212 protein-coding genes, 2 tRNA genes, 1 pseudogene and 2 riboswitches (1 of these 217 running past the window's edge) are annotated in these 230,686 nt (G+C 38.0%); of the genes and pseudogenes, 171 read left to right on the top strand and 44 right to left on the bottom strand.

From position 1 onward, the window contains the following. Nucleotides 1-147: 147 nt before the first annotated feature. The 3 genes from J3U54_RS02070 to J3U54_RS02060 all read left to right on the top strand — a co-directional run bounded on the left by J3U54_RS02070 (nt 148) and on the right by J3U54_RS02060 (nt 2,202). Nucleotides 148-489: a hypothetical protein gene (locus J3U54_RS02070; RefSeq protein ID WP_103753163.1), complete on the top strand. Its 342-nt coding sequence runs from the start codon at nt 148-150 to the stop codon at nt 487-489. A gap of 396 nt (nt 490-885) precedes the next feature. Next, on the top strand, nt 886-1,554 hold the full coding sequence (locus tag J3U54_RS02065) for a peptidoglycan-binding protein (protein WP_267384896.1): 669 nt from the start codon (nt 886-888) through the stop codon (nt 1,552-1,554). A 12-nt stretch (nt 1,555-1,566) separates the two neighbouring features. Further along, nucleotides 1,567-2,202 carry a hypothetical protein gene (locus tag J3U54_RS02060; RefSeq protein WP_267384895.1) on the top strand — a complete coding sequence of 212 codons (636 nt, stop codon included), beginning with the start codon at nt 1,567-1,569 and terminating at the stop codon, nt 2,200-2,202. A gap of 417 nt (nt 2,203-2,619) precedes the next feature. Here J3U54_RS02060 and J3U54_RS02055 read toward each other — a convergent pair whose 3' ends face one another. The 3 genes from J3U54_RS02055 to J3U54_RS02045 form a co-directional block, all read right to left on the bottom strand. Continuing rightward, entirely contained in the window at nt 2,620-4,095 is a 1,476-nt protein-coding gene (locus J3U54_RS02055) for an SLAP domain-containing protein (protein WP_267384894.1), read from the bottom strand. A 294-nt stretch (nt 4,096-4,389) separates the two neighbouring features. Beyond that, nucleotides 4,390-5,247: a DUF4097 family beta strand repeat-containing protein gene (locus tag J3U54_RS02050; RefSeq protein ID WP_267384892.1), complete on the bottom strand. Its 858-nt coding sequence runs from the start codon at nt 5,245-5,247 to the stop codon at nt 4,390-4,392. A 78-nt stretch (nt 5,248-5,325) separates the two neighbouring features. Further along, a complete protein-coding gene (locus J3U54_RS02045; protein WP_267384890.1) occupies nt 5,326-6,204 on the bottom strand; it encodes a DUF4097 family beta strand repeat-containing protein in 879 nt (292 codons plus the stop codon). Nucleotides 6,205-6,528: 324 nt separating this feature from the next. Between J3U54_RS02045 and J3U54_RS02040 the strand changes: the two genes are divergently transcribed. From J3U54_RS02040 to J3U54_RS01990, 11 genes are all read left to right on the top strand, one after another. Next, nucleotides 6,529-7,389, top strand: coding sequence for an Rgg/GadR/MutR family transcriptional regulator (locus tag J3U54_RS02040; protein WP_267384888.1), 861 nt, complete (start codon nt 6,529-6,531; stop codon nt 7,387-7,389). A gap of 366 nt (nt 7,390-7,755) precedes the next feature. Then, complete coding sequence (locus J3U54_RS02035; protein ID WP_267384886.1) at nt 7,756-7,908, top strand: teichoic acid D-Ala incorporation-associated protein DltX; 153 nt, start codon at nt 7,756-7,758, stop codon at nt 7,906-7,908. A gap of 12 nt (nt 7,909-7,920) precedes the next feature. Further along, the gene (gene dltA, locus J3U54_RS02030; RefSeq protein WP_267384884.1) at nt 7,921-9,435 is read left to right on the top strand and encodes a D-alanine--poly(phosphoribitol) ligase subunit DltA; all 1,515 of its coding nucleotides are present in this window, start codon (nt 7,921-7,923) and stop codon (nt 9,433-9,435) included. Further along, nucleotides 9,435-10,673, top strand: a complete 1,239-nt coding sequence (dltB, locus tag J3U54_RS02025; protein ID WP_267384882.1) for a D-alanyl-lipoteichoic acid biosynthesis protein DltB — start codon at nt 9,435-9,437, stop codon at nt 10,671-10,673. Before dltA ends, dltB begins: the two co-directional genes overlap by 1 nt. Nucleotides 10,674-10,710: 37 nt before the next feature. Further along, nucleotides 10,711-10,950, top strand: coding sequence for a D-alanine--poly(phosphoribitol) ligase subunit DltC (gene dltC / locus J3U54_RS02020; protein ID WP_103752597.1), 240 nt, complete (start codon nt 10,711-10,713; stop codon nt 10,948-10,950). Then, the gene (dltD, locus tag J3U54_RS02015; RefSeq protein ID WP_267384880.1) at nt 10,943-12,235 is read left to right on the top strand and encodes a D-alanyl-lipoteichoic acid biosynthesis protein DltD; all 1,293 of its coding nucleotides are present in this window, start codon (nt 10,943-10,945) and stop codon (nt 12,233-12,235) included. The genes dltC and dltD overlap by 8 nt, the downstream gene beginning before the upstream one ends. Continuing rightward, nucleotides 12,235-13,200, top strand: a complete 966-nt coding sequence (locus J3U54_RS02010; protein ID WP_267384878.1) for a serine hydrolase domain-containing protein — start codon at nt 12,235-12,237, stop codon at nt 13,198-13,200. The genes dltD and J3U54_RS02010 overlap by 1 nt, the downstream gene beginning before the upstream one ends. Before the next feature lie 129 nt (nt 13,201-13,329). Then, nucleotides 13,330-14,202, top strand: coding sequence for a DUF4097 family beta strand repeat-containing protein (locus tag J3U54_RS02005; RefSeq protein WP_267384876.1), 873 nt, complete (start codon nt 13,330-13,332; stop codon nt 14,200-14,202). Between the two features lie 51 nt (nt 14,203-14,253). Then, nucleotides 14,254-15,135, top strand: coding sequence for a DUF4097 family beta strand repeat-containing protein (locus J3U54_RS02000; protein ID WP_267384874.1), 882 nt, complete (start codon nt 14,254-14,256; stop codon nt 15,133-15,135). 263 nt (nt 15,136-15,398) lie between these two features. After that, entirely contained in the window at nt 15,399-16,250 is an 852-nt protein-coding gene (locus J3U54_RS01995; protein WP_267384872.1) for an Rgg/GadR/MutR family transcriptional regulator, read from the top strand. Between the two features lie 482 nt (nt 16,251-16,732). Then, entirely contained in the window at nt 16,733-17,395 is a 663-nt protein-coding gene (locus tag J3U54_RS01990; RefSeq protein WP_103753037.1) for a type 1 glutamine amidotransferase, read from the top strand. 642 nt (nt 17,396-18,037) lie between these two features. Here J3U54_RS01990 and J3U54_RS01985 read toward each other — a convergent pair. From J3U54_RS01985 to J3U54_RS01965, 5 genes are all read right to left on the bottom strand, one after another. Beyond that, on the bottom strand, nt 18,038-18,715 hold the full coding sequence (locus J3U54_RS01985; RefSeq protein WP_103753036.1) for an ABC transporter ATP-binding protein: 678 nt from the start codon (nt 18,713-18,715) through the stop codon (nt 18,038-18,040). After that, complete coding sequence (locus J3U54_RS01980) at nt 18,712-19,866, bottom strand: ABC transporter permease (protein ID WP_323848299.1); 1,155 nt, start codon at nt 19,864-19,866, stop codon at nt 18,712-18,714. The genes J3U54_RS01985 and J3U54_RS01980 overlap by 4 nt, the downstream gene beginning before the upstream one ends. Nucleotides 19,867-20,451: 585 nt before the next feature. Further along, nucleotides 20,452-20,781 carry a hypothetical protein gene (locus J3U54_RS01975; protein WP_267384866.1) on the bottom strand — a complete coding sequence of 110 codons (330 nt, stop codon included), beginning with the start codon at nt 20,779-20,781 and terminating at the stop codon, nt 20,452-20,454. Nucleotides 20,782-21,255: 474 nt separating this feature from the next. Then, nucleotides 21,256-21,519, bottom strand: coding sequence for an SLAP domain-containing protein (locus J3U54_RS01970; protein ID WP_103753033.1), 264 nt, complete (start codon nt 21,517-21,519; stop codon nt 21,256-21,258). Nucleotides 21,520-21,783: 264 nt separating this feature from the next. Beyond that, nucleotides 21,784-22,326, bottom strand: coding sequence for an SLAP domain-containing protein (locus J3U54_RS01965; RefSeq protein ID WP_267384863.1), 543 nt, complete (start codon nt 22,324-22,326; stop codon nt 21,784-21,786). Nucleotides 22,327-22,539: 213 nt separating this feature from the next. On the opposite strand from J3U54_RS01965, the gene J3U54_RS01960 reads away from it, so the two are divergent. Both J3U54_RS01960 and J3U54_RS01955 read left to right on the top strand, forming a co-directional pair. After that, a complete protein-coding gene (locus tag J3U54_RS01960; RefSeq protein WP_267384861.1) occupies nt 22,540-23,916 on the top strand; it encodes an MFS transporter in 1,377 nt (458 codons plus the stop codon). A gap of 79 nt (nt 23,917-23,995) precedes the next feature. Beyond that, the gene (locus J3U54_RS01955) at nt 23,996-24,283 is read left to right on the top strand and encodes a MazG-like family protein (protein WP_220268613.1); all 288 of its coding nucleotides are present in this window, start codon (nt 23,996-23,998) and stop codon (nt 24,281-24,283) included. 212 nt (nt 24,284-24,495) lie between these two features. On the opposite strand, the gene J3U54_RS01950 is transcribed toward J3U54_RS01955, so the two are convergent. From J3U54_RS01950 to J3U54_RS01940, 3 genes are all read right to left on the bottom strand, one after another. After that, a complete protein-coding gene (locus J3U54_RS01950; RefSeq protein ID WP_267384852.1) occupies nt 24,496-25,386 on the bottom strand; it encodes a DUF4097 family beta strand repeat-containing protein in 891 nt (296 codons plus the stop codon). 291 nt (nt 25,387-25,677) lie between these two features. Further along, nucleotides 25,678-26,154 (bottom strand): nucleoside 2-deoxyribosyltransferase, encoded by a 477-nt coding sequence (locus J3U54_RS01945; RefSeq protein WP_103753028.1) that lies wholly within the window; start codon nt 26,152-26,154, stop codon nt 25,678-25,680. A 21-nt stretch (nt 26,155-26,175) separates the two neighbouring features. After that, nucleotides 26,176-26,976, bottom strand: coding sequence for a tyrosine-protein phosphatase (locus J3U54_RS01940; RefSeq protein WP_267384848.1), 801 nt, complete (start codon nt 26,974-26,976; stop codon nt 26,176-26,178). Between the two features lie 150 nt (nt 26,977-27,126). Here J3U54_RS01940 and J3U54_RS01935 point away from each other — a divergent pair, with 150 nt between their 5' ends. The 11 genes from J3U54_RS01935 to J3U54_RS01885 all read left to right on the top strand — a co-directional run bounded on the left by J3U54_RS01935 (nt 27,127) and on the right by J3U54_RS01885 (nt 36,362). Then, nucleotides 27,127-27,594, top strand: coding sequence for a universal stress protein (locus J3U54_RS01935; RefSeq protein ID WP_220220259.1), 468 nt, complete (start codon nt 27,127-27,129; stop codon nt 27,592-27,594). A 503-nt stretch (nt 27,595-28,097) separates the two neighbouring features. After that, nucleotides 28,098-29,027 (top strand): phosphate/phosphite/phosphonate ABC transporter substrate-binding protein, encoded by a 930-nt coding sequence (locus tag J3U54_RS01930; RefSeq protein ID WP_267385050.1) that lies wholly within the window; start codon nt 28,098-28,100, stop codon nt 29,025-29,027. A gap of 315 nt (nt 29,028-29,342) precedes the next feature. Beyond that, nucleotides 29,343-30,272, top strand: coding sequence for a phosphate/phosphite/phosphonate ABC transporter substrate-binding protein (locus J3U54_RS01925; RefSeq protein WP_103753024.1), 930 nt, complete (start codon nt 29,343-29,345; stop codon nt 30,270-30,272). Between the two features lie 18 nt (nt 30,273-30,290). Then, on the top strand, nt 30,291-31,064 hold the full coding sequence (gene phnC, locus J3U54_RS01920; protein ID WP_267384840.1) for a phosphonate ABC transporter ATP-binding protein: 774 nt from the start codon (nt 30,291-30,293) through the stop codon (nt 31,062-31,064). Next, complete coding sequence (gene phnE, locus J3U54_RS01915) at nt 31,057-31,860, top strand: phosphonate ABC transporter, permease protein PhnE (protein WP_103753022.1); 804 nt, start codon at nt 31,057-31,059, stop codon at nt 31,858-31,860. The genes phnC and phnE (J3U54_RS01915) overlap by 8 nt, the downstream gene beginning before the upstream one ends. Continuing rightward, nucleotides 31,860-32,672: a phosphonate ABC transporter, permease protein PhnE gene (gene phnE, locus J3U54_RS01910; protein ID WP_103753021.1), complete on the top strand. Its 813-nt coding sequence runs from the start codon at nt 31,860-31,862 to the stop codon at nt 32,670-32,672. The genes phnE (J3U54_RS01915) and phnE (J3U54_RS01910) overlap by 1 nt, the downstream gene beginning before the upstream one ends. 343 nt (nt 32,673-33,015) lie before the next feature. Further along, nucleotides 33,016-33,699 carry a hypothetical protein gene (locus J3U54_RS01905; protein WP_267384836.1) on the top strand — a complete coding sequence of 228 codons (684 nt, stop codon included), beginning with the start codon at nt 33,016-33,018 and terminating at the stop codon, nt 33,697-33,699. Then, nucleotides 33,696-34,400, top strand: coding sequence for a hypothetical protein (locus tag J3U54_RS01900; RefSeq protein ID WP_267384834.1), 705 nt, complete (start codon nt 33,696-33,698; stop codon nt 34,398-34,400). The genes J3U54_RS01905 and J3U54_RS01900 overlap by 4 nt, the downstream gene beginning before the upstream one ends. Nucleotides 34,401-34,411: 11 nt before the next feature. Continuing rightward, nucleotides 34,412-35,047 carry an ATP-binding cassette domain-containing protein gene (locus tag J3U54_RS01895; RefSeq protein ID WP_103753018.1) on the top strand — a complete coding sequence of 212 codons (636 nt, stop codon included), beginning with the start codon at nt 34,412-34,414 and terminating at the stop codon, nt 35,045-35,047. After that, entirely contained in the window at nt 35,037-35,567 is a 531-nt protein-coding gene (locus J3U54_RS01890; protein ID WP_267384828.1) for a hypothetical protein, read from the top strand. Before J3U54_RS01895 ends, J3U54_RS01890 begins: the two co-directional genes overlap by 11 nt. Before the next feature lie 9 nt (nt 35,568-35,576). Further along, nucleotides 35,577-36,362 (top strand): hypothetical protein, encoded by a 786-nt coding sequence (locus tag J3U54_RS01885; protein WP_267384826.1) that lies wholly within the window; start codon nt 35,577-35,579, stop codon nt 36,360-36,362. A 28-nt stretch (nt 36,363-36,390) separates the two neighbouring features. On the opposite strand, the gene J3U54_RS01880 is transcribed toward J3U54_RS01885, so the two are convergent. Further along, a complete protein-coding gene (locus J3U54_RS01880) occupies nt 36,391-37,215 on the bottom strand; it encodes a helix-turn-helix domain-containing protein (protein WP_267384824.1) in 825 nt (274 codons plus the stop codon). 153 nt (nt 37,216-37,368) lie between these two features. Then, nucleotides 37,369-37,935, bottom strand: a complete 567-nt coding sequence (locus tag J3U54_RS01875; RefSeq protein WP_267384821.1) for a DNA-3-methyladenine glycosylase I — start codon at nt 37,933-37,935, stop codon at nt 37,369-37,371. Between the two features lie 219 nt (nt 37,936-38,154). On the opposite strand from J3U54_RS01875, the gene J3U54_RS01870 reads away from it, so the two are divergent. The 12 genes from J3U54_RS01870 to J3U54_RS01815 all read left to right on the top strand — a co-directional run bounded on the left by J3U54_RS01870 (nt 38,155) and on the right by J3U54_RS01815 (nt 54,002). Then, nucleotides 38,155-38,640 carry a hypothetical protein gene (locus J3U54_RS01870; RefSeq protein WP_220220252.1) on the top strand — a complete coding sequence of 162 codons (486 nt, stop codon included), beginning with the start codon at nt 38,155-38,157 and terminating at the stop codon, nt 38,638-38,640. Nucleotides 38,641-38,693: 53 nt separating this feature from the next. Beyond that, the gene (locus tag J3U54_RS01865) at nt 38,694-40,091 is read left to right on the top strand and encodes a metallophosphoesterase (RefSeq protein ID WP_267385049.1); all 1,398 of its coding nucleotides are present in this window, start codon (nt 38,694-38,696) and stop codon (nt 40,089-40,091) included. A gap of 109 nt (nt 40,092-40,200) precedes the next feature. Further along, the gene (asnB, locus tag J3U54_RS01860) at nt 40,201-42,150 is read left to right on the top strand and encodes an asparagine synthase (glutamine-hydrolyzing) (RefSeq protein WP_220220251.1); all 1,950 of its coding nucleotides are present in this window, start codon (nt 40,201-40,203) and stop codon (nt 42,148-42,150) included. A 19-nt stretch (nt 42,151-42,169) separates the two neighbouring features. Next, nucleotides 42,170-43,432, top strand: coding sequence for a carboxylate--amine ligase (locus J3U54_RS01855; protein WP_103753010.1), 1,263 nt, complete (start codon nt 42,170-42,172; stop codon nt 43,430-43,432). A gap of 327 nt (nt 43,433-43,759) precedes the next feature. Then, nucleotides 43,760-44,695: an SLAP domain-containing protein gene (locus tag J3U54_RS01850; protein WP_267384817.1), complete on the top strand. Its 936-nt coding sequence runs from the start codon at nt 43,760-43,762 to the stop codon at nt 44,693-44,695. Between the two features lie 19 nt (nt 44,696-44,714). Continuing rightward, on the top strand, nt 44,715-45,542 hold the full coding sequence (locus tag J3U54_RS01845) for a hypothetical protein (RefSeq protein ID WP_267384814.1): 828 nt from the start codon (nt 44,715-44,717) through the stop codon (nt 45,540-45,542). A 468-nt stretch (nt 45,543-46,010) separates the two neighbouring features. Continuing rightward, nucleotides 46,011-46,883 carry an ABC transporter ATP-binding protein gene (locus tag J3U54_RS01840; RefSeq protein ID WP_267385047.1) on the top strand — a complete coding sequence of 291 codons (873 nt, stop codon included), beginning with the start codon at nt 46,011-46,013 and terminating at the stop codon, nt 46,881-46,883. 5 nt (nt 46,884-46,888) lie between these two features. After that, nucleotides 46,889-47,647, top strand: a complete 759-nt coding sequence (locus J3U54_RS01835; RefSeq protein ID WP_267384812.1) for an ABC transporter permease — start codon at nt 46,889-46,891, stop codon at nt 47,645-47,647. 15 nt (nt 47,648-47,662) lie between these two features. Further along, nucleotides 47,663-48,427 carry an ABC transporter permease gene (locus J3U54_RS01830; protein WP_103753006.1) on the top strand — a complete coding sequence of 255 codons (765 nt, stop codon included), beginning with the start codon at nt 47,663-47,665 and terminating at the stop codon, nt 48,425-48,427. Nucleotides 48,428-48,661: 234 nt separating this feature from the next. Next, nucleotides 48,662-49,882, top strand: a complete 1,221-nt coding sequence (locus tag J3U54_RS01825) for an MDR family MFS transporter (RefSeq protein WP_103753005.1) — start codon at nt 48,662-48,664, stop codon at nt 49,880-49,882. 95 nt (nt 49,883-49,977) lie between these two features. Continuing rightward, on the top strand, nt 49,978-51,927 hold the full coding sequence (locus J3U54_RS01820) for a M13 family metallopeptidase (RefSeq protein ID WP_267384806.1): 1,950 nt from the start codon (nt 49,978-49,980) through the stop codon (nt 51,925-51,927). Between the two features lie 143 nt (nt 51,928-52,070). Continuing rightward, entirely contained in the window at nt 52,071-54,002 is a 1,932-nt protein-coding gene (locus J3U54_RS01815) for a P-loop NTPase fold protein (protein WP_267384804.1), read from the top strand. 118 nt (nt 54,003-54,120) lie between these two features. On the opposite strand, the gene J3U54_RS01810 is transcribed toward J3U54_RS01815, so the two are convergent. From J3U54_RS01810 to J3U54_RS01800, 3 genes are all read right to left on the bottom strand, one after another. Then, nucleotides 54,121-56,157 carry a KUP/HAK/KT family potassium transporter gene (locus J3U54_RS01810; RefSeq protein WP_267384802.1) on the bottom strand — a complete coding sequence of 679 codons (2,037 nt, stop codon included), beginning with the start codon at nt 56,155-56,157 and terminating at the stop codon, nt 54,121-54,123. A 113-nt stretch (nt 56,158-56,270) separates the two neighbouring features. Continuing rightward, nucleotides 56,271-56,705, bottom strand: coding sequence for a hypothetical protein (locus J3U54_RS01805; RefSeq protein ID WP_103753002.1), 435 nt, complete (start codon nt 56,703-56,705; stop codon nt 56,271-56,273). 292 nt (nt 56,706-56,997) lie between these two features. Then, a complete protein-coding gene (locus J3U54_RS01800) occupies nt 56,998-57,882 on the bottom strand; it encodes a hypothetical protein (RefSeq protein WP_220232381.1) in 885 nt (294 codons plus the stop codon). 213 nt (nt 57,883-58,095) lie between these two features. On the opposite strand from J3U54_RS01800, the gene J3U54_RS01795 reads away from it, so the two are divergent. The 8 genes from J3U54_RS01795 (at nt 58,096) to J3U54_RS01760 (ending at nt 67,112) form a co-directional block, all read left to right on the top strand. Then, the gene (locus J3U54_RS01795) at nt 58,096-58,320 is read left to right on the top strand and encodes a DUF1659 domain-containing protein (RefSeq protein WP_267384797.1); all 225 of its coding nucleotides are present in this window, start codon (nt 58,096-58,098) and stop codon (nt 58,318-58,320) included. Between the two features lie 51 nt (nt 58,321-58,371). Next, nucleotides 58,372-58,656 (top strand): DUF2922 domain-containing protein, encoded by a 285-nt coding sequence (locus J3U54_RS01790; RefSeq protein WP_267384795.1) that lies wholly within the window; start codon nt 58,372-58,374, stop codon nt 58,654-58,656. A gap of 468 nt (nt 58,657-59,124) precedes the next feature. Continuing rightward, nucleotides 59,125-60,927 (top strand): SLAP domain-containing protein, encoded by a 1,803-nt coding sequence (locus J3U54_RS01785; RefSeq protein WP_267384793.1) that lies wholly within the window; start codon nt 59,125-59,127, stop codon nt 60,925-60,927. Between the two features lie 129 nt (nt 60,928-61,056). Next, the gene (locus J3U54_RS01780; RefSeq protein ID WP_267384791.1) at nt 61,057-61,893 is read left to right on the top strand and encodes a hypothetical protein; all 837 of its coding nucleotides are present in this window, start codon (nt 61,057-61,059) and stop codon (nt 61,891-61,893) included. Between the two features lie 232 nt (nt 61,894-62,125). After that, complete coding sequence (locus J3U54_RS01775; protein WP_103752996.1) at nt 62,126-62,617, top strand: RNA polymerase subunit sigma; 492 nt, start codon at nt 62,126-62,128, stop codon at nt 62,615-62,617. Between the two features lie 121 nt (nt 62,618-62,738). Continuing rightward, a complete protein-coding gene (locus J3U54_RS01770; protein ID WP_267384789.1) occupies nt 62,739-63,965 on the top strand; it encodes an SLAP domain-containing protein in 1,227 nt (408 codons plus the stop codon). 40 nt (nt 63,966-64,005) lie between these two features. Then, on the top strand, nt 64,006-65,133 hold the full coding sequence (locus J3U54_RS01765) for an SLAP domain-containing protein (protein WP_267384787.1): 1,128 nt from the start codon (nt 64,006-64,008) through the stop codon (nt 65,131-65,133). A gap of 149 nt (nt 65,134-65,282) precedes the next feature. Next, nucleotides 65,283-67,112 carry a cation:proton antiporter family protein gene (locus J3U54_RS01760; RefSeq protein ID WP_267384785.1) on the top strand — a complete coding sequence of 610 codons (1,830 nt, stop codon included), beginning with the start codon at nt 65,283-65,285 and terminating at the stop codon, nt 67,110-67,112. Between the two features lie 80 nt (nt 67,113-67,192). Here the strand turns inward: J3U54_RS01760 and J3U54_RS01755 are convergent, their stop codons facing one another. From J3U54_RS01755 to J3U54_RS01740, 4 genes are all read right to left on the bottom strand, one after another. Next, complete coding sequence (locus J3U54_RS01755) at nt 67,193-68,161, bottom strand: Gfo/Idh/MocA family protein (RefSeq protein ID WP_267384783.1); 969 nt, start codon at nt 68,159-68,161, stop codon at nt 67,193-67,195. Nucleotides 68,162-68,189: 28 nt separating this feature from the next. Further along, nucleotides 68,190-68,981 carry a hypothetical protein gene (locus J3U54_RS01750; RefSeq protein ID WP_103752991.1) on the bottom strand — a complete coding sequence of 264 codons (792 nt, stop codon included), beginning with the start codon at nt 68,979-68,981 and terminating at the stop codon, nt 68,190-68,192. Nucleotides 68,982-69,052: 71 nt separating this feature from the next. After that, on the bottom strand, nt 69,053-69,835 hold the full coding sequence (locus tag J3U54_RS01745) for a DUF6612 family protein (RefSeq protein WP_267384780.1): 783 nt from the start codon (nt 69,833-69,835) through the stop codon (nt 69,053-69,055). Between the two features lie 127 nt (nt 69,836-69,962). Further along, a complete protein-coding gene (locus tag J3U54_RS01740) occupies nt 69,963-70,766 on the bottom strand; it encodes a hypothetical protein (protein ID WP_267384778.1) in 804 nt (267 codons plus the stop codon). Nucleotides 70,767-70,923: 157 nt separating this feature from the next. On the opposite strand from J3U54_RS01740, the gene J3U54_RS01735 reads away from it, so the two are divergent. The 3 genes from J3U54_RS01735 (at nt 70,924) to J3U54_RS01725 (ending at nt 72,436) form a co-directional block, all read left to right on the top strand. Next, nucleotides 70,924-71,616: a 2,3-diphosphoglycerate-dependent phosphoglycerate mutase gene (locus J3U54_RS01735; protein ID WP_103752988.1), complete on the top strand. Its 693-nt coding sequence runs from the start codon at nt 70,924-70,926 to the stop codon at nt 71,614-71,616. A 343-nt stretch (nt 71,617-71,959) separates the two neighbouring features. Continuing rightward, nucleotides 71,960-72,154, top strand: a complete 195-nt coding sequence (locus J3U54_RS01730) for a hypothetical protein (protein WP_103752987.1) — start codon at nt 71,960-71,962, stop codon at nt 72,152-72,154. A gap of 51 nt (nt 72,155-72,205) precedes the next feature. Then, on the top strand, nt 72,206-72,436 hold the full coding sequence (locus J3U54_RS01725; protein WP_103752986.1) for a hypothetical protein: 231 nt from the start codon (nt 72,206-72,208) through the stop codon (nt 72,434-72,436). Between the two features lie 264 nt (nt 72,437-72,700). Here J3U54_RS01725 and lepA read toward each other — a convergent pair whose 3' ends face one another. Together lepA and J3U54_RS01715 are read right to left on the bottom strand one after the other, a co-directional pair. Continuing rightward, the gene (gene lepA, locus J3U54_RS01720; RefSeq protein WP_220234851.1) at nt 72,701-74,515 is read right to left on the bottom strand and encodes a translation elongation factor 4; all 1,815 of its coding nucleotides are present in this window, start codon (nt 74,513-74,515) and stop codon (nt 72,701-72,703) included. A 5-nt stretch (nt 74,516-74,520) separates the two neighbouring features. Beyond that, a complete protein-coding gene (locus J3U54_RS01715; RefSeq protein WP_267384773.1) occupies nt 74,521-75,177 on the bottom strand; it encodes a TetR/AcrR family transcriptional regulator in 657 nt (218 codons plus the stop codon). Between the two features lie 353 nt (nt 75,178-75,530). On the opposite strand from J3U54_RS01715, the gene J3U54_RS01710 reads away from it, so the two are divergent. The 12 genes from J3U54_RS01710 (at nt 75,531) to J3U54_RS01655 (ending at nt 89,803) form a co-directional block, all read left to right on the top strand. Then, nucleotides 75,531-75,968, top strand: coding sequence for a MerR family transcriptional regulator (locus J3U54_RS01710; protein ID WP_258567343.1), 438 nt, complete (start codon nt 75,531-75,533; stop codon nt 75,966-75,968). Further along, the gene (locus tag J3U54_RS01705; protein WP_267384767.1) at nt 75,961-76,374 is read left to right on the top strand and encodes a cupin domain-containing protein; all 414 of its coding nucleotides are present in this window, start codon (nt 75,961-75,963) and stop codon (nt 76,372-76,374) included. The genes J3U54_RS01710 and J3U54_RS01705 overlap by 8 nt, the downstream gene beginning before the upstream one ends. Before the next feature lie 3 nt (nt 76,375-76,377). Then, nucleotides 76,378-76,695, top strand: coding sequence for a carboxymuconolactone decarboxylase family protein (locus tag J3U54_RS01700; RefSeq protein ID WP_267384765.1), 318 nt, complete (start codon nt 76,378-76,380; stop codon nt 76,693-76,695). A gap of 233 nt (nt 76,696-76,928) precedes the next feature. Then, nucleotides 76,929-79,562 (top strand): MucBP domain-containing protein, encoded by a 2,634-nt coding sequence (locus J3U54_RS01695; protein ID WP_267384763.1) that lies wholly within the window; start codon nt 76,929-76,931, stop codon nt 79,560-79,562. A 158-nt stretch (nt 79,563-79,720) separates the two neighbouring features. Continuing rightward, nucleotides 79,721-81,526 carry an FAD-binding protein gene (locus tag J3U54_RS01690; protein WP_267384761.1) on the top strand — a complete coding sequence of 602 codons (1,806 nt, stop codon included), beginning with the start codon at nt 79,721-79,723 and terminating at the stop codon, nt 81,524-81,526. Nucleotides 81,527-81,670: 144 nt separating this feature from the next. After that, the gene (locus tag J3U54_RS01685) at nt 81,671-82,579 is read left to right on the top strand and encodes a LysR family transcriptional regulator (protein ID WP_103752979.1); all 909 of its coding nucleotides are present in this window, start codon (nt 81,671-81,673) and stop codon (nt 82,577-82,579) included. A gap of 207 nt (nt 82,580-82,786) precedes the next feature. Next, a complete protein-coding gene (locus J3U54_RS01680; protein ID WP_103752978.1) occupies nt 82,787-84,271 on the top strand; it encodes an FAD-dependent oxidoreductase in 1,485 nt (494 codons plus the stop codon). 30 nt (nt 84,272-84,301) lie between these two features. Then, entirely contained in the window at nt 84,302-85,528 is a 1,227-nt protein-coding gene (locus J3U54_RS01675) for an MFS transporter (RefSeq protein ID WP_220232356.1), read from the top strand. A gap of 30 nt (nt 85,529-85,558) precedes the next feature. After that, on the top strand, nt 85,559-87,424 hold the full coding sequence (locus tag J3U54_RS01670; protein WP_267384755.1) for an FAD-dependent oxidoreductase: 1,866 nt from the start codon (nt 85,559-85,561) through the stop codon (nt 87,422-87,424). A 67-nt stretch (nt 87,425-87,491) separates the two neighbouring features. Next, nucleotides 87,492-88,937, top strand: a complete 1,446-nt coding sequence (locus tag J3U54_RS01665; protein WP_267384753.1) for an FAD-dependent oxidoreductase — start codon at nt 87,492-87,494, stop codon at nt 88,935-88,937. A gap of 454 nt (nt 88,938-89,391) precedes the next feature. Beyond that, a complete protein-coding gene (locus J3U54_RS09125) occupies nt 89,392-89,535 on the top strand; it encodes a type II toxin-antitoxin system RelE/ParE family toxin (protein ID WP_267384751.1) in 144 nt (47 codons plus the stop codon). Then, nucleotides 89,525-89,803: a helix-turn-helix domain-containing protein gene (locus tag J3U54_RS01655; protein WP_164715410.1), complete on the top strand. Its 279-nt coding sequence runs from the start codon at nt 89,525-89,527 to the stop codon at nt 89,801-89,803. Before J3U54_RS09125 ends, J3U54_RS01655 begins: the two co-directional genes overlap by 11 nt. A 309-nt stretch (nt 89,804-90,112) precedes the next feature. Here J3U54_RS01655 and J3U54_RS01650 read toward each other — a convergent pair whose 3' ends face one another. Further along, nucleotides 90,113-91,459 carry a threonine/serine ThrE exporter family protein gene (locus tag J3U54_RS01650; RefSeq protein ID WP_103752973.1) on the bottom strand — a complete coding sequence of 449 codons (1,347 nt, stop codon included), beginning with the start codon at nt 91,457-91,459 and terminating at the stop codon, nt 90,113-90,115. 173 nt (nt 91,460-91,632) lie between these two features. Between J3U54_RS01650 and J3U54_RS01645 the strand changes: the two genes are divergently transcribed. The 17 genes from J3U54_RS01645 (at nt 91,633) to J3U54_RS01565 (ending at nt 110,195) form a co-directional block, all read left to right on the top strand. Next, nucleotides 91,633-92,085 carry a MarR family winged helix-turn-helix transcriptional regulator gene (locus J3U54_RS01645; protein WP_103752972.1) on the top strand — a complete coding sequence of 151 codons (453 nt, stop codon included), beginning with the start codon at nt 91,633-91,635 and terminating at the stop codon, nt 92,083-92,085. Between the two features lie 48 nt (nt 92,086-92,133). Continuing rightward, on the top strand, nt 92,134-93,537 hold the full coding sequence (locus tag J3U54_RS01640) for an MDR family MFS transporter (protein WP_267384738.1): 1,404 nt from the start codon (nt 92,134-92,136) through the stop codon (nt 93,535-93,537). Nucleotides 93,538-93,725: 188 nt separating this feature from the next. After that, entirely contained in the window at nt 93,726-94,481 is a 756-nt protein-coding gene (locus tag J3U54_RS01635) for a DeoR/GlpR family DNA-binding transcription regulator (RefSeq protein ID WP_103752970.1), read from the top strand. Then, entirely contained in the window at nt 94,482-95,396 is a 915-nt protein-coding gene (pfkB, locus tag J3U54_RS01630; protein ID WP_103752969.1) for a 1-phosphofructokinase, read from the top strand. It begins immediately after the preceding gene. 15 nt (nt 95,397-95,411) lie between these two features. Next, the gene (locus tag J3U54_RS01625; RefSeq protein WP_267384735.1) at nt 95,412-97,373 is read left to right on the top strand and encodes a PTS fructose transporter subunit IIABC; all 1,962 of its coding nucleotides are present in this window, start codon (nt 95,412-95,414) and stop codon (nt 97,371-97,373) included. A 232-nt stretch (nt 97,374-97,605) separates the two neighbouring features. Then, nucleotides 97,606-99,342, top strand: a complete 1,737-nt coding sequence (locus tag J3U54_RS01620) for a LytS/YhcK type 5TM receptor domain-containing protein (RefSeq protein WP_267384733.1) — start codon at nt 97,606-97,608, stop codon at nt 99,340-99,342. Nucleotides 99,343-99,360: 18 nt separating this feature from the next. Further along, on the top strand, nt 99,361-100,095 hold the full coding sequence (locus J3U54_RS01615) for a LytTR family transcriptional regulator DNA-binding domain-containing protein (protein ID WP_103752966.1): 735 nt from the start codon (nt 99,361-99,363) through the stop codon (nt 100,093-100,095). A 156-nt stretch (nt 100,096-100,251) separates the two neighbouring features. Continuing rightward, nucleotides 100,252-100,695 carry a CidA/LrgA family protein gene (locus tag J3U54_RS01610; RefSeq protein WP_103752965.1) on the top strand — a complete coding sequence of 148 codons (444 nt, stop codon included), beginning with the start codon at nt 100,252-100,254 and terminating at the stop codon, nt 100,693-100,695. After that, nucleotides 100,695-101,420 (top strand): LrgB family protein, encoded by a 726-nt coding sequence (locus J3U54_RS01605; protein ID WP_103752964.1) that lies wholly within the window; start codon nt 100,695-100,697, stop codon nt 101,418-101,420. Before J3U54_RS01610 ends, J3U54_RS01605 begins: the two co-directional genes overlap by 1 nt. 288 nt (nt 101,421-101,708) lie before the next feature. After that, nucleotides 101,709-102,596 carry a metal ABC transporter solute-binding protein, Zn/Mn family gene (locus J3U54_RS01600; RefSeq protein WP_103752963.1) on the top strand — a complete coding sequence of 296 codons (888 nt, stop codon included), beginning with the start codon at nt 101,709-101,711 and terminating at the stop codon, nt 102,594-102,596. A gap of 19 nt (nt 102,597-102,615) precedes the next feature. Then, the gene (locus tag J3U54_RS01595) at nt 102,616-103,749 is read left to right on the top strand and encodes an SLAP domain-containing protein (protein WP_267384723.1); all 1,134 of its coding nucleotides are present in this window, start codon (nt 102,616-102,618) and stop codon (nt 103,747-103,749) included. A gap of 53 nt (nt 103,750-103,802) precedes the next feature. Beyond that, nucleotides 103,803-104,423, top strand: a complete 621-nt coding sequence (locus J3U54_RS01590; RefSeq protein ID WP_267385046.1) for a metal ABC transporter ATP-binding protein — start codon at nt 103,803-103,805, stop codon at nt 104,421-104,423. Next, nucleotides 104,423-105,220 carry a metal ABC transporter permease gene (locus J3U54_RS01585; protein WP_103752961.1) on the top strand — a complete coding sequence of 266 codons (798 nt, stop codon included), beginning with the start codon at nt 104,423-104,425 and terminating at the stop codon, nt 105,218-105,220. Before J3U54_RS01590 ends, J3U54_RS01585 begins: the two co-directional genes overlap by 1 nt. Before the next feature lie 165 nt (nt 105,221-105,385). Further along, nucleotides 105,386-106,621 carry a lactate oxidase gene (locus J3U54_RS01580; protein ID WP_103752960.1) on the top strand — a complete coding sequence of 412 codons (1,236 nt, stop codon included), beginning with the start codon at nt 105,386-105,388 and terminating at the stop codon, nt 106,619-106,621. A 177-nt stretch (nt 106,622-106,798) separates the two neighbouring features. Further along, entirely contained in the window at nt 106,799-108,295 is a 1,497-nt protein-coding gene (locus J3U54_RS01575) for an ABC transporter substrate-binding protein/permease (RefSeq protein WP_267384718.1), read from the top strand. Further along, nucleotides 108,288-109,037 carry an amino acid ABC transporter ATP-binding protein gene (locus J3U54_RS01570; RefSeq protein ID WP_220220204.1) on the top strand — a complete coding sequence of 250 codons (750 nt, stop codon included), beginning with the start codon at nt 108,288-108,290 and terminating at the stop codon, nt 109,035-109,037. The genes J3U54_RS01575 and J3U54_RS01570 overlap by 8 nt, the downstream gene beginning before the upstream one ends. A 15-nt stretch (nt 109,038-109,052) precedes the next feature. Further along, nucleotides 109,053-110,195, top strand: a complete 1,143-nt coding sequence (locus tag J3U54_RS01565) for an ArgE/DapE family deacylase (RefSeq protein WP_267384716.1) — start codon at nt 109,053-109,055, stop codon at nt 110,193-110,195. A 105-nt stretch (nt 110,196-110,300) separates the two neighbouring features. On the opposite strand, the gene pepF is transcribed toward J3U54_RS01565, so the two are convergent. Continuing rightward, nucleotides 110,301-112,106, bottom strand: coding sequence for an oligoendopeptidase F (gene pepF / locus J3U54_RS01560; protein WP_267384714.1), 1,806 nt, complete (start codon nt 112,104-112,106; stop codon nt 110,301-110,303). Nucleotides 112,107-112,259: 153 nt separating this feature from the next. On the opposite strand from pepF, the gene J3U54_RS01555 reads away from it, so the two are divergent. The 5 genes from J3U54_RS01555 to J3U54_RS01535 all read left to right on the top strand — a co-directional run bounded on the left by J3U54_RS01555 (nt 112,260) and on the right by J3U54_RS01535 (nt 116,760). After that, complete coding sequence (locus J3U54_RS01555) at nt 112,260-113,444, top strand: LCP family protein (protein ID WP_267384712.1); 1,185 nt, start codon at nt 112,260-112,262, stop codon at nt 113,442-113,444. A 28-nt stretch (nt 113,445-113,472) separates the two neighbouring features. Next, nucleotides 113,473-113,832, top strand: coding sequence for a hypothetical protein (locus J3U54_RS01550; protein WP_103752954.1), 360 nt, complete (start codon nt 113,473-113,475; stop codon nt 113,830-113,832). Between the two features lie 118 nt (nt 113,833-113,950). After that, nucleotides 113,951-115,498 carry an ABC-F family ATP-binding cassette domain-containing protein gene (locus tag J3U54_RS01545; RefSeq protein WP_103752953.1) on the top strand — a complete coding sequence of 516 codons (1,548 nt, stop codon included), beginning with the start codon at nt 113,951-113,953 and terminating at the stop codon, nt 115,496-115,498. A gap of 7 nt (nt 115,499-115,505) precedes the next feature. Continuing rightward, nucleotides 115,506-116,282 (top strand): threonine/serine exporter family protein, encoded by a 777-nt coding sequence (locus J3U54_RS01540; protein WP_103752952.1) that lies wholly within the window; start codon nt 115,506-115,508, stop codon nt 116,280-116,282. Nucleotide 116,283: 1 nt separating this feature from the next. Continuing rightward, nucleotides 116,284-116,760, top strand: coding sequence for a threonine/serine exporter family protein (locus J3U54_RS01535; RefSeq protein WP_103752951.1), 477 nt, complete (start codon nt 116,284-116,286; stop codon nt 116,758-116,760). A gap of 209 nt (nt 116,761-116,969) precedes the next feature. Here J3U54_RS01535 and J3U54_RS01530 read toward each other — a convergent pair whose 3' ends face one another. Beyond that, nucleotides 116,970-117,674: a C39 family peptidase gene (locus J3U54_RS01530; protein WP_103752950.1), complete on the bottom strand. Its 705-nt coding sequence runs from the start codon at nt 117,672-117,674 to the stop codon at nt 116,970-116,972. A 160-nt stretch (nt 117,675-117,834) separates the two neighbouring features. Further along, nucleotides 117,835-119,412, bottom strand: coding sequence for a multicopper oxidase family protein (locus tag J3U54_RS01525; RefSeq protein ID WP_103752949.1), 1,578 nt, complete (start codon nt 119,410-119,412; stop codon nt 117,835-117,837). Between the two features lie 358 nt (nt 119,413-119,770). Here J3U54_RS01525 and J3U54_RS01520 point away from each other — a divergent pair, with 358 nt between their 5' ends. Further along, nucleotides 119,771-120,346, top strand: coding sequence for a hypothetical protein (locus J3U54_RS01520; RefSeq protein WP_267384701.1), 576 nt, complete (start codon nt 119,771-119,773; stop codon nt 120,344-120,346). Nucleotides 120,347-120,436: 90 nt separating this feature from the next. Further along, entirely contained in the window at nt 120,437-121,057 is a 621-nt protein-coding gene (locus J3U54_RS01515) for an LVIS_2131 family protein (protein ID WP_220234832.1), read from the top strand. Between the two features lie 348 nt (nt 121,058-121,405). Here the strand turns inward: J3U54_RS01515 and J3U54_RS01510 are convergent, their stop codons facing one another. From J3U54_RS01510 to J3U54_RS01500, 3 genes are all read right to left on the bottom strand, one after another. Beyond that, nucleotides 121,406-122,380: a DUF3644 domain-containing protein gene (locus J3U54_RS01510; protein ID WP_220220196.1), complete on the bottom strand. Its 975-nt coding sequence runs from the start codon at nt 122,378-122,380 to the stop codon at nt 121,406-121,408. Between the two features lie 206 nt (nt 122,381-122,586). After that, entirely contained in the window at nt 122,587-124,104 is a 1,518-nt protein-coding gene (locus J3U54_RS01505; protein ID WP_267384692.1) for an O-antigen ligase family protein, read from the bottom strand. 106 nt (nt 124,105-124,210) lie between these two features. After that, nucleotides 124,211-124,525, bottom strand: a complete 315-nt coding sequence (locus tag J3U54_RS01500; protein ID WP_103752944.1) for a DUF2187 domain-containing protein — start codon at nt 124,523-124,525, stop codon at nt 124,211-124,213. A gap of 96 nt (nt 124,526-124,621) precedes the next feature. Here J3U54_RS01500 and J3U54_RS01495 point away from each other — a divergent pair, with 96 nt between their 5' ends. The 4 genes from J3U54_RS01495 (at nt 124,622) to J3U54_RS01480 (ending at nt 127,893) form a co-directional block, all read left to right on the top strand. Beyond that, nucleotides 124,622-125,170 carry a guanylate kinase gene (locus J3U54_RS01495; protein ID WP_267384690.1) on the top strand — a complete coding sequence of 183 codons (549 nt, stop codon included), beginning with the start codon at nt 124,622-124,624 and terminating at the stop codon, nt 125,168-125,170. Between the two features lie 179 nt (nt 125,171-125,349). Next, complete coding sequence (locus tag J3U54_RS01490) at nt 125,350-125,835, top strand: C40 family peptidase (RefSeq protein ID WP_103752942.1); 486 nt, start codon at nt 125,350-125,352, stop codon at nt 125,833-125,835. 226 nt (nt 125,836-126,061) lie between these two features. Continuing rightward, entirely contained in the window at nt 126,062-126,811 is a 750-nt protein-coding gene (locus tag J3U54_RS01485) for a C40 family peptidase (RefSeq protein WP_103752941.1), read from the top strand. Between the two features lie 167 nt (nt 126,812-126,978). Continuing rightward, on the top strand, nt 126,979-127,893 hold the full coding sequence (locus J3U54_RS01480; RefSeq protein ID WP_103752940.1) for a C40 family peptidase: 915 nt from the start codon (nt 126,979-126,981) through the stop codon (nt 127,891-127,893). A gap of 120 nt (nt 127,894-128,013) precedes the next feature. On the opposite strand, the gene hflX is transcribed toward J3U54_RS01480, so the two are convergent. Next, nucleotides 128,014-129,279, bottom strand: coding sequence for a GTPase HflX (hflX, locus tag J3U54_RS01475; protein ID WP_103752939.1), 1,266 nt, complete (start codon nt 129,277-129,279; stop codon nt 128,014-128,016). Between the two features lie 373 nt (nt 129,280-129,652). Here hflX and J3U54_RS01470 point away from each other — a divergent pair, with 373 nt between their 5' ends. The 4 genes from J3U54_RS01470 to J3U54_RS01455 all read left to right on the top strand — a co-directional run bounded on the left by J3U54_RS01470 (nt 129,653) and on the right by J3U54_RS01455 (nt 134,009). Continuing rightward, nucleotides 129,653-130,108, top strand: a complete 456-nt coding sequence (locus J3U54_RS01470; RefSeq protein ID WP_267384684.1) for a PTS sugar transporter subunit IIA — start codon at nt 129,653-129,655, stop codon at nt 130,106-130,108. A gap of 21 nt (nt 130,109-130,129) precedes the next feature. Continuing rightward, on the top strand, nt 130,130-131,527 hold the full coding sequence (locus tag J3U54_RS01465) for a PTS galactitol transporter subunit IIC (protein WP_267384682.1): 1,398 nt from the start codon (nt 130,130-130,132) through the stop codon (nt 131,525-131,527). Nucleotides 131,528-131,561: 34 nt separating this feature from the next. Next, nucleotides 131,562-131,852, top strand: coding sequence for a PTS sugar transporter subunit IIB (locus J3U54_RS01460; protein WP_103752936.1), 291 nt, complete (start codon nt 131,562-131,564; stop codon nt 131,850-131,852). A 102-nt stretch (nt 131,853-131,954) separates the two neighbouring features. Further along, nucleotides 131,955-134,009 (top strand): PTS sugar transporter subunit IIA, encoded by a 2,055-nt coding sequence (locus J3U54_RS01455; protein ID WP_267384679.1) that lies wholly within the window; start codon nt 131,955-131,957, stop codon nt 134,007-134,009. A gap of 56 nt (nt 134,010-134,065) precedes the next feature. Here the strand turns inward: J3U54_RS01455 and J3U54_RS01450 are convergent, their stop codons facing one another. The 3 genes from J3U54_RS01450 to J3U54_RS01440 are packed head-to-tail and all read right to left on the bottom strand — an operon-like array spanning nt 134,066 to nt 138,099. Then, nucleotides 134,066-135,628 (bottom strand): hydantoinase/oxoprolinase N-terminal domain-containing protein, encoded by a 1,563-nt coding sequence (locus J3U54_RS01450; protein WP_103752934.1) that lies wholly within the window; start codon nt 135,626-135,628, stop codon nt 134,066-134,068. Beyond that, nucleotides 135,629-136,744 carry a DUF917 domain-containing protein gene (locus tag J3U54_RS01445; RefSeq protein ID WP_103752933.1) on the bottom strand — a complete coding sequence of 372 codons (1,116 nt, stop codon included), beginning with the start codon at nt 136,742-136,744 and terminating at the stop codon, nt 135,629-135,631. It lies immediately after the preceding gene. 2 nt (nt 136,745-136,746) lie between these two features. Then, entirely contained in the window at nt 136,747-138,099 is a 1,353-nt protein-coding gene (locus J3U54_RS01440; protein ID WP_267384678.1) for a purine-cytosine permease family protein, read from the bottom strand. 403 nt (nt 138,100-138,502) lie between these two features. Here J3U54_RS01440 and J3U54_RS01435 point away from each other — a divergent pair, with 403 nt between their 5' ends. The 11 genes from J3U54_RS01435 (at nt 138,503) to J3U54_RS01385 (ending at nt 149,550) form a co-directional block, all read left to right on the top strand. Further along, nucleotides 138,503-139,942: an MFS transporter gene (locus J3U54_RS01435; RefSeq protein ID WP_267384677.1), complete on the top strand. Its 1,440-nt coding sequence runs from the start codon at nt 138,503-138,505 to the stop codon at nt 139,940-139,942. Between the two features lie 248 nt (nt 139,943-140,190). Beyond that, nucleotides 140,191-140,478 (top strand): type II toxin-antitoxin system HicB family antitoxin, encoded by a 288-nt coding sequence (locus J3U54_RS01430; RefSeq protein ID WP_220234819.1) that lies wholly within the window; start codon nt 140,191-140,193, stop codon nt 140,476-140,478. Between the two features lie 332 nt (nt 140,479-140,810). Continuing rightward, a complete protein-coding gene (locus J3U54_RS01425; protein WP_103752929.1) occupies nt 140,811-141,377 on the top strand; it encodes an aldose epimerase in 567 nt (188 codons plus the stop codon). A 105-nt stretch (nt 141,378-141,482) separates the two neighbouring features. Beyond that, nucleotides 141,483-142,589: an LCP family protein gene (locus J3U54_RS01420; RefSeq protein ID WP_103752928.1), complete on the top strand. Its 1,107-nt coding sequence runs from the start codon at nt 141,483-141,485 to the stop codon at nt 142,587-142,589. Beyond that, nucleotides 142,589-143,206, top strand: a complete 618-nt coding sequence (locus J3U54_RS01415; RefSeq protein ID WP_103752927.1) for a glycerol-3-phosphate acyltransferase — start codon at nt 142,589-142,591, stop codon at nt 143,204-143,206. The genes J3U54_RS01420 and J3U54_RS01415 overlap by 1 nt, the downstream gene beginning before the upstream one ends. A gap of 40 nt (nt 143,207-143,246) precedes the next feature. Continuing rightward, the gene (locus J3U54_RS01410; protein ID WP_103752926.1) at nt 143,247-146,222 is read left to right on the top strand and encodes an LTA synthase family protein; all 2,976 of its coding nucleotides are present in this window, start codon (nt 143,247-143,249) and stop codon (nt 146,220-146,222) included. 270 nt (nt 146,223-146,492) lie between these two features. Next, nucleotides 146,493-147,758: a tyrosine--tRNA ligase gene (tyrS, locus tag J3U54_RS01405; protein WP_267384666.1), complete on the top strand. Its 1,266-nt coding sequence runs from the start codon at nt 146,493-146,495 to the stop codon at nt 147,756-147,758. Nucleotides 147,759-147,885: 127 nt separating this feature from the next. Next, on the top strand, nt 147,886-148,275 hold the full coding sequence (locus J3U54_RS01400; protein WP_267384664.1) for an NUDIX domain-containing protein: 390 nt from the start codon (nt 147,886-147,888) through the stop codon (nt 148,273-148,275). Between the two features lie 126 nt (nt 148,276-148,401). Continuing rightward, on the top strand, nt 148,402-148,740 hold the full coding sequence (locus J3U54_RS01395) for a heavy metal-binding domain-containing protein (protein ID WP_103752923.1): 339 nt from the start codon (nt 148,402-148,404) through the stop codon (nt 148,738-148,740). A 59-nt stretch (nt 148,741-148,799) separates the two neighbouring features. Further along, nucleotides 148,800-148,872 (top strand) — tRNA-Thr (locus J3U54_RS01390). Between the two features lie 24 nt (nt 148,873-148,896). Beyond that, nucleotides 148,897-149,550, top strand: coding sequence for an HD domain-containing protein (locus tag J3U54_RS01385; RefSeq protein WP_220220181.1), 654 nt, complete (start codon nt 148,897-148,899; stop codon nt 149,548-149,550). A 5-nt stretch (nt 149,551-149,555) separates the two neighbouring features. Here the strand turns inward: J3U54_RS01385 and J3U54_RS01380 are convergent, their stop codons facing one another. After that, nucleotides 149,556-150,065, bottom strand: a complete 510-nt coding sequence (locus tag J3U54_RS01380; RefSeq protein WP_323848292.1) for a methylated-DNA--[protein]-cysteine S-methyltransferase — start codon at nt 150,063-150,065, stop codon at nt 149,556-149,558. A 327-nt stretch (nt 150,066-150,392) separates the two neighbouring features. Between J3U54_RS01380 and J3U54_RS01375 the strand changes: the two genes are divergently transcribed. The 6 genes from J3U54_RS01375 to J3U54_RS01350 all read left to right on the top strand — a co-directional run bounded on the left by J3U54_RS01375 (nt 150,393) and on the right by J3U54_RS01350 (nt 157,336). Continuing rightward, complete coding sequence (locus tag J3U54_RS01375; protein WP_103752250.1) at nt 150,393-151,484, top strand: BMP family lipoprotein; 1,092 nt, start codon at nt 150,393-150,395, stop codon at nt 151,482-151,484. Nucleotides 151,485-151,608: 124 nt separating this feature from the next. Beyond that, a complete protein-coding gene (locus J3U54_RS01370; protein WP_103752251.1) occupies nt 151,609-152,679 on the top strand; it encodes a BMP family lipoprotein in 1,071 nt (356 codons plus the stop codon). Nucleotides 152,680-152,758: 79 nt separating this feature from the next. After that, nucleotides 152,759-154,294, top strand: a complete 1,536-nt coding sequence (locus tag J3U54_RS01365; protein ID WP_103752252.1) for an ABC transporter ATP-binding protein — start codon at nt 152,759-152,761, stop codon at nt 154,292-154,294. Further along, nucleotides 154,287-155,432 (top strand): ABC transporter permease, encoded by a 1,146-nt coding sequence (locus J3U54_RS01360; protein ID WP_267384659.1) that lies wholly within the window; start codon nt 154,287-154,289, stop codon nt 155,430-155,432. The genes J3U54_RS01365 and J3U54_RS01360 overlap by 8 nt, the downstream gene beginning before the upstream one ends. After that, a complete protein-coding gene (locus J3U54_RS01355) occupies nt 155,432-156,388 on the top strand; it encodes an ABC transporter permease (protein WP_103752254.1) in 957 nt (318 codons plus the stop codon). Before J3U54_RS01360 ends, J3U54_RS01355 begins: the two co-directional genes overlap by 1 nt. A gap of 9 nt (nt 156,389-156,397) precedes the next feature. Then, nucleotides 156,398-157,336: a nucleoside hydrolase gene (locus J3U54_RS01350; protein WP_267384657.1), complete on the top strand. Its 939-nt coding sequence runs from the start codon at nt 156,398-156,400 to the stop codon at nt 157,334-157,336. A gap of 73 nt (nt 157,337-157,409) precedes the next feature. Here the strand turns inward: J3U54_RS01350 and J3U54_RS01345 are convergent, their stop codons facing one another. Together J3U54_RS01345 and J3U54_RS01340 are read right to left on the bottom strand one after the other, a co-directional pair. Next, the gene (locus tag J3U54_RS01345) at nt 157,410-158,726 is read right to left on the bottom strand and encodes a C1 family peptidase (RefSeq protein ID WP_220220177.1); all 1,317 of its coding nucleotides are present in this window, start codon (nt 158,724-158,726) and stop codon (nt 157,410-157,412) included. A 144-nt stretch (nt 158,727-158,870) separates the two neighbouring features. After that, nucleotides 158,871-159,299, bottom strand: a complete 429-nt coding sequence (locus tag J3U54_RS01340) for an Hsp20/alpha crystallin family protein (protein ID WP_103752257.1) — start codon at nt 159,297-159,299, stop codon at nt 158,871-158,873. Nucleotides 159,300-159,511: 212 nt separating this feature from the next. Between J3U54_RS01340 and greA the strand changes: the two genes are divergently transcribed. The 3 genes from greA to J3U54_RS01325 all read left to right on the top strand — a co-directional run bounded on the left by greA (nt 159,512) and on the right by J3U54_RS01325 (nt 162,260). After that, nucleotides 159,512-159,973, top strand: a complete 462-nt coding sequence (greA, locus tag J3U54_RS01335; protein ID WP_103752258.1) for a transcription elongation factor GreA — start codon at nt 159,512-159,514, stop codon at nt 159,971-159,973. Nucleotides 159,974-160,053: 80 nt separating this feature from the next. Next, complete coding sequence (locus tag J3U54_RS01330) at nt 160,054-161,367, top strand: nucleotidyltransferase (RefSeq protein WP_220234811.1); 1,314 nt, start codon at nt 160,054-160,056, stop codon at nt 161,365-161,367. A gap of 230 nt (nt 161,368-161,597) precedes the next feature. Beyond that, nucleotides 161,598-162,260, top strand: a complete 663-nt coding sequence (locus J3U54_RS01325; RefSeq protein WP_103752260.1) for a CPBP family intramembrane glutamic endopeptidase — start codon at nt 161,598-161,600, stop codon at nt 162,258-162,260. A gap of 52 nt (nt 162,261-162,312) precedes the next feature. Here J3U54_RS01325 and J3U54_RS01320 read toward each other — a convergent pair. Together J3U54_RS01320 and J3U54_RS01315 are read right to left on the bottom strand one after the other, a co-directional pair. Next, a tRNA-Gly gene (locus tag J3U54_RS01320) sits at nt 162,313-162,383 on the bottom strand. A 98-nt stretch (nt 162,384-162,481) separates the two neighbouring features. Then, the gene (locus J3U54_RS01315) at nt 162,482-163,087 is read right to left on the bottom strand and encodes an SOS response-associated peptidase family protein (RefSeq protein ID WP_220220175.1); all 606 of its coding nucleotides are present in this window, start codon (nt 163,085-163,087) and stop codon (nt 162,482-162,484) included. Nucleotides 163,088-163,183: 96 nt separating this feature from the next. On the opposite strand from J3U54_RS01315, the gene trpS reads away from it, so the two are divergent. The 23 genes from trpS to J3U54_RS01200 all read left to right on the top strand — a co-directional run bounded on the left by trpS (nt 163,184) and on the right by J3U54_RS01200 (nt 191,567). Then, complete coding sequence (trpS, locus tag J3U54_RS01310) at nt 163,184-164,203, top strand: tryptophan--tRNA ligase (protein ID WP_103752262.1); 1,020 nt, start codon at nt 163,184-163,186, stop codon at nt 164,201-164,203. 4 nt (nt 164,204-164,207) lie between these two features. Further along, nucleotides 164,208-164,687 carry a deoxycytidylate deaminase gene (locus J3U54_RS01305; RefSeq protein ID WP_103752263.1) on the top strand — a complete coding sequence of 160 codons (480 nt, stop codon included), beginning with the start codon at nt 164,208-164,210 and terminating at the stop codon, nt 164,685-164,687. A gap of 40 nt (nt 164,688-164,727) precedes the next feature. Then, nucleotides 164,728-165,273 carry a TPM domain-containing protein gene (locus J3U54_RS01300; protein WP_267384645.1) on the top strand — a complete coding sequence of 182 codons (546 nt, stop codon included), beginning with the start codon at nt 164,728-164,730 and terminating at the stop codon, nt 165,271-165,273. Between the two features lie 63 nt (nt 165,274-165,336). After that, nucleotides 165,337-165,501, top strand: a riboswitch (M-box (ykoK) riboswitch). Between the two features lie 87 nt (nt 165,502-165,588). Next, the gene (gene mgtA, locus J3U54_RS01295; RefSeq protein WP_416381966.1) at nt 165,589-168,282 is read left to right on the top strand and encodes a magnesium-translocating P-type ATPase; all 2,694 of its coding nucleotides are present in this window, start codon (nt 165,589-165,591) and stop codon (nt 168,280-168,282) included. Nucleotides 168,283-168,601: 319 nt separating this feature from the next. Further along, entirely contained in the window at nt 168,602-170,578 is a 1,977-nt protein-coding gene (gene metG, locus J3U54_RS01290; RefSeq protein WP_267384644.1) for a methionine--tRNA ligase, read from the top strand. After that, nucleotides 170,578-171,345, top strand: coding sequence for a TatD family hydrolase (locus tag J3U54_RS01285; RefSeq protein WP_267384643.1), 768 nt, complete (start codon nt 170,578-170,580; stop codon nt 171,343-171,345). The genes metG and J3U54_RS01285 overlap by 1 nt, the downstream gene beginning before the upstream one ends. Then, nucleotides 171,332-171,904: a ribonuclease M5 gene (gene rnmV / locus J3U54_RS01280; protein ID WP_267384642.1), complete on the top strand. Its 573-nt coding sequence runs from the start codon at nt 171,332-171,334 to the stop codon at nt 171,902-171,904. Before J3U54_RS01285 ends, rnmV begins: the two co-directional genes overlap by 14 nt. Beyond that, on the top strand, nt 171,897-172,784 hold the full coding sequence (gene rsmA / locus J3U54_RS01275) for a 16S rRNA (adenine(1518)-N(6)/adenine(1519)-N(6))-dimethyltransferase RsmA (protein WP_267384641.1): 888 nt from the start codon (nt 171,897-171,899) through the stop codon (nt 172,782-172,784). Before rnmV ends, rsmA begins: the two co-directional genes overlap by 8 nt. 85 nt (nt 172,785-172,869) lie before the next feature. After that, nucleotides 172,870-173,115, top strand: a complete 246-nt coding sequence (locus J3U54_RS01270) for a Veg family protein (protein WP_103752268.1) — start codon at nt 172,870-172,872, stop codon at nt 173,113-173,115. A gap of 119 nt (nt 173,116-173,234) precedes the next feature. Continuing rightward, a complete protein-coding gene (gene purR, locus J3U54_RS01265; RefSeq protein ID WP_103752269.1) occupies nt 173,235-174,065 on the top strand; it encodes a pur operon repressor in 831 nt (276 codons plus the stop codon). 58 nt (nt 174,066-174,123) lie between these two features. After that, nucleotides 174,124-175,509 (top strand): bifunctional UDP-N-acetylglucosamine diphosphorylase/glucosamine-1-phosphate N-acetyltransferase GlmU, encoded by a 1,386-nt coding sequence (gene glmU / locus J3U54_RS01260; RefSeq protein ID WP_103752270.1) that lies wholly within the window; start codon nt 174,124-174,126, stop codon nt 175,507-175,509. Between the two features lie 96 nt (nt 175,510-175,605). Beyond that, nucleotides 175,606-176,949 carry an MFS transporter gene (locus J3U54_RS01255; protein ID WP_267384640.1) on the top strand — a complete coding sequence of 448 codons (1,344 nt, stop codon included), beginning with the start codon at nt 175,606-175,608 and terminating at the stop codon, nt 176,947-176,949. Nucleotides 176,950-177,131: 182 nt separating this feature from the next. Further along, nucleotides 177,132-178,682 carry an SLAP domain-containing protein gene (locus J3U54_RS01250; RefSeq protein ID WP_103752272.1) on the top strand — a complete coding sequence of 517 codons (1,551 nt, stop codon included), beginning with the start codon at nt 177,132-177,134 and terminating at the stop codon, nt 178,680-178,682. A gap of 88 nt (nt 178,683-178,770) precedes the next feature. Beyond that, complete coding sequence (locus J3U54_RS01245) at nt 178,771-179,163, top strand: nuclear transport factor 2 family protein (RefSeq protein WP_103752273.1); 393 nt, start codon at nt 178,771-178,773, stop codon at nt 179,161-179,163. A gap of 287 nt (nt 179,164-179,450) precedes the next feature. Continuing rightward, the gene (locus J3U54_RS01240) at nt 179,451-180,815 is read left to right on the top strand and encodes a PTS sugar transporter subunit IIC (RefSeq protein ID WP_103752274.1); all 1,365 of its coding nucleotides are present in this window, start codon (nt 179,451-179,453) and stop codon (nt 180,813-180,815) included. A gap of 10 nt (nt 180,816-180,825) precedes the next feature. Next, complete coding sequence (locus tag J3U54_RS01235; RefSeq protein ID WP_267384639.1) at nt 180,826-181,923, top strand: DUF871 domain-containing protein; 1,098 nt, start codon at nt 180,826-180,828, stop codon at nt 181,921-181,923. Nucleotides 181,924-182,065: 142 nt separating this feature from the next. Further along, nucleotides 182,066-183,115 (top strand): DUF871 domain-containing protein, encoded by a 1,050-nt coding sequence (locus J3U54_RS01230; RefSeq protein WP_267384638.1) that lies wholly within the window; start codon nt 182,066-182,068, stop codon nt 183,113-183,115. 243 nt (nt 183,116-183,358) lie between these two features. After that, nucleotides 183,359-183,841, top strand: a complete 483-nt coding sequence (locus tag J3U54_RS01225; protein WP_267384637.1) for an isochorismatase family cysteine hydrolase — start codon at nt 183,359-183,361, stop codon at nt 183,839-183,841. A 204-nt stretch (nt 183,842-184,045) separates the two neighbouring features. Further along, the gene (locus tag J3U54_RS01220) at nt 184,046-186,016 is read left to right on the top strand and encodes a glucose PTS transporter subunit IIA (RefSeq protein WP_267384636.1); all 1,971 of its coding nucleotides are present in this window, start codon (nt 184,046-184,048) and stop codon (nt 186,014-186,016) included. A 15-nt stretch (nt 186,017-186,031) separates the two neighbouring features. Next, nucleotides 186,032-186,931 (top strand): N-acetylmuramic acid 6-phosphate etherase, encoded by a 900-nt coding sequence (murQ, locus tag J3U54_RS01215; RefSeq protein WP_267384635.1) that lies wholly within the window; start codon nt 186,032-186,034, stop codon nt 186,929-186,931. Nucleotides 186,932-187,235: 304 nt separating this feature from the next. After that, the gene (locus J3U54_RS01210; protein WP_103752280.1) at nt 187,236-188,213 is read left to right on the top strand and encodes a ribose-phosphate diphosphokinase; all 978 of its coding nucleotides are present in this window, start codon (nt 187,236-187,238) and stop codon (nt 188,211-188,213) included. A gap of 176 nt (nt 188,214-188,389) precedes the next feature. Next, nucleotides 188,390-189,991 carry an ATP-binding cassette domain-containing protein gene (locus tag J3U54_RS01205; RefSeq protein ID WP_267384634.1) on the top strand — a complete coding sequence of 534 codons (1,602 nt, stop codon included), beginning with the start codon at nt 188,390-188,392 and terminating at the stop codon, nt 189,989-189,991. Continuing rightward, on the top strand, nt 189,981-191,567 hold the full coding sequence (locus tag J3U54_RS01200) for an ATP-binding cassette domain-containing protein (RefSeq protein WP_267384633.1): 1,587 nt from the start codon (nt 189,981-189,983) through the stop codon (nt 191,565-191,567). Before J3U54_RS01205 ends, J3U54_RS01200 begins: the two co-directional genes overlap by 11 nt. Nucleotides 191,568-191,661: 94 nt before the next feature. On the opposite strand, the gene J3U54_RS01195 is transcribed toward J3U54_RS01200, so the two are convergent. Continuing rightward, complete coding sequence (locus J3U54_RS01195) at nt 191,662-193,029, bottom strand: HD domain-containing protein (protein ID WP_103752283.1); 1,368 nt, start codon at nt 193,027-193,029, stop codon at nt 191,662-191,664. Nucleotides 193,030-193,199: 170 nt separating this feature from the next. Between J3U54_RS01195 and J3U54_RS01190 the strand changes: the two genes are divergently transcribed. The 5 genes and pseudogenes from J3U54_RS01190 (at nt 193,200) to J3U54_RS01175 (ending at nt 196,758) form a co-directional block, all read left to right on the top strand. Continuing rightward, nucleotides 193,200-194,048, top strand: coding sequence for a helix-turn-helix domain-containing protein (locus tag J3U54_RS01190; RefSeq protein ID WP_103752284.1), 849 nt, complete (start codon nt 193,200-193,202; stop codon nt 194,046-194,048). 473 nt (nt 194,049-194,521) lie between these two features. Then, nucleotides 194,522-194,629, top strand: coding sequence for an arginine deiminase family protein (locus J3U54_RS09120; RefSeq protein ID WP_374106539.1), 108 nt, complete (start codon nt 194,522-194,524; stop codon nt 194,627-194,629). 247 nt (nt 194,630-194,876) lie between these two features. Beyond that, nucleotides 194,877-195,008: pseudogene (locus J3U54_RS01185) on the top strand (arginine deiminase family protein); the annotation flags it as partial. Continuing rightward, nucleotides 195,000-195,353, top strand: a complete 354-nt coding sequence (locus J3U54_RS01180; protein WP_267385043.1) for a helix-turn-helix domain-containing protein — start codon at nt 195,000-195,002, stop codon at nt 195,351-195,353. The pseudogene J3U54_RS01185 and the gene J3U54_RS01180, both read left to right, overlap by 9 nt. 217 nt (nt 195,354-195,570) lie before the next feature. Beyond that, nucleotides 195,571-196,758, top strand: a complete 1,188-nt coding sequence (locus J3U54_RS01175) for an MFS transporter (protein ID WP_267384632.1) — start codon at nt 195,571-195,573, stop codon at nt 196,756-196,758. Nucleotides 196,759-196,780: 22 nt separating this feature from the next. Here J3U54_RS01175 and J3U54_RS01170 read toward each other — a convergent pair whose 3' ends face one another. Then, entirely contained in the window at nt 196,781-197,506 is a 726-nt protein-coding gene (locus J3U54_RS01170) for a biotin--[acetyl-CoA-carboxylase] ligase (RefSeq protein ID WP_267384630.1), read from the bottom strand. A 364-nt stretch (nt 197,507-197,870) separates the two neighbouring features. Between J3U54_RS01170 and J3U54_RS01165 the strand changes: the two genes are divergently transcribed. From J3U54_RS01165 to scrK, 24 genes are all read left to right on the top strand, one after another. Beyond that, nucleotides 197,871-198,341 carry a MarR family winged helix-turn-helix transcriptional regulator gene (locus J3U54_RS01165; RefSeq protein ID WP_174683348.1) on the top strand — a complete coding sequence of 157 codons (471 nt, stop codon included), beginning with the start codon at nt 197,871-197,873 and terminating at the stop codon, nt 198,339-198,341. 4 nt (nt 198,342-198,345) lie between these two features. Next, nucleotides 198,346-199,317, top strand: a complete 972-nt coding sequence (locus tag J3U54_RS01160; RefSeq protein ID WP_416381965.1) for a beta-ketoacyl-ACP synthase III — start codon at nt 198,346-198,348, stop codon at nt 199,315-199,317. Between the two features lie 30 nt (nt 199,318-199,347). Next, a complete protein-coding gene (locus J3U54_RS01155) occupies nt 199,348-199,596 on the top strand; it encodes an acyl carrier protein (protein ID WP_103752288.1) in 249 nt (82 codons plus the stop codon). Between the two features lie 3 nt (nt 199,597-199,599). Further along, on the top strand, nt 199,600-200,553 hold the full coding sequence (gene fabK, locus J3U54_RS01150; protein WP_220234795.1) for an enoyl-[acyl-carrier-protein] reductase FabK: 954 nt from the start codon (nt 199,600-199,602) through the stop codon (nt 200,551-200,553). Nucleotides 200,554-200,556: 3 nt separating this feature from the next. Further along, nucleotides 200,557-201,486 carry an ACP S-malonyltransferase gene (locus tag J3U54_RS01145; protein ID WP_267384621.1) on the top strand — a complete coding sequence of 310 codons (930 nt, stop codon included), beginning with the start codon at nt 200,557-200,559 and terminating at the stop codon, nt 201,484-201,486. After that, nucleotides 201,486-202,220 (top strand): 3-oxoacyl-[acyl-carrier-protein] reductase, encoded by a 735-nt coding sequence (gene fabG, locus J3U54_RS01140; protein WP_220220132.1) that lies wholly within the window; start codon nt 201,486-201,488, stop codon nt 202,218-202,220. The genes J3U54_RS01145 and fabG overlap by 1 nt, the downstream gene beginning before the upstream one ends. A 10-nt stretch (nt 202,221-202,230) precedes the next feature. Continuing rightward, a complete protein-coding gene (fabF, locus tag J3U54_RS01135) occupies nt 202,231-203,463 on the top strand; it encodes a beta-ketoacyl-ACP synthase II (RefSeq protein WP_267384616.1) in 1,233 nt (410 codons plus the stop codon). After that, nucleotides 203,464-203,949, top strand: a complete 486-nt coding sequence (gene accB, locus J3U54_RS01130; RefSeq protein WP_267384614.1) for an acetyl-CoA carboxylase biotin carboxyl carrier protein — start codon at nt 203,464-203,466, stop codon at nt 203,947-203,949. Between the two features lie 13 nt (nt 203,950-203,962). Next, a complete protein-coding gene (gene fabZ / locus J3U54_RS01125; protein ID WP_103752294.1) occupies nt 203,963-204,409 on the top strand; it encodes a 3-hydroxyacyl-ACP dehydratase FabZ in 447 nt (148 codons plus the stop codon). A 12-nt stretch (nt 204,410-204,421) separates the two neighbouring features. Then, nucleotides 204,422-205,825 (top strand): acetyl-CoA carboxylase biotin carboxylase subunit, encoded by a 1,404-nt coding sequence (locus J3U54_RS01120; RefSeq protein ID WP_103752295.1) that lies wholly within the window; start codon nt 204,422-204,424, stop codon nt 205,823-205,825. Then, nucleotides 205,815-206,660 carry an acetyl-CoA carboxylase carboxyltransferase subunit beta gene (locus J3U54_RS01115; protein WP_323848290.1) on the top strand — a complete coding sequence of 282 codons (846 nt, stop codon included), beginning with the start codon at nt 205,815-205,817 and terminating at the stop codon, nt 206,658-206,660. The genes J3U54_RS01120 and J3U54_RS01115 overlap by 11 nt, the downstream gene beginning before the upstream one ends. Further along, nucleotides 206,660-207,430, top strand: a complete 771-nt coding sequence (gene accA, locus J3U54_RS01110) for a carboxyltransferase subunit alpha (RefSeq protein WP_103752297.1) — start codon at nt 206,660-206,662, stop codon at nt 207,428-207,430. The genes J3U54_RS01115 and accA overlap by 1 nt, the downstream gene beginning before the upstream one ends. A gap of 255 nt (nt 207,431-207,685) precedes the next feature. Beyond that, complete coding sequence (locus J3U54_RS01105) at nt 207,686-208,090, top strand: DUF1934 domain-containing protein (RefSeq protein WP_103752298.1); 405 nt, start codon at nt 207,686-207,688, stop codon at nt 208,088-208,090. A gap of 46 nt (nt 208,091-208,136) precedes the next feature. Beyond that, a complete protein-coding gene (gene rpoE / locus J3U54_RS01100) occupies nt 208,137-208,685 on the top strand; it encodes a DNA-directed RNA polymerase subunit delta (RefSeq protein WP_103752299.1) in 549 nt (182 codons plus the stop codon). A gap of 117 nt (nt 208,686-208,802) precedes the next feature. Continuing rightward, nucleotides 208,803-210,422: a CTP synthase gene (locus J3U54_RS01095; protein WP_103752300.1), complete on the top strand. Its 1,620-nt coding sequence runs from the start codon at nt 208,803-208,805 to the stop codon at nt 210,420-210,422. A gap of 129 nt (nt 210,423-210,551) precedes the next feature. Beyond that, nucleotides 210,552-211,826, top strand: coding sequence for a UDP-N-acetylglucosamine 1-carboxyvinyltransferase (locus J3U54_RS01090; RefSeq protein WP_103752301.1), 1,275 nt, complete (start codon nt 210,552-210,554; stop codon nt 211,824-211,826). Between the two features lie 326 nt (nt 211,827-212,152). Then, nucleotides 212,153-212,737, top strand: a complete 585-nt coding sequence (locus tag J3U54_RS01085) for a hypothetical protein (RefSeq protein ID WP_103752302.1) — start codon at nt 212,153-212,155, stop codon at nt 212,735-212,737. A gap of 328 nt (nt 212,738-213,065) precedes the next feature. Beyond that, nucleotides 213,066-215,813 carry a sigma 54-interacting transcriptional regulator gene (locus tag J3U54_RS01080; protein WP_103752303.1) on the top strand — a complete coding sequence of 916 codons (2,748 nt, stop codon included), beginning with the start codon at nt 213,066-213,068 and terminating at the stop codon, nt 215,811-215,813. Nucleotides 215,814-215,921: 108 nt separating this feature from the next. Next, nucleotides 215,922-216,698 carry a PTS mannose/fructose/sorbose/N-acetylgalactosamine transporter subunit IIC gene (locus J3U54_RS01075; RefSeq protein WP_103752304.1) on the top strand — a complete coding sequence of 259 codons (777 nt, stop codon included), beginning with the start codon at nt 215,922-215,924 and terminating at the stop codon, nt 216,696-216,698. Beyond that, the gene (locus tag J3U54_RS01070; RefSeq protein WP_220235464.1) at nt 216,691-217,485 is read left to right on the top strand and encodes a PTS system mannose/fructose/sorbose family transporter subunit IID; all 795 of its coding nucleotides are present in this window, start codon (nt 216,691-216,693) and stop codon (nt 217,483-217,485) included. Before J3U54_RS01075 ends, J3U54_RS01070 begins: the two co-directional genes overlap by 8 nt. Nucleotides 217,486-217,512: 27 nt before the next feature. Then, nucleotides 217,513-217,989, top strand: coding sequence for a PTS system mannose/fructose/N-acetylgalactosamine-transporter subunit IIB (locus tag J3U54_RS01065; RefSeq protein WP_103752306.1), 477 nt, complete (start codon nt 217,513-217,515; stop codon nt 217,987-217,989). Between the two features lie 20 nt (nt 217,990-218,009). Then, entirely contained in the window at nt 218,010-218,426 is a 417-nt protein-coding gene (locus J3U54_RS01060) for a PTS sugar transporter subunit IIA (protein WP_103752307.1), read from the top strand. 75 nt (nt 218,427-218,501) lie between these two features. Then, nucleotides 218,502-219,866 (top strand): glycoside hydrolase family 32 protein, encoded by a 1,365-nt coding sequence (locus J3U54_RS01055; protein WP_267384601.1) that lies wholly within the window; start codon nt 218,502-218,504, stop codon nt 219,864-219,866. A 14-nt stretch (nt 219,867-219,880) separates the two neighbouring features. Next, complete coding sequence (scrK, locus tag J3U54_RS01050; RefSeq protein ID WP_103752309.1) at nt 219,881-220,753, top strand: fructokinase ScrK; 873 nt, start codon at nt 219,881-219,883, stop codon at nt 220,751-220,753. A 508-nt stretch (nt 220,754-221,261) separates the two neighbouring features. Here the strand turns inward: scrK and J3U54_RS01045 are convergent. Then, nucleotides 221,262-222,677 (bottom strand): C69 family dipeptidase, encoded by a 1,416-nt coding sequence (locus tag J3U54_RS01045; RefSeq protein WP_103752310.1) that lies wholly within the window; start codon nt 222,675-222,677, stop codon nt 221,262-221,264. Nucleotides 222,678-222,885: 208 nt separating this feature from the next. Here J3U54_RS01045 and J3U54_RS01040 point away from each other — a divergent pair, with 208 nt between their 5' ends. Both J3U54_RS01040 and J3U54_RS01035 read left to right on the top strand, forming a co-directional pair. After that, nucleotides 222,886-223,101 (top strand): helix-turn-helix transcriptional regulator, encoded by a 216-nt coding sequence (locus J3U54_RS01040; RefSeq protein WP_103752311.1) that lies wholly within the window; start codon nt 222,886-222,888, stop codon nt 223,099-223,101. After that, on the top strand, nt 223,085-223,558 hold the full coding sequence (locus J3U54_RS01035; RefSeq protein ID WP_267384594.1) for a hypothetical protein: 474 nt from the start codon (nt 223,085-223,087) through the stop codon (nt 223,556-223,558). Before J3U54_RS01040 ends, J3U54_RS01035 begins: the two co-directional genes overlap by 17 nt. Before the next feature lie 84 nt (nt 223,559-223,642). Here J3U54_RS01035 and J3U54_RS01030 read toward each other — a convergent pair whose 3' ends face one another. After that, the gene (locus J3U54_RS01030; protein ID WP_267384592.1) at nt 223,643-224,641 is read right to left on the bottom strand and encodes a hypothetical protein; all 999 of its coding nucleotides are present in this window, start codon (nt 224,639-224,641) and stop codon (nt 223,643-223,645) included. 190 nt (nt 224,642-224,831) lie between these two features. Here J3U54_RS01030 and J3U54_RS01025 point away from each other — a divergent pair, with 190 nt between their 5' ends. Beyond that, nucleotides 224,832-225,749 carry an aminoglycoside phosphotransferase family protein gene (locus J3U54_RS01025; protein ID WP_267384590.1) on the top strand — a complete coding sequence of 306 codons (918 nt, stop codon included), beginning with the start codon at nt 224,832-224,834 and terminating at the stop codon, nt 225,747-225,749. A gap of 86 nt (nt 225,750-225,835) precedes the next feature. Here J3U54_RS01025 and J3U54_RS01020 read toward each other — a convergent pair whose 3' ends face one another. Further along, nucleotides 225,836-227,155 (bottom strand): nucleobase:cation symporter-2 family protein, encoded by a 1,320-nt coding sequence (locus J3U54_RS01020; protein WP_267384588.1) that lies wholly within the window; start codon nt 227,153-227,155, stop codon nt 225,836-225,838. Further along, nucleotides 227,155-227,733 carry a xanthine phosphoribosyltransferase gene (locus J3U54_RS01015; protein ID WP_267384586.1) on the bottom strand — a complete coding sequence of 193 codons (579 nt, stop codon included), beginning with the start codon at nt 227,731-227,733 and terminating at the stop codon, nt 227,155-227,157. The genes J3U54_RS01020 and J3U54_RS01015 overlap by 1 nt, the downstream gene beginning before the upstream one ends. Nucleotides 227,734-227,811: 78 nt before the next feature. Beyond that, a riboswitch (purine riboswitch) is annotated at nt 227,812-227,909 on the bottom strand. A gap of 180 nt (nt 227,910-228,089) precedes the next feature. Here J3U54_RS01015 and guaA point away from each other — a divergent pair. Next, complete coding sequence (guaA, locus tag J3U54_RS01010) at nt 228,090-229,646, top strand: glutamine-hydrolyzing GMP synthase (RefSeq protein WP_267384584.1); 1,557 nt, start codon at nt 228,090-228,092, stop codon at nt 229,644-229,646. A 142-nt stretch (nt 229,647-229,788) separates the two neighbouring features. Further along, a protein-coding gene (locus tag J3U54_RS01005; RefSeq protein ID WP_267384582.1) for a hypothetical protein crosses the window boundary here: on the top strand, nt 229,789-230,686 show its 5' portion. It continues 368 nt past the right edge of the window; only the first 898 of its 1,266 coding nucleotides appear in the window; its start codon is at nt 229,789-229,791; its stop codon lies beyond the right edge, outside the window.

Genomic DNA, 230,686 nt, shown 5'->3' with positions numbered 1-230,686 from the left:
ACAAAAAGAAATTTAGAGGGTTTTACTATTGTTAAAAATATTATAGATAAAGCATAGAAAGCAAGTACAGGAAGATTTGGATAAAGATTTAACTGATGTAGAATATAGTTATAATCAATATTATTATGGCATTATGAGGAAATAATCGTGGATTTCTTTAAGCGGATTGAAAAATTTATTGTAGCTGCTATTGTATTTTATTTTATCCTAAATATGGGTATCAACTTATATCATTTTTCTTTAGAAACAATAGCCTATAACGCTTTTAAAAGTGAAAGCAGTCTTAGGTATTATTCATATGATCAGAAAACATATGATGTATTGAAACAAAGTAAAGACAGGCATTTTAAGATAACTAGTGAGAATCAAAGTACTGGTAATATACTTGAATATGACGGAATAATTAATCATAAGCATTGTGTTGTAAATTATGATATAAAGCCAATTTTTAAAATTAGAGTACGCGACGTTAGCCTTTTGGGAAATTAATTTATAAGAAATGGGTTGTAAGTTAACCACAAAATATTTGAGGGACATGTATTTCACGACATTACTGTTTGTTAAATTATATTTTTGTAGTAAGTCTCAAGAGTTAAAAAGCTTTTGAGACTTTTTGATACCTATATGTATATTTCTAAGTCTGTTATCAATAATGAAGAAATTAGGATTTTATTTTTTCTAAATTTGCTATGCAGAAAATATGGCCGCCTATCCGCGTAATGCACATTAAGTAAAGCTAGATTAGTAGATATTTAAATAAACATAAAAAATAAAATTTATGTTATAATTGCTTTAAAGATAATATGTAATTTATAATTACCTTTTTATAAACGAGGCGTAAAAATGTAATTTAAAAAAATTTTGGAAGTAGGTTCTTCTGCAATTATGTTAGCAACAGTGCCAGCATCCATGATGCTGACCACTAGCACTGTATCAGCGAAGTCGACAGCACTGTCTTCGATTTCTAAGAATGATATGGCTCCGGTTGCTAATAAAGCTGATCAATCACTAAGACAAATTGCTAAAAACAATAATCTTGAGTTATCAGTAGTTGAGCAACTTAATAATAATCTTGAGTTATCAGTAGTTGAGCAACTTAATAATAATCTTGATCCTGATACACCGATCCTTAGTGGAACACCAATTTACTTACCACAAAATGTTGAAAATGCTGATGATTATAGTGAAGGCACGGTTAACGGCAATACCATTTTAAATTTTGACAATGATCTTTTAAGAGCTTATGGTTATAATTCTACTGGTAACCCGTATGCTAATATTCCAGCAAGTATAAAACGTAAGTATTATGATAATTTAAGCAGTGCAAATAGATCGGCAAAAGTATGGATTGCTTATATTGCTTATAATGAATCCACCTATAGGTATACGGCAACTAATGGTCTGTACTATGGGCATTTTCAATTAACTAAGTCTTACCTTAATGGAGATTACAGTAAAGTAAATCAAGAAAAAACTGCAGATAGATATGTCAAAAATCGGTATGGTTCATGGGTAAAAGCTAAACCATTTTGGCAAGCACATCATTGGTACTAGTGAGGAAAGCATATGAAAAAAATAGTTAAAGTTTTAATTGTTTTAACGATAGTATCGGCGGGACAACTGTTGGCTACCACAAGTAATACTACAGTCCAAGCCGCACAAATTGAAAAACCTAAGCTTGTAACTAATAAAGCTTGGACTAAGAAGTTAGCTAAAGCTGGGTATGTTTTTGTATTACCTAATGCTGCTAAAGGTGTGTTATATAAGAATACAGCAGCCAAGGGTGGTAAATCATATAGCCGAAAGATATTAAAGAAGCTTGTTAAAAACCATACACTATTTAAGGTCAGAAAGCTGACAACCATTAAAAACAGCATTTCCGTTGATTTGATTTCTAAGGATGGTAAATATAAAGGTTATACGAACTACGTGAATGGTATTTATAACAAAAATCTATTTAATAAGGACTTACAACCACTAATTAATGCTGAACTAAAAGTAATGGATGCTAAAGATAATAATGAACCTACTTCGGCTTTATTAGAGCAAGCGCAAACGGTAGCTAGCGAATTAACTGGTAAGAATAAGCAAATAGCTGATACTTCAATTAAACAATTAAAGCGTTATTTAAAGCATAAAGATATATCAGAAACACCGATACTTCTAATTGGTAAGTATCCAGGTGACCTATTAGCAAATTAAAAGAAGAGTGAGTAGATATTTGATATGAACCCCGAAGTTAAGACAACTTCGAGGTTTTTATTATGGCTAAATTATTGATAGAAGAATAATTATTGGCATTGATAAAACTGTAATTTAACTTGATTAACTAGTGCTTTAAGGTTGAAAAAATTTTGGCAAGTAAGTTACACAAAAAAGCAGTGACTATTAATAAATACTAGTCACTGCTTGCGATTTGTTACATGTCGCTAATTAGTAAAAACATGTATATTAAAGCTACAAAAGACTACATGCTAACGAGGTTATAAATGTCGATTAAACAAACCTTCAAGCGTACTAGTCTTAATTATGTTTTAATCCAATAATAAATAAAAAGCTTCATTCCGATTAAATATCGAAATGAAGCTTTAAACTGTATTAGCTTTGATTATTGCTATTCTATTTTATATAAAGATAGGGATTAGTGTTTATCAAAATATTATCTATTTGGTCTTGTTCAGGAGTACTATTAATTACTGCTTTTTGAGCTGTAGATAATAATGAAGTGGCTTTTTTAACTTCTGCTATAGTTGCAGTATTTGAGTCATTTATGCTCTTAGCAAATTTTAAGGCATAGCTATAATATACGTCACAAAATCTGATAACATTATTCTTCTTATAGGCAACTATCGTATTTTCTTGACTAATTAAGTTTTGAAGCTCTTTTTTATCAGCTTCCTTGGCCACGTTAGCATCTGCTTTTGCCTGCTCAGGAGAATTATCTGGTTTCAGATAAGGTCCAGAACAGTAATTTACATCAGATGCTTTAACGTAGATAAGTCCTTGATAACTCTCATTCACAAAGTTACCCGGTATACTATTTTTGATACCATTTTTAGTCCAGGAATATTGTAGTAAGTAAAATAGTTCAGCCTTATTTTCTTCAGGAATCCAAATGTATGTTAAATCCTCAACCGGATATTTATCATTTTTATTAAAAGTAGAATGGGTACCTTCAATATGTAGGGCCTTTCCGTGTGCGTCATATGTACTTGTAGATTTATTAAAACTTACATATGTGGCATACGTATATATTTCTAATCTTTGACGAGGCCTAGTTTTGACAAGGTTAGAACTAATAAAGGCATCGGTAGTACCGCTGATACGATATTCTGTAAGACTAGATGGATCAGCGGTTACACCTGTAATCCTGTCAACGTTGTAAGTCTTACCATTCTGTATTTCTGTTTTGTCTTTGCCAGTACCAATCGTAAATGGCTGCTTAATATTTGAGTTTTCAATTGTAACAGAAGTTTCAGTAGTGTATAGGGGCTTATTGTCAATTTTATCTACATTCGAAGCATTGATATAGCCTCCAGCACCAATATTGTAGTAATATTTATTACCGATTTTTTCATATGGTAGCCAAGATTGATTGTAACCATCGTCATTTAAAAGATAAAAATGTTTACTATTTCGATCAACAGGCTCAATAGAAGTGGCATATTTTAAAGGAGTGCCTTTTTTGATATGGGTATTAGATTTACTCCCACGGTATGTAGATAAGCGCTTGCCGTTTTTGTCGTAGACAAATGAATTATAATTTAACTGCAAATTGCCTTTTTGGACTTGATCATCAATCATCCCTACATTGCTGGCTTTAATATAAGCATTGTTAGTAATGGAATAATAATTCTTACCATTAATAGTTGAAATCTTTCCATTTGAATTTACAACCGTACCTGTTTTTAAGGTCTTTTTACCATTGAAATTAGTACGTTTACCATTAGAGCTGTAAATGTAGGAATTATGATTTAAAGTAATAGTTGCTGATTTAGCAGATACAGTTGATAGATTTGAATTTTGAATTATCGGTAAGCCCAGCGCTAAAATACTTGCGACTGAACCGAACACTATTTTTTTATTTAGATTCATAAAATCACCTCAATATAAATTATTTTTCTAGAATATGGTAAGTGAAATTAGACTAAGCCGCTTAACATACTTAGAATTATTTTTAAAAACATTTGATTAATAGCCAATCATTTAGTTACCACGCTAGAATAAAAATATCAGCCTAAATTTTTTAATTGAAGTGAATTAACGGTTACTAATATGATTAGGCTACGACTATATTACATCTATAAATGTAAAAAAACACATTAATTTTGTGGAATCTTGGATTTGCTAAAGTTTCGACTTTAATAAGCTCCCAGTTGCTGTTTAAGATTACTTAATATTAATATCACCGCTTTTACTAGTGACTTTAAGAAGTGGTCGATGTGATAAAGTTTTAGAAAAATTATGATGATGAGACTTATTATGAACTTTAACTATGCCTGAATGTTTGGTAGCAAGCTTATAACTAAGTTTTGGCGCATTGGACATTTGGAAGTTGCCCTCAGCTAATTTAAAAGAGCTGTTACCAAGCAATTTTGAACTTTTGACTTTGGCATAGCCCATTTCGCCCATTGTTACATTGGCTTTAAACTTACTTTTGCTGATAGAAAAATCACCTTCGTCTAAGGCGAATGAAGCCTTGTTAAAGTTCGAACTAGTAACTTTAAGGTCACCGCTTTTTAGCTTAAGACGAATATTTTTTGCTTTAAGATGGTTAATTTTAACGTCACCAACGTGGAATGACATGTTAACTTGAGGAACATTTAGTTGGTTCAAGCTGAAATCGCCGGAATCACAGAAACCAGTTAGTTTTTTAATTGTTGTTGTATTAGGAACAGTAACATTTATATAGTAGTTTCCATCCCGATATGATTTTTCGGGTTGATCTGAGATTACTAATTGCTTGTTTTTAACTTCAGCCTTGATTTTATTGATATCTGCTCCTTGGCTCCCACTTACAGTAACTTGAAAATTATTTCCTGAAGAAATTTTTATGTCAGGTCGATAAGCTGCGAACTTAATACTGTTGAACTGATCAACTTTTATTACTCGACTCGTATCACCTGATTGAGTGGCTGAGGGATTAGCTGCTGTAACATTTTGCTGGTTGGATATTGCTTTGCCACCGCAAAAAACAGCTAGACCTAGAATTATTATAATTGAACATAATTTAATTTTTTTATTCATCGTATTTTACCTTCTAGCTATTAAACAATAAAGTGTAAAAAATAAACGCTTTTGTTTGAAATACATGCTTGTTATTTTCTAATCTTTGATACTGATATAACCTTTCCTATCCTTAACAGTAAGCATTGGCTTATTATTGATGGTTCGCTCAAAATGAGTTGAGTGCGACTTACCAAAGAATTTAATTTTATTTTTTTTGCTGCATGATAGGTTATAACCAATCTTTGGTGAATCATACATGATGAAGTCTCCTTCATGTAGACTAAACGAACTGTTGCCGAGTATCTTGGAATCATCCTCAACTTCAACATCACATACACCAGAATACTTTGCATTCATTTGGAATTTACAACTACTAATTACCGTATCACCGGTATCTGTAGTTAAGTTTGCCTTGTTTATAGTTGAATTGCTTGCTGTAAAATCTCCGTAAACTTGACGTAGTTTAAGCTCATTAGTTTTAATCTTGTCTAATGTAACATCACCATAGATTGCGGCTAGTTGAATGTCAGTAAGGTTCAATTTGTGAAGACTAACATTACTACCATAGCTATAACCAGTAATGCTTTGCAAAGCATCGCTATTAGGTACCGTTACACTGACTTTGTATCTGCCTTTACGGATTGAGTGTGAGCTAGAAATAGTGAGACTTTTGTTGTTAACGGTAGCTTTTATTTTTTTGGCATCTGGTCCGGTAGCCTTGACCTGAAAATTTTTTCCAGTTGAAACTTTTAGGTTGATAAATCTTTTATCTAGACGAGCTTTATTAATATTAACGTTAATTTTTTCAAAGGCAGGAACATTAAAGACTTTAATAGTCCTGCCCTTCTTTTTTACGTAGGTAATTTTAGTTTGATCTGCTTTAGCATTTTGCCTATTATTACTTACTTTTATACCAATAAATAGTAAAGCAATTATGACGAATAGCGAAATACACAATTTGCTGATTTTTTTCATCTTTATCTCCTTACTTTCAGCATGCCTCTTATTATGAATAATATATAAAATCTTAATTACAAAAATGAAAATTTCTGTATACAGAACAAATTTCCGATTATTTTTTACTGCAAAAGCACAATTTCATCTTGCCAAAATATTTGGTTTGGCTATATATAATATAAGAGAGTAGATAAATTGATTATGAACTTATTGAAACAGTCGTTACGTGTAGATTAGTAAAGCATTTTGCGGAATTGTTAAGGCAATATCTTTTTGTTGCAGATAAAATCACCGTTAAGTAAATAAGTATTATTTAATTTATGCTTTAAATTAGGAGATTTTATGAATATTAAGTTTGGCGAAAAATTTAAACAAATAAGAAAACAAAAAGGGATGAGTTTAGATATAGCTTCTCGTGACATTACTTCTAAGTCTTCTTTATATTATTGGGAAAAAGGACAGGCTAATATGTCTTTTGAAAAAGTGATTGCAATGCTTGAACGCATGCGTATTAAGCCATCTGAATTTGTTACCGATAGTTTAAACGATAACATTGACTATCAAAAGATTGTTTCGGCTTATTTAACTGATAACGACAAAAAACTTCAGAGCTTAGCTTCAATATATTTAAAAGCAAGTCAAAAGAAGCCTTATAATCGAACTTTGCTATTGAGAGCTGCAGTTGCCTGTAGCTTTTTAAAGTCTGATACGGGACAAAATTTATTTATGCCGCGAGATACTAAGCGTTTAGAAGAGCTATTATCAGAAATTAAAGACTGGCGCTATGAAGACTTATTTAATTTTGGTAATACACTTTTTCTTTTACCTGGAAAACGAATCATTGGTTTGGCACAGATGCTTATACAAAAATATCAAAAAAATACAGATGATATTGTTCATAATATTAGTTGGAGGCATGAAACTGTAACAACGTTAAACAATGCAGCACTAGTATTACTATTTAAAAATTCGGTATATGCAAAGAAATTAATTACTGAACTTAATAATATAAAAATAGATGATGATTTGGCTTATGAAAAAATTCGTCTAGAATTTGGTAACGAATGTATTTTGTATACACAAACCAAAGATGACCAAAATATTAATAAAATATTTTTTCCCACATTAAGCTATTTAGGGTTAAATAAATTACGTTCATCTTTGGAAAAATCATTTCTACAGTTAAAAGCCATATACAATTGATGTACTATATCTAGAAGAATATCTTATTTATTCCATTAGCCATTCTTAGTTCCAAATAAAGGATTGTAAGCTTATCTGGTACAGATAGGTTAGTATTAATATAACAAAAATAAAAGTCTGATTTTGTTCACTATACAGAATAAAGTCAGGCTTTTTTTCTATAAATGATATTCTACTAAAAGTGATAGATTTTTTGATTTTAGCTTAGGAGTTGCAATCTGGAAAGCTTAGATTACTGTTATTAAATTTCATCTCTAATGTTCCTATCTTTTAAAAAATTGTTGCATATTATATTTTATATAATATAATTAATCATGTATGCTATATATCATATAATAAAGAAAAGTTGAAAGAGATATGAAGAATATGGTTAAAAAAGATCAAACTACTTCACGTGCTAAACGTGTTGGCAAGTTTATTCTCACGACAATTATTTATTGCGCTATTTTAATAGCATTAATCTATTTGTATCAATATAGCGGCCTAACCTCGGTTCACTTTATTTACAATGAATTTTAAGGTGGTACAACAATGATTAAAAATATTATCAAGAAAATTGATCAGATTGCGCTGGCTGAGCCAGACCGGATTGCCTATGACTTTCTGGGCCAAACTAACACTTACGGCGACTTGAAAAAGCGTTCCGATGCTTGGGCTGGCTACATTATGGGCCTTAATCTCAGTCCGGGCAGCCCGATTATGATCTGGGGCGGGCAGACTTTTGACATGATTGCCAGCTTTCTTGGCTGTGTTAAAGCCGGTCACGCCTATATCCCGATTGCCAGCTATTCGAATGCCGAAAGAATTGTGCTGATCCAAGAAGTAGCTGCAGCCGAAGCAATCATTGCGATTGAAGAGCTGCCAGCAATTGCTTTACCTGACTTGCAGGTTATCCGCCCCGAAGAGGTGGGTAATGAGACCAGCGCGGTTGATCCGGCCAATTTTGTTCAGGGCGATGATAATTTCTACATTATCTTTACTTCGGGCACCAGCGGCAAGCCCAAGGGCGTGCAGATCAGTCACAACAACCTCTTGAGTTTTGTCAACTGGGAGATGAGCGACTTTGCTTTGCCAGCACACCCTAGTTTTCTGGCCCAAGCGCCGTATTCGTTTGACCTGTCGGTCATGAGCTTGTACCCGGCTTTAGTGGGAGCAGGCAAGCTGGTTGTTCTGCCGCATGACGTGACGGAAAACTTTGCGCAGCTTTTCCAAACGCTGCCGCAATTGCAGTTTAACGTTTGGGTGTCGACGCCGTCATTTGCCCAGATGTGCTTTTTGGACAAGACCTTTACGGGCGAGCATCATCCGGACCTGACGCACTTTCTCTTTTGCGGCGAGGAATTGCCGCATAATGAGGCGGAGCTGCTCCAAAAGAAGTTCCCGCAGGCCAAGATTTTCAACACCTATGGCCCCACCGAAACCACGGTGGCGGTGACGCAGGTGGAAATTACGCCGGAAGTCTTAGCTAACTATGACCGCCTGCCAATCGGGCGGGTAAAAGAAGATACCCAAATCACGATTGACAAAACTAAGGGCGATCAGCCAGGGCAAGGCGAGATTATCATTACCGGGCCGAGCACTTCTAAGGGCTACCTTAATAACCCGGAAAAAACGGCGAAGGCTTTCTTCCAAGCGCCGTCCGAGCAGTACCCGAGCCATCGCTCCGGCGATGAGGGGTTCTTTGCTGGCGACTTGCTCTTTTACCGGGGCCGGATTGATTTCCAAATCAAATTCAACGGCTACCGGATCGAATTAGAAGAAATCAACTATTATTTAGGTAAAAATAAGTTTGTTGCCCACGGCGTGGCTGCGCCTAAATATGGCAGCGACCACACGGTCAAGCAAATTGTGGCGGAAATTGAACTAAAAGACGGCGTCAAAAAGCGCTATAGCGAAGACGAAATTACGCAGCTGATTCGGGCTGATCTGGCCCAGAACCTGATGCCGTACATGATTCCGCAGCGGTTTGTCTACCGGGACCAATTACCGATTTCGCAAAACGGCAAGGTTGACATCAGGGCCGTTATTAAGGAGGTTAACGAGTAGTGCATTTTAATTTGATTAATCTGCAGCCTTATGGGAATCCACACTACTTTGTTTTCCTAATGATTGGCTTAATACCAATCATTTTGGGTCTGTATTATGGCCACCGCTTTAAGTTATATGAAATAGCTTTTTCGCTGGTCTTTCTCTTCCTAATTTTTGACGGGGATAAGTGGCAGCAGGGCGTCAGCCTGCTAATATACTTATTGCTTGAGCTGCTGCTGACTTATTGTTACCTGTATTATCGTAAAAACCGGGCCAACAAAACGTGGGTCTTTTACCTAGCGGTTTTCCTAGCGATTGTGCCCCTGATTTTGGTAAAAGTCCAAACGGCCTTTCCCCAGGCTAAAATACCGGGAGTCTTGGCCTTTCTGGGGATTTCGTACATCACTTTCAAAACCGTGCAGGTCATCATGGAAGTCCGCGACGGGGCGATTAAGGAAATTGACTTGGTTACTTACTTACGCTTCCTGCTGTTTTTCCCGACGATTTCTTCGGGGCCCATCGACCGTTACCGGCGCTTTGCCAAAGAATGCGACGCCGCCCCTAAACGGACAGCTTATCTGACGGATTTAGGCTTAGCCACGCGTTACCTGTTCCAAGGCTTTTTGTATAAATTTATCTTGGGCTGGTTCTTTGGCACTTACTGGCTGCCTAAAATTGAGCGGGCAGCCTTAATTGCCGGTACCGCTAACGGCGGCCTGAAATTATCGTGGTGGCTGCTGGCTTACATGTACTGTTACAGCATGTACCTGTTCTTTGATTTTGCGGGCTATTCATTGTTTGCCGTGGCAATTTCCTACTTCATGGGTATTCACACGCCAATGAACTTTAACAAGCCGTTTATTTCGCAGAATATCAAGGAATTCTGGAACCGGTGGCACATGACGCTGTCGTTTTGGTTTAGGGATTACATCTACATGCGGTTTACCTTCTTCGCAATGAAGAAAAAGCTGTTTAAAAACCCGGTGCGCCTATCGCAGGCGGCCTACCTGCTCTTGTTTTTAGTGATGGGCTTTTGGCACGGGCTAAGCTGGTATTACATTGTTTACGGCTTGTTCCATGCCTGCGCCATCATTATTAATGACTGCTGGCTCAGGTTTAAAAAGAAGCATAAGGATAAGCTGCCGGCTAACAAGTACACCAAGTGGCTGGCAATTTTCGTCACCTTTAACGTCGTTTGTTTCAGTTTCCTGATTTTTTCAGGTTTTCTCAGCCAGCTCTGGTTTGGCTGGAAGTAGCTTAAACAGGCAATAGAATTATTTAAGAGGTTTAATCATGGATATTAAAGAAGAAGTTTTAGCAATTTTACAAGATTTAACCGGAGAAGACTTAGCCGGCAAGATGGATGAAGATATTTTTGCCAACGGGCTAATGGACTCCATGGCCAGCGTGCAGATGTTACTGAACCTGCAGGAAAAATTTGCGATCGATGTGCCGGTTTCCGAATTTGACCGGAACGAATGGAATACACCCAGCAAGATTGTGGCAAAGGTGGAAAGTTTAAAAAATGAGTAACAAACGCCGGCTGTGGCAAATCTTTGGCCCAGTTCTTTGCACTTTTATCTTATTGCTGGTGATTTTTTTGTTGCCTTGGGAGCGGACCTTTTCGCAGGACGCTATTTATCAGGCGGCCAATTCGCAGACGACCACGGTTTTTAAGGGTTCCTTGATGAAGCAGGATGCCTTTAAGGACGACTATGTGCCCTTTTACGGCTCTAGTGAACTGTCCCGGCTTGATCCGCTGCACCCCAGCGTGTTGGCTCAAAAATATCACCGCAATTACCGGCCGTTTTTACTAGGCGGGCCGGGCAGCCAGTCGCTAGCCCAATTTTTGGGCATGCAGGGAACGGCCAAGCAGCTAAAAAACAAAAAAGCCGTCGTGATTGTGTCACCGCAATGGTTTACGAAAATGGGGCAAAACCCGGAGGCGTTTGCGCTGTATTATTCACCGCTGCAGGCCTGCAACTTCTTGTTAGACCTCAAGAAAAGCAGCCGCGCCAGCCGCTACGCTGCCCAGCGCTTCTTGGCAATGCCGGAAGTCAAGGGCATGGTCAAAGCCGGCATGAAAAAAGCAGCCAGCGGCCAGCCCTTGTCAAGCGTGCAGCGTTTCTACCTCGAAAATCAGCGGCGCATGCTTAATAATGAGGACAAGTTTTTCAGTACCTTCCAATTGCGCGACCGCCTGCCCAAAATAAATGGTCAGGCCAAGCTGCTGCCAGCAACTGACTCGGCCAAGGCACTGGACCGAGTTGCCAGCCAGCAAGCGGCAATTCATACTAATTCCAATGAGTTTGGGATTAACAACCGCTTCTTTAAGATGCGGCTGAATAAGCGCAATCTGGCTAAATTAAAGGACAGTCAGAAAAACTTTGATTATACCAAGTCGGTCGAATACAGCGATTTTGAGCTGATGTTGCACCAGTTTGCCAAACAGCACACTAATGTCTTGTTCATCATTCCGCCAATTAACCAAAAGTGGGCGGACTATACCGGCTTATCGCAGACGATGTACCAGCAGGCAGTCGCTAAAATTAAGTACCAGCTGCGCAGCCAAGGCTTTGACCAGGTTACCGACTTGTCAAAGCGGGGCGGCGAGCAGTACTTCATGGAAGATACGATTCACTTGGGCTGGCGCGGCTGGGTGGCAGTCGACCAGGCGGTTAAGCCGTTCATGGCGCAGCCCGATAACCGCTACAACTACAACATCCATAACTACTTCTATACCAAGAAGTGGCAAAAAGCCCGCTATGAAGTCGCAGCTAAGCAAAAGCCGCAAAACAATCGTTTAAAAGTAAAATAGTGCGCCAGCGAATTGATGCCTTAGGGATCAAGGGTTCAGTTTTAGTTATTAGCAAAGGCAAAGTTTTGCTTGATTATGCTAGCAATAATACTACTGACACTAGTTATTTAATTAATTCCGTCCAAAAGTCAATGACCGCCGCCATGGTCATGAAGCTAGTGCAGGAGGGCAAGCTGAGCTTGCATGAGCGCTTAGCGCGGTTCTATCCGGCAATACCGGGTGCGAAAAAGATTACGATTGAAAATTTATTGGCAATGACGGCTGGGCTGCAGTTAAAACCAGGAGCGCGGTTAGGCCGGCGGCACTTTGTCTCTGACCAGGATAATCTAGCCTGCGATGTGAAAAAGACGGTGTTTAAGCCGAAGATGTTGGGCAAATGGTATTACAGCTCGCTTAATTATGTATACTTGTGCGGCATAATGACGCAGGTAACCGGTCAAAGCTATGAGCAGCTTTTCCGGGCAACCTACGTTGAGCCGCTGCAGTTAAAACAGACGGAGTTTTTATGGTCCAAGCCGGGCAAGATTATTGCCAGCCGCTTGGTACCGGGCAAGATTTACCGCGGCGGCCGCTATGATGTGGTCAAGCACAAAAAAGCGCTGCAAGCCGCGCATGATGAATTGGGTGCCGGGTCAGTCGTGATGTCAAATCATGATTTAGCCAAGGTAATGAATTATATCCTAGCCGGCAGCCTGCTCAGTAAAAAGAGCCGGCGAGAACTCTACCGGGCGCGTCCGCCATATTATTATAATGGTGGTTTTTATAACGACGCCAGTTTAGGGCTAAAGACGGCTAATGGGGCAGGAGAAGGCTACTACACCTTCATGCGCAGCACGAAGACGGCGAAGACCATGATTATTATTCAGGCCAATAAGACGCGGAAGGGCGAATTTGCGGTTTTGAAAGATCGTATTGATAAATTAATAGTTGAATTATTTTCTAAAAAGGAACTATCTAGCTTTTAAGTGTGAATAACTGATTTATTAAGTTGAAAAAATAACAGGAAATTTGTTCAATATACAACTTCTGATTTTTCAATTATGATTTTATTTATTATTCATAATAAGAGGAATGTTGAAAGTAGGGAGATAAAGATGAAAAAAATAAGTAAATTGTATATTTCGCTTTTCGTCATAGTTGCTTTACTATTTATTGGTATAAAAGTAAGTAATAAGCAAAATGTTAAAGCTGATCAGACTAAAATTACCTACGTAAAAAAGAAAGGTAAAACTGCGAAAGTTTTTGACGTTCCTGCCTTTGAAAAAATTAACGTTAATATTAATAAAGCTCGTCTAGATAAAAGATTTATCAACCTTAAAGTTACAACAGGAAAGAGTTTTCAGGTTAAGGCTACCGGACCAGATGCAAAGAAAATAAAAGCTACTGTTAACAATAAAAGTCTCACTATTTCTAGCTCACACTCAATCCGTAAAGGCAGATACAATGTCAGTGTAACGGTACCTAATAGCGATACTTTGCAAAGCATTACAGGTTACAGCTATGGCAGTGACATTAAACTTCATAAATTAAACCTTAATAATATCAAGCTAGCAGCTATTTATGGTGACGTTAGACTGTATAAAATTAAAACTAACGAGCTTAAACTACGTCAAGTGTCGGGTAATTTTTCTGCTACTGATTCAACTATTAATAACTCAACTTTAACTTCAGATACTGGTAATACGGTAATTGATACTTGCAAATTTCAAATGAATGCAAAGTATTCGGATGTATATGATGTTGATATTGAAGGATCGAAGGTGCTGGGGAATAGTTCATTCGCTCTTCACGAGGGTGACCTTACTATGTATGATTCACCAAAGATTGGTTATAACCTATCATGCAGCAAGAAAAATAAAATTAAATTCTTTGGCAAGTCGCACTCAACTCATTTTGAGCGAACCATCAATAATAAGCCAATGCTTACTGTTAAGGCTAGGAAAGGCGACATCCATATCTTCGATTAGATAGCAGGCTTTCAAAAAAATAGTTAATGTGAATAGATAGGAGAAATAATTATGAAGAAAAGATCTCAAATAATATCTTTAATAGGAATTATTTTAATATTAATTAGTGGCATTCCAGTTACAAGAGCCTTGAATTTTCAAAATACTAATGCTAAAGCAGTGTCACAAAAGGCACCTGCTAGCCAAAAAGTTAGTAAAACCTTTAAAACGGCAGCATTCAACCAAGTTAAACTTGATACTGATCGCTCAAGTCTAAAATTTATTGTAGGCGAAGATTTTCATGTCACAGTTAGTGGGAAGCTTAAATCTCGTATTACAGATACTAAAGTTACAGTTGATAATAATCAACTAACTATCTATGATAAGCCAGTTAAGCATCATAATTATGGTGGCTACTTAGTTACAGTAACTGTACCTGATAGAAATACCATCGAAAAGATTTCAGGAACATGTAACTTGAGCGACCTTAGTTTTAATGACTTAGCCATCCCATCTATTGATCTCAAGGCACAATACGGTGATGTTGTTATGAACCACGTAGATTCTAAGAATGTTCATTTAAACCAAAAATATGGTGATTTAAAAATAAATAATTCTTTAGTAGAAAATGGTACGGTTAGCTTGGATGTTGGTGATGTTATTATAACTAATAGTCAATTCATGATTAATGCGGCATTAGGTAAAAAAGGAAATTGTAAATATGGTGATGTCAAGATTAGCAACTCAGTAATGATTGGTGACAGCTCATTTAGTCTGATTAATGGCGATTTTAGTATGACCAATGCGCATAAGATGAGTTATAAGTTGTCAACAAAATTAAAGAGGAAAATCAAAGTAAATAATCGGTCATATCCGAAGCATTACTCCAAGATTTTGAAGAATAAGCCCCTACTTAAAGTTACTAATAAAAATGGTTATATTAAAATTGATTGAATTCAAAAAGCTATGAACATAATACAAAAACAACATTGCAACAGTATTTATAGACTAGTCTAAGGCTGGTAGTAAAGTAGCCTGCCAAATGGAGTAAGCTCCAATAAATATTGGATCACACAATATAAAAAATGAAATGATCAATACTTTAAAATAATTAAATAATAGGGCTAAATTTAAGAATCATATTAAACTCTTAGTACTTCTCAATTTGTAGCTTTACAATATTTAAGTCTTATTCAATTTTTCATTGAAAGGATCATATGAATAATAAATTTGGCGAAAAATTTAAAGAAATAAGAAAACAAAAGGGGCTAAGTTTAGACACAGCTTCTCGTGATATTACTTCTAAGTCTTCTTTATATTATTGGGAAAAAGGGCAGGCTAATATGTCTTTTGAAAAAGTGATTGCAATGCTTGACCGTATGCGTATTAAGCCGTCTGAGTTTGTCACGGACAGTTTAAGCGACAACCTTGATTTTAAAGAAATATCTTTCGCATATTATCATGATAATGATCAACGACTTAGAGAATTGGCGACTGTATATTTAAAAAGCAGTCAACAAAATCCTTATGATCGAACACAACTATTAAGAGCAGCAATTGCTTGTAATTTATTAAAAGCTGATACAGAAATTAATTTGTTCACGCCTAGAGATTTAAGTAGGTTAGAGGAATTACTTTCAGAAATTAAAAACTGGTATTACGAAGATTTGTTTAACTTTGGCAATACACTTTTCCTTTTACCAGGGAAACGTGTTTTCGGATTAGTGTATACACTTTTAGTCAAATATCAGAAAAATGATAATGATTATCAGTGGCAACACGCTGCTGTAGCGACTCTAATTAATGCCGCTTTTTCTTTACTTTATACCGATTTCTATTATGCGAGAAAACTACATTTCGAATTGAAAGCTTTAAAGCTAAGTGATAATTTTGCCTACGAAAAAATCCGATTAAAATTTCTTGATGAAGTATTTTTATTTATAAGAACAAAAGATGACTCAAGAATTAAAGAATCTTTTTTTCCAATATTAGACTATTTAAATTTCCCACAACTTAAATTATCAATACAAAATACTTTTTCTCAATTGAAGCAACTATATAATAGCTAGTTTGCTAATAATAGCTATATAACAACTTAAATTGATTAAAAGACGAAAATAGTCCTGAAAGATAGACAACAATCAGGACTATTTTTTATAGCTAAATTATCCAAAGGACAAAAGTTAAACTCTTATTATCAATGGCAACAAGGTTATCCAATCGCATATTTAATAAAACCCAGTTAGATTAATGATTCTAATCTATGCTACTTACCAACGACGCATATTCTTTCTTTAACCGATCTTTTCGGACTCACGCTACGTGATCTGTACTTTAATTTTGCCTCAGGCTGTCAGGTTTTAGTAATTGCAATTGCGGTTTTAGCGATTCTTAATCTGTTATGGCCTAAAAAAGCTAAACAAGTATGACAATATTCTCCAAAATAATCGTTTAACTAAAAATTTACAGGGTATGTTAAGCAATTGATGCAAAAAGTTGTAAATAGCGGTAAAGTATAAAGTAATCTTTTAAAAATTATGGGGAGGTTATAATGATTGTTAATGTATTGCAGCACACACCAAATGAAGGCCCGGGATCGATTCAGAAGTGGGCTCATTTGCATCACCATGAATTTTATATTTATCATCCCTACCAGTTTGGAATTTTGCCCACGGTAGAAGAAACAGATTTTCTGGTAATTTTAGGCGGACCAATGAGCCCTAATGATGACTTGCCGTGGATTAAGCAAGAGCGGCAATTAATTAAAAAGTTGTTGGCCAAAAACGTTCCCATTTTGGGTATCTGTTATGGAGCACAGCAAATTGTCAAAACTTTAGGTTATCAAGTTAAAAAGGCCCCAGTTAAAGAAGTAGGCTGGGGGCCAGTTACGGTGCAAACTAATATTATTAAAGGTTTGCCACATGAACTGAAGGTTTTACACTGGCATGAAGAAATGTTTGAGATTCCGCAGGAAGCCAAGATTTTGTTTTCTAATGATAATTTACAAAATCAGGGTTTTGTTCTTGGTAATCAGGCAGTAGGTCTACAATTTCACTTGGAGCCCGAAGAAGATAACTTGAAAGAAATTGTAGTCAATGATGCCCAATATATTTCAGGCTCGGCGTTTAAGCAAACAGCTCAACAAATTATTTCTACGCCAATCCCATATGTAAATGAAACAGCAATGTTCAGTATTTTGGATTATTTAGCTTAAAGCTGGTGGTTTACAGTATACTAAGATCGCAATTCTATGCTTCAGGTAATTATTTTTAAGACGGTTAGCCAAATTATAAGAAGTCTTCTATTAGATCGTCATCTAGGAACTTTCTTTACGGATATTGGCTAATGGTTTAGCCAAGCTTGGAAAATCGAGGATGAAAGATTAGACCATTCAAAGCCGGCTGCTTGTACCAGGCCTGTTTTAGCATGTACTTTAAATTAAAGTCAGCTGAATTGATTATATGCGAGCAGTCTAGAATAGTTTTACCATAGGTTAAAGATTTTATTTTTATCCTGTTTTAGTAATTTGGATATAAAAAAATGCAACCCCTAAAATTGAATTAATTTTTTGGGTTGCATTTTTATTAGCATAAAGAAAAATTATATCATAATTATATTTTATAGAATAGAAAATCAATCAAAGTTAAACATTATGTATACTACAAAATGAATAAATAAAACTTTTATGTTCTATAAAGCTAAATATACTGCAATTACTAAAAGTATAAGCCCTACTAATAATAAGCTTAACCTAATTCCTTTAGCAAAGTTCTTCTTTAGACTAAAAATCATTAATATCAATCCTAATATAAAAGATATAACCATTATCCAAAATCCCATAGTAATCACACTTTCTTTAATTTACCTTCGTGATTTTTCCATTACCAAGCTTAAATACATTGTCATGTAGTGCGGCAATTTCTTTATCATGTGTTACTGTCAAAATCGCTTTACCTTCATCTTTTATCTTTTTAAACAGCCTTATAATAGTTTTAGCGTTTTTTTCATCCAGTGACCCAGTAGGCTCATCTGCTAATACAATTTCTGGATCATTGATTAGAGCTCTTACTGCAACAACTCGTTGCTTTTGTCCACCTGACAATGTATTTGGGTTTCTTGGAAGTAGAGAGTCAATGTTTAAATAATGAGTTAATTTATGCATCCTATTAATAATTTTTGCTTTATTTTTTGATTTTAAAGGCAAATAAACCGTGGGTAATAAAATGTTCTGTTCTACTGAAAGTCTTTGAATTAAAATTGGTTCTTGTAATACAAATCCAATCTTTGTATTGCGTAATTGTGATAATTTTTTATCGTTGCAAAGTGATAAATCTTGGCCTGCAACAATAATTTGACCACTGTATGAATTATCTAGTGAACCGATCAAATTCAAGAAAGTTGTCTTGCCTTCGCCAGAGGCACCAATCAACGCAGTCATAGAGCCTTTTTCAAGTGAAAAATTTATATTTTTTAAAATAGGCTTATTTTTTCCAAAGCTCTTACTTAAATGATTAATATTTACTACTTTACTCATGCATCAGTCTCCATCCTTAAAGTTAAAGGTGTCTTATTAAATTTATAAATAGTCAACATGGAAGAAATGGTACCTATGACCAATAATATTAAAAAGCTAAGAATTAAACTGGTTGATTCGATCTTAGGAAGAGGAGATGATAAAATTATTTGTGCTGCTGAACCAGCTCTATTTGATGCTGATAAGTATGAATTTCTAACTGCATAGATAGTAACTGGTATAAATGAAAATATAGTAAGTAATAACTGATATAGAAAAGTTGCAATATACAGTTGATATTTTCTTAACCCCAGTGAAACTCTAATTGCAATTTCTTGTCTAGATTCTGATAGACTTTTCCAAATATTCCATACAAATAGAACTAAGAAAATAATCAGCATGATTATAGATGCAAATATCATCAATAAAACTCTTGGTTTATATTCCGCATAGAAGGCTTTAATATTTTCTTTTACTGAAATAAATTTAACTGTAGCATGATTATCTTTTTTAATAATTTTAGATAATTTTGCCATACTGCTTTTAGAAGTATTATAAATCAACAAATCTTGAAATGCCGAAAATAATTGAGTTGCATTAATATGTTTCTTGTCTTTTTTAGTTAATGGCCTAAATACAGTTTTATTGAGTATATGTCCACCGTCCATCATATAAACTGATGTTAGTTTTTGATTTTCTTTTAAAATACCAATAACTTTATACTTTTCAGTTTTTTCATTTGCAGGATTAAACAGCCTAAAGGTTGTTCCAAGTTTTGCTTTTTTATTCAATCCTGGACCTACAAGAACTGGAATTTCCTTAGTATGATTACTATATTCCGAGCTCAAAAAAATTCTACCTTTTTTTATTTTGAGTGGATAAAATTTAAAAAAATTTTTGCTAATTGTATCTATAGATACTGGTATAGAGCCATCAGATAATTCCGTATTAAATGACCATCTAGATGAGTAATAGTAATTATGATCAATATAATTGAATAATTTTTGGGCTTTTACGTTTGCTCGTTTAATATGTTTTTCGTCAAAATTATAATGAAATTGACTGTTGGTCATTTGATTATTTCCCATGAACACATCTCTTTTAATCAATTGCTGTAAATCTTTTTCCCCTTGTAAGACAAGTAAATTAGATCGAATAAGAGAATAAGACATGAAAGTAAAGGATACCATGGTAACCAAGGTTAAGAGTATCAAGACTACACGCTTTAAAAATATATTTCTAATAAATTCACTATACACTTATTTGAATTCTCCATTTACCAATTAATGTTTAATAAAAGTAATAATAATTAGTATGCCTAATCTAAGCATACTAGTTACTATAAAAATCAAGTAACATTTGTATAAAAATGAATAGCTGAATAGCATTGCGATACAAATACAAATTACAGCAACAGAATTATCGATTACTAATAGTGTTGGAATTTGATAATTCATTCGACGTGTTGTTGATCCTGCTATAATTCTCAACCTTATCTCTTTTTTTGTACGTTCATTTAAATGATACACATAAAGAAGAGTAATAGAGTTGGCAAAAATAGGAACAAACAAAACAAATATGTTGTTATCAAAAAACATCTGCAAAGTACCAGGGATTACTTTAGGAACAAGATTGTTTGAGATATACAATATAATCACAATGTTATTTAGTAATTCTATCAAAAAGCTAAAAATAAAATCAGTTAACCTTAAAATGTTTTTAGTCACTAATAAAACCAATACCTTACTTATATAATATTACGTAAATGAATAGTGAAAAGTTGTTTTAGGTGCACCCCAATTAAGAGAATCCCAACAATTGACCTTTGCTTCATGCTTTTCAGATTTAGAATGTTTTTTACTAGGCTTGTAAACATACCCGGCAGAATTATAATCTAAGGTTTTTCTTCCCCTAGTATATTTGGCAAATCCTTGATGAGTATGAGTAGCATAGTGTGGTTTGAAGTAAACACCACCACTATAATATATTTGTGCTGCCTCAGTAGACCATACACCTCTGTGTATTGTTCCAAAAGATTTTGTTTCTGCCATTACGATAGTAGTAAAAAATAGACTAAGGAAAACCACAGTGATGCTTCCGATAAAATTAATAATATTCTTACGGCTAATTCCATTCATTTCTATAATAAAAAAATAATAATTATTGTTTAGCGCTCATACTATTATGTATGCGCTTAATTAATTTATCATATATACGCATATAAGTAAATATATATTCTGAATAATTTTATAGATTAATGTATTTTTATAGTCATAAAATATGTTTTAATAGTTATAATTTATATACAAATAAATAATTTTGACTTTAAATTAATTTTTACACGATTTAATTAAAAGCTTTCAAGAAAATGGAGTACAACTAAAAAGTTAGACAATCTTGTCATTACGCAAAGACCATTACACAATTCCAATATTTAATTGAAAATGTATATTTTAATTTGATAGATTTTTTGATATGACCTAATCAATAAACATAATTGTACAGTATTAACTATATAGGATTTGAAATTTAGTCCTTACTGCTGTATCAGCTTGAGGACGTTAGTAGGACATAGTAATTAAAGCTTGGTCTAAGAGTGCGCCATACATGTGCCGAAAATATGTAGTAAGTCTTAAAGTTTTCTGGCCTTGGTAATATGTGCGTTTGCCCTGTGCATTATACACATAAGAATTATGATTAAGCTTAAAAGTCGTAGCTTTGGCTGCCTGTACAGTTTGGCTAGGGGTTAGTACCGCAGGCACAATTGGACTAAGGGCAAGAAAACTTGCAATTGAACCAAAAATAATTTTTTTATTTAAATTCATATAATCACCTCGGAAATAGAAATAAGATTTTCACATTAATTATAGAACCTTATTATTTGCTTAGTATAGATGTTCAAAGCAAACATAGCATAGACTAATCATCTGCTTTTTGAGATATAAAGGTTATATCTTGCTATAATATCGAAATGAGAACTTAACATTTTAATTAAAAATGATTATCAATTCGCTTAGCTTACGTTAGATAGCTTTAAATATTGCCGTTTAGAAGCCTCGCAGTGTGGGGCTTTTGTAAAAAATAGATCTTCATTTAGAACCTTTTCTTCCGTTAGCGTTTACTGCGGCTGAACTGGAACCAGTTGTTTGGCCTAAAGCACTAGCTTTAATGTACTGTTTAGCAGGGCCGCCGATGCGGTAATATAATTGACCATTTTTGAACTTGAATGGATTGCCGTAAGTGAGCACTTCTGTGCCTTTTTTAATTGGACTAGTTTTTACCTTTTTTGAGCTAGTGGCATAGACAAATGTATTCTTGCAAACTTGGCGGATGACACCATCAATGTTACTTGCCTTAAGATATTGATTCTTGTTTTTTACTTTATAATATGGAGTGCGTTTTTGGGGACTGAGTTTTACTGATATTTCACTGACCTTAACTTTGCTATAGGGATAATATTTTTGCGCCGTTTTTTGGCCGTTTTTTGTATAAATTTGTGCTGTATGCATAATTGTTTTAGTAACGAAATGATTGCTAGCAGCATGATCTATATTAATCTGCCCATTGAAAATAGTGGTTGCGCCAATCACGAAAGCAGCAATTAATAAGTGACTAATTATTTTTTTATTCATTATGCAACTCACCCCTCTCATCCCTTTGTCTTAATTATAGCTCGTTAATTTCTCAAAAAATCACTTATCTTGCGATTAAAATCTAATAAGAAAGCCAGCTTATTGAGCAATTTGAATCAGATGGTGCGTTCTTGATTGATAAATTAACTGGACGCTTTATGCTATGATACTAAAAAATGGTCCATATTATTGCAAAAGCTGAAGGAGAATTCAATGAATCAGAATCACAGACTTATTAGATCAATTTTTGCGATTGGCATTCTTAGCTTCTTAGGAATTGTCATTGAAACAGCACTAAACATTGCATTTCCCCAGCTAATGATGGAATTTCATCTGGGACCAGCAACAATTCAGTGGTTAACGACAGGGTATATGCTTGTTTCAACGGTGATTGTTCCTTTTGGTTCATATTTACGAAAAAGATTCCGTGCTGTTGGTCTTTTTCGTGCTGCAGTATTCAGCTTTCTTCTAGGAACAATTTGTGCTGCAGTAGCTAATAACTTCACGCTGCTTTTGTACGGCCGACTATTGCAAGGTGTAGCTAATGGGATTAGTTTGCCCCTAATGTTTTCAATTATTTTGGAACAAGCCTCCAAGAAAAAAGTCGGTACTTTCATGGGTATCGGAACATTGGTAATTGCTTTTGCGCCAGCCGTTGGTCCAGTTTACGGTGGGATTGTAGTCAACTATTTGCCGTGGCAAGCACTGTTTGCCTTTATTATTCCGGTAATTATTGCTACTTGGTTGCTGGGTGAAACTAGCATCAGCCAGACTGTTAAGTCGCAAAAGATTCCCTTTGATTATCAGGGGGCGGTAACTTTAGCAATCTTTTTGGTTTCTACCTTATTTTTAATTTTAGGTTTTACCAGTCATAATAAAATTTTACTTCAGCCGATCTTGGCACTTTTGGCACTTAGCAGCGGCAGTCTGTTTGTTTATCTTGAAAGAAAAAAGCCTCATGCGCTTTTAGACATGACGCTATTTAAGAGAAAACATTTTGACTTATTTTTAACGGCCTTTTTCTTATTGCAATTGTTGTCGTTAAGCATGTCATTTTTAATTCCTAATGTTTTACAGATGACCTTTAAACAGTCAACTGCAACTGCGGGGTTATTGATTTTGCCAGCTGCAATTGTCGATGCCCTTGTTTCAGCAATTGCCGGTGTTATTTACGACAAGGCCAATCCGCGTTTACCAATCATAATTGGCGTAGGCATTATCACCGCTACTTTTTTAGTTGCACAAGTGGTTAAGCCAAGCGTGATAAGCTTAGTAGCTATTTATATTATTTTTATGCTGGGACTAGGGCTGAGCTACAGTAATATAATGACACTTAGCTTGGAACAATTGAGTTCTGCTTCAACTAATGATGGCAATGTTCTTTATATGACGGCACAGTCATATTCTGGTGCGATTGGAACAGCATTGGCAGCATCATTGCTTGGATGGGCGCAAGCTAAGGTATCCAGCCAAGAACTTGGCACTCTAAATGGGTTAAAACTAAATTTAGTCGTCTTATTGGTTATTGGTTTAATAATCTTGTGCTGCATATTAGCGGAAGCATTTTTAAAGCGGGTAGCTAAAGACTAGGATACTAGTTACTGACTTAAATTAAGAAATTGGTGTCCATAAATATTAACTTTATATTGGTATTTAAGAGGGATAAAAAATGATAATAGATACAAAAAAGCTTCAAAAAGAAGTTCTTGAAAATAAGAAAAATCATGGTTTCAATACAACCGATATTGAGTTTGAGCTCTTGAGATTGTATGGTGAAACTAATGAACTCTTTGAAGCTTGGCGTAAGCAAGATAAAGAAAATATTGATGAAGAGTTAGCCGATGTGGGCATTTTTTTATTAGGCATCTCAGAAATGCTGGGTAGTGATTTAGGAGAAGACATAACTAACAAAATGAAGGTAAATAGGAAAAGAATATATAAAAACAGAGATAAATAAATCATGGACTATTTGAGATTTTATCTTCTGGCTAAACTTCTAATTTGAGGGCAAAATAGCGCCATTAGAATGGCAGCGAAGTTAATACCTTTTTCAGGGCCAAGTTTTATTAAGTATTATGGAACCGTAACATTTGTACGAATGGTTTTTATGAGTGCCTATCTAGTTTTTTGCTTGCTTTCTAATCTTTAAAAAAATAAGTCGGTCAGAAGTTAGAAAATCTTGATATCCCCGTATTTACTACGTATCTTTAATGTTGGTGCACCAGTTTCAACATGATAAAACAGAGATAGTTTATGGTCGCCAAAGAATGATATGTCAGCTGTAGGACCGGTTTTTAAATCATAGCTTATTTTCGATAAATTGTTTACTTTAAAGTTACCGTAAGTTGAAACTAACTTACTATTACCTAATATTTTGGACTTTTTAATTTTGAAATTGCCGGTCTCTGTTTTTCCGTTTGCTTTAAACTGACTATTTGTAATATTTATATCAGAGTCAGTAGAAGTTAAACTTCCATTTTTAAGAATTGATTTAGAAAGATTGAGATCACCTTCTTTTAATCTAAGAACAGCATTCTCTGTTTTGATGTTATTCAAGTTTATATCGCCATAGGCTGATTTCATCTTAATATTATCGATATTGAGACCATCTAACTTAACACTTCCCATGTAGCTAAAACCAGTTACTTTTTTAATATTACTTGTATTTGGAACTAAGATAATAACTTGATACATACCGTCATCGTGCTTGTAAGTCCGCTCGCCATTATCGCTAACTGTTAATTTTCCGTTTTTGACATTAGCTTTTATTTTTTGTGGTTCAGTACCAACAATTGTTACTTGGTATTTTTTTCCTTGTGATATTTGAATCTCTGGCTCAGATGTGTGGAAGTCAACTTCATTAAATTCTTTGACATTAGATGTTTTTGTTTGTTCATCTTTATCGTTATCTTTTCCGTGTTTAGAAGAACGTGTGGTTTTTTGAATACTAGTTTGATTACCAGTAGTATAGTTGTGTGAATTATATTGCCACCATCCTATGGCAATCAATAAGACAACAATTACGGCAGATACTATATAAAGCTTATGTCTTTTATTCATTGATTTTCTCCTGCTATTTTTAAATCTATATTTAATACTTTCGATGCTATATTATATATAATATAGCATTAGAAATAATTATCAAGATAAAAATAATTATTATTTAATACCACAACTTTTTAAATCAACTGAAATATTTAGCTATAAAAAGTGCTTCTAATAATTAGATAATATGACTTATTATTAGAAGCATTTTTAAAGCAGGTAGCTAAAGACTAATATTTGAAATTACAAAAAATTGGACAAAAAAAGCTCTGCAACTATTAGCAGAACTTTTTTAAATTATTAAATTTAGTAAACAGCACCATCGTAGAAGTTGAATCGTGCCTTATCGAAGTCAAAGTCTTTTAATTCACTCATCTTAACAGCGTTATCGCAAACGCCCCAGCTCATTAAGTTGATTGGCTTACCGTAATCCTCGTCAGGGATGACTAAAACAACGTACTTGCCTTGTGACATGGCATAGCCTAATTCCATTCCTAAGCCAACATCTTCTTCATCTGGTAAGTAAACACCAATCATGATGTCGCTAGCTTTGATTCCAGTTAAATCGCCCCGGTAAGTAGCAGTTGCCCATTCGCGATCGTGTAAGTATTCTGGATGTTTGCCGACATCAATTCCCTTGTATTGATTATCCAAAGGAACATAACTGTTTTCAAGGTCGATGGTTGGATTAGCTTCTAATGCTTTCATTGCATCATTGTAAGCCTTGTTTTGCTTATCGTTGAACCAGCCAGCACCAAAGTAAACGGTTTTCGCTTTTCCCATCATTTTCTCCTTTGTCTTTAATTAACTAAGATAAATTTTACGTAATTTACTGATCTCGTCATCAGTCAATTTCATCATATCACTTAAGTAGTTTTCTACGCCACCATAATTTTTATTTAATGTATCAATAACGTGATCGATGTATTGGGGATAAACAGTTTGTAAATCGTGTAAAATGCTCAAGCTAGTTTCATTAGCGCCTTCTGCCTTGGCTTTTTGTAAAAAGTCTTGCACAAAGTCTTTCGTAGCTTCATTAGTAAACATGTAGTCTTGCTTAATTGTTTCCAGTGGGACACCTAAAGCAGATAAAGCAAGTAGTGCAGCGAATCCAGTTCGGTCTTTGCCGGCAGTACAGTGGAAAATTACGTTTCTGCCTTCCTCGTCATTTGCCAATAAAATATCAAAGAAATTGCGGTAAGCTTTTTGCGCCGACTCGCTCTTAATCATGTCATCATATGCAAGAAACATGTGGTTGTAGCCTGCTTTAGGATCTTCTTCTTTTTCGCTTAAAATCTCGTTGATACCCTTGGATGAATCGGTTAAATCTTCACTAAAGACAGGATCGAAGTCATAAGTAGCACCGGTCGGAACACGATCAGGTTCTTTTTCTACTTCTTCTTTACTCCTGAAGTCGACGATATACTTGACACCGTAATCTTGTAAAAACTTCAAGTCTTGTTCGCTAAGTGTTGCTAGATTGGCAGTTCTAAGCAGTTTGTGCTTTTTGATAGTCTTGCCATCCTTAGTTTGGTAGCCGCCTAATTCACGAAAATTGCGGCCGTTCTTAATATCAAGTAGCTGATTTGCTAAATTTATGGTCATTGAATTATCCACCCTTATCTTGTGACATTTAAATACCATTTTAGCAATAAACGCTGGCGCAAACAATTAGAAAAAAAGTAGCTGTTTGCAAAATTATGTTAAAATGGATTGAGAAGAAAATTGTATTTTCTAAAGGGTGAGGACATAAGTATGAAACAAGACAAGATTTTAGTTCCAGTTGATGGTTCAGAGTCAGCTGAAAGATCCTTTGATAAAGCGGTTAAAATTGCCATAACAGAAAATGCTCATGTTGATGTGTTAAATGTAATTGATACGAGGCAATTCTTGGGTGAAATGCAGGACACACTGATTACAGGTGACACTGTTTATCAAATGACCCAAGATGCAGAAAAATATTTAAAGAGTCTCAAAGATTGGGCTCATGATAATTTAAACTTTGACGATATCGACTATCACATTCGCTATGGTAGTCCAAAAGCGATTATCTCTTATGATTTTGTTAAGGATCACCACGATAATCTAATTATTATGGGAGCAACAGGCTTAAATGCCGTTGAACGTATGCTAATGGGATCGGTAACTGAGTATGTAAACCAACATGCTTTAGCTGATGTTTTAATCGTTAGAACTGATATTGATAATAAACCAATAAAATAAAATTAGAGGCATCTGGGTTAAGCCAGATGCCTTTTTTGTCGGTTACAAATCATTGCTAATTATGTTCGTGATTAGCATTATAATAAAGGCTTAATGAAAAGATTACCGGTATTTTATTACACTATTGCGAATATTTATGCTATTATTTTCATGAAATGAACGTAAATTTTGCTAAAGGAAGGTTGAAGATGATGAACTTTAAAAAAGTAATAGCCAGGAACTTTTTACAGCCATCTTTGTCCGTAAGCAGAATTTTAGTTGTTTGTTTTGCTCATAATTATTTTAATTGGGACAAAATGTAATTTTGGTTACATTTTGTCCTTTTATTTTGGTTAGTTTTTGTCGCAGTTAAGAAAGAAGATGAAATCTTAAAGTTACTACATATAAGTGGCTGTCAATTATTTAGTGTTCAGGTTAATTGCCCAGTAAAAGACCTTGGGACTAATCTGCGACATTTAGTAGCAAAAAAATAGGTCAAATTTTTTAGGAGTCAAAAAATGAAAATATCCAAAATCAAGAAGTTTCTGTTAGCAACTTGCTTGCTATTATTAACCTTTGGTATAACGGCTTGTTCGAGTAATAAAACAAGTTCGAAAACCGATGCCACGCCCAAGTCATTGAATGTTCAATTTGTGCCCAGTGTTGCTGCTAACAAGCTTGAAGCACGGGCTAAGCCAATGGAAAAATTATTGTCAAAACGCCTCGGTATTCCGGTTCACGTTTCAATGTCGACTGACTACAATGGTTTAGTTGAAGCGATGAAATCTAAGAAAGTCGATGTTGGTTTCTTACCATCAGATGCTTATATTATGGCCCATAAGCAGGGTGCAGCTGACTTATTATTGCAATCTGTTCGTTATGGCATTAAGCAGCCAGGCGGTGTAGCCACTAAAAAACTGGTAAATTATTATCGCAGTGAAATTGTCGTTAAAAAGGGCTCATCAATTAAGAGTTGGAAAGATTTGAAAAGTAAATCAATTTCCGTTCAAGACATTACTTCAGATTCCGGTTACGTGTTCCCAGTTGCTGAATTGAAGAAGAAGGGGCTTGATGTCACCAAGAGTTGTAAGATTGTCTCCGTTAAAGGAGCTGATCAAGGCGTCTTGAACGTGCTAAACGGTGATACGGATGCTGCTTTTGTCTTTGAAGATGCCCGTAACAACGTCAAAAGCGATGAACCTAAGATTATGAGTCAAGTTGTGCCAATTTACTTCTCACAAAAAATCCCGAATGATACTATTTCAGTAATTCCTAGTTTACCGAAGGCTTTTCAAAAGAAACTTGCTAAGGCATTTATTTCAATTGCTAAATCTAAGGAAGGTAAAAAGATTATTGAGAGTGTCTACAATCAGGAAGGCTATACCTACGCTAAGGACAGTGACTATGATATTATCCGGCAATACAATAAGATTGTTGCATCAACCAAAAAATAATCTGGTCGGTAATTGTTAAGAAATAGTCATTCTTTTTTGTAAAAAAGAAAGTTTTCCAACAAATTACTTTTCTAAACAAAACATTTCTGATATTATTTGTAAGAATAATTACGGACTGGCGAAGGGAGAGTGAGAAAACATGCAAAAGTATGAATTGCGCGCAGCGTGCATTGGTATTTTTGTTAGTTGCTCTTTTCGTTCCCTTGCAAAAGAGGGTATTGTTCGTTTCTTAATTAATAATGTATTAAAAGACTTAAAGATAATTTCACGTTAGTGTTATTAGATTAAGTCTTTTTTTATGTCTGGGAGGGCATGATGAAAAAATTTAGAAAATTGTTAGCTGGCGCTGCTGTTTTATTAGTAGCAGTTATGGCGACTGCTTGTTCAGGTAAAAGCAAAAGCGAAAATAGCAGCGGCACGCCAAAAGAATTAAATGTTCAATTTGTGCCTAGTCAAGCTGCAACTGAGCTGGAATCTCGTGCTAAGCCACTTGAAAAGATGTTATCCGATCGTTTAGGTATTCCAGTTCATGTTTCAATGTCAACTGATTACAATACGGTTGTAGAAGCAATGAAGTCAAAGAAAGTTGATGTTGGTTTTCTGCCACCAAATGGCTATGTTTTAGCTCATAAACAAGGTGCTGCCGATGTCTTGCTTCAAGCACAAAGATATGGTGTTAAGCAGCCAGGTGGTCGTCCAACCAAGAATTTAGTTAACACTTATCGTGCAGAAATTCTAGTTAAAAAAGGCTCTAACATCAAGTCATGGAAAGACTTAAAGGGTAAATCAATCTCCATTCAAAGCCCAACTTCTTCAGCTGGTTATGTTTACCCAATCGCTGAATTGAAGGAAAAGGGTCTTGATGTTAAGAAGAGCTGCAAGTTAGTAACTGTTACTGGTCAAGATCAATCTGTGTTAAATGTTCTTAATGGTGATACTGATGCTGCCTTTGTTTTCGAAGATGCACGGACAATTGTTAAGAAGGATAACCCGAAGATCATGAGCCAAGTTGTGCCAATTTACTTCACTAAGCCAATTCCAAATGACACAATTTCTGTTGTGCCAAGCATGTCTAAGTCTTTCCGTAAGAAGTTAGCCAATGCATTTATTGATATTGGTAAGTCGAAAAAAGGTAGAAAGATTATCGAAAGTATTTATACTCACGAAGGCTACGTTACCAGCAAGGACAGCGACTTTAATGTTGTTCGTAAATACGAAAAGATTATCGAATCAACTAAAAAATAAAGGTAAAGGAAGTTTATAATGGCAGATTCTGCAGTTAAGCCAATAATTGAATTAAAAAACGTTAAAAAAGTCTATGGCAAAGATGTTGTTGGTTTAAAAGACGTCAATTTAACTATCAATAAAGGTGAATTTGTCGTTATTGTTGGGCTATCAGGTGCTGGTAAATCAACACTTTTGCGCTCAATTAACCGGTTAATTGATATTACTGCAGGTGATATTTTAATTAACGGTGAATCAATTACCAAAGCCAAAGGTAAAGAATTGCGGATGCTCCGCCGCAATATTGGAATGATCTTTCAGAGCTTTAATCTGGTTAAGCGTTCGAGTGTTTTGCGGAATGTCCTGACTGGTCGTGTGGGGTATTATCCAACTTGGAAGAGTACCTTGAATCTATTCACGCAAGAAGATAAAGAGCGTGCCTATGATGCACTTAAACAGGTCGACTTGGCTGACAAGGTATATTCGCGGGCTGATGAATTATCCGGTGGGCAGCAACAAAGAGTTGCAATTGCCCGGGTGTTGACTCAGGACCCAGATATCATCTTAGCCGATGAGCCAACGGCTTCACTTGATCCGCAAACTTCACGCCGCGTAATGCAAGATCTTAAGATGCTAAACGAAAAACACGGCATGACAGTTGTAATTAACTTGCACAGCGTTCAATTAGCACGTGAATTTGGTAAGCGAGTAATTGGCGTACGTGCGGGTGAGATCATTTATGATGGCAAGATGAGTGAGACGTCTGAAGCAACGTTTGATCAAATTTACAGCGGTGGTGATCAAGATGAGTAAGGCAGATCAAGATAATTTAATGGCTTTGCCAAAGAAAAAATTCAAAATTTTAAACTTATTTTGGCTGTTGCTCTTTATTGTTGGTCTGATTGTCTCAACTAAGGTTACTAAAACCAGTTTAGGTGCGCTGTTTAGCAATTTTAGTCAGTTCGCAGATATTTTTCTGCAAATGCTGCATCCGAATTGGTCGTACTTAGGCGCGGTTATTCCACTGTTATTAGAAACCATTAAAATGGCTATCTTGGGAACAGTTATTGGCTCTGCCATTGCTTTTATCTATTCTTTGCTTATTGCGCGGAATATCGTGAAAAACAAGGCAGTTACCGGGATTTTGCGGATAATCATGAATATTATCAGAACCGTACCAGATCTGTTATTAGGTGCAATCTTTGTTGCCATTGTCGGAATCGGACCGGTTGCCGGTATTTTAGCCTTAGCAATTTGTACTTTTGGGATTGTGGTCAAGCTTTTTTACGAAGCAATTGAAACAATTGATCCTGGTCCAATTGAAGCGCTGACGGCTGTGGGTGCCAACAAGCTGCAAATTATTTTCTTTGCGGTTTTACCCCAAGTAATGACGTACTTTATTTCATATTGCTTATATGCCTTTGAAATTAACGTTCGTGCTTCGACTGTTTTAGGTTATATTGGTGCCGGCGGTATCGGACTATACTTGCAAGAAACTCTGCAGGTTTTCGACTACCCGAAGACAGGAACAATTATTATCGTAATTATTTTGGTAGTTGTCTTAATTGATTACGTTTCGTCTAAATCGCGGGAGGCGTTGATGAAATAATGGATACTTCAATGAAAAAATTACCTCCTAAACCAGTTGATATGAAAAAACGTTTGCTGCACTGGGGCGTGGCAATCATTACCGTTGTGTTAATCATCTGGTCATGTACGGGAATTGACTTTGGCGGAATTAAAGAAACAGCTGGGCAGATAGCCGGTGCTATTTTTGCCGGTATTTTTCACCCTGATTGGTCTTATGTTTATAACGGGACAGGCGAGGACCTTGTTTCACAGCTGTGGGAAACAGTCTGTATTGCCTTTTTAGGAACGTTCATTTCAGCCATCATTTCTTTACCGTTTGCCTTTTGGGCAGCACATACCAAGCATAAAAAGTGGTACGTGTCGCGAACTGGCAAGATTGTCTTGGCAATTATCCGCTCATTTCCAGAAATTGTTTTGGCTTTAATGTTTATTAAGGCTGTCGGCCCAGGATCTGCGGCCGGAGTGCTGGCTTTAGGCTTTCATTCAGTGGGGATGCTGGCCAAGCTCTTTTCTGAAGCAATCGAAAATCTTGACGATGGACCTAATGAGGCCGTAACTGCAGCTGGAGGCTCAAAGACTAATATTGTAATGTTTGCCACATTGCCTAACTTGCTGCCTGCCTTAATTTCTAACACCTTATATCGTTTTGACGTCTCAATTCGTTCGGCTTCAATCCTTGGTTTAGTTGGTGCTGGTGGTATTGGTTACCCATTGATTATTGCTTTGCAGTATCGTCAATGGAATCGCGTAGGAATTATCCTATTGGGAATCATTATCATGGTAATCGTTATTGACTGGATTTCAGGTTGGATCCGGAAGAAATTGGTCTAAAAAATAAATAAGGAAATTAAATAATGCAGACCCTGAAGTTGCGTTAACTTCAGGGTTTTTATTTTAGCCAAATTAGCAAAGCAAGGTAAACAAATCAACCTAATAACTAGGTTAGTCTGTTTTACCTTCTCGCCTTCTTTTTTAGATAGTTTGAAATAGTATACAAGTTATATTTGATGTGAAAATAATGCTAAAAATAAAAAGTTATTAAAAATAAATGTTCAATTTTTGCACATATTACAAAACAAATGTGGAGTATTATAAGAAGAAATAGTAAGAATTATTAATTTTGTTTAATTGTAATCACAATGACTCATAATCTTATTAAAAAGGAGACAAATAATTGCAGCGTAATGTCATTAGGCAACAAACAATTCTCAACCGTGCTTTTTTAAAAAACTATTCTCTTTTTGCCTTAATAGTTGTTGACCTTGCACTAGCCGCATTTTCATTTTTAAAATCTACTGTTCCGTCTGAGGCCGGATTAATCCAGTCCGTTTTTCAAAGATATAATATTTTTTTAGGAATAATTCCGACTTTTACAATTGTGCTTTTAAGTACGTTAAAGTACCGCATAGCTGATGCATTATGCTGCCAAACACGAAAAGTTTTTATCCTGCAAACTATTTATCGTATTTTAATTCCCATCGTAATTATGGTACTGATTTGGTTAATCGCCATTATTCCGATGATGATCGCCAGTGGTTATTTAGCTGTTTTTGCTAAGTCTTGGCCCGGAATGCTAATGCGCATGATTTACATGTGTTTGGTTTTACTATCTTTTGGCTACTTAACAGCCACAACTTATTTGCTTTCAAACAAAAAATTAATAACTTTTGTTGTGATTTTTGGTATTAACAGTCTGACTTTCCTGTTAAACGTTAATGGTAAGCCATCGCTATTCTATGATTTTGTCAAACCAGACTTAGGGATTATGATCATTTTATCTTCAATCGTTTTAGTGGGACTAATCTTGCTATTAGGTGCCATATTAAATTTGGTCATAGCTAAAAAGGATATTTTATGAAACATTTATTTTGGGATCAACTTTTGTATTTATGGCAGATAATTCGGTATCGCTTTCTGTTTTGGGGAGTACTAATCGGTCTTTTGATTATTGTTCAATCTGCATTATTTAGGGCTAACCCACATTTTTCACTTTATTTAGCTTGGTTTCGTGGAACCGACTATTTAATTAAATATTTGCCTGTTTCCTGGCTTATTTATTTCATTACGCCACTTTTAATTGTGTTAAACAGCCTTCAGGAGCTTTGGCACGTAAGAGGAGTCCAATTACGTGGGCAACAGTACTCATTGCTTAATTTTCTAACCGTTAATCTTGAATTAATTGGGGTAATAGCTGTCGTTTTCACGGCATTGGCAGAATTGTTAATGATCTTATGTACTAAGATATTTAATTTACAGAAACTAAGCATTGGGGCTTTTCACGGGCTGCAAGCTCTGCTTATATTATTTATCGTAAATTTTTGGGGAACATTTTTATTGTTAGTCCTCCAGGCACTTATCAGCCGCTATAACGCACCACTTGGCATTGTTATTCCACTAGTTTTGTTAATTATTACTGCTTATACATCGTGGCCGCTGAATCCACTGAACAGTCTCATGATTTTGCGAGTAGGTAACGCGAACATAATATCAATGCTATGTACCATTATTGTAGTTACTATTTTGTATTTATTTTCTAACCACTGGATCAATTTAGATTAAGGAGAAAACAAATGAGTTTTATCGAGCTAAAACAAGTAAGCAAAACTGTTAAAAAACGGCCACTTTTACATGATGTCAATGCTAATATTGAGCAAAAGAGTATTACCACCCTAGAAGGAATCAATGGCTCTGGTAAAACTTTAGTACTGAAAACCATTTTAGGTTTAATCAAGGTCTCAGGAACAGTTACTGTCGATAATCAACCAGTAAGAACTGAGGACCCTTACCCCGTTAAAGCAGGCATTTTAATTGAAAATCCTAGTTTAATTGAGGACTTTACTGCAACTAAAAATTTAGAATTACTTGCAAAGCTAGACCCCAATATTTCAAATAAACAAATCGAAGATTTGTTGGACTACTTTGACCTGGCAAGATTTCCCAAACAAAAAGTTAAGAAATTTTCGCTAGGTATGAAACAGAAGCTGGGAATAGCCCAAGCATTTTTGGGTAGTTATCCGCTGATAGTTTTAGACGAGCCTACCAATGCGCTTGATACTGAAAGTATTGCGAAATTGAGCAAGCTAATTAAGCAGTATCGCGAAAATGGCTCCACCTTTGTTATCGCTTCACACGACCGCGATTTTATCAGTCAAGTTGCAACCCATCAGCTTTACGTTAAAGAAGGAACCATTAACAATGAAAAATAAAAAGTTATTATGGTGTTTGGCAACACTTGTTGCAGTATTAGTTGGCTGCGCTGGCTTTTACCGTTATCAGCGGGTTAATGCCCACCCAAGACAGCACGGTGTTAAGCAGGAAGTTATCTTTCATAAAAACGAATGGGTGCATGCATATCACACTAGTTTTATTATCCACAAAGCCGAGATCCAGAAAACTGGGCGGGAAGTCAAGGCAACAATTCAACTTTCAATTAAACAAAATGACCAGCCTAATTATGGGATGAAGAAAAATAATCAAGATTTTCTAACAAATATGTTCTTGAATAATCCTTATGGGATTAGTAACCAAAGTAATGATATTTATGATCAGAATCAGCGCCGAGTTGATCCAAGTAAGGCTCTTACTAAGAAACTTTATAAGCAGCCTTACACAATATATTTCACAATTCCTCGCAGTTCTTATGAGTTGCGGGAACAAAAACTGCGTTTTAGCTTTTTGGTTCCTGTTAAAAATCACTTTGTAAAATATTCATTACTTTTAGAATAAGGAGAAACTATGAAATTCTTATGGTCACGTCTTGAAAAGCGCTGGTTCTTTTTCGCTTTAGTGCTGGCAGTAATTATTAGTGGATTACAATTTTTCCCGCTTAAAACAATTCCACCTGAAGATTCGCCATACACACGCTGGTTAGGAATTGATTCCTTTAGTTTTGCACCAATTGCCTTTTTTATTTTGTTGCCGCTATTGGCCAGCATACCTGCAAGTACTTTATTAAAAGACGATTATCAAAGCGGTTTGTTATCCAAGTTTAAGCTCAATGAACCGCTCAATCGGGTATTACGCCAATATGTCAGTATTGCATTTATCACGGGCTTTATTGTTACTGCTATCCCGTTACTAATTAATTTATGCTCATGGTTTATGGTTTTACCTAACATAAGGCCTGACAACTTGCTTAATAAAAATATTTTGGTAATTAATATCAATACGATGTTTGTCGCACTTTATTATTCTCATCCGTTATTGCACGCTTTGTTATCAATTATCTTTGCCAGCTTTTGGGGCGGTCTCTTTGCTATTTTTGGTGTAGTCACTTCTTTATGGATAAAAAATAGGTTTTTGGCAATGTGTTCAAGCTTAATTTTACAAATTGTCCTGTTATTACTAAATGCCTTTATTAAATTACCTAATCTTTTTAGCTATGCACCCGCAGATTTTTTACATGAAACTGCTCCAACTGCAAATGTTAGCTTATTAGTTACTGCTATTGTGACTTTGTTACTCGTACTGTACTGCATAGTAATGTTTCAAATTGATAAAAAACGGCTAGTAAGTTTATAAAACGCGCTTTACTTTAATGAAAATAAAATTAAAGATATGCCTGTATTTCTTGTTCTAGTGCAGTTGCCAATCTATTGGCATCAATTTGGTGAAGTAAATTCACTTGTTCCAGCGCTTTAGCCTTATTACCTTCACAAATTGAAATTCTGATATTTGCTACAAGTAATTTGTCATATTGTCTGAGTTTTTTTAGGGTGGGTTTTAAATTAATTAAGGTACTTACAGCTGATTCAAATTTTTGCTGCTGCATTTGAATTGAAGAAAGATTTAGCATAATATTAGCTCTTAACGCTTTTTTAAATGGGTAATGAGTATCAATTTCATAGCTAATCCTTTTGATAATATCCTTTGCAGTTTGGTAGTCAAAGGCATACAAAATCGTATTTAAAATAGCAATATCGGTAATAGTGAGAAGGTCGACTTTCGCAAGGTAATCATACCAAATTGGCTGAACCAACTTTTTGGCTTGGTTAATACCTCTAGGCTGATTCAATAGTAGTACTGATTGAAGAACTTTGATAATTCGTGAGATATCATTATCGTTTTCATATTTAATGCAATCATCTAATAATGCCTCGACTTTGTCTGTTTCACTACTATCTTCTAAGTTGAAAAAGCGATGTAAAAGCTGATTTTTGTTATTAACATGGTAGTTGTCACAAATATATTCAAATTCGTTAGGTGTAAGTCCTAAACGCCTAATTAATTGAATCTGGTTTTCATAAGAAGTTTCTAATTGTTCATGTTCAATTTTAGAAAGAGAACTACGATTAAAAAGATCCTTTGCTAACTGTTCCTGGGTTATTCTACGTGAAATTCTAAGTTTACGAATCGTATTACCAAAATTATTCATAATATTATCGTCCTTTTTATTTGTATTTTTGCTGAGATAATAGTGAAAAGTTTACACATAATGTATATCATTTTTAATTTTAACGATATTAATAGGTCAGTATCGGTTTTTCTCAGAAACGTGTGCAACATATACGATTTAGTTAGAAAAAATTCATCCGTGATATTTAAACGGGCAATTTTCCAGATGGTCATTGATCAGACCAACGGCTTGTAAGAATGAGTATAAAATTACGGGTCCGACAAAAGAAAAACCATCTTTTTTCATTTGCTTAGCCATTTTTTGCGCAATTTTATTTGTGCTAGGAACATCTTCTTGTGTTAGCGGATGGTGCACAATCGGTGTTTTACAAAAAGTCTGCAGATAATGGGCAAAATTACCGTACGTGGCATCGATGATCAAGATCGCCCGGGCATTCTTAATTGCTGCCGTAATCTTTTGTCTATTACGGACAATAGAATTATCCTGCATTAAATCATTAATGTCATTTTCATCCATTTGAGCGACTTCCGCCGGGATAAAATTATGAAAATCACGGCGAAAGCTTTCCCGTTTATGTAGGATGACTGACCAATTAAGTCCAGATTGAAATAATTCTAATGTCAGCATTTCGTATAAGTAGGACTCATCTAAATTAAGTTTACCCCATTCATGGTCATGATATTGCACCATTAAGGAATCGGTGGTGCTGCTCCAAGGACAACGTTCTTTTTCTTGCATGTTGGTTTCTCCTTTAATTAAAAAATTTTCTTGTTATAAATAATTACGCAAAAATTGTCCTTTTCCTTTTTTTAGTTAAAAAATGGTGCAATATTTGCTTAGCTGACAATTTTCTTTATCTGTTGCTGAATTCGGCTGTAAAAGAATAAAAATTTTGTTCCTGAAAAGTGCAATACTAGTTTTTTTGGTATAATATAGACTAAACTTTAGGAGGATACCATGGAAAAGTTAGATACAGTGACTCTGGCCGATAACTTGGCCGAAAATCAAGAAAGTATTTTAAATAAAGAAACAGATTTTGACGCAGAGGCTGTTTATCAAGCAATTGATAACCTGCATGTATTGCATAATCCGATTAAAGATTACTTTGAAATGACGGAAGATCAGTACTATGAAGCTGAGAGTGATCATAAACTAACTTTGATTGACTTGTCAGATAAGTTGACTGACTTACACGATCGAATTTTAACTAATCATGTGGATGGTTATGCTAATAAGGATCAAATCAATCTGACATATAATCATGAGGATCCTTACGAAGATGATTTTTATAATGAGTCAGTTGATTTACATGTAGTAATTTATAGTTTAAAGGTAATTGGTGCGGTTCAAGCAATTGCACCTAAAGTGTTACAAGAAGTATTGTCTAAAGATGCAGTTTTGTCAATCGGTTTAGCAGCCCACGCATTGGCAAGCAACGCATAATTTTTGGAGCTGCGGCAGGTGCCCAGCTTTTTTCTTTGGGTTGAGGCAAGATGATGAGTGTTTTTAAGTATGCAATAGGTTTATTTGATCGTGCTAGTGGGGCTAAGCTGCACCACTTATTTAGTGAAAAAAATGTTCCGCTTGATCCGATGCAGGATTACTTGACGGTAGGGGAATATCACGTTGATGGCGAGCAGCATACGCCTAATAATCAACCGTATAACCTGACTGTCTATAAGGATGAAGACGAAGTTTTGCACCAAGCACTCAGTTTAGAAAAGACTGCCAACTTGGCACCGGAATATGTTCGTGAATTCAGCCCTGAACTTGAGCGTTACCGCGCTTTTGTTAGCCGTAAAACCGGTCGCCGGTATATCGTTGAAGAGTACCTGGACGAATTTCTTAAGCGTGTCAAAGGTCATATTCGGGCCGGAAAAAATTCGGTTAACGTTAGTGTGATCACCGATACACATTATAAAGACCGCAATAGTACGGACTTTTATGGCTGGAATGGCTTAACGCACGTTAATGAATTTTCTTACTTGGATGATTCAGGCCTGTTAGATTTAAAAGTCCATCTTGGCGACTGGATTGATGGCTCCGACACCGGCTTTTTAGGCGAAAGTGAATTAATCAAACTGCGCAACTCATTTAGGTCGGATAAGGTTCCTTACTTGATGATTAAGGGTAATCATGATGAAAACGATAAGTACGATGAGCGACATGATTTAAAGGCATCTTTTCCCGAAAATGAATTTGAAAAAATCATGTGGCCAGCAATGTACCGTCAAAAGGGCGTACATTATATTTCACGCCAGCACGGTGTCTGTTACTTTGATGTAGATAATGTTCGCTTTATTTCCGTCAATACTTCGGATTTGCCGTATATTTTAAATGCACAAGGTCAAAAGCGGTATGATGCAAAGATTACGTTAGCAATCAGGGAAGATCAGATTGAAGAAATCATTGAGATTCTGCAGCAATCTTCCAACAAAAACATTGTCTTCATGAGTCATGGTAATCCAATTAACCGCAAAGGCTCGAATGCTTTGAAGTATAATGGGCGTTCACTTCACGAATTGCTTGTTGCCTTTAATCAGGGTGAAAAAGGGCAAATGCATTCAAGCCGTGGTATTCCGCCAGAATTTCGCTTGGCAAATGACTTTGACTTTACTAATGTCAAAAATGCCCGCATTATTGCTTACTTTTGCGGTCATCGGCATGTTGAAGACCAGTTTAGGATTAACGGTATTCAATATATTTTGTTTAATTGCTCGGCGTTAATGGGTCCTAACCATGTTTTAACGACTAAGTACAATAAGAACTGGAAGCGGCAAATTGATCATCAAACCGAATTCGCAGGTTATATTGTCAATATTGACTCTGATCGACATTTTATTCAGGTCTTTGGTTACGGTGCTGCCAGCAAGAGAAGAATTTTTTATATTTAATTAAAAAAGACGGGCAATTTGGTTTTTGCCCGGCTTTTAGCCTATAATAAGAAAGTTAAACTAAAAACATAAATTAAACGAATAAACAAATATTAAGGAAAGATAAGCTATGTGCGGAATTGTCGCATTTTATAATCCAGAAATAAATGATAAACAAGCTGCTATCGGCAAGATGATGGCGGCAATTAAGCATCGTGGTCCTGATTCAGATGGTTTCTATACCAATGATAAAGTCGCTTTAGGCTTTCGGCGTCTGTCAATTATTGACTTACGTGGCGGTAGTCAACCGATTTATAATGAAGACAAAACGCGGGCAATTATTTTTAATGGTGAAATCTATAACTTTAAGCCGTTAAGAAAAGAATTGATTGCGGCCGGTCATACTTTTACCACTAAATCCGATACAGAAGTACTTCTTCATGGCTTTGAAGAGTGGGGCATGGATGGCTTACTCAAACGGGTTCGTGGCATGTTTGCTTTTGCCATCTGGGATGATAATACCCAGACATTGTATGGTGCACGCGATTTCTTTGGGATCAAGCCGCTATACTATAGCAATGAAAACGGCCATTTAATGATTGGTTCAGAAATCAAGAGCTTTCTCGCTTTTCCAGGCTTTAAGAGACGCCTTAACATTGAAGCTGTTAAGCCATACTTAATGAACCAATATAATGATTTAACGGAAACTTTCTTTAAAGGAATTTACCGTTTCCCTGCTGGTCATTGGTTTGAATATAAAGATGGTGAAATGAAGACGCACCAGTATTGGGATGCGGAATATAAGGCTAATACGCTTAGCTTTGAAGAAACCGTCAATAAGATCAATGAGGACTTGCAAGAAACAGTTAAGCTCTATCATAATGCTGACGTTCCTGTTGGTGCTTTCTTATCTGAAGGGGTTGATTCAAGTTACATTACAAGTATCTTGAATCCAGATGACGTTTTTTCAATTTCTTTTGATGATGCCACCTACGATGAGGCCTCCAAGGCTAAGGCACTGGCTGACATGAAGGGGTGGAAATTTTTCTCGGATAAGGTAAAAGCCGATGAAGCCATGCATGATTTTGCGGAAATGCAGTATCACATGGATGAGCCTGACGCCAATCCGTCAATTATTCCACTGTGGTATCTGTGTAAAATGGCCCGTAAACATGTTACGGTTGCACTTTCTGGGGAAGGTGCGGATGAATTGTTTGCCGGCTATGTCAACTACGGCATGCACACGCATAACAGTGTTATTAAGGCCTTTACTTCGCAGTGTAAGAAGTTGCCGAAGAAGAGCCGGGTCAAATTAGCGCACAAGATTAAGAAGATGCCTAACTTCCCTGGCAAGGTTCACCTCTACACTAATTTGGCGGAACCGAGTGAATTCTATGTGGGTCAATCCGTGATTTATGATATGGATTACCCGACGATTTTTACTTCAGAAGATGCCAATAGCATTTTGAAGCCATCATACCGCAATAAGCTAACGGTAAATGGTATTTACCAAAGTGACTTTAAGAAAGTTAAAGACCTTGATAATGTGCGGCAAATGCAATACATCGACTTGCATCACTTTATGCTTAATGACATTGAGCAAAAGGCCGACAAGATTTCAATGGCACATTCTTTGGAATTACGTGTCCCGTATCTTGATAAGAAGATTGCGGAACGGGCTAATTCGATTCCAACGGATTATTTAGTTAATAAGCATGATACTAAATATGCTTTACGTAAAGCTTCAGAAAAAGTTTTGCCAGATGAATGGGCTAAAAGACCAAAACTTGGTTTCCCAACACCAATTAAAGAATGGCTGCAAGAACCACGTTTTTACAAGCAAGTGCGGGAATTATTCAGCGAAGAATTTGTTAAGGACATTTTCGAGCAAGATAAGATTTTGCAGTTGCTAGATGATAACTATCAAGGTGATGGTTCACACCGCCGTCAGATTTGGACCATTTATACATTCCTTGTTTGGTATAAACTATTCTTTGTTGATTACGAAGAAACGGTCAAGAAATACCAACACGTTCAGCCGGAAGTAGCCAGCTTAATTGAACAAGGAAAATTAGTTTAATTGGGAGTAGATTTTTCAAATGAAACAAGATTTTACACCTATCTTACTTGGCAGTGATATCAATGTTTATGGCATGGCCAGGTCTTTTAACGAAGCATACGGCATTAGTGTTAAGGCACTGGCTGATACACAATTAGCGCCTACGCGTTATTCCAAAATTGTTAACGTTGAACTGCACCACGGCTTTAGCGAAGACCCGACCTTCATTGAAGTAATGCGGGAGCAAATGAAAATTTACCAAGATCACGATGAACCGGTAATTTTGATTGCTTGTGGGGATGGCTATGCCGAACTGCTATCAAAGCACCAAGATGAACTAAAACAAGTTTTCGTTGTTCCATATATTAAGTACGATCTTTTGCAAAAACTGATTTCAAAAGAAGGTTTTTACAAGATTGCGGAAGAATATGGCTTGCCGTATCCAAAAACAAAGATCATTACGATGGCTGACTTTAAGGCTGGTAATTATTTGGAATTCCCATTTGATTATCCAATCGAATTAAAGCCCGAAGATCCAGTTTCTTGGCTAGATGTTCATTTTGAGGGCCGGAAAAAGGCATTTACCATTCACAATGAAACTGAGATGAGTGATATTGTTGGTAAAATTTACGGCAACGGCTATCAAGCCGATTTAATTGCGCAAGACTTTATTCCAGGTGATGACTCCAATATGCGCGTTTTAAACGCTTATGTTGATAAAGACCATCATGTGAAAATGATGTGTATGGGTCACCCGCTTTTAGAAGACCCAACGCCGCAATCCATCGGGAACTACATGGCGATTTTGCCAGAATACAATGAAAAGCTTTACGAGCAAGTCGAAGCCTTTTTGGAAAAATTGAATTACACTGGGATGGCTAACTTTGATATTAAGTACGATACACGGGATGGTAAATACAAGTTCTTTGAAATCAACTTGCGTCAAGGTCGGTCAAGTTTCTACGTTACCCTAAATGGCTACAATTTGGCTAAGTGGTATGTTGATGACTATGTCTATGACAACTTGAAAAACAAGGAAACAGTCTATGGCAATAAGTTAAAGTCAAAGCACGTCCTTTGGCTAGGAATTCCGGTTAAAGTCTTTAAGGAATATGCGCGCGACAACGAAGCTAAGAATTTAGCGGAAGAATTGATTCATGAGGGTCGATGCGGAACGACTGTCTTTTATGACAAAGACCGCAACTTTAAGCGTTGGCTGTTGATGAAATACATGTTTCATAATTACTATGGTCGTTACAAGAAATACTACCAAGTTAATAAGGGCCAGTTTTTTGATAAATAAGTTGGAACTTGACTAAATTAGACTACTGTAATTCACGTAAAAAATATTAGGCTATCTAATGTATTTTAAATCTATGATATTTTAATTATTTAATACCAAGAACTGATTTCTGCTATTTTGCAGAGTCAGTTCTTTTAGTTTCTATTAATACTTTTAAATACAATTAAGTAAAGCTATTTTTGACAACAAAATGTAGAAGATATCCGACTAGTTAACAAAAAGTGATAAAGAAAGAAGCTTGTCAATAATAGTTTTAGTCGATATAATCAAACTTATTAAGAGTAAATTCTTTAATATATAGAGAGTTAATGACTTTGGAGAATATAAATGGATAAAAGAAAAACGTTAATCAAACTATTGACTGGTATAACTTTTATTGTTAGCTTAACTAGTATTGCGCATACAGTATATGCATCTGAAGTATCGCAGGAAACTATTGATTATGTTAATAAACTACCAAAATCAAGCCAAGAGAATTTTAAGAACTTACGTGATAAGGCATCACAAGCTATTGAAAACGCTCAGGGGCTTGTAAAAGATTACGTACCATATATAAGTGAAGTTAGTGATATTTATTATAACCGAATGGCTAGTCAATTGAGTGTTAATGGACTTGATGCTTCAAATAAAGCATATATAAAAGGCAGCAAGTTACTAGCAGCAATTGATAATTATTGCTCTGATGTCAATACATTAGATGGTATACTTAATCAAAACAATCAAGAGATATATCTTGAAAAATTTAACGAAGTAAATAACTATCTAATGAGTAATCTAAATGAAAATCGCGATATAGTTAAAAATTTTGAGCAAGTTCTAACTTCATTTAAATCTGCCGATGATTCAATTGATATACTGATTTATGAATTGAATGAAATCGCAGAATATGGTGATGACACAATAACTCTTAGGAAAAATTCATATGTTTATATTCCTAACGATAAATATGCAGCTTTTTTTCCTTCAAAAAAATTGTTAAAAAAGGGATCAACAGTACATATGTTTTATTCTACTGTTTCTAATGGGAGAGGCTTTATTGAAATTGCAAAAAATAAATATATTCCCTCTGTAAATGTCAAGGGAAAATCAAGGAAACTTAAACAGAATACTTATATAATGGGTATGGATGGCTCGAAATTTAAAAAAGTTAAAAAGAATAAATGGCTAACAACTTATGGTATTCCTTTTGTAGGCTTAAAGGAAAAAATATACTATACTGTTAAAGGCGGTCACTATGTTAAAAAATCAGCTTTTATAAATTAATTTTTTGAGAACTTGATAAATGAAAAATCTTAAGAGAGAAATAGAACGTTGGAGCTTTTGGAAAATAGCTTTAATTGGAATACTTTGTTTACTAATAATTTTTGTCACAGGATTTATGACAGCGATAAAATTAGAAACAAAACCTATCGAAACCGTAATAATTGATAAAGACTCAAACTCAGTTGATTATTTTTTGGACGAAGATTTTAATGAAAAGATTAAAAATAAGGATTACAATGCTGTAGATGCTTCTGTAAATACAAAATTACTGTTATCTGACTATAATTACGAGTATCTTGATCCCAATAAACCGGTTAAGACTAAAGGAAAGTTGAAAAAGTTTAGGCCATATACTTTTCAAACAAATAGTCCTGATGCTTTATATCTATATGAATTTTATGCTGACAATAGTGATGAATTAATGTTTGAGATGAAACATGGATACGACAAAATAAATGAAAAATTGGCTGTTCCAGTGGATAAAATAATCTGCTTTAATACTTATAATCAAAGATTTAGTATTTATAGGCCATCATTAAATTTAAAATGGAATGAAGTCAAAGCACTTAAAGAAGCTAATTTATATTGGATGAATAATTCTGATAAGTTTTCAAATAACTTTTTTAATGCGCTTAACAGTATTATTTATAACATGATCCCAAACTCATCTTCAAATATTTCTAAAATTAAAGCACATAATAAACTTGCAAAGAAAAAAATTAGGCAACAAAAGATTGCTAACGATATATGGAGCAGTACTTGCTGGATAGATTTTATTTTACTTTTAGTTTTTGGCTTTCTGTTGATTTATAAATATATAATTATAGTTAAAAGTCAAAAGAAATAAATCGTATTAAAGGCTATCATGTATTAATCTGTCATTAAGAATAACTGATTTTTATTGGAAAGTAGGAAAACTTAAATAACAATATATTGCATAGTAATATCAGTGTTTTAGACGTAAATTTCCCCTCTAGGTAAAAAAGAAAGAAATCTCTTTAACCATTTTTCTCTAGATAGGACGAATTGCTGGTGAAAAAACAAGTAAGTATGTAAAAAGATAAGTTTTTACAGGACTTAGTAACTATGGTTTAACTTAAAAATAGGCTATCTGGCTTCAATTGTGTTAATGAAGTCAGATGGCTTTTTTTATTTAACGTCTTTTTGCCACTAAAAGAGTACTTGCAGCAGTAGTCTGTTTTGTGGTAATGTAATAGTGTAATACATAAATATTACACTATTTGATACTTAATATTTAAAAGCTGGAGTTTCTTTTTAGAAAGTGACCATGATTATGAAAATAGAATCTAAGACAATCCTCAATCTTGAAAATGTCAATACTTATATCGGAAAGACCAAGATCGTTCACGATGCGTCCTTTAGTATCAGGGCTGGCGAAATTGTAGGACTAATTGGTCCTAATGGAGCAGGTAAAACTACGCTCATGAAAACCATTTTAGGGCTAATGAAGTTTACCGGTGCGATCATAATGGACGAAAAAAGCGTAACTGAAAATAACCATCAGTCGCTAAGTAGTGTAGGGGCTTTGATTGAACACCCAGCAATTTATCCTTTTTTGACAGGTCACCAAAATCTCGAATTATATGCCAGAGAAAAAGAAGACTTGGACAACATCGTATCTGTTCTAGGAATGAACTCATACATTAATAACAAGTCAAAAGGCTATTCTTTGGGTATGAAACAGAAACTGGGCATTGCAATCGCATTGCTCAATCATCCTAAACTAGTTATTTTAGATGAACCAATGAATGGCCTAGATATTGAAGCCACAATTGGCGTGCGTAAACTTATCAAGCAGTATGCGGATCAAGGCACAGCATTTTTGATTTCTAGTCACGTTTTAAGTGAGCTGCAAAAGGTAATGACTAAAGTCGTTTTAATTAGTTCTGGCAAAATTATTGTTAACCAAGAAATTGAAAAGTTTAATGAAATTAGCCGGAGAAAGTATAAGGTAATTACCGAAAATAATGAGGCAGCAATGCGCATCCTGCAAAATAATAGTATTGCCTATTCTCCGCAAGATGACTACTTAACTGTTAACAGCCAAGATATTTTCCAAATTCAAGATGAGCTGTTTGAACACCGGATTCACTTAGAAGAAATGGCCCCAATCGAAGCTAACTTTGAACAAATTGTTGTTAACATCTTGGACAAAGAAAGGGGCTAAACATCATGGGTAAAAGTTTGAAAGAAGAAGTTTATAAGTTTAATCATGAAAAAATTTCCCTTTATGGTTTGTTAGTGCTGCTATGTGCCATGCTATATAACATTTTGACCAGTAAGGATTTAGATCGCAGGTTCTTAATCTATGGCTTTGATGCAATTGAATGGATCCCGCTAATTATAATTACAGTTGGTTCGGCCTTTTTTGCGATGGAATATAAGAACAGAACGATTATGATAATGATGTATAAAAGCTCAAGTAAATTAAAGATTTACTTAGCTAAGTTTTTGGTCATTTTCTTTTACAGTATTGTTCTTGCTTTAGCGGCAATTCTTCTTACTTTTTTGTTTAGTTTTCTTTTTATTGGCCATAAATATGACTGGATTACCACTGTTGACGGGCATACATTAATTATTGACCTTTTGACTAATATGCTGGGGGCAGTTATTTACTCCTTTTTTATTACCGGTTTATCTTTTATGCTGTGCATGTTAACCAGAAATAACGCGGTAGTAGTCTGCATCGGGATCGTTTTAGCATTTTTTGGCGCAGGTTTTTCAAGTGCACTGATGCAGGCTTTTCCCAGTGCAGTAAGAATTATCAAATGGAATCCCCTGAGCATGATTTTTATATCACAGCAACTGACAAGGACGTCCTTGATGTCAACTTCGCACTTGCTAGATAGTGAACTAATTATTGCCAATATCGCTTATGGGTTGATCTTTGCAGTACTTGGTTATTATTTATTTAAAAACCGGCGCGTTTAGGAAAGAGGTTTTAAAATGGCTTATAGTATTAAACAAGAACTCTATAAATTGACTCATCGTAAAATCACCTGGATTTCGGCCATCTTGTTATTGTTTCTGATGATTTTTACAGGCTTTTCTTTAAGTGATGAAGTTAAAAAGCTGTTATTGACACTAACCTTTGACTCCTCTGACTTTATCATGTTTATCTTGGTCATTGTTGGTGCAACTAGCTTTTCGATGGAATTTCAAAATAATGCTATCTTAACGCTTTTGTATAAATCAGCGAATAAGATTGAAGTTTATTTATCGAAATATCTTGCAATATTTATTTACGATATTTTTCTTCATGTTCTAGCTATTTTTTATACCATTGTTTTGCGTTACACAATATTTAGATACAATGTAGATTGGAATACGATTTATCTCTATCATCAACCGGTCTGGATTAACATGCTTGCGACTTCTGCAATTGACCTAATCTCAACAATGTTAATTATTACGATTGTCTTCCTGCTGTCTTGCATAATTAATAACAATGCAATTGTCATTACAGTCAGCTTGTTAGTTACATTTATGGGACAGAGCATTTCTGCCAGTTTAATGAACAGACATATGCTAATTCGAGTGATGAAGTGGAATCCCTTTAACATGATTGACTTGACTAGACAATATGCCAATTACAGTATGTATGTATTGACAACGCATTTGAATAACCTACAAATTTTGCTTGGGTCAATAATTTACATCATAATCTTTTTTATCATTGGCTATTTAATTTTCCGAAAAAAGCGCTTCTAGCATTTAATTGTTTAAAGCTGCTTGTTTTAGAAGCATATTTTGAAAAAGTTAATTTTTATTAAAAGCAGACCGCAAAAGATGATCTTGGCTCTGAACTGAGTATCATCTTTTTTTGTGCGCTTAAAAAAGTCATTAAGCTTTTCACGTTAGTATTAAAGTAAACTCGGGGTGTTCTTTTGGCGTGCAACTTGTTAAACTGGTTAATGGAATTCAACTATAGAAAGGACTGAATAAATGAAACTTAAACATGGATCAAATAATGAAACAGAAGTTAAGTTACGCTGGTTGCTATTAGGAGAGCTAGCAACATGGATTGGGTCGAGCTTTGTTTGGCCCCTCACTTCGGTCTATCTAAATAAGCAATTGCACATCAGTCTATCAGTAATTGGACTGGTATTATTTTGCAATTGTGCAAGCAACGTACTAGGCTCTTTTACAGCTGGACGTTTATATGATCGCTGTAATCCATATCCACTGATTGTTGCTGGTCTGGGGACTGATGCACTAGTCTTATTTTTTATGGCCTTTTTCCACGGCTGGCCAGCATATTGGATTTGGCTAATTATCACGGGTTTTGTCAGCGGCTGGAACGGCACAATGATTAACTCAATTGCAACAAGTTTGCGTAATTACTCGGGTCGATATGTTTTCAACTTAATTTACTTTGCTCAAAATGTCGGTACAGTAACGGGAACTTTACTTGTTGGGTATCTTTATGATTTTTCGATAGAATTTTTATTCTTACTGGCCGCATCACTATTTGCAATTGCCTGCGTTAATGCGGCAATTCACTATCGGCCAATTATTAACTTTCATAAACAGCGTCAACTTAAAAAAGTTGAGGTTGGAGAAAAGCAAAAGGTGGAGCCAATGCCTAAGCATAATATGATGCTGATGGTTGGTTTTCTTGTTTCGTTAGCGGTAACGTGGTTAATGTATATGAACTGGGAATCAAATCTTTCCGTTTATATGGTGTCATTAGGGATCCCGTTCCATTTATACAGTTTGTTATGGACGTTAAACGGTGCAATTATTGTTACAGTGCAGGTTATCCTAGCTAGATTTCCTCATCTGTTTAAAAATTTATTCCAACAAATTATTTTTGGAACAATAATGTTCGCAATCTCCTTTGCAACACTTATTTTTGCCCGTGATTTTGCCCATTTTGCCTTGTCGATGGTTATTCTAACATTAGGCGAAGCAACTGCTTTTCCGGCTGTTCCGGCTTATATCAACGATTTGTCACCAATTAGTAGTAAGGGTAAGTATCAAGGAGAAATCAATGTGGCTCGTGGGATTGGTCAGGCCTTCGGTCCGTTATTTGGCGGAATGGTTATTGATCGAGCTGGGTATATTCCATTCTTTATCATTGCTGCTATGGGGATCTTTTTAATGGTTCTATTATTAATCCCACTTCATGCAAAACTACGTAAATTTATCAAACTTTTTAAGTAATTTTGTAAAGGCATTTTAATACCTGCTGTTTACTTAAAATGATAATATTAATTTAGTCTAATTTTAATTTTGGTAAAAAAGGAAGGACTTTTTTGATGAATAAATTTTTTGCAGTTCGCGGTGGTGGCGGCAACATCATTGAACCCAAGGCTGGTACAAGACCACAAGACAACCTTTACTTAGCCGTTAACTCAGAATGGATTGAAAAAACTAAAATTCCTGAAGATCGCTCACGAATGGCAGCTTTTGACGGTATTGAGGTGAACGTTGAAAAGCTCTTGATGAAAGATTTTGCTGATTTTGCTTCTGGTAAAAAAGAGGTACCAGATGTTCCTAACTTGGATGAAGCAGTCAAACTTTATCAACTTGCATGTGATTTTGATAAGCGTAACAGTGATGGTGCCGAACCAATTGAGTCTGACTTAGCTTTGCTTGATAGTATCAAGGATTTCTCTGATTTTAACCTCAATGCACCGGATCTCTCAACTTTTGCATCATTGCCATTTGTTTTTGATGTTGAACCAGATTTAAAAAATGCGAAAATTAACGGTTTAAACTTTTCTGGTCCTGGTACTTTCCTACCTGACACTACAACTTATCAAACAGATGATGCCGCACGTTTACTTGCTATTTTGCAAAAGCAGTCTGTTAAGTTGCTGGAAATGGCGGGGATGTCTACCAAGAAGGCAGAAAAATACGCAGAAAATGCGATTAAATATGACGCTAAGCTTGCAAAGGTAGTTAAGTCCTCAGAAGAATGGGCAGATTACCCAGCTTGCTACAACCCAATGAGTATTGCCGACTTTAAGGCTAAATTTGGTAAATTCCAGATTTCTTATTATCTAAAAGAAATTATTGGTGAAGAGCCTGAACAAATCATTGTTCAAGAGCCTCGTTACTTAGATCACTTTGCTGAATTAGTAAATGAAGATAATTTCGCTGAAATTAAAGGCTGGATGATTGTCAACTTTATTAACGACGTTGCGTCAACATTATCGCAAGAATTCCGTGAAGCTGCATTTCCATTTAGTCAAGCATTATCAGGTCAACCAAAGCTGACTAATGGTGAAAAGCAGGCATACCATATTGCTAATGATACTTTCAGTGAAGTGGTTGGCGTTTACTATGGTAAGACTTACTTTGGTGAGGATGCCAAAAAAGACGTAGAAGACATGATTGACCGGATGCTAACGGTTTATAAGGATCGTCTACGTAATAATGATTGGTTATCTGAAGCAACTAGGAAACAAGCCGTTACTAAAGTTGAAGCTTTGGAACTAAAGATTGGTTATCCAGATAAGGTTGAAGAAATTTACAACCGCTTGAAGGTTATTCCTGCAAGTAAGGGTGGCAGCCTTTATTCAAACGAACGTGCATTTGCCTTGGAAGAGCAAAAGTACAATATTGAACAGTTACATAAAGAAGTTGACCGCTCAATCTGGGCAATGCCAGGCAATTTGGTTAATGCTTGTTATGATCCTACTAGAAACGACCTAACTTTCCCTGCAGCTATCTTGCAGGCACCATTTTATGACCTGAAGCAAGACCGTGCTACTAACTTTGGTGGAATTGGTACTGTTATTGCTCACGAAGTATCTCATGCTTTTGACAACAATGGTGCAAAATTTGATGAGATTGGCAACATGAAGAATTGGTGGACTGATGAGGATTACGCTGAATTCAAGAAGCGTACTCAAGCTGAGATCGATTTGTTCGATGGCATTCAATACGGACCTGTTACTATCAATGGTAAGCAGGTCGTTTCGGAAAATATTGCCGATCAAGGTGGCTTAACCGCCGCAGTTGAAGCAGCTAAGAATGAAAATGATGATCTTAAGAAGTTGTTTGAAAACTTTGCCCGGATTTGGGCCAACAAGCAAATGATTGAGGCAATTAAGAGTCAAACTGCTGTTGATGTACATGCGCCGGGTCCATTACGTGCTAATGTACAATCACAATGTCAGGATGAATTTTACAAAGTCTTTGACGTTAAGCCTGAAGACGGTATGTGGCTTGATCCTGATAAACGTGTTCATATTTGGTAATTTATATAAAAAGAAGCACTTCTCTGACAAGGGGAGGTGCTTTTTACTTATAGCTTTTACAGAATGTGAATCAGATATTCAAATCTAATGTAGTAGAATTAAACATAATATAAAAATATGTTTGGTTAACTAAAGAGGATAATATGGGTGAAAAATGGAAAATAGATAAAATAGATACCAGTGATGTTGCAAGAGCTTTTGCTAAAGAACTTAAAGAAGAGCCCAAAACGTATTTTCTTCAAGGAAAATGGGGTAGCGGTAAAACGGAGTATTTGAAAGAAGTGGAAAAAGCAACAGGAAAAAACTTGAAATTTGTATATTTTAAATTGTGGGAACCAAAAAATAAAGCTTCTTTTGGACAAAAATTATATGAATCAATTTTTCCTAATTCATATTGGGTAAAAACTGCTGTGTATGCTTTTTTAATAATCATAGCTGTTGTAGCAGCAACTACTGTATCGACATATACGATTGCTCCATCAATAGCAAGCTCTAGAAAAATAACAGTAATATTGGTTCTTTCCACGCTTATTACAACGTTGATCACATTTTATCAAAATAAATTTTTTGATATAAATAGATTCCTCTTATGGATAGATAAAGCTGTTTTAAAACGTAAAAAACGTCCAAGTGTTTTGATAGTTGATGATTTCGATAGACTAGATATAGAAACACAAGAAGAGCTTTATCTGTTTTTTAATCAGATTAAAGGCAAAATTAGAATAATCTTCGTTGGAGATTGGAATAAAATTGCTAATAATGATAGTGGATATCTAAATAAAATAATTGATAGACAAATTGGGTTACCGATACAGTTACAATCTGAAAACATCGCAAAAATGGTAAATGATAAAATAAAAGAAAAAATTGAGTATCTAGATAATCCGAATATCACCTTTGCCAGTTATAAATATACTAGGGACTTTGATTTTACAGATATAGCTGAGTTGTTTGAAAAAGAAAAAAAGACACCAAGGGATGCAAATAAGTACTTAAGTTATGTGAAAAATCAATTAATTTCCAGAAAAAAGCTTGATAAGATTATAATTAATCAAGAATTATACATTATTTATCTTTATCTATTTAAAAGTGAAAAATATGATATGTTATTAAGCAATTACAAAGAAATTATTGCCAATCCTGAAATAATTTCTCAAAACAATAGAATCGATGTATTAATAAAGAGAATTTTAATAACTCCTCAATTATCTGAATTTTCTGGAATGTCATTTGAGAAAATTCCAACCATTTATTTTATTGATGATATAGCAACTAATCATTATATTGCAGAATTGAAAGAATTTTCAAAGGATGAAAGTAAATTGGTCAAGCTTTTCAATTATGAAAATAGTGAGTCTTCTCGAGAATTTGGATACTTCCTTGAGGATAATAAAAATGAGCCTTTTTTACAAGACTATTCGATTATGGCAAAAGCGGCTATTGAATCAACTGCCTCTTCATCCTACAGAGGACCGAATAATTTATTGAGAGAGGTGCTACAAAGAAGAGTAGCACAGCTTTACGATGAAAAAAGCAATTCTGATGAAGATGAATACAAATATATCATTTTGCAGTTCGAAAAAGTTTTTAATGAAATACAAGTAAAGCAAAAGCAAAAAATATCTTCGGGTAACAAACTACATATATTTAGGACATTAATTGAAAGATCTAATTTTGAGAAATTTACCTATGACTCTTATGCTCAAACTTATTTTAAAGATTTAGTAAGAAATACAGAAGAAGAGCAAAACTTTGGTCAGAATAAATTTGACTATGAAGCACTGATTTACGAGTTAGGTTTCAATTATAAACATATAGTTTATTATAAGGTTTACCAGCAAGTCTTTCCATCGATAAGTTCAAAGGTAAAAATAATTGAAAATTTAAATGACGTGAACTATGCATGCTTTTGGGGAATATATTTGGAGCATCCTATTGAATTTGCTTCACATGTAAAAATTGGTGATTTATCTCAATTTGAAAAATTAAACTTTATGTATAAGGGCAAGGAATATTATAAACATGTTTATAAGCGCTGTCGCTCTGTTATTGAAAATGGTTCTTTGGAGATATAGACTAGTTGTTTTATATCTAAACTAATAAAACTTGCATTTGTAAGTTCAGACATTAACGCCTAAATTATCGAAGATACATAAAAAGGACTAGAGAAGTTAATCTCTAGTCCTTTTCAATTTAGCTATTATCAATTTCTTGGTCTTTTAAATGAGAGTAGTCGCGTGGGGCAACTCGTCTAATATGTAGATTTTTCTTTGGTCGACCTAGGATTAACGGTACTTGTTCGACTACCGTATCGGTGAATTCAAGGCCAAACCATGAGGCAGGGTTGGATGAAAGATTTTGCAGCCAAATGCGTGCCTTCAAAATCCATTTTTCAAAGCCCTTGAGTTTAGTGAGCGGACTAACAACTTCATTAACGATGACAAATGAGAAATCGCCCACTTTGCGTCCAGGAGTGGTTGTGTATTCTTGTGGCTGCGCCTCGATTGTACCGTCTTTAATCAGATCCTGCACAATCTGTCTTAAGTAGACGTTCACGCTGGTTTGCTTTTTAAAACCTAAGAAAAGTTGAACGTTGATGACGTTTTTAGTGCCATAAGTGTTAACAGCGTATCTTGCCGTAAATGGCTCGTTCGTAATGTTGACGGAAACGAACCAGTAAGCAGCGGCCCGTTTTGGCCGTTTATCCAAAATTGAGTAAAGAATTTCGCGCTTAATGAACTTATTATACTTAACTTTCGCCATGTAGACTAAGTTAGTTGCATAAGTCGGGTAATCATCATCGTGGCTTAGGTCTGTCAGCATGTCAGTATATTCATCTAACCGGACATAAGTGCTTGCTCCTTCATGCTTATCGCGAACCCGGTTGCCAAAGTACCAGATAAACATAATAACACCGATAAAGCCCGCAATTAAGACGGTAACATAACCGCCATGCATGAACTTGGTCAAGCTGGAGATAAGGAACATGCCTTCAATAAAGCCGAAAACTACTAAAAAACATAGGCGTAATAATAGTGGTTTGTTTTTTGAACCCAGATACTCGAATAAGAGCAAAGTAGTCATCAGCATTGTGACCGTGATGGAAAGACCATAGGCCGCTTCCATATGTTCTGAGGTTCTGAAGAAGATAACAATAGCAATTGTTGCCACGCAGATCATCTTGTTAACGGATGGAATATAAATCTGACCGTGCTCGGTTGTTGGATAATTAATTTTCATCCGTGGCAAAAACTTCAGTCCACTTGCTTCGGAAACAAGCGTGAATGAACCAGTGATTAAGGCTTGTGATGCAATGATTGCCGCAATCGTCGCCAAAATAATCGCGAATAACCGCAGACTAGTTGGAACAGCTTCAAAGAACGGATTGAGTTCAGTACCGTGAGCTTGGTAGTGCGGATTTTGTAAAATCCATACGCCTTGGCCAAGATAGTTTAATGACAGGCAAAGAAAAACATATGGCCATGAGCCACGAATATTGCCCTTACCGACATGACCAACATCGGAATATAGGGCTTCAGCACCAGTTGTTGCCAGGAAAATAGAACCAAGGATAAAAATACCAGCTTTGTTAGCTGGGCTAAATAAAATCTTGATTGCCCAAACTGGGTTAAGGGCTTCAAGGATCGACCAGTCATTAGCCATATTCAAGACGCCGATTATCCCTAAGAAGGTGAACCAGACAAACATAATTGGTCCAAAAGCTTTCCCAATGCTGCTAGTTCCGAGCATCTGAATCGAAAATAGTACCAGCAAAATTGCGATTGTAATAATGATGACGGAATTTTGGTTGGGCACCGGGATGCTAGAACCAAAACGCATGTTTTTCAACCCCTCGATTGAGGTTGTAACCGTCACGGCTGGGGTTAGCGTTCCGTCAGCCAGCAGTGCGGCTCCTCCGATTAATGCCGGCATTACCAGCCATTTAGCCCGTTTACGAACTAAAGCATACAGGGCGAAGATCCCGCCTTCACCACGGTTGGTTGCTCTTAACGCAATCAGCACGTACTTGACAGTCGTCAGCAATGTGACTGTCCAAAAAATTAAAGAAATTGAACCCAAAATCAATTCACGGTTAACGTTAGCTATTCCGCCATTACCGTTCACGATTGACTTCATTACGTAGAGTGGACTAGTTCCGATATCTCCGTAAACGATTCCGATCGTGATTAGCAGACCAGCTGCCGAAATCCGTTTCTTTTTCTGATTCATAGTAATCTCGTACTCCCATAGATTTATTAATATTTTAAAGTAAAAAAGAATGTCAATTGGCATTCTCTTTTAAGTATCTATTTTGTTCTTTTTTTAATAATAGTACAAGTAAATTATGATAAAGAAGTAGAAATATTATCACGCCGATCTTCATACCAATTATCCCAGTCTTTGTATGAGGTCATCTTTTCAGGCTCAACTTTGTCCTGCTTAACAATCTCATCAACAATACTCTGGAAGTTATTTGCATGGTATTGCAGAGCGTGTTTAACTAATTCTCTACGACCAAAATTAATGTTATCAATCACGTAGTGGTTAATGTCAACCATGTTTGAATTGACGTCATACATGTTCATGATTTCCAAGTCGCGTTGATTAAATTTAGCAATATAGAAGTCAGTGAAAACCTTCAAATAGTCTGGTTGTTCGTCAAACTCTTCATCGGGCATAGTTGTCCATTCAGCATCTGGCATGACAACCTTAAGGTCTTCATTTTCTTGTTCTTGTTCATTATCTTGCTCTTTGATATTATTTTCTTTTTCAGTCAAAGCAGACACTCCTTTAATAAAAATAGGAAACGTGAAAGTCAATAGTCATTTTACAGAGTTTAGCCTGTAAAAGCAACTATTGTAACGATTTGTACATAAATAGTAAATCTTTTTGCTCGTTTAGCTAGGAAAATTATAGCATCTTTTGCAGCACCAATTAAAGTAGGGCCGGTTTGCTCAAATAAAAATCGTCCAGCCAGTTATGGCAACGGACGATTTTTAAATTAAGTTATGTAAGTGCTAGTTAAAGCAACAACTTATTAATTTTTTGAGAAAGCTACATGATTGGTGATTACGGTTTAAGGTAATCTGCGACATCAGATTTGGTAATCTTAGATGGTTTACTGCGGCCAGATTTGCGGTAAAGGTCGATCAAATCTTGGGGACTAAACGACATCCCGTCATAACCAAGTTTAGTTACTCTTTTACGCAATTGGCTAATTTGATTGTTAGTAACCGTCTTACCGTGAACTTTATGGTCGCCCACAGCACCTTCACCAGTTTTGCCAGCATTACCAGTATCTTGATTTTGCTTTGCTGAGTTTGAGTTTGAACTTGAGCGGTAACTTCTCGTTAAAGCACCAGCACCATTATCATTTTCGTCGGCAAGCTTCTTATTCTTATCAACGCCCTTTTTAGCCTGCTTCTTGTATTTGGCATAGTATTGACCGTTGATGTAAGGCAAATCTAACACCTTTTGGTATTGGTCAATTGCCTGCAGATATTGCTTACCATCTTCAGCTTGCTTAGCATTATCAAAAATCGGCTTAATCTCGTTTTCGTAGTTGTCTTGCACGTCTTTAATAGTAGTTTTTAATTTGCGCCCCTGTTTAGTTAAGGTAGCGTAGCCATTATTTGCAGTAACTACATTATTGACGTTAGTCAGTGCATCATCATACTTGCCATCTTTAGTTGCGCTAATTGCCGAAAGCATATTATCTGCTTGGCTCTTATAGGCTTTAGCCTGGGCAGTTTTCTTAATGCCGAGTGCTTTATCAAAGGCGCTGCTTGCCTTGGAATAATTCTTATCGGCAACTGCATCTTTACCTTGCTGCATTGCACTGTTATATGAAGCATCAACTTGATTGCTATTGGATTTTTGGGTTGCGTAAAAGACGCCACCACCAATAGCAATAATTACTACTGCAACAATCGTCCAAATCGTAGATTTTTTCATAATCGGAATTTGTCCTCCTTATTAATATTCATACTAATTATAGATGCTTTAGGGTGTTTTGACTACTGATGCACGTTTTTAAGGCGTTAGAAACAACTTTTTTAGTAAATTTGTTACACTTTGGCGTTTCAATTCGTTAGTAATAGTGTAAGACATCTAGCGCGCGGATAGCTTACAGCAAGTTTTAGAGTTAACTAAGAAAGGCTACTGATAATGAGTTTCGAATTACTAGACCAATCAATCCAATATAGTTTTTACAATCCTAAATATGGTAAAGAAAAAACCAAGTCGCGAATTTTTCGCAATCTGAAAAAAGGTGCCTCTGCTGCGGGGCTTGCCAAGGTAGGGGATGCACTGGCAATGCTACAAGGGGATGACCTAATAGCGGCAACACTGATTCAGAAACAAGCAATTCCATTAATTGAAGAAGGTAGCTAAAGTCAGTCGAAGAGATATCTATATATAGGAAAGAAGAGGAAAATAGTTAAGATGGTAACCAGAACAAAGACCTTACAATTAGTATTTTTAAACGGCAAAGCTAAAAAGGTTAACTTAACCGTGCAAAATGCGGCAGATGACCTTGATTCAGAGACAGTTAAGACAGCAATGACGACAATTGCGCAAGCAGATGCTTTTGCAAAAGAGGGGGTGGATCTCTATCAGGTTCCTCAGTCTGCTTCATATGTTGAACGAGTTGTTACTAATTTGTTCGATAATTCTGCAGCTGAATCTAAGCAGTCTGCAGCTGATGGAAGTATTAGAGCGAATCATTAGTAAAATTAAGCAACTAATTAATTAGCATAAGCAAGTTTAATGAAAAGTCATCGCGAGGTGACTTTTTCTTTTTGTTATTATTTTGTAAAATTTTTGTTGTATAAAACAAGTTATTTGACTTTATTGAAGTTCAAAAGCCCCCAATTAATTGATGTATTAGCGTTTAGCAACCATGCAAAAAATTACATTTTTAACATGAAGCTGTAAGCGTTTATTACAAAAGTGTGTAAAATAACTCCGCGCCTTGCAATTTGAGACAAAGGTAGGTACAATATGAAATGTGGTAAGTAATAGCTATGCTTCAGGTTCGATTGCCTGTACGCATGCGCGTTCTTCAGCCTGAAAGCTACCTCATAAGAGTTATAAACTTATGAATTCGGCTTGAAGGATGTTGTAACAATGTAGGCTCAATCCGACTGAACCTATAGCCTATTACTATTTTGTATATACACAAGGAGGAAAGACCACATGAAGAAAAATTTAAGAATTGTTAGTGCTGCTGCAGCTGCATTATTAGCCGTTGCTCCAGTTGCTGCAACTAGTGTATCAACAGTATTTGCTGATGGTATTACTGTTCCAGTTGAAGGTACAGCACAAGCTACACCAGATTCAAAAGCATCACTGAATTTAAATGTTACGAATGCTGGAAGTCTTGTTGATGGTGATTCACCTTCTAAGGTTGCTGCTTCTATTTCAACTGTAAGCTTACCGTCTGGCGCAACGGTTGTACCTGCTAAAGCACAAGTTTTTGAAGTAGATTCTAAGGGAGTAGTTGCATCCACTCCAACTACTGATAAATTATCAAAAGATAAGACATATGTTGTACAAGTTAAGGTTTCTATTACTGGACTAACTAATCTTGCTAATAAAACAATAACGGTAAGTAACAACCAGCTTGTTGATAAGAATTATGATGTAAATGGTTCCGGTATTGCTACAGATGTTTTGTTACAAAGTGCGAAATTTAGTGTTGCTAACACTAGTTTGCAAGGTGCACCATACGTTACCTATAATGATGCAAATAGCAAACCTGTAGTTGCAGATTCTGGATCAATTGATCTTGGTACAGCAAATACTGTTTCTGCAGTGGCAGACTTAATTGATTCAACAAGAGGTAAGCAAGGTAAATATACTGCAACTACTACAGCTGGTTCAGTTTCTGAAAACGCAAACGCAGCTGAAGCAAGTTTCCAAAATCTTGAACAAGACGTTAGTGATGCTCTCAAGGCAGCAGGTGTAACTATAAAATCTGATGGTACTTTTGATAAGCCTGCTGCACCATTTAGCATTAATACTCATCTATATGCTACTAATGGTAAAACCGCCACATTTAGTGTTTATGTTAATACACAAGCAGCTAATGGTGATGAAACATTCCCACAAATGACCTTTAATGGATCAACTTATCAAGGTACACAAAGCATTGATTCAATTCTTGACGCTAAGTTCAATTATGTTCCGGTTAATGGTGTTGTAGATACTAAAGCTATTCAAGATGCATTTAAAACTACTGTAAGTAAGGCTGATAAAACCACTTTAATTCCAAAGGTTGACATTAGTAAGGTTGATACTAAGGTAGCTGGTAAATATCCAGTTACAGTAAGTGCAACTAATGCTGAAGGTAAGACTACTAAAGTTACTTTTATGCTAACAGTTGGTGCTAAGGGTGCCACATATAAGACTGCTCAATCAGCAGATGGCAGTGATATTCCAGTCTATAAGATTGAAGGTAACACTGTAACAGACAATAAGACTACTATCAAGAGTGGTAATCAAATTGCTGTCTTTGGTGATCCAATCAAGATCGGTGACAAGTCATACACTCGTATTAACAGTGCTGACTCAAACCTTTACGTAGAAACTAAGTATGTTGACGGTTCAGTTAAGCCTGCTGACAAGACTTCTAAGACTGTAATGCACAATGCTTACATCTACGACAAGGACCACAAGCGTGTTGGTACTAACATGTTACGTGCTTACACTAAGGTTGATGTTCTTGGTGCTGCAACTAAGCTTGCTGACGGTAGCTTGGTATACCAAATTGGTGACAACCAATACGTAATGGCTGACAACATTGATGGTACTGTTCGTACATTATCTCACAACGCTTACGTATACAAGACCAGCAAGAAACGTGCTGACAGCCGTGTATTACGCAAGGGTGCTAAGGTAACTACTTACGGCTCACCTTACACATTCAAGAATGGTAAGGCTTACTACCGTATTGGTGGCCCAAGCAAGCAATACGTTAAGGTTGCTAACTTTAACTAATTCTCATTAGTTAATTACAGGAAACGGAAACGACTATGTCGCTTCCGTTTTTTGTTTGCTTTTCTATGAAAGCGATAACTTTTAAGGTATAATCATATATATTAAAGCCAATAGAAAAGGAAACTAGCAATGAAAGAATGTGAGCATTATAACCTCCCGCAGGGACAAGAATACCATGTCTGGTCAAAAGCAATCTTGCGGCAGAAAGTGGGTCATGATCAAGTCTTAAATGATTATCTTGTCGAAGATGAGCATTATTCGATCAACCAAAAAACTTTGGCACTTTATGAATTTCAGCAAAAGCCTTTGCTTGGAAAATATAAAAGCGTTATCTTTGATATTCAGGCTGGTATTATTCTCAGTTATAACAGTACCCGGTCACTTTTCACTACTTTTAGTAAGGAATGTTTATTAGCTGGGTTAGAATTTCAGCGCGAGTTTGCCCGTAAGATTAACCTAAAAAATCATAATACGATTGCAACGGGCCGGTTGGCTTACTTTTCTACTCGAAGCTACAATTCAGGCAATATTGATTGGGTTGCCTTACATCAGATGGCAGCTTTTCAACCACTTAACCTGTCTGCTGTTGCTTTTAAGACCGTTTCCTATGGTGATTCTGATTACATTTTTGCTTTTGACAGTTGCAGTCGTTATATTCGTGAGCAAATTGTCAACGGATTATTTTATAATCATGCTCTTTATCAGCTCTCATCTGTTCATTTGGAACGTATTTTGGGTTGGCACGTGACGGCAACTAAAGGAAAGTCGTTAATTGATCAGCCAGAATACTTTCATCCTCACGAGCCATTGACTAACCTTTCCTTGAAACATATCTTGGCGAATTTACTAGATAAGAAGCAACAACGTTATGGTCATTATTTGGCTAATTTTTATGAATTTCCTGAATTAGTTGAATCTCACCGTATTATTCGACAAATAAGCCAGAGACCAGATACGCTTTATTAAGAAGAGCCCGAATCTAAGTTGATTTGGGCTTTTTTTCATCTTTTTTTCAGCCATTACCCAGCTTAAGAATACGCTTACATTTAAGCAAAAATAATTATATTAGTTTAATAAGTTAGCTATTATATTAACCCTAATGCTCTCTTTTATTAGCTTTTTTATTTTGCGCCTAAATTGCTAATCCAAGCATGCACAAGCGCTTGTGACACTCACAATAAAAGAAAAGGTCACAACAATGAAAATCAATCAGCAAGCATTTATTACAGCATGGGAAAATCAAAAATTAGTTAGAGGCGCCATTAAGTGTGCTCACGTCAGACAGGACTATACTAACTATGAAGACTTTCTGCAAGAAGGACTATTAATTTATGCGCAAATGCTAACCGAACAAGCTAATTTACCGCGTAAAGAGGTTGATCGCCTTAGCTTTCGGAAAATTCTCTGGCATACGGTTGACTTATTGCGTCAAGATAAGCGACATAATGAACAACAGACAAGTCTCATAACTAGACAACAGTTTAGTCAAATCAGTCATTGGGATAACTTAATTACGTTACAAAAAGAAGTCACTAAAATGTCAGCTTTAGAACAGCAGATTTTTGTGCAGCATTTATTATTGCAAAAACCAATTAGTCAATTGGCTAGCGAGTTGAAGGTTAGTCGCGTTCAATTACAGCGCGTTAAGAAGAGCCTTTTACAAAATCTGCGGGTAATTTTGGAACGTTAAATTACTACTTATAACAATTGTCTGTCTATATTACTTTTTGACTACAAATAAACAGTATCTATTGTTTATCAGTCAATTGCTCGTTACAATAAAGATGTCGATTAAGGAGGAAATTATTTTTATGAAAAGAAGACTTATCACTGGTTTTTCAGCTGCAGTCCTTGCTGCGTCGGCTGTTATTCCGGTTACCAACAACTTGATTGCCGCTTCGCCAGCGCGAGCTGAGAAGGTTTCAGCAGCGACAGTGAGTGAGACAACTTTTTTAAATACTGCTGTTAGCCAGGCACAAAAAGTCGCTAAGAAGTATGGCTTGTACCCATCTGTGATGATTGCTCAGGCAATTGTTGAATCAAATTGGGGTCAATCTGGCTTAGCAGTTAATGCTAATAATCTCTTTGGCATGAAAGCCGATGATAGTTGGCAAGGCGCTGTTTATTCCGCTAAGACGCGTGAAGAAGATAAAAAAGGTAAGAGTTACTACGTGGTTGCTAAATTCAGAAAGTATAACAATTACCAAGAGTCCTTTGATGACAATGGTAATAAATTGCGTAACGGTGTTTCTTGGCAACCTGACCGATACCAAGGTGCGTGGCTTGAGAATGCCGCTTCCTATACTGATGTAACTAAGGCCCTGACAGGTACCTACGCAACAGCAAATAATTATAATACGATTTTAAATAGCAGAATAACCTCTAGCAATTTGACACAGTATGACCCGAAGATTTCCAACGCTTCGAAGTCTTATGTGGTTAAAAAATCAGGCGCAACTTATGCATGGCCAACTGATCATTCAGTTTCTGCGAAAACTAACTCTGTTAACAAGGGTAATGCCGTCACTGTCACTAAGACAATTACTTTTTATAACGGTAGAAAGCGGATGTACATTTCCGGTAAGGGCTGGGTTAACGACACTTTACTAGATGCAGGCAGTGCATTGCCACCAGCTTCACAGGCTCCTAAGGGCGATGAGAAAGTCAACAAGACTTTGATGCATAACTCATTTGTCTATAATGATAAAGGCAAGCGTGTCAAGGGCATGAAGGCCCTTAAGTCAGGTGATGAAGGAAAGGTAATTGCCACTTACGGCACCAAAACAATCAATGGTAAGAAATATTACCGTATTGGCGAAGATCAATATATTGCGTGTGGCAATATTGATGGTACCTTTAGAACTTTGAAGAAGAATGCCTTTGTTTATAATGACTATGGCAACCGTGACAATAAGAAGGTCATGAAGAAGAATAAATCAGTAGCAACTTATGGTGCTGCGATTAACATTTATGGTAAGAAATATTACCGCATTGGCATTCACCAATACATTAAAAAAGCTAACTTTAAAGTTGAATAATAGTTTTTAACAAATAGAAATGAGGAATGAACGTTTAGCAATGAAGATCAAGAAACTACTAACTACTATTGCTATCGGAGTAGGTTTAGTTGCTCCTGTTGTTAATATTAATCAGTCGCGTGATGTTGAGGCGGCTTCAATCAATTCAATTGCCAAGCAAAATAGCTATGTTGGCGAAACCTACTTGTATAAAATGCTGCAAACAGCCAATATTAGGTACAATAAGTTTTATGCTAACGGCAACATTATTCGGTACAGAAAGGGTAAACCAGAAGGAATCGTGATTCATGAGACCGCAACGCCGAATGCTTCTGCTTACAATGAAGCCATTTACTTTAACCGTGAATGGATGAATATGTATTCGTATGTCCACGCTTTTGTTGATAAAAAGCAAGTTATCCAAATGATGACGCCAAATTATGGTGTCTGGGGTGCGGGTGCTGTTGCCAACAATCGTTTTATTCAAATTGAACTATGTGAAGAAAACACGCGGGCAAATTTTGCTAAAAGTGTCAGCAATGATGCTATTTATGCTGCTAAGTTGCTTCACCGCTATGGCATTACACCGGTTAATGCTTCCAATACTGGGCAGGGAACGATTTGGTCACACCACGCCGTTTCACGCTTTTTAGGCGGAACCAATCATACTGATCCTGATGGTTACTTCGCTAAGTGGGGCTATTCAATGAATGACTTCTTTGCTTTATTGAAGTATTACTATAATTTGCAAGCAGGAGATACTGCAGCAGAGGCCCCAACTGATACTTCAGCTAGCGATTCAACCGCTGGTGACAATGTTTCGCAAGCACCAACAGGGAAGAAGACTTTGATGCACGATGCTTATGTTTACGATGAACAAGGCAATCGGACTAATGCGGAATTAATGACTGCCGGAACGGATGTGACCGTTGCGCAAGAAAAGGTGATTAACGGCAGAAAGTACTTGCAGATTGGTGAAAATCAATATATCGTTGCAAGTAACATTCTGGGTACTGAACGGGTACTGTCGCATAATGCTTATATTTATGACACTACCGGTCTTCGGGCGGATAATTCCAAGCTGCTGCGCGGTGCAAAAGTGCGGACTTATGGTGGCCGGGTTAACATCAACGGCTCCATGTATTACCCAATTAGTGCTACCCGCTTTGTTAAAGTAGCCAATTTCTAATTAAAATAGATTAAGTTCATGATCTTGGATCATGAACTTTTTTTATGCAAAAAAATAATGATCAGTCTAAGATAATGGTAGAAGCAGTGCTTTTAATTACAGGTGTTATCGAGTATAATCTTCACAGTATTTAAGGAGGGCAACTTTGCATGGCTCAGTTATCTTTATTTCTCGTTATCTTATTTGCGTTAATTGTGCCGCTGTTAATGGCCAAGTTAAGGGTTAACGCGGTGCCGACTGCAATTGCGGAAATTATCGTGGGGATCCTTTTAGGAGCTAGTGGCTTCAATGTGGTCGGAGTGACACATGATTTATCCTTTTTATCGAACCTAGGCGTGATTCTGTTAATCTTTTTGTCCGGCATGGAAATCGATTTTAACTTATTAAAACCACATCAGGGCAAAAAGAAAAATAAGCAAGCAGTTAATCCAATGCGGATTGCGGTTGGCTCATTTTTAAGTATTAGCGTGGTGGCCGTCTTCTTAGGTTGGTTATTAAAGTGGTTTGGTTTATTTAATGATGTTGCACTGGCGGCAATTATTTTTATGACCATTGCTTTAGGTGTTGTGATTGCTACACTAAAGGAAAAAGATATTTTGCGCCGACCAATTGGGCAGACGATTTTGCTAACAGCAGTTTTAGGCGAAGTAATTCCTTTGATGCTCTTAACTATTTATGCTGCTGTCAATGGCGGCAACACCAAGCAGTTGTGGCTGATCATTCTACTGTTCATGGCTGCGATTGTTTTGCTCTGGCGTTCGAAACGGCTATACCTTTGGTTCAATGATGTTACTAAAAACACGACTCAGCTAGATATTCGACTGGCATTCTTTCTGATTTTTGCGCTTGTGACGGTGGCTGAAAAAGTGGGCGTGGAAAGTATTTTGGGTGCCTTCTTGGCGGGAATAGTGATGAAATTGCTAGAGCCAAGTCATGAGACTAAAGATAAGCTGACTTCAATCGGCTATGGTTTCTTTATTCCCATTTTCTTTATTATGACGGGGGTTAAGCTCAATTTACGGTCTCTTCTGGCGCATCCCCGGTCATTAACATTACTGCCCGTCTTAGTCGTCTTCTTGTTGATTGCCAAATTACCGGTCGTTTTAATTTATGCTAAAAAGTTTGGCTATCGTAATGGACTAGCTGGCGGTGTCCTTAGTGCAACGACAATTACGATTGTTTTGCCTACCTTGGCAGTAGCACGTAAGTTGCGTGTCATTACTTCGCTGCAATCTGATGTCTTTATTCTGGCAGCGGTTATTGTCTGCATCTTTTGCCCCGTAATCTTCAATGCGATTTTTAAATTGCAGCCTGAAGACCGGATTAAAGAAAAAGTTGTGCTTGTCGGGGCAACTGCTCTGACCGTACCAGTTTTACTTGATTTACATGATAAATGGTACTCGGTCAAGATGATGACTAGTGATGAGGAAGACTATAATCTGTATAAAAGCCGTGTTCCCAGTTTGGATTTATTACCCGAACTAACTGAAGCTAAACTAGAACAAAATGGTGCATTTAACGGCAATATTTTTGTTGCAGCATTAATGTCAGATAAGGAAAACTTGCGCTTAGCTAAATTAGCACGGCAAAAAGGCGACTTTAAGCGAATCATTGTTTGTCAGAAGCGAATGGCAAATGAGGAAGCGGCGCAATTGGCGGAAAAAGGAATCGAAATTTTTAATCTCGGCAATGTCAGTGCTGCTTTATTACGTGCATTGATTGAGTCACCTGCTGTTTACCGGGTTTTAACTGATACCAAGAATGCGCTATATTCAGTAGTAGTGCGCAATACTCATTATACGGGACGGCAATTAGCCGACTGGGATGTGGCACATGATATCACGGTCGATCGCATTCACCGCGGGCAAGAATGGCTTGTTCCGCATGGTTATTCAGTTATTGAAGAAGGCGATGAACTGATTTTTTCGGCCAAATCACAGGCAGCTGACCGAGTGCGCAAGGTAATCGGTCGCAAATAAATTAAAAAGCAAAAATAACCATCTTGAAAGCTTGTACGCTTCAAGGTGGTTATTTTACTTGGACATGTTAGTGTCAGTGTTTAGTTTTTAACTGATGCTTTAGCTTGGGCTAAAACATCCATTACTGCCATGCTGTGGTTATACAGCTTATTAGCTTCTGTCACATCATGATGGTCGATAATATCTACAAAAGCCGCAAATTCGCTAGCCATCCGGTGCTCGTATTGATTAAAGTTAAACTTATCGGTATCGCCACCCCGATTGTCAACGGTGAAGTTAGCGAGTACACCAGTTGAACCATCAAAATGGATCGTTCCGTTTTCACCTTCAATAAAAGACCGCGGGTTAGTGTAGCAATCCTTAGAGGCAATTAGGGTAGCCTGCTTGTCGCTGTACGTCATCGCTAGAATACCGGATGTATCAATCCCTTTTTGCATTACTGGGTAATATTGAACCGCTTGGGGTTTGCCAAAAAGGCCAACGGCTAAATGAATGTTGTAGATATTCAGATCCATTAACGTCCCACCATCCTTAGCAGGATCAAAGACAGGAGCGATTTTGCCTTTTAAGAAGTCATCATAGCGGCTGGAATATTGGGTATAATTTAACGCAATAATATGAATTGGGGCAATTTTTTTAAGTGCCTTTTTAATCGCCTGGAAGTTGCCTAAATGAATATTGGTGATTGCTTCGACAATGATTACGTGGTGTTCATCAGCAATCTTTTTGAGTTCCTTAGCCTCAGCCACTGTTGACACGTAAGGTTTCTCACAAATGACATTTTTGCCATTCTCAATTGCTTGCTTAACCACTTCGTAGTGAAGCGAGTTAGGCACAGCTACGTACACGGTATCGACATTGGGGTCGCGGAATAAAAGATTATTATCCGCAAAAACTTCCTTGATGCCGTATTGCTTAGCTAGATCGCGGGCGATTGCCTGACTTCGTTTAGTAGTTGAAATTGCTGCTAATTCTAGGTTCTCAATCTTATCCGCTGTCGTTAAAAAGTCATGAACAATTTTGCCACTGCCGATAATCCCAAGTTTCATAATATTAGCTCCCACATGATAAAAATAATTATTTATTTGTGTCAACGTCAGCAGGTTTAGCTGCTTTCTTAACGTCATCTGGTACGGCCAAATTAGCGTATTCACCCAAATGGCTAACCTTAAACGTTATTTTGACTGTTGCCACTTTAATTATGACATATTTGGCGCTTGACTTCGAGCCGATCAGATGATCATCTTGCAGGCGATAGGTAGCGTAAATTGTGCCTAACTTAGTATGCTTGTTCAAGTATCTTAGTTCTTTTTTACTAAACTTCACGCCGCTAGCTGTGCGAGCTATTTTAAGTCCAGTTTTGTAAGCCTGCTTGCCGTTAAGCGCCGTTTTTAAAGTATAAGTACCATTTTTCTGACTGAATTTACCTTTTTGGAGTAATTGGTCAACGTTGATGGTCTTAGCAATGCTACTTGTCAATTGGTCATTTTGACTGTTATTGAGGGGTTGGTATTCCCATTGATCGCCAAGATATGTATAGAGGCGGTTTTCTTTTCCATCTGCCCAAACCTCAATCTTTTTCGACTTGCCAGCTTTAGCAGTCGGAGCATAACCACTCATGTGGGCTACATTTTGGTTGAAGCCACCTGTAAGGCTAAATGCTGTAACGTTAATCTTCTTACCCTTTTTTAGGTGGGGCTTGATAGATACCGTAAAATCAAGCTGACCGTTGGTCTGGTTATTTTGCTTAATGATGTCGATGGCCTGTTGTTTATCTAAGGCTGCCGCAACAGGTTTGGCTTGGGTAAGACCACCGGCCAATAAACTAAAGCTTAGTAAAACACTGGTAATAAATTTTTTAACTTTCATTTTATTTCTCCTTATAAAAAACTGCTAAAGATTGCTTTTAAGGTCAAAACTTAGTTGCATATGATAATAAGCTACTTGTCAGTTTTAACTGGGACAGCATTTTTAACATCATCTGGCAAAGCTAAATTACCGTATTCGTTAAAGTGACTAAAAGTTTCGCTGATCTTGATTGTCGGGCCCTTCTTAAGCTTAGCGGTGGTTTTGCTTTGTGCACTGACTACTTTTTGATCGGTTAAAGTAAAGTTTAGCTTGATCTTGCCAATCTTCACGTTCTTAGCGAACGATTTGATATCTGTGTTTTTAATTTCGTTTTTCAAGATGACTTGCATAACTGGCTTGACATATTTTTGGCCATTAATCGAGCCGGTTAATTGGTAGACGCCCTTTTTATGTGTTAATTTACCGTTCTTCTCTAAATTTTTAAAAATTGACTTTGTTAGTTTGACAAGTGGTTTTTGCCCCGTGAGGTCATTAAGCAGCGTTTGATAATCATCCGGCACTGTTTCATATTCCCATTTGTTTTTATTAAAGTTGTAAAGGCGGTTATTCTTACCGTCGACCCAGATACTTACCTTGTCTTTATTCTTACCATCTTTAATCGTTCCAGTTTCGTTTACTAGCTGGCTGGTATTATTAAAATAGGCGTCAATCGTTACTGTTGCTTTGTCATTTTTAAGTAAAGTGGTCGTGGTTGAATGCAATTTACCGCTATCTTGCTTATTATTATTGTCTTTAATTATTGCGACTGCCTGCTTTCTGGTCATAGCGGCTGCGACCGGTTGAGCTTGACTTAGACCACCGGCAAATAGGATAAAAGTCAGTAATATCGAAGAGATCATCTTTTTGGCTTTCATTGGAGTACTCCTTTTTTAATCTTACTTAATTATATTTTAAGGACTATTTTACTCTATATTTAATTTTATTGTTTTAAGTTTTACTAAAAAAGCATTATTTCATAGTGAAATAATGCTTGGTACTTAATTATTTTTTCTTATTTGCTTTGGGCAAAGGCTTAGCATCTAGAGCGTTTGATGGTAACTTGAGAAAATCACGGCTGCCAATATTAGCATAGCTTTGACCAGCACTTAATCTCATTAGCTTACCAATCTTTAAGTTAACATTGTACTTGAAGGTAGCAAGTTTATTACCTTTAACTACGAGCTTAACGGTCATGTCTTGGAATTTACCTGCCTTAGCCAATTTATTGTAAATTTTCTGTTGTTGCTGGCTTTGGGTATTGGTTTGAAAAATAGGGGCAACGGCTGCTTTCATTACTTCTTTATCAGTAATCTTAGCTGTTAACGTGTAGGTTCTACCGCTTCGCTTCATTTGATATGCGTTAATGAGCTTAGAAGGCGGATCCATTAACATTTCGTTATTAAGAATGGCATCAAGCAAGTCGGCATAGGTGTGACCGGTTGTTTTCGCAACTTCTGCTTTATACCAAGTACTTTGACCGTTGATATATAGATTTCCCGTATTACTAATCCACTCATCCATGCTGTGGGAATTCTTTTTGCTTTGGTTATTTTCAGTCTGATAATTTAAATGAAAAACTGTTGGGTCACCACCAAAAGTAAAGTTTGAAGCCACAACTTGACTGGAAGTGTCAGTTCTAAGGCTAACAACTTGCTTAGCTTGACCACTTTTAAAAGTTTTCTGAGCTTTTTTAATCACCTGGATTTTGGTTAAAATAGGTTCAGCTTGCTTTTTTTGTTTAGAGCAACCACCGGAAATTAGTGCTGCTACAACGCCTATACTTAGCAATAATTTTTTAAATTTCATTTTGGTTAGATATTCACTTTCCTTATAGTCATAATATTATCTATTGTATCGTAAAATAAAGATTAAAAAAATGATTTTTAATCTCAAACCCTATGAAAACAAAATCTAAATGTGTAAAATAGTAAGTGAAGCTTTTAATTTGCAAAGGAGATATTTCATGTCGAAATTAGTTTTAATCCGTCACGGACAAAGTGAATGGAACCTTGAAAACAAGTTCACTGGTTGGATTGATGTTGACTTGTCAGAAAAAGGTGTTGAAGAAGCAAAGAACGCAGGTAAGTTAATTAAGGAACACGGTCTTAAATTTGACCAAGCTTATACCTCAGTTTTAACTCGTGCGATTAAGACTTTGCACTTCGCTTTGGAAGAAAGCGACCAACTCTGGGTTCCAGAAACTAAGTCTTGGAGATTAAATGAACGTCATTACGGTGGTTTGCAAGGTTTGAACAAGAAGGCAACTGCTGATAAATATGGTGACGAACAAGTTCACATTTGGCGTCGTTCATACGATGTTTTGCCACCAAAAATTGAAGATGATTCAGAATTTAGTCAAGTACATGACCGTCGTTACGCAGATCTTGACCCGAACATCATTCCACGGACAGAAAACCTTAAGGTTTGTCTTGAAAGAGTTATGCCATTCTGGGAAGATCACATTGCTCCAGACTTATTAGCTGGCAAGAATGTCATTATTGCTGCTCACGGTAACTCACTCCGTGCTTTAACCAAGTACATTGAAAACATTTCTGATGCTGACATCATGAACTTGGAAATGAAGACTGGTGAACCAGTGGTTTACACTTTCGATGAAAAATTAAACGTAACTAATAAAGAAAAGTTAGACGATTAATTTAAAGTTTAATAACTAAAATAAAAAAGTCATTTTGGAAGAAATTCTAAAATGGCTTTTTTTGCTTGAATTGGTTTTACTGGTACATATGTCCTTGGCCTTTTCGTTATTTCTAAAAACATTTAAAACTAGCATATTTACGCGTCTAGTATTTTAATACTTTTAAGTGATTACTTTAATTTAGATTAATGCATTACTTGTAAGTTAGATGCAATAATACCGAATGGATTAGTAGTTATTAGTTTAAGAATATTATCTTGATTATAATTCGCTATCGTTTTAAAACTATGTTATTTTTTGTATATAAGGAAACAAATTATCTTCTAGTGAATTAGTAAGTCAAGTGTCAGACTTTGCTTCTAAGTCTGTTGCCAATATGGGTGATGGTGACGCTAAGACGGCAGCACCAGATAATATTGCTAAAGCTGTAAAAGATGCTAAAGACGTAATTGCAAATGCTAAAATGCAAGCTGATCTTGACAAGACAAAAGCTGATTTCCAAAGTGCTCTTAACGATGCAGTACCATTTACTAAGTAACAAGCATATACTGTTGATTCAATTAATAATACAGTTGAGACAGCTAAGGATATGATTAAGAATGACGGGTTGCTAACCGATTCTGATAGGGAAGAGAAACTTGCCCAGATTGATGCTGTTTCCTCAGCAACTTTGGATAGCCATGATAATGAGAAAAATGGTGATGCTGATAATACTAAAACTGTTGATGTTAATAGTGCTAAAACAACAAATGATCTTTTATTAATTCAAAACTCCGTTATCACTGTATACTGTATGCGATCGAACCTAATTACGCTTTAAAAATTCGAATTAGTAAAAATAATTTTAATATCAAGTATTACTAAGAGAGCTTGATATCTAGCACTAGGCCATTTTGGCCTGGTGCTTTTTTGTTGCAGTATTTTCAAGCAAAATAAATTGTTTTAAAACATTTTTTTATTTGAGACGAAAAAAGCCCTGTTAAAAACAGGACTTTGAACAAATATTATGCCAAAACAGTAACAATAATTATTTTTGCTGACGCATAGCTTGGTAAAAAAACATGCCAGTTATTTTGGCGTTTTTTTAATTTTCTGAATCTAAATTTAACACTGCGTCAAATACGCTTTGAGGAAGTTTAATATCACTACGGGCAGCTTGTCGTTTGTTCAAACTTTGTCTGCGCAAAAGTTGTTGCTTTTTGGAAATGCTGCGCTTTTCACCGTTAACTGCTGCATTTTTGCGTAAAGGCGGTACGTCAACTCTAGCAATTGCTTTGTTTTCCACAATTGCTTGCACAGGCATCGGGTAAAGTCTTCGCGGAACGGTGTACTTTAATTTTTCCACTAGTTTATGTGCTATTTGGGCAGCATTTTGTCGTGGGACTAAGATATCCAATGCATCTACCGGAGCGTAATTAATTTGAATCTGAATTTTGACTACGTCAACTAGTTCAAAGTCAAGAAATTCAGTATCCAAGGTGGCATAACCATGCGTAATTGACTTAAGGCTGTTGAAAAAGTTATAGGCAATTTCGGAAACAGGCAACTTATAGGTAAGTGTGACTAGTTCCTGTTGATTATCTAAATCCACCATTTCACCAAAATGTTGTTCACATAATTTCATAACCGCACCTAAATAGTCATTAGGAGTTGTTATTACGGCTTTAACGTAAGACTCAGTGACGTAATCAATTTTCGCAAAGTCGGGAAATTTGGCCGGATTAGTAATGGTTAAATACTCTTTTCTGGCATCGGGCTCCTTGAGGTAAACGTGGTAAGTAGCGTTGGGAGCGGTGGTCAAGACCTCAACGTTATATTCATCATGCAACCGTTCTTGGATGATCTGTAAATGGAAAATTCCTAAAAAACCGCAACGAAATCCCGCATCTAGGGCTTCTGACTGCTCTGGCGTGTAATGAAAAGCTGCATCGTTAAGAGCTAATTTGCTAATAGCTTGCTTTAATGCTTCATAACTTGTTCCCTCTTTAGGATAAAGCCCCGCATAAACCATTGACTGTGGTGGTTGAAAGTTAGGTAAGGCCTCTTGGGTGGGATGCTCAAAGTCTGTGATGGTTTCGCCCACCTGAATGGCATTGATGTCCTTGAGTCCAGTAACCAAATAGCCTACTTCACCAGTTTTTAGGGTTTTAACTGCTTGCATGTTAGGACGATAGATTCCGACAGTCTGGGCAGTGAATGTGCTATTTTCATTCATCAGCAATAATTTTTGTCCCGCTTGCAACTGACCCGCAATCAGCCTAATTTCCGCAATAATACCTTGGTAAGGATCGTATTGGGAATCAAAAACTAAAGCTTTTAGCGCTTGGTCATTGCCTTCAGCTGGTGCAGGAATTCGCTGATAAATAGCCTCAAGAACTTGGTGAACATTTTGCCCGGTTTTAGCAGAAATTTTTAAGATCTCGGTATCTTTAAATTCTGGTCGAAGTGCCCGCAATTGTGCTTCGGTAGCTGCAACATCGGCTGAAGCACTATCGATCTTATTAATGACGGGAATAATTGTGAGTTTGTGTTTAACAGCCAGTCGAAGGTTGGCAATCGTCTGTGCCTGCACTCCTTGGGTTGCATCTACTAGTAAAATTGCACCATCGGTAGCCGCCAAGCTCTTTGAAACTTCGTAGGAAAAATCAACGTGTCCTGGCGTATCAATTAGGTTGTATTCATATTCTTGACCATCATCGCCATGGTAAAAATTGCGGACGGAGCGTGATTTAACGGTTACTCCGTGTACCTGTTCAACTTCCATGCTATCCAAAAGCTGCGCACTAAGTTCACGTTCACTAACCGTTTCTGTTTGTTCCATAATGCGATCAGCCAAAGTAGATTTACCGTGGTCAATATGGGCAATAATCGCAAAGTTTCTAATATTTGCAGTTTTCATTTAAGTTAATCCTCCAGTTCTTGTTGCAATCCCTGTAAATAAAACTTTAATAACTGATTTGCTTCTGTTTCCAGATCAATTTGAAAAACTTTGAAGTCGACCGGTAATTGATCATGATTAAATTCATCGAGGTTCATCATGTTCATCAAGCCACTAATGATGGCACTTTGAATGACAAAAAGGTGACTAGCATCTTTGACGGATAATTCGGGTATTCGGGATGCAATTGCACGCCCTAGGTCACGGTTAATTTGATACAATTTTTGGCGGCCAAGCAGGGTCTGCTCACGATCAGCAGCTGCTTCTAAAATTGGTCCCCGAAGAGCGTTTAGCCGCAATAAATCTGCTTTTTGGTGAATCAACAAGTGATTTTCAGTTGTTAAAAAAGTGGTTAACTCGTTCCATGTAATTAATCCGGGCTTTTCTTGCCAGCGCTTGAGAACTTCTTGTAAATAGTCTTGGTAGCCTGAAAGAAGCAGGTACATGAAGATATTTTCTTTTGTCTTGAAGTAGTTAAACAGTGTGCCCTTGGCAACACCAGATTCACGGGCAATTTGCGCCATTGAAATGGCATTAAAATTATGTTTTTGGAACAGCTTGCTTGCAGATGCCGCAATTAGCTGCTTTTTTGCTAGTTTTTCTGCTGGCGTTAAGACATGCATCATATTCTCCTTTTTTCAATAATGACCACCGGTCATTTTACAAATGTTTTCTCTTTTGTGCAAGTTACAATTTGCTAAGAAAACGCTTGACTTAAAGTGCACTTTAAGGCTTATTGTAATTATTAAGAGCTAAAAAATGATTGAAAAATAATCATTTTTAACTCGCTTGCAGGGCTATTTTGTTTTAACTGCGTGCACTGCCAATAGCAGTTATGAGAAAGGTCGCTATTTCAGTGTAGCTGGCAAACAGCAATATCTGCTTGGCGTTAGTATTTTCTATGTAAATGTCTTCGACCTAAATAAATTTAGTATTGAAGTAATTAACAAATGGTTAACCAAAGATGGATGAATTAATGACTAATGAAAAAAAGTACCACATCGGTGAATTTAGTAAAATGGTGGGTCTTTCTTCCGCCACCCTTCGGTATTATGAAAGTGAGGGCCTGCTGGTACCGCAACGTGACCGCCAGGGGCAACGCTTTTATACCGAGGCTGATCGGGATTGGCTGCTCTTTTTGTTGCACCTCAAAGGTACGGGCATGACAATTAGCGAATTAAAAAAATACATTGCGCTGCGCGCTCAGGGAGATCAAACAATTCCGGAACGTTTAGCTCTATTAAAAAGAGTCCAGCAGAATGCCGAACAGCAGGTTAATGAACTACAAAATAATTTAAAGGTATTAAAGCATAAAATTGCTTGGTACGAGGGCAAGCAAAGTCATCAGATTGCCGCAAGTGAAACCTTTGCGGCATATTTAGCAAAAATAAAGGAGAAGAATCAAAATGGATAATCATGAGCAAGAAGTTAAAAATGGTCTTTTTGCACTGGGCGACAAAAATGAAGCCTTTCAAAAATACTTCATTGGTCAAAGCTATTTGCAAAATTTGGTGAATGATTCAGACCTTAATGTTGGTGTAGCTAATGTCAGCTTTGAACCAGGGTGTCGCAATAACTGGCACAAGCACAATAACGGTTTTCAAATTTTGTTAGCTACGGCTGGTGAAGGCTGGTATCAAGAAGAAGGCCAGCCGGCCCGCAAATTGCATCCAGGAGATGTTGTGGTTGTTCATGATGGTGTTAAGCATTGGCATGGTGCAACCAAGAATAGTTGGTTTGCACACTTGGCAATAACTGCGGGAACACCAGAATGGCTTGAACCAGTGACAGATGAAGATTATGAACAATTGGAGGATTAAAAAATGAAAAAACAAACAGCAGGCCGTGACAATTTAGGTAAATTTGCTCCTAAATTTGCGGAATTAAATGATGACGTATTATTTGGCGAAGTTTGGTCACGCGAGGAGCAAATGTCGGCCCGTGACCGGAGTTTGATTACGTGTGCTGCCTTAATGGCTCAGGGTTTGTATCCCCAGTTAAAGGCACATATGTCAATAGCAAAAACTAATGGGGTAACCAAAGAAGAAATGGTTGAATTAATTACCCACTTGGCCTTTTATTGTGGTTGGCCCAAGGCCTGGTCAGCTTTTGATTTGGCTAAAGACGTTTACGGCGAATAAAAAAACACGATTATTCATAACTAGAATAGCTACTTTTTAATGCATTGCTTGGCTTTATTGATTCAAGCAGTGCATTTTTTATGGATAAAATCAATTGATTACAGTAAAAATAGTTGATAACCAAGATGATTAGTGCATATTTAATCAAATAAATTTCGCACATGCTAAAATGAAATTGTAGTTAATATATTACTATTTATAAAATGCTATTCGTGTATATAGGAAGCCCGAAAATGAATAATAAAGATAAAGTTGTAGATTGGAAAAAGGCGCCATCCTTAGGAATAATTTTATTAAGTCTAGCTTTGTTCTGCTTATTTGCTGCTATTCCGGAAAAAGTAGACGCTGCTGTAAATTCACCTAAAGTAATAGTGCAAAAACAGTCTAAAGATAAAGTGAAAAAACAGAAAAAAGCTAAGCTGGTCCCGGTGACTGCGGCCGAAAATACTGCCGTAAAGGACAAAAGTACTACCGCTAATGAAGCTAAACAGCCTTTAAGTACTGACGATAGCGAGATTAAGCCGCAAGATAGTGCGCAACCATTTGCTACTAGTTTTAAATGGCATGGTCTTTCCTGGCAATATGATGACAATAGTAAAACGGCCACCATTCTTGGTGGAGAAGCCAAACTTGTTTATGATCCAAATGAATATCTTTCTAGCCTTGTTTCTAGCAACACTAAAACAATTAAAATAGCCGCTCCCTTGAAGGTAAGCGGTGATACTACGAACCTATTTAACTTCTTTACTAATGCAACTAGTATCGATTTAAGCAATTTAGATACTTCTCAGCTGAAATCAATGGCTTCGCTGTTTGAAAATTGTAAGTCGCTAACTAATATTACTTTTGGCAATATAGATACTTCTAATGTAAGTGATATGTCTTCAATGTTTAAAAATTGTCGAGCTTTAACTAGTTTAGACTTAAGTCATTTTAATACTGCTCAAGTAACCACGATGTCTTCAATGTTTGATTCCTGTTCATCTTTAACCAGTTTAGATTTGAGTCATTTTGATACCACCCAAGTTAGGAATATGTCGATGATGTTTTCACAAGATTACAGTTTAACCCAACTTGACGTAAGCCATTTTGATACCGCCCAAGTTAGGGATATGTCGATGATGTTTTCACAAGATAACAGTTTAACCAAACTTGACGTAAGCCATTTTAATACTGCCCAGGTAACGACAATGGCTAATATGTTTGGTTATTGTCAAAAATTGAAAACAATTAATGTGAATAATTTTAATACTTCAAACGTTCAAGACTTTTCTGGGGTATTTGTTAGCTGCTATAGTTTAACAGATTTGGACATCAGCAATTTTGATATGAGTAAGGTTATGAACGCTCAAGGCAGATATCGGGCAAATATGCTAGCTGGCTTAAGCAACTTAGTTACGCTAAAGCTAGGTCCCAAAAATTATCTTGTAACTGCGAATATTGAATTGCCAGGTACTTGGCGCAATGTCGGCGAAAATGGGACGATAGATCTGCCACAAGGAAATAAGAGTTGGTCATCGCAAGATTTACAGAATAATTATGATGGTACTAAGGATGCAGATACTTATGTCCGTTTTGCCACTTTAAAAATTACCTATCATAACCAAGCAGGCAAAGAAATTTCACCAGCAGACACAATATACGGTCGTGTAGGGACAAATTACAGCACTAAGGCCAAAGACATTCCTTATTACCAATTAGATGAAACAAATATACCAGCCAATAGTGAGGGAACTTATAATGGCGATGATATCAATGTTGACTATATTTATCTCTCTACCGCTAAACCGGTTACCGTTAAATATCAGGATGTCCAAGGAAAACAAATTGCCCAAGACGTAGTCCTGACAGGTGAAGGTGGCACAACATATACTAGTGTAGCTGTTAAAATTGATGGTTATACGCTTAAAACAACGCCAGAAAATGCTACCGGGATATTTACCGATCATGAGCAAACAGTGATTTATATTTATACCAAAGATCCGGTCAAAGCAGGCAACGTGATTGTGCGCTATCAAGATGAAGCTGGTCACTCAATTCACTCCGATATTATCTTAACGGGTTATATTAATGATTCCTATAGCAGTACCGCAATTCCAATTGAAGGTTATAGTTTAAAAACTGCACCAGAAAATCCCACGGGTCAATTTACTAATAAAGAACAAACTCTTATTTACGTCTATACTAGAAACCCGCTGTCAGTTGCTAACGTAACGGTCCACTATCAAGATGAGAAGGGCAAGCCAGTTGCCACAGATGTCATTTTGGGCGGCATTATCGGAACGCAGTATCAGAGTTATCCGTTGGTCATTAATGGTTATCAGCTCAAGACTACACCGGCTAATGCCTCAGGTACTTTTACGAAACAAAAGCAAGACGTAGTTTATGTTTACGCCAAAGATGCCAGTGCTAATAGCACTGCTGGGGGTCAAGGCGGCGGAACAGTGATCATTGCGGCTCCAAGCACAAGCACTGGCAAAGACAACAGCGGTGACTCAAATGATGCTAAAATCAAGCTTCCTGTTAGCAAGGCGGTTATGCATAATTCATATATTTATAATGAAAAAGAAGAAAGAATAGCTGGATGGCTGGGACAAGGTACAGTGATTAATACCTATGGAACGAAGCTTATTAATAACCGTAAGTATTATGTGCTGGCTAATAATGAATATGTTAGGGCTACTAATATTGATGGCGTTGTGCGTAAATTACGTCATAATGCTTACGTATTTAATCAAGCTGGTAAAAAAATTAAACTCTTAAAGCGGCACCAAGCTTGTCGAACTTACGGAGCTGCTGTTAAGAGACATGGCAAATTATTCTATCTTATTGGTAAAAATAGACTTGTTAAAAAGGCTAACTTCTAACAAGTAATGATCTCCTAGTTTTAATATTTAACTGAGTAAAATCGTTCGTTTAAAAAACGGACGATTTTTTAAATAGTAAGGTTGCTAAAAAGATATTTGTGATAAAATTAACTTATTAATTTAATGAAAGTGATTACATAGCAAAGAAGGAATCAATCATGATTTATCAAAAAGACATCAAGTGGGATGCCAATTATGATGTTGTTGTACTAGGTTTTGGCGGTGCTGGAGCAACAGCTGCACGCTTTGCCGCTGATAATGGTGCAAAAGTACTGCTTGTCGATGTTGCACCTGAAGGTCATGAAGGTGGCAATACTCGTTATTCGGCCCAGTTAATTGGTACGGGTAATGATTTTAATGAATTAAAAAAATATTATCAGAGTTTGACGGCACCGATGTCACTTGATGAAGAGATGATCGATACCTATGTTGCAGGAATGGTGGATATTCCTAATTATGTTACTAAATATTTAGGCGTAAAACCTTGCAGCGCTAAAAATTATGCCCCTGAAGCCCGCTATGCGTTTGAGGAATTCCCAGAATTTCCAGGTTCGACTTCATATGATTTTACTACCGTACGCGAGTCATGGTTTGACGCTGCACTTTGGAAAATTTTAAAAGAAGAGGTCGTTAAGCGCCAAGATCAAATTGATGTGATGTATGAGACCCCGGCTAAGGAATTAATTCAGGACCCAGTCAGTCGCAAGATTGAAGGTGTCTTGATTGAGCGCAAGCATCAGCTGCTTAAAGTGCAAGCCAAGACCGGTGTGGTAATGTGTACCGGCGGTTTTGAAAATAATCAAACAATGATTGAAGATTTTATTGGCGCTAAAAAACTAGCCCCTCTTGGCACCTTGTACAATAAGGGTGATGGCATCAAGATGGCTCGGCAAGTTGGCGCTGATTTCTGGCATTTATACAACTATGAATCTTTAGGTTTGCTGCACGGGATGGCATTTGCCGTACCAAAAGGTGAGCGTGGCCGCCTAATGCTCGGTAAGCAAAATGAAGTAGTAGCTCATGGCAGTTCGTTTGTTGTGGGTGATGATGGTACCAGATACTTTAACGAAGCGGAAGAAAATCGTCATGGTCACATTAAGAACCATGGTCAGTGGAAAGTGCCGCTCAACCAAGAACACCCTTATTTGATTTTTGATAAAGCTAAAAAAGCTGAATTAGACCAAGATCCAATTATTGGCAACTATCAGCCTTATCCAGATAATGTTATTGAGGCCGCAACGATTGGCGAGCTAGCAGAAAAGATTGGTGTTGCAAAAGCCACCTTGGAAGATACACTTACTCGCTTTAACCAGGCATGTCAAGCAGGCAATGATCCTGAATTTCGCCGGGACCCAAAGACTTTGCGGGCATTTACTGCAGGTCCGCTTTATGCCGTGCGCATGGAACAGACAATGCTAAACACGCAAGGTGGTGCGAGAAGAAATAAGGAAGCCGAAGTTCTCGATACTAAGGACAAGGCCATTCCTCACCTATATTCTGCCGGTGAATTTGGCGGTATTTGTGCTAACCAGTATCAAGGTGGTAACAACTTAGCCGAATGTTTGATTTGGGGTAAAATTGCCGGTGAAAATGCGGCCAAAGCTAAAGATGATGTGACGGTTGATGCTGCTAGTGGTGCATCAGCACACGATGTCCACTTGAATTCAGACCTTGAGCATGAAGACTATCCAACTGGCAAGGATCAATACATTGGTAGGTCCAATGGCGGCATGGGTGGCGAAATCGTTGTTCGGGTCACTGCCGATAAGCAAAAGAATTTACAAAACATTGAGGTTCTCAAGCAGGCCGAATCAGAAGATTATGGTCTAAAGGCAATCAAAACCATGCCAGCCGAAATGGTTAAGGAAAACAAGGTTGATGTCGATGCCGTCTCGGGCGCATCGAGCACCTGTCGCGGATTAAAAGCTGCGGTTAACGATGCCTTAGATAAGATTGATCAATAAATAACAAAAAAGGGATTAGCGCAAACTAGTTCCTTTTTTTGTGTCTAATTGTTTTTAGGAAAAAATACTATTTATATATGTATCAGTAGTATAATTTGGGTAGATAAGTTAAAAAAACAGAGGATAATTGAATAGGATAAGAAAATGAACTTTACCCAATTACGTTGCTTCATTAAAGCAGTTGACAACTCCAGTTTTACAATTGCCGCTGAGCGGTTGAATTTTTCCCAATCGGCTGTTTCTAAAAACATTAAGGATTTAGAAAATACAATCGGTGTTACCCTGATTAACCGGGCCCATCACCGCATTTCATTGACTAATGCCGGTAAATATTTTTACCGCGTGGCCCGAAATGTTGTTGATGATATGGACTATACGGTGGCTTATTTACAAAGCCAAAAGAATAATCCCGAGACGCTTTTGCGGATTGGTGTTTGTGATACGCCCTTAGAACAAAAAATTTTACCTATTTTCTTGCGCAAATTGCGTAAGTCAGGCAGTAACCTGAACGTGCAATTTGTTTTTGTACTTAATAACTCAATTGGTGAATTATTGAATCACCACGTAGATATTTGTGCAATTGCGCGTGAAGACGTTGATGTTGTTGATGATGTCAGGTTTGAGCCCCTAATTACCGGTAGAGTCGTGGTCGCCTGTCCTGATGATTCGCCGCTTGCTAAAAAAGACAAGATAGCAGTTGCCGACTTAAGAAATCAAAACATTTTTTTGCTAGATCCCAATAGCTCCCTGAATGTTCAACTAAATTTTCAGACGGCGCTAATTAACAATTTGGGTATGGAACATATCAAGTTTGTCCAAGACTTTTTGGCAATGGATATTTATGTTCGTGGTGGCTGGGGCTACGGCATTTTACCCAACTTTATCGCTGACTCGCAATCTGCTGGCATTACTTATGTGCCAATTGATTATCATGATATTTCGCCTTATGGTATTGCCTACATGGAATCTTTTTCCAATAAGTCAGTTCTTGATGAAGTATTAGACACGCTCAAGAAGTCCGTAAAGGAATACACCCAAAAAAATAATAAATAATACACATATAGATAGTTATTTAAAAATGCTTGTATAGTAAGCCTAAGCGCTTATTGCACAAGCATTTTTTTGATTATTAAAGCATAACAAGAATGTTCTCTATTCCATTTAGTAATCTTGAATTCTAATATTGGTGCAGAAATTCACTAGATAAATAGTATTATGAAAGCGATTAAAGGATTTGCATTAAGAAGTGAGGGATAAAAAATGGAAAATACTTATGATGTTATTATCGCTGGCGCAAGTAATGCTGGTGGTATGGCAGCTTGTGCAGCTGCTGAAAAAGGAGCTAAAGTTCTCTTGATTGATAAGCAAGGAAGCTCACAGTTTCTTTACCGTTCTTTCTTTGCAGCACTTGATAGTAATGCTCAAAGAAGAGCCGGAATCAAAGTAGACAAAGCTAAGTTGATGAACTTCTTAACTTTATTCTTCCAAGACAATGTTGATGAACGACTTTTATGGACTTGGGCTAACCACGCTGATGAAACAGCTAATTGGCTTGAAGACAATATCTTAAAGCCAAATGGTGGAGTTTTAAGACCACAAAAAGATGCTTACTATGAATCAATTGTTAACACTGCCTTTAATACTGAACTAGCAATTGCCACCCCGGAAAACGGCTGGGCTCATTATGGTGATTGGATGATCGATAAGGTTAAGGAACTTGGCGTAACACTTAAATATAATACCAAGCTAGAAGAATTAATTACCGATGATAGTGGTGCTGTAACTGGTGTCATTACTAGTGACCGTGATTCAGGCGCAAAGACTGAATATCATGCAAATAAAGGTGTCATCATTTGTACCGGTGGTTATGGTGCTAACGTCGAATTGATGAAGAAGTGGGATCCACTTGGTTATAAGAAGAATGTTTATTCAGATGGCCCTCGGGATGATGGTTCAGGTATTCTAGCTGGTCTAAAAGTTGGGGCAGCAAGGGATGAAGAACCAGCAGAAATCATTTTTGATCGTGGTGCCGTTCCCGTTGGAACGAAGGCTGAAGATCATTATGAGATTGACTTTAAGGGTCCTGGCTATTTCTGGATGGGTGCTTATCCATTGCTTAAAGTCAACCTGAAGGGTGAGCGCTTTGGCAATGAAAGTGTTCCTTACCAATTTGATATCAACGCAATGGCTAAACAACCAGGTTACTTAGAAGCACAAATTTGGTCAGAAGACACAATGGATCACTTGGACCAATTTAGAACTCAAGGTTGTTCACGGCTCAATTGGCCAGGTATTTACAATACTGAAGAAAATAAGGCTGAGATTCAACGTCGAATTGATGACGGTATGGTGCAAAAAGCCGACACGCTTGAAGAATTGGCTGAAAAATTACAATTACCAGCAGACAAGTTGGTCAGCACGGTTAAACGCTATAACGAAATGTGTGCAAACGGTGTTGATACCGACTTTGGTAAAGAAAAATTCAGACTATTCCCAGTTGATAAAGCACCTTACTACGGTGTCATTATGGGTGGACGTCTTCTTGCAACACTTGATGGTCTGCGGATCAATACCAAAATGGAAGTTATTGATAAAAATGGTGATCCGATTCCACATCTTTATGCTGCTGGTAATGCAAGTGGTGGATTCTTCTGGGGCAGCTATCCAGACAGAGTTCCAGGTTTAACTTGCAGTCACGCTCAGACCTTCGGTCGTTTAGCAGGTCAATACGCTGCGGAAAATTAGTTTTTATTTAATAAAAGGAGATTAAGAATCATGGAAGAAAAACAATTACCTAAGCTTTCTAGCTACCGGTGGGTAATTCTGGCAATAGCCGCTTTGCTTGATGCCATTAGTAGTTATATTCAATTTCAGATTTCTGCTTTGGCTGTGCAAATTATGCCAGCTTTGCATATTGCGCCAGCTCAGTTTCAAATTTTGCTGATGGCACCAATGCTAATTGCAGTTTTCTTGAGTATTCCTGCAGGTTCACTTGCAGATAAGTTTGGTGCTAAGAAAATCGTTTCCATTGGATTAGTTATTTCTGTAATTGGTGCTTACGGCCGCTTAATTGCCAATAACTTTTTCACAATGTTTATAACTTTGTTGCTTTTCGGTGTTTATATGGCACTCCTAAATGCTAATACGCTGAAAATCTTTGGTACTTGGTTTAAGCAAGATACTAATATGGCGATGGGTGTTTTCTTTGCCTCAGCTAGCGTCGGTATTATGCTCTCTCAAGCTACTAGTTCGCTGTTTCCATCTGTTAAACAGGCATATATCTTTTCATCAACAGTGCTTTTGATTTTAGCTGTTTGCTGGATGATTTTTGTTAAAGACACCCCTCAAGGTGAAGAAATACCACAACCACAAGTTGAGCAAGGTAAATCTGAGTCGTCATTAAAGTTCTTTGAAGCTGCAGCAAAAAGTAAGAAAACTTGGTATGTTGCTTTAGCTGTCGGTTTTGGAATGGGTGCCAGTGAAGCCTTCTCCGGTATTTTGCCACAAGCATTTGCCGCAAGAGGTATGACACCAGCACAAGCCGGTGCGGTTGCCGCCGTTGCCACAATTGGTAGTTTATGCGGTTCACTATTTGGTCCATCTATTATCAATAAAGCTAAAAAAGGTAAGCCAGTAATGATTTTAATTACGATTCTTGGTGGCTTATTGATGGCAGTTACTTGGTATATTCCACTTGGAATGCCATTAACAATTGCCTTGATTCTCGGTGGTGTCTTCGGTGCTATGACTGGCCCGATTATGCAGGCGATGCCAATTACTTTCCCTGAAATCGGCCCAAAGAATGCTGGTAGTGCAGGTGGACTTGTTGGAACAGTTTCACTACTCTTGTCATTCTTTATTCCATTTATTATTTCTGCTATTGCTGGTAGAAACTATGCCTTAACCTTCATCATTCAAGGAATCGTCTTCGTGGTTCAAGTCATTGTTTTGGCAATTTTGCCAGACCCTAATATTGCACGTAAACGCAATAATCAAAGATAACTAGCTTGATAATTAGAAAGGAATTTTATCATGGCAAAAAAGATTACTGATAAGCCGGGGAAATACACCGGTTCTGGTCAGGGTAAGGAGAGTCAAATCAACCTTGAAGTAGAAGTTGATGAGGACAAGATTGTTAGCGTTAAGCCATTAGATCAATATGCTCCTGATAGCCTTGCCGACAATGCTTTTCACAAGATGGCTCAAAAGATTGTTGATCATCAATCAGCCGACGTTGACGTCGTTTCCGGTGCTTCGGAAACTTCACGTGGCATTATTGAAGGCGTTAAAGAGGCCTTGAATAAGGCAGCAGTTGACTTGGCTGCTTTAAAAGAAAATAGTGCGCAAAGTCAAACGGAAACACAAGAAGTAATTGACGTTGATGTTGCAGTTGTTGGTGCTGGTGGAGCAGGCGCTGCTGCCGCTTTAGCAGCACGCCAGCACGGCGCTCGTGTTGCTTTAATTGAAAAAACAATCTCGCCACTTGGTGCCAGTACTTTTGCTGGTGGGATGTTTGCTGGCGATAGCCAACAACAAAAAGAGCAAAATGCAGTTGTATCAAAGAAGTGGCTCTATGATGAATATATGGACGCTTCACAAGGCTATATGAATTCAATTCTTGTTCGTCGCATCATTGATGAATCAGGCAAAACTGTCGACTGGCTGAATGAAAACGGCGCAATCATGAAATTGGTTGATGCCGGAACCGGTGGTAGTTTTGACCACATTGGTATGCCAGCTACTCTTCACGGCTATCAAGAAGGCGGAACTAAGGCTGTTACCAAGTTGATTGAGAAGTTTAAGTCAATTGGCGGGCAAATGTATTTTGGTTTTGCTGGGCAAAAGCTCTTGCAGGATGCTGATGGTAAAGTCATCGGTTTAATTGCACAGGGTGATGATAAAGAGCTTCATGTCAATGCTAAAAAAGTGATTATCGCTACAGGCGGTTTCGGCGGTAATCCGCAAATGCGTAAAGAATACTTGGGTGATGTTAGCACCCAAGGACAAGTTTTACAAAACACCGGTGATGGTCTAAACATGGCCTGGGATGCTGGTACTGCGCACCATATTAATGGTTCAACGCATTATTTCTGGCAAACTTTCAGTAATGAAGACATTGGTGCAATGGCAAAATTAGTTGGTCCTAACTGGATGCCAGTTAACGCTTTGGCCGATTTTCCAAACCTCCGGGTCAATAACCGTGGCCAACGTTATGCCAGTGAAACTCACGCTTTGGACTTTGCGGTTCATGGAGCTGAGCTGTCCGAGCAGCCTAAGCAGACTGAATATGTCATCTTTGATCAGGCCATGCTTGATAAGATTAAAGAGGGCGGCATGGTTGCAATTGAAGACCATTATGGCAAGTGGAAGAATAAGCGCCAGTTCTATATGGAATTCAATTTCCCAACTGACACTGAGGAAAGTATCAAGCACGAACATGAAAAGACGGACTTTACCTCATTATTAAACAAGCTAAGTTCAACTGATGTTGTCTTTATTGGTGACACAATTGCGGAACTTGCAGAAAAAATGGGCGTCAATCCGGAGAATTTGCAAAAGTCCGTTGATCAATATAATGCTGCGAAGAAAAAGGGTGAAGATGAATTATTCTTCTCCGATACCAAGCGAATGATTCCTGTTGAAAATGGCCCATTTTACGCAGTTAAGTATATTGCACGTAACCTTGGAACTCTCGGTGGTGCTACAATTGATGAAAAGATGCATGCTCTAGCACCAAGTGGCGAGCCTGTTCCTAATCTTTATGTAGCAGGTGCTGATGCTTCCGGAATGTATGGTAAGGCGTACGTTGATTTTGAAGGTGGAACTTTAGGTTTTGCTTACATTTCAGGACGCCTAGCCGGAATCGATGCAGCTGAAACTGCTAAAGAGGGTAAATAGTTTAAAAAAAGCATGTACAGATTTGCTGAAAATTTGTATGTGCCTTTTTGGTCAAAGGAGAAAAATCATGGCTGAGAAGAAGTATGATGTTGTAATTGTTGGTGCTGGTCTTGCCGGTTTTGCTGCGGCCGCTGAAGCTGCCGATAATAACTTAAAGACCTTACTTGTCGAAAAAGGTAAGACCACTGGTGGTACAGGAAACTATGTTGAAGGTGTTTTTGCGGCAGATTCTGAATTACAAAAAAAGGACCATGCGGAAATTGATCAAGAAGAGTTGCTAAAAGAAGAGTTAACTTATTCGCATTACAAAGCAGATGGCAAAATGTGGCAAAAATATATTGCCAATGCGGGTAAAAACGTTTCTTGGCTTGAAAAACGGGGCGCTGAAATTGCGATGGTTGCTAGCCTAGGTTCAGGGGCAAGAACCTGGCATTTGTTCAAGGGCAAGGGCCACGATGCAATTCATTCAGGTCTCGAGCCATATGCGAAGTCTAAGGGCGTTGAAATTATTACTTTAACGCGTGTAACGGATCTTAAGCAAAATGAAGATCAAACTTATAACGTAACTTTGACGAACGTTGAAGATGATACTGAAGAGATTGTAGTTGCTAATAACGTCATTTTGGCAAGTGGCGGCTATCTGAATAACTTGGAATTGATGGAACACACTCCTCATCAAAATCCGGATAATGTAATTCCTGTCAACTCAGGTAAAAGTACCGGTGATGGTTTATGTCTTGCCTGGAATCTTGGCGCTAAACAATTCTTTACCGGAATGTCAATGATGTTTGGTGGCCAATTAAAAGATGATTCGGTTCCTTCATTTAAACTATGGGGTACAGCCATTTGGAGTTCTGTCTGTGATCAACCACAAATGTGGGTTAATGAAATCGGTGAACGTTTTGTTGATGAAAGTGCAGCAGTCGTCAACTGGGCTAATGAAGGCAATTCGATGAATCGCCAAGAGCGTGTCTTTTGTATTTTCAGTCAGAAAATCTTAGATGACTTCACCGATAAGTCATATCCAAGATCAATGAAACCATTTGTACCTGAAGACCGTTACCCAAGTCTGCGAGAAGACATTGAACAAGCCGAAAAAGATGGTCGCAAGTACTTGCATAAAGCTGCAACAATTGAAGAATTAGCTAAAGAGATTGATACCCCTAACTTACCAGCTTATGTGAAGCACTATAATGAAATGGCCGCTAATGGCGAGGATACCGATTTTCATAAGCCAGCCAAATACATGCTTCCAGTTGATGGGGATGGCCCATTTTATGCCATTGAACTAGGCGTTGGTGCCTATACAACTGGTGACGGCTTACGTGTAAATACCAATAATGAAGTTTTGGATACTAAGGGAAGACCAATTAGTGGCCTTTACGCAATTGGTAGTGACGGATCAACCGTTTTGTACGGTGATACCTACGGCGTTAATGTCCCTGGTACTCATGCAGGTTACTGTATCTTTTCGGGCCGCAATGCGATTAAAGCAATTGCCAATAAGCAGTAAAAAGCATAGCAGTTTGATTGATTATATAAAAATTAGAAAACCATTTTTACTAAATTTAGCAAAGCATTGAATGCATACATTCAATGCTTTTTCTTTAGGTCTTAGTCATATTTGATTCCTAAGTTATAAGTAAATGGAAAGTCAATATGTACTATAAGAATAATTTCAAGGCATTATTGTGGCAGATCTTACTCTATTCAACGATTAGTGTTTTTGCAGCAGCGATTATAGTTGTAACGCGGTAGCATATATGCTACCGTAATGCTTGACGGAGGAGTACATGAAAAAAAGTTGTTTTTGAATACTATGACAAAGATGAGTTTCGTGTCTTTTGGCGTAAATTACCCCATAAAGAAGCTGTAAAATTATTGGTTACAATTGAAAAAATTAGTAAGTTTGGCTTGCTAATAGCACAAGAACAACAGTGGATTAAAAAAACTGGAATCAAACTTGTTTGAAATTCGCTCACATTACGGAAATTCATTATATTATTACTCATGGTTTTAAGAAAAAGAGCAACAAGACTCCGATGAGAGAAATAACTCATGCTAAAGCAATTAGAACTAAATTTTTAAAGGATGATAGTAATGAAAAATGAAACTGAAAAAATGCTTGAAGAATTAACTAAAAATAATTCTCAATTAAAAGAATACGCTGATCAGTATGGTCGCCAGCTAGAAGCTGCTGTGGCGGTTACTGAATTGCGTAAAAATGCAAGAATTAGTCAACGCGATTTAGCAGAAAAAGCTGGTGTAAGCAAATCAACTATCACGCGAATTGAAAAAGGTAATATGAATCCTTCACTTAAGACATTGGACAAGCTGGGCGCAGCTGTAGGTAAACACCTTTCTATTTCTTATGACTAATACAGATATAGGTTTTAATTTTGTTTGTAAACTATAATTAGAGTTTAAACTAAAAACCACTTTCATTAAATTTACCAAAAGAGTCTGGGAAAAATCATCTTCTCCTAGACTATTAAAAAAGCGTTGAACATACTGGTTCAACGTTTTTTGTATATATTATCTTTTGGTCTTGCTAGTATTTAATTACTAATCTTCAAATATAGCGAGAGACCAAACACAATGTACAAAGTCATTCTATATGCCAGACTGCTTTAGTACTTAATTTAGTCTCTACTAATTTGCCTAGCAATAAGTACCGCTTGGTAGTGTTTAATCTGCATGACGCCATTTTGGATCAGTTAAAATTCGAGCAGTTAGAAGTCCAATTGGCAAAGCAGTAATAATCATCAACGCGTTCATTATCCAGTAAGCACCAATGTTAATGTTGGTTACACCGAAATTGAAAACAGCGCGGTACATGTAAAGTCCCGGCACCATAATGACGATTGCCGGCACCGTGATTGCAATTCGCGGAAAGCCGACTTTATCACGAACAAAGCTGGCAACTAAGCCAGCTAGCAGTGAGCCAATAAAAGCTGCAAGAGGGGCAGGAACATGGTTAAATTCGGCTAAGCTCAATCGTAATGTATTGGCAAAAGCTCCGATAAGTGCTGCTACTGTTGCCATTGATGGCTTGGCATTAAACATGATTGAAAAGCCATAAACACCGCAAAAGCTAGCAATTAACCGTAAGACTGTTAATATTACTGGATTTAGTGTGAGTTCAGGAATTGAGCCGGGCTTTAAGTTTAGTGTAGTTGCCACGCCCCAACCAACCATTGTTGCAATCATAATGGTTAAAACCGCATAAGAAAGACGTTCAAGTCCTGACCGCATATCCAATTTTGACATGTCGAGCCCAGAGGTAATAAATGGAAAACCAGGAATAACGTAAAGCATTGACCCGATATAGCCGTATGCATGATGATAATTCCAGCCTAAGAACTTTTCTCCTAGTCGGAAACAAAAGAAGTAAATAGCACAAGAAATAGCTACACCAACAGCAATTTTGGCTACCAAAGTAATCTTGTGCTTGCCCATTACGCCGCGGAAGTAATTCCCGACGGCAGCACCAAAAAAGGTACAAATCATTTCTGGTAAACCGCCGCCTAATAAGAAAATAAAGCTGGCACAGGCGAGTCCCGCGCTCAGAGCACCAATTGTTAACGAGTAGCTTTTGGTATGTTTTTCAATTTGATTAAGTTCCTGATGAACCGCACCAATTGTCCAGTATTCATTTTCTGTTTCAAAGCGACGGACAAAATCTTCCATTTTATTTAACTTATTCATGTTAACGCCGGTAGTTGGTAGCGATAAAGTTTGTGAATAAGATTTATTATCGACATCGAAGCAAGTATAACTGATAGTTAATAAACCAATATCAGTAGAACAAGTAATGTCTAACGCCCGCGCTATGGTATTCATTGAATCACGTACGCGCCAGGCCCCAGTTCCGCATTCTAAAAGCATTATTCCTACTCTGCCAACAAGTGACCCTTTTTCTACTAGCGTAGTATCCCCAATTAGGGTATCGTCTGGACTCTTGAAAAATTCTTTCCAGTGAATTTTCATATGATGATGAGACGAGATATGATGTTGTGGTTCGTTTTCGTCCATTATTTGTGATATTGCCTCTCTTTGAAATCTAAAACACAGTGTTTCTATTTTACCATACTTGAAAAAGGGGTCGTGTTTTATTCGTCTTTAGAGCTAAGAATCGAAGAAAAAGTTACTATTTATAAAATTATGTAGTATACTACATAATTAACAACTAAGAAAGGAAAGGCACAATGTCTGATCACTTTTTAAACCAGCTAGGTCCCAAAATTAAAATAGCCAATACCGTAATTGAAAAAGAATTGAACAATCGGTTTGCAGAAATGTTTAAAAAATATTCTTTAACTGGTGCGCAAATCTCATTATTGGTATTTTTATATGATTCAAAGGGTAGGACGATTACCCAAAAAGAAATAGCGGATACTTTTGTCTTAAGCCACCCAACGATTCGTGGAATCGTTAAGCGTCTTGAAGACAATAATTTGATTGCTACTTCCCACTTAAAAAATGATCAACGGCAAATTGTTTTGACATTAAGTGCTAAAGGTTTTGCTTTACTTGATGACAACATTACTGCAATTCATGAAATTATGGATAAGGTCAATAAGCGGATTGTTGCTGGTTTATCTGATGCAGACGTTAAGCAATTGGAACATATTTTAAATGTAATTATTGGTAATTTTTAATTGTTATTTTTATAAAAAGTGTAGCATGCTATTTAAAAGGAGAAAATAATGGAAAAAGAGGTAAAAAGCATTTCTGGTCATAAACGAGCAGTAATGATGACAGTACTACTTTTTGGAGCGTTTGTTGCTTTATTAGCAGAAACTTTTTTAAATAATGCCCTGCCATCAATCATGAATTCATTTGGGGTAAGTCAAGCAACAGCGCAATGGCTCACTACTGCATATTTACTTGTGGTCGGATTAATGATTCCAATCTCGGCGTGGATTTTTGCGTCTTTTAGTTTAAAGAAAAATTTCTTAACCATGATGGGAATCTTTTGTATCGGTTCGGTTATTTGTATATTCGCCCCAAACTTTTATGTATTATTGACCGGACGAATTATTGAAGCTATAGCTGCCGGAGGCTTAATGCCGTTTATTCAAAACGTAATTTTGCTGATGTTTCCACCGGAAAAGCGTGGGTTAGCGATGGGTATCACCGGCTTTGTCGTTGGCTTTGGCCCGGCGGTGGGACCGACAATTTCGGGTTTAATTTTAAAATATGCCGAATGGCAAATGTTGTTTGTTATTTTAAGTGTTACTAGTGCAACCGTGATGGTTTTTGGACTTTTTACGATACAAAACATTACAACAGCGCACTTAGATTCAACTGATGGTATTTCGTTTTTAGAATCAATTCTGGGTTTTGGTCTGCTTCTATATGCTTTATCAGAAATTGGTAATACTGGTAAAATTACGCTGCCGTTAATCTTGGTGTTTGTCATTGGGATAGTCATTATTTGCCTATTTTGTCACCGGCAATTACATATGGCAGAGCCACTGCTTGATATTCGCGTTTTTAAAAATCGGCGTTTTAACTTGTGTACCTTGCTTAGCACCATCAGTAATATCGCAATGGTTGGAATTGAGTTGGTTTTACCTCTTTATCTTCAAACAACGCGTGCGGAAACCGCGCTAACTTCGGGACTAGTAATGATGCCCGGGGCACTAATTATGATAATTTGTAATCCGATTTCTGGTACTTTATATGATAAATACGGAATTAAACGGTTATCTCTATTCGGCTTTGTCATGCTATTATGCGGTACGTTGCCAATGCTAATCTTCAATGCTCAAACGAGCCTGTTTTTAATTAGTTTGTGTTATGCAATGCGCATGGTCGGTATATCGTTTACCATGATGACTACTTTTACTGCTGGAATTAATGAAGTGCAAGCTGATTTAACGGCTCATGCCAATGCAGCTTCCTCGACAATTAGACAAATTGGGGGATCGCTTGGCACGGCTTTAGCAATGCTAGTTGTAACTTTGGGAGCAAAGAATATGGTTGGAACTAAGGCAGCGCAGCTGGCAAGCGGCTATCATTTAGGCTTTATCTTAATGCTTGTTTTTGCCATTATTGGCTTTTGCTGTTCATTCTTTTTACCGTCAGCTAAGGAGGAACATAAGTAAATTATAAAGAATCTGATGGTTAAGCTAAAAATGCTGAGTGGTTGAAACCGCTACAGCATTTTTTCATTGCAAGCGACTAAATTACTCATAATTGCTCATTTTTGCATGAAAATGAATTTTTTTGAGCAAAAATGATTGCTTTTAGCGAGCAACGCGCATAAAATTACCCAAGGAGGTGAAGGGAAAGTATGCTAACGCAAAAGCGCCGAAAATTAATCGAGAACTACATTAACCAACATGAATTATGTCGGGTCTGCGATCTTTCGGAATTGACAGCGACCTCAGAATCAACGATTCGTCGAGATTTAATTCAGCTCGAAAAAAAGGGTTTAGTCAAACGCGTTCATGGCGGGGCACAATCAGTGAAAAATTTTGCTCACGATGTTTCGCAGCATATTCGCTTCACAATGAATCACGATGATAAAGTTCGCATTGCCCGGTACGCGGTCAAACATTATGTGCACGAAAATGATTACCTATTTATCGATGCGGGAACAACTAGCTATGAAATGGTGCCGTTTCTTGCGGAAGTTCCGGGAGTCACAATTGTCACTAATGGGATTGAAACAGCTCTAAGTGCTGTTGGGCACGGCATTAGTACCATGCTTTTAGGCGGCAAGATCAAGGAGGACACTCACGCAGTTGTGGGCGAATCCGCACTTCAGCAGCTGCAGAATATGAATTTTGCGGCTTGTTTTATCGGCACCAATGGGATTGATCGTCTAGGCAATCTAACCACACCGGATCCCGAAGAAGCGGCAATCAAGAAAATGGAAATTGCTCGGTCAGATCATACTTATGTTCTAACTGATGCTTCTAAAGTCGGTGAACGTAATTTTGCCGTTTTTGGTAATGCAAAAGATATTACCGTGATTACGACTGTGTTAAACACGCAACATAAAAATACTTTACCTGCTAAAGTAGATTTGAAGGAGGCCAAATAGATGATATATACGGTTACTGTTAACCCTGCTTTGGATTATGTCATCCAATTAGAAAAGGTGGAAAGCGGCAGTGTCAACCGTAGCAATAATTGTTCATTTTTAGCTGGAGGTAAGGGGATTAACGTCTCGCAAATTCTTAACCAGTTAAAAATTGATAATACTGCTTGGGGCTTTGTTGGTGGCTTTACTGGCAAAGAATTGGTACGGCAATTAAATCAGCGCCGCATTGTCAATGACTTTGTCACCATTTCTGATGATACGCGGGTCAACGTTAAGGTACATGCTCAAGCTGAAACAGAAATTAATGCTGCAGGACCTAACATTACTGATCAGGAAATTACGGCTTTTAAGTCACGTCTAAGTGATTTACAAAAAGGCGACATTGTTGTCTTAAGTGGTTCTTTGGCACCTAGTCTTTCGGTTGATTTTTACCAAGAATTATTACCTGAAATTAAAAATGCGGGTGCGGAATTTGTAATTGACACAACTGGTCAGGCTCTACTTGATACGCTTAACTACAAGCCATTAGTAATCAAGCCAAATCACCATGAACTTGCCGACTTGTTTGACACGACTTTTTCATCTGATCAAGATATGCTTGAATGTGCTCATAAGTTACTCGACATGGGTGCACAAAATGTCATGGTTTCAATGGCTGGCAAGGGTGGCTACTTGATTACTCAAGATCACTTCTACCATGCCAAAGGTGCAGTTGGAACTGCTGTTAATTCCGTTGGTGCGGGTGATTCAATGATCGCGGGCTTTGTCGGAACTTATGTTAAAACTAAGGATCCGGTTGAAAGTTTCCGGATCGGAATGGCCTGTGGTGCTGCTACAGCCTTTACCAAGGATATTGCGGTCATGAGCCAGATAGAAGCGGTCTTACCACAAATTAACGTGGAAGAAATTTCGTAATGAAGGAGAATTCAAATGCAAATTAAAGATATTTTAGCTCCTGAATCGATGATTATGTCGCTTAAAGCGACAAACAAAGAAGATGCAATCAAGGAAATGGCTGATTTGGAAGTCAAGACCGGGATTGTTAATGATGAAGATGAATTCATCAAATCGATTTGGGCACGTGAAAATGAATCAACAACTGGTATTGGTGATGGCATTGCAATGCCACACGCTCGTAACAAGGCAATCAATAAGGCCCGTGTTCTTTTTGCCAAAAGTGAACAAGGAATTGATTACAATTCACTTGATGGTCAACCAGTTTATTTGTTCTTTATGATTACCGCACCAGATGGTGCTGATAATACTCACTTGCAAGCTTTGGCTAAGCTATCAGGCTTACTGATTAACCCGGATTTGGTTGCAGCATTAAAGAATGCCCAATCACCTGAAGAAGTAATCAAGCTATTTGAAGACGCTGAACAAAGAAGCGATGCTGATAAAAAAGCCGAAAAAGAGCAAGCCGCTGGTGCAAGTAATACCGGTGATGCAGACAAGCCGTTAATTGTTGGGGTTACTGCATGTATTAATGGGATTGCCCACACTTACATGGCACAAGAAGCAATTATTAAAGCCGGTAAAGCACAAGGTGCTGATGTTCGAATTGAAACGAATGGTTCCGAAGGCGTTAAGGACAAGTTGACCGCTGACGAAATTAAGCGGGCAAAGGGTGTTATCATTGCCTCTGATAAGAAAGTCGACATGCCCCGTTTTGATGGTAAGCCATTGATTAGCCGTCCTGTTGTTGACGGTATTAATAAACCTGACGAATTAGTTGAAACTATCCTTGATTCAAAGGCTAGTGTTTACCATTCCGAAGGTCAGGCTGCACAAGAATCTGATGACTCTAAGAAGGGCTTCTGGGGTTCAATTTACCAAAACCTAATGAATGGTGTTTCTCACATGTTGCCGTTTGTTATCGGTGGTGGTATTTTAATGGCTATTTCCTTCATTGTGGAAAACTATGCTGGCGGACCAAAGTCACCTGCCTTCATTTTCCTCAACAATGCCGGAAATATGGCCTTTGCTTTCATGGTGCCAATTCTTTCAGGTTACATTGCTGAATCAATCGGCGACTTACCTGCTTTAATGCCAGGTTTCGTCGGTGGTTTTATGGCTACTGTCTATAGCGGTGCCTACGGTGGTGCTTACGTAGCTAATGTCTTAACTAATGCTAAGTCTCCAGCTGGGTTCCTTGGTGGTCTTGCATCAGGTTTCGTTGCCGGTTACTTGGTAATTGGCTTGAAGAAATTGTTTGCTAAGTTGCCAAAATCACTTGAGGGTATGAAGCCAATGCTTATTTACCCAATTCTGAGTTTGCTGCTGATTGCACTGATTATGTACTACATTGTTAACCCAATCTTCAGTACAATTAACTTTGCAATTACTAACTTCTTAAACCAAATGGGTACTGGCAACTTAGTTGTTTTGACCACCATCTTGGCTGCGATGATGTCAATCGATATGGGTGGACCTTTCAACAAGGCTGCGTATGTCTTTGCTTCAGGTGCGTTTGCCAATGACCCTCATTCAACGGTTGCTGCCGTAATGATGGCTGCAGTTATGGTCGGCGGAATGGTACCACCATTTGCTACTGCAATTGCAACTACTTTCTTCAAGAACAAGTACACTGAAGATGAGCGCCGTGCCGGAATTACTAACTGGATTCTAGGTTTCTCATTCATCACCGAAGGTGCAATTCCATTTGCTGCCGCTGATGCCGGTCACGTCATCCCATCATGTATCATCGGTTCAGCAGTTGGTGGAGCTTTAGTTGGCTTCTGGCGCATCGGTGTTCCCGCACCTCACGGTGGTCTTTGGGTATCACCACTTGCTAACCACATTTTGCTCTACTTTGTAGCTACGATTGTTGGTTCAATTGTGGCCGGGGTGATCTTGGGCTTATGGAAAAAAGCAATTAAAACCGAAAATTAATTAATTTACCAATTCGTTTAAAAACGTCACTTTAATAGGTGGCGTTTTTTGTTAATAAAGTTTAGGACATGGAGTAACAATATTAAGTAAGTAAAAGTTATAAAGTATAAGTTGCTGAAAGATCTACTAGTTTTTTAATTAAATTAGATTTTTTTGAGATAAACTGAATTATATGTAATACTAAAGTGTTAATAAAGGGATAGTTCAATGCATTAGTGGGATGGAGAATATCATGTTTAATTTATTCATTTTGTTAGCAGAAAGACTAGGAATAATTATGATTCTTGCTTTCATGCTGGTTAATATGCGCTTTTTCAGGAACTTAATTGAAAAAAGAACACTAAAGTCGCAGATTTGGTTATTCGTAATTTTTTCCTTATTTGTCGTTATTGCTAACTTAACCGGGGTAGAAATTTCTAGCTCAAAAGAAATTGTTACGCCGCTAATAATTACTGGACTGCCGCAGACTGATTCGATTGCCAACACCCGAATGCTGGTTATTACCACTGCTAGCTTAACTGCAGGTCCCTATGTTGGTATGTTGGTGGGACTTGTTGGTGGGCTGCACCGCGTTATCTTTGGTGGCTTTTCTGATTATTTTTATATCGCCAGTTCAGTTTTGATTGGCTATCTTATTGGGGTTCTGGGAGACCGGGTAAAAAAGAATAGTCTTTATCCGTCATCATTTTGGGTTGCCGTTTTATCATTATTCGCGGAACTAATTCAGATGGCCTTTATCTTTGCTTTTCATGGCTTTGGTTTAGTTAAGCTGATCTTTATCCCGATGATTTTGTTAAACACAATTGGTTCCAGCCTGTTTATTGAGATTTTAAGAACTTATTTATCAAATGAACGACAATTGCGGGCAGTGCAAACAAAGGATGTTCTGGAATTAACTAATAAAACTTTGCCCTATTTTAGACACGGTCTAGACCTTAATTCGGCCGCTCATGTTTGTCACATTATCAAAAAATATACAAAGTTTGATGCCGTGGGCTTAACCGACAGAGTTAACGTTTTAGCTCATGTTGGTGCTGGCCAGGACCATCATATTGCTGGCGAACCTGTTATTACTGATATGTCAAAAACGGTAATTGCGACGGGCAAGGAAAAATTGGCTCATTCTAAAGAAGAAATTGGCTGCCCGCACAAAGGTTGTCCGTTAACATCGGCAATTGTGTGTCCTCTTCAAGTTAATAAGAAAACAATTGGTGCCTTAAAACTATATTTTTGTGAGGGAAGAGAGATGACCGTAGTTGAAGAAAATTTAGTGCGTGGTCTTGCTATGATTTTTTCTGGTCAATTGGCGATCGGAATTACTGAGCAGCAGACCGCGCTACTCAACGAAGCAGAAATTAGGGCGCTACAAGTTCAGATTAATCCTCATTTTTTCTTTAATGCGGTTAATACAATTGTTGCCTTAATGCGGGTCGACGTTGATCAGGCTCATGATGCTTTAATGGAATTAAGTACATTTTTTCGGTCGAGTTTAAAGAACGGCCAGGCTAAAGAGGTTACGCTTGAGCAGGAAAAGCAGCACGTAGAAGCATATACTAAGATAGAAAGCCTGCGCTTTCCTAATAAATTTACAGTTGATTACCAGATTGAAGTTCCAAATGAAACTTTGTTGCCGTCTTTTTGTCTCCAAATTTTTATTGAAAATGCGATTCGGCATGCTTTTAAAGGGCGCAAAACCGGTAATCAGATTACGGTCAATCTGAACAGAAAGAGTGCAAATCTCGCAATCAGCGTTAGTGACAATGGTAGCGGAATTGATCCGCAGATTTTAAGTAGGCTAGGTCAAGAACCAATCAGCGAATCAAAAGGGAGTGGACTGGCACTTTATAATTTAAATAAGCGCTTAATCAATTTATACGGAACATCTAGTCAGTTAAAGGTGTTAACTAGTGCAAATGGCACAACATTTAAGATGACAATTCCATTAAAGCTAGCCAAAAAAGCAAATTAATAAGAAGGGGAAATTAGGATGAAGATTTTAATTGTTGATGATGAACCGCTAGCAAGAAATGAACTAGCGTATTTAATTAAAAAAAGTCTGTCTATGAAGGAGCAGACAATTAAACTTTATCAGGCTGAAGATATTAAAGAAGCGCAAGGAATCTTGTTAAAGCATCAGATCGACTTAATGTTTCTCGACATTTCGCTCAATGAGGAAAACGGTTTTGAACTAGCTGAAGAATTAAAGCAGCTTGCCTATTCTCCCATTATCATTTTTGCGACCGCATATGATGAGTATGCAGTTAAGGCCTTTGATGTTGGTGCACTTGATTATGTTTTAAAACCGTTTGAACAAAAGCGGATTGACCAGGCATTGGCCAAAGCTGTTAATATTTTAAATGTGCAGGCAAATAAGTCGGTTCAAACTAAAACTGACCGCGAGGTTTTAAGTATTGAACTTGAAGATCGAAATGTCGTAATCAAAAAACTGGATGTTATTTCTGCTAGAATCGATAATGGTATTTTAACGATCACAACTAATAAGCAAAAATATCAAACTAAAAAGACCCTAGCGTGGATTGCTAAGCGGCTGACGGATCCACGTTTTATGCAGGTTCACCGCAGTGCTGTAGTCAATATTGAAGATATTCAGGAAGTTCAGCCTTGGTTTAATCATACTTTACTATTAATCATGAGTAATGGTGATCGGATCCAAGTTGGCCGCTCTTACCGTAAAGATCTGAATGAGCGGCTGGGGATGTAATAAGAAAAAATTAAAAAATAGGACTTGTGAAAGTTGCTGGGTGCAGTTCGCAGGTCCTTTTTTGCAGTTCACCTCTAAATCGCTTTCAAATGAATGATTTTACGTTAAAGTAATTAATGAAGGCAATCAAAGATGTAATGAGAAAGGAAATGGCTTATGAAGAAAGGAAAAGCAGAAAAAACAAAGTCAGCGCCGATTTTGATTCAGATGTTTATTTATGCCGCAATATTATTTGTATCTCAGATAATATCTGATTTAATGCCAAAATCATTTCCAGTGCCAACTCCAGTCATCGGGCTAGTTTTACTCTATCTATTGCTAACTTTTCATCTTATTAAAGTCGAATGGGTTGATTCGTTTGGAAGCGCGTTGATTTCGCTGATTGGTTTTATGTTTGTTCCGTCAGGGATTTCACTAGCAGCTAATCTAAAGATAATGGAAACGCAAGGAGTACAATTAGTAATTGTAATTATTGCTTCAACAATTATTCTGCTGGTTGTCATTGCTTATACAACACGGTTTTTTAGCTGGGCTGTTCATAAGATTACTAGCAACCAAACTAGTATTGTTAATCATAAGAAAGTGGGAGGTGTTAAATAATGAAATATATTGTAAACCCATTATTTGGCGTTTTCTTATCATTGGTCCTTTTCTTGATTGGACAATGGCTATTCAAAAAATCCAAGGGATTTTTCCTCTTTCAGCCACTTTTTGTCAGCATGGTTTTGGGAATTGCCGTTTTGGTTATTCTGGGCAAGTATTTTAATGTCACGACTGCGACAGTTTATGCTAAAGCCTATAAACCAGGTGGCGACATCATTTTTTGGTTTATTACACCGGCCACAATTGCTTTCGCTGTACCATTGTATAAACGTAATGATGTTGTTAAGAAAAATTGGCTCGTCATTTTATTGGGCTTAATCGTTGGTACTTTTATTTCAATGGTACTAATCACTTTAGTGTCTAAGGCAGTTGGACTTGATAAGGTTGGTATTAGATCAATGCTCAGCCAATCCGCTACTACTGCTGTTGCAATGCCGCTCACTTCTTCAATCGGAGGCAATGCTTCAGTAACCGCCATGGCATGTATTATCAATGCAGTTGTAATTTATGCCCTTGGCAAACAATTAGTGGACTGGTTCAAACTAAACAGTGATCCGTTAGGAACAGGCTTAGGGCTAGGAACTGCAGGTCATACGGTTGGCTCTGCTTTTGCCTTGCAACTAGGATCAATTCAGGGAGCAATGGCGGCCGTCGCCGTTGTAGCAACTGCTTTAGTTGATAATTTGTTGGTTCCAATCTTTTCGCACATGATTGGATTATAGTTTTAGAATTAGAAGATTTGTTTATACGTTTACTTACACTAAAGGCGTGCAGGAATTTCTGCACGCTTTTTAGTTTGCTCTATTCACGTTATATAAATACCAGGCGGACAAAAAGACGCTTTTGCATTCAAAAAGTAATCAAATTGTAGCGTAATTGTTGTAATGCACTACTTTAATATCGGTCTCTGTTTAGTGTATAATGGTTATTAATTGTAAGTAACTTTTATTGCTGCGACGGTCCAATTTATGTTATTAAAAAAATAAAATAGAAAAGGAATGACAACAATAATGACATTTGCTAAATTAAGGAAAATTTTTACAGGTACTGCTTTAATTGGTCTGGCTCTCCTCTTACTCAGTGCTTGCACGCAGAAACCGCAAAAGAGTAGTAAAATTTCGATCATGACCACGACCAACGTTTATGCTGATATTGCTCAAAATGTGGTGGGAAAATATGGTACGGCACAGGCAATTATTAAAAACGCCAATGCTGATCCACACGACTTTGAGCCAACAACTAACGATGCCAAAGCATTATCAAATGCTGACATTGTTGTCGCTAACGGATTAGGTTATGACGGTTGGATGAATAAGCTTGCTTCTTCGGTTGATAAAGAACCGGTGCTTGTGGGTGAAGACCTAATGAATTTGAAAAAGGGCGCTAATCCGCACATCTGGTTTGATTTGACTATGCCAACAAAGTATGTTAATTACTTAGTTAGAAAGCTCAGTAAAAAAGATCCACGTCATGCAAGCTATTACCGTGATAACGGGCAAAAGTATTTGCGTAAAATAGCTCATATTCAAAAATCGGCTTCTCAAATAGATGGTAAAAATAGCAAACCAGTTTATGTTAGTGAACCTGTGTTTGATTACGCATTAGAAGCCGCTCACTTAAAAGTTGCCGATCAAGAATTTGAACAAGCAATTCAGAATAATACGGATCCAAGTCCTGCAACTGTCCGGGCAATGTCAGAAGGAATTAAGCAGCGCAAGATTGCTTTCTTTGTTGCTAATTCACAGACTTCTAGTTCAACTGTTAACAGTTTTATCAAGTTGGCTAAAGAGCAGGATATTCCTGTTCTCTATGTCCGGGAAACAATTCCTTCTAAGACAACTTACCTTGAATGGATGACTGAAAATTATCAAAAATTGGCTGCTGTAGCCAAAAAATAGTTATTACGAGGAAAGAAAAATGAGGAAAATAATTGCGGCTTTAGCTTTTGCTGCAGGAATAACAGTTCCAACTGTCACTGCAGTTGCAACTGAGCCAGTAGCAGTTCATGCCAGTTCAATTAATGATATGGCAAAGCAAAATAGTTACGGAGGCATAACTTACCTCAACCAAATGTTGCAGCAAAAGGGAATACCATTTAACGATTTTCAAGCCCAAAATAAAATTAATTATCGTAATGGTAAGCCTGAAGGTGTTGTTATTCACGAGACAGCAACGCCTGGTGCTTCAGCCTATAATGAGGCAATTTATTTTAACCGCGAATGGATGAATATTTATTCGTATGTTCATGCTTTCGTTGACAAGACTGGCGTTATTCAAATGACATCAACTGATTATGGCGTTTGGGGCGCTGGTCCGCAGGCTAACAACCGCTTTTTCCAAGTAGAATTATGTGAAGAAAATAATCTTTCCGACTTCGCCAAAAGTGTTAATAATGACGCAATTTACGTTGCACAAGTGATGCGTAAATATAACTTGGTTCCAGATAATGCCGTCCATGATGGCAAGGGAACTGTTTGGTCTCACCGTGCAGTTTCTCAATTTTTGGGTGGAACTGACCATGGTGATCCCGATGGCTATTTTGCTAAATGGGGTTACTCAATGGACGACTTTTTTGACCTCATCAAGTACTATTATGATAATGGCTCAGCAGGTAGCGTAACTCCAGCTCCTACACCGGTTGCGCCGCAGCCGACCAAGCCTAAGCCAACAGCTCCCGCACTACCTAAGCCAGTTGGAACTAAATTGTTAATGCATAACGCTTTGATTTACGATCAAAGCGGTGCCAAAACTAAGCAGGCAACTAAGAAAGCTGGCATTAAGTTAACGATTTATGGCACGAAGTTTATTAATGGCAGAAAGTACTTACAAGTTGGCACTAATCAGTATGTTGTCGCAACTAATGTTGACGGCAGCTTGAGGCTCTTAAAGCATAATGCTTATATCTATGACGAAGATGGTATCCGCATTGGCACGGATAAGTTATTGCGGGGCAATTATGTTAGAACTTATGGCGGGCGCGTCAAGATTCATGGACGCAAGTACTATATTATCGATAATGGGCAATTTGCTAAGGTTGGCAATTTTAAATAAAAAAGTTTCAGAGGTGCAATTTGTCTGATATTTTAACAGTTAATAATCTCTCAATGAGGTTTGACAAAAAGACCATTTTTGAAAATTTGAATTTTAAACTAAAAAAAGGGTCGATGACTGCGCTCTTAGGTCCCAATGGTACTGGTAAGACAACGTTAATCAATGTTTTAATGAAAATGCTGGTACCGTCAAGCGGTTCATTTGAATTTGCGGATGGTGTTCGCTTAGGCTATGTTCCCCAGTTTCGTAATATTGATGCGGAATACCCGCTATCAATTGCCGCTTTTATTGGTTTAAATGCACCTTTAATTAAAACGGGCAAAGTAAAGAAAACTATTAAAGCCCAGCTGCAGGAAACAAACTTATACGATATTAGGAATACGCGGATGGGTGAAGCTTCAGGCGGGCAAAAGCAGCGTGCTTATCTAGCCCAAGCGCTTCTTGATAGTCCAAATGTAATTATTTTGGATGAGGCTACTGCCAGCTTAGATCCAGTGGCTAAGGATGAACTCATGCGGTTGATTAAGCACTTAAATGAAAAACACAAAATAACGGTTTTATTTGTAACGCATGATATCCCGTTGGCGGAAAAATATATGCAGGACTACCTGTATTTGAACCACCAAAAAATTGAGCAGGGGGAAATGGCGAATTTCAAGGAGGCCTATGAATAATGTTTGCATATGACTTTATGCGCAATGCCTTCTTGGCTAGTACTTTTATTGCGATTACCTGTGGTACTGTAGGGGTTTATGTGGTTGCCCGCAACTTTAGCTTTTTAGCGCATACCTTATCAGAAATCGGCTTTGCCGGAGCAGCCTTTGCTGTCTGGTGCGGGATTGGACCGTTATGGGGCATGTTATTATTTACCCTTCTTGGTTCAATCAGTGTTGGTGAATTATCACTGCACAGTGAGCAAAAAGAATCGTCAATTAGTGCGATTTCTGCCTTGTTCACGGGGCTAGGGGTATTATTCCTGGCCATTTCCGGTGCTAATAGTAATTATGCTACTAATATTTTGTTTGGCAGCATAATCGGTGTTGATAAGCGTGGCGTAGTTCAACTGGTTATTTTATCCATCATTGTGTTATTAATGATTTTTGGTATGCAAAAGCAGCTTAATTTTGATTCATTTGATCATATTGGCGCGCTCGCGCATGGGGTTAAAACTGGCTGGGTTAGTCTGGTATTTTTAATTGCCTTAGCAATGTCTGTATCAATTGGTGCACAAATTGTTGGCTCATTATTAGTTTTTATTCTACTGACTTTGCCACCAGCTACGGCTAATTACCTGGGTAAGACAGTTGGCGCAATGATTGCCTGGTCTGTCTTCTTTGCTCTTGTTGGTGTGTGGCTAGGGTTATATCTTGGTTTTATTACCAATTTACCAGTTACCTTTTTCATTGCCGTAATTGAGGTTGTAATTTATCTTGTTACTTACTTCATACATTTAATTAGACGCAGCCTATAAAATAGTAAAAAGAAATTTGCGCAAGCAGGTTTCTTTTTTGTTTGTGAAAAAATAGCTGGGTGAAAGGCACAATAAAATAACAATCTTTTTTGAAATTCACTAACTATTGTAAGCATTTGCATGTATAATAGAAGGAGATAGTTTTGAAACAAAGGAGTCTTATCAATGACATCATATTATAATGGATTTCCTCAAAGTGATCGGGACGAAGCAATAAACATGATTAACCTCGATGAACTTGAGGAGCGTGCAAAAGAAGTCATGCCAGAAGGAGCTTATTATTATATTGCCTCTGGCTCGGAGAATGAGTGGACATGGCGTAATAATACTGCTGCGTTTAATCATTTCCAAATTGTGCCTCGTGCGTTGACTAACATGGATAGTCCGCAACTTGATACCGAATTTATGGGAATGAAGCTTAAAACGCCAGTAATGATTTCACCAATAGCTTGCCACGGTATTGCACATAAGGATGCTGAAGTTGCTACACAAAAGGGTGCTGCTGCGGCTGGTGCTTTATTTACATCAAGTACTTATGCAAACAAGAGTGTTGAAGATATTGCGGCTGCAGCTCCCAATGCACCAAGATTTTTCCAACTTTACTTAAGTAAGGACTGGGATTTCAATAAGATGGTCTTTGATGCAGTTAAAAAAGCTGGTTATTCTGGTATTTTATTAACCGTTGATGCTCTTGTTTCCGGTTTTCGTGAAGCTAACTTAAGAACTAAATTTGCTTATCCAGTTCCACTAGATTTCTTTACCCGCTATCAAGGCGCAAAGGGTGAAGGTCAAACTGTTGCGCAAATGTATGCTTCTTCGGCACAAAAGATTGGCCCAGAAGATATTAAGCGGATTAAGGAAATGTCAGGCTTACCTGTCTTTGTTAAAGGTGTTGTTTGTGCTGAAGATGCCTTCTTAGCAATGGGTGCCGGTGCTGACGGAATTTACGTAACTAATCATGGTGGTCGTGAAATTGACTGTGGTCCAGCAACAATCGACATGTTGCCAGAAATTGCTAAGGCAGTTGACCACCGTGTACCAATCATCTTTGATTCAGGCGTACGGCGCGGTTCGCATGTCTTCAAGGCTTTAGCCCTTGGTGCTGATTTGGTCGGAATTGGTCGCCCATATCTATACGGTTTGGCACTTGGCGGTGCAAAGGGCGTTCAATCAGTGATTGAACAGCTTAACCAGGAATTGTTAATTGATATGCAATTAACTGGTTGCAAGACGATTGCAGATATTAAGCATGCCCGGTTGACACATTTCAACTATACTGCTGATAACTTGAAGTCAAATACTGATCCATCAAGAATTACCCCGTATCCTGTAACTAATGATAATCAGCTAAAAGAAGAAGATTCAGCAACCGATGCTGTTTCTGGTGCTTCTCAAGAATAGAATTTTAAATATTATTAACGAAAATGTTCTGCATTTACGATCTAACAAGGTTAGTAAGCAGAACATTTTTTATTTTGATTACCAAAAATGAGAAAGAAAGTCAAATATGACGTTGTAATTTAATATTTATATTATTATAATTGCTATAATGTAAAAGCTGATAATGGAGGAAAAGTTATGAAAAAGGCGTGGAAATGGCTTGAGATAGTCCTCACAGCGTTCATGTTGTTGGCCTTAGTGCCGCAAAAAACAGTAGCTGCCAAAGACACTCAAACCACTAAAATAACGGATACTTACCTGAAAAAAGTAAAAAATAAGGGCGAGCTGGTTATGGGAACCAGTCCAGACTTTCCTCCCTATGAATTTGTCAAAAATATTAATGGCAAGTCTAAGGTAGTCGGGATGGACATTGAGGTTGGGCAAAAAATTGCTCACGATTTAGGGGTCAAATTAGTTGTTCGGACAATGGATTTTGATTCCTTACTTGTCGCCTTGGAAACTGGCAAGATCGATATGGTCATTTCTGGGATGACCGCAACACCTAAGCGGGCTCAGAGTGTAGATTTTAGTACGGCTTATTATAGAAGTGGACAAGATTTACTGATTAGAAAGGCTGATAAAGATAAGTACCATGACTTCCGTTCTTTTAAAGGCAAGGCAATCGGTGCTCAGACTGGCAGTTTGCAGGCAACTCTGATTAAGGAGCAAGCAAAACAGACCAAACTGAAAACGATGGATAAAGACAGTGATCTTATCTTAGCTTTGAAAACCAATAAGTTCGATGCGGTGGCAGTTGATACCGCCACTGCAGCTGCTTTTGCCAAAAATACGGATGGCATCATGGCGATTCCTTCAGGATTAAAGATAACTTCTGATGGTTCTGCCGTAGCTTTTCATAAAGGTGCTACAAGTTTAGTCAAAGCGGCAAATAAATCGATTGCTGAGATTAAAAAGAAGGATTTGATTAACAAGGTTTATTTACCAAAAGCCGGTAAATACCTAGCAGGTGGAAAAACTAAAAAAGAGGCTAAGGCTTCGAACTCAATGTGGGCATATAAAGACTTCTTTATTGCTGGTGTTGGCTATACCCTGTTTATTTCAGCAATCTCAGTCATTTTTGGCTTTTTACTAGGAACAATTTTGGCTTTAATGCGGTTAAGCCATAATGAAATTGCTCATTCAATTGCAACGGCATATATTGAATTTGTGCGGGGAACGCCTTTAATGGTCCAACTGCTCTTTATCTATTTTGGCCTAGGTTTAGTAGTCAATATTCCGGCACTTTTGTCAGGAATCATTGCTGTTTCACTGAACTCGGCGGCTTACGTTGCGGAGGTTATTCGGTCAGGAATAAATTCAATTGCGACAGGACAGACAGAAGCCTCACGTTCATTAGGACTGTCACGCTCGGCAACGATGCGCTATGTAATTATGCCGCAGGCTATGAAAAATATTTGGCCTGCTCTGGGAAACGAGTTCGTTTCCTTGATTAAGGAAAGTTCAATTGTTTCTGTTATTGGTGTTAAAGACCTGATTTACCAGTCAAGAATTGTTCAGGCTGATACTTATCGTGGAGTCATGCCATTAGTAATTACAATGATTTTGTACTTTATCATCACCTTTGGCCTGTCCAGCTTGATGAAAGTATTTGAAAGGAAAATGAATCATGACTAACAAGGCCCCAGTTATTGAAGTAGAACATTTGAAAAAGACATTCGGTCATAATGAAGTTTTAAAGGATATTAACGCAGAAGTTGATGATGGACAGGTGATCTGCTTGGTTGGTCCAAGTGGCGCGGGAAAAAGTACCTTTTTACGCTGTCTTAATCTTTTAGACGAGCCGACTTCCGGCAAAGTACTGTTTAACGGGCAGGAACTAACCGCTTTAAGTGAGGATCAACTAGATACTTTACGTGAAAAAATGGGAATGGTTTTTCAACAATTCAACTTATTTCCACATATGAATATTATTGAAAATATCAAATTGGCGCCAATGAAAGTCAAAAAGCTTAGCGATGAGGAAGCAACGGCTAAGGGCATTGAACTGCTCAAACAAGTTGGGCTGGAAGATAAAGCTGAAGCATTTCCAGCAAGCTTATCTGGTGGTCAGCAGCAGCGAGTGGCGATTGCACGGGCATTAGCTATGGATCCAGAAGTGATGCTGTTTGATGAACCAACTTCGGCTCTTGATCCAGAAATGGTCGGCGAAGTATTGAAAGTAATGCAAGATTTAGCGCAAAAAGGGATGACCATGGTGGTGGTCACTCATGAGATGGGCTTTGCCAAAAACGTTGCCGATGAAGTTTGGTTCATGGCAGACGGTTATGTACAAGAAAAGGCGGCACCACAAGAATTTTTTGCCCAACCAAAGACCAAGCGGGCGCAGGAATTTTTGGCAAAAGTACTAGAAGCATAAAAAGAGGATAAAATTGTGGATAAAAAACGTGCACTTAGAATTCTGAGCGATTTAATCGCGATTGATTCGGCCAATGATCATGAAAGTCTAGTTGCTGATTATCTGACGAACTTATTTAAAAATTATCCTGTTAACATTGAACGTGTCACTTATGCACCCGGACGAGACAATTTAGTTGTGATAATGGGAAATCATGGTCCATTGCTCGGCTTTTCTGGGCATGAGGATGTTGTGTCAGCTGGTGATTTGGCAAATTGGCAGTTTCCGCCGTTTGAAGCAACAATTAAAGATGGCAAGCTCTATGGTCGGGGCGCAAGCGATATGAAATCCGGCCTTGCGGCAATGGTGGTTGCAATGCTTGATTTGTTAGACAGTGGGCAAGAACTGCCTGGCCGAATTCGCTTATTAGCTTCTGTTGGGGAGGAAACCGGCGAATACGGGGCAGCGCAATTAGTCAAAGAAGGCTATGCTAAAGATTTAGCTGGCTTAATTGTTGGTGAACCCTCGCACTTTAATATCCGGGTAACTCATAAGGGCGTAATCGATTATTACGTGACTTCAAAGGGAGTTTGTGTCCATTCATCGACACCAGAAAAAGGTCAAAATGCGATTATGCCGCTGATTGCTTTTGCCCAAAAGGCACAGGACTTAATGGCTAGTCATACAAAAAAGGATCCAGTCTTAGGATCTTTGACCCATGTAATCAGTCAGATTCAAGGTGGCAGTCAGATTAACTCGGTTCCTGATCATGCTTGGCTTTCAGGCAATATCAGGACAACACCGGTTTATCCTAATGAGCAGATATACCAAGAATTAGAACAGATTGTAGCGCAATTAAATGAGCAGGGTGCGCAGTTGAAAATTAGCTATAGCTTTCCTGAAGTGCCGCTGCCTAACCAAGAAAATACGAAACTGGCAAGATTAGCCAAACAGGTTGTTAACCAAGAATTTAATTTGCCGTGCGAGTATACGGCGGGAACAGGTGCAACGGATTCATCTGAATATATTCAAGCTGGCACTTTTCCAATCATCATTTTAGGACCAGCAGCGGGGACAACCGATCATCAACCAAATGAATATGTTGCAGTAGATGACTATTTATTGGGATGTCAATTATACCAAGCTTTAGCCAAACGCTTTTGGACCGAATACCAATAATTTTAACTATAGAAAAACCACTTTTTATTCAAAGAAGTGGTTTTTTGATGTGAGAAATTTTATTTCCATATTTGTTATATTATTTACATGGCAAAATTTCAAGGGTTATTTAAGATTTTTTGTCACAATTGTTTTAAATTCAGTTAAGCGTTGTGCAAAAGTTGTGAAAGCTTCTTCCAGATAGTCAGGCTTAGTCATGTCAACGCCCGCCCGTTTCATAATTTCGACCGGGTAATCGCTTGAACCGGATTTTAAGAAATTGAGGTAGGCCTCTTTTTGGTCGCTGCTGCCGTGAACTACGTTATTGGCAAGAGCAGTAGCAGCCGCAAAACCCGTAGCATATTGGTAAACGTAGAAGTTATAGTAGAAGTGCGGAATCCGTGCCCATTCTTTGGCAATTTCACCACCTGGTTCTACCGCGTCCCCGTAATAGCGCTGATTTAGTTCACCATAAAAGTCATCTAACTGGTTAGCTGTCAAAGGTTCGCCCTTGGTATCCATTTCATGAATAAATTGCTCAAATTCTGCAAACTGCGTTTGCCGGTATAACGTACCTTTAAATGAATCAAGGTAATAATTAAGGACAAATGCCCGTGTCTTGGGGTCAGTGATATGATCTAAGAAATATTCAGTTAAAATGTTTTCGTTAGTTGTAGAGGCAATTTCGGCAACAAAAATTGGGTAATCACCATAAACGTATGGCTGCGTCTGTCTTGTGTACATGCTGTGGACAGAGTGACCAGTTTCATGCACTAGCGTATAGAGGGAATCAACATTATTTTCCCAATTGAGTAACTCATAAGCGTCTGTATCATAAGAGCCACCGGAATATGCTCCTGTTGCCTTATTCTGTGATTCAACTACGTCAATTACCCGATTATTAAAGATGTAATCGACTTGCTTCAAATAGTCTTCACCAAGAGGGCGCAAAGCTTTTTTAGCTTCCTCCTTGGCTTCCGCAAAAGTATAGCTCAATGATGGCTTACCGGTTAAGGGAACATACATGTCCCACATTTGTAAGTCGTTTAAGCCCAAAATTTGCTTTCGCAAATTTACGTATTCGTGTAGTAAATCAAGGTGTTGGTCAACCTCAGTAATTAAAGTATCATACACAATTGTGGGGATACCATTTTCATCTAACGCAGCATTTTTAGCCGAATCATAGTGGTGAACCCGCGCGTTATAGTTATGTTCCTTAACTTCACCAGAAAGGGTAGAAGCAAGTGAGTTTTTAAATTGATCATAAGTTGCATACATAACATCAAAAGCGTTTTGACGAACTTCCCGGTCTTGGGACTGAATGAGTAGGGAATAGAGGCCGTCGGACAATTGCACCATTTCGCCATCTTCATTTTGTACATAACCATATTCCATGTCGGAATTGGTTAACACATTATAGGTGTTTTCGGAAGTACTCAGTGCATCGCCAGCATCGGCAATTAGTCGTTCTTCCTGGGCTGATAGCGTGTGCGGCCTTTTACGTGTGATCTGTTCCAGCATGTGGGCGTAGTCATTCAGTCGTGGCTCTTCACTCTTAAACTGTGCCATTTTTTCTTCGGGAACTTGGAGAATTGCGGGATTGAGGAAAGCAATGGCCGCTTCGAACTGACTGGTAAGTGCCTGCACTTGGGCCACATATCCGAGATAGTGGGCATTACTGGTGTCGACATCGCTAGACATGGTTGCATAGACATAAACCTTTTCTAAATTCCGACTAACAGTCAAAATCTTGTTTAAACCTTCATATAATTTATGCCCTGATTCAGTAAATTTTTCCTTTAAATTACTTAGACTCTGAACATCTTTTTTAACTTGATTGTATGCGATTTCCCAGTCTTTATCCGTTTTAAAGATCCGGGTTAGATCCCACTTTAGTTCTTCAGGGACTTCATTTCTTTTGGGAATAGCCATTAACAGTTCTCCTTTTATTTTTATATGCTTAATAATAATTATGCTAAAAACTAAAAAATAAGATATTATTAATTATATTTGTTAATATTCTAATTCAAGTTTGAAAGTGATACAAATAAACATGGATAATTATGGAAGGAATTGAATCAAGGTATGGAACCAAATTCAAAACGGAGAGAAGATTACCGTAAAAAGCGCTCTTCCCTTAATCTTCACCGTAATCATGTTTTAGCGGCTCCGACTGGGGCACTAAAAGGCAATCTTTTTGCCCGAGTTTGCGGTATTGTACTCGTTTTATGCGTAAGCTGCGGCCTGGCATGGGCTGCTCACATGTATTTCGCTTTACACAGTGCAATTGATGGTCAAAGTGGCAATTCTGCTACTTCTGCGTTAATTGCCCAGAGAAAACCAATTTCAATTTTAATTCTTGGTGTTGATCAAGGACTTGAGGGTCGTCATGATAAGGGTAATTCAGATACGTTAATTTTGGCTACCGCTAATCCTGGTAAAAATAAGGCAACAATGACCTCGATTCCGCGTGATACCTTGGCTAATATTCTAGGCGATCCGGGAGATAAGTACAACATGTTTCGGGTCAATTCTGCCTACGGAATAGGCGGAAGCAAGGCGTCGATGCGAACAGTTTCCGCATTACTGGATGTTCCGATTAATTATTATGTTGAAGTGAATATGAAGGCACTCAAAAGTCTCGTTAATGCTGTTGGCGGTGTCGATGTTAACGTACCGTTTGACTTTTCTTATGACTGGTGCGATTTTCATAAGGGAAAGCAGCATTTAAATGGTCGGCATGCAGTTGCTTATGTTCGGATGCGTCACGATGATCCCCGCGGAGATTATGGGCGGCAAATGCGTCAGCGGCAAGTAATTAACGCGGTTGTCCACAAAGCAATCTCGGTTGATTCAATTGCTAATTACCGTAATTTAGTAAAAATCTTTACCAAGTATGTTCGGACCAACCTGACATTCAATGATATGTTGGCTTTGGCATTGACATATCGCGGCTGTTCGCAAAATATCGATAGCGGTTATATTCAAGGACACGATGCGTGGATTAATGGATCATCAATCCAAGTCGTTTCGACCGCGGAACTGCAGAAGGTATCTGACAAAATCCGGACCAATCTTGACTTGGAAAAGAAAGTATTGGATAATGATGAAACTAAGCTCAATAAGTTAAATGAGCAGAATAATAATATTAAGTGGAAGGATCCTAATCCTTTTACTAATTACCAAATTTATCATTCAGTCGTGACAGATGAATCAGAAAATAATTCAACTGGAACGGATACCAGTGATGACAATTCAACTGGTCAGTAGTTATTGATAGCAAAGGAGGCAAAAAAATATGCGTGGGCAATCAGTATTCGCAGTCATTTATGGCGTAATTTCAGCACTTGTTGCCTTTATTGCCGCGTCGGCTATTTGCTTGCGCACATTTCACTGGACTTTACCGGCCGCTATTTTGGCCGCTAGTGTTTTTGCCTTATTTTTCTTTGCTCTTTCATGGTTTCGGGGGCACGCTTCTGTTGAAATTAAACGGATTGCGCGTGAATATAAGTTATCTGATCAAGATTTGGCTGAAATTACCGGAATGAAAGCAAGTGATTTTCCAATTTATCACGATAAATTGCAATTAATTTTGCCTAAGCGTTATTGGCCTAAAATATTGGAAGCCTTGCAAAAATATGAACAAGAAAGAAAGTAAAAAGGTGGGCAAAACGCCCGCCTTTTTGATTGCGCGCATTAGCAACTTAAGATGATGAGCAAAAAGGCAACTTGCTTGGATACTGGCAGACAGATAATTAATTTGAGGGAGATGTAAAATGAGTTTACTGCAAGTTAAGAATTTAGGACAAAGTTTCGTGGATAAAACTTTGTATGAGAATGGCAATTTTGTTCTTAATAAGGAAGATCATATGGGAGTCACTGGTCAAAATGGGGTTGGTAAATCAACCTTAATTAAGATTTTGACTGGTGAGATGTTACCGGATGAAGGTCAAGTAAAATGGCAAAATCGGGTAACAGTAGGCTACCTTGATCAATACGCTAAGTTAGCCCCAGGTGTTACGATTCGTGAATTTCTGCGAACAGCATTTGCACCGTTATACCAAAAAGAACATGAGTTAAGCGCCCTTTACAATCAATATGCGGAAAAGGGCGATGCAGAACTGCTCGAAAGGGCGGGGAAACTGCAAACATACCTGGAAGAGAATAACTTTTACGGCATAGATACGGAAATTGAACGGGTTGCCTCGGGACTGGGGCTAGCAGAATTGGGTTATGATCATGACGTCAGCCAATTGTCCGGTGGACAAAGATCAAAAATTATTTTAGCCAAATTATTATTACAAAGTCCTGATGTATTGCTGCTGGATGAGCCAACTAACTATTTGGATGTTTCCCATATTGACTGGCTGGTCGGCTACCTAAATGACTTTACCGGCGCTTTTATAGTAGTTAGTCATGACTATGATTTCTTGGGCAAAATAGCGAACTGCATTATTGATATTGATGTTGGCACAATTACCCGTTATACTGGAACTCTTAAGCAGGCAATGCGGCAAAAAGAAGCCAACCGAGAAACTTATCTGAAGGCTTACACTAATCAGCAACGCAAGATTGCTAAGGAAGAAGCATATATTCGGAAAAATAAGGCGGGAACGCGCTCTAAGAGTGCTAAGTCACGTGAGCGGCAACTTGCCAGAATGGATGTTTTAGCTCCGCCTAAGGGCAATCACAAACCGCATTTTGAATTTCCTTATGTGGCAACGGCTGCCAACTTGTTATTGCAGACGCAAGACTTGGTAATCGGATATGACCACGCTTTGGTAAAAGAAGCCTTTAATTTCTCGGTTGGTGGCAATGAAAAAGTGGCAATTACTGGTTTTAACGGCATTGGTAAAACGACTTTGCTAAAAACATTGCTAGGACAGATTGAACCGATTTTTGGGACATTTGCTTTATCTGAAACCGCCAAAATTGCCTACTTTAAGCAGGACTTAGCTTGGCCTAACCAAAATATGACGCCGCTGCAATACTTGCAAGAAATCTTTGAACGCATTAAGCCTAAGGAACTGCGTGGCGCCTTGGCTCGGTTGGGTGTGACCGCCCAGCAGGCGATGAGTCCTTTGAAAAAATTATCCGGGGGCGAACAGGAAAAAGTGAAATTGGCTAAAATGCAGTTTGAACCGGCCAATTTACTCTTTCTTGATGAGCCAACCAATCACCTTGACCGTGATTCAAAAGATGCGTTGCGGCAAGCAATTGTTAAGTTTCCTGGCAGCGTAATTATCGTTAGCCACGAGCGCGACTTTTTCCAAGGTGACTGGGTTGATAAAACAATTGATATTGAGACAATGAATAAACTTTGAGGAAATTATGCCTGGACAGAAAGATAAATTATTTTACCAAGAATTGCTTGATACTTGCCTGACAGCAGGCCAGTTAATGATTGAAGGCGGCAGTGAGATGTACCGGGTCGAAGACACGATGGTGCGCATTGCTAAAAGCGCTGGCGAGCCGGATCCGCGGGTGTTTGTAATGCCAACGGGGATCTTTATGAGCATCGATCACGGCAACTATTGCCAAAGCATTTTGGTTCATGAGCGGAATATTAACCTAGAGCTGGTTGATCGGATTAATTCGCTGTCACGGGCTTTTGCAGCGCGTGAAATTACCTTACGCCAAGTTAAAAGCCAAGTATTTAAAATCGCTCACGGTGGATTCCCAGTTTTTCCATTATGGTTACAAACAATTGGCGCCGGCATTTTAAGTGCAACGCTAATGGTAATGTTTATGGACAACTATGATTGGGTTGATTTTCCGGCTGCGGCAGTAGTTGGTGCTATCGGCTTTGTTTCGTTTTATTATTTTAAACGCTTTACGAAAGTCAAATATTTAGCTGAATTGGTGGCAGCAATGATTATGACGATTGTCACGGTAGGGCTAGTTCGTCTGTTTCCCGCAATGATTATTGATAATATTCTTACCGGGGCTTTGATGCCATTGGTTCCAGGCTTAGCATTAACTAATGCCTTGCGTGACTTGTTTAAGGGCGACTTGTTATCAGGAATGGGCAAGATTTGTGAAGCAATGCTAACCGCCTTTGCCCTTGGCGGTGGCGTTGGAATTATTTTGAAGTTTTTAGGAGCATAAAATGCCATTTTGGTTAGAATTAATTATTAACATCATTTTTGCCTATCTTGCCTCAGCAGGCTTTGCCCTAACTATTAATGTTCCGCGCCGCGTGCTTAACCTGGCGGGAATTAGTGGGGTCATTAGCTGGATTATTTACTGGTTAGCGATGGAGGCCTCAATGGGCCGGCTATTGTCTAATCTGCTGGGTTCATTTGCGATTGGCATTTTAGGAATTGTCTTTGCCCGAATAAAAAAGTGTCCGGCAACTGTCTTTTATATCCCGGCCATTGTCCCTTTAGTACCAGGAGTTCCCGCATACCAGGCTGTACGTGAGTTAACCGCCGGTAATATTAACGGGGCAAGTGACTCGGCTTTACGTGTGATTATCGTTACAGGCTCAATCGCCTTAGGGATGTTACTATCAAGCATGTTTGTAGAAATCTTTTTCAGAATAAAAAAATTTTACAAGCAGAATAAAAGTACGTATAATAAGTAATACGAGTCGACAAAAACGCGAGATGCGTATTTGGATGAGGACGCCCGCCTTAGCTGGCAGACACGGGAAGTGTTGGCTGTTGACCAACCTGATGTGAACAGAAGTAGTCACTTGTTTTTTAACGAGCCTCGATTTGGAAAAAGCAGATTCTTAAGTGAATCTGCTTTTTTTGTGCACTAAAAAAGCCGCTATCTTGTAAAATAACTGACTTAATTAAGATATAGCGCCTGTTTACCTTGCTGATTATAGCTTCTCTCCAGGTTGTGCCAAGAAACCACTTTGTTTTTATGACCAAATGGGTCATTAACGAGAACTTGGTGTTTTTTCTTGTTGTAACCAGTAATTACGCAGGCATGTGATGAAGGAGTGACGTTTACTTCTCCTTCTTTCGTCTGCCAAGTTTGCATGTCGTTGACATGATCGAACTTGAGTGTTGTGATAATCAAAACCGGATGACCATCAGATACCAATTTCATGACTTGGATGAAGTCGTGTCCTGAGAAATTCTGAATGCGGTTAGTGTATTTGCGGGCTACTTGCTCAAGTGGCTCGTTATAAACACACCAGCCAGCGTTTGCTTGGCTCATATAACCAACAAATCCCACATGAGGATTACCCCGAAACTGTCCATCGCTTGAAAAAGAAGCAACATGCTTAATATTTTCTGATAGATCAAGTTTAGTTACTTTGATGCCGTAATATTGCAGCAGCATTGACAAGGAAGTAACTTCACAGCCGTTAGGCAATTCAGGATACTGATTTTCTAGTGGTACATCCAATTTTTGGGCTGACTTTAATGTTACCCAGTCGTATTTGTCCTTGAAATCATTTGAGTTAAAGACTGCAAAGGCTAATCCTAAAAGAAATACGCCGAGCAACAGGAACACTAGGTTCTTGCTTCTATTCTTTTTCATAATGCTATTTAAACATAGGCTATAGAATAAAAGCAAAGCTGTTTTTCACAATGTCTCTAAATTTAACTGATTTTTAGTGATTTGCTTAAGCTAAAGCAGGTAAAAGAAAAAACCGCTCTTACTTGAGCGATTTTTTACTTTGTTTAAGTTTAAGTTTTAATTAATGGTGGCTAGCGCCGGAAAGTGCGTCCATTGAGTGATCTTCACCCTTAACGTCCATACCTTCAACATCCATTCCCGGGCAGTAAACTTCGTCCATTGGAATACCTTTTTCTTCAGCAAATGCCTTAGTCAAAGTTTCCATGTCCATTAAGTCATACTTCTTGTCTGGATCCTTAGGATCAACGATTTGGATTTGCGCCATCATACCAGCATCTTCGTGTTCGATAATGTGGCAGTGGTACATGAACACACCTGTGTTTTGGAAGTAAACCTTCAAACGAACAGTTTCTTGTGGGGCAACTTCAACAGTATCTTTGTAGACACCTTGCTCGTTTGGATATGGGTCCTTACCGTTACGTGAAACGACAAGGAAGTGTGCACCGTGAATATGGAATGGGTGGAGCATACCGTTAACCTTATCATTAGTGTTAGTTACATCCCAGTATTCAGCGGTCATTAACTCTTGCTTCATGTCAATTCTTTGCATGGAGAATAGCTTGCCGTTAATCATGTTGTGGTTGTCCATCGTTACGTGAGGAACTGGTGAATTAGGGTTAACAACAGGATCATATGGTTTAAATAAGGTGTCAGGAATTACACTGTCATCTTTTTCATACTTGTGAATTCTGAATTCAACCAACTTAAAGTCATCAGTGTAAAGGTTAACAACGTCGCCTTCCTTGTAGTTACTGAAGTCAACCACAACTTGTTGACGCTCACCTGGTCCGATTAAAACCTTAGTCATCTTAACTGGATGCTCTAAGAATGAATCATCCCCACCGATTTGAGTCATAACCAAGTCGTCGCTGAAGTGCAGACGCCATTCACGCCGGTTAGATCCACCTAAGAAAATCAACCGAACTTTTTGGGTAGTAACATCTACGTAAGGACGAACAACACCGTTAATAACTGGTGTGTCACCAAAGATACCCATTGCATTGTAATCTGCCTTGTAATCAAATTGGTTATCTTCGTGGAAAATCCGGTCTTGCAAAATAATTGGGAATTCATCTTTACCATAGGTCTTAGGAATTGGTAATTGTGCTTCGTTAGCATCAGTTACAACAACACCCATTGCGAGTCCCATCCAAACTTGTGCAGCAGTTGATGGACATGGGTGAGCATGAAGCCAAGTAAGAGCAGCTGGTTGATGAACTGTGAAGTCAATGTGCTTTTCTTCTCCTGGGTATACAGGTGAGTGACAAGCACCATCGTTACCAGGACCTGAAACTTCCATACCATGCCAGTGGTAAGTAGTTAATTCAGGCAAGCTGTTCTTCAAAGTTACGTGAACATGTTGACCCTTGGTCAAGACCATCGTCTTACCTAAAACAGGGAAGTTGTAGCCCCAAGTATGAGTCTTTTTCCCAGGTAAAAATTGGAAGTCGCCTTCTTGAGATTCAATGGTGTACCAAACATCGTTGTATTCTTGTTTATCAGGCTCTAAGACTGGTGGAACAATTAATGGTTGAGCTTCAACGCCTTCAGGGATGTGAAGTTCTTTATAGCCCATACCATGATTTTTATCAAAATCATCTGAGTTATAGAAATAATCTGTGTAAACTTTATCTGACATATTTGTCTACCTTTCAGTTTGAAAAATTTAGTAAAAAATTTTTTAGTTTCAATGTAATTCTATTCTTTGTGAAAACGCTTGTAAAGTGGCTATAATGATGTTTTCGTATTGATAATTAAATATCGTGCTTTTTGACAAATTTAGGGGCATTTTTGTTATTTTATATCACTTCACAAAGTCGATAAAACAAGTATCTTTTAGTAAAAACGGACAATTCGGATTACCTTAACACCTGTTTTTTTAAAACGAATGTTCTTTAAAAATAATTTTAAAAGAAATAAAAATAAATTGTTTTTGGCGCTGAATTTGAGTATCGTATAGAAGACTGATAACTAATTTATAAAAGGATTTTTTTATTTTGAAGATTAACTTAACTGATTTAACTACTAAAATTGAACAACAGGACTACTTACAGGATTTAGAAACTGTCAAATACGCAGATATTAGCAAGTCCAAGACCAAGGTTAAAAGCCTGGCGACTAAAATGATTAAAGAAACTGCGGCAGCGATCAAGCATAATTCCTTAAGCCACGTTGCACTTGAAGTGACGGGGCAAAGACCGGTCACGTTCGTCTTAGAAAACAATATTATCAACTTGCCTTACAGCAATTATAAAAAAATTGCCAATTTCTTTGAGGAAGAAAAGGACTATTCGGTATTTGTTTACTTTGAAACGCAGTCGGAGTTTTTGAATGCCTCTAATTTTCGCATTGATCAAATTGCAACTGAAGAGGAAATTACTCAAAATGAAGATGAGGTAATTGATAAGCTGGTAGAAGCAATTATGGCAAAATTAAGCCAGGTACGTGAATACAAGAAGCCTGAACCTGTAGCGAAGACTAAAAAGCCGGCCGCTAAAAAGCCGACCACAAAAAAAGTAGCCGCTAAAAAAACGGTCAAAAAGACGACGACTAAAGCTAAAGCAAAAAAGTAAGCACATTACTTTTAATAAGCAATTAACCTTTTTTGCACTATTCAAGCAGGGCTTTTTACAATATAATGAAGACTATTACAGGAGGAAGTTATGTTTAGCTGGAATCTACTGGGCATCTTATTGTGGGTTATTGCCATTTTATATTTCATTTTTATTATTCAAAATATTCGTAAGCGTCGGATTACGATGATTATTAAGAAGCACCAGAAGTTTAGCTGGACTAATTTTTTGATTGATCTGCTCGAAGTAGCAGTTTTTTTAGTCGGCATTATTTGGCTCTTTAATAAGACAATGCTTGATAACCCGGACTTAGAGGATAAAAGCGTGATTAGCTCAAAAATTACGTATCAACCGTTAGTAATGAATACGGGTTCGGGTAATTCAAGTTATGTGACGATTAATTCAAAGAAGAAAAAAATTAGTACGCAAACTTATACCTATTATCGTGCTGGGCGCAAGGCGCAAGTTTCGAGTGACTTTGCTACAGTGGCATATGGTAAAAGTCCGTTAGACTTAAATGCTTCGCGGATACCATACCAAAAGAGCCAGCTTAAGAAAATGGACCGTAAATATCAGCGTGCTTATGTTGCAACTTATACGGCGACGTATAAAAAGGTTTGGCAAAACGGGCTTGGCTTGCATGCCGGTCACACAGCTACGCAATATTATTTAATTCGAATTCCAGATGCTTCGTTCATCAAAGAAAAATAAGCTTAAAGAACGACAATTGGACCTGCACGGTTTAAATGGTCATCTAGCTCTAAGAAATAAAATAAATAGCTAGTCTGCAACACTTAATTTTATTGTTAATGCTGAACAGTTTTACGAAACTTAATTTAAAGTTTTAAATTAAAAGAGTATCTTGTGATTCAAGATACTCTTTGGTTTATCAGAAATAATTTTTTATTAAAATTGTTTAAGCTGTTACAAAAATGTTTACTTTTTCAATAAATAGATTTAGGATAAACATAACATAGATAACTTGTGAAGGATGAACGCTGGGTCCCGAAATGGGGTAGATGCACGAAAAGCGCATTGAGCATTCCTATGTGCCTGGGGTTATCTTTTTTTATTGCCTTTTTTAAGACTAGCTACATAATTTTTAGGATCTTTTTTAATCTCGTTTACTATGAATTCGATAAATTGTTCTGAGTATGTGTAGCTATGCTGATTTCCGATTACGTGCTGATATGCATATTTCTTATCGATTTTTATATGATAAAAATCAATTACTAAATTTAAAACATAGGAATTAAATCCCTTTTCATATGATAATACTATTTTTTCTTTTTTTAATCTTTCTTGTACTGCAGTAATTACACTTTTATATGAGTACTTATGTGTATCTGACGGATCTTTAAAATCCTTAATGATAGATGCATGATTTTTTGAGTTTTTATCAATTGCAATAGTGAAATCTGCTTCAGATTTTCTTTTTGTAATGTGAAGGCTTTGCTTAACATCAATTGAAAACTTATCAGAATTATACTCTTTACTTAAAACATCAATTTCATTTCCCTTCTGAATGAATTTCTCTGCAATTTCAGGTGGATATTTTAATCTTATTTGACCATTTGTTAATGGTTCATAACTGGTAGCGATTGTTAAGAAGTTCTGGGAAATATATTTAGTTATATCAACTTTGTGAAAACGCATAATTTGTTTGATAAAGTTTAGAACGCAAGCCTGAAAAAGAGGAGCATATTTAACCTCATAATCTTCTGTGATGTAATGAGTGCTAATGTTTCTTAATTCGATTATTTTCTCAAGATTTAGTCTTATCTTGGTATTTTTGTCAGGATAAACTTGTTTTAAGACTTCATTTAGACTGAGGGTGCGATCAGATTTATCTTTATAATAAATACTTTTCTGTTGCTTTAGCATTCTAGCTTTAAGCATTAATTCCCAAGCATTACAGATGAAAAAGCTAAACCCTTCAATTCGATATTTAATTGTTGGTTTATTATATATTTCTATTCCCATAATGAAAGCTTCTATACTTTTGTCGACCATTCTCTTAGTTATATCTTCCATATTAGCTTGTTTCTCCTCCAAATCTTTATATAAATATTAGAAGTAGCAGTAATTAAAAATAACATGCTAAATTAAATTTAATATATCTAATTTGAAAGCGCAATATTGAGTTTGAAATAAGGTAAGTCGACCATTCGGGCTGTTTAAAACTAATTAAAGTTAAAAATAGCAAAAGTCTTATTATTGTAATCTGCCTAATTATGGTATTAAAGATATTTTTGTTTTTGTTTTCGTACTTGAATCAATAAGTTGCCTTGAATAAAGGCAAGAATCAAGCTTGCAGTTAAAAAGTCGATGACATTGCCAGATGAAAAAGCTGCCAATAGGATAAAACAACTGGACGCAAGAAGCGAACTTACTAAGTAGGTTCGGGCAGATTTAAAACGCAGCCACTTATAAGCCCCGTATAAAATCGTGGCAAGATAAGGTCCCACAAACAAGATCATTCCAATGAAGCCAAGTGAATAAATTTGTGCCGAGAAATCACGCTCTAAGTTAAAAATATTGTTTTCGCGTGTATACGAAATGCCGAAATATTTATCCAGCCGATTATCGTTAGTTTTGACCACCTGGTTAAGCATTGCCTTTTCAAGATAGCGGTTCTCCATGCGGACTTGCCCGGGCTGATTAATAATTTTTAACCAAAATTCGGGATCGTATTGATATGGGTAGCTGTGAAAAACAAATTTGGGATTTAAGGCGTAAGCCTGGTAGTTGTGCTTAATAAAAGCACGTAAGAAGTCTTCCCGCTTTTTACCAGTAGGATATTTCTTCAGTCCCGCTGCTAACTCCCGTTTTTCTGAACTTAAATCGTGATCAGATTGCTTGGCTAAATAAATTTCGTAATTATAGCGCTGAATAGCTGGCCCAAAAGGTAGAATTGCTAGTGAGCCCAGCATAATTAAGCCGGCTACCAAAAACGGCCAGCCACCTTTCTGCACGTCTTTAATTACGTATTTATGGAAAATAAATAGTACTAAACTAATAAAGATGCCACCTAAAAGGCCAATTGCGGCAACTTTTGTCCCTATTTCAATCATTGCCAATGCTTGGACAACATTAAGAGTAATAGTTAACCAGTTAAAGTTAGTGAATAAATAATAGACCATTAGCGGTACAAGCATGAATAAAACGGCCGAAATCATATTGGTAAAGTTGAAAAAGCCCTTGGAAGCCATGTGCGAGTAGCCAATATTCGAATTAAAAAACCAAGCAAAAATATTAGCACTGATTGTTCCCGTTTCGTAAGATTTGAGTGAAATTACAAATAGGTTGGACACGACGATTGTCCCTGAAAACAATCCAGAGACGCCTTCAATTACCTGGCGCAACTGTTTTTCACCAAAATCGAGCTCAGTAGTTAAAAAGAGAACGATTAACGGTAAAACCATCCGAATTAAGTAAAAGAGTTCACCACTACTTGAGTAGCCGTAGTTAGTGGGATTAACACTCGTAAAATTGCGAACATGAATTAAATGTAGCGCTGAATAGATGGTTAATAAGACTAAATAAACTAGCAGCCATTTTTTGGTTGTCAATTTTTTCCAGGACTGTTTCTGGCTGAAAAAGAGACAAATCAGGACACCAACTACTAAAATGCGAATAATAGTTGGTAATGTAAATGGCAAAATAGTTGCCAGGGTACCATGATAAAACCAATATAAGTCTAAAAAAGGTTGAATTAAAATAAACCAGAATAAGATGGTTCTTGCTTTTTCTTTCACTTGTTTTCTCCATTAATGATTATTGATATTAGTTTAATTTTAGGCAAAAACCAAGCAAAAAAAAAGAGCGGTGAATTTTATTCACTGCTTTTTAAAAAATATCTTTTTACTTGGATTCTTTGTCAGCGTCATCAGTGGTCTTTTTTGCTTTGGCAATTTTTTCTACTTTGACATCACTTTTAGCCTTAGCTTGAATTTCCTTAATCTTACGTTTAGGTGCAGCCTTCAAGTTCTTAAAGTTAACAACAATTTTTTCATTTAAGTCGCTAACAGCTGTTTCGTCGGCTTCATCAAAGTCAATGATCTTCAACAGGGCAGAATTTTCGTAAATTTTTTCTACTTTACCTAGAAATGGTTTAGTAAGTTCTTCTTCTGATTTTGCGCTAAGAATGTCATCTATTTTTACTTCAGTTTTCTTCATGGTTAGTTTTTTACTTCCTCTCTTCCCCGTGTTTAATTATAATAGAAAGATATTATTATAAAAGTAAACTGTTTTCAAGTAAAGGAAGCCTGGATTTTGCAAAAATTAATTTTAATTGCTGGCCCCAGTGGCGCTGGTAAGACAACAATTTCTGAATATTTAACCAAAAAGTTCAACATTCCGCGGGTTTTGACCCATACTACTAGACCAATCCGCCAAGGAGAAAGTCCAGACACCTCTTACCATTTTGAAAGTGATGCCAGTTTTAACAAGCTGCATTTCTTTGAACATGTTAAATATGGTTCTTATCAGTATGGCTCAAGTAAAGAGGCACTGGAAGAAGCGTGGGAAAAGCACCAGTTAGTGTCATTAATTGTTGATATCAAGGGTGCAGCCTCTTATTTAAAAGCCATCAATCAGCAGGTATATTTCTTATATGTAACGACTAGTTCGAAAAAAGAGCTTAAGGATCGGCTGATAAAAAGAGGGGATGATCCCGCCAAGATTGCGGAGCGCTTGAGCGGTAGCGAATTGAATACTTTACCAAAAAAACTAAAGGCAGATGCACATATTATAGTGAATGATAATTGGAATGAAACCGAGAAAAAGCTTGATGATATCGTAAGTAGTTTGTTAAGCGCTTAAACATTATTACTGGTTGGACTGTGTTTTTAAAAAAATTCTTAACGTTTTGTAGCTCATTTGACATGAATGTGTAACATTTGATGAGTACTATATAGATTGTCAGGTACAAATTGAGTGCAATCAAAAAATTGTACTCGTCAAAGTAAAAAGAAATATTGATAAGGAGAAAGAGATTAGTTTTGAGACACAGACATAGTTTAATCAAGTTAGTTGCATTTATATCATTATTTTTTACTGGCGCTGCCACTGTAACCACAGTTACAGCAGCTACTACAACTGATGTTGATGCCAGTTCAGTAACCAAGAAGCGTAATGCTGTTGTTAAGTTAGCTAAAAAGCAAGTAGGCAAAGGTTACGTTTATGGTGCAAATGGTCCTTCGGCTTTTGATTGCTCTGGCTTGGTTCAATATGTTTATAAAACAGCGGGTGGAACAGTTTTACCACGTACTACTTTTTCACAAGTTACACTTGGTAAAAGAGTTTCAATGAAGAAATTGAAAAAGGGTGATCTTCTTTTCTGGGGATCAGCTACATCTCCATATCACGTTGGTATTTATGTCGGTGGTAATCAATATGTTCACGCCGCAACTCCCGATCAAGGTGTGTTAAAACAATCAATCAGTACTTACTTTTATCCTTCAGCCGCTAAGCGCGTGCTTGAATAATTATTCTCTACTTAAACTCAACCAATTTTCTTTTTACATGTAAAACAGTCATTAAGAGGTCCCATATAGAAACGCCGGTTCTGGAAGGGCTTTTTTTTATTTTCTGGTATCACTTCTGTAACATTTTTGTAATATAACACGAGTAAAATTAAACTTGTGATGTAGAGATCATGAGATAAAAAATGTGTAAATACTATTGAAGATGTAACACGGGAGGAATTTGATTTTGAAGATTAAGAGTAATTTGGTAAAATTTACTGCTGCAGCTGCTTTAACCATTACTGGCTTAGGGGTTGCAAACGCTACTAATTCAAATTCCACGGCTCACCAAGTTGCAGCTGCAACTACTAAAGTTAAAATTAATTATGTTCCTGGCTATGGTATCAACATTTGGGACAATTATAATAATCCTAGCTTCACAGGAAATAGAATTAAGCATGGTGAAGTTGTTGATGTTATCAGTTCAGCAATTGATGCTAAGGGCAAAACTTGGTATGAAATTGGTGAAAATCAATGGATTCAGGCCCGTTACACGGTAGATGCAAATGATGACAATGTTGCTAAAAAAGCAAGCCAAGCAGGTATGGTCGGCAAAAATGTTACATCTTCTTCAAAACAAGCTGCTAAAGTTGTTAATTTGGCTAACGCAGAAGTCGGCAAGGCTTATGCATGGGGTGGTAATACGCCTAATGGATTTGACTGCTCAGGTTTAGCACAATATGTCTTCAGCAAGGCTGCCGGTAAGGAAATTTCCCGCACTACTTACTCACAAATTAAACAAGGAAAGACTGTTTCCCTTAAGAACCTAAAACCAGGTGATTTATTGTTCTGGGGTTCTGCATCTTCTCCTTATCATGTAGGCATTTACGTGGGCGATAATCAATATGTTCATGCTGCAACTCCTGCACAAGGTGTTGTTAAAGACAGTATTAGTTCATATTTTTATCCTTCAGTTGCCAAACGTGTTCTCAACTAGTTGCAGAAAATATTAAATAACTAAAGCAAAAGCACTTAGAAATTTATCTAGGTGTTTTTTTATTACTATTTTAATGGATGTAACTTGATAAATAAATTTAAGCGTCTAAAATAAAGTGGAGTACTAATTAATGACCACATCTAGCTACCAAAAGGAGATTGAATTTGATGAAGCGTAATTTTTTGAAAATGGGTCTTGCGGCTGCTCTCACGTTAACGGGCGTTGCCGTGGTGGCACCACAAAAAACGGTAGATGCGGCAACACTAAAAGCTCCGGTCAAACGTGTTCAAATAAACTATTTACCTGGTAAAGAGGTAAAAATTTGGACAAATTATCAAGGCGGCCAGCTGATTAATTTCCGTGCTAAAAATAAGAGCAAGTGGAATGTTGCTGAAACTGCAGTCGATAAAAAGGGTAAACTTTGGTATAAAATTGGCGACAACGAATGGATCGAGGCGCGTTATACCGAGGATTTGGATGATGAAGAATCAGCTAATCAGGCTGCAACCGAGCAGATAGCCGCAAAGCCAAAGAAAAAGGCCAAGAAGGCTAAAAAGCAAAAGAAGCAACCAATGAATCAGGCTCAGGCCGCAAAACCAAAACTGAATAAGCAGGAAACGCCTAAGCCAGTTAGTGTCACCAGTAATAACAAGACACCAAAACCGGCTCCAAGCAAGTTGCCAACTGCAACAGTCCCAGCCGTAACAGGTAGTGCAGCTCAACGTGCGCAAGCCGTTGTTAATTTGGCTAAGTCACAATTGGGCAAAGGTTATGCCTGGGGTGGTAATGGCCCTGATAATTATGATTGCTCGGGCCTGGTCCAGTCAATTTATAACAAGGTTGCAGGTGTTCAATTACCACGTGTGACAACTGATCAAGTTAAGGTTGGAACGACCGTTGCCATGGATCAGTTACAGCCAGGTGACCTATTATACTGGGGCTCAGTTGATGCACCGTATCATGTTGGCATTTATATTGGCAATAATCAATATATCCACGCCTCAACACCAGATACGGGAGTAGTGTTACAAACGCTTAGTTCTTACTTTTATCCGTGCATTGCTAAGCGTGTAATTCAATAATAAATAAAAAAGACTGACGATAATGAGCAGTCTTTTTTTAACTAGTTAAATATAAAAACAAAAAGACTTTATTTCTTAATTATGACTGTTTGCAGTAATTGAGAATAAAGCCTTTTTTAGTTAGATTATATAATTTTGAAACTGTTGCTGTTTTTCTGGTGCTAGTCTGGCGGTAATATGAACACCGTCTGCGCGATAATTCTCGGCAATAATTTGAGCATTTTCGTGCAAGTCAGCCAGCGGCTTGCCAGCCGATAACGGCAAGAGCAAGTTAACTTGTTGGTAATTGGCAAAAACTCGTTTAGTAATTAAATTGGCCAGCAATTTAATTGATTCTGGATCAATAGCTGAATATAAAATTCCGCTGCCTTCAATTTGCGGATAATGACGTTCAGACTTATCTGCTTTATTGTAAGCCGTAATCATCGGAGTATTTTTAACGCCAATCTCAGTTAGAACATTTTGCGTAGTGCGAATCATTTGAATCATATTTGGATCTGACGAATCAACTACGTTAATTAGTAGATCAGCATCCTTAACTTCTTGTAAAGTGGCCTTAAATGATTCAATCAGATTATGAGGCAATTTAGAAATAAAACCGACTGTATCGGATAGGATAAAGCTAAAATTATTGTTTAGCTCAATCCGTCTGACATTGGTGTCCAAGGTTGCAAAAAGCATGTCCTTAACAAAAACCTGCTTTTCGCCGTTTTCCTTGGTAAATTCTGCTAGTAAGCCGTTCATCGTCGTTGATTTACCGGCATTAGTATAGCCAACCAGGGCAACCTTGGGAATATGGTTTTGATTCCGTCTTTTGGCCTTAATTTCTTCTTGTCCCGCAATTTCCTTCAGCTCTTTTTTAATAACGGCAATTTGCTTCCCGATTGTCCGTCGGTTTAATTCTAGTTTTGATTCACCGGCACCACGGTTAGCAAAGCCACCGCCGCGTTGCTGGTCAAGGTTATTTTCTGATGGATGCAGACGCGGCAATTCGTATTCTAGCCTTGCAAGCTGAACTTGCAATTTAGCTTGTTTGGTTCGCGCCCGACTTGAAAAGATCTCCAAGATTAATTCTGTCCGATCAATAATCCGCAACTTAGTCATTTTTTCTAAATTACGGATTTGGACGGGAGTTAATTCATCATTTAAAATAAGAACTTTCGCCCTTAAGCCACGGGCCATATCCTTAATTTCATTTATTTTACCGAGACCAAAGTAGGTGCCAGCAACAACATGTTCCAGGTTTTGCCGTGATTGGCCAACCACTTCCATATTAGCTGCTTCCGCTAAGTTAGCCAGTTCAGCCAGATAGTAATCAAAATTAGGGTCATTTAAGTTAACGCCAGCAATATAAGCTTTGGTTTTATGAGGTGTGTTATCGATCATGTAGTCCTCTTTTTATGTTTAAATCTTTTAGTGACATTTTATCTAGCGATTTTGCTTGTAATAATCCTCATGATCACGATCTCCTTTATGTAAATTAGGTTAGCTTAATTGTAATACAAAAGTGCAACTTTACCAAAAAGATGGTTAGCAACAAGTATAAATATAATAGGAAAAAATCATATCAATTAGATGTGATTTTTTAATTTTGGCGAAATTTATTCTAAATATGGTCTGAGAAAAAAGCACGTAACTTATCACCAACATTTGCTAGTGCATTAGTTGCACCGAATTTTACTGGCACCAGAGACTTATCACGGAAAAGTGGTAATGATTAAATTAACGGTGAAATGACCTAAAGAATGGAGGTGAATTAATGGAACTTTTAAGTTCAGATTTAGTTTTTGCGCATCTTAAAGTAAATAATGCTACTGAAGCCCTTCATTTTCTGGCGGGTCAGCTAAAAAAACAAGGAAAGGTTAAGGCTGATTTCGAGCAAGCAGTTCTTAAGCGCGAGCAGATTCATCCAACAGGTCTGCCAAGTGGCAAGATTGCAGTTGCGATTCCCCATACTGATGTTCAGTATGTTAAAGAGGCGGCAATTACATTTGCGACGCTGGCAAGACCGGTAGCCTTTCATAATATGGCGGTTACTGCCGAAACGGTCAATGTTCAGATTATTGTTATGTTGGCGCTAAAAAATCCGCATAGTCAGGTTAAAATACTGCAAAAATTAATGACATTGTTTCAAGACCAAGAACTTTTGCAGCGGTTAGAGAAAATGACGGATCAGCAGAAACTATATGAAGCTGTATCTGAATATATTAAGTAAGAAGATTGGGAGGAATTATTTATGAAACCGGTAATTGATTTCATTATGTATATTGTTGGCTTAGGGCCTACCGTCCTAATTCCAATAATTATGTTAATCTTTGGACTTTGCGTGCGAGTGCCTTTTACTAAAGCGTTACGTGGTGGTTTGATGGTCGGCATTGGCTTTATCGGTCTGAACGCCACCGTTTCAATTTTGACCGATGTCATGAATCCTGCGATTAAGAACATGATTCAAGTAATGCATTTGAACTTGCAGGTAATTGATGTCGGTTGGCCATCAGCCTCAGCGATTGCATACGGCACCGCGGTTGGTGTTAGTATGATTCCCTTGGGAATTGCCATTAACATTCTGATGTTGGTGACGAAAACTACGTCAACCATTGACGTGGATATCTGGGATTTTTGGCATTTTGCCTTTAGTGGCTCGTTAGTTTATGCCTTAACCAAAGATATCGTACTCAGTCTATTTTTAGCTAGTGTTAATATGATTGTAATCATGGTAACTGCTGACAGAACTGCACCATTATCGGAAAAATACTTGGGCTTACCAGGAATTTCCATTCCCCACGGCTATGCTGGTTCGTTTGTGCCAATTGCAGTTGTTTTTAACTGGTTAATCGATAAGATTCCGGGTATCAATAAAATCCATATGGATGCCAAGGATTTTAATAAGAAATTTGGCTCATGGGGAGAACCTACATTGCTTGGTTTTGCCATCGGTATTATCATTGGCATTCTTGCTTATGGCTTTATTCCAGGGATGTCCATTGCAACTAAGTTGGGCAAAATCATGTTAATGGGCGTTACTTTGTCAGCTGTGATGATTATTACACCAAAGATGGCTGCCTTGCTTTTGCAAGGGGTTGTTCCCGTATCTGATGCAATTCAGTCATTTACCCAGAAAAAATTTGCCGGTAAAAGAAAGATTTACATTGGAATGGACACTGCTGTCGGAATTGGTAGTCCAGTCGTCTTAGCCTGTGCCACTTTAATGATTCCAGTAGCATTGTTGTTCGCCTTTATTTTGCCAGGCAACCAGTTTCTACCAACGATTGGATTGGTCGGCTTTGTCTTCATGTTTCCACTGATAGTTTCAATCACCCATGGAGATTTCTTTAGATCATTTATTATCGGGGCCATTAATGTCATTATTGGTCTTTGGATCGGGACTAATTTGGCACCATTAATAACTAAGTGTGCCCGTGCAGCCCACTTTGCCATTCCAAAAGGTTCATCCCTCATTTCAAGTATTGATTACGGTTCTAACCCATATCCTTGGTTAATTGTTCAAATCGCACCTTATAAAATTGCGGCATATGCAATTGGGATTGTGCTAATTATTGGCTTATGCTGGTGGAATCGTAAAAAGATTACTGCAGAAGAAAAGGCAGCAGCTGCTAACCAAAACAAGAAATAGTTTTAATTATAAACAGTGATAAAGGAGAAAACAGATGAAAAAGATTTTAGTTGCATGTGGAGCTGGTGTTGTTACTAGCACATCAGCAATGAATAAGCTGCAAGAAGAACTAGCTAACAGGGGAATAGCGCAAGATGAATATACTTTAGGGCAATCTTCTGTGGCTCAGATTGAATCATTAGCTGGGGACTACGATTTAGTTATTACGACGACGCAATATGATAATGATGCGGTTAAAATTCCCGTCATTAATGGTTTGCCGCTTTTAACCAATATTGGGATTGACCAAGTTATTGATGAAGTAATCGATAAGTTAGATTTGTAATCTAAGGCTGTTAAATTCTTATACTACTGCATTTAAAGGGTGATTAATGTGACGGCAAGCAATTTTGCCAGTTTAACAAGAGCTCGGGAGTTATTAAACTATTTGGCAAAAGCACCTGGGTTTGTGAGTTTGAAAGAAATCTTAACCACTTTTAAAATCTCACGACGGACGGCTTTTAACTGGTTGAAAACAATTAATCAGCAGCTTCAAGCGCAAAAATTAGATCAAGTAGTTAATATTCCGCGTTACGGCTATAAACTAACTGACCGGACTAAGAAAAGTCTTACGCAAAAAATTGCGAAGGTGTCATCGCCGCAGATGGGTCATGAAACCATTTTAAATGCGCATGAGCGGCAAACTGAGATAATTTTGTTACTGCTGGATCAAAAGCATTACCTGTCAATTAATCAATTAGCTAAGATGTTTCATTGCTCTCGCAATACCATTATTAAGGACTTTAAGGCTCTTAAACGGCATTTTCCGGCACTAAAAATCGGCAGTTCGCGTTTAGGACACCGTATTATTAGTGATGAAAACTCTATTCGGCTGACAGTTTATGAATTATTATTGCGGCAAGACAAACTCGTTTATGCTTTTATCAATCGCTTAAATTATTCATTTTCTCAAGCCAAGGAATTGGTTATCAAGGCGCAGCAACAACTGCACATGAGCTTTTCTGAAAATTCGCTGCAGCAACTAACGTACCTGTTGTTGTTTACTAAGTGGCGGATCACGCACAATCAAACTATTGATAGAAGTGAAAACTGGCAGTGGATAGCTCAAAATACTAAAGATGTGTTGCCTACCTGTACCAAATTACTTGTTAAACTTGGTGGCAATAAGGAGTTTAAAGGAGAAATTGTTTTTCTCAGTAAAATTTTCTTGTGCTCCCAGGCAACAGAAGTTGATTGTATTAATAAAAATTTGTACCACGATATTAATAATATTGCTCAGGAAATAATCTTTCGCTACGAACAATTAACTGAACAGCAAATTTCGTACCGCGTGTTTACTAAGACTTTGTGTAATCATCTCTATGCAACCTTTTTCCGGGTAAAATTCGGTATCCCGTTTTCTTCCAGTGAGGTTGATGAGATTAAGTGGCAGTATCCCGTGTTAATCAAATTTACGGCAATTGCTTGTGCTCCGTTAGAGCATTATTTACAGAAAAAATTACCTAGTGAAGAAGTTGCCTTGATTTGTCTTTATTTTGGTTCGGTCAATAATCGGGAATACCGGGAATTTACGGAAAGTGATAAGTTAAAACGGGCATTGCTCGCCGAAGTTTTAGTGGTTTGCTCGAGCGGGATTGGGACGTCAGCGATGCTATACCACGAGCTTAGTAAAACTTATCCGCTAATCAAGTTTTCTTTACCGCTAGAAATTCGCGATTTGGCTAAAATTTTCCAACATAATTACCAGGCCAAACTGATTATTAGTACCACGACTTTGCCTAAGGGCAAATATCCCATTCCAGCCGTAAAGGTCAAAGCCGTTTTAACTAAGCATGACCAGACAATTATTGACAGTTTTTTGCGCCAGGAAGTACCACGTAAACTTGAGCATAATGCTAGCGCAGTAAACAGCTTGGTTTCCATTATTAATGAATATGCAGATGTAAAAGATGAAAAGGGCTTACGGCTTAGCCTGGATAAATTTATTTTTCCGGGTTTACAAAAAAATGATAAAGCAGACTTGCCCACGCTGAGCTGTCTTTTACCGGCTAAGCACATTAAAGTTTTGCGGAAAAAAGATCAACTCAAATGGCAGACGGTTTTAAAATGGGGGTGTAATTTACTTGAACAAGACGAAATCATCGACCAATTTTATTTTAAAAAAATTGTTCAATTGATTAATCGTTATGGTCCGTATATGTTAATTGCCAATAACATTTTTTTGGCCCATGCTGCCCCAAGTAATAGCAATAAGAAAGTTGGCTTATCATTAATCTTACTCGATCAGCCATTAGAAATTTGTTCACGTGGGGAATCTGCCTGGGTAACATGCATGTTTGTCCTTTCACCGGGAAAAGAAAAAGAACACGAAAAAGCACTTGAACAACTTGTAGACATTGTAAGAAACCAGGAAAACATTAATCGTCTATTGAAGGCTAAGTCACCGCAGGAAGTGCGCCAATTCTTATTATCGTTTTACTAAATAATTAAAAAGCGTTCATTGCAAAATGAGCGCTTTTTAACTGGCAAATTAATTGCTTAAATTGTATTGTTGATTGTACCAACGACCTTTGCCTTAACCCGAGTCGTATCACCCGGAGCGTAAGCCAAGGGTACTTCTGTAATTTCGACTACCTTAATTGAATCTGCTTTTGCGCCAGCAAGTATGGCTTGGCTAGTAGCCTGCTTTTTAACATCGGCTAATGCAGCAGTACGCTCAATTTGAGCATACTGATAAACTTTTTCATATTCTCCGCCAATGTTGGCAATAGTTGCACCAATTGCATTAGCAACATCACCGAATTTATTTTTAATTATCCGTTTCACACCATTTAATTTTGGTGGGGCAATGATTGCTCCGCCACCAACTAAAATAACATTGACATCTTCAGCACTGGTTTTCATTTGATCAATTCCATCTTCTAAAATACCAGCAATTTTTTTCATTACTTCGCGGGCAGTTTCTAGAGGGATTTTCTCTACTAGTTTAGGATTACCAATCTGGCAAAGACCTAATCTAACAGCAATATCTGTCGTAGTTAAAGTATCACCGCCAAAAACAATCGCTTTATCAGTTATTGCATAGCCCACACTGTCTGGGCCGATGGTTATGTTGCCATCATTGGCTACACGAACGATTGTCCCACCACCTAGGCCGACAGATAATACGTCAGGCATCCTGAAGTTAGTTCGCACTCCGCCAACCGTAACAGCCTTAGAAGATTCGCGTGGGAATCCATTACTAAGCACACCAATATCAGATGTGGTTCCACCAATGTCAATAGTTAGAGCATTTTTTAGCTTTGATAGGTAAGCAGCACCACGTATACTATTAGTTGGCCCACTACCAATTGTTAGAATAGGGTATTTGGCTGCGTATTCTATTGACATCAGTGTTCCGTCGTTTTGACACAGGTATTTTTTGGCAGCAACGATGTTTTCTTCAATTAACGCACTTGAAAAACCATTGGTAACATTTTTGATAACCTTATTTAGAGCAGCATTTAAAATTGTAGCATTTTCACGCCCAATTAAACCGATTGAACCAATTGATGATGAGGTAGAAACCGGAAAATCATCTCCTAGAACTTCGTGTGCCAATTCAACTACTCGTCTTTCCTGATCATCATTAATAGAAGAAAACACACCAACTACCGCTAGACTGTCTATTTGGTTTTTCCATTCGGCTAATTTACCAAGTACTTCTTTTTCTGAAAATGGGACAATGGGGTCACCATTAAACTCATATCCTCCATGAATTAGGGCGTAACGATTAGATAAAATTTGGCTAATATCTGCTGGCCATTCTGTATACGGTAAAATTGATGCGGTTGCAGGATAGCCTATCCGAAGAACGCCAACTTTACCAAGATTTTTTCTTTCAACAATTGCATTGGTAGCCTGAGTTGTTCCTAACATTGCTTGGCTAATTTGAGCTGGATCAATGTTATAGCTGCTAACGGCTTCGTGAATAGCATTTTTGATTCCAGTTGCAACGTCTTTAGTTGTGTGGGTTTTGGTTGAAGTAATGACGTTTAATTGATCATCTAAAACCACAGCGTCAGTGTTAGTTCCACCCACGTCGATTCCTAACTTGTACACTTATTTCTCCTCCTGCTTCTTTTGATAATTCATAAAACGCTGTTCAATTGGGATATAGTCAACATCGTACTTAAAGTACCGTGGGCCAACAAGTTTAATTCCGGCACTGGTCCGCCACTTTTTGTTTGCTGGTAGTCCTAAAACTATGATTCTTTTACCGTAATGAACTTCCTCATTAGTAATAGGTTGTAAGGTTTCTAAATCAATCATAGTAATCAAATCGGGAACAGTTGCTACAACTTGTTGATTCAGTTCCATAATAATGTTTTCATTTTGAAAAGAAATTTTACCAGTCTGGCCTTCATTTTCATTTAAGCCATCAAGAGTAATTTCACCGAAGTTAAAACCGCCTTTAGTAATATGCGAAATATCAGTAATTTTTGCAGTCATTAATTTATAACCATGGGTAAGTTGCAATAACTTAGCTAGTGCAGTGTCAATTGCGTCAAAATCATTTGCATGTTGAATTAACTGGCCTATTTTTTGGCTGAGATTGACAATGTTTAAAACCCCAGCTTCTCGTAATTCTTTTCCGGTGAGTGAGTCGCTTGCGCTTGAAGAAGTTGCACCAACTTGGACAGTAAAGTTTCTTCCTATTTTTTCAGCCCAAAAAGAATCGGGTGTATTAATTAGTGAAGTGTTGCCGCGTTCATCTGATAATACCATTGGTGTTACCGAGTGTCCTGCTAAAACAAATGTAGACATTTGCAATTCTGGGAAAGCTCGTCCCATACCATCAGCATCGGCTATTGGTATATTCATCTTAGCAGCGGCCACGATTGGCATCATTGAATTAATGCCACCAGCTTCAACTGGAAATGTGCCGTAAATTTTTTTGCCATAGTATTGTTCAAAAATTTTAAAGGCATTTGGAAATTCGTTACCGTTTGGGAATTTTTCCATTGAAACTGCAGGGGCACCAATATTTGAAGCAGACACAAATAGTTCGTCTTCTGGAAATTCACTTGGCTCTAGTAGGGTCACTGGACCGTGCTCTTTAATGGCAGAAATTGCCATTAATTCTCCAATAAATGGATTACCACCACCTCCAGAGCCAAGCAGTGCAGCTCCAATGGCAATTTGCTTAACATCACTAATATTTATTTCTTTACTCAAAATTAATCCTCCAATTCTTTATTTTTAGTAAACTGCTTGCTTGCTTTTCTAATTATTAGGTTGCCTAGGTAGTAAATTAAACCCGACGAAATTAAAACGTTGAGCGATTGCACTCCCCAGGTGACAAACTGCCCAATTAAAATGCCACTAATCCAAGCAACAATAGTCATTACTGGTAATTTTGAAGAAGTCTTTGGTAATTCACCTTTGGTCCGACTAATGGCTAGACTTTTGCGATCGGTTTTTAGAATCCAATAATCAACAAACATAATTGCGGCAATTGGGGGGAAAACTACTCCCAAAATGGTAAGGAACCCTTGAAATTTATCAATTAATCCAATCACTGATAAAATTGTGCCTAAAATTCCAGTGATAACGGTCATAACTGAACGATTTAGATTAACCTTAAAAACTTGTCTAAAAAAATTAACTACATTTAAACTAGCTGAATAAAGATTCATATCATTAACTTTTACCGATGATAAAACGATAAGAGCGATTCCCAATGCTCCAGTGAGCTGATAAATGATAGGCATAATTTCCTTAGAGCCAATTGCATGAGCCATTAACACTCCAATTACGTTAACGCCTAGTTCGCCAACAAGTGTTCCAATTACACAGACCCAAAAAACATCGCGTCCATTTTTGGTTCTTCGCGTTATGTCTGGCATAATAATTGCACCTACAATAAAATTACCAGTAACCATTGTGATGCCAGCTCCTAATCCCATAGCCGCTCCCGGAGCAGCCATTGTTACCAAATGGTTAAGGCTATTGCCTTTTAGCATATTATAAGTAGCAAAACCCATAACAACGATAAAAGCGGGAATTGAAATATTGGTTGTCCAGCTCAAACCTTTAAATCCGAAAATTACAGAAAAAGTGACTAGTAGCCCTGTTATTGTGGCAATTAACTGATAATTAATATTATGATGGGTGATTGAGTTTAGGATTTGAACTACCCCTTGAGCAAATACGGAATTTTGAATTCCAAACCAGCCTATTAAGCTAATTGCAAAAGTAAGCCCAACGATTGCTGAGCCAAATGTACCAAATCCGGCCCACTTTGACAGTAAGCTGGTTGGTAGTCCTTCGCGCTGGCCAGCTAATCCAAGACCGTAAGAGATAAATTGTAAAATCACACTACCTAAAATAGTTGCTAACACAGCGTCGTGAAAGGTCATGCCGTAACCAAGTTCTGCGCCAAGCATAAACTGACTTAGAGCTACAAAGCCACCAATTTGAACCATTAAAACTTTCCACATCGGATCACGTTTATTTTCTGGAAAGCGCTGAGTAGAATAATCGTCATAAATGTCTTCATTTGTTGTATTTTTTCTTTGTATGCTCATCATCCGTTTCTTCTTTCTATCAAAGTAGTTAATAATGTATATTAATTTTTAATAAAATTATAATTAAGTAAAGTTTAGATTAGCAAATTAATTATGTCAACACTTATTTTTAAAGTAAAATTAATTTTAATAGCATTGTATTGAAGGATAAAAATTAAAATTTAAGTAAGCCCATACCAATATTAAGAGATTTATTGAAAGTAAAGATAGACAAATTTTTGGGTTTAACCATTAAAATAATGGTCTGAATTACCTACAGCCTCAAGGCTTTTACAGCTACTTATAAAAGTAAGCGGTCACATCATATAATATGGCCGTATTTTTTCTTGGCACCTAAGAAAAAAAGTGTATAATTTAGATCATTAAGGTACCTAACTAAATTTGAAAATTGAGAGGATTGGTAAGAATGACACAAACTTTAAGTTACCAAACTAACCAAAAGGTGCAAAAAAATAGATGGTGGATATTGGTGGCAGTTGGGTTATTTACCTTTATGTCAACTTTAGACGGAACAATTGTTAATATCGCATTACCGGTAATTAGTAATGACCTGCATATTCCAATGAGCCAGTCGGAATGGGTTGTTTCCTTATACCTGATAGTAGTCTGCAGTTTTATTCTGTTCTTTGGCAAATTAAGTGATCTTCACGGAAAAATCAAAATTTTCCGGTTGGGAGCAATTTTTTTTATTGCTGGTTCACTGTTATCAGGTTTAAGGGTTAATCTAGTCTTTTTGTTGGCTGCCCGGGCATTGCAAGCGTTTGGTGCTGCAATGACGATGGCAACTAATAATGGAATTATCACCGAAATTTTCCCATCAACTGAACGCGGGAAGGCACTAGGAACTATTGGTTCATTTGTGGCCTTGGGTTCAATTGCCGGACCTGGCCTTGGCGGATTAATTTTAAGCCATCTTTCATGGTCATATATTTTCTGGCTAAATGTTCCAGTCGGTATTATTGCTGCTATTATTGGTGCAATTTACCTACCAAAAGACATTACCTTTACTAATGCACCGCTTGATAAGACTGGTTCATTCAGCTTTGCCTTGGGGATGGTTACCTTGTTTGGTGGCGTATTCTTAGGTCAGCAACTTGGCTTTACCGCAATGCCTGTTTTAGTCATGTTAATCGTTGGTATAGCTAGTGTTGTCTGGTTTGTTTATGTTGAAAATCATACAACTAATCCGTTGTTGCAATTCAACCTGTTCAAAAATCCTGATTTTTCAGTCAGCTTGTTGTGTGCATTATTAATCTTTATCACGAACTTCTTCTTTAATGTTGTTACGCCATTTTATCTTGAAAATGCCCTTCATTTGGCACCGAGCCAAGCAGGCGTAATTTTGATGATTTTACCAGTAGTTCAACTTTTTGCCGCACCAGTTGCCGGTACGCTTTCTGACAAGATTGGACCAAAATTAATTACCTTCATTGGGTTAGTACTACTTCTAATCAGTCAAATCGGTTACAGTCTGTGCAATCTGCACTCGTCCATTTGGCTGTTCATTGTGAGCATCGCTATTATGGGGCTTGGTAGTGGTATCTTTAGTTCACCGAACAATTCTTTGGTAATGAGCTCAGTTGAACAAAAAGACCTTGGTGTTGCCGGCAGTATTAACTCCCTGTCACGTAATTTGGGAATGGTAATTGGTATTTCAAGTGCAACGACGATTTTATTTGCTGCAATGAGTCATGCTAAGGGTGCACGGGTTACCGCATATTTGCCTAAACAACCAGAAATTTTCATTTACGGCATGCATGTTGTCTTCATGATTTCAATGATTATTTGCCTCATAACTGTTATTTTAAGTGGTTGGCGCTTATTTAAAAAAAACGCACAAAAGTAATTGCTTTTTTATTAAAAATATGCTAAAGAAAAAATGTTGGTGCAGAAATGCAGCAACATTTTTTGCGTTAAATTTAAAAATTAGTGTCCGAAATGGCTGGTATTCGCCTAGTTAACAAAATGGAAAATATCTAACAAAAAATAAGATAAACAATAATTTTTTCATAATTATTTCTTCTAAGCACTATTTTAGGTATATGATGGTATATAGGTAAGAATAAACCAAGCGAGATTGAGGAGGTTTGGTAGATGAGCCATAGAATTGTAACTTATTTAGCTATTTTTAAGCCCTTAGGAAATAATGTTTATGTAATTAATTTTCCTGATGTTAAAGGTGGAATTACTGAAGGCGAAGGTTTGCGCGAGTCAATGAAAATGGCTGCCGATACCTTAGCTAGCAGGTTGTATAATAAAGTTGAATTACCAAAATGTAGTAAAGAAAGCGAGATTCATCTTCCTGATGATGGTTCTTTTGTTGCTCCAGTTTCAGCTGATTTAACTGAGGCCTCACGTGATCGAATTAATTATAAAATTTAGCTAAAAAAGACACCCCAAATCCTTGGGGTGTCCTTTTTATTAACTTGTTCCAAAAACTAATTATAATTCTCGGGAACAAACATATTATAGTATATTAAAGTGCTTTTTGCTAATAATTTAGGCAATTTTCTTTAAAAATAGGCTGTAAAAAAATGTTGCCAAGCTAACGTTTAGTGGGTATTTTCTATTTTCTTTCATTATTGAGTAATTTTATAGTATAATCTTCTATCAAATAAATTTTTTTGCTAAAAAATTATTGACTTTCGTGCCTGAATTGACATAAGTGCCATTTACGTGCTATTTTCTATGAGGGAGAAAGTTTGGAGTAAGCTATGCAAACAATAGAAAGTTCTATTCTGCGTGCTGCTGTTGATGAAAAGGATGCACAATTAGTTAATTTTGTATCACAACATAATCAAATTGATTATTTCAAAGATGGCGACTCACAGAAGAAGTTAGGGATTGCCTTTATGGGTGATGACCAAGGTGAAAATTGGGCTGAGCTTTTGCCTTGGACTGTTGTCGATAAAGGAGATGCACGGGTTAGTTTAGCTTTGATTGATGATAGTGCGAGCTACAAAAGGTTTCCATATCATTTTGAAGCAATCTTGTCTTACATACTTGAAGGCAATCGCGTCACAATTAAATACTATTTAAAAAATAATTCACATAAGGAGATGCCATTTTCTGTTTTATTTACTTTGCCAATCAGCAACGGTTGGACAGAAAGTGAAAATGTGAACGAAATTGAGTTAAGCAAAAAGGATGTAACAATTAAGCTTGCATCTACTAATTTTGACTTAGCAATTAAAAATAAACAGATCGTTGCCATGCTTGATAAAGCTAAGCTTGACGGTGATAGCGACGTGGAGTTAACACTAACTCTTACATTAAGTTAAATAAATTAATGATTTTAATAAGATATTATAGACAAACCGACAGCGGTTTGTTTTTTTGCTATAATGTACTCATTGTATGTAAAAATTGGGTAAATAAAAGAAAATATGGATCACAACGATAACCACCCGGCAAAGACGCGGGTTGAAGTGAATAAACAAAATTACAAAAAAAGACGGCATATTTTAGAGTTTTTCATCAGTCTGGCTTTAATTGCTGCTGTCTGCTACTCGTCTTATGTTTATCTTCGAACAAAGAACGCAGTTGATAATACCTATGACAGCAATAATCACGTTCAAATTAAAAAGGGCGAATTTGATGGTAAAAAGAAGTTCGCTGTCTTACTGATGGGGACTGATACGGGTGCACTTGATCGTAAGGAAAAAATCGGCAATACGGATACAATCATTATTGCAGTTGTTAATCCGCAAAAAAAGCGGTATACATTAATGTCTGTTCCGCGTGATACAATGGCGCAAATGGTTGGTGCAGAGCAGTTTGAGATTGAAAAAATCAATGCTGCTTATCCAATTGGTGGTGCCAAAATGACTATGAACAGTATTTCAGAATTAGTTAATGTTCCCATTAAATACTATGCACTGGTTAACATGAAGGGAATTATGCGCCTAATTCGTTATGTTGGTGGGATTAATGTTCGGCCAACACTTAGCTTTGAGTATGGTGGCTATATTTTTAAGAAAGGCCAGTTAACTCATATGGGAGGAGGCGGCTCCTTAGCCTATTCAAGAATGCGTTATGATGACCCTGAAGGGGATTATGGCAGGCAAAAGCGGCAGCGCCAAGTTATCACGACTTTAATTAATAAGGTAGTGTCTTTAAATACGTTGACGCAACTGGACTCTGTTTTATCGTCTATTTCGGGTAATGTAAAAACGAACTTGCCTTTTGATGCTGTAAAGCAAATTGTCTTTAATTACCGTGGTTCGACTAAGAATGTCAAAAATGACTATTTACACGGGCATAATGCTACAATTGATGGTGCTTCTTACCAGGTACAATCGACTGCTGAATTGCAACGCGTTTCGAATTATTTACGCGCCGAATTAGGGCTTAAGCCGATGACAGTCAATAACAATGAAACTTACCAAAATAAACGCAACAAACGTCATGGTTTTGATTTTACCAATCCTGCAACGCAAGATTATAATATCTACAAAGATTATTTGGATCAACAGGAAGAAGGTGAAAATTAATGCTACGATTGTGGGCCACTCTAATTGGGTATGCTTTTGGTTGCTTGCTATTCGCCGTCTTAGTATGTCGGTTGGGCTTGCATCAGGATCCCACCAAAGTTGGTTCGGGTAACCCGGGAACTGCAAATGTTGGTGCTGTTTTTGGTAAAAAATGGGGTATAATTACCTGCATTGGCGATATTGCCAAAACTGTTATTTGTTTGCTACTTGTACACCATCTTTTAACAGAAAAAATTGCACTCGTATATGCAGGTCTTGGATTAGTTTTAGGCCACTGTTTTCCTTTTTGGGATCATTTTCAGGGCGGTAAAGGCGTGACTGTAGCTGTTTGGTTTGCAGCAATCTATGATGTTCGGGCTGCAGCTGTAACGTTACTTATTGCGCTAATACTAATGATTGTTTTAAAAAATCTGACGCTTCCGCCACTAGTTTTTATTTTATTATTCAGCCTTTATGAATTAACTCAAGTTAAGGAAGCCGGCATCGTATTATTATTCATTACACTAATCATGACCTTTAAGTTTAGGCATGATCTAGTTGACTTTTTAACGGGTAAAGGCAAAAAAGTTGATGTTTTATACTCAATTAAGAAAAAATTGGGGATAAAAGTGCAATAATTGATAGCATCATTTTTTAGTGAGGACAGATACTAGAAACATGAATAAAAATAAAAAAACGTTAAAAGTTGTGCAGATTGTTTGTCTGCTAGCAGCTACACTTTTCATGCTGATCCAGATGTACAGCTTGAAGGGGATTGCTGCCCGTGCACATTATTCGTTTGTTCGCTTTATGCCGAATATGCTGCACAACGCAACGATCATGATTGTACCAATGGTCTTTGGTGCTGTTTATAGCAAGAAAAAACAAAGCGTGAGCGAAAGCTTTAAATATTGGCTGATGGCAATTGTCACGCTAATTGTTTATTACATTCTTTTCTTCATTAAGGTGCCTGGTCGCTTTAATATGTGGCGTGTGTTTGGGATGCTATTTCCAATTATTACTAGCACTTCCGTTTTATTTGCGGGTCTGTTTTTCAGTATGCTGGTGCAGCCACGTCTTTATGATTTACAACACAAATTAACAGAAAAGCAAAATCTCTTAGTTTTAAGTATTCTAACCTTGCTAGGCTTTGCTTTGAGTGCGGGGAATTTGACATTCCAGTATTCACTGTATGGACTGTACCTTATCTTATTTTTTGCATGGGGGATGTTCTTAGCCAACGTTGAAATTAAGGGTAAGGTTTTAGCCCTTGCACTATTAAGTGGCTTAGTTTCGTTTTTTGTTGTAGTAATCGGCGTTTCTGGTTTTGATGCCGTTTATTGGTCACAAATCATTTCCGGCAACGGTGGTGGTGATTGGAATCGGGAATTTTTAAACAATCCGTCTTCGCCATTTATGTTTTTACTGGTAGTTGCTGCCTTTCTGCTTTTTAAGAAAATCATCATGACTTTTAGTGAAAAGCAAGTGCGTTACTTCATTCCCGTAATTATGTTGATGGACGCACCGATTTCTAATCGGTTTATGAATGCCTTCCGTTTCACTGGTTCATCTGTAATTAACAAGTTAATCATGATTGTCATCATGATTATTATTGCTATTATTTGGGATCAGCTACTAGAACGGTACTTATTTAAGCTAAAGCCTTGTATAAAAGTAATTGATTATTTAAACCACGAGTCCAGTTTAGCTAAGATTTGTGAAAAAGTTTGGCAAATATTTACCCGCTTTATCATAAGAAACCGGATTAATTTGTTAACGTGGGCCTGGTTTTATATCCTAAGTTTTGGTTCGTTTCTAATCGAATCGGACAATCTACGGATTCAAATCAGTACTGCTGCAACTATTAATGCGATTGTCTACTTGCTGGGCACTAAGTTCTTTGCCATCATTTTGACAACGATCTTTTTAGATGCTTTGTTCTCTATTTTTTACTTTATTACGACAAGATATTGGACTTCTAATATGCTTGTCAGTTTAATTGCGATTGGTTGGGCAATTGCGAATAAAATTAAGCTTCTTCTTCGTGGAGAACCAATTTACCCAACTGAAATTAGTGAAATTGTTAACTGGAAGACACTTTTGCCAATGGTTGGCAAGAAACTGATTATCGTCATTTTGATAGCCATTGTCATTATTATTGCACTTGATGTCTTCTTGGAACTTAAATTTACAATCAAAAAACATGGTTCATGGAAAAAGCGTGGGATCTGGGCATTGATTAGTTTGCTCTTATTCATGACGCCACTTCGTTTTAACCATGATGGTGGGGTTATTTACCACATTAACCGTGGATTTGATAACCGGCAGAAATTTAGGAATCCTGAGCGGGATATTCAGGTTAATGGGCCAGTCTTAAACTTCTTGAACTACATTGATTTGCAGATTATGGATCAGCCTGCAACAGGCTATTCTGCTTCAACAATCAAGCAGCTAAATGACAAGTATTCTAAGGTAGCAAATAGGATTAACAAAAACCGCAAGAACGATTTGCAAAAGCAAACAATTGTCTTTAACTTGAGTGAAAGTTTTGTTGATCCAAATACCTTCCCAACAATCAAATTTGAGCGTTCCGCTCCAAATCCAGTTAAATTTATTGAATCAATGAAGTCACGTTCTTCATATGGTACGATGCTTAGTGCTGGCTACGGCGGTGGTACTGCCAACATGGAATGGGAGACATTAACCGGACTGAATATGGGTCTATTTAAATCAACTTTGACACCATATGTTCAGGTTGTGCCAAATTATGACTTTTACCCAACAATTGGAATGAACTTTGATTACAAATCTGCTGTTCACCCATTTATTGGTACATACTATTCAAGACGTGAAGATTATCGCCGCTTTAAGTTCGATAAGTTTGTTTATGCCGGTTCCAAGTATAAGATTATTGACCAAAAGAAACTGGGCAAGAGTGGTTATAATTCCGACTTTACAACGTATGCAAATGGTTTACACCAAATTAATTCACGTAAGGGCGGCCAGTTTATTAACCTGATTTCAATTCAGAACCACATGCCTTATAACAATTGGTATCCGCATAACGAATACATGGGCAAGATTTCCGGTGATTTGTTTAACACCCCTGCTGTCCGTGAACAGATGGCAACATATGTCAAGGGGACACAATACACTGATAAGGCGGTTAAACAATTTATCGGTCAGATTGATAAAATTAAGAAGCCGATTACCTTGGTCTTCTATGGTGATCACTACCCAAGCATTATTTCACAAAGTTATACTGCGAAATATCCGGTACAAATGCACTCAACTCGCTACTTTATTTACTCAAATAAATATGCGCGTGAACACGGCGCTAAGACGAGATTGCCACGGAAGGCGAATAACTTTGTCAGTTCCAGTGACTTTATTGCAATGATGTTGGAACAAACTGATTCAAAGGTAACGCCATACCAAGCACTCTTAACTGAGGTTCATAAGAAACTGCCTGCAATTACCATTAATTTTGATGGCGATAAGGGTTATGAGTTAATTGGTCGCAAGGGTCAAGTAATTGATCCAAAATATCTCACTAAGAAGCAACAAGAATTATTGTCCGACTATGAGACTATTCAGTATGATATGACTGCTGGTAAGGCTTATGGTTTGGGAATTAAAGGATTCTACAAGTAAAAACGGATATTGACTTATTAAATAAAAATGAGTATGATCATTTATAATCAATTTAAGTAGCACTTCGATTCAGCGGACAGAGAACTAGCGGCTGGTGTGAGCTAGACAGGTCGAAGAAAGCGAAATACAAATAACAGGGTGGTTTCTTTAAAGACCAAGTTAAGGCGTTTATTTGAACGCAAACGTGGGTGGTACCACGGCTATGAAAAAGTAATTTAGTCGTCCCTAGATTCGATTTAGAATCTAGGGATTTTTTATTGGAGGAAAATGATGGCGAATTTTGATATCTTAGAGGACTTAAAATGGCGCGGCGCAATTAACCAGCAAACTGATGAAAAAGGTTTGGCTGAATATCTTGAAAAGCACGATGATTTAGCCTTATATTGTGGTACAGATCCGACAGGTGACTCACTTCATATTGGTCACTTAATTCCTTTTATGATTTTGAAGAGATTTCAACTTGCAGGCTACCACCCAGTTATTGTTATCGGTGGTGGAACAGGTACGATTGGTGATCCATCTGGTAGAAGCTCTGAACGAGTATTGCTTAGTGCAGAAAAACTTCACCAGAATGAATTAGCTTTAACCAGACAAATGGAAAAACTGTTTGGGACCGAGAACTTTGAAATTGTTAACAATGCTGAATGGTTGGATAAACTGAGTCTGATCGAATTTTTGCGTGAATATGGGAAACATTTCCAAGTAAACAACATGTTAAGTAAGGATGTTGTAGCCAATCGGTTAGAAAATGGTATTTCATTTACTGAATTTTCATACCAAATTTTGCAGGCCATTGATTTTTACCAATTGAATAGAGAACATGGTGTTCAAATGCAAATTGGTGGTAGTGACCAATGGGGCAACATTACGGCAGGAATTGACTTGATTCATAAATTATTGGGTTCTGATCGCCAAGCATTTGGTTTGACCATTCCGTTGATGCTAAAAGCTGATGGAACTAAATTTGGTAAATCAGCCGGTGGTGCTGTTTGGCTTGATCCGGAAAAGACCAGCCCATATGAGTTCTACCAATTCTGGATAAACCAAGATGACCGTGACGTTGTTAAATACCTGAAATACTTCACTTTCCTCAGTCACGAAGAAATTGATGAGCTGGCAGAACAAGTTAAGAATGAGCCATGGAAACGGACTGCACAGAAGACTTTAGCTCGGGAAGTAACTAAATTTGTTCATGGACAAGAGGGCCTGCAAGAAGCAGAAATGATCACTGATGCACTATTTTCTGGTGATATCAAGGACTTGACCGTTAAGCAAATTGAACAGGGACTTAAGAGTGCCCCTACGGCTGAAGCAGATGCTAGTGCAAAGAACATTGTTGACTTCCTAGTTGAGACAAAGATTGAACCATCTAAGCGGCAAGCACGTGAAGATGTTACTAACGGTGCAATTTATATTAATGGTGACCGGCAACAATCTGTTGATTTTGTAGTTGATCCGGAAAAGGCCTTCTCTGGTAAATACGTTATTGTCCGTAAAGGGAAGAAAAAGTACACCTTAGTTAATATTACTGCCTAATTTGACGATTAAGAAACGACCTACTGCATTTTACAAAGTGGGTCGTTTTTATTTTTGGCAAAATGATGGGGCAAAGGCATTAAGTGGTTTAAAATAGAATTAACTAATTTTTGAGGGGATGATAGCTATGCGCGCTAGGGTAATCATTTATAATCCTGATTTGACGGCAATTTTATTAATTCATCGGCAAAAAAAGCAGCGAAATTATTGGGTAGTCCCTGGCGGCGGTGCAAAAAGGAGTGAAACGCCACGAGAAACTGCCATTAGAGAAATTAATGAAGAATTACGAATAGAGTTAACGCCAGCACAATTACGGCAACTGTTTGTGATCGATGATGAATACTTCTTTTTAACTGATTATCGGCAAAAAGCTGTGCCTGACATTAGCGGCGAAGAAAAAGAGCGGTCAACCAGTACGAATGTTTATCGACCGGCTTGGGTTTCTTTGTCCGAATTGTTAAAAATCAACTTGATGCCACCCGCATTAAGCAACAAGATTCTAGCAGTGATTAAATAGCGACTGTAAATATTTGTTTTATTATTTTTGGATTTATGATTGACATGTTACTATCTGTTAATTCATAATTTGGTTTTAGCAATATAAACTTATTGACTAAAAGGCCCTAATAAAGGAGGCTCACCTATGAGTAATGATGAAATATTAGTTACAACAACTGAAAATATACCTGGTAAGGAATACGAGGTTATCGGTGAAGTATTTGGTTTAACGACCCAGTCTAAAAATATGATTAAAGACTTCGGTGCAGGTTTAAAGTCAATGGTTGGTGGAGAAATCCGCAGCTATACACAAATGTTGCAAAAGTCACGTGAACAAGCTTTAGAGCGCTTGCGGCAAGAAGCTGTAGAAAAAGGTGCTGACGCAATTGTGATGATGCGCTTTGATTCTGGTACAATTGGTGGTGACATGCAATCAGTTGTTGCCTATGGAACAGCAGTGAAATTTCGCTCAAGTGCAGAATAATTAATTACTGCGGAGATATCCACCGGACATGGTGGATATTTTTTTGATAGAATATTCTTGCCGCTTTAGCTCAGGAGGTAGAGCACCGCCGTGGTAAGGAGGAGGTCCTCAGTTCAAATCTGGGAAGCGGCTTAGTGAAAGGAAGGGAAGATAAAGTTGGATTTAGATAAGATTACCAGTTTTGTTAAACAGCAATTAAAAGACGAAAAAACCGGGCATGATTTTTATCATGGCCGGCGAGTTGCCAATTTGGCTAGTCAAATGTATTTGCAGGATAATCCAGATGCACGACCTAATAGCCGTATGGTGGCAATTATTAAAGCAGGAGGGTATCTGCACGATACGATTGACGAAAAGATCTGTGCGGACCCTGAGGCGGTTATCGCGCAAATTAAACAGCTATTACCCCAGGCTGGTTTTACTGAATTAGAAGTCCAGGATATTTTGTTTACGATTCAGCATATGTCTTTCTCCCAAAATATTGAGCATCATTACCAATTGCCAGTATCTGGTGAATATGTTCAGGATGCGGACCGAATTGAAAGCTTAGGGGCCATGGGAATTGCCCGTGCTTTTACCTATGGTGGTGCTCACGGAAATGCAATTTATGATCCTGAAATTAAGCCCCAGAAGTTGGTCAGTCACGATCAATATCGTGAACACACGGAAACAACGATTAATCATTTTTACGAAAAGTTATTCCAACTTGAAGATTTGATGAATACCGCTGGCGGTAAAAAAGAAGCACACAGAAGAACAGAATTCATGCGTGCTTTTGTTAAAGAATTTATGGCGGAATGGGATGTTTAAAAGTGCTACAGCGCCTGCTCCATTTGTAATAGGGCTTGTTTGCGCTCAATTCCGCCAGCATATCCAATTAATGAGCCATCCTGGCCGATAACCCGGTGGCAAGGAATAATCAGGGTAATAGGATTGTGACCAACGGCTCCGCCAATTGCCCGTGCCTTGTTAATCTTTTTCGATTCCTGTTTTTGCAACTGGTCAGATAACTCTTTGTAAGTCGTAGTTTGTCCGTAAGGAACTTTTTGTAATTCCTGAAAAACTTGCTCACGAAAAAGTGTTACCTCTGGTTTGATTGGAACTGCGAATGGATCGGGCTGTTGCCCGGAGAAATATTCGGTTAGCCACTGTAATGTCAGCTTAAGTGGCCACACTATTTTTTCATCTGCTTGTTCTAGCTGATAGTTTGCGCCGAAAAATTTTTGATCATTAAACCATAGACCGAGTAAGTACTGATCACTACTTAAAAGGATCATTTCGCCAAGAGGCGACTGATAGGTTGCTTTGTGTAAAATCTTGTTCATAAAATTTAACCGTTAATTTTTTAGAGAACCACGTCAATCGTGGCTCTTTTTTTACTGGTGATATTTAAGCTTATTTTAGCCTAAAAGTTCTTACTTTAATAGCGAGTAAAAGGAGTTTCCTATCAGGATAACTTTACATAAATTCGTAAAATCAAAAAAATTTTGTTTTTGTGCTTGTTGCATACAAAAATAGATAGCATTAAGCTTACATTCTGGTCTATACCAAATACAAACCGCATGATATCAACACTCTATGTTGTGCTGTTCTTTTGACATAGCTACTAAATATTGATATTTTAGGTAATGAAATAAACAGGAGGTCAAAAGATGAGGACGAATATTAAGAAGATTTTTTCACTTGCAACGGTGGCAGTTACGGCGGGGATTGCCCTGACGGCTTGTTCTGGCAAAAAACAGGGCGGTAGTGGTAATTCTACCAATAATGCTAAGCATTCAATCGCGCTGATTACTGATACTGCTGGTGTTAATGACAATTCATTTAATCAGTCAGCTTGGCGCGGCTTTAAGGCATACGGCAAAGAACATAACATCAAGCGTGGCCGTAATGGATACCAGTACTTCCAATCAAGCAGTGCAGCAGACTTCGAACCAAATTTTGACCAGGCAAGTAAGGCCGGCTATCAAACCATTTTTGGTATTGGTTATAGTCTAAAAGATGCTGTTAGCGCAGCTGCCAAAAAGGATCCCAAGAAAAACTTCGTTATTGTTGATGACGTGGTTAAGGGCCAAAAGAACGTTGCTTCTGCAAACTTCAAGAGTGAACAAGCTTCTTATTTAGCCGGTGTTGCTGCCGCTACCCAAACTAAGACTAATGTAATTGGTTTTATCGGTGGTGCACACAGTGATATTATTGACCTCTTCGACGCTGGCTTTACTAAAGGTGTGAATGACCAAGCCAAAAAGCTCCATAAGAAAATTACCCTGTTAAATCAATACGTTGGCAACTTTACTAGTGCTGATAAAGAAAAAGCAATTGCCCAATCAATGTACGCTAAAAAAGCGGATATTGTCTTCCATGCTTCGGGATTAGCCGGAAATGGTCTTTTCCAAGAAGCAAAAGCTATTAACCAGAACCGTGCTGCAGATAAAAAAGTTTGGGTTATCGGTGTTGATGTTGACCAATCATATCTCGGCAACTACAAGACTAAGGACGGTAAAAAAGATAATTTTGTCCTAACTTCCGTCATTACAGGCGTAAATGTAGCTACTCATGATATTGCCAACCGTGCATATAACGGTAAGTTCCCTGGTGGTAAGCAACTAGTTTACGGCCTTGATACAAATGGTGTTTCCATTATGCGTGGTCATATCAATGACACGGCATGGAACTATTCGCGGAAGGCACGCAGCGAAATTATTGCTGGTAAGATTAAAGTGCCAATTCACCCTGCTAAATAGTTCGCCTTTAACATAACTATAGTTTTTTAAGCCCTTTATATTACATCTTATTCTTGAAATTATACGTATTTTATAATAAAGTAGTTAATGAAAAGTTCGTATTTTGTGGAGGGTAAGAAAAATTATGGGTAAGAAATTTACGAAGCTTTTGTCTTTAGGAGCACTTGCTGCGTCATTTACGTTGCTGGTGAGTGGTTGTTCTGGTAAAAAACAGAATTCAACCGCGCAAAGTAAAAAGGACAGTATTGCTTTAATTACAGATAGTAATGGTATCAACGACCAGTCTTTTAATCAGGCTGCTTGGGAAGGCTTTAAAGCTTATGGTAAAGAGCACAACTTGCAAAAAGGCAGTGGCTATCAATATTTCCAGTCAAATAGTGCCACTGACTACACGCCTAACTTTAATCAAGCTGCTAAGTCAGGCTATAAGACAATTTTTGGTATCGGTTATTTGTTAAAGGACTCTGTCAGTGCAGCTGCTAAAAAGAACCCGAAGAAAAACTTTGTAATTGTTGATGATGTGATTACTGGTCAAAAGAATGTTGCTTCCGTAACTTTTATGAGTAACCAGTCTTCATATTTAGGCGGAGTTGCTGCAGCGTACTCAACTAAGACTAACAAGGTTGGTTTTATTGGCGGTGCCAAGTCAGCGATTATTGGCTCATTTGAAAGCGGCTTTAAGCAAGGCGTTGAAGACGCAGCTAAGGCAATGCACAAGAAAATTACTGTCAGTTCCCAATATGTTGGCAACTTTACTTCGACTGATAAGGCTAAATCAATGGCGCAATCGATGTATGCAGATAAATGTGATGTGATTTTCCAAGCAGCTGGCTCTGCCGGAAATGGTGTTTTCCAGGAAGCAAAAGCACATAACCAAACACGTCTAGCTGATCAAAAAGTCTGGGTTGTTGGTGTTGACGTTGACCAGCAAAACATGGGCGAATATAAGGCAAAAGATGGTAAAAAAGCTAACTTTACTTTAACTTCAGTGCTGAAAGGCTTAAATGTTGTCACTAAATCTTTAGCTGATGACGCTGTTAAAGGCAAGTTCCCGGGTGGCAAGCATTTAGTTTACTCGTTAAAGGGTAACGGTGTTTCCGTCACTAAGGGCAACCTTTCGCCTAAAGCTTGGGCAGCAGTCCAAAAGGCGAGAACAGAAATTATTGCTGGCAAAATTAAAGTTGCGCAAAATTAGCAGTTAGTTAAATGTTTTTAAGAACTCTTTGTGTATTAATATGCAAAGAGTTTTTTACAAAAGGAAATTAATAATTGAAATGAAAAATACGACTAATGTAATTGAGATGCGGCATATAGTCAAAGACTTTAACGGCTTTAAGGCTAATAATGATATTAACCTTACTTTGCAAAAAGGTGAGATTTTAGCCCTTCTTGGTGAAAATGGTGCGGGAAAGTCAACTTTGATGAGCATTTTGTCAGGACTGCTTATGCCAACTTCTGGTGAAATCATTGTTCGCGGGCAAAAAGTAGCAGTCAAAAATCCGACTGTAGCTAAGGATCTAGGCATTGGCATGGTTCACCAGCATTTTATGTTGATGAATTCATTTACGGTTTTGGAAAATATTATTTTAGGCCACGAAACGACTAAGGGCCCGAAACTTGATTTCAAAAAAGCCCAAAAGCAGATTGAGGAGTTATCTGCTCGGTATAATTTAAATGTTGATCCAAATAAAAAAGTGGGCGAAATAACAGTTGCCCAGCAGCAGAGAGTAGAAATATTGAAGGTTCTTTATCGCGGCGCTGATATTATGATTTTTGATGAACCCACTGCTGTTTTAACCCCGCAAGAAATAACCGAGTTTATTCAGATCTTGCAAGAATTGGCCAAAGAAGGAAAGTCAATCATCTTGATTACGCACAAGCTGGAAGAGATTAAGCGAGCTGCTGATCGGGTTACGGTTATCCGTGCTGGTAAAAGTGTGGGTACGTTTGAAGTAGCAGATGTATCTAATAATCGTTTGGCTGAGTTAATGGTTGGCCGTCATGTTGATATGCGACTGGATAAACCTGAAGCCAAGCTAGGTAAAACAACGCTTAAAGTTAGTGACTTAAAGGTAAAAAATAAGCAAGGCATTTTAACGCTTAAGGGCTTATCTTTTAACTTGCGTGCAGGTGAAATTTTAGGAGTTGCAGGAATTGATGGCAACGGTCAAGACGAATTAGCTCGGGCGTTAACTGGCATGCAGCACGTTGATTCCGGCAAGGTTATGATTAATGACGAAGACATGACTAACCAAAAGGTCCGCAAGATTACTGAAAAGGGCGTTTCTTATATTCCTTCTGATCGGCAAAAATACGGCTTGATTTTGCCATTTTCAATTTCTGATAATTTGGCATTACAAAATTATTACCGTGAGCCATACTCTAGCCATCATTTAATGCATTATGATGCCATTCATCAGCATGCTAATCAGTTGATTAAGAAGTTTGATATCCGAACTACAGGCAGCAATCTGCCAGTTAGTGACCTATCCGGCGGTAACCAGCAAAAAGTAATCATTGCACGTGAACTGAACCTTAACAGCGATTTGATTATTGCCTTTCAACCAACGCGTGGACTTGATGTTGGTGCAATTGAGTATATTCATAAACAGCTGCTCCTTGAACGGGCTAAGGGTAAAGCAATTTTATTAATTTCCTATGAGCTAGATGAAATTATGCAGTTGTCTGATCGAATTATTGTTCTTCATGACGGTAAGATTTCCGGTGAAGTAAAACCCGAAACAACCAGTGATGAAGAATTAGGCTTGTTAATGACGGGTATCAAGAAAGAAGGCAACGCTCTTGCTTAAAGTAAATCCCAAAACTAAAAAAATCTTAGTACCAATTATTTCAATTCTCGCCGGCTTTTTAGTTGGTGCTTTAATTATGCTTATATGGAGCTATAATCCGTTTGAAGCATATGCGTCAATGTTTTCGAGTGCTCTGGGCAATATGAATGGAATCGGTGAAACTATTCGTGAAGCTACACCGCTGATTTTTACGGCTATTGGTTTTGCCATTGCCTCTAGCGCCGGCTTTTTCAATATCGGGTTACCCGGACAGGCACAAGCTGGCTGGCTAACTTCAATTTGGGTGGTGCTTGCTAATCCTAATATGCCTAAGGCATTATTGCTGCCACTTGCAATTATTGCCGGGATTGCTGCCGGTGCATTAGTTGCCGGAATTGCCGGCTGGCTGCGGGCTCAGTTTGGGACCAACGAAGTGATTACTACGATTATGTTGAACTATATTGTGCTTTATTCTTGTCAGTATTTAATGCAGCAGATTATGCCAAAAACGATGAGAATTGATACGGACACAACTAAAACAATTGCTGCTAATGGTAGTTTAAAAATTGACTGGCTCAGCTCGATGTTTGGCGATTCGCGAATTAATGCGGGCATTTTCTTAGCTATTATTGGCGTGTTCATTTACTGGTACTTAATGAAAAAGACAACCACCGGCTTTGAAATTCGGTCGGTTGGTGCCAACCCATTTGCCAGCCGTTATGCCGGAATGTCGACGAAGAAAAATATTCTGTATTCAATGCTTTTATCCGGTGGCTTTGCCGGCTTAGGCGGTGTTGTTCAGGGATTAGGAACATATCAAAATTACTTTACCCAGACAACTAGCTTGGATATCGGTTGGGACGGTCTTTCTGTTGCCTTACTGGGTGGTGGAACTGCCATTGGCATCCTGTTAGCAGCAATTTTATTTTCAATTTTAAAAATTGGTGGTTTGGGGATGCAGACGATTGCCGGGATTCCTTATGAAATAGTTTCGATTGTGATTGCAGCAATTATTTTCTTTGTGGCGATTCAATATGTGATTGGCTTGCTCTTTAAAAATAAGCGGGTAACTGCTAGTGACTCGCAGCAAGAAGAAAAGATAGCTACTACTCAGGACAAGGCACCAAGTGCAACCAGTACTGAAGGAGGACGAAACTAATGAATTTGCTTACCATTTTATCTTTATTGGTGTCTTCCACCTTCGTTTACTCAACGCCGCTAATCTTTACTTCACTAGGTGGCGTTTACAGTGAAAATTCTGGGATTACAAACGTTGGCCTTGAAGGAATTATGACTATGGGCGCTTTTGCCTCAGTAGTCTTTAACCTGACTTTTGCATCCACCTTTGGCAAAGCCACCCCTTGGCTAGGGTTAATTGTTGGTGGAATAGTCGGTTTAGTATTTTCACTGCTTCATGCGGTAGCAACAATTAACTTCCATGCGGATCATGTCATTAGTGGGACGGTTTTGAACTTGATGGCTCCACCCCTCGGCGTCTTTCTCGTTAAAGCGATTTATGATAAAGGTCAAACCGAAAACATTACGCAAAGTTTTGGCTATTTCAGCTTTCCTGGCTTGGCCAATATTCCAGTAATTGGACCAATTTTCTTTAAAAACACTTCTGCACCTGCTTGGCTGGCAATTATTGTTTCTATTTTGTTATGGTGGATTTTATATAAAACCCGTTTTGGCTTGCGTTTACGTTCTTGTGGTGAGAATCCCCAAGCAGCTGATACAATGGGAATTAACGTTTACGCCATGAGATATGCGGGCGTTCTTATTTCTGGTTTCTTAGGAGGAATTGGTGGGGCAGTTTTTGCACAGGCCATTTCTGGTAATTTTTCCATCTCAACTATTGTGGGACAAGGTTTTATGGCGTTAGCCGCAATGATTTTTGGTAAATGGAATCCGCTTGGAGCAATGCTGGCATCATTATTCTTTGGCTTTGCGCAAAGTATTAGCATTATTGGTAACCAGCTGCCATTTTTCAATCATATCCCATCAGTTTATATGCAAATTGCACCGTATGTAATTACGATTGTCATTTTGGTATTATTCTTTGGTAAATCAGTTGCACCCGCAGCAGACGGACAAAATTATATTAAGTCAAAATAAGGAGAACAAATGAAAGAAATTTATTTTAATCATGATGGTAATATCGACGATCTAGTGTCGTATTTGCTTTTCTTACTCGCACCCGATATTAAATTGCTTGGCGTCAGTGCAATTGATGCCGACGGTTATATTGATCCGTCTGTGGAAGTTTGCCGCAAAATGACGGATCGGTTTAATTTAAGGGGAGACCAATTAGCAATAGCAAAGTCCAATTCTCGGGCGGTCAATCAATTCCCGGCCGATTGGCGAACAGCGTCCTATTCTTTTAACTCTTTGCCGCTATTAAATGAGGCCGGCAAGATGACGACTAAAGAAGCTGATCAACCAGCTCATCTTGATATCGTAACTAAACTGGAAAATGCCCAAAAGCCGGTAACGCTGGTAATGACGGGCCCATTAACCGACTTGGCACGTGCACTTGATGCCGCCCCAGCGATTGAAGATAAAATTGCCAAGCTTTACTGGATGGGTGGCTCGCTTGATGGTCACGGCAATGTGGTTCAAGTTAACGCTGATGGTACCCAAGAATGGAATGCCTTTTGGGATCCGTTTGCGGTTGAACGCGTTCTTAAGTCAAATATTGCAATGGAAGTTATCGGCCTTGAAAGTAGTGAGGAGTTGCCTTTAACGGACGAATTGAAGATGCACTGGGCAAGTTTACGCAAGTATCCTGCAATTGATTTAGTGGGGCAGGCTTATAGCCTCCTCGTTAATCCGCCAATTCAAACGATGCAACTCTACTTCTGGGATGTTTTAACGGCAATTAGTGCTCTTTATCCTGAAGTAGTTTTAGCTTCAGAAAAAAGGCGGGTTAAGGTAGTTACAACCGGAACTGCAGCCGGGCGAATGGAAGAAGATCCTAACGGCCGCGAAATTACCTTGGTAACTAAAGCTGATAAGAAGCTATTTTTCAAGAAATTTGACGAAATTCTGATGCGGGCAGAATAAGTTTGATAATGACAAAAAAAAGACGAAATTCGTTTAACGAGTTTCGTCTTTTAAGTTATTTAAATATTTAGGCTTAGGCGATTGAATCCCATGCTGGCAGGTCAGTTACTGGACCTTCGGCTAAGGCAACTTGTTCAGAAGTTAGGTACTTTTTGTGGACAACTACTTCATAAACATATTCTTTAAACCATTTGTCGTTCATAACGAAGAAACCTTTGTCACCGTTCTTTTCGCCCCAGGAGTTTTCGACTTTCCACTGGCGAATTTGGCCTTTATCTTCATCGACACCAACTAATACCATTGCATGGCTGGCGTAACCTGAACCGGTCCGTAGACGGTCAGCTTTTGACATGCTGAGATCGACGCCGTATAAGTCACTGTACTTGTACAAATCGCTGTCAAGATATCCTTGCTTGCGGTCGCTTTGAACAAGGACATCATTACCAAACCAAACAGCTTCACCATCTTTTAACTGGTTAACAGCGTAAGTTTCTAAGTATTCCATCGGTACATTCAAGAACTTAATTCTGCAGACGCCGCCAACGTTATCAGCAAATGGAATGCCATACAACTTGTTATATTCACGATCAGGAGCGTTAGTTAAAACAACGTAATCATTAAAGTCAACCTCGCCCATGTACTTGTGTAAAAATTCAAGTGGTGTCAAGTCTTTGTCCAAGTGGTACTTCTTGTCATCATCGCGGTATTCAAGGTCAAATTTCTTTGGTGGCTCACCGACTGCAATTGCCGTCATCTGGTAGACTTCACTTAAAAATTGCTCGCGTGCTTGCTCGACTTCTTTGTCTTTGCCTGCTTGCTTCAATTCCCGCAATACTAATGCATCTTTTCTCAATTTATCGCCTAAAGTCTTGCCAAACGCATCAGTGTTATTGGCGTTGAAACTTTCAGGCATGGCGTATGACGGAACGACACCATATTTTTCGATTAAAGCAGCACCCATATGAAAATGTCCGCCATCTTCGCCGGCTCCGCCTAAGATGGCTTCAACCGTACGTGAATTTAATTTTTCATCAGCGGTAGCCAAAATGTTGTCATAAAAAGTGTTGGCACGTTCAATTTTGTCCCAGAAAAAATTATAACTTTGTGAAAAAGTAAAATTCTTGCAGTGATATTTTTTACCAAATTGATGACGCAGTATGTTCAGAGTGGCAAATTCCCAACAGCGGCCTGAATGAAGTTGGTTAGTAACATTTTCAGTATCTAATTCTGTTGAAAAAACACGTGTCAGTTCATTTTGAACCCGCTCGTTATAAGCTGCCATCGAAACGCCGCTTTTTTGAGCAGCACGGGCAACAACCTGATTTTTGGGGTTGTCATTAAAATTGTTCGCAAACTTTTCAAGCTCTTGAACAGTAATTTTGTGTCCCATTAATAATTCTCCTTTTTTAATCTAATTTTAAATTACTTTATATTTTAAGCCAAAAGAAAAACGGGTTCAATAGCTGAACTCGTTTTAGAGAATTATTTGTATTGGCAACTTATCTTGAACTTCTTGCAATCTTTATTAAATAAGTTAATCAATTTGAATTGAATTATCACTTTGACCAGAACTTTGTTTTGGTAAAGTAATAGTCAATACACCATTATCATACTTTGCATGGATCTCACTTGCAACCACATTTGGTAATCTGAAGCTGCGAGAAATGTGACCTTCGCTTCTTTCACGGTGAATAAGACTATTATTCTTATCATTAGATAGGTCTTTGAATGATTTTCTAGAGCCTGATACGCTCAAAATGCCGTTATTGTAGTTTAAGTTAATATCGTTTTTATCCATTCCAGGCATGTCTACTTTGATAATGTATTCTTTATCATTTTCAACAACGTCTGATTGCATTAATTTGGCCATATCGCCATCGTCAAAAAATTTTCTTGGAAGATCAAACCAATCGTTCATCGCATCAAATAAGTCATTGTGCCGATTCATCATATCATTTGCCATAGTAAAAAGCTTCCTTTCAAATTTAATTAAGTTTTGTAATGGGGTGTTTGCTATTTCCTCATTACAGTTATTATTATAGTACCTAGAAAATTAAAATTAAAGCATTTAGCACTCTTTATTTTCGAGTGCTAAAAATAAAAGCTGAAAACTGTTGTGGCAGTAATAATAGCTTGTGGAAAAATTTTTTCTAACAAACAAAAGGAGTAAAAATATTGGTTTATTATCAGAAAATGACGCCGGAAGGTTACCAAAAAATTAAGAACGAAATTGCTGAATTGAAAAAGGATCGTCCGCGCAGAATTAAGATTTTGCAAGAGGCCCGGGCACTGGGTGACTTGTCGGAAAATACTGAATACACTGAGGCCAAGCGTGATCTGGGTCACTTACAAAGCCGCGTGCGGTACTTAGAAAAACAACTAAAATATGCTGATGTTGTTGATAAAACCGCTGATGGGAAGGTTGACCTTGGTAAGACAGTCACACTTAAATTTGATGATGATGACGAAACAGAGAAGTATAAAGTAGTTGGCCGGATGGAAGCAGATATTGCCGACGGAAAGGTTGCGTTTGATTCACCTCTTGGGCAAGCAATAATGAAAAAAGAGGTGAATACGACAGTTAGCGTAATGGCGCCTGCGGGAGAATATCACGTTACTATTATGGCAATTGACTAAATTTTGCACTTGATTAATCGAACTAGCGTTTGTATAATTAACTTTAGACGAACAAAGGTTTGTAACAAGGAGTGGAAAAAATGTATGATTATCGTTATGAACCCCACCGCGTAGTGTTTATGATTGATAATAAGTCATTTTTTGCAAGCTGTGAGGCGCTAGAACTAGGACTTAATCCCATGAAGGCTGTGCTGGCAGTGGTGTCCCATCAGCCTGATAGCAAGTATGGTTCAGGGTTAATTATGGCGGCTTCTCCTTTAGCAAAAGCAAAGTATGGTTTAACTAACGTGATGCGTGTGCGTGATTTGCCCACTAAAAAAGATGCACCTGATTTATTGCTGGTTGATCCGCACATGAATTTATATATTAAGCGCAGCATGCAAGTGCTGGATATATTTCGTGAGTATGCGGCGGATGAAGATATTCATGCGTATTCAATTGATGAAAGTATGATCGATATGACCAAATCTTGGCATTTGTTTGGGGATGATCCCTATTTAGTCGCACGTAAAATTCAGTGTGAGATTAGGGATAAGTTGGGCTTATATACTACTTGCGGAATTGGTGAAAATCCGCTTCTTGCCAAACTAGCAATGGATATTTCTGCTAAGCACCGCCATTCAATGATTGACTATTGGCATTATATTGATGTTCCCGATACAATTTGGCGAATTACTGATATGGAAGAAGTTTGGGGAATTGGCAAAAGAACAGCGCATCATCTGCGGCGCTTGCATATCAATAATATGTATGAATTAGCACATACCGATCCTGCGATTTTGAAGAAAGAATTTGGCGTAATTGGTGAACAATTATTTGCAATGAGCTGGGGTGTTGATCGCAGTATTATTAGCGAAAAGTTTTTTCCAAAAATGAAAAATTATGGTAACTCGCAAATTTTAACCAAGGATTATACTAATCAGCGTGAACTCGAAATTGTTTTGCGTGAAATTGGTGAGCAAGTTGCTGCCAGAATTCGTGCGCATAAGCTTCAAACCCAATGTGTTAGCTTGTATGTTGGCTTTTCGCAGTATAAACCGACAGGCGATCGAACAGGCTTCAATGTTCAGCGGAAAATTTCACCGACTAATGACAATGATTTACTCGTACAAGAAATACTGGCTTTGTTTCGCAAAAATTGGCGTGGTGAAACAGTTCGGGCACTGGGAGTCAGCTGCAGCAGGCTCATTCCGGATACTTGTCAGCAATTAACCTTTTTTATGCAGCCTTCTACCCAAATAAAGAAACGTAAAATTGATGAAACGATTGACCAAATAAGGCGAAAATATGGCTTTAAAAGTTTGGTTAAAGCCTCCAGTCTAATGGAAGGCGCTACGGCAATAAGACGTAGCAGCCTAGTGGGTGGTCATAATGGCGGAAACGCGTACGAATAATTGTGATAAAGTAGCCATGTATCGCTTAACTGACTGTTACCAAAAGCATTTGCGCTTATTTAGTATTGCCGAGAAAAATCCTTTTTAAAATAAGCACTTAGGCTTGGTTTGAGTGCAAGATGCTAACAATAAAAAGCAAACTGAAAAATCTAAGCTGGCGTTTCATAAAATTAGCTTTTTTTGCTATAATATGGAATTTGTAAGGTACATATAGGATAGAGGTAATTTTAGTGAATACACCAGCATCAAGAGAGGGCAACCTTATACGCTACATCGTTTATTTTATTGGTTATTTAATGGTTGCTGGCGTAATCAAGTTAGTTGCTAAAAATTCGCCAATCCATATCTGGGATCTGATTTTATTTGCAACAATTTCTTTGATGATATTACTATTTTTTATTTATCGGTTTAACCGTGAACAGCGCTTTTTTGACCGAAGTTTTTCTGGCTCCTGGCTTAGCAATTTCGGTCTGATTATCAGCTTAACGATAGTTGTGACCGCCTTGCGAATTTGTACTGCCTGGTTGCAGTCTTATGGCAAAATTAAATTCTATGGCTTTCAAATTGCTTATTTGCAGCATGAATCTGTCGCGACCTATTGGTTCCTAGTGGTAGCAGTTGGCTTGGTTTTGCCAATTTTGCAGGAATTTTTGACAACTGGCTTTTTATTTAATTATGCTTTCCGTAGTAATACGGTGGCAACAGCCATTTTAGGAATTATTACTTCTGGTATCTTATTTAGTCTGCTTAACTGGCAAAGCTCTGTCCCCTTGCTGGTGGTTAATGCACTATTTGGGGCAATTTTTGCTTGGTCGTACTTATATACGCAAACAATGTGGATGCCGGTCTATTTAGCAGCATTAAATGGCGTTATTTTACTAATTATGACCTAATTTATGAACAACAAAAAAGGCAATGGTGTTTAAATCATTGCCTTTTAATTTAAGCGGATAGCGTGAATCGAACCCGCATCTTCAGCTTGGGAAGCTAACGTTCTACCATTAAACTATACCCGCATTACTGAATAAGTTTACCATTTTTTAGCGGTAAAACCAAGCTTTGTTTTTGGTCTAATGCAAGAAGTTAGCTTTAAGTGTAGTTGGGTAAGCAAAATTTACTTTCGGTTGGGTACTTTGGCGGAAGTTAAGCTTATTTGCTTGCGATCGACTAAGCTAGAAAAGTCCTGAAAAAGCCACTGGCGCAGTTCACTAGGTGCGATAATTAGCGGCATGCGGTCATGTACCGGCGCCATAACAGAATTTGGCTTAGTAGTTGCCATTGAAAAATAATCATTTTGATAAATCCCGGCGATTAAAGTTAATGGTTCATCTGGATTATGAAAGGTAAACCGTTCGTGATACTGGTGTTTGTTGGTGGCAGTGTAAGTTTTACGCCCAGATTCGAAGAACTGATTAGCAATGATGATGCACCTTGACTTAGCAAAGGAAGAATCCCACATCGACCGCTTTTTTTCGAAGAAGCGCTCAATGCGAGCGTTAAAAACAACCTTTTTGTGGTCAAATGGACTGGGATAACCCCAGGTTTTAGGAACCAGCTCCAAACGATTATCTTGATAAAGCAGCACTGGCGCAATCCCTTTAGGAAAAACGCTACAGTTTTCAGGAAAGTCAAATGATGGTTCTTCTAAAGGTAAATGAAGGTCACTAACTAAATACTTTTTGGTATCTGCCAAACTTGGCAGTTGAAATTGATTGCACATTTTATCCTCCATATTTAATCATTGCTTAATTTTTGGTAGAATTAACTGTAATTATCACATTAAAGCAGGTTTTATTTTTAGGAAAGGTTAAAGACAATGAATAAAAAAGTTATCCTTACAGGTGACCGCCCAACGGGAAAGTTGCACGTAGGTCATTATATTGGTTCGTTGAAAAACCGCGTGCTGCTACAAAATTCAGGTGAGTATCATCCGTATATTATGATTGCCGATACGCAGGCGTTAACTGATAACGCTCGTGATCCTGAAAAAATTCGGGCTAGTCTAATCCAAGTTGCCCTAGATTATCTGGCTGTGGGGATTAATCCTGAAATTTCAACTATTTTTGTTCAGTCTCAGATTTCCGCCTTATTCGAGCTTACTGCTTATTATATGGACTTAGTGACTGTTAGTCGCCTAGAACGCAACCCAACAGTTAAGGCCGAAATTAAGCAAAAAGGCTTTAACGATTCAATTCCAGTCGGATTTTTGAATTATCCAGTTTCACAAGCAGCCGATATAACTGCTTTTAAAGCAACACTTGTACCGGTGGGAGACGACCAAGAACCAATGCTTGAACAGGCACGAGAAATTGTCCGCACCTTTAATCGGGTATATCACTGCAATGTTTTGGTTGAACCGGAAGGTTACTTCCCAGAAAAAGGCCAGGGTCGGTTGCCAGGGCTGGACGGCAATGCAAAAATGTCGAAATCTTTGGGTAATGCAATTTATTTATCGGATGACGCTGCAACAGTTCAGAAAAAAGTGATGTCGATGTATACTGATCCTGATCATATTCATGTCGAAGATCCAGGTAAGGTAGAAGGCAATACTGTATTTACTTATCTTGATATTTTTGATCCTGACAAGAATAAAGTAGCAGAATTGAAGGAAGAATACCAAAAAGGCGGCTTGGGTGACGTTAAAATTAAGCGCTATTTAAATACCGTCTTAGAAAATGAGTTGGAGCCAATTCGTCAGCGTCGCGCACGCTACGAGCAAAATCAGGATGAAGTTTACGAAATGCTGATTGAAGGCTCGAAAAAAGCTAATGAGGTTGCCAATCAGACTTTGGATGAAGTTCGTGATGCAATCGGTTTGAATTACTTTAAGAGGTAAAAAAATGCACAACCGGATTCCTTGGAAGCAGTATTTTATGATGCAGGCACTGGTAATTGCCCAGCGCTCAACTTGTGACCGTGCTCTTGTTGGCAGTGTTTTGGTCAAGGATAATCGGATTATCGGGACGGGTTATAACGGTTCGGTTACCGGTGAGCCCCATTGCGATGATGTTGGTCACCAGCTCGTTGATGGGCACTGCGTAAGAACGATTCATTCCGAGATGAATTCACTGATTCAATGTGCACGCAATGGTGTTTCAACTGATAACACAGAAATTTATGTAACACACTTTCCTTGCTATAATTGTGCTAAGGCTCTTGTTCAAGCGGGTATTAAACGAATCAATTATTATTTTGATTACCATGATAGTCCGCTGGCAATTGCACTATTTAAAGATTGTGGGGTTCCTTATGAACAAATTAAAATTGACCGTAAATATGTGGAGCAATTGGCACATAAATTGGAGGAAGCTGAGAACTAAGCTGACTTTGCTAACAGCTTTACTGGGCATTTTTTTCACGATGACTGCTTTTTATAACCCATATGTTCATGATAATGGGCATTTATTAGAAAAGAAAACGAGTAAGCTGATTAAGGAAAAAAATGATCGCTACCTGCAAACAAGCGAGCAACCAGTAATCATTGTAAAAACGGTCAATCGGGTTGACCATTTAACACCCAAAAAGTTAAACAAATATAAGCGGACAGTTTTTATTGTTGTAGGTAGTGCCAATAAGAAACGTAATGTGCAAATCTATTCAAGTAAAGATTTGCACGGTGCTTTTACGGCTGACGTTAGGGGAACGATTATCCGCTCGCAGTCTAACCAATTGCGAAGTAATAACAAAAAAGAATTTAACCGTGGATTGCGCTTTGTCTTTCGTGCCTGTGCGACCACGATCGATCAGCGCTACCAGTACGCGTTAGATAAATATGATCTTTCAAGTGAAGAGCGGGCTCAACTGTCACATCCTCGTCGACTTGCCTTACCAATTGCGCTTTGTCTAGTTATAGTAATTGGCGGCTTAATGTACTTCTTTAGAAATAACCTGCATTTGAAAAAATAAGTAAAAAGGTTGACTTAATGCGCAGTTTTGTATTACACTCACAATGCAAATTAAATAAGTAAACAAATAAACTGTTAGGTGAGACTCCTACGTGAACATATGCTATCGCCCGGAAACATCCAGAGATGCCAACGAGTTAAATAGTTTCCGTCGACATAAGGCGGTAACCAGATAGCTAGCTATAGGCTTACGTTGCGTAGTGTTAAAACTGAACGACGAGTATAATGATACCTTGTTTAAAAGGGGGTCACCAGCGGCAGCTTAGGTGGGTCCCTTTTTAGTTTGTTTGCGTTTTTGGAAAAAGGGAGAGTGAGAATGATGCTGAGAAAACCAAGTGAGACAACCAGCAACAAAGATCTAGCATTGGTCAAAGCAATTGCTAATGAAGGCAGATCAGAGACCTTAGCAAGACTGCATGCTAGCAGTAATGGTTTATCCACAAGGCAGGCAGAAAAAAATCGCGCGGAATATGGGGCAAATACGATTGCGTCCAATAAGCATAATTCTAAGTTACGTTTCTTAGCGGAAGCATTTATTACGCCGTTTACATTAGTACTGCTGGTCTTAGCGACCCTGTCGCTATTTACGGATTACATCTTTGTTCCTGCTGGTGAAAAAGATTTAACAACTGTTGCCATTATGCTAATAATGGTATTCATTTCTGGGATTACTAGTTTTATTCAAAATGTCAGGTCTTCAAATGCGGTTGATTCATTATTGAAGATGGTTTCCGTAACAACTGACATTATCAGAGACGGTAAAGACCAGGAAATTGATACCAGTGAAGTGGTAGTAGGAGACGTCATTCGTCTGGCTGCTGGTGATATGGTGCCAGCAGATATGCGCTTGTTGTCAAGCAAAGACCTCTTTTGCTCTTCAAGTTCTCTTAACGGTGAATCTAATCCGGTTGAGAAAATTGCGACTAAAAAGCCCAAGATTGGGTCTGACCGTGACTACCTGGATTACCCTAATATTCTTTATGAGGGGACGACAATTGTTTCGGGTTCAGGCTTGGGTGTCGTGTTTGCGACGGGCGAACGAACCATGTTTGGTAAGCTTGCTCATGATATTTCACACCACGATGTTAAAAATACTGCCTTTGATGTTGGGATTAAAAATGTCTCCAAGCTGTTAATTATTATGACGGCAATTATTGCTCCGCTTGTTTTTATTATTAACGGTTTGACTAAAGGCGATTGGGTTAACGCACTGATTTTCTCAATTGCAACCGCTGTTGGTTTAACGCCAGAGATGCTGCCCGTTATTGTGACAACTAACCTTGTTAAGGGTTCAATCGAAATGTCAAAAAAGGGCACAATCGTCAAAAAGATGAATTCAATCCAAAACTTCGGTTCAGCTGATATCCTATGTACGGATAAAACTGGAACTTTGACGCAGGACAAAGTTGTTTTGGAGCGGCATTATGACTTAAATTTACACGAAAATTCCACTATTTTGGAACTGGGTTACCTCAATTCTTACTACCAAACGGGGATGAAAAATCTAATTGATAAGGCCATCATTGAAGCTGCTGGTGATGAGCTTGATATCAATGAAATTCAGCGTGATTATAACAAAATTGATGAGATTCCATTTGACTTCTCTCGTAGAAGAATGAGCGTTGTTGTGGAAAATTCTGACCGTGAGCACGGCGAACACCTACTTGTGACTAAAGGTGCGTCCGAGGAAATGATTGCTGTTTCCACTAAGATCGAGGTTGACGGACAGATTTTGCCATTAACACCTGAACGCAAGCAGAAAGTAATGGCAAAAGTCAATGACATGAATGATGACGGCTTACGGGTAATTATGCTTGCTTACAAGCGTAATCCTGCTCCAGTAGGCGAATTCTCGGTCAAAGATGAAAGCGACTTAATCCTTTGTGGTTTCTTAGCATTCCTTGATCCACCTAAGGAAAGTGCTAAAGATGCTTTGGCTAGACTTAAAAAGGATGGGATTACCGTTAAGATTTTAACTGGTGATAATGAAGCCGTTACAAGAACTGTGGGTCTGCAAGTTGGACTCAATGTCGACACGGTTTATTCCGGTGCTGATTTAGAAGGCAAAAAGCCAGAAGAATTAGCTAAGATGGTAGAAGAATGCAATATCTTTGTTAAGTTATCGCCAGAAGATAAAACCAATATTATTAACTTGCTCAAGCAAAATGGTCATACCGTCGGTTATATGGGAGACGGTATCAATGACGCGCCAGCAATGAAGGCCGCTGATGTATCGATTTCTGTGGATACTGCGGTGGATATCGCTAAGGAATCCGCTGATATTATTTTGCTGCATAAAGACTTAAATGTGCTGGAAACCGGAGTAAGAATCGGGCGCAAAGTATTTGGCAACACGATGAAATACATTAAGATAACTTTATCTTCCAATTTCGGTAATATTTTATCAATCATGGTGGCTTCGTCATTCTTGCCATTTTTGCCAATGTTGCCATTACAGTTACTAGTTTTAGATTTGCTTTACGGTACAAGCTGCTTGTCGTTACCATTTGATGACATGTCAAATGAATTTTTAAGTGAGCCGCGTAGTTGGTCAACGAAAAAATTGCCTAAATTTATGTTTTATTTTGGGCCAACATCATCAATATTTGATATTTTGACTTTTGGCTTACTCTTCTTTGTGATTTGTCCACACCTTGTTGGTGGCAGCTATCAAACGCTTAATCCAGCACAGCAAGCTGCCTTTATTGCATTGTTCCACACTGGTTGGTTCATTGAATCATTGTGGACGCAAGAAATGGTTATTCATGCATTGCGGGATCCACGCTTGCCGTTTATTGGTCAACATGCTGCACCTGGCGTAACGCTAGCAACTTTTGGCGCCGGCGTCATTGGAACACTAATTCCGTTTTCATTTCTTGCAAATAAATTGGGCTTTGGCAAAATGCCTGTCAGCTTTATTTGGGTAGTTTTGGCAATTCTTGTTCTTTACATCCTGTTAACAACGATTGTTAAGCACTTCTACCTTAAAAACGAAAAGTTTTTAATCTAAGGCTATACCTGCCTAAAAAAGTCTGCTAAAAAGTAGAAAAAAGCCTTTAGTTACAGGGGATTTAATATTCAGTCCTACGTCTTAGTGGTAAAGAAACGCACTTTTTAATTAAAGAATTTTCAGGTTATTTCTTAAAGCTGCGTCTTCCAAGCGCAGTGAGCTTGTTAGGATTAAGTACTAAGCAAAAGGGAAAAAAGCAGGCTATTTTAAGCAAATTACGTTATGAAATAGTAAAAAAGAGAACTCCGTAAGGAATTCTCTTTTTTATTGATGTAGTATAATATAATGAAATTAAACGAATCTTAAGGAGAAAATGAACATGGCTGATAAAAAAACTTTTTATATTACAACCCCAATCTACTATCCGTCTGGTCGTCTAACAATTGGTAATGCATACACAACAATTGCGGCTGATGTAATGGCACGCTACAAGCGTAGTCAGGGTTACGATACTTTCTTTTTAACTGGTACCGATGAACACGGCTTAAAAATTGAACAAAAAGCTGAAAAACAAGGTATTAAACCCCAAGAGTTTGTCGACAAGATGGTTAAAACATACAAAAAGTTATGGAAAAGCCTAGATATCTCATATGACAAATTTATTCGCACTACTGACGAAGAGCACGTTAAGGGTGTCCAAAAGATTTTTGAACAGCTTTTAAAGCAAGGCGATATTTATCTTGGTGAATACACTGGCTGGTATTCAGTTGAAGATGAAGAATACTTTACAGAATCGCAATTGGCCGAAGTCTATAAAGATGACACCGGCAATGTAATTGGTGGTAAGGCACCATCAGGCCATGAAGTGCAATTAGTTAAAGAGCCATCATATTTCTTCAAGATGAGCAAGTACGCTGATAGACTTTACCAGTATTATCAAGATCATCCTGATTTCATTTTGCCTCATTCACGTGAAAAGGAAATGGTTAATAACTTTATTAAACCAGGCCTTGAAGATCTTTCCGTCACGCGGACAACTGTTTCTTGGGGAATTCCTGTGCCAAGTGATCCTAAGCACGTGGTTTATGTTTGGATTGACGCGTTGTCCAACTATATTACTGCATTAGGGTATGGCTCTGATGACGATTCTTTATTTAAGAAATACTGGCCTGCTGATGTTCACCTTGTAGGTAAAGAGATTGTTCGCTTCCATACAATCTACTGGCCAATTATGTTGATGGCATTAGGATTGCCACTACCAAAGCACATTATTGGTCATGGTTGGGTATTGATGAAAGACGGTAAAATGTCCAAGTCTAAGGGCAATGCCGTTTACCCAGAATCAATCATTAACCGTTATGGTGTTGACGCTTTGCGCTACTACTTAATGCGCGCATTGCCATTTGGTGCAGATGGTATTTTTACTCCAGAAGATTTCGTTGAGAGAGTTAACTATGATTTAGCTAATGATTTAGGCAACTTATTAAACAGAACGGTATCTATGATCAATCAGTATCAAGACGGCAAGGTTGGCCCAATTGCATCAGAGCAAGATGAATTAGGTCAAGATCTAATTAAAGTTGCTAACAATGTAATCACTGATTATCTGAAGAAAATGGATACACTTCACTTCACTCAAGCCATTGAAGATATCTGGCAACTAGTTAGTCGCGCTAATAAATATATTGATGAAACGATGCCTTGGGCCTTGAATAAAGAAGGTAAAAAGGATGATTTAGCGCGTGTAATGACCAACCTGGCTGAAAGCTTGCGGATTATTGCGTTATTAATTGCGCCAATTATGACTAGAACACCAGTAGAAATGTTTAAGCAACTTGGTCTGGACTGGAATAATGAGGACCAAAAGAAGCTTCACTTTGGCGATTTTGACTGGAATGTCCAAGTTACAGAAAAGCCAGAACCAATTTATCCACGCTTAAAGCCTGAAGAAGAAATTAAGTATATTCAAGATGAAATGGCAAAGGCTAAGCCAAAAAAGCAAAGCCGGAGTGAAAAAGAACAAGGACCAGAAATCACGATTGATGATTTTGATAAAGTTAAGATCCAAGTTGGTAAAATTTTAGCAGTTGAGCCAGTTCAAGGTTCAAGCAAATTGCTGCAATTCCAATTGGATTTTGGTAATGGTGATGAGCGGCAAATTCTGAGCGGTATTCGGAAATATTACCCTAATGCAAGTGAATTATTAGGTAAAAAAGTTTTGGCTGTGACTAATTTAAAGCCACGCAAGATGTTAGGTCATCTGAGCCAAGGAATGCTGCTTTCAAGCGAAAAGAATGGTCAAGTCAAATTGGCACTAGTTGGCGATGAACATGAAATTGGGGCAGATTTAGCTTAATGGAATTAATTGATAACCATACGCATTTACAGGATGAGCCCTTTCGGGGAAAAGAAGAGTTTTACCTTGATCGTGCGCAAAAGTTAGGTGTAACTAAACTAATTTGCGTTGGGCAAGATCCGGATTTTAATAAGCGTGCGATTGACCTCAGTCAGCGCTTTAGCCAAGTGTATGCAATGGTAGGGTACTGCCCCGATGTAGCTAAGGATTACAATCAAGAAGCTGAAGACCAATTAATTGAGCAGCTGCAAATACCTGGTGTTGTTGCAATGGGAGAAATCGGCCTTGATTATTATTGGGATGAATCTCCGCGCCAAAAGCAGCGTGAAGTGTTTGCCCGCCAGATTGAGGTTGCCCACGAATTGAAGAAGCCCGTGGATATCCATACAAGGGATGCGTTTGCTGATTGCTATGATATTTTAAAAAATAGCAATCTGGAATACGGTGCAGTTCTCCATAGCTTTAACGGCGATTCATCGTGGCTAGCAAAGTTTTTAGACTTAAATGTTTGTTTCTCATATTCGGGTGTTGTTTCGTTTACCAAGGCAACCGAGGTTCATGAGGCGGCCAAAAATACGCCGCTCGACCGTTTGCTAGTAGAAACCGATGCACCATTTCTAACGCCTAAGCCTTACCGTGGCCGTCAAAACGAGCCGGGTAATGTCTACTATGTAGCAAAAGCAATTGCGCAGCTTAAAAATATTTCGTTAGAAGAAGTTTCAGAAGCCACGTACACAAATACAATGAGGGTTTATGGTCTTAAATAAAAAACAATTTAATGCTGTTGTGGTCGTTGAGGGCAAAGATGATACGATTCGCTTAAACCAATTTTTTCCTGGGATCGAAACAATTGAAACCAACGGTTCAGATGTTCCGAAGGCGGTTTTAACAGAACTGAAGGAATTGGCTAAAAAGCGTGAAATTATTGTGCTAACTGACCCGGATCTCAACGGTGAACGAATTCGGCGGTTAGTGACAGAAGCTGTCCCTAATGCCAAGCAGGCGTTTATCACGCGCAAAGAAGGAGAACCGACTAAGCATGGTCGCGGTAGTTCATTGGGGGTAGAGCATGCTTCAAAACAAGCACTCGTGAAAGCCTTGCAGGACTTACATGAAAGCCAAGCTTTACCAAGTGACTTAACTAAAAGCGATTACCAAAGGCTGGGGCTGTCCAGTGGTGTAGATTCTCGCAAATTACGAGAGCAAGTCGGCATAAAATTGCGGGTTGGCTATGGCAATGCCAAGCAGTTTTATAAAAGGCTGCATACCTTTGGTGTGACACTTGCTGAGCTTGAGCAGGCAGTTAAGGAGGCAAAAAATGAATAACGAAATTCCAATTGGCTCGTTTGTCAGGACTCAAGCGATTATTAACCGTTATTTCGTCCATGCAAAGAAAAATCTTGGTCAAAACTTTCTGGTTGATTTAGATGCTATTCAGGGCATTGTTCAAGCGGCTGAAATAAAACCTGATGACCAAGTAATTGAAATTGGACCAGGCATTGGTTCGTTGACGGAACAATTATTGTTAGCAGGCGCGAAAGTTTTTGCTTATGAAGTGGACGAGAGCTTGCCTGAAATTTTGCATAATGAGTTACCAGCCAAAGTTAATGGTGCATTGTTGCAGGACCGTTTCAAACTGTTATTAAAAGATATTTTGAAAGCGGATTTTGCTAAGGATCTAAGTGGCTTTTTTGATATGAATAAACCAATCAAAGTAGTCGCAAATTTACCGTACTATATAACAACTCCAATTATTTTCTTTTTAAATCAATCAGACTTAAACTTCACTAGTTTAACCTTAATGATGCAGCAGGAAGTAGCCGAGCGTCTTGGCGCTCAGCCTAATAGCAAGGAGTACGGACCACTAACAATTGCTGTTCAAACGCAGATGAGTGTTCGGAATGCTTTAACTGTTAAAAGCAGTTCCTTTATTCCACGTCCGAAGGTTGATTCCTGCGTTGTAGTGCTTAAGCCTTTAGCAGATAAGCCAGATGTTGGCGATGTTAAACACTTTAATTGGGTAGTAAAAATGTGTTTTGCTCAAAGACGAAAAACTTTAAACAATAACTTGAAAAATTTGGTATCTGATGGTGACGAACGTGCCCGAATTATTGCCGCTATCGGAGTAGAGCCGCGCATCAGGCCCGAACAATTACAAATTGCCCAATTTATTCAATTGGCAAAGGAAATCCCGGCTGCTGATTGATGAAAGCGACCTTGGGCTGCTCTTAAAAAGAATTGAAAAAATAATAATATTGTGGTAAAATAAGCTCCTAAAGGAGTTGTTATCAGTGCCAACATCTATTACTACCATAAAGCAGAAATTAGATTCACATTTAGGAGATTCTTTAACTGTTGTTGCAAGAGCAGGACGTAAGAAGGTTACCAAGAGACGCGGTGTATTAAAGGAAACATTTCCAGCAGTTTTTGTAGTCGATTTAGACCAAGATCAAAATAACTTTGAACATGTTTCTTACAGTTACACGGATTTGTTAACCAAAAATATTACATTAAAATTTGATGATTCAGCTGAATAAATCAAGTTAGGATGAAAAAATAATTTTTTGGCATTAACATTGAAAAATGTTAGTGTCTTTTTTTGTGGTTCAGTGTATAGTAGAAACATGTAAAAAACAAACATTGGGGAGGAGATTTTATGAAACGTTCAGAGCGATTAGTTGACATGACTAAATATTTAATGGAGCGACCACACGACTTAATTCCATTACCGTTTTTTGCCAAACGTTATGGTGCCGCTAAATCATCCATTTCTGAAGACTTGGCAATTTTAAAGCATACTTTAGCTGATAACCAGGATGGAATCTTAGAAACTGTAGCAGGTGCTGCTGGTGGTGTCCGCTATGTTCCATTTTGGGGTAAAAAGCATGCGCAACATTACCTGCAGGATTTGGCAACGCGAATTGAGGATCCAGAACGTATTTTAGCTGGAGGCTTTGTTTATCTTTCTGATATTCTGGGCAATCCCCAAGACCTTGAAAAAATTGGCAAGCTGATTGCAACGCGTTACGCTTATGCCGATATAGATGTGGTGATGACAATTGAAACTAAAGGGATTTCACTTGCTCAGGCTGTCGCTCGTTATTTGAACGTTCCGTTTATTATCGCGCGTAAACGCTCGAAGGTGACAGAAGGAGCCACCGTTTCGGTTAATTATATTTCTTCTTCTCTTGATCGCGTGTCTAAAATGGAGTTGCCAACAAGGGTTTTGAAAGAAAACTCAAATGTTTTATTAGTCGATGACTTTATGATGGCTGGTGGTACGCTAACTGGAATGCAGCAACTAGTTAGAGAATTTAACAGTAATATTGCTGGTGTTTGTGTACTATGTGAAGCCGATTTTGAAGATGAAAAACTAATAGAGGGACATCTTTCTTTAGTTAAAATAAAGCGAGTTGACGGTAAAAAGAAAGTAATCCTGGCCGAACCGGGCACGCTTATAGCACATACGGACTTTAACCGCTTTTAGGATAAATGTTATACTAAAAAATAAAGAATTAATCTGAGAATAAAAGAGGCTAAAAGTAATGAAAAAGTTTGTAGTTGTTCTTGCAGCTGGTAAAGGTACAAGGATGAAGTCCCGCCTTTACAAAGTCTTGCACCAAGTATGTGGTAAATCAATGGTTGAACACGTTGTTCAAGCAGCCCAAGCGATTAAGCCTGACAAAATTGTGACGGTCGTTGGTAATGGTGCTCAGGAAGTTGAAAAAGTGCTTGCTGGCAAATCCGAATTCGCCTTACAGAAAAAGCAGTTGGGTACTGGTGACGCCGTTTTAACTGCCGAAAAAGAACTGGCTGATAAAGATGGTGCTACTCTGGTAATTACGGGAGATACCCCGCTTTTTACCAGTGAAACCTTCCAAAAATTATTTGATTACCATCAGAACAAGGGTAATGCAGCTACAGTTTTAACAGCTCAGGCTCCTGATCCTTATGGCTATGGACGAATTATCCGTGATGACCAAGATAACGTGCTGCGAATTGTTGAGCAAAAAGATGGTAGCCCCGAAGATTTAAAAATCAAGGAGATTAACACTGGCGTTTTTTGCTTTGACAATAAACTACTTTTTGATGCATTAAAGCATGTCAATAATCAGAATGCTCAGGGTGAATACTACCTGACTGATGTCTTGGAAATCTTGCGTAATGCCGGCCAAAGAATTGGTGCATACAGAATGCGTGACTTTAGTGAAAGTATTGGTGTCAACGATCGGATTGCGCTGGCTCAAGCTACTAAAATTATGCAAAAGCGGATTAATCAAATGCACATGGAAAACGGTGTAACGTTTATTGATCCGGATACTGCTTATATTGATGCAGATGTTAAAATCGCTTGTGATACTGTCATTGAAGGTAATGTGGTTATCAAGGGCAATTCAGAAATTGGCAGTGACTGTCTAATTACTTCTGGTTCAAGAATCATTGATTCTAAGATTGGCGATCATGTTACTGTAACTTCATCAACGATTGAGAATTCGGAAATGGCTGCTCATACTGATATCGGACCAAATTCTCATTTACGACCAAATTCACTTATTTGCAAGGGAGCACACATTGGCAACTTTGTGGAAATTAAAAATGCTGAAATTGGTGAAAACTCGAAGGTCGGTCATTTAACATATGTTGGCGACGCAACTTTAGGTAAAGACATTAATGTTGGCTGCGGTACGATTTTTGCCAATTACGATGGTGTTAAAAAGGACCATATTAATGTTGGTGACCGAGCATTTATCGGCTCAGGCTCAACTTTGATTGCACCAGTAAATATTGCTGATCACGCTTTTGTAGCTGCGGATTCAACGATTACTAAGGATGTTAACAAGTATGACATGGCGATTGCTCGCGGTCGTCAAGTTAACAAAGCAGATTATTGGCACAAATTACCGTTGGCCGATGATCCAAATTGGAAATAACTATAATAGTTAAAGCTTTAGCAAAATTGCTAAAGCTTTTTTAGTTTTTTAAAATTTCTAAGAAAGTGCTATCATGAATAAAAAGGGAGTGAAAAAATGTTTAAATGGATCTTAAAACAACCTGACTCACAGAAAATTGTGCCACCTGAAAAGGTTGCAAGTACGTATAAGTGGCGGCAATTTGGCGTGCTGCTCGCAACTTGTATTGGCTACATTGGTTATTACATTATTCGTTTAGTATTTACAACCGAGCAAAATGATATTATGAAGGCCTATCATTTTTCCACGGCTAACATTGGCTTGATTTTATCCTGCTTTGGCATTGGCTACGGTGTGGCTAAGTTATTCATGGGCGTTTTTGCTGATAAATGCGATTCCAACCGCTACCTGATGGCAGGCCTGTTTTTGTCGGCAGTATTAAATATTTTCTTGGGCTCAACCAAAAACTTATATTTAATGATGCTCTTAATGTTTTTAATGGCCGTAACCCAAGGAATGGGCGCAGCGGCTTGTCAAAAAATGATTCAGCTTTGGTGGGGACCAAGAATGCGGGGCACAATGTATTCGATCTGGTCTTCTGCCCACAATGCCGGTTCATTTATCTGCGTTGCCATAGTACAACTGGCGGTCTTTCTTTTTTCTGGCTCGATTCCCGCAGTTTTCTACACCGCCTCGGTTATTTCATTCATAATTTGCATCTTGATCTTGCTATTAGGAGCTGATCGGCCAAAGGTAGTGGGTTTGCCAGATATTTCAACTTATACCGGTGACAAAGTCATCCTTGATAATGGCCAAGTTTCTACCTCCGATCAAACAGATTTAAGCATCACGCAAATTTTTATTAAATACATTCTGAAAAATAAGCTTGTTTGGGCGGTAACCTTAACATCAATGTCTTTATACCTTGTACGCTATGGTATTCAAAGCTGGATTCCTTCTTATTTAGTTCAAAATAAGGGCTTTGATCCAGCAGCAGCCAAATGGGTAATTGGTATTTTTGAATTGGCTTCTGTGCCTGGCGTGATTATCATTGGTGCAATTTCTGATGCCTTAAAGGGTCGGCGGGCCACAGTTTCAATTGTCTGTGTAATTGGAATGCTGCTTTGTTTAACCTGCTACTTCTTCAGTAACAATCACACTGTAATTATCATTGCCCTAATTATTATGGGTAACTTGATTTATGCCCCGCTGACGCTTGTTGGCTTAATGATCAATGAAGTTGTGCCAAAGTTTGCCGTTGGTGCTTCGACGGGATTCATGGGCTTTTTCCAGTACATTTTTGGCGAGACATTGGCGACAGCATTAATTGGTATTTTAGTTGATCATTTTGGCTGGATTGCCAGCAATACCGTGCTTTACGGTGCATCAATAGTAGCAGTCCTGTTTTTGCTTTATACTGCAATTAGTGAGCGGCAAATGCGTAAAAAAGCTGCTGAATAGTTTGTTCTTTTAGCAAAGTAAAGTATAATTATTACAAAAATTGGCGCAATAACTTTTGTTTTTAGTATTTAATTAAGAGTATTAAGAAAAGTTAAGTTATTACCAACTTGATTTATAAAATCTCTTTTTTAGTATACAATTACTGTATTGAGATTGTTTTTTAAAACGAGGTAGATAAATAGATGAAACTAAGTCATAAGTTAATGATGGTATCGACTGCTGCACTGATTGGTGTTAGTCCAGTAATAAGTACTAGTCAAGCTGTAACTGTACAAGCTGCCAAAAAGGCAACGGCTAAGAAGAAAACTTCGAAAAAAGGCACAATTAAGTTAAGTCGTAATGCATATGTTTATGACAAGGATGGAAAGCGCCTGAAGACTTACATGGGCAGTGCCAAGAATACTAAGATTGTTAAGGGCATTACCTTGAATTACCGTTCAAAGGTTACAATTTCTGGCAAGGACTACTATGACATTGGTAATGGTGCTTTTGTAAAAGCTGCTAACGTTGGCTATGTTGACGGCAAGAAAGTTGGTAAAACAACTCCAGCAGCAAATACAGCTGTAACAGGCAAGATTAAGCACAATGCTTATATCTATGATGCTAAGGGTAAGACCAATAAAAAGAAGATCAAGAAGGGTCAAACCGTAAGCTTTGACCAATCAATTCATATTGGCAAAAAGCTGTACTACAGAATTAGTGGTCAAGATAATCAATTTATCAAGGCAGCTAATGTTGGCAAGCTTTCTGGTAAGTTAAAGCCTGCTGATACTGATAACACACCAAGTGACAATCAAAATGACCCAACTGTTATTACTTTGAGCCACAATGCCTACATCTATGATGGTGAAGGCCATTCAACTAAGAAATTGCTTAGAACTGGTCAACAAATTCAAGTTGATAAGTTACAATACATCGGAAGTAAATTATACTACCGGATTAGCGACAGCAATTATCCTGGTACTGATCAATGGGTTAAGAAGAATAATGTAGGTGTAATTACCGGTAAGCAATTAAAACCAGCAAATTCTAAGCCAGAACAAGATCCTAACTCTACTCTTGTAACTCTTGCTCGTGATGCTAATGTTTACAACGATAAAGGTGTTCTTCAAACTACCAAGACGTTTGCTAAGGGTCACACTGCTCGGGTAAGCGAACTACGTTATATTTGGGTTGAAGCCGAAAATAAGGCTGTCTTATTCTACAAGCTGCAAAGCGATAAGAATGGCTTCATTAAAGAAGACGATGTCAGCACAATCAGTGGTCAAAAACTGACTCCAGTTAATACACCGGAATCAGCTAAAAACGCCACTGTAAATGCTGCTGCCTCCGATAAAAAGGCTTTGCAAGATCTTTTAAACCAAGATGCAACGGTTAAGGCAAGTGACGCTTACAAGCTTTCAGCTAAGTCACTTCGCGATGCTTACGATGCTGCAATTACCACTGGTAACCAAATTAATTCAGCTGGTTCAACTATTGCACAAGTTAATGATGCAGTAAGTAAAATTAATACTGCAAAAGCAGCTCTTAACGGTAAAAAAGTTGTAGTTGCTGATTTAAAGAACTTAACTAGTACTGAAGCTGACCAAATTGTGCAATTAATTGCAACTGTTAATGGGGTAGACAAGAGTGCTATTCAGTTTAGTAACAACAACACAGTTTTAACAATTACTAGTGCAAATGGTTTCCAACAAGTTTTGAACATTTCTGATTACGCAACTACTAACAAGTAGTCACGTAAAAAATAGAAGGCGACGCCGAATAGGTGCCGCCTTTTTTTCTAAGGTAAATTGCAGTAGTAAATAAAAAAGGATATGCACTATGACTAAAGAGCAGATTGTGAATGCAAAGGAGCAAATTATCAGAGATTATTTTGATTCCTGGGTTAAGAAAGATTTTTCCAAGCTTGATCAATGGTTTGAACAAGACATGTTCTACCGTGAGTGTTACGGAGCTACTTACCAAGGTCTAGCTGAACTTAAAGCATATATTAAAGTGGCGGCCCAGAAACAGACGGTCTTAAAGTGGACAATTTTTAAGATCGAACAAACCACCTCGGGTCAATTTGTTGTTACGTGGTTTTTCCAAGCAAGAGAGGAAAAGGAATACTGTTTTGATGGTGTGTCCCTGATCGATTTTTCTGGACTAAAGATCAAAAGGGTAGTGGAATATTCAACTGAACACAAAACTTATCGACCTTATCAAAATAAATAAGATTAAGCATCCCTAAAATAAATTCGATTATGGAAAAGGGATGTTTTTTGCTATACAAACGTTGAAAAACTTTCTTTGTAATTTAATTTATGGTGTTTTTTTAATTTTTTTGGTATATACCATTATTAATGATAATCAATAAATACACCGTGATTAAGAGCTTACTTTGGTGTATACCAATGCCGCCAGCGCTACAGCCACGCGGATTTCTGCTCCAAAATACTAAAGCGTTTCCAAATTATGTGTTATAATTCAGTTGGAGTAGAAATATAGTAAGGAGAATTATTATGAATGCTTTAATAAATTGGTTAAATAAGCATGTCGTCCCAGTCGCAGCCAAGATTGGGTCAATTCGCTGGCTTGTAGCTTTGCGTGACGCGTTTATTTCACTTATGCCACTGATTATGGCTGGTGCTGTTGCAAATGTGCTTAATGCCATCTTCAGAGATGTACCTACAAACTTAGGTTGGACTGGTATAGTCAACTCAATGCAATGGTTGATTAATATTAATGCAGTAGTTTGGACAGGAACAACTGCTATTTTAGGTGTATTGTTTGCATTTACATTTGGATATCAAATGTGCCGGCAATATGATGTAGAACCAATTGCCGGTGGGTTAGTCACCTTAGGTACCTTTATCATGGGATTGCCTCAAAGTTTTTCTTTAGACTTAAAGAATGCTTTGTCAAAAATTGATATCAAGAGTTTAACTGATGCTGGTGCAGCTGTTGCTGGTAAAAATGTTAGCGCTTGGGGTTATTTCAATTTTGGCAAGTACTTTGGTTCATATGGCTTCTTTACCGTTATGATTATGGGAGCTATTTCAGTTTCAATTTATATTTGGTTAGTAAAGAAACACATCACCATTAAGATGCCAGAAAGTGTCCCACCTGCAGTTTCAAATGCCTTCACAGGGATTATTCCTGCAACTGCAGGTTTATATGTTGTTGGTATTATTTACTATTTGTTTACTTTAAATAACACGACTGTTATTGACTTTATTGCCAAAACAATTCAAGAGCCGCTGATGAAAATGGGACAGGGATATGGATCAGTCATACTGATTACGTTCTTAGTTCAATTGTTCTGGTTCTTTGGTATTCATGGTACGAATGTAATGGCACCAATCACAGAAAGTATTTGGACGACTGCATTGCTTGCTAATCAAAGTGCATATAAAATGCAGAAACCATTGCCTTATATGTGGACTAGAACAGATTTTGATTTATATGTTTGGATCGGTGGTGCTGGTTCAACATTGCTTCTTATTTTAGCTGTTTTAGCTTTTTCTAAGCGTGAAGATGAGCGAGCTGTTGCTAAAGTTTCACTTGTTCCTGGCATTTTTAACATTAATGAACCTGTGATGTTTGGTATGCCAATTGTTTTAAATCCAATATATATTATTCCATTTGTCATTGCTCCATTAGTTATGGCTTCAATTGCTTATGGTGCTTTGAGCCTTGGCTTAGTAAATAGAGTATATACTCAGATAACTTGGGCAATGCCACCATTTTTGAACTCTATTCTTGGTACTATGGATTGGCGTGCAGCTATTCTACAATTGATTAATATGGTAGTTGGCTTCTTAATCTACGTCCCATTCGTCATTGCTTCAAACAATGTCGATCCAAGTAAAGTTAATAAAGCCTAAGGAGTAAAATATGAAACAGTTAGGTATATCACTTTATCCTGAGCAGAGCACATTTGAACAGGATAAGAAATATATGGATTTAGCTTACAAATATGGTTATCGCAGAATTTTCACCTCACTTCTGCAGTTAAAGAGTGCTGATGGCGAAGACCTGCTTGCTAAATTAAAGCAAGATATTGCTTATGCTAATAAGTTAGGCTTTACGACCGTAGTTGATATCAACCCAGGATTATTTAAGGAATTAAAGATTGATTACAACAACTTGGTTTTCTTCCATGATTTAGGCGTCTGGGGTCTTCGGTTAGATGAGGGCTTCAGCGGAATGGAAGAAGCGGCAATGACGCATAATCCATATGGTCTGAAAATTGAACTAAATATGAGTCGTGGTACAAATTACCTTGACAGTATTATGTCCTATGACCCAGAGCTTGATAACCTAATTGGTTGTCACAACTTCTATCCTCAGGAATATACGGGACTGAGCGAAGATATTTTTATGGATTATTCGTTTAAGTACCGTGAATACGGGTTGCATACCGCTGCGTTCATTTCTTCTAAAAATGCTAAGTTTGGTCCATGGCCTGTTCATGAAGGCTTGCCAACAATGGAAAGTGACCGTTTGCGCAATATTGCTAGTCAAGTTACACATTTACGCTTAAGTAAAATGATTGACGATATTATTATCGGTAATGCTTTTGCTAGTGAAGAAGAATTGGCAGCAGCTTCCAAGGCTTTTAATAGTCCATTTCCAGTTTTAGGAATAGAATTTGAAAGCGATGTTTTGCCAATTGAACGCACAATTTGCTTGAAAGAACCGCACTTGTACCGCGGAGATGCATCGGAATTTTTATTGCGAGATACTAAACCACGTGTTGTTTATGCCAAGGAAGATATTCCTGTCCATAACAATCAAAAGACTACTTTTGAATGTGGGGACATCGTTGTTGTTAACGAGCAATACCCACGTTATAAAGGTGAATTACAAATTGTCTTAACCCCATTTGAAAATGATGGTAGACGAAACTTAGTCGGACACCTAAGAGCAGATGATTTAGACCTGCTCGATTTGGTAGAACCTTGGAGTACTTTTAACCTTCAAGAGAACTAATATACAAATTAAATATGGATAAATGAAGAGTCGTGAAAAAAATCACGACTTTTTGTTTTATAATCAATTAGTGAACTAAAATAGTATAATATTATTTGTAAGTGTTTTCACTTTAATAATAGAAATGGGAGAGCAAAAAGACATGTTGGGCTTTTCAATATATCTTAATCATGATTTAACGGCTGAAGACTATAATTATCTACTTGCAATGCGCAATGCTGGCTTAACCACAGTTTTTACATCCTTAAATATTCCGGAAGATGATCCCGCGCAAGTTTTAAAACGTCTGCATGAACTGACTAAATGGTGTCAGAACTTGGAAACAGCAATTATTGCCGATGTTTCGCGAGAAGGCTTAGAACGATTAGGAGTAGCAATTAACGACGTGGCACAGCTTAGTCAGCTGAATTTATCGGGATTGCGCATCGACGCTGGTGTGAATGTTAATACAATCGCAAGGCTATCAAAAGAAATGCCGATTGCCTTGAATGCAAGTACAATAAGCGAAGATGAACTAGCTGCTTTGCGCGTTCACGGTGCTAATTTTGATCATTTGCAGGCATGGCACAATTTTTATCCACGACCTGAGACTGGGCTTGCTAGCTCATGGCTTAAAGAAAAGAATGAATGGTTGCACCAAGCAAATCTGAAGACCGTTGCTTTTGTTGCCGGGGATAGTTGTCGGCGCGGACCTATTCATGCAGGTTTGCCAACTTTAGAAAAGCACCGCAATGAAAATCCATTGGCAGCAACGCTGGAATTGCAAAATTTAGGCTGTGATCATGTGTTTATTGGGGATGCCGCTTTAAAGGCGACCACAATTGCTAGTTTCACTAATTATACAAAGAAAAATGCCCTCACTTTGCACTTGGATCGGGAAGTGCCTGAATTATTGACGAATGAATGGCATAATCGTCCTGATGCTGCCCGCGATGTTGTGCGCTTAGTGGAAGGTAGAAAAAGGCAGTTATTTGACGTGAACGCGCAAGTAAGTCCTAAAACGCGTCCTAAGGGAAGTCTGACATGTGATAATGAACGTTACTTACGCTATCAAGGTGAATTGCAAATAACCAAGTGTGACCTGCCAGCTGATGAGCGCGTTAATGTGATTGCTAATGTCGTTTCGGCTGATTTGGCTTTACTTGACCAAGTTGAAGCAGGACAAGAGCTGATTTTTACGACTGCAAAATAAAATTCTAAAAAAATAGAAATTATAATTCGTTCAAAAGGCTGTCATAGAGCAATTATTACCAATTTATTACAATTTTTCTTAATTGTAATAATGATTATATTGAAAGCTGGCGTTATCGCGTTATAATGAAAACAGATTCAGAGAAAAGTTGCTGAATCGATGAACTTTAAGTTTGTGTATGCATATATAGTATACACAAAAGTTTTAGATCTTATTTATTTTTCATCAAGCGAGAGGTTAACTATGTCAGCCGATAATTTATTGTTAGTTGTTGATGTTCAAGAGCAATCAAAGCCATTCTGGGGAGGAAAAGCCGGACAAACAAGAAGGATTAATCAAATTAATCGTATTATTAAAACCTTTGAAAAAAGTAATGAACCTATTTTTTACATTAAACAGGAAAATCATGGTAGCTTGTCTCCTCAATTGGAAGTAGCAGATTCAGCCCCTGTTTATACTAAAAAATTTGCGAGTGCCTTTACTCAATCAAACCTTGTTCAGCGAATTCACGAAATGAGACCAAAGAATATCTTTGTGGTTGGATTAATGAGTCAAACTTGTTTGAAGGCAACTGTTCAGAGTGCATTGGACAAAAAGTACTCGATCACGCTAATTTCATATAACCACGATTCAGTTGTAAAGCCAATCCGTGAGCATTATAACCACTTGTTAACTAAGCTTGGTGCACATCGGCTGACGACTGACGAATTTTTATTAGTTAAATAGTAAAGTTAATAAAACTGCAGGAACGTTTAAGTGCGTTAGCTGCAGTTTTTTACGTTATGGCAATAATATAAGTAATTTTGATATATTGGTATAGCCCTAAAATTAAAAGAAATAAAAGTCAACATCAATTGATTGAACGGTAACAATTGAAAATTGGTCTATTTAATAATATACTTAGCTTGTATTTTAAATAGGAGGGGAAAAATGAGCTCAGACAAATATGATGAAATGGGTAGGCAGATTTACGAGCAGATTGGCGGAATCGCTAACGTTAAATCGCTTTACCATTGTATGACTAGAATCAGAATAGCACTTAAAGATCCAGATCGAGTCGATCTTGAAAAGCTTAAGCAAGTGCCTGGAGTTATCGGCGTTGTTGCTGGGGAGACACTAGAGATAGTTGTTGGTCCAGGTGTTAATACCAAGGTAGCACAGTCGATGGTTAAGGCTGCTGGTGTTCAAGAAAATGATCCTTTTCCGGAGAATCTTGAGCAAAACTCGACTAGTTCATATGACGAAAATAAAACAGCGGTTATGCAAAAGGCTGCTAGCGTTCACACCGCCCAAAAGGCTAGTTTAAAAAATACTTGGTGGCGCAGTGCATTGGAGCATATTTCAGCTATTTTTGTTCCACTAATTCCAGCATTTGTTGGTGCGGGACTGATTTCTGGTGTAGCTGGAATCTTACGTAATATGATGACAGCCAAGATGCTTCCGCTTAGTTGGAACCTAGGGGTTACTGTTCTAGGCGTTATTGCCAATGGGCTTTTTATTTACCTGAATATTTACGTCGGTATTAATGCAGCCAAAGAATTTGGTGCCACTCCTGGACTAGGTGGAATTATTGGCGGGATTGTTTATTTGCCCGGAGTAGTTGCACCAATGACCATTCCCAATATTTTTGACAAGTTGCCTCTTGCAGCGGGTCAAGGCGGGATCATTGGCGTCTTACTTAGCGTCTGGCTCATGTCCTATGTTGAAAATTTTTTCCATGATCACATGGGAGAATCACTAGATTTAATTTTTACACCATTTTTAACTTTATTAATTATGGGATTAGTCACCATTTTTCTAATTATGCCGTTTGCAGGTTGGGTATCAAATTCACTAGTAGGTGGCATAAATTGGATCTTGCATGTTGGTGGCCCAGTTGCTGGTTTTATCTTAGGTACCGCCTTTTTACCAATGGTTCTGTTTGGGTTACACCAGATTCTGACGCCAATTCACTTGCAAATGATTCAAAAAATGGGCTATACACCGCTTTTGCCAATTTTAGCAATGGCTGGAGCTGGCCAAGTTGGTACGGCGATTGCATTGTGGGTCAAATGCCGGAAAAATAAAGAACTCACTAAACTAATTAAGGGTGCCTTGCCAGTCGGCATTTTGGGTGTTGGCGAACCGCTTATTTACGGTGTTTCGCTACCACTCGGTCGGCCATTTATAACTGCTTGCCTTGGCGGCGGAATTGGTGGTGCCGTTCTGGGAGCCTTTGGTAATGTCGGATCAATTGCTATTGGTACCTCAGGCATTGCGTTAATTCCGTTGATTGCTAATAACAAGGCGTTGATCTACTGTTTTGGCTTATTAGCAGCTTATCTTGGCGGTTTTGTTCTTACCTACCTTTGGGGTGTTCCCAAGAGTGCAATGGTAGCTAAAAATGAAGATGGCTCATTAGTAGCTGGTACTGCAGAGCCAGCAGAGTCTGCGACTGCAACAGAAATTACATTGGCCAGTCCCGTAAGCGGTCAGATTGAGAGCCTAACGGCAGTTCCAGATGATGTTTTTTCTAAAAAAATGCTTGGAGACGGCTTCGCTGTTATTCCTAATGAGGGCACCATTATTGCGCCTGTTGATGGTCGGATATTAACAATTATGGATACCAAGCATGCAATTACGATGGAGTCAGCAACCGGCCCATTAGAATTAGTGCTACATTTTGGCATAGACACGGTTGAATTAAAGGGTGCACCATTTTCAATTGAGGTTGCCAGCGGTCAACACGTTAAACGCGGAGACATTATTGCAAAAGTTGATCTTGCTGCTCTTAAAGCTGCAGGTAAGCCAACAGATGTAATGACAATCATTACTAATATGGAAGATGTTGCTCAAATTACGCCGCTTGCTGCTGGTCAAGTAGAAATTAACCAAGATGCTATAACAGTTAAAACCAAATAAAAATGAGAAGAATTAATGAACATTAAAGATTTAATTACCGAAGAACGCAATCCCAACACGATGAACATCGATTCGATGTCAACGCTTGAGATGGTTCGTACAATCAATCATGAAGATCAAAAAGTTGCTGCAGCTGTTGGCCAGCAGGATCAACAAATTGCGCGAGCAATTGACGCCGCAGCTAAACGGTATCAGCAAGGCGGCCGCCTAATTTATGTTGGTGCAGGCACTAGTGGCCGGCTGGGAGTACTTGATGCAGCTGAGCTAGTCCCGACCTATGGCATTAAGCCAGAGCGGGCAGTTGGCTTAATTGCAGGAGGTAAACAGGCAATGCTACAGGCGGTTGAGGGAGCAGAAGATGACCTTGAGCTCGGTCAGCAAGATTTGCGCCGACTTCATTTATCTGCAAAAGATACGGTGATAGGTTTAGCAGCGAGTGGCAGAACGCCTTATGTAGTTGGCAGCCTTGATTTTGCTAACGAGGTTGGTGCGTTAACGATTGCAATTGCTTGTGTTCCAAATGCCGTAATCAGCTCACATGCAGAAATTGGTATTGAAGCCGTTGTTGGTCCAGAAGTTATCACGGGCTCGACACGAATGAAGGCTGGTACCGCACAAAAAATGATTTTAAATATGATTTCCACCAGTGTGATGATTAAGCGGGGGAAGGTTTACCAAAACGTCATGATTGGCGTTCAGCCGACTAATGCCAAGCTAATTGACCGTGCATGCCGCATTATTAGCACAACAACCGGTGTTTCTACTAGTGAAGCAATGACGGCTTTACACAATAGTGCAAATGATGTTTCTGTAGCAATTATTATGATTGAAACTGGTAGGTCAAAGGCAGATGCTAGGAATTTGCTGGCAAAAGCACACGGTAATGTTGCCGCGGTTTTGCAGGCGAATAAATAATGAATTAAACCTTGATAGCATTAATAATGTGACTCAAGGTTTTTCTGGTTTAATTAGCGTAATTTATGTCATGCTTTCTTGAAGTGTTTAAGTTAAGTGATAAAGCGATAAAATGACTAAGTTGTTAAGTTTTTAGTTTAAAAAGCTATGCTAAGCTAGAAAAAAATGCCATTTTTCCTGAATATTTAGCCCTAAGGGCTTGAATGTCGCTGGTTAAAGTTGAATAATAAATATGGTTATTAACTTTTTTCGGCAACTTTTGGTAAAATAATAAGTTGTAGACAAATATTATACGGAGGAAATTATGTCTTATAAAGACAATATGATGTTGTTTGCCCTTAATTCGAATGTGCCGTTAGCGCAAAAGATTGCTGATCGCGTTGGTATTCCACTAAGTGAATCCAGTGTGCAGCGCTTTAGCGATGGCGAGATTCAAATTAATATTGACGAATCTGTCCGAGGCAAAGACGTATATTTGATTCAGTCAACCAGTGTTCCAGTCAATGACAATTTGATGGAATTGTTAATCATGATTGATGCCGTCCGCCGTGCAAGTGCACAGACGATTAATATTGTGATTCCTTATTACGGCTATGCTCGCCAAGACCGTAAAACACGTCCACGTGAACCAATTACCGCCAAGCTAGTAGCAGATATGCTACAAGAAGCTGGCGCAACTAGAGTATTGTCACTTGACTTGCATGCACCACAAATTCAAGGTTTCTTCGATATTCCTGTGGATAATTTGATGGGTGCACCACTACTTGCAGATTATTTCTTAAGTAATCACTTAGAAAAAAATGCTGTAGTTGTATCGCCTGATCATGGTGGCGTTACCCGTGCTAGAAAGTTAGCAGAATTTTTGGGTACGTCAATTGCGATTGTGGATAAACGTCGCCCACGTGCCAATGTCGCTGAAGTTATGAATATTATTGGTGATGTTAAAGGCAAAAGAGCAATCATTATCGATGATATGATTGATACTGCCGGAACAATTACTTTAGCAGCACAAGCATTAATTGATGCGGGTGCAACTGAAGTCTATGCTAGTGCCACTCACGCTGTATTGTCTGGCCCAGCAATTAAGAGACTGAATGATTCTCCGATTAAAAATTTAGTATTAACAGACTCAATTAACCAACCTGCCGAGAAGAAGTTGGATAAGACTTTACTTGTTTCAGTCGGTCCACTTATTGGAGATGCGATTAAGTGTATTCAAAAGAATGAACCGCTTAGTCCATTGTTCAATACTAGATACCAAGAAAATAAGCAAAATATATAGTTTAATATATATATTTAATATATAACACACAGAAAAAGACTTGCTTACAAAGTGAGTCTTTTTTTGTGTAGAAAATTTAGCCACTTAATAAGCCTATTTGACCTCTTACCCATTCTTTATTTACATGATAAAAAGCTTAAGTTTAACTAAAAGCATAAGAAATAAAGGAGAAAGCTATGTCAATAAAAGAATTGTTTAAGTCAAATATTCCCCGTGGGATGTTCATCTTGCTTGCTTATGTTTTGTATGCGATTGCAGAAACGCTCAATAATTATTTAATCAAATTTGCAACCGATAATTTAACCAAAAAAGCTTGGACTAGTGCGGTCATGTGGCTCGTAATTATTGCTATTATGGGGCTATTTACCTTTTTTCTATTGCCTCTAGGAACATATCTTTTTAATCAGCAAATTCAAAATTATCTTCATCAAATTCGAACGCACATGATGAAGCATTATTACGGCCAAAAATCGGTCAATGTAGCTGAAATGGCGAACCAACTAGGCAATAATTTAAAGATTTTAACCGATAACTATGCTAAACCATGGATTGACATTTGGAGCACGATTCTAAGAGTTATATTAGCTATTACCGCCATCTTGACAATGCACTGGTCAATTGTAATTGCCACGATTTTAATTACGATCATTGTTCTGCTGTTACCTAAGATTCTAGAGAAAAGATTGGCCAGAGCTTCCGCGATTGTAGCTAAAGCGAATTCAACATTTTTAAATACGATTAGTAATTGGTTTTCCGGCTTGGGTGAACTTCGCCGCTACCAGTCTAAAAAGACCTTGAAGCAAGCAATTAAGCAAAAAAGTCAGGCTTTGGCCGATGCGAATATCACCCAGGGAAAAATTAGTGGTGAAGCTCAAATTATTAATGGTATTGGCAATTCAGTTGGTCAAGTGGGTATTTGTTTCTGGTGTTCTATTTTATATTTCTCGCAGCAGATTACAATCGGAGATTGGCTAACAAGTCTTGGCTTTGTTTCAATAATTTTTAATGGACTTTGGCAAGTTATAACTGCGATTACTAAAATAAAATCGACTGTAGAATTGCGTGAACAAGTTGCTACACTAGTTCAACCAGTCAAAATAACTAATAAGCGAGTTATTGTTGATGCTGTCCAAAGCCATAATTTGGTTGTTACGTACGCAAATGGTGAAAAACTAACTTATCCAGATTTTGAAATTAAACCAGGAGAAAAAGTTTTGTTAACAGGTGACTCGGGAACGGGCAAGTCTACTTTATTTAAAGTTTTATTGAACCAAATTAAGCCAAGTGCAGGCTCAGTTATGTTCAAAGCGACTAATGAGCAGTTAATTAAACCGCAAAATGCCCAAGTTGGGTATATCGCTCAGGATGCTAGTCTTTTTCCCACAACCATTGCGAATAATATTACGATGTTTAATCAGCAACTTAACGGTAAACTAAAACAAGTTTTACAAAAAGTGCAACTGGCCCCAGATTTAGCTAAGTTTCCGGCACAAACTAACACCGTTATTGACTTAGATCAACCTAATTTGTCTGGCGGGCAAAGACAGAAAGTGGTGTTAGCACGCGCAGAAATTCACGAGACTAAATTCTTGCTGCTAGATGAGGCTACTAGTGCAATAGATCGTCAGGGTACAAAACAAATTATTAGTGAATTGCTCAAGACAAACGCAACGATTTTAATGATTGCACATAACTTTAGCCCCGAATTAATCGCGCAGTTTGACAGACAAATTCATTTAACTACCAACAGTAAGGGGGCTAATAACAATGACGATTAGAGCATTTTTTAGAATAAATCCGGTAAGATTTATTGGGATAATGATTAACGTTGTCTTCATATTTGCCTCCATGATTTTTGATACTCAACTATTAATTATTGAAACGACAGCATTAAAAAATAATGATCCCCGAACCTGCTTTAGCATTATTGCAATCGAATTTGGTTTAGCTTTGTTTAACTACCTAGTTCAGGGCCTAAATTCCTATTTAATTGTCAAGCAAGAGCAACAGTACAATGTTGCTTTACGTGAACAAATTACAGACCATTATTACTTAGATGGTCAAGATCATCCGGTAGCGCAAGTACAAAACCGCTTGACTAATGATTTAGTGCAAAATAACGAAAATTATCTGGAAGCTTTTATTGGCTTTGTTTCTGGTCTAGTCACACTAGTGCTTGTTTTTATTTTATTAATTACAATTCATTGGAGCTTACTAATAACAATTATTGCAATGACGCTTGTTTCGCTGTTGGTACCGAAACTAATTGCTAAACCGTTACAAAAAGCAACAATGCAGATTTCGACTAGCAACCAGCAATATCTCGATTGTTTGAATAAATGGCTTAACGGATTAGACGAAATTAGACGTTATTTGGCAGGTGAAAAATTATTTCAGGTGACGGCTAAAGCGGCCAAAAAATTAGAAGATGCCAATGTGAAGCAAACTGGTTTCACGCAATGCCTTTCAAGTATCAATAGTCTAATTGAAGTAATCTTTTCTTTGATGTTGTTTCTTCTTGCCGGTTTCTTATTTTTAAATGGGAAAGTAGCTTTTGGCGTAATTGTGGCAGCGTCTAACTGTGAGTACTACATGAACTTTGCGATTAGCAAGATGGTTGATGCGTATGGGCAAATAAAGGGCGCACAGAAATTGAATACGGAGATTGAGGCAACTTGTCGCCTTCTGCCACAACCGGAGCTAGGAAATGCTACACCAGCTGGATTTAGTACCCACAATCTCAGCTTGCAGTTTCCTAATGGTGAAAATCTGTTCTTTCCAGATATTGCTATTCTGCCGGGTGAGAAAATCTTATTTACTGGTGATTCCGGTTCCGGCAAGACGACATTATTTAGGTTGATTTTAAAGCAGATTAAGCCGAATACGGGTGAAATAGTGTTTAAAGATCAAAATGGCAAAATAATTAACCCTGATATGAGTCAAATCGGTTACATTCCACAAGATCCCGTGCTTTTTCCCGTCAGCATTGCTGATAACATGACAATGTTTAATAAAAAGTTACAAGCCCGGCTACCAAGTTTAGTGGCAAAAGTACACTTAAACAGCGACATTGCCAAATTTGATCAGGGATTGAATGAACGAATTGATTTGAATAAGCTAAATATATCTGGTGGACAAAGGCAGAAAATTGTACTGGTTCGTGCTTTAGTGCATCAGAGTAAAATTATCCTGATTGATGAGGGCACAAGTGCAATTGACCAAAAAGCGACAATGGCAATTTTGCGTGAAGTGACCAATACATCGGCAACGGTGTTGTTTATTGCCCACAATTTCAATGCCCAGATGAAACAGTTATTCGACCGTGAGATCCACCTTACCAAGTTGAGTAAATAAGTAGGCTCACAGTATCAAAGTTAGCTAAGGCCTAATAAAAAAATTAGTCTAAGAAAATGAACTTTTTTGGTCTAAGAAATAGTTCCTTCCAAGTCTATTTTTTACTGTTTTTCGGCCTTCTCAAATAGCGTAACTTACCGTTTTTAACGTAGCGCTGGAATTGTTGGTAAAGCGGATCAAAAATCTGCGGTTCTGCACTGTTTGACATCATAATTTTAGGGAAAAAGAAGCGTTCATCTCCTTGCAGTGTGCCATTGAGCGCACGAACTAAAGGACTTAATTGCGACAATTCAATTAATTGTCCGTCGCTTTGCATAATTTCAATTTGGCTGTTGGCGTTTTTACCTCTCGGCTTGTATGCATCATAAGGTTCATCAAAGGCAGAGTTAGTGTCCGTATAATAAAGTGGATCAAATCCTGCTTGCTTGATCAAATCTTTCAGTTTAGGAAGCAAGTTTTTGGTTTCTTCATCAATGCAGACACTTTCCAGAGGCTTTCTGAATAAGTAGCTACTTGCTAAGTCAGCTAAGATTGGGTCGCTAGCCTGGGTCCATTCTAAAAAGTTACTTTCCATAACGCCATCGTCTAATTTAAGATAATCTTCGAGGGTCCAATTTCCGGCTAAAAAGTTGGCTAGATTAGGCGTCACCCGCAACGTCCCTTGTTGGTAAACCATTTTGGCTCGTTCCAGCAGATGTTGCAGAATTACTTCCATTGATCTGCCAACGCGATGAAAGTAGACTTGCTGATACATCTGATAACGCGAGACAATATAGTCTTCAACTGCGTGCATTCCAGCCATTGTGAAGCAAATTCCACCACTGTACGGTCTGATTTCTTGCAAAATTCGTGAAAGATCAAATTCGCCGTAAGTGACACCAGTGAAATAGGCATCACGCTTTAAATAATCCATCCGATCAGCATCGGCTTGGCTAGAGATCATTTTAACGACTTGTGGGTTAGGGTAAGTTTTGGCAATAACACTAGCAACTAGATCGGGAAAATTAGGTGCGACTTTGCGCAATACCTGATTGATTTCAGTACTAGAGTCAGTGATAATCTTTTGCCCAATCTTTTCGTGGTCTGTGCCAAATAGATGCTCAAAAGTGTGGGAATATGGTCCATGACCGATGTCATGCAATAATCCCGCGCACTCGACTAATAAGCGGTTATTATCATCCCATAGCCCGTCGCCGGGAACTCGTGAAGGATACTTGGTAGCAAAGATGTTGCAAATTTTGCGGGTTAATTCGTAGACTCCTAGATTATGCTCAAAACGTGTATGAGTAGCACCGGGAAAAACGTAGGCTAATGGTCCCAACTGTTTAATCCGTCTCATTCGTTGAAATTCTTTAGTTTTTAAAATGTCTAGGATTACTTGATCCTCGATATGAATGTAATCGTGAACGGGGTCGCGTAAGACGACTTCCTTAGCTAATTTTTTGCTTTGAAATTTAGGCATATAAATTCCTCAAAAATTTAATTTCAGTTAATATTGGAAAAGTCTACTACTTATCTTGATTATAGCAAACTTAAAAGTCTATAGTTGTTATCGATTTTTAAAATAATTTTGAATAATATCAACTAAATGCTCATAATTATATGTATGACAATATAAAAGGGATTGATTAAATGAGATACATTGGAAATAAACTAAAACAGCTACGGCATGACCTTGGTTTAACTCAAACAGAAATGGCTGCAGGAGTAATTTCTGTTTCATTTTATTCAAAAGTAGAACGCGGACTTCATGACATTGGTGCAGAAGAATTAATTGAAATCTTACAGAAACAAAATATCAACTTTCAAGAATTCTTTTCTGGTGTTTCAAAGGAAAGTGCTGATAAGAAAAGATTAAATATTTTATTTAATAAATTTATTAAAGCTGCTAATGAAGATAATGATAATGAAATAGTTAGCATTATTAATGAATTCGAGAATATTAAGCCAAGAACTCCATTTATTAGATCTCAAATTCTTTTAGCAAAAATGATCGCCAATACTCACGATAAATATTCGCTTGAAAAATTAAATAATGAAGAAAAAAAGAAAATTAAAAAAATTATTTTTCAAGAAGATTCGGATGAAAATGAGTACTTACGAATTGCTATAATTGCTAATACAATTCGAGTATTTAGTCTTGAAGAAGCATCTTTTTTGGTTATAAGTATTATGAGGAGGTACCAAGATACAAATAAAATTGACCGCAAAATAATGTATGCATTAAGTGCATTAATGGTTAATTATACTAATTGGTGTTTAGAAAATAAAAAAGCTAGCTTATGCAAAGACGCACTAAAATATTTAATGAGATTACCTAATACTGTAGAATTAGCTTTTTCTAAAATTTTAGGGCAATATTATAGAGACTTAATAAATCATGATATTAAAAATGCGAAGAAAATTCGGGAAACATTGATTGATTCAGGATATGAAACAATTGTAAAAAAAATAATTTCTATTAATCAAGTCATAGATTAAATTTCAAATATGAAAATTTACTTACTTATGAATAAAAAAACGTTACCATAAATGTGACATGTAATTATAATTGTAAAAAAAAGGAGAAATATTATGGACATGTTAAGAGATGTAATTGTTGTTTTTGGTTAGTTTAACTATAAACTAATATTTAGCAAAAATAGTTATTCAATCATTCTTCCCCAAAGAGCATCTTCAATCTTTTAGATTGAAGATGTTTTTTTACACTGTTTTTAAGTATTTATCCAATTGGATAAAAAAGTCTATCTAAAACACCATTTAAACAATAAATGCTTTTTGTGATAATTAAATCGTAAATTAATGAAAGCGTTTTTTATGATTTTACATTACTTTACAAAGGAGAAGCAATTATGGATAATCCGGCAATTAATGTTAATTCGTAAATCGATAAATTGAAAACGATTTTATTAAAAAGAACTGGTGCAGAAGTTGAAAATACTACACCAAAAACGATGAAGCGGCTTTTGTTTGACTATATTCTTTTTTTTAAAATCGCTCAGAAAGAGCATGACTATTTTGCTGAAACATTAAAAAAACGGTGTGGAAACATTATATATTGATGACCTTGCAGTTGAGGTGCTCTCAAAAGATGACGATATTTAAGAAAAGTTCTTGGAACAGTATCTTGACGAACATGGCTATGGCTCAGGAACTACGCATGATGTTTTTCATGAATATCTGACAGATTTGGAAATTAAAGTTATGTTGTAGAAGCTTTACAGCGGCGTTCGCCGCAATGAAGTTGATTTAGATGTTAAACACGAATCGCTTCATGACTTAGCAGGTAGTGACGCTAAAGATCCGTTCCTACTGGATCCACTTCCTAATGCATATTTAACACGTGATCCAAAAGCATCAATTGGTTCAGGCATTACCATTAACCGCATGACATTTGCTGCTAGGCGCCCTGAATCATTGTTTACCGAATTTGTGATAAAATATCATCCTCGCTTTGTTAGCAAAATAGATATTTGGCGTAACCGTAATCACACTACTAGAGATGAAGATACGCAACTAACTTTATGGCTGTATACTAAAAAGCAGGCTACATTGTCTTCACTTGCCCGTATTTTGATGGTTCACCCCAAAACAATTGAGTATCGCCTTGAAAAAATCAGACAGGCTACTCAGTTAAATCCTAAAGTAGGAATCGATTTATTACCTCTGACAGTTGCTTATCTAAAAGAAAAAACCGAAAATCTCGGCATTTTGGAAACAGAATTACAAAGCTTTTCTGATGATATGTTGCCGCGAGATCGGACAATCTCAGTTAGTCTCGATTAGTGATTACTATCTATAAGTCAATTTGTTATGTAAAAATCTCCTTAAGAAAATAAGAAGCACATACCTGTGAATAGCGGGTATGTGCTTTTTAAGTGCTAAAAGCACTTTGCTTTTAGCATTCATAATATTAAAATAATAATTATCAATTTAATGATCTGTTAATTAAAATCTGCTTTGCCTAGTTGCTTAATCAATAATGTGGACAAGAGGTAGGTCAATGTTAAAAAAGAAATTTTATCTAATATCTCGACTAGTTAGCGGACTAGGCAATTCTTTATACGGATTGGTTTTTATTTGGTGGCTGCAAACTCAGACCGAAAGTTCATTTATTGTCGGTATCGTTAATGCTATTTTTTCTACGACAGCAGCATTGTCGATTTTTTATGGTCCGATTATCGACAGCCACTCTTATAAGAAGACGAGCATTGTTGCAATGATTTGGCAAGTAGGTTTAACTTTTACGTTAACAGCTACTATTACCTTTTTTGCACATAATTATTTTTGGGCAATTTTAATTGCGGGAGCACTATCCCTTTGTGATGAATTTTTTGATCCAGCTGACCGGGCAATTCTAAAAGGCACTCTGACAAAAGAAAATGAGATGACCTCAATGATTGCTCAAATCAATATTGTTGATCAAGTGGTCCAAATTGGTGGTATCGCGCTTTCCGGCGCACTGTTAGCTTTTCTAACTAGTGGACAAATTATTTTTATTTGTGCATGCCTAAGTTTGTTAGGCTTGATCTTATTGCTAGTTGCTCTTGATCAAGTCTCTAGTCAAGATCATGACCAGGTTAAAAAGGTTTCTCATACAGTGACTCTTGCAAATTATTGGCAGCAAGTTACCAGTGGGTATCAATATGTGCGAGCAAATAGTTTTTTGCAGCGATACTTTTGGTCATCACTCCTATTTTCTTTTGCTAGTCCAGCGCTAATTCTGCTTTTGCCTCGTATTGCTCAAAAAAGTGGTAGACCGGCGCTTTACAGTACATTTTATCTGTTTTTGATGGCTGGCTTTATTTTAGGCGCACTATTAGCTGGTAAAATGAATGCTGATACCCGAATAATGGCATTTTCTTGGATTTTGAGTGCAGTTCCGCTTATATTAATGCTCTTTTTTATGACTAACATGATTGCTTTTGTTTTTCTACTGTTTATTTTTGGGATAGCAACTAGTATCCATAATGTTTTAGGCGAAGCTAAAAAGCAAAATGTAACGGAAAATCAATATTTAGCAAGAGTATTAACAACTATGCGCACCGGGACCGAAATTGGCGGACCAATCGCATCAGTTGTAGCAGGCGCTCTTCTTGACCATGTGGGTCAGCAAGAGCTGATTATTGTTTGTGTCATCTTAATTTTATTAGGTGGCATCAATTTATTACTGGTTAAACCGGCAGATTAATTTTTAAAAAGTAGGTCATTTTTTAGCGGATTCTAGTAATTTCGCCAGTATTAAATGACCGACTACCTGTTTCAGTTTCCAAAACTAAGTTACCCATAGGTGTTAGGTCAACTGCGCGTCCTTGAATGGTTGTTTGACCCAATTGGAGGGTAACTTTTTTGTTTAAAAGCATCATATGTTTTTTATATTGGGTGAGGAAATCGCTGTGGATAAAATTGGGGATAAAAGAAAATAGGTGGTGGACTAAATTACTGATTAAATGACAAGTTTTTTCAGTGGTCGGCTGGGCAGTAAGCAAATTAGTCGCACCGGGTAACTCTTCGTTTAGATGAGTTTGAAAAAGATTGCAGCCAATACCAATAATGGCAACGTGTGGAGCGGGACATTCAACCAGAATGCCCGCTATTTTTTTGCCCTGCCAGAAAAGATCATTAACCCATTTAAGCTCTGTTTCTATCTGTAATTCTTGTTTAATGGTTTCGTAAAGCTGCCAAGCAATGCCAGTGGTTAACAGGCCCTGATTTTGCCCGGTTAGTTGCGGCACTTTAATTACTAGTGATAGGTAGATTCCCCCTTGATTTGAGATGAAGGGGCGAGCATTTTTGCCATAACCGCCAGTCTGCACGTCACTGCCAAACAGTTTGGGGCCGTGATAACCATTTGCTAAGAAATCTTCTTTAGCAGCTAAATTAGTCGATTTGCATGTTTGCCACCAATTGATTTGCAATGGCAAATCTGCTAGCAACATTTTAAGGCTCTCTTTTTTTACGGCAGTATTAGTTTGTTCATTACACATTTTGCTGATATTACCTCATTCAAAAATAATAGTTTGATTATCAAAGTATTTTAAGATTAAAAATTGACTTAAATTATTAATATTTTAACCTAAAAAGCGCAAAATACAATATTTATTTGACTTTTTTCACTTAATACAATATCATACTTTCATAATTTATTTTGAAGTACAAAGTAAATAGGGAAGATGATAATTGTCGCTTTTAATTTTTAAGTTGTTCAATTTTACGAGTCAAAACGCGGAGACTAGCTGCTTTTTTGATTAGTATGAAAGAATCGAAAGTCGCAATTTAGTAATAACTATTAACTAAGGGGTGATGCTATTGGAAACAGATTTGAAAAGAATTAATAGCCTGTTAACAACGGTTTATTCCGATATCATGCGTGTAGAAGAACGTGAATTACGTAAGAGCGAATTTAAAGATATTTCAATTAGGGAACTGCATGCAATTGATGTCATTTCTATGTATGAGCATAAGACAAGCTCGCAAGTTGCTAGTGAATTAATGGTAACTGCCGGTTCATTATCAACAATGGTTAATAAGCTGGTACGCAAAGGCTATGTTATTCGGATTCACGGTGAAGATGATCGTAGAATTATTCGCCTAGGATTAACCAATCGCGGTCGTTTGATTTACCGAGCACACGACTCGTTTCACCGACACATGGTTAAGAAATTTATCGAAGGTTTTGATGAAGAGCAGATAGCCATTATTGAACGGGCTCTGCTTAATCTGAGGGCTTTTCTCGAATTTCCACCGCATATTGATAACAAGAAGGGGCATTAACCTGATGGGGTTAAAAATTACGCAAACAGCCAGCTATGTACCACCCCAAGTTGTCACAAATGATGACTTGGCAGAGATAATGGACACTTCTGATGAATGGATTTCATCCCGCACTGGTATTAAACAGCGCCATGTTTCTCACGGTGAGCAGACTTCAGCTTTAGCTGTTAAGGTGGCGCAAAGTTTACTAAAAAAAGCGGCTGTTGATGCTGATCAAATTGATTTTATTATTGTGGCTACAATGTCACCGGATTTTTTAACTCCCTCGACAGCTGCAATAGTGCAAGGAAAGATTCATGCCCAACATGCTTTAGCTTTTGACCTTAATTCCGCCTGCTCTGGGTTTATTTACGCCTTGGCCGTTGCGGATAAGTTGCTTGCTGGTCCTTATCGCAGGGGGCTGGTCATTGGTGCAGAAGTTTTAACCAAGTTAGTTGACTGGCAAGATCGCTCTACTGCCGTGCTGTTTGGCGATGGTAGTGGTGGCGTACTTGTGGAAAAAGATGCCGCCACCGCGGGAATTATTGCTGAAGATTTGCGTGCATTTGGTGAACAGGCGGCAATTCTAACGGCCGGCTATCAGCCGACTGTTTCCGCCTTTAGCCAAGATAATACTGATCAGCACAAGCACTATTTAGAAATGCAGGGCCGCGATGTTTATACCTTCGCTACACATGAAGTGCCAAGCTCAATTAACCGGGTATTATCGCAGGCTAATTGGCAAAAAGATGATGTTGATTGGTATCTTTTGCATCAGGCCAATGGCCGCATCTTAACCGTAATTGCCAAACATCTTAATGAGCCAGTAGCTAAGTTTTTGAATAATGTTGCCTGTTACGGCAACACTTCGGCGGCTAGTGTGGCAATTTTGCTAGACGAATTTGTAACATCGGGTGATATTCAACCCGGCCAGAAATTAATTTTAAGCGGCTTTGGTGGCGGTCTGACGGTTGCCAGCATTGCACTGATTTTTTAACTAAAGAAATTAACAAAGGAAGTATACAAGATGACAGAACAAGAAATTTTTGAAAAAGTAAAAGAAATTATTGTTGCCCAAACCGGAGAAAGCGATGCTGCAGTGACACCGCAAGCAAATATCAAGGATGATTTAAATGCCGATAGTCTGGATGTTTTTGAAGTAATTAATGAATTGGAAGACGAGTTTGACATCAAGATTGAAAGTGAAGATGGTATTCAGACCGTTCAAGATTTAGTTGATTTTGTGCAAAAACAGCTAGCTGCGAAAGAGGGTTAACTCATGGAATTAAGTCCATTAATGAAAAGTTTGGGACTTAACTATCCAATCTTTCAAGGCGGAATGGCTTGGGTTGCTGATGGTAAGTTGGCTGCCAGTGTTTCCAATGCTGGTGGCCTAGGAATTATTGGTGCCGGCAATGCACCAGGCGAAGTTGTAGCGGCAGAAATCGAGCGGGCAAAGTCGTTAACCGACCGTCCTTTTGGGGTCAATGTCATGTTGCTATCACCATATGCCGATGATGTGGTTGACGTAATCTTAGCCAATAAGGACAAAGTTGCCGTCGTCACTACTGGTGCCGGTAATCCTTCCAAGTACTTATCCGAATTTAAAAAAGCACAGATTAAGGTAATTCCTGTTGTCGGTTCAGTAGCACTTGCGCGAATGATGGAGCGTATTGGTGCTGATGCTGTCATTGCGGAAGGGATGGAATCCGGCGGTCATATTGGTAAATTGACAACGATGGCACTAGTTCCGCAAGTGGTAGATGCCGTGAAAATTCCGGTAATTGCTGCTGGTGGTATTGGTGATGGCCGCGGTCTTGCAGCTGCATTTATGCTAGGTGCGCAAGGTGTTCAAATGGGTACCCGCTTTTTAGTTGCGAAAGAATCAAAAATTCATCCGAATTATAAAAAAGCTGTCTTGCGTGCTAAAGATGCCAGTACGATGGTAACTGGCGAATATGCTGGTCATCCTTCGCGCGTTTTGAAAAACAAGATGGCAAAGGACTATATCAAGCTGGAAAAAGAAGAAGCATTGCAGCCTGAGCCTGATTTTGCCAAATTAGAAGAGATGGGAAGCGGCAGTTTGCGCCGGGCAGTCATCGACGGGGATCCGGATACCGGTTCATTTATGGCCGGTGAAATTTCCGGCATGGTGCATGAAGAACAACCAGCTGCGGAGATTTTGGCTGAAGTAGCTGAACAAGCAGAAAAACTATTGACTGGCGGTCGTTAAGCAATGATTGGATTATTATTTAGTGGACAAGGAGCACAAAAAACCGGGCTTACGCTAGATTTATATCAATCAGTACCGCAGTATCGTCAGTTGATTGATCAGGCCAGCAATATTTTGCAGTTTGACTTACCTGATCTACTTTATGATCAGGCGCAAGCACAACGATTGGCGGCAACTGAGTATGCACAGCCAGCAATCTTAGCAGTAAGTTATGCACTTAACCAAGTATTGCAGGATAGCGTAGATATACCTGCTTTTGGTATTGGTCTTAGCTTAGGCGAATACAGTGCACTTGCGAGTGCGCATAACATTGATTTTGTTTCAGCTTTGCGGCTTATCCAAAAACGCGGCGAACTAATGGGAAAAGCAAGTAAGCAACATCCTGGTGTAATGGTGGCCGTGATGAAAAGTTCGCTACCTAAAATTAAGGCGGTTTTAGCAACTGTCCAAGATTTAGGAGAAATTGGCATTGCCAACGTTAATACCCCAAAGCAAGTGGTAATTGGTGGGGCCGAAAAACCTGTCACCAAGGCATGTAGTGAGTTAACTGCTCAGGGTGCCCGGGTAGTGCCGCTGCGGGTTAGCGGAGCTTTTCACACTCCGTTAATGCAGTCGATTCAGTCAGATCTTAATGCTGAATTAAGGCAAGTTAACTGGCAAAAAGGGCGCTTTCCGGTATACAGTACAACAACACAAACAGAATTTACGCCCGCGAATTTGACGACTAATTTAACTAATCAGCTAGTGAGTTCAACTTATTTTGCTAAGACATTAATGCAGCACCAAGATAAATTAACCGCGGTAGTCGAGCTTGGTCCCGGTCAAACTTTACTGTCTTTTGCCCGTAAAGTGGTTACTGGTGTGCCAACTTACCGCACGGATAGTTGTGCTGACCTGCAGGCTGCAGTTAGTGCATTGGAGGCAATGAAATAATGGATTTAAAAGATAAAGTTGTTTTGATAACAGGCAGCTCACGCGGCATTGGTTTGGCTATCGCACAAGCTTTTGCGCAAAATCATGCCAAGATTGTTTTAAATGCGCGTAAACCGGTAGCACCAGCAATTATTACGGAACTAAAAAAATATGGTAATGATGTAATTGATCTTAGCGCCGATATAACGGATGTCTCTGCTGTCAAAGAAATGATTGCCCAGATTTATGCCCAATTTAATCAGTTAGATGTCGTGGTTAATAATGCCGGAATTGTCAAGGATGGCTTGTTGAACCGAATGTCAGAAGAAGATTTTCAAAGCGTGATTGATACTAATCTGATTGGTACGTTTAATGTTATCAGACAAGCAGTCAGACCAATGTATAAGCAGCGCAGTGGTTGTTTTATCAATCTGGCAAGTGTAATTGGGTTGACCGGTAATATTGGGCAAGCAAATTATGCCGCCAGTAAGGCAGGAGTAATCGGCTTAACCAAGTCTGTCGCAAAAGAAGTTGCCATGCGTAACTTGCGGTGCAACGCGATTGCGCCCGGAATGATTGCTACTCAGATGACCCAAAATCTTAGTTCTAAATTAGAGCAGCAGATAATTGACCAGATTCCACTTAAGCGTCTAGGCCAAGTGGAAGAAGTGGCGCAGGCGGCTATTTTCTTAGCTCAAAGTGATTACATAACCGGCCAAACAATTACCGTTGACGGCGGTTTAACCATGCAGTAAAGGAGAGGCTATGACAAGAGTAGTAGTTACGGGAATGGGAGCTCTAACTCCCATTGGTAATGATTTAGCCAGCTTTCAAGCAGGTTTAAACAAACAACAAGTCGGTTTTGCGCCTATTTCCTATTTTGATGCCAGTTCTACTGGCGTAACCTTAGCTGGACAATTGAAGGATTTCGATCCTCTGAAGTATTTAGCTAAAAAAGATACGAGGAGGATGGATCGGTTTACACAATATGCGATGTATGCGACGGCGGAGGCCATTCAGCAAGCCGGTATTAATGAAGCAAATACCAATAGTGAACGTCTGGGTGTTATTTGGGGTAGTGGCATTGGCGGCTTGACTACGATTCAAGAACAGGTAATCAAGTGGCATGATAAAGGTCTTGACCGGGTTTCACCGATGTTTATCCCAACGGCGATTGCGAATATGGCCGCTGGCAACATTTCAATTAAATACAACGCGCAAGCAATCAGTACAACAATTGTTACGGCCTGCAGCTCAGCTACAAATGCAATTGGCGAAGCCTTTCGGCAAATAAAGGATGGTCATGCTGATGTCATGATTACTGGCGGATCGGAATCAGCAATTAATGAAAGCGGCATTGCCGGTTTTGCGGCAATTGCAACTTTGGCAACAGCGACAGATCCCCAAAGAGCCAGTATTCCGTTTGATCAGGACCGCTCTGGCTTTGTGATGGGTGAGGGTGCTGGTTCAATCATCCTTGAGTCATTGGAACATGCGCAAAAAAGGGGCGCTAAAATATGGGGCGAGATTGTTGGTTACGGAGTCAGTTCTGATGCTTACCATATTACATCGCCTGATCCTGCTGGTACGCAAGCAGCCCGCGCAATGAAGTTGGCGCTTACGGAAGGTAAAATTGCACCAGAACAGGTCGGCTATATTAATGCTCATGGTACAAGTACAAAGGCTAATGATATAGCAGAAGCAAAAGCAATTAACCAGGTCTTTGGAGCGGATAGCAATGTCCTCGTTTCAAGTACCAAGAGCATGACCGGTCACTTGCTAGGAGCTGCTGGTGCTGTTGAAGCTATTGCCACCATTTTGGCCCTTAATTCTGGTCAATTACCAGTTAATGTGGGGCTCAAGCAGCAAGATCCGCAGTGTGCAATCAATTTGGTTACTAAAAATAATTGCCACCAGCAGGTTGATTATGCCTTAAGTAATTCGTTTGGCTTTGGTGGTCATAACGGGGTAATTGCAATGAAAAAATGGGGTGATTAGATGAAATTTGCGGAAATTCAAGAATTAATCGCACAAATTGATCAAAGTGAAATTCAAAAGCTTGAGTTGGATTTTGAAGGTGGTCATATTTTAATTGATAAACGAGACATTGCTGACCAGCCGGTTCAGGTAACTGGTACAGGTGAAGAAGTTGCTAAGCAGGAGCAAGCTAGCCCCGCACTGCCGACAGCTTCAGCCAAGGCAGTCCCTGAATCTGCTAAACAAGCTACTGAGGTAAAAGCTAATACAGTACAAGTTAAGGCGCCACTGGTTGGTATCGTCTATTTGCAGCCAAGTCCCGATAAACCGCAATATAAAAAAGTTGGCGATCATGTTCAAAAGGGCGAAGTTGTTTGCTTGATTGAAGCGATGAAAATGATGACTGAGATCAAAAGCACTAGCAGTGGAACAATTACTGAAATCTTGGTGGCTAATGAAGAAGTGGTTGAGTACGATCAACCATTGATGACGATTATTCCTGATTAAAGGAGTGCAAATGATGAGTGAAAAAGAAACTAAGCAAACCTTATCAAGTCAGGAAATTCAGCAAATTTTGCCTCACCGCTACCCAATGCTCTTGATTGATCAAGTGCTTGATTATCGCCCGGGAGAATATGCCCATGCGCGCAAGAACACAACCATTAATGAAAGCTATTTTCAGGGTCATTTCCCCGGTAATCCCGTCATGCCCGGTGTATTAATTACCGAGGCTTTAGCGCAGACTGGAGCAGTTGCCTTGCTAACCATGCCGGAGTTTACTGGTAAAACCGTTTATTTTGGCGGAATAAAAAATGCCCGTTTTCGGGCTATGGTTAAACCGGGCGACACCCTAGATTTAACGGTTGAACTGGATAAATTGCGTGGCTCGGCCGGAATAGGACTAGCTAAGGCGACCGTTAATGGTAAAGTGGCATGCACGGCCGAATTAATTTTTGCCATACAGTAAAGTAGGATAAACATGTTTAGTAAAGTATTAATCGCTAATAGGGGAGAAATCGCAGTTCGTATCATTCATGCTTTACATGAGTTAGATATTACTGCGGTGGCAGTGTACTCAACTGCCGATAAAGACTCCCAACACGTCAAAGAAGCGGACGAGGCTGTCTGCATTGGTCAGCCTCAGCCGGCACAATCATATTTAAATATGCAAAACATTATTAGTGCGGCTCTTTTAACCGGAGCACAAGCTATTCATCCCGGCTATGGCTTTTTATCTGAAAGTTCGGAATTTGCCCAGATGTGTGCTGAATGTCACCTGGTTTTTATTGGACCGCAGGCCAAGACCATTTCGCTTATGGGAAATAAAGCCAACGCGCGGGAAACAATGCGGCAACATGGAGTTCCCGTTATTCCTGGCAGCACTGGTCCCGTTAAAGATGCCGCCCAAGCCCTAACTGTAGCTAACAAAGTTGGTTTTCCGGTAATGCTTAAGGCCGTTGCTGGTGGTGGCGGAAAAGGAATCAGGAAAGTTAAGCGTCCCGAGGATTTGCCACAGGCATTCAGTCAGGCCCAAGAAGAAGCAAAACTTTCTTTTGGCGATGATTCGATGTACCTTGAAAAAATCATTTCACCAGCCAAGCATATTGAGGTGCAGATTATTGCAGATCAAGCGGGCCACGTCGTAGCTTTGCCCGAGCGTGACTGCTCAATGCAGCGTAATCAGCAAAAAGTGCTTGAAGAAACGCCTTGTTCACAGATTAATGATCAAGAACGGCAATACTTGCAAAAGATTACGTCCAAGGCAATTAAGGCTATTCACTATGAAAATGTGGGAACAATTGAGTTCTTAATGGATCCAGCACATCATTTTTACTTTATGGAAATGAATACGCGTATTCAAGTTGAGCACTCGATTACTGAAGAAGTGGCACAAATTGATCTTGTTAAAGAACAGCTCCATATTGCTGCCGGGGATGATTTAAGTATTACCCAAGATGATGTCCACCTGCATGGTGCCGCCATCGAGGCCCGAATTAATGCCGAAGATCCACTTCACCATTTTCGTCCGCAAGCCGGTAAAATCAAGCAGATGTCTTTGCCCAGCGGCTTAGGTATCAGAATTGAGAGTGGTGTCAATAGTGGGGATCAAGTCTCACCTTTTTATGATTCCATGATTATTAAAATTATCGCTCATGCCGATAATCGTTCGCTGGCTATCAGACGCTTATTAGACGCCCTAAGTGAGTTTTCAATTACGGGTCTGAAAACTAACCGCGACTTTTTAGTTGCTTTATTAACCGATTCGGCTTTTCAAAGTGGTAACTACTTGACCACCTACATTGATCAACAGTTTTTACCTTATTATATTAAGCAGGAAAAAGAAAAAGCTGGCGCTAAGGAGGCTGTGACAGATGGCAATTAAGTTCTCTAAGCATCCTCACCACGCATTAGCCAACTACCAGGAAAATGTACCACAGGGAATCTTTCGGGTTTGTCCGCAGTGTAAGACCAAATTTTATTTTCGCAAATTGGGCAAATACCGGTTGTGTCCTAACTGCGGCTACGGCTTCCGGGTAACTGCCAGAACAAGGCTTAAAATGCTGACCAAAGAGTTTAGCGAATGGGATGAAACAATTGCGACAACTGATCCGCTGGCTTTTCCCCAATATCAAGCCAAAATTAAGCAAATGCAGACCAAAACTAAGCTTAAGGATGCCGTTTTAACTGGACAAGCTAAAATTGGTGGCTATGAAACGGCTCTTGGCATTATGGATCCTGATTTTATCATGGGAAGTCTAGGAAGTGCCACGGGTGAACGGATTACGAAAATGTTTGAGCGGGCAACCGCGGAAAAACTACCGGTTATCATGTTGACGGCTTCTGGTGGGGCTAGGATGCAGGAAGGAATTACTTCGTTAATGCAAATGGCCAAGATTTCTCAGGCAGTCAACCAGCACCGCGAAGCAGGACTGGTTTATATTGTAGTCATGATGGATCCGACAACTGGTGGGGTAACTGCCAGTTTTGCTTCCCAAGGTGATGTTATTCTTGCCGAACCCCATGCTTTGGTTGGCTTCGCTGGTCGGCGGGTAATTGAACAGACAATTAATAAAAAATTGCCGCCAAATTTTCAAAGTGCTGAAAATGCATTTGCTAACGGCTTTATTGATGCCATTGTGCCCCGAACTGAACAGAAAGAATGCCTAGAACAGCTATTGGCAATTTTTGCCGCTAAAAAGTGGGAGGGAGCGAGCTAATGGCAAATGACGAAATTACTGCCATCATGAATGGTGCCCGCAGTGATAGCAAAACCGACATGAACAAACTGGTAAAACAGCTCTTTCCCGATTTTTTCGAAATGCATGGTGACAGGGCAACCGGTGACGACGCCGCAATTATTGCCGGCTTTGCGACAATTAACGGCCGCAGTGTTGCCGTTATTGCAACCAATAAGGGGCAAGAACTGGACAAGCGGTTAGCGACGAACTTTGGTAGCCCGCTACCGTGTGGTTACCGTAAAGCTGACCGAATAATGAAAACTGCGGCTAGTTTGAACATTCCAGTGATTACATTATTAAATACACCTGGAGCATACCCAGGAGCTGACGCGGAAAAAAGTGGTCAGGGGCAAGTCATTGCCCAAAGCATTAGTGAGATGCTTCAGCTTAAGGTGCCGCTATTAACCGTTATTGTGGGTGAGGCTGGCTCCGGTGGCGCGCTTGCTTTGGCCTGCAGTGACGAAATTTGGATGCTTGAGCACAGTATGTATACCGTCTTGTCGCCAGAAGGCTTTGCCTCAATTATGTGGAAAGATGGTAAACTAGCTAGTCAAGCCGCCGAATTAATGCATATTGAGCCGCAGTGGCTGAAAGAACATGGTATAATTGAACGTGTTTTACCTGAAGACGTGTTAGCTCAGGATGCGGTTAAATTGCGGCAATTGCTTGCGCAAAAAATTGCCGCTTTTGCTAAATTGTCAGTTAATGAGTTGCTGACTAAGCGTAAGGCCCGCTTTCGGCAATTTTGAGTTTGCTTCAATTATGCTAGCAAGGGCCATAATTGCACTAAGTTGATTGCAACTAGGGTTTGCTTTACTGGCGAAAATCGGCTTTTTACTTTATAATAATGATAATAAGCAGTCGACTTCTGCTCGATTAAAAACTTTTAAGTTGGCCAGTTTGACTGTAAGATTTTAGCTAATCTAGATGGTTAGCTTTTTTTATTTAACAAACCGAGTTGCTGGTGCCAGCTTTTAGTTAAGATGAGGAATTTAAGTTAAGTCATGACTAAAGTAAAGATTGCGTTTACTAGTACAATTAAACAAGAAAAGGAAAGCGAAACTTTTCGCAAGTCTGGTACTGGAGAATTAACCGAGCATAATGGGATTACCCGTGTCTCTTATCTGGAAGACGGCGAAGTGCCCGTTAAGCTTTTAATTAAAGAAAATGATGTGATCATTAGACGTGGTGATTCTGCCAGTGATTATTCCCAACTCCATTTTAGTGTGGGCCAGAAAAAGGAATGTCGTTACGTAGCCCAAGGTTATCAGATGGATTTAACTAGTAGGGCTAAAATAATTAAATTTTTCCCTAAAATTGATGGATCTAGGGAACTTCACATTGAATATGACCTCTTTAGTGGTCTATACTTAGTAGGAAATTATACCGTCACGTTGATTTTTACTTAAACGCCTAGTAAAATAAGAAGGATTGTTAAAAGAGAGGAATGCAATTGTGGGATTAAACGACTTTAAAGACAAAAATCGTAATGAATTATCAATGATTGAAGTTGCTCGCGCAATTTTGGAAGATAACAATAAGAGAATGGCTTTTGCCGATATTGTTAATGAAGTACAAAAGTACTTGGGTGAGAGCGACGAGGAAATTCGGGAGCGTTTACCCCAATTTTACACTGACTTGAACACTAATGGTGAGTTCATTTCAATGGGTGAAAATGTTTGGGCTTTGCGCTCATGGTTTCCTTATGAGTCAGTTGACGAAGAAGTCAACCACCCTGAAGATGAGGATGAAGAAGATACCCGTGCTCACCATAAGAAGGTCAATGCTTTCTTAGCAAGTGCTACTGGTAGCGATGATATTATCGATTACGATAATGATGATCCAGAAGATGAAGATCTTGATGCTACCGCTGATGACGATGCTGACGACTTTGGCGAAGATGACGATTTCGTTGATACGGATGACGAAGATGATGAGGACTTGCCTGACGGTATCGAAGGTCAATTATCTGAATTAAATGATGATGACGATGAAGATGAATAATTTTTCTTGACTTCATGTCTGAAAATGATAGTATTTTACTTGGGCACCCTATGTGCGTTTATGCTCCCGCAAGGGAGCTTTTTTTATTTTTTATTTTTTGCAAAAGGAGTTTGGCTAATGACAAAATATATCTTCGTTACTGGCGGTGTTGTTTCTTCTCTGGGTAAAGGAATCACTGCTTCAAGTCTCGGCCGGTTGTTAAAGAATCGGGGCTTAAAGGTAACTATGCAAAAGTTCGATCCCTACATCAATATTGATCCAGGTACAATGAATCCTTACCAACACGGCGAGGTTTTTGTTACTGATGACGGTACTGAAGCGGACCTTGATTTAGGTCACTATGAGCGGATTGTTGACGTACGGACAAGTAAATATTCGAACGTAACAACTGGGAAAATTTACAAAGAAGTATTAGAAAAAGAACGTCGTGGTGATTATCACGGAGCTACTGTTCAGGTTATTCCGCACATCACGGACATGATTAAGCAAAAAATCATGCGGGCAGGGCTGACGACTGATTCTGATGTGGTTATTTCTGAAATTGGTGGTACGGTCGGTGATATCGAGTCGACCCCATTTATGGAGGCAATTAGACAAATGCGGCGCGAAGTTGGGGAAGAAAACGTGATGTACATTCACTGTACATTGGTACCTTACCTGCACGCTGCCCAAGAAATGAAGACTAAACCAACACAGCACTCAGTAGCCGAACTCCGTAGTATTGGTATTCAGCCTAACATGTTGGTTTTACGGGCAGAAATGCCAATTGACCAAGAACATAAGGACAAGATTTCTAACTTTACTGATGTTCCGGTTGACCGGATTATTGAATCCATCAACGCACCATCACTCTTTGACTTGCCACTAGCATTCCAAGAGCAAGGCATGGACCAAAAGGTTTGTGACTTCTTACACCTGCAAAGTCCGAAAAAGGAAGCTGATATGGCTGAATGGATTCGGCTTGATGAGCGGGTTAAGAACCTGAAGTACAAGACTAAGATTACTTTGGTTGGAAAATACGTAGAACTTGAAGATGCCTACATTTCAGTTACTGATGCCTTGAAGCACGCTGGTTATTCATACAACACCAATGTTGAAATTAATAAGGTGCAAGCAGAGGATATTACTGAAGATAATATTGCTGACTTTATGAAGGGCTCAGATGGATTAATCGTTCCTGGTGGCTTTGGTACGCGTGGCTTAGAAGGCATGATCACCGCGATTAAGTATGCACGGGAAAATGACATTCCATTCTTAGGTGTTTGCTTAGGAATGCAAATGGCAACGGTTGAATTTGCTCGTGATGTCCTAGGCTATCGTGATGCTAACTCAGTCGAAGCAGATCCTGAGACAACTCATAATGTAATTGATATCATGGCAGATAAGCGGGATGAAGAAAACATTGGTGGTACTTTGCGTCTTGGCTTATACCCAACTGCCTTAAAGCCTGGAACTAAGACTGCTGCTGCTTATGGTAACCAAGAAGTTATCCAAGAGCGTCACCGTCACCGTTACGAATTCAACAATGAATACCGTGAAGCATTTGAAAAAGCTGGTATGACTTTCTCTGGTGTTTCTCCAGATAATCACTTAGTTGAAGTAATTGAAATAACTAAGAACAAATTCTTCGTTGCTGCGCAATATCACCCTGAATTTTTGAGTAGACCACAAAGACCAGAAGGCTTATATAAGGCATTTATTGGTGCAGCTTGTGGATTACCAGAACAGAAATTGTAATGCGTGTAGTTGAATAATACAAAAATCTTAATTTTTAAGCAGGGAGGACAGAAGTCTTCTCTTGTTTTTTCTGTTAAATTCCTTTAACATTATTATGACTAATCGAAATAGAAAAGGATTTTTTCGCCAATGAAGCAAATGATAATTCATGGTGGAAAGCCCCTACAGGGTGATGTCTGGATTGGTGGTGCAAAGAATTCCACTGTAGCACTGATTCCGGCATCAATTTTGTCGCGTACACCGGTAACTTTGGAAGGCGTTCCGAGGATTGCTGATGTCGACAACTTAATGGACTTGTTAAATGAAATGGATGTTAAAAGTGATTTTCAGAAAACCACTTTGCATATTGATCCCGAGAACATTAAGATGAGCCCATTGCCAAGCGGTAAAATCAAGAGCTTGCGTGCTTCATATTATTTTATGGGTGCTCTTCTTGGCCGGTTTGGTAAGGCTGTTGTGGGCTTCCCTGGTGGGGATGATATTGGACCCCGCCCCATTGACCAACACATTAAAGGCTTTGAAGCCTTAGGCGCATGTGTCACAAATGAAAATGATCAAATAACAATTACGGCTCCCGCGACCGGTCTAAAGGGAACGACTATCCACTTAGAGATGCCGTCCGTTGGTGCGACGATGAACATTATTATGGCTTCAGTTACGGCACAAGGGCAAACAGTCATTGAAAATGCTGCTAAAGAGCCGGAAATAATTGATCTTGCGACTTTTCTTAACAACATGGGAGCAACCATTCGTGGTGCTGGGACCGACTCAATCAGAATTGAGGGCGTGGAAAAGCTGGAGGCCAGAGCCCCACATACAATTATTCCGGATCGAATTGAAGCTGGAACTTATATTTCACTTGCTGGCTGCATTGGTAATGGTATTTGTATTCACAACATCATTGAGGAACACCTAGATTCTTATTTAGCAAAAGTAGAGGAAATGGGTGTTGTGATTGATGCTGATGAGGATTCTCTGTATGTTTATCCTGCAGGTGATTTAAAAATGACACAGATCAAAACCGGTGCTTATCCTGGTTTTGCAACCGATCTGCAGCAACCGGTCACGCCACTTTTACTTACCGCTAAGACTGGCGAAGGGGTAATAATTGATCGTATTTACCCTAAGCGGGTTGGCCATATTGAGCAGTTGCGGAAAATGGGAGCTGACATCAAGGTTGAAGATGATATCATCCTCGTGCACCCAACTTCTAAATTGCATGGTGCAACAGTTTCCGCTGGTGAAATTCGGGCCGGTGCTTGTCTAATGATTGCCGGCCTAATGGCCCATGGTGAAACTATTATTAATAATGCTGGCAATATCTTGCGTGGTTATGACCGGGTTCAGGAAAAACTGCGTTTGCTCGGCGCTGATGTGACAATTCAAGATGTACCAGATAAATAAAAAACTGCGCTCTGTCGAATCTTCCAAAAGGGAAAGCAGATAGAACAGATAATTTAGGCATCAAGCTATTAGATAGCTTGGTGCTTTTTCTTTGCCCGAGCTGATCAAAAAATTTTCAACCCAGTCCTTTAATTGAAAACTATTTAGTCTGTCTCTTAGTGCTTGCTTAAATTAAACAACTAGCTTTTTAATATATTTGTAGTATTATATTCATAATAAATATTAACTTTATTGACGTATTCTGAACAGTTTTGATGCTCATCTAACTAAAAAAATAAATTTTACTTAGGGAAAAGTATTTTTGGTAATAATTGGAGAAATAAAAAATGAAGACAGGAATAAAAAAGGTAACTAAACTTGCTGTGATTAAAGCATTTTGTGGGATTGCCAATTCAACAATTTTACCAGCAAGCGATGTAGCTGCAGCAACTACGGTCAGGGCACCATATTCAACAGCGAAAAAATGGACTACAAAGTTAGCAAAAGCTGGCTATGTCTTTGAATTGCCGAATGCTGAAAAAGGGGCGCTCTATCATCAATCAGGAAAACCTTATCGGCAAAAAACGCTTAAAAAGATTGTTAAAAATCAGACACTTTTTAAGGTTAAACGTGTTAATAAGATTCATAATGGTGTATCTGTTGACTTAGTGTCGAAGAATGGCAAGTACAAGGGCAATACGGTATACATTAATGGTATCTTAAATCACAACTCAAAAATAAAAGAACTTCAGCCACTAATTAAAGCAGCATTACGGGTAATGGATGCTAGAGTGCTTAAGCAGGCTGAGCAAATTGCCACTGGATTAACAGGGAAAAACAAGCAGATTGCGTTAACCTCAATCAAGCAGCTAAAGGAATTTATTAAATATGGCACAATGGCTGAAACACCGGATCTTTTGATTGGTAGCTGATCAGACAAAAACAGTAATGCTGGAAATAATTAATATAGGCGAGTCCATCATTTATTTTAAAAGACTTGAAGAATATCTCTTCAAGTCTTTTTTTAATTTTTTCACACTAGCCAAGATGATTCACACTTTGAAATTATAAAAATTTTTTGTTTAATTACAAGGTAGAGTAAATGAACTAATCCTAAAGCTAAAACATTAATCTCTTATTTAAGAACGTGTTTTCACAGTAAATGAGCGTGAAAAAATCAGCTGAAGTGTTAATTACATAAGTTACAATAATTATGAAATCGGTTTATAACAAAATGATGAACTAGAAAAAGAGGCTAGTATGTTAAAAGAAAAGATTTTGAAATACTTAGATGTTCAAACTAAAACTATTGATTTGGATCACCTTGGTAATCAGTTTACGGCTGGAGGTATTGCTAATAAGCTCAAGGCGAAGCGTAATACAGTGAGCTTATATTTAAATCAATTAGTTAACGAACACAAGCTAATCAAGATTCGAACACGACCCGTTCATTTTATCCACAGAGCAAGATTTGAAAAAGACAATTTTAAATTGAAAACTAGTGTATACCAATCAGTAGCTCAAATTGAAAAAGAAAATGATCAAAAGGATCTTTTGAAGAGTTTTACCCAAATAAATCCTAGTCTAAAAGAAAGCATTGAACGAGTGAGAGCTGCGATCTTATATCCAAATGGTGGCCTTCCTTTGCTTATTACCGGAGAAAGTGGCACCGGTAAAAGCTATTTAATAGGCTTAATTGCAAAGTTTTGCCGAATGCATAAATTAATAAAGAAAGATGCACCATTTATTACTGTTAATTGTGCTCAGTATGCGGATAATCCAGAATTGCTAACCAGTAATTTATTTGGTTATAAAAAAGGTGCGTTTACGGGTGCCGATGAAGATCACCCAGGAGCCTTTCTCGAGGCTGATGGCGGAATTCTATTTTTGGACGAAGTTCATCGTCTTGGACCTAAGGGGCAAGAAAAGCTTTTTACTTATCTAGATAGTGGACTAATTTATCCGGTGGGAGAAACTAAAAAGGGCAAAAGGGTTAGTGTCAGACTATGTTTTGCGACCACAGAAGATCTAGAAACTGGTTTTTTGACAACTTTCATGAGAAGGATTCCCGTGAAAATCACTTTGCCGTCTTTGAGTCAAAGGAGTAAGGAAGAACGACTCAATTTAGTTTATACCTTATTGAACAATGAACAAAAGAAAATTGCAAAGCCCTTATTAGTCAGTGATCAGGTTCTGGATATGCTAGCTAACTATCAACCAGCTGGAAACATTGGAGATCTTAAAAACGCAGTTAAACTGACAATTGCACAAGCTAATGCAGAGCAAAAAGATAAAGATAATATTTCTTTAACTGCCTATAATTTACCTGCTAACGTTTTAATAAAAAGTAAAAGAGAATCGTATCTTACTCCAGCAAAAGCAGTAAAAATAACTAATGAGACGGCAATTGACGATTTGATTGCCCGTAATTTTCCGGAAAAGAAAATTTTTCTTCATAGCTTAGAGCAGCTGCTTACCATTTATGAGCAAAATGGCAGTAATTTAAATAAATGTGAATCAAAACTAAAACAAGTAGTATATCAATTATTTGATACGATGCTATTTGAAAAGGACAACAGTAAGCAAATTCCACTGCTATCTTACGTCATTAATAGTGTTAAGCGTCTATTTGACCAGTTAAAAAATGCATATCAATTAAAGATAAGCGGCAACGCTATCTATGCAATTAGCTACTATTTATTTGAACGCCAGAAAATTCAATGGGGGACTGCCGATGTTAAAAATAAACCTGCTTTACAAAAATTAAAAAAGGATGTTCAGAGGCGTTATTCAGATGTCTATCTTTATGTAACTAAACTGATTAGTCTGATTAAGGGTAACTTGGACATTGAACTGAATGAAGCCGACTATATTTTTCTAACCATTTATTTAAATAAATTGGAAATTATTACTAAAACCGGACTGGGTAAGGCAATTGTAATTTCTCATGGTTACGCTACAGCAGGAAGTATTGTAAACGTAGTTAATCGTCTTTTGGGTGTTCATACATTGGACGCCTTCGATATGCCTATTAATGTTAGTACCCAGCAGATTGCTAATCAGATTATTGACTATAGTGAAAATAATGATATCACGCATGGTTTGATTATTCTAGTAGACATGGGCTCCTTAAAAGAAATTGAAACGCTGTTTCCCCGACAAATTAACGCGCCAATTTTGTTAATGAATAATGTTTCGACGCTGCTAGCTCTTACTGTTGGTGAAAGTATTTTAAAGAAACGCAGTTTTCGTGAAATAAGCAAATTAGCGAAAGAAACGAGTAAATTAGACATCAAACTGACTTATCCTGAAAAGCATAAGCAAAAAGCCATCTTGACTACCTGTTATTCTGGTATTGGTACCGCTACCCATGTGGCACGCCTTTTGGAACGTTGCTTGCCTGACAACAAAAAAATTAAGATTATTCCTTATGATTATCAAGCCCTGAAAGATTATCATAAAGTCCAAGTCGTTAAAAAAATGTATGACATTATTGGAATAATTGGTACAGAAAATCCAGAAATTGATGGTTTGGACTTTATCTATTTAGAAAAAATCCTCTCCGATAAGGGAACAGCTAAGCTCAGAAACTGGTTGGGATTAGTGTTTACTGGAAAAGAGATCGATACCATTTCAAATAATCTTGTTAAGAATTTTTCTTTGGAGCAGACAATAAACATGGTTACAATTCTTGATGTTCCTAAGGTTATCGAAAATATTACTATTTGTATCCAAGAACTAGAGCGGCGATTTTCCTTATCTTTATCTAATCAAAAGAAATTTACGTTATATGTTCACGTCAGTTATCTGATTGAACGTCTAATCAGAAAAGAGGGTAACAACATTAATCTTGAATTTGAAAAGGAATTTATCAAGCGACATATGAATGATCTAGATAAAATTAAAGCCGCTTTTAGTGTGATTAGTGATAATTATAATGTGAAAATCCCCACTTCAGAGCTAATTTATGTTGATCAAATTATTTTTAATTCTACTGAAAAGGCATAGAGCGCAATAATTTATGCTCCTTTTTTAAAAGATCTCATTTACTTGGCACAAAAATTGCTAAGTAGAAAGTAAGTTAAATATTTTTGATAACTATGAGGAGGATTTATAGTGAACGTACAGTTTTGGCAAATAGCACTAATTGTGTTATATGGCTTCTTTATTAATTACGACAAGAACGGCTCAATGCTGGGAACGTCGCAACCAGTTGTCGCTGGTTTTCTGGTTGGATTAATTTTGGGCGATATCAATACTGGTTTGTATATTGGTGGAACTCTGCAATTAATGACACTGGGTATTTCAAGTTTTGGAGGTGCATCAGTACCTGACTATCAAACAGCTGCTTTAATTGGTACTTATATTGCGATTACCACTGGTCAGAAAGCTGCGATTGGAATCACATTGGCTATTCCAGTTGCAATGCTAATGGTTGAACTAGACGTTTTAAAGTGGACTGTCAATATTTACTTTCAAAATCGGGCTGAAAGATATGCGGACGAAGAAAAATACAATAAAATTGAACTTATGCAGCTTTGCGGTGTATTTACTACAATGCTTGTTTCAGGGTTGCCTGTTTTGTTAACAGTTATTGCTGGACCAACATTAGTTAAGAGCATAATTGCTTTTATTCCGCAATGGGTAACTGGAGGTCTTACGGTTGCCGGTAATTTGCTGCCAGCACTCGGAATTGGTTTATTATTGCGTTATTTACCTGTTAAAAGCTATTTTGGTTATTTAGTAATTGGGTTTATTGCAGCTGTTTACCTAAAGATGACTATCTTAGGAATTGCTTTAGCAGGTGCAGCCGTTGCACTTATTTTATATAGAAGAAACAATGAAGAATTGAATACAACTCAAACTATTGGGGGCGTAAATGACGATGAATGAGCAAGTTAGTAACAGAACAAAAAACCGTGTTTTATTTAGATGGATTTTAAATGGTGGGGCATCACTAAACTATGAAAAAATGATGGGGCTATCATATACATATTCAATGTTACCGTTTTTAAAAGAAAACTATAAAGACGATCCAAAAGGACTGAAAGAATCTGTCAAAACTCATTTGCAATTTTTTAATACTAATCCTTATTTAGCTCCCTATGTTTTAGGGATGAACATTGAAATTGAGGAACAGGAAAAAGAGAGTAGTTTAAAGACAATAGCAGGTTTAAAAACAGGTCTTATGGGTCCGTTAGCTGGTTTAGGAGACAGTGTTTTTGTAGTTATTCCTTGGACAATTTTTGGCGCAATTGCCGCAAATATGGCATTGAGTGGCAGTCCAATAGGAATATTTCTCTGGTTTATTGTCACTTGGTTTCTGCGTGGATTGGGAATTCCATTGTATAAAGCCGGAATGAAATCAGGGACAAGCCTGTTAACCTCTATTGAAACTAAAATGAAACTGATCACGGAAAGTGTTTCTATTTTAGGTTTGATGGTTGTTGGTGGCCTAATTCCAACAGTTGTAAAGCCAAATTTAGCGCTTAGTTTTAAGCAAGGTTCTTTAAAATTAACGGGTAACCAAATTTTGGATCAGATTATGCCGGGCTTATTACCAGCAGCCCTGGTATTTGGCGTATATTACCTATTAGGTAAAAAAATTAAGCCAATTTATATTATTTTAATCATCATTGTATTATCAGTTGGCTTGTATGTTCTTGGAATTATGAAATAGAAACCTAATAAAAGGAGAACTTTAAATATGGAAGGAATAGTTCATATTAGAATTGATGATCGTTTGATACATGGTCAAGTAGCAACGTTATGGACAAATGAGTTAAGCATAACAAGAATAATGGTTGTGAATAATGAGGTTGCTGCTAATGAGGTACAAAAAACTATGCTTAGGATAGCTGCTCCATCTAACGTCTCAACCTCATTAATTTCGGAAGAAAAAGCCGTCACAAATATAAAAGGTGGAAAATACAAGGGGCAAAGGGTACTAATGATAGTTAAAGATCCAGAAACTATTATTAAACTTATAGACAGTGGCTTAGATATTAAAAAAATAAATGTCGGCAATATGTCGACCCGAGAAAATACACATCATATTAAGCCGAGCGTAAGCATTACCCCGGAAGAAGAAAAAGCTTTTCATCAACTACTAGATCGTGGTGTAGAAATTACGGCAATAATGGTTCCGACTGATAAAAAGGTGTATTTAAAAGACATAATTTAGTTATAAAGGGGAGAAAAGAATTGTTTAAAATTATTATTGCCTCACATGGCTGCTTGGCCGAAGCGATGAAAAAGTCCGTAAAGCTTTTCTTTCCTCAAGAAAACGATCTTGTTACGGCAAGTATAGGTGAGGATGGATTAGTTCCTTTTCAAGCTCAATTAGATAAAATTTTTGACAACTTGAAGGGACAAAATGTATTGTTTTTGGTCGACTTATCATATGGAACACCATTTAATGAAATTGTTAAAAGAATGTCTCTTCTTGGAAAAGACTCTGATATTTTAGCTGGGGTAAGCATGGCAACCTTAATAGAGGCAATAAACTTGCGCAATCAAAAAATGGAAATTAAGAAAGTCGTTCCTAAATTGATTGAAGCAAGTCAATTGCAAAGTTATTCTGATAGGTTGGCAACTGTCGGAAATGATGATGACGAATAAAGATAATAAAAGTAGTAAATTTTGACTACTTTTATTATTTATTTCATGTAAATAATTGAAAGTAAAAAGATATTTATGAAGTTAATTGATAAAGCAAATGAGACTTTAAAAAGCAATAACATTCCTAGGTATAAGTTCCATTTGACTGCTAACTCGGGCTGGTCTAACGATCCCAATGGGTTAATTTATTTTAAAAATCATTATCATGTTTTTTTTCAAAATAATCCGTTTGCCCAGAATACTAGCCAAATTTTCTGGGGGCACTTTGTTTCCACTAATCTGATTAAATGGAAACAAGTAAAATTCGCGTTAGCCCCTAATCAGGAATATGATGCCGATGGCTGCTTTTCTGGTAGTGCTATTGTTATCAAAAATAAATTAATTTTAGTTTATACTGGTCATAAAAAAATTGCAGATTCTTATTTGGAAACAGTTTGTCTGGCTGAAAGCGAAGACGGAATCCAGTTTAAAAAAATAACCAATAATCCAATAATTCTTCCAAATTTTGAAAATAATACTAAGCGATTCAGAGACCCTAAGATTTTTTCTCAATCCGGTTTTTACTATATTTTAATTGGCGGTGAAAGCCGCAAGAAAAAGGGACAATTACTTTTGTATAGAAGCAAAAGTATTTATCAAGGTTGGGAATATATCGGTAAAGTTGAAAATAAAAGCTCTGATTTTGGTAATATGATTGAATGTCCTGATTATTTTGACATTGCAGATAGGACAGTAATTATTGGCTCACCTAAAGGAATTAAAACAAGCGAAAAGCATGGCTTTGACGCCTGTTATTACATTGAGAAGTTTAATTTTAATAATGGTCAGCTGCCACTTGGCAAAAAGCTTGATTATGGCCGGGATTTTTATGCGCCTCAAACTTTGTATAATCCACTCAATAATGAAAGGCTATTAATTGGCTGGTTCGGATTGCCTGGAGAACAAGAAAAAGAATCAGAATATCATTTTAATAGTATTGGGGCATTAACGATACCCAGAAAAATATCTGAGAGAGATGGTATTTTGATAACCGAACCGGCTTCAGAATACTTAAAGCTTCGACGTGGACACAACAAAAAAGTAGAAAAAAATAAACAATACTCGGTACAGTCTGAATTTACTTTTAGTAACATAACAAACTCATTTTCATTAAGAATATTTTCAAAAAAAGCAGAATATTTTTTGAAGTTTGAGAACAATGTTTTGATAGTAAGAATTACTGATATGATCGAAGAACGCGTAGATAAAGTTGTTGGCCTAAAGCAAATCAACTTTTTAGATCTGTTTATTGACAATGGTTTAACAGAACTTTTTATTAATAAAGGTGAAAAAGTAGTTAGTAACAAATGCGAGTTTATGTCAAAAACTATAAAAATTGATACCGATTGGTCAGATAAAGTGATAGGCTTAAACTATAGTTTAAAATCAATTTACGAGTAAAAAAGGAAAACTAAATGTTATTAGGATCAATTGAAGCTGGCGGTACTAAATTCGTGTGTGCGGTCGGCAATGAAAATTATCAGATTAAAGATGAAACTACCTTTCCGACCACAACGCCTTCCGAAACATTGCAGAAGACGGTCGATTACTTTGAAAAATTTCCGGTAGATGCGATCGGAATTGCATCATTTGGTCCGATTGAAGTCCGCAAGACTGCGCCCAATTATGGCTTTATTACTGATACACCAAAAGCTGGCTGGAGTAATACTGACTTTGTCGGTTTCTTGCAAAAATCTCTTAAAGTACCAATGTATTTCACAACTGATGTTAATGGTTCTGCTTACGGTGAATATGTGATGTCATTGTTGTCAAACGACGACATTGATTCACTAGTTTACTATACTATCGGAACGGGTGTCGGTGGCGGTGCCATTATTAATGGCAAACTAATTGGCTCTTTAGGCCATCCAGAAATGGGTCACGTTAAATTAAAGCGTCATCCAGATGATCTTGCTTTTGCTGGCGTTTGCCCGTTTCACCAAGATTGCTTAGAAGGTTTAGTATCTGGTCCCACATTTGAAGCACGATTGAACAAATCAGGAAAAGATGTCCCGTTATCTGACCCCGTTTGGGATATTATGAGCTATTACGTTGCGCAAGCTGCTCTTCAAGTAACACTGATTTTGCGCCCTGACAAAATTGTTTTTGGCGGCGGGGTAACCAGTGAAGCATTCTTGCAAAAGGTTCGGCTTGACTTTGCTAAGTTGTTGAATAACTACATTCATGTCCCTAAACTTGAAGAGTACATTGTTTTGCCTGCAATTGATAATAATGGTTCGGCAACAGTTGGCGATTTCGCCCTAGCCAAGCGGCTATTAAGAGAATAATTTAAGGTAATATTTAAAGGCTTGAGTTTCTTACTCGAGCCTTTTTTGATTGGAAAAAAGTAAAGACTTACTGAAGCCGAACTTCCGTGACAAATCTAAGATTGCTAAAAAAATAACCACTAGCTATTCTGAATAATTTATCAATCCTTTTTAATACTTTTATGCCTTTACTTTGCAGCGAATTTTAATGAAAAATGGACCAAGGATAATGTCATTTATTCCTTAGCACAAAATATTAAGAGTGGGTCAGAGTATCAATTTGCAAGATCTTTTTAGCGCTATTGTTAGGTAATCATTTTGGTGAAAGTGGTGACGGTGATGAACTAATAAAAAAGTCTGGCTTCACCGTAGCTAACCTGGTTCAAACTTACTTAAAAATTTGCGAAAAAACAGATTGATGTTAACAATGCATAGATGACAATATAAAAAATAAGCTGCAGAGTTCATATAAAAATGAATTCCGCAGCTTATTTTGTTTTTCAATGAGTTTCAGTTTTAATTAAAAAGATTAATCCAATAAATCAAACTTCAACGTAGCTAAGTTGTGTCCTTCGTTAACCATGTTGCCGAGCAGTTCAATTGTGTTGTTGTATACTTGATCGGCCATCTTTTGGTTAGCTTCGGTTAGAGCTTCTTCGACTGCTTTACCTGAAAGACCAGCAACTTTTTTATCAGTTTCATGTTGAATGAAGTGGCATTGAGCCAATGATTTTTGCTCAAAATCATTTTCTAATTCGCCGTAAACTTTAAAGTTAGTGTCACCAAGTTGAGCAGTCAGCTTGTTTAACCAGAAAATCTTGTTCAGGTCAAACTTAGGACCAGTTTGGAAGCTAGCAGGTGTGTCATTAACGTTGGTATAGAATGGGACAAAACTATTAAAGGTATTTGGACCAAAGCAAAGCCATTGCACACCAGCAATTTCTTCTGGCACGTCGTTTCTAACTTGTAAAATATGTGTTTCAAAATTACGGTTCAAGGCAATTGGCCGGTAAGTCTTCTTTTGTTCAGGTGTACCTTGGTCGCCATATGGATCAAATGGGGTATCTTGATAGTGTGAACTTTCAACAAAGCAAATGTCCTCGATGCTGATCTTGCGGTTAGCATGGCAAATGAATGGTTGATCTTGATCGCTAGGCTTGCCGCCAAACTCAGGATCAAAATAATTGTGAACAAACCAAGCACGTGGGTTGTTGTAATGTGCGTCCTTGATGGTAGAACTACCAAAGATGTGGCGCATGTTGTAGCCTTCACGGTCAGGGTTTAAATGGTACTCGTCAATTAGACTCTCAAGTTTGTCATCAGTCATAAAACCGTCTTGACCAAAGTGGAATTCATCAATGTTCAAGCGGTTAGGAGCAACAACATATGCATCATCAGGAATTCGGCGAGCAATCCAGTGGTGGCCACCAATTGTTTCAAGGTACCAAATTTCATCATGATCAGCAAAAGCCATCCCGTTCATTTCGTAGGTACCATATTTTTCTAGCAAGTAGCCGACACGCTTAACACCGTCAAGTGCGCTATGGATATAAGGCAAGGTTAGGGTAACAAAATCTTCTTCGCCCAGTCCGCCTTCACTAACTAGTGGATCAATTCCTTGAATGCGGGAATTTGTTGTAATTGTTTCAGTCGCGGTCATTGCAATGTTATCGGAGTTGATTCCGGCTGCTGCCCAAATACCACTTTCACCAGAAACATCCGGTGCGCTGGTATAACGCATAGGAGTTTCAGCTAAATCCTCATCATCAATTTTTTGGTGACTGATGACACTTTCATAGTGCTTAGGTTGTTTTTCAGGAGTAACTAGTTCGAAGCCCTCAGGGATAATTTCGCGTCCGCCATCTTCACTTCTGGCAATCATTGCTGAGCCATCAATTGAAGCATTTTTACCGACAAGAATTGTCGTACATTCAGCTTTTTTCATTTAATCTGTCCTTTCAAATTTACTTAACCTATATTGTATTAAAAAAAGTAGTGAGTTGGCAAAGAAATACGTAATCTTAAGCCTAAATTATTCATTCACTCGACCTGGTTAAAATTTTCTTATCCAAAAGGCTGCTTTACCTACTTGCTAATTGATGTTAAACATGTTTTACTAAAAGTGTCAAATATGTTTGACAAGGAGAAGAAACGTGAAAAATAAAATTGCCAAGCTGCGCAAACAGCAGCGCTATTCACAGGCCCTACTTGCGCAGGCAGCAAATGTAACGCGGCAAACGATTAATGCAATTGAAAATGATAAGTATGATCCGTCCCTTGGTTTGGCCTTTAAACTGGCTAAGACTTTAGGCGTGACGGTCGATGAATTGTTTTGTCCGGGAGAAAAAGAAAATGAAAAAGATGATTAACACAAAAAAGAACATTATTGTGAGTGCTGCAATCGAAACTTTCGTTTTGGCTTTATTTGTTTTGGAGGCCTGCTTAAGTAATATCTCTATTTCTGACCAATTGATAATGATTGTGCTCTTTAGTTTATGCTTGGTCATCCTAGGCGTGAGACAGGCAAAGTACAAAATCAAACAGGTAAAAATTCTAGATTGGAAAAGCGACAGTTATCCGATTGACATGTCTCATAATGATGAGCGTGAATGGAGTTTGATGCTGCGCGCGCATTATATCGCTAATCGGATGACTGCAGTATTACTGGTTGTGCTATTAGCCCTATTAACGGTGATTAATAAATTGCCTTCACAAAAAATTGTTCTGCCTGTTTCGGCTAATGTCTTAGGTATTCTGCTAATTACAATCACGATCTTAGTTAATGAGTGGGCCTATGCCTTTGCTTATTGCTATATGGACCGCTAACAGTTAGCTTTTTGACCAAATAAAAAACCTGAAACTCGTCTTTCAGGTTTACTAATTTAGCTATTTAGGCAAAAAAGTCTGTTTTTAATGATTAAACTTTAATTTTTTAAGTTGTGCACTACCAGATAAAATGAAACTGATAAAAAGAAAAATTAATCCAATTGTGTTTAATTTAGTTTTCTCAATTAGATTGCTGCCGGTCTGCGGTAATTTGCTGCCATAAGTAAGTGTATATTGCTTATTAATGGTCGGTTCAAAATGCTGATCTTTCTCCCTAATTGTAGCCATTGCCTGGATTGGTGCTTTATGCAGCTTGGCATTTTTGCCGTCAGAATCAGAGTTAGGCTTTTCAGCTTGAACTTGCTCGCTAGGACTAGTTAGGTCATTAGTATTCTCTGGCGCATTAGATTGAGAATTTTGTGCTTGAACTGTTTTAGAAGTGGCAGGCGATAAGTTAACGGCGCGAAGAGGACTGCTGTCATTAGTGGCTTTTTGATTAGCGGCAAAGCCTTGCTGATAAGGTTGGCTTTCTTGTGCTAGATGAGGCATATTTGCTTCAGCTTGTTTCTCGGTATTTGCGGCACTATATCCGTCAAGTAAGTCCTGGGACGAATTAGCAGCAGCTTGCTTTATTTGATTAGTATTGCTAATTTGCTTTTGCAATAAATGAAGTTGATGATGGATCCGTTTGAACTGCTTGTTAGTCGTGCGCAGTTTCTTTTGTAAAGTAGCGATTTGCTCTGCTCGCTTTTTCTTACCCGGATCATTAGTCTCAGTTTTAACCCTTGCCAGGTTGGCCTTAAGGGCTGCTATTTTATGACGCACTTTTTTTAATTGCTTTTGGTACTTTGTTTGTTGCGCTAACAAATGATTAATAGTGTCCTTTTTTTGGTTAGTTTGTAAGTCCGTTTTTGCTTGCTCAAGTTCGTGCTCATGCGGTGCTAATTCACTAAAATTGCTGTCAGATACTTGCGCGGCCATGATAATAGTCGTATTATTCAGTGCAAAAACTAATAGGGTGGTAGTTAGGGTAAAAATAATGGCCATGATAATGCGCATTCCTGTAACCTCTTTTTTATCCATCTTAACTTCCTTTCATTTGGCTAAATAGCAATACCTTTTCACTTGTATTATAAAGCTAATCAGATTAATTTTACTAAATTATGCTTATAAGTATATTTAAATCTCATTATAGAATAGCTTAGCAAAATAAGTCTTGTATGTACCAAAATTTGCCTAAATGAAAAAATAATTTACGATTCAGGGTGATATTATGAAAACAAAACAGATAATTCAAGCCAAATTAGAGGCTGAGCTAAGTCAAATTACGCATCAATCATTAAATAGTACATTTGTTGGTTATAGTAAAAAATTGCAGCAACAAGTATTTGTTAAAGTATTTCCACAGAAAAACAAGTTTATTACCGAAAAGGCGGTCAACCAGCAGCTGTACCCACACCGAGTTCTAACTAGTTTTACGATTACCGCTGCACAGCAATTGTATGTTTTAGTGATGAAAGATTTAGCTCCAATTGACTTAAAGCTGCCGGTAACTGCTGAACTGGCTTACGTAATGGGAGTCAAGCTAGCTGAATTTCACCAGAAGGTAAAACCATTTGCAGGAATTTATCCTAATAATAATTTGTTTGCAAAAGCTGAGTACGATATTGCGCAGCTGCAGGAATCAACCATTAAAGCGCGGTTGCAGTTGCTTTTGAGGGACCTTTCTTCATTGCAACCTACTATTGAGTCAGATTTACTTCACTATTCAACTACTGTTCTTCATGGTGATGTAGGTGTTCGTAATTACAAAATAATTAACGGCGAACCGAAGTTGATTGATTTTGAACGCGCAAGAATGGGCGTGAATTACCAAGATTTTATCAAACTGTTTTACCAAGATTTTGGCTTAAACAAAGAGCTGATTACTTCTTTTGTTAACGGTTATAAATCTTCGGGTGAGACGATAACAGCAAGTCCTAGCACGCAGGTATTTTTACTTTTGCTTACTGCTATTGGCATTATGAGCTATACCGCCAAAATTTCTGATCCTCCTTTTCAACGTGTTGGTGAAAAGATACTTGATACGGTAGAACTCTTTTTAAAACGAATGAATTCATCGAGTACCATACCTATTAATGAAGGAAACAGTTCAATTCCCGAGCTAATCGCATTGATTGCTAGGGATTAGCCCTATTTTTTAAGTAAAAAAAACACCTTCGCATTGTCGAAGATGTTTTTGCGTAAACAAATCATATTTAAGGGAAAATGTTTGGTTTACGAGATATTTGCAGTTTGAGTTTTCGTTGTTGTATGTTGTCGTTTTTCACCTCCTTTAAGTAGTAAATTTAAGATTGTGGCCGATAAACTAGTAATCACAATCCCGTTACTCAAAAAGAGTTGCACCGTAGCTGGCAAGTTTTTAAAGAACTGAGGGTAAATGGTTACACCTAAGCCTAGGCCAACGGATATGGCAATAATTAAAATGTTGTTGTTATCGCTTAAATCGACTTTGGTCAATGTCTTAATTCCTTGAACTGCAATCATCGTAAACATAACTAGCATTGCGCCGCCAAGTACGGGTGTTGGAATAATTGTTACCAGGGCACCGATTTTGGGTAAAAGCCCCATTGCCATTAGTAAGCCAGCTGCCCAGTAAATTGGCCGCTTGGTCTTAATTCCCGAAAGCTGTAACAGTCCAACATTTTGGGAAAAGGTAGTATAGGGAAAGGCGTTAAACAAACCACCGAAAATTTGGGCCAATCCTTCGGCTCTGTAGCCTTTTTTGAGATCATCTTCTGTTATATTGTGGCCAAGTAAATCACCAGTAGCAAAGAAAACGCCGGTCGATTCGATCATTGAAACAAGCGCAATAATGATCATCGTTAGGCTGGAAGACCATTCAAATTTAGGAATACCGAAGTAAAACAGCTGGGGCAAATGAAACCATGAGGCATCAATTACTGGCTGGAAGGAAACTAGTCCCATCAAAGAAGCAATAATTGTACCGGCGATTAACCCGATTAAAACTGAAATTGAACGTAAGAACCCTTTTGTCCAAATTTCCAATGCTAAAATGATGAACATTGTGCAAAAGGCTAAAAACAAATTTTGCCCACTACCAAAGTTCTTGGCAGTAGCATCGCCACCGCCCATATTTTGGATAGCTACTGGGATTAGGGTTAGGCCAATTGTCGTAATTAACGTTCCAGTGACTACTGGCGGAAAGAACTTTTTGATTTTGGCAAAAAGACCAGAAATAAGAATTACGAAAATACCGGCAACGATAATTGCCCCATACATGTCGTTAATTGAAAACTTCTGTCCAATCATCTGCAAGGGCGCAACTGCTTGGATAGCACAGCCTAAGATAACGGGAAAACCAATGCCAAAATATTTATTGCGCACAAGCTGCAATAAGGTGGCGAGTCCGCACATGAAGATATCAATGGAAACCAAATAAGTCATTTGTTCAGCATTAAATTTTAGTGCTGAGCCGATTAGTAGTGGAACTGCAACTGCTCCAGAATACATTGCCAATAAATGTTGTAACCCTAGAACCGCCGCTTTTTGTTGACTAACTTCTTTTTGTGCCATTATTTTTCACCCATAAAATGTACTTGGTTGTCTCTAAGACTTGCAATATTGGCGAGAGCTTCCATACGGTAGCCGTGCTCTTTAATCCAAGAACTGCCTCCTTGGAAATTTTTAGCAACAACAATACCGATGCCAGCAATATTGGCTTTTGCTTGCTTAGCGATACTAATCATGCCCTTGACTGCTTCACCATTGGCTAAAAAGTCGTCAATAATCAGCAGATTGTCATCTTCATAGAGAAATTTTTGCTCAACGCAGATTTGGTTGGTTACTTTTTTGGTGTATGAATAAACATCGGCCCAGTAGACCGCGTCGTTCAGCGTAGCTGGCTTTTTCTTACGGGCAAAAACCATGGGCACATGCAATTCATAAGCGGCCATCACGCCCGGTGCGATGCCAGATGCCTCGCAAGTTAGGACCTTGGTTACGCCACTATCTTGAAAAAGCCGGGCAAATTCTTGTCCAACAGCCATCATTAGTTCTGGATCTACCTGGTGGTTTAAAAAAGAGTTGATTTTTAGGACATTCCCAGGCAAAACTTCACTATCACGACGAATGCGGTCTTCTAATAACTTCACAATTTCCTCCTTGAAAAAATAAAAGGGCCTTTTCTACCAAACTATGGTAAAAAAGACCCTTACAGCAGTAAGAAACTGCAATAATTGCTCTTAATCCATAGTTCAGAATTTATGGTTCTGAGTAGAAACTGCCGACCTTATTACGGCAATATACAGATTTAATATTGACTTGATGACTGCATTCTAACAAAGTAAATTAAGTTGTGCAAGATGAGATTTTAGGTGGTAAATAATATTTTTTATTTCTATAACTGGCCTTTTTTATTGCCACTTTTTCTCTTAAAAAGTGGTTGACCGCAAGGGAAATTCTTAGTACAGTTTAATCAAATTCTTGTTTTGGTAGAAAAGGAGCTCGGATGGCAGTAAAAAAGAATCTTCATGATTTTGATGAAATTATTGTTTTGGATTTTGGTAGTCAATATAACCAGTTAATTACCAGACGTTTACGTGATTTTGGGGTTTATTCTGAGCTCTTGCCGCACGACATCAGCATGGCTAAGATCAAAGAAATTAATCCCAAAGGAATTATTTTTTCCGGTGGCCCAAATAGCATTTATGATGAAAATGCTTTGAAAGTTGATCCGCAGATTTTTGAACTTGGTATTCCGATTTTAGGAATTTGTTATGGCATGCAACTAATGTCATATTACTTAAATGGCGATGTGGAAAAAGCCTCTAACTCAGAATATGGCCGTGCAGATATTGCTATTGAAGATGCCAATTCGGTCTTGTTCAGTGGCTTGCCCAAAGATGAGTATGTCTGGATGAGTCACGGCGACTTGGTTAAACAAGTTCCTGCGGGTTTCAAGGTGGTAGCCTCAAGTAAAAATTGTCCGATTGCTTCGATTGCCAATGATCAAGCTAAACTTTACGGCATTCAGTTTCACGCGGAAGTGCGCAATACCGAATATGGTCTTGATATCCTGCGTAATTTTGCTTTCAAGGTTTGTGGCGCCAAAGCTGACTGGTCCATGACGGACTTTATTGACCTGCAGATTGCTGAAATTCGCAAAACAGTGGGGAACAAGAAAGTTATTTTAGGTTTATCCGGTGGTGTAGATTCCAGCGTTACCGCCACACTATTGCATAAAGCAATTGGTAACCAGTTGACCGCAATTTTTGTTGATCACGGAATGCTGCGCAAAAACGAGGGCGACGAAGTCATGGCAGCCTTGAATCGAGACCTTGGGGTTAATATTATTCGGATCAATGCACAGGACCGCTTTTTAGCCAAACTAAAAGGCGTTACTGATCCCGAACGAAAACGGAAGATTATCGGTAATGAATTCATTGAAGTTTTTAATGAAGAAGCACAAAAAATGCACGATGTTGACTTCCTAGCTCAGGGCACACTTTACACTGACGTGATCGAAAGTGGCACCAATACCGCACAAACAATTAAATCCCATCATAATGTGGGTGGTTTACCAAAAGACATGCACTTTAAGCTGATTGAGCCGTTGCGTAAGCTGTTCAAGGACGAAGTGCGTGAGCTTGGTGAAAAGCTTGGCATTCCACATGATCTAGTTTGGCGGCAGCCGTTTCCAGGTCCAGGCCTTGGAATTCGCGTTCTTGGTGAAGTTACTGAAGACAAGCTGAAGATTGTGCGCGACAGTGACGCAATTTTACGTGATGAAATCAAAAAGGCCGGTTTGCAAGAAAAAGTTTGGCAATACTTCACCGTTTTACCTGGCATTAAGTCAGTTGGCGTCATGGGAGACGGCCGAACTTACGATTACACCATCGGTATTCGGGCAGTTACCTCAATTGACGGTATGACCGCAGATTTTGCCCGTCTGCCGTGGGATGTTTTACAAAAAGTTTCAACCAGAATCATTAATGAAGTTGATAACGTTAACCGCGTAGTCTACGATGTCACGAGTAAGCCACCATCAACGATTGAATGGGAATAACTAAAAATGGAAAGGCAGCATAAAAGCACTTGTAAGGAACTCATATAGATAAAAAATGCGTTTACAAACATGGGTGTTTGTTAGGACTCTTAGTATGCTAAGAGTCTTTTTTGATTACTAAAGATAGAGTAAAATTCATAATATGGATAAAAGAAATAACAAAACGTCAAAAGATGAAAAAATAAAAAAACTAAAAAGTAACACCAGTAAAAGTTCTGGTTTAATAAATAAGAATAATTCGAAAGCCCTAAATTCATACATGGCCATGGATAATAAGCTTGCGTTACAAGCTATGAAACCGTATATGACGATGGATAAAATACTGAAACAATCTACTGCAATGGGACACATAATGTCTCAGAACAGAAATCTGACTCCTATAACAGGCAGAATGATTCCTCAGATAGGCAAAAACTGGGGGTTAGCAAATAAGAAAACTTCGAAAGCTCTAAGTCCGTATATAACTTTAGATAAAATTCCAAAACAATATGCTGCAATAGAAAACTCAATATTTCAGAATAGAGAAACATTTTCTATATCTAACAAAATAATTCCCTATGCAGAAAAAAACTTACATTATATTAAAAATTTAAGATTGCAGGCAACTAGAGACGCTGTTCGGCAGGAATATTTTAAACGAACTGAAACAATAGCAAATAGTTTTAGGACAGCAATTAAGCCTTTTAAATTGGGAACTTCATTAGAATACAACTATTCTCAAATAGTCAAAGCAACTAATGTCTTTCAGAAATCAGCCGAAGAGTTCCTTGGTAAGCATAGTGAAAATATAAAAATAGCAGAAACTCTTATGAAAAATGGATGGGTTACGTCAGAATTCTTTTATAATGATATTTTGAAAAATAATTATCAGAAATCTGAAGACAAAGTTTTAGAATATATTGAAACTTTTTATACTGAAAATAATTATCAAAGATTTTATAAAGTACTTAATTTAGTAATTGAAGAATTTAAAGAGCAAAATTTGAATGAAGGGTATAGACTTCAATTGCTAAAAATCAGAAAGGTAATAAAACAGGATT

Source organism: Lactobacillus sp. B4007, assembly GCF_026535895.1.
GTDB classification, from domain to species: Bacteria; Bacillota; Bacilli; order Lactobacillales; family Lactobacillaceae; genus Lactobacillus; species Lactobacillus panisapium.
The sequence above is the reverse complement of the archived record's forward strand: the minus strand, read 5'-3'. Positions and strand labels throughout refer to the sequence as shown.

Excerpts from the sequence above, each read along its gene's own strand:
- J3U54_RS02065 (WP_267384896.1), top strand. The coding sequence starts at position 886 with ATGTTAGCAACAGTGCCAGCATCCATGATGCTGACCACTAGCACTGTA.
- J3U54_RS02060 (WP_267384895.1), top strand. The coding sequence starts at position 1,567 with ATGAAAAAAATAGTTAAAGTTTTAATTGTTTTAACGATAGTATCGGCG.
- J3U54_RS02055 (WP_267384894.1), bottom strand. The coding sequence starts at position 4,095 with ATGAATCTAAATAAAAAAATAGTGTTCGGTTCAGTCGCAAGTATTTTA.
- J3U54_RS02050 (WP_267384892.1), bottom strand. The coding sequence starts at position 5,247 with ATGAATAAAAAAATTAAATTATGTTCAATTATAATAATTCTAGGTCTA.
- J3U54_RS02045 (WP_267384890.1), bottom strand. The coding sequence starts at position 6,204 with ATGAAAAAAATCAGCAAATTGTGTATTTCGCTATTCGTCATAATTGCT.
- J3U54_RS02040 (WP_267384888.1), top strand. The coding sequence starts at position 6,529 with ATGAATATTAAGTTTGGCGAAAAATTTAAACAAATAAGAAAACAAAAA.
- J3U54_RS02035 (WP_267384886.1), top strand. The coding sequence starts at position 7,756 with ATGGTTAAAAAAGATCAAACTACTTCACGTGCTAAACGTGTTGGCAAG.
- dltA (WP_267384884.1), top strand. The coding sequence starts at position 7,921 with ATGATTAAAAATATTATCAAGAAAATTGATCAGATTGCGCTGGCTGAG.
- dltC (WP_103752597.1), top strand. The coding sequence starts at position 10,711 with ATGGATATTAAAGAAGAAGTTTTAGCAATTTTACAAGATTTAACCGGA.
- dltD (WP_267384880.1), top strand. The coding sequence starts at position 10,943 with ATGAGTAACAAACGCCGGCTGTGGCAAATCTTTGGCCCAGTTCTTTGC.
- J3U54_RS02005 (WP_267384876.1), top strand. The coding sequence starts at position 13,330 with ATGAAAAAAATAAGTAAATTGTATATTTCGCTTTTCGTCATAGTTGCT.
- J3U54_RS02000 (WP_267384874.1), top strand. The coding sequence starts at position 14,254 with ATGAAGAAAAGATCTCAAATAATATCTTTAATAGGAATTATTTTAATA.
- J3U54_RS01995 (WP_267384872.1), top strand. The coding sequence starts at position 15,399 with ATGAATAATAAATTTGGCGAAAAATTTAAAGAAATAAGAAAACAAAAG.
- J3U54_RS01990 (WP_103753037.1), top strand. The coding sequence starts at position 16,733 with ATGATTGTTAATGTATTGCAGCACACACCAAATGAAGGCCCGGGATCG.
- J3U54_RS01985 (WP_103753036.1), bottom strand. The coding sequence starts at position 18,715 with ATGAGTAAAGTAGTAAATATTAATCATTTAAGTAAGAGCTTTGGAAAA.
- J3U54_RS01980 (WP_323848299.1), bottom strand. The coding sequence starts at position 19,866 with ATGTCTTATTCTCTTATTCGATCTAATTTACTTGTCTTACAAGGGGAA.
- J3U54_RS01970 (WP_103753033.1), bottom strand. The coding sequence starts at position 21,519 with ATGAATTTAAATAAAAAAATTATTTTTGGTTCAATTGCAAGTTTTCTT.
- J3U54_RS01965 (WP_267384863.1), bottom strand. The coding sequence starts at position 22,326 with ATGAATAAAAAAATAATTAGTCACTTATTAATTGCTGCTTTCGTGATT.
- J3U54_RS01960 (WP_267384861.1), top strand. The coding sequence starts at position 22,540 with ATGAATCAGAATCACAGACTTATTAGATCAATTTTTGCGATTGGCATT.
- J3U54_RS01955 (WP_220268613.1), top strand. The coding sequence starts at position 23,996 with ATGATAATAGATACAAAAAAGCTTCAAAAAGAAGTTCTTGAAAATAAG.
- J3U54_RS01950 (WP_267384852.1), bottom strand. The coding sequence starts at position 25,386 with ATGAATAAAAGACATAAGCTTTATATAGTATCTGCCGTAATTGTTGTC.
- J3U54_RS01945 (WP_103753028.1), bottom strand. The coding sequence starts at position 26,154 with ATGGGAAAAGCGAAAACCGTTTACTTTGGTGCTGGCTGGTTCAACGAT.
- J3U54_RS01940 (WP_267384848.1), bottom strand. The coding sequence starts at position 26,976 with ATGACCATAAATTTAGCAAATCAGCTACTTGATATTAAGAACGGCCGC.
- J3U54_RS01935 (WP_220220259.1), top strand. The coding sequence starts at position 27,127 with ATGAAACAAGACAAGATTTTAGTTCCAGTTGATGGTTCAGAGTCAGCT.
- J3U54_RS01925 (WP_103753024.1), top strand. The coding sequence starts at position 29,343 with ATGAAAAAATTTAGAAAATTGTTAGCTGGCGCTGCTGTTTTATTAGTA.
- phnC (WP_267384840.1), top strand. The coding sequence starts at position 30,291 with ATGGCAGATTCTGCAGTTAAGCCAATAATTGAATTAAAAAACGTTAAA.
- phnE (WP_103753022.1), top strand. The coding sequence starts at position 31,057 with ATGAGTAAGGCAGATCAAGATAATTTAATGGCTTTGCCAAAGAAAAAA.
- phnE (WP_103753021.1), top strand. The coding sequence starts at position 31,860 with ATGGATACTTCAATGAAAAAATTACCTCCTAAACCAGTTGATATGAAA.
- J3U54_RS01900 (WP_267384834.1), top strand. The coding sequence starts at position 33,696 with ATGAAACATTTATTTTGGGATCAACTTTTGTATTTATGGCAGATAATT.
- J3U54_RS01895 (WP_103753018.1), top strand. The coding sequence starts at position 34,412 with ATGAGTTTTATCGAGCTAAAACAAGTAAGCAAAACTGTTAAAAAACGG.
- J3U54_RS01890 (WP_267384828.1), top strand. The coding sequence starts at position 35,037 with ATGAAAAATAAAAAGTTATTATGGTGTTTGGCAACACTTGTTGCAGTA.
- J3U54_RS01885 (WP_267384826.1), top strand. The coding sequence starts at position 35,577 with ATGAAATTCTTATGGTCACGTCTTGAAAAGCGCTGGTTCTTTTTCGCT.
- J3U54_RS01880 (WP_267384824.1), bottom strand. The coding sequence starts at position 37,215 with ATGAATAATTTTGGTAATACGATTCGTAAACTTAGAATTTCACGTAGA.
- J3U54_RS01875 (WP_267384821.1), bottom strand. The coding sequence starts at position 37,935 with ATGCAAGAAAAAGAACGTTGTCCTTGGAGCAGCACCACCGATTCCTTA.
- J3U54_RS01870 (WP_220220252.1), top strand. The coding sequence starts at position 38,155 with ATGGAAAAGTTAGATACAGTGACTCTGGCCGATAACTTGGCCGAAAAT.
- J3U54_RS01865 (WP_267385049.1), top strand. The coding sequence starts at position 38,694 with ATGAGTGTTTTTAAGTATGCAATAGGTTTATTTGATCGTGCTAGTGGG.
- asnB (WP_220220251.1), top strand. The coding sequence starts at position 40,201 with ATGTGCGGAATTGTCGCATTTTATAATCCAGAAATAAATGATAAACAA.
- J3U54_RS01855 (WP_103753010.1), top strand. The coding sequence starts at position 42,170 with ATGAAACAAGATTTTACACCTATCTTACTTGGCAGTGATATCAATGTT.
- J3U54_RS01850 (WP_267384817.1), top strand. The coding sequence starts at position 43,760 with ATGGATAAAAGAAAAACGTTAATCAAACTATTGACTGGTATAACTTTT.
- J3U54_RS01845 (WP_267384814.1), top strand. The coding sequence starts at position 44,715 with ATGAAAAATCTTAAGAGAGAAATAGAACGTTGGAGCTTTTGGAAAATA.
- J3U54_RS01835 (WP_267384812.1), top strand. The coding sequence starts at position 46,889 with ATGGGTAAAAGTTTGAAAGAAGAAGTTTATAAGTTTAATCATGAAAAA.
- J3U54_RS01830 (WP_103753006.1), top strand. The coding sequence starts at position 47,663 with ATGGCTTATAGTATTAAACAAGAACTCTATAAATTGACTCATCGTAAA.
- J3U54_RS01825 (WP_103753005.1), top strand. The coding sequence starts at position 48,662 with ATGAAACTTAAACATGGATCAAATAATGAAACAGAAGTTAAGTTACGC.
- J3U54_RS01820 (WP_267384806.1), top strand. The coding sequence starts at position 49,978 with ATGAATAAATTTTTTGCAGTTCGCGGTGGTGGCGGCAACATCATTGAA.
- J3U54_RS01815 (WP_267384804.1), top strand. The coding sequence starts at position 52,071 with ATGGGTGAAAAATGGAAAATAGATAAAATAGATACCAGTGATGTTGCA.
- J3U54_RS01810 (WP_267384802.1), bottom strand. The coding sequence starts at position 56,157 with ATGAATCAGAAAAAGAAACGGATTTCGGCAGCTGGTCTGCTAATCACG.
- J3U54_RS01800 (WP_220232381.1), bottom strand. The coding sequence starts at position 57,882 with ATGAAAAAATCTACGATTTGGACGATTGTTGCAGTAGTAATTATTGCT.
- J3U54_RS01795 (WP_267384797.1), top strand. The coding sequence starts at position 58,096 with ATGAGTTTCGAATTACTAGACCAATCAATCCAATATAGTTTTTACAAT.
- J3U54_RS01790 (WP_267384795.1), top strand. The coding sequence starts at position 58,372 with ATGGTAACCAGAACAAAGACCTTACAATTAGTATTTTTAAACGGCAAA.
- J3U54_RS01785 (WP_267384793.1), top strand. The coding sequence starts at position 59,125 with ATGAAGAAAAATTTAAGAATTGTTAGTGCTGCTGCAGCTGCATTATTA.
- J3U54_RS01780 (WP_267384791.1), top strand. The coding sequence starts at position 61,057 with ATGAAAGAATGTGAGCATTATAACCTCCCGCAGGGACAAGAATACCAT.
- J3U54_RS01775 (WP_103752996.1), top strand. The coding sequence starts at position 62,126 with ATGAAAATCAATCAGCAAGCATTTATTACAGCATGGGAAAATCAAAAA.
- J3U54_RS01770 (WP_267384789.1), top strand. The coding sequence starts at position 62,739 with ATGAAAAGAAGACTTATCACTGGTTTTTCAGCTGCAGTCCTTGCTGCG.
- J3U54_RS01765 (WP_267384787.1), top strand. The coding sequence starts at position 64,006 with ATGAAGATCAAGAAACTACTAACTACTATTGCTATCGGAGTAGGTTTA.
- J3U54_RS01760 (WP_267384785.1), top strand. The coding sequence starts at position 65,283 with ATGGCTCAGTTATCTTTATTTCTCGTTATCTTATTTGCGTTAATTGTG.
- J3U54_RS01755 (WP_267384783.1), bottom strand. The coding sequence starts at position 68,161 with ATGAAACTTGGGATTATCGGCAGTGGCAAAATTGTTCATGACTTTTTA.
- J3U54_RS01750 (WP_103752991.1), bottom strand. The coding sequence starts at position 68,981 with ATGAAAGTTAAAAAATTTATTACCAGTGTTTTACTAAGCTTTAGTTTA.
- J3U54_RS01745 (WP_267384780.1), bottom strand. The coding sequence starts at position 69,835 with ATGAAAGCCAAAAAGATGATCTCTTCGATATTACTGACTTTTATCCTA.
- J3U54_RS01740 (WP_267384778.1), bottom strand. The coding sequence starts at position 70,766 with ATGAAATTTAAAAAATTATTGCTAAGTATAGGCGTTGTAGCAGCACTA.
- J3U54_RS01735 (WP_103752988.1), top strand. The coding sequence starts at position 70,924 with ATGTCGAAATTAGTTTTAATCCGTCACGGACAAAGTGAATGGAACCTT.
- J3U54_RS01725 (WP_103752986.1), top strand. The coding sequence starts at position 72,206 with ATGATTAAGAATGACGGGTTGCTAACCGATTCTGATAGGGAAGAGAAA.
- lepA (WP_220234851.1), bottom strand. The coding sequence starts at position 74,515 with ATGAAAACTGCAAATATTAGAAACTTTGCGATTATTGCCCATATTGAC.
- J3U54_RS01715 (WP_267384773.1), bottom strand. The coding sequence starts at position 75,177 with ATGCATGTCTTAACGCCAGCAGAAAAACTAGCAAAAAAGCAGCTAATT.
- J3U54_RS01710 (WP_258567343.1), top strand. The coding sequence starts at position 75,531 with ATGACTAATGAAAAAAAGTACCACATCGGTGAATTTAGTAAAATGGTG.
- J3U54_RS01705 (WP_267384767.1), top strand. The coding sequence starts at position 75,961 with ATGGATAATCATGAGCAAGAAGTTAAAAATGGTCTTTTTGCACTGGGC.
- J3U54_RS01700 (WP_267384765.1), top strand. The coding sequence starts at position 76,378 with ATGAAAAAACAAACAGCAGGCCGTGACAATTTAGGTAAATTTGCTCCT.
- J3U54_RS01695 (WP_267384763.1), top strand. The coding sequence starts at position 76,929 with ATGAATAATAAAGATAAAGTTGTAGATTGGAAAAAGGCGCCATCCTTA.
- J3U54_RS01690 (WP_267384761.1), top strand. The coding sequence starts at position 79,721 with ATGATTTATCAAAAAGACATCAAGTGGGATGCCAATTATGATGTTGTT.
- J3U54_RS01685 (WP_103752979.1), top strand. The coding sequence starts at position 81,671 with ATGAACTTTACCCAATTACGTTGCTTCATTAAAGCAGTTGACAACTCC.
- J3U54_RS01680 (WP_103752978.1), top strand. The coding sequence starts at position 82,787 with ATGGAAAATACTTATGATGTTATTATCGCTGGCGCAAGTAATGCTGGT.
- J3U54_RS01675 (WP_220232356.1), top strand. The coding sequence starts at position 84,302 with ATGGAAGAAAAACAATTACCTAAGCTTTCTAGCTACCGGTGGGTAATT.
- J3U54_RS01670 (WP_267384755.1), top strand. The coding sequence starts at position 85,559 with ATGGCAAAAAAGATTACTGATAAGCCGGGGAAATACACCGGTTCTGGT.
- J3U54_RS01665 (WP_267384753.1), top strand. The coding sequence starts at position 87,492 with ATGGCTGAGAAGAAGTATGATGTTGTAATTGTTGGTGCTGGTCTTGCC.
- J3U54_RS01655 (WP_164715410.1), top strand. The coding sequence starts at position 89,525 with ATGAAAAATGAAACTGAAAAAATGCTTGAAGAATTAACTAAAAATAAT.
- J3U54_RS01650 (WP_103752973.1), bottom strand. The coding sequence starts at position 91,459 with ATGGACGAAAACGAACCACAACATCATATCTCGTCTCATCATCATATG.
- J3U54_RS01645 (WP_103752972.1), top strand. The coding sequence starts at position 91,633 with ATGTCTGATCACTTTTTAAACCAGCTAGGTCCCAAAATTAAAATAGCC.
- J3U54_RS01640 (WP_267384738.1), top strand. The coding sequence starts at position 92,134 with ATGGAAAAAGAGGTAAAAAGCATTTCTGGTCATAAACGAGCAGTAATG.
- J3U54_RS01635 (WP_103752970.1), top strand. The coding sequence starts at position 93,726 with ATGCTAACGCAAAAGCGCCGAAAATTAATCGAGAACTACATTAACCAA.
- pfkB (WP_103752969.1), top strand. The coding sequence starts at position 94,482 with ATGATATATACGGTTACTGTTAACCCTGCTTTGGATTATGTCATCCAA.
- J3U54_RS01625 (WP_267384735.1), top strand. The coding sequence starts at position 95,412 with ATGCAAATTAAAGATATTTTAGCTCCTGAATCGATGATTATGTCGCTT.
- J3U54_RS01620 (WP_267384733.1), top strand. The coding sequence starts at position 97,606 with ATGTTTAATTTATTCATTTTGTTAGCAGAAAGACTAGGAATAATTATG.
- J3U54_RS01615 (WP_103752966.1), top strand. The coding sequence starts at position 99,361 with ATGAAGATTTTAATTGTTGATGATGAACCGCTAGCAAGAAATGAACTA.
- J3U54_RS01610 (WP_103752965.1), top strand. The coding sequence starts at position 100,252 with ATGAAGAAAGGAAAAGCAGAAAAAACAAAGTCAGCGCCGATTTTGATT.
- J3U54_RS01605 (WP_103752964.1), top strand. The coding sequence starts at position 100,695 with ATGAAATATATTGTAAACCCATTATTTGGCGTTTTCTTATCATTGGTC.
- J3U54_RS01600 (WP_103752963.1), top strand. The coding sequence starts at position 101,709 with ATGACATTTGCTAAATTAAGGAAAATTTTTACAGGTACTGCTTTAATT.
- J3U54_RS01595 (WP_267384723.1), top strand. The coding sequence starts at position 102,616 with ATGAGGAAAATAATTGCGGCTTTAGCTTTTGCTGCAGGAATAACAGTT.
- J3U54_RS01590 (WP_267385046.1), top strand. The coding sequence starts at position 103,803 with ATGAGGTTTGACAAAAAGACCATTTTTGAAAATTTGAATTTTAAACTA.
- J3U54_RS01585 (WP_103752961.1), top strand. The coding sequence starts at position 104,423 with ATGTTTGCATATGACTTTATGCGCAATGCCTTCTTGGCTAGTACTTTT.
- J3U54_RS01580 (WP_103752960.1), top strand. The coding sequence starts at position 105,386 with ATGACATCATATTATAATGGATTTCCTCAAAGTGATCGGGACGAAGCA.
- J3U54_RS01575 (WP_267384718.1), top strand. The coding sequence starts at position 106,799 with ATGAAAAAGGCGTGGAAATGGCTTGAGATAGTCCTCACAGCGTTCATG.
- J3U54_RS01570 (WP_220220204.1), top strand. The coding sequence starts at position 108,288 with ATGACTAACAAGGCCCCAGTTATTGAAGTAGAACATTTGAAAAAGACA.
- pepF (WP_267384714.1), bottom strand. The coding sequence starts at position 112,106 with ATGGCTATTCCCAAAAGAAATGAAGTCCCTGAAGAACTAAAGTGGGAT.
- J3U54_RS01555 (WP_267384712.1), top strand. The coding sequence starts at position 112,260 with ATGGAACCAAATTCAAAACGGAGAGAAGATTACCGTAAAAAGCGCTCT.
- J3U54_RS01550 (WP_103752954.1), top strand. The coding sequence starts at position 113,473 with ATGCGTGGGCAATCAGTATTCGCAGTCATTTATGGCGTAATTTCAGCA.
- J3U54_RS01545 (WP_103752953.1), top strand. The coding sequence starts at position 113,951 with ATGAGTTTACTGCAAGTTAAGAATTTAGGACAAAGTTTCGTGGATAAA.
- J3U54_RS01540 (WP_103752952.1), top strand. The coding sequence starts at position 115,506 with ATGCCTGGACAGAAAGATAAATTATTTTACCAAGAATTGCTTGATACT.
- J3U54_RS01535 (WP_103752951.1), top strand. The coding sequence starts at position 116,284 with ATGCCATTTTGGTTAGAATTAATTATTAACATCATTTTTGCCTATCTT.
- J3U54_RS01530 (WP_103752950.1), bottom strand. The coding sequence starts at position 117,674 with ATGAAAAAGAATAGAAGCAAGAACCTAGTGTTCCTGTTGCTCGGCGTA.
- J3U54_RS01525 (WP_103752949.1), bottom strand. The coding sequence starts at position 119,412 with ATGTCAGATAAAGTTTACACAGATTATTTCTATAACTCAGATGATTTT.
- J3U54_RS01515 (WP_220234832.1), top strand. The coding sequence starts at position 120,437 with ATGTTTAGCTGGAATCTACTGGGCATCTTATTGTGGGTTATTGCCATT.
- J3U54_RS01510 (WP_220220196.1), bottom strand. The coding sequence starts at position 122,380 with ATGGAAGATATAACTAAGAGAATGGTCGACAAAAGTATAGAAGCTTTC.
- J3U54_RS01500 (WP_103752944.1), bottom strand. The coding sequence starts at position 124,525 with ATGAAGAAAACTGAAGTAAAAATAGATGACATTCTTAGCGCAAAATCA.
- J3U54_RS01480 (WP_103752940.1), top strand. The coding sequence starts at position 126,979 with ATGAAGCGTAATTTTTTGAAAATGGGTCTTGCGGCTGCTCTCACGTTA.
- hflX (WP_103752939.1), bottom strand. The coding sequence starts at position 129,279 with ATGATCGATAACACACCTCATAAAACCAAAGCTTATATTGCTGGCGTT.
- J3U54_RS01470 (WP_267384684.1), top strand. The coding sequence starts at position 129,653 with ATGGAACTTTTAAGTTCAGATTTAGTTTTTGCGCATCTTAAAGTAAAT.
- J3U54_RS01465 (WP_267384682.1), top strand. The coding sequence starts at position 130,130 with ATGAAACCGGTAATTGATTTCATTATGTATATTGTTGGCTTAGGGCCT.
- J3U54_RS01460 (WP_103752936.1), top strand. The coding sequence starts at position 131,562 with ATGAAAAAGATTTTAGTTGCATGTGGAGCTGGTGTTGTTACTAGCACA.
- J3U54_RS01440 (WP_267384678.1), bottom strand. The coding sequence starts at position 138,099 with ATGATGAGCATACAAAGAAAAAATACAACAAATGAAGACATTTATGAC.
- J3U54_RS01435 (WP_267384677.1), top strand. The coding sequence starts at position 138,503 with ATGACACAAACTTTAAGTTACCAAACTAACCAAAAGGTGCAAAAAAAT.
- J3U54_RS01430 (WP_220234819.1), top strand. The coding sequence starts at position 140,191 with ATGAGCCATAGAATTGTAACTTATTTAGCTATTTTTAAGCCCTTAGGA.
- J3U54_RS01425 (WP_103752929.1), top strand. The coding sequence starts at position 140,811 with ATGCAAACAATAGAAAGTTCTATTCTGCGTGCTGCTGTTGATGAAAAG.
- J3U54_RS01420 (WP_103752928.1), top strand. The coding sequence starts at position 141,483 with ATGGATCACAACGATAACCACCCGGCAAAGACGCGGGTTGAAGTGAAT.
- J3U54_RS01415 (WP_103752927.1), top strand. The coding sequence starts at position 142,589 with ATGCTACGATTGTGGGCCACTCTAATTGGGTATGCTTTTGGTTGCTTG.
- J3U54_RS01410 (WP_103752926.1), top strand. The coding sequence starts at position 143,247 with ATGAATAAAAATAAAAAAACGTTAAAAGTTGTGCAGATTGTTTGTCTG.
- tyrS (WP_267384666.1), top strand. The coding sequence starts at position 146,493 with ATGGCGAATTTTGATATCTTAGAGGACTTAAAATGGCGCGGCGCAATT.
- J3U54_RS01400 (WP_267384664.1), top strand. The coding sequence starts at position 147,886 with ATGCGCGCTAGGGTAATCATTTATAATCCTGATTTGACGGCAATTTTA.
- J3U54_RS01395 (WP_103752923.1), top strand. The coding sequence starts at position 148,402 with ATGAGTAATGATGAAATATTAGTTACAACAACTGAAAATATACCTGGT.
- J3U54_RS01380 (WP_323848292.1), bottom strand. The coding sequence starts at position 150,065 with ATGAACAAGATTTTACACAAAGCAACCTATCAGTCGCCTCTTGGCGAA.
- J3U54_RS01375 (WP_103752250.1), top strand. The coding sequence starts at position 150,393 with ATGAGGACGAATATTAAGAAGATTTTTTCACTTGCAACGGTGGCAGTT.
- J3U54_RS01370 (WP_103752251.1), top strand. The coding sequence starts at position 151,609 with ATGGGTAAGAAATTTACGAAGCTTTTGTCTTTAGGAGCACTTGCTGCG.
- J3U54_RS01365 (WP_103752252.1), top strand. The coding sequence starts at position 152,759 with ATGAAAAATACGACTAATGTAATTGAGATGCGGCATATAGTCAAAGAC.
- J3U54_RS01355 (WP_103752254.1), top strand. The coding sequence starts at position 155,432 with ATGAATTTGCTTACCATTTTATCTTTATTGGTGTCTTCCACCTTCGTT.
- J3U54_RS01350 (WP_267384657.1), top strand. The coding sequence starts at position 156,398 with ATGAAAGAAATTTATTTTAATCATGATGGTAATATCGACGATCTAGTG.
- J3U54_RS01345 (WP_220220177.1), bottom strand. The coding sequence starts at position 158,726 with ATGGGACACAAAATTACTGTTCAAGAGCTTGAAAAGTTTGCGAACAAT.
- J3U54_RS01340 (WP_103752257.1), bottom strand. The coding sequence starts at position 159,299 with ATGGCAAATGATATGATGAATCGGCACAATGACTTATTTGATGCGATG.
- J3U54_RS01330 (WP_220234811.1), top strand. The coding sequence starts at position 160,054 with ATGTATGATTATCGTTATGAACCCCACCGCGTAGTGTTTATGATTGAT.
- J3U54_RS01315 (WP_220220175.1), bottom strand. The coding sequence starts at position 163,087 with ATGTGCAATCAATTTCAACTGCCAAGTTTGGCAGATACCAAAAAGTAT.
- trpS (WP_103752262.1), top strand. The coding sequence starts at position 163,184 with ATGAATAAAAAAGTTATCCTTACAGGTGACCGCCCAACGGGAAAGTTG.
- J3U54_RS01305 (WP_103752263.1), top strand. The coding sequence starts at position 164,208 with ATGCACAACCGGATTCCTTGGAAGCAGTATTTTATGATGCAGGCACTG.
- J3U54_RS01300 (WP_267384645.1), top strand. The coding sequence starts at position 164,728 with ATGACTGCTTTTTATAACCCATATGTTCATGATAATGGGCATTTATTA.
- mgtA (WP_416381966.1), top strand. The coding sequence starts at position 165,589 with ATGATGCTGAGAAAACCAAGTGAGACAACCAGCAACAAAGATCTAGCA.
- metG (WP_267384644.1), top strand. The coding sequence starts at position 168,602 with ATGGCTGATAAAAAAACTTTTTATATTACAACCCCAATCTACTATCCG.
- J3U54_RS01285 (WP_267384643.1), top strand. The coding sequence starts at position 170,578 with ATGGAATTAATTGATAACCATACGCATTTACAGGATGAGCCCTTTCGG.
- rnmV (WP_267384642.1), top strand. The coding sequence starts at position 171,332 with ATGGTCTTAAATAAAAAACAATTTAATGCTGTTGTGGTCGTTGAGGGC.
- rsmA (WP_267384641.1), top strand. The coding sequence starts at position 171,897 with ATGAATAACGAAATTCCAATTGGCTCGTTTGTCAGGACTCAAGCGATT.
- purR (WP_103752269.1), top strand. The coding sequence starts at position 173,235 with ATGAAACGTTCAGAGCGATTAGTTGACATGACTAAATATTTAATGGAG.
- glmU (WP_103752270.1), top strand. The coding sequence starts at position 174,124 with ATGAAAAAGTTTGTAGTTGTTCTTGCAGCTGGTAAAGGTACAAGGATG.
- J3U54_RS01255 (WP_267384640.1), top strand. The coding sequence starts at position 175,606 with ATGTTTAAATGGATCTTAAAACAACCTGACTCACAGAAAATTGTGCCA.
- J3U54_RS01250 (WP_103752272.1), top strand. The coding sequence starts at position 177,132 with ATGAAACTAAGTCATAAGTTAATGATGGTATCGACTGCTGCACTGATT.
- J3U54_RS01245 (WP_103752273.1), top strand. The coding sequence starts at position 178,771 with ATGACTAAAGAGCAGATTGTGAATGCAAAGGAGCAAATTATCAGAGAT.
- J3U54_RS01240 (WP_103752274.1), top strand. The coding sequence starts at position 179,451 with ATGAATGCTTTAATAAATTGGTTAAATAAGCATGTCGTCCCAGTCGCA.
- J3U54_RS01235 (WP_267384639.1), top strand. The coding sequence starts at position 180,826 with ATGAAACAGTTAGGTATATCACTTTATCCTGAGCAGAGCACATTTGAA.
- J3U54_RS01230 (WP_267384638.1), top strand. The coding sequence starts at position 182,066 with ATGTTGGGCTTTTCAATATATCTTAATCATGATTTAACGGCTGAAGAC.
- J3U54_RS01225 (WP_267384637.1), top strand. The coding sequence starts at position 183,359 with ATGTCAGCCGATAATTTATTGTTAGTTGTTGATGTTCAAGAGCAATCA.
- J3U54_RS01220 (WP_267384636.1), top strand. The coding sequence starts at position 184,046 with ATGAGCTCAGACAAATATGATGAAATGGGTAGGCAGATTTACGAGCAG.
- murQ (WP_267384635.1), top strand. The coding sequence starts at position 186,032 with ATGAACATTAAAGATTTAATTACCGAAGAACGCAATCCCAACACGATG.
- J3U54_RS01210 (WP_103752280.1), top strand. The coding sequence starts at position 187,236 with ATGTCTTATAAAGACAATATGATGTTGTTTGCCCTTAATTCGAATGTG.
- J3U54_RS01205 (WP_267384634.1), top strand. The coding sequence starts at position 188,390 with ATGTCAATAAAAGAATTGTTTAAGTCAAATATTCCCCGTGGGATGTTC.
- J3U54_RS01200 (WP_267384633.1), top strand. The coding sequence starts at position 189,981 with ATGACGATTAGAGCATTTTTTAGAATAAATCCGGTAAGATTTATTGGG.
- J3U54_RS01195 (WP_103752283.1), bottom strand. The coding sequence starts at position 193,029 with ATGCCTAAATTTCAAAGCAAAAAATTAGCTAAGGAAGTCGTCTTACGC.
- J3U54_RS01190 (WP_103752284.1), top strand. The coding sequence starts at position 193,200 with ATGAGATACATTGGAAATAAACTAAAACAGCTACGGCATGACCTTGGT.
- J3U54_RS09120 (WP_374106539.1), top strand. The coding sequence starts at position 194,522 with ATGAAGCGGCTTTTGTTTGACTATATTCTTTTTTTTAAAATCGCTCAG.
- J3U54_RS01175 (WP_267384632.1), top strand. The coding sequence starts at position 195,571 with ATGTTAAAAAAGAAATTTTATCTAATATCTCGACTAGTTAGCGGACTA.
- J3U54_RS01170 (WP_267384630.1), bottom strand. The coding sequence starts at position 197,506 with ATGTTGCTAGCAGATTTGCCATTGCAAATCAATTGGTGGCAAACATGC.
- J3U54_RS01165 (WP_174683348.1), top strand. The coding sequence starts at position 197,871 with ATGCTATTGGAAACAGATTTGAAAAGAATTAATAGCCTGTTAACAACG.
- J3U54_RS01160 (WP_416381965.1), top strand. The coding sequence starts at position 198,346 with ATGGGGTTAAAAATTACGCAAACAGCCAGCTATGTACCACCCCAAGTT.
- J3U54_RS01155 (WP_103752288.1), top strand. The coding sequence starts at position 199,348 with ATGACAGAACAAGAAATTTTTGAAAAAGTAAAAGAAATTATTGTTGCC.
- fabK (WP_220234795.1), top strand. The coding sequence starts at position 199,600 with ATGGAATTAAGTCCATTAATGAAAAGTTTGGGACTTAACTATCCAATC.
- J3U54_RS01145 (WP_267384621.1), top strand. The coding sequence starts at position 200,557 with ATGATTGGATTATTATTTAGTGGACAAGGAGCACAAAAAACCGGGCTT.
- fabG (WP_220220132.1), top strand. The coding sequence starts at position 201,486 with ATGGATTTAAAAGATAAAGTTGTTTTGATAACAGGCAGCTCACGCGGC.
- fabF (WP_267384616.1), top strand. The coding sequence starts at position 202,231 with ATGACAAGAGTAGTAGTTACGGGAATGGGAGCTCTAACTCCCATTGGT.
- accB (WP_267384614.1), top strand. The coding sequence starts at position 203,464 with ATGAAATTTGCGGAAATTCAAGAATTAATCGCACAAATTGATCAAAGT.
- fabZ (WP_103752294.1), top strand. The coding sequence starts at position 203,963 with ATGAGTGAAAAAGAAACTAAGCAAACCTTATCAAGTCAGGAAATTCAG.
- J3U54_RS01120 (WP_103752295.1), top strand. The coding sequence starts at position 204,422 with ATGTTTAGTAAAGTATTAATCGCTAATAGGGGAGAAATCGCAGTTCGT.
- J3U54_RS01115 (WP_323848290.1), top strand. The coding sequence starts at position 205,815 with ATGGCAATTAAGTTCTCTAAGCATCCTCACCACGCATTAGCCAACTAC.
- accA (WP_103752297.1), top strand. The coding sequence starts at position 206,660 with ATGGCAAATGACGAAATTACTGCCATCATGAATGGTGCCCGCAGTGAT.
- J3U54_RS01105 (WP_103752298.1), top strand. The coding sequence starts at position 207,686 with ATGACTAAAGTAAAGATTGCGTTTACTAGTACAATTAAACAAGAAAAG.
- J3U54_RS01095 (WP_103752300.1), top strand. The coding sequence starts at position 208,803 with ATGACAAAATATATCTTCGTTACTGGCGGTGTTGTTTCTTCTCTGGGT.
- J3U54_RS01090 (WP_103752301.1), top strand. The coding sequence starts at position 210,552 with ATGAAGCAAATGATAATTCATGGTGGAAAGCCCCTACAGGGTGATGTC.
- J3U54_RS01085 (WP_103752302.1), top strand. The coding sequence starts at position 212,153 with ATGAAGACAGGAATAAAAAAGGTAACTAAACTTGCTGTGATTAAAGCA.
- J3U54_RS01080 (WP_103752303.1), top strand. The coding sequence starts at position 213,066 with ATGTTAAAAGAAAAGATTTTGAAATACTTAGATGTTCAAACTAAAACT.
- J3U54_RS01070 (WP_220235464.1), top strand. The coding sequence starts at position 216,691 with ATGAATGAGCAAGTTAGTAACAGAACAAAAAACCGTGTTTTATTTAGA.
- J3U54_RS01065 (WP_103752306.1), top strand. The coding sequence starts at position 217,513 with ATGGAAGGAATAGTTCATATTAGAATTGATGATCGTTTGATACATGGT.
- J3U54_RS01055 (WP_267384601.1), top strand. The coding sequence starts at position 218,502 with ATGAAGTTAATTGATAAAGCAAATGAGACTTTAAAAAGCAATAACATT.
- scrK (WP_103752309.1), top strand. The coding sequence starts at position 219,881 with ATGTTATTAGGATCAATTGAAGCTGGCGGTACTAAATTCGTGTGTGCG.
- J3U54_RS01045 (WP_103752310.1), bottom strand. The coding sequence starts at position 222,677 with ATGAAAAAAGCTGAATGTACGACAATTCTTGTCGGTAAAAATGCTTCA.
- J3U54_RS01035 (WP_267384594.1), top strand. The coding sequence starts at position 223,085 with ATGAAAAAGATGATTAACACAAAAAAGAACATTATTGTGAGTGCTGCA.
- J3U54_RS01030 (WP_267384592.1), bottom strand. The coding sequence starts at position 224,641 with ATGGATAAAAAAGAGGTTACAGGAATGCGCATTATCATGGCCATTATT.
- J3U54_RS01025 (WP_267384590.1), top strand. The coding sequence starts at position 224,832 with ATGAAAACAAAACAGATAATTCAAGCCAAATTAGAGGCTGAGCTAAGT.
- J3U54_RS01020 (WP_267384588.1), bottom strand. The coding sequence starts at position 227,155 with ATGGCACAAAAAGAAGTTAGTCAACAAAAAGCGGCGGTTCTAGGGTTA.
- guaA (WP_267384584.1), top strand. The coding sequence starts at position 228,090 with ATGGCAGTAAAAAAGAATCTTCATGATTTTGATGAAATTATTGTTTTG.